Source organism: Syntrophobacter fumaroxidans MPOB, from assembly GCF_000014965.1.
GTDB lineage: Bacteria > Desulfobacterota > Syntrophobacteria > Syntrophobacterales > Syntrophobacteraceae > Syntrophobacter > Syntrophobacter fumaroxidans.
In genome coordinates this window covers 1,023,015-1,253,700 of record NC_008554.1, presented here as the reverse complement: position 1 = coordinate 1,253,700, position 230,686 = coordinate 1,023,015, and the positions used below count along the sequence as shown (strand labels likewise).

The window sequence follows — 230,686 nt, the reverse complement described above, 5'->3', positions numbered from 1 at the left end:
TGCCCGTGACCGATACGGTGTGCGTCAGAACCGGAGAATGTGGGGCCGCAGCTCTGGATGAGATTTGACGGCCTGTACGAGAATGGAGGAACCGATGTCCGCAATCCATGAAGGAAAGGCCGCACCCGCGGCCGAAGCGATCGACCCGGCTGCAGTGAAGCAGGAACTCATCGCCAAGTACCCGACCAAGGTTGCCCGCAAGCGCGGGAAGCAGATCATCGTCAACAGGGTGGGCGAAGACTGTTCGGTCCCGGAGATCGGGGCCAACACCCGCACCATTCCCGGCATCATTACCCAGCGCGGGTGCAGCTACGCGGGCTGCAAAGGCGTGGTGCTGGGACCGACCAGGGACCTTGTGAACTTGACCCACGGTCCGATCGGGTGCGGCTTTTACAGTTGGCTCACCCGGAGGAACCAGACCAGGCCGGCGACTCCCGAGGAGGCGAACTTCATGCCCTACTGTTTCTCCACGGATCTTCAGGACGAGGACATCGTGTTCGGAGGGGAGAAGAAGCTGAGGGCGGCAATCCTTGAAGCTTACGACATCTTTCATCCCAAGGCGATCAGCATTTTTGCCACGTGTCCCGTCGGCCTTATCGGCGACGACATTCACACCGTGGCGAAGGAGATGAAGGAGAGACTGGGCATCAACGTCTTTGCGTTCAGCTGCGAGGGCTACAAAGGGGTGAGCCAGTCGGCGGGCCACCACATCGCGAACAACGGCATATTCAAACACGTGGTGGGGCTGGACGACACCTCGCGCGAAGGAAAGTACCGGATCAACCTGCTCGGCGAATACAACATCGGCGGAGATGCGTTCGAGATCGAGCGGGTGCTCGAAAAATGCGGCATCACGCTGGTGGCCACGTTCAGCGGCAATTCCACTTACGAGCAGTTCGCGAGTTCCCACATGGCGGACCTGAATACTGTGATGTGCCATCGTTCCATCAATTACGTCGCCGAGATGATGGAACGAAAGTTCGGCATTCCCTGGATCAAGACCAATTTCATCGGCGCCGGATCGGCTGCGAAGTCCCTGCGAAAGATCGCGAAGTACTTCGAGGATCGCGAACTGAGCGATCGGGTCGAAGAGATCATCGCCGAGGAGATGGTGGAAGTGGAAAAGGTGCAGGCCGAAGTCCGGGCGCGCTGCGAAGGCAAGCTGGCGATGCTCTTTGTCGGGGGCTCGCGCGCCCACCATTACCAGGACCTCTTCGCCGAGATCGGAATGAGGACGATCTCCGCGGGGTATGAATTCGCGCACCGCGACGACTACGAAGGCCGGCGCGTCCTCCCGGACATCAAGGTGGACGCGGACAGCCGCAGCATCGAGGAACTCGAAGTACATCCCGACCCGGACCGGTATCGTCCCAGGAAGACCGCGGAACAGATTGCGGAACTCAAGAGAGACGGTCTGTCCTTCAACGACTACGAGGGGATGATGGTCCGGATGGCGGACGGGACCCTGGTGATCGACGACATCAGCCAGTACGAAACGGAGAGGATGATCGAGACCTACAAGCCCGCGATCTTCTGCGCGGGCATCAAGGAAAAGTACGCGGTCCAGAAGAAGGGCATCCCGATGAAGCAACTGCATAGCTACGATTCGGGCGGTCCCTATGCCGGATTCAAGGGAGCGGTGAATTTCTACCGAGAGATCGACCGCATGGTGAACAGCAGGATCTGGTCGTACCTCAAAGCCCCCTGGCAGACCAACCCCGAACTCGCCGCAACTTACGCGTGCGAATGACCGGCCGAAAGGAGGAACACCTCATGCTGCTCCGACACACACCGGAAGCAATTCGGGAGCGCAGAGCCCTGACGATCAATCCGGCGAAAACCTGTCAGCCGATCGGGGCGATGTACGCCGCCCTGGGGATACACCGATGCCTGCCGCACAGCCATGGCTCCCAGGGTTGTTGCGCCTACCATCGCAGCACGCTCACGCGGCATTTCAAGGAACCGGTCATGGCGGCCACGAGTTCCTTCACCGAGGGTGCTTCGGTTTTCGGCGGACAGTCCAATCTCATCCAGGCCATAGACAATATCTTCACCGTGTATGAGCCGGATGTCATTGCCGTTCACACCACGTGCCTTTCGGAAACCATCGGGGACGATATCCCGCAGATATCGCGCAAGGCGCAGGCGGAAGGGAAGATCCCCCCCGGCAAGTTCGTCATTCACGCCAACACGCCCAGCTACGTGGGTTCCCATGTGACCGGGTTCGCCAACATGACGAAGGCTATGGCGGATTATTTCGCGGAGCGCGGCGGAAAAAGGCTCGAGCAGATCAACATCATTCCGGGTTACGTCGAACCCTCCGACATGGAGGAGATCCGAAGGATCGCCGCGGAGATGGGAGTTCGGGCGGTCGTGTTTCCCGACACCTCCAACGTGTTGAATCGCCCGCAGACCGGGAAGTTCGAGATGTATCCCAGGGGAGGAGTATCCATCGAAGCCCTCAGGAGCGCCGGGTCGAGCAAGTGTACCGTCGCGCTCGGGCGAACTGCCTCGTGGCCTGCCGCACGGGCCCTGGACGTGAAGTGCAACGTCCACTGCGAACTGCTGGACCTGCCCATCGGACTCACCGCAACGGACGCATTCATCGATGTGTTGAGAAGGGTGGCGGGGGTGAGCGTTCCCGATTCGATCAACCTTGAGCGGGGGCGCCTGCTCGACATCGTCACCGATATGCACCAGTATTTTTATGGGAAAAAGCTGGGGCTTGTCGGCGACCCCGACCAACTCGTCTCCCTCGCGGAGTTTCTCGTCTCCATCGACATGTGGCCCATCCACATCGTCACGGGGACGCCCGGAAGAAAGTTCGAGTCCAGGATTCGGGAAATCACGCGGGGTGTCCCTCACGAAGTCAACGTGACGGCCGGCGGCGACATGTTCCTCTTCCACCAGTGGATCAAGAACGACCCGGTGGACCTCATCATGGGGAACACATACCTGAAGTACATCGCAAGGGACGAAGACATTCCGCTGGTCCGGTTCGGGTTTCCGATCCTGGATCGTGTCGGCCACGGCTATTTTCCCACCGTCGGGTATCGGGGGGGGATGCGGCTGCTGGAAAAAATCCTGGATGCCCTTCTCGACCGCAAAGACCGGGATGCTCCGGAGGAAGCGTTCGAGTTGGTGCTGTAGAACATGCCGAATCCTGCTCGCGGGGGTCGGGAAAGGATGGCGCAAATGCGGAAACCGGATCATCACATATTGGTGTGCGCGAGTTTCAGAGGCACGGAGGCGAAGGGGAAGTGCATCAAGAAGGAGTCGTTGCAGCTCATCAGCTACCTCGAGGAGGAACTGGACGATCGCGGCATCAATGCCATGGTCTCCAGCACGGGCTGTCTGAAACTCTGCGAGCAGGGGCCGATCATGGTCGTTTACCCGCAGGGGTACTGGTATCGAAGCGTCACCGACGAAAACGCCGTCGATGAAATCCTGGACGCACTCGAAGAAGGAAAGCCGGCCCAAAGCCGCCTTCTTCAGATTTACGGGAAGGGAACATGATGACTGCCGCCGGGTCCGTCATTTTTGAAGAACGGAAAAGCCAGATTCACAGGAAGGGGGAAAAACCCTTCGACATGAATTGCAACCGCGAAAGCCTGGCCGGTGCGGTCAGCCAGCGGGCCTGCGTGTTCTGCGGTTCGAGGGTCGTGCTCTACCCCATAGCCGATGCGCTACATCTCGTGCACGGTCCCATAGGGTGCGCCGCATACACGTGGGACATCCGGGGGGCCCTCTCCTCCGGACCGGCCTTGCACCGGATGAGCTTCTCGACCGACCTCCAGGAGCGGGACATCATTTTCGGCGGGGAGGAAAAGCTCTACCGGGCGCTGATTGAGTTGATCGACCGCCACCGACCCAGGGCGGCGTTCGTCTATTCAACCTGTATCGTGGGGATCATCGGGGACGATCTCGAGGCGGTTTGCCGGCGAGTGTCGGCTGAAAAGGACGGTATCCCGGTCCTCCCGGTCCAGTCGGAAGGGTTCAAAGGGAACAAGCGGGAAGGGTACAGCGCGGCCTGCAAGGCTATGTTCCGCTTGGTGGGAACGGGGGGCACCGAGGGTATTTCGCCCCTGAGCGTCAATATCCTCGGGGATTTCAACCTGGCCGGAGAGTTGTGGATCGTTCGAGAGTACCTGGCCAGGATAGGCGTCGAGACCGTGGCCAACATCACAGGGGACGGGCGCGTGGAGGACATCATGCGTGCCCACGGAGCCGCTCTGAACCTCGTTCAGTGTTCCGGGGCGACCATGGAGCTGGCGCAGATGATGAAGGAATCGTACGGCGTTCCGTTCCTGCGGGTTTCCTATTTCGGCGTCGAGGACATGGCGCAGGCACTCTACGATGTGGCCGCGTTCTTCAAGGACCGGGACCGGGAAATCGTCGGGCGCACACGTGCACTGGTGAAGGATGAGCTCCTGAAACTCTATCCCGCGCTTCAGGAATTCAAAAAGGATCTTTGCGGGAAAAAAGCAGCCATTTATGTTGGCGGCGCGTTCAAAGCCTTTTCTCTGGTCAAGGCCTTCCGCCTCCTGGGGATGAAAGTCGTCCTGGTCGGTTCGCAGACAGGAACCGACCAGGACTACAGGGAACTCCACGAGATCACCGATCGGGGGACGATCATCGTCGACGACTCCAATCCGCTCGAACTCTCGAGCTTTCTCAAGGAAAAGGAGTGCGACGTCTTCGTCGGAGGCGTCAAGGAACGGCCCATAGCGTACAAGCTTGGCGTGGGTTTTTGCGATCACAACCACGAACGGAAACAGCCGCTGGAAGGGTTTGTGGGAATGCTGAACTTTGCGAAGGAGATCCATTCATCGGTAATGAGCCCGGTCTGGCGGTTCGTGCCCCGCAGGAAAGCGAGGAATTGAGATGGAACCGTTGCCATATGTCTCCACCACCAATGCCTGCAAGCTCTGCGGGCCCCTTGGGGCCTGCCTGGCCTTTCGCGGCGTCGAAGGCGCCGTGCCGATGCTGCACGGGTCCCAGGGCTGCGCGACATACATGCGCCGCTACATCATCAGCCATTTCAGGGAACCGATGGACATCGCCTCGTCGGCTCTAGGAGAAAAACACGCGGTCTACGGAGGTGGAGCCAATCTCAAGCAGGGACTGAAGAATGTGATGACCAAATTCGGTGCCAGGCTGATCGGCATCGCCACCACCTGCCTTACGGAAACCATCGGAGAGGACGTCCCGATGATCGTGGAGGAGTTCCGACGGGAGATACGGCGCAAGGGCGGCGAGGAGCCGCCCGCCTTCGTGAGCGTCCGGACCCCCAGCTATTCCGGAACTCACATGGAAGGGTTTCACGGAGCGGTTCGGGCGGTGGTGGAGCAATTGGCGGGCGAGGGACACGCGGCACGGATGCTCAATCTGCTGCCCGGCTTTCTCTCACCGGAAGATCTGCGCCATCTCAAGGAAATTCTCGCGGCCTTCCGGTGCGCGGCGACGATCCTGCCGGACATCTCCATGACCCTGGACGGCCCGGCGCTCGACGACTACCCCAAAATTCCCGGCGGCGGAACTCCAATCGAGGACATATGGCGCATGGGAGGCGCCGGCGCGACGTTCGAGCTCGGCAGGACCCTGCACGGTGACCCGCAATCGACGGGAAAGCTTCTCAAGGAGCGCTTCGAGGTGGCTCTGCACTCGATGGGGGTCCCCATCGGCTTGCGGGAGACCGACACCTTCTTCGGTGCCCTGGAGCAACTGACAGGGATGGAGCGCTCGCCGCGTTTCGCCATGGAGCGGGGTCGCCTGGTGGATTCCTATGTGGACGCGCACAAGTATTTGTTTGGAAAACGGGCGGTGGTCTATGGGGAAGAAGACCTGGCGGTCGGGCTGACAGCGTTTCTCGCCGAAGTCGGGATCACGCCGGTGCTCTGCGCAACCGGGGGCAGGAGCGGACGTTTTCGATCGGCGGTTGAACAGGTCACGGCCGATATTCTTCCCGAAGCGCCGGCCGTGGGGGAAGGGATGGACTTCAGGCAAATCGAAGAACAGGCCGAAATCCTTTCCCCCGATATCATGATCGGCCACAGCAAAGGCTATTCCATCGCCCGGAAACTCGGCATTCCCCTTGTTCGGGTAGGTTTTCCCATCCACGACCGGTTCGGAGGGCAGAGAACGCTTCACGTGGGGTACCGGGGCACCCAGTCTCTGCTCGACCGGATTGTCAACGGGCTCATCGAGGGAAACCAGAACAATTCGCCGGTAGGCTACGGATACATGTGAGAAGGGAGCCTGAAATGAAAGAGACACTCGATCTCAGTCGTCACCCCTGCTTCAATGCGGCCGTCAAGGGTTCATACGGCCGGGTTCACCTGCCGGTTGCCGCTCGCTGCAACATCAGATGCAACTACTGCAACCGGAAATACGACTGCGTCGATGAAAGCCGTCCCGGAGTGACGAGCGCACTGCTTTCTCCGACTCTGGCCTGCCGTTACCTGGAGCGGGTTTTGGAACGGGAGCCCCGCATCGCGGTGGCCGGAATCGCCGGGCCGGGCGATCCGTTTGCGGAACCTGGAAAGACCCTGCAGGTGATGCGCTCCCTGAGAGAGAGATTCCCGCGCTTGCTGCTTTGCCTTTCCACGAACGGACTGGGAATCGGGGATCACCTGGACGGGATCGTCAAGATCGGGATTTCCCACGTCACGATCACGGTCAATGCCGTAGATCCCGGCGTCGGCATGAAAATATACAGCTGGGTCCGTGACGGCAAAGTCATCTATCGAGGTCTGAAAGGCGCGCAACTGCTGTTGGAACGGCAGTTGAACGCCATCGAGGGATTGAAGCGAAGGGGCGTGACGGTCAAGGTCAACACCATCGTCGTGCCGTCGATTAACGATGGCCACGTGGAGGCCGTGGCCCGCAGGATGGGGGAACTCGGAGTGGATGTGCTCAACTGCATGCCGATGCACCCCAACAAGGATACGCCGTTCGAGCATATTGCCGAACCCGGCAGGGAAATGATCGAGGAAATTCGGGCGACGGCCGGGAAATACCTGCCCCAGATGAGGCACTGCGCCAGGTGCAGGGCGGATGCGGTCGGGCTGTTGGGAGAGGATCGCGGCGAGGGGGCGCGCGAGAGCCTCACAGAATGTGCCGGCCTGCCCGCCGGTTCAGTCGAGCGGCCCTACGTCGCGGTGGCGACCATGGAGGGGTTGCTCGTCAACCAGCACCTTGGCGAGGCTCATAGGTTCCAGATCTGGTCCCGGGCGGGAGACGGATATCGCTGTGTCGAGGAACGCGCGGCCCCGGAACCCGGGGGAGGAATCCAGCGCTGGACGCGCCTCGCGGAGATGCTTGGCGACTGCCGCGCCGTTCTTGTGGCGGGAATCGGGGATAACCCGGCCGTGGTGCTCAGGGAAGCTGGAGTGCAACCGATCGAGCTCAACGGGTTCATCGAACCCGCGCTCGATGCGGTATTCTCCGGGCACGGCTTGAAGGAATTCAAGGCGCGGCGGCGGGGCGGATGCTCCAACGGCTTTGGATGTCTTGGCTCCGGCGAGGGCTGCTAGAATTGCGTCACGCCGGTTTTGAAAGGGAGACAAGAACCGGAGACAAAGCTGGGGGGGGGAGGTCGGAAAGGAGCTCAAATACTGAAAAGGGTCTTTTTTGAACGAAATTGTCATGTCATGGCGATCTTATCCCGCCATCCTTCATGCAATGCACATTATTGTTCCACCTGAACGACGGTTTCTCGACGGTTCGGTTGGATCGCCGGTCGGCGATAGAGTTTTTTCAATGGAGCCACTCCGCACCGCGGGGCCGTACAAGGCGCGGGTCCGGGCACAAGGCGCGCAAAGACGGTTTCCCCATGAATGATCTGGCATGAATATTGATATTCTTCCGGATCATTATGGAAAAGCGGATAAGAGAAACGGAACTCAACGTGATTTTCGAAACGTGCAGGGTCATCGGACAGGCGCTGAAGCTCGACCAGGCCCTTGACACGATTCTGGCGATTCTCTCCTCCTCCCTCGCCATGAAACGCGCCACAATCACGCTCGAGGACGAGGATACCGGCTACCTCATCATCCGGGCTTCCCACGGCTTGACCGATGCGGAACGGAGACGGGGGGTCTACCGGAAGGATGAAGGGATCACCGGGCTGATTTTCCAGTCCGCCGATTCCTACGTGGTGCCGGACATCAGCAAGGAACCCCTGTTTCTGAACAAGACGCGCTCGAGACTGATTCAAAAGGAGTCCATCAGTTTCCTCGGGGTTCCCATATTGTTGCACGGCAAGGCCATCGGCGTTCTGCACGTGGACCGGTTGTTCGGCGACGAGGTCCCTTTCGAAGAGGACATCCGGCTCCTGTCCATCGTGGCGACCCTGATCGCCCAGTTCGTCAGTCTGAACCGCCAGGTAAAACTGCGCGAGGCCAAACTGCTCAGGGATTGCTCGCCGTCCGGAAAGAAAGGGATCGAAGCTGGGGACCGCTTCTTCATGGTGGGCAGGAGTCCGTCGATGCTCGTCGTACAGCGTCATATCGAGAAGGTGGCGCCGAGCAAGGCTTCGGTGCTTCTCCTGGGAGAGTCTGGAACGGGAAAAACGCTGGTGGCTCAAATGCTGCACGAGCTGAGCATCAGGTCCAGCGCGCCTTTTGTGAAGATCAATTGCGCGTCTCTGCCCGAGAACCTGCTCGAATCGGAGCTCTTCGGTTATGAGAAGGGCGCATTCACCGGCGCGGTGAGATCGAAGCCCGGGAGAATCGAGGAAGCGGAGGGGGGGACCGTTTTTCTTGATGAGGTCGGCGAGCTTACGCCGGCGCTCCAGGCCAAGTTGCTTCGTTTTCTCCAGGATAAGGAATTCGAGAGGCTCGGGAGTACTCGGACCAGGGTGGTCGACGTGCGGGTGCTCGCCGCCACGAACCGGGACCTTGCCGCGGTGGTGGCGGAAGGAACGTTTCGGGAGGACCTCTACTACAGGCTGAATGTCTTCCCCATTCAGATCCCCCCTCTCAGGGCACGCAAGGAAGACATTCCGGATCTGTTGCATCATTTCCTGGACAGAATATCCCGGGAATACGGCCGCCGCATCGGAATAACCAACGCCGCGATGGCATTGCTCGCGGGATATGACTGGCCGGGCAACGTGCGGGAGATGGAGAACCTGGTGGAACGCATGGTGATCATGGCCGATGAGGACGAGATAGGCGTGAACGTGTTGCCTCCGTTCTTGAGCGAGCAGATGACGGGTAGCGGGGGCGAAACGCTTTCCCGAATAGAGAAAATGGAGCGCAAGGAAATCCTGGCGGCACTGGAACGCAACGGATGGAACCAGACGCGCACGGCAAAGGAGCTCGGCATAACACTCAGACAGATTGGCTATCGGGTCAGGAAATTCGGGCTGGACAGGCTTTTGATGCACCAGCGGCGAGGAGGGTAGGAGAGCGTGCGATGCCACAGCATGTCCGATTCGACCGAACCGAACCTGTTTCGTGAATTGTTCCCGTACACGGAACCTCCCCGGATCCGGCTCGACCATCCGTTGCTCGCGCCGTCGCCCGCCCGCGAAATGTTCGTTACCGATTCCACCTTCCGGGAAGGGCAACAGGCAAGGCCTCCCTTCACGCCTGAAGAGGTGGGCAAACTGTTCGACGCGCTCCACAGGCTCTCCGGACCAGAACGGTTGATCCGCCACACCGAGTTCTTCCTTTATTCGGATCGGGACAGGCATGCAGTGAATCTGTGCCTTTCCAGGGGTTATGACAGCCCGGCGGTCACCGGATGGATCCGCCCCACGCGCAGGGATCTCGTGCCGGTGCTCGATGCGGGGTTGCGGGAGACGGGCATTCTTACCTCCGCCTCGGACTACCACATTTACCTCAAGCTCGGACTGACCCGGCGGGAAGCTGCCGATCGATACCTGAGAGTGGTCCGCTTGGTCCTCGAAAAGGGCATCGTTCCCAGGTGCGGTTTCGAGGACATCACCAGGGCGGATGTGTACGGCTTCTGCATCCCGTTCGCCATTGAATTGATGAAACTGCGCGAAGAGAGTGGGATGGACGTAAAGATCCGGCTCTCGGACACGCTGGGGCTCGGTGTCACCTATCCCGGGGTCGGCCTGCCGAGGGGAGTGCCGGCGCTGGTGAGGGCCTTCGTCGAAGAGGCCGGGGTTCCCGGGCACCTGCTTGAATGGCACGGCCACAATGATTTTCACCATGGGCTTATCAATTCCACAACCGCCTGGTTGTATGGTTGTGGAGGAGTCTGCGGGACATGGAAAGGCTGGGGAGAAAGGACGGGCACCGCGCCGATCGAGGTCTTGCTCGCCGAACGCCTGGCCCTGAGTGGGCTGTTCCCGGCCGATCGAAACGGCCACGTTTAGGAAGAAGGCGGCTTCGGTCGGATCTCCACCCCCGGCAGCAGCCCACGCGCCTGCGGGAACCGGTAATCGACGCGATGTCGGCAATCGCGTTACCCCCAGCAGTCCGCGCATACGCGGGGGTCGGGTGAGGAGCGCGCTCAACCCCATTAACCGCGCGGGAGTTGGGATGCGCGGCGATAGTCGCGGGCTCTGCTGACGGCACTGGCCGGAACATGCCGGGGGCAGGGACGACATGCCGCCCCGGGCGGGGAAGAGGTTCTTTCTTCAGTCCATGAGCTCCACCTGGCGGTAGACATTCTCGTTCACCTTCACGCCCCGGCGTGCCATCTGCTCTCGAAACAGGGGGGACAGGGTTCCGGTGACCCACAGCTCCACTCGGGGTTTCGAGCCTTTCGACTGGTGTTCCCGTCCTCTCATGAAACTGTCGGCGACGTCGGCGGCCCGTTCCGTCCAGACTCCGTGGTCCAGCGGGAAGGGCACCAGGACCGATCCGTTGGCGGCTCTCGCCAGCACCAGGACGGAGGACACGGTGATCTGCCGGATGGGTGACGTCTTCTCATGGTAACCCCTCATGATCTCGGCCATGTTTTGGTAGAAATTGGCGCTTTCCTCGTCGTCCGCAGACAGGGCAAGGTGGAGGAAGTTGTCGCGTCCTTGCGCGTTGCCGAGCGCCCACAAAGAGGTCACGATGATCGTGTTGTGGCGCGGAGTGAAGGCGGGATGGCTGAGGAAACTCTCCGCCAAATCGGCGGGCACTCCCATGGCGCGCAGCTTCTCCGCATTGATCTGACGGAGCCTGGCGGGGGTCTCGGTCTTCAGCAGATCGTTCATTTGCTGGGCCAGGCGCGAAGACTGGAGCGCCAGCACCGCGGGGCCTCCGAACGGCGCCATCGCCGCGGACACCGTCAGGGAACCGAGTGCTCCCGCCCACCCCACACTGTTCAACTCCTTCTGGAGGACCGCATTGCTGGAATAGACATCGACTCCGAGAGCGGCCGCGTACTCTCTCTTGTGAGCGGATACGGACAGGACCTGCTCCATCCGCGGATCATCGTGAGCTCCGCGGGGCGTGGACCGGTTCAGGCGCACATTGTCGATCAGCCGGTGGACACCCCTGGGGACTCCGGTGATGGTGTCGACGGGATCGGTGATCAGATTCTGGCCGAACTCCAACGGGGCTTTGCCGGCTTTCTTGACGGCATCCGCGTACACGTCCCCCCGCCTGATCTCCCTGAGCCTGGCAATCGCCTGGATTTCCTTCAACAGCTTGCGCAAAGCGGTGTTTCCTTGCGCTTCGAAAACGCCGAAATCGGATGTGACCGTAAACCTGTTCATGTAGCCGTAGGAGACGACTTTGTTTTCAACCCGGAAATGAGGTCCCTGGATCATCTCGGGCGGCAGCACATCCGTCACCACCCGGTTTGCGGGATGCTCGTATCGTGTTGCCGGCGCGGCATCCGCACCTGGAGGAAAAGTCATCAGGAAGACGGCTAGAGCCAACGGCATCCACGCCGCGCGAGCTGCACAGGTTCGGTTCGGGTGTTTCATTTTGGACTTCCTTTCTTGAATGATGCCGGATCGGGTCGTTGCTCCCATTATCGTGTGGAGAAAGCACGCCGTTTTTGGTTCGGCCTCCCCCCGAAATGCCGTCTTCATGGATACACGATCGTCCATGGCGTTGTCCACGCAAATCCGATTTCACACACCTCGATCCTCCACCGGGGCACGCGGGAGCGGCCGAACTCTATTTATCCATGCGATTTAGCTTGAAGTTTATTCTTGAAATTTGATAAGATTTAAGCAATTCAGTGAATCGGATCAGATAAGAACATCTTTTCATCGGTTGCACCTTTTGTTTATATGCTTGAATGAACAGAGTGTCGTTTTCCGCTATATTTTTTCCCGTAACACGATCTGCTTCTCCTGAGCGTCACTGTTCGGAAAATCGGCTGTTGGCGCGATAGAAAAGGCATGGATTTCAAAAATCGGCATCAGTGTTGATGAACAACACAAGGAATGCAGGATTTCCGGATGGCAAGAAAGAGCCGAGTCCCAGTCAAATTTCCGTTATTCCTGGTGATTATCTTTATTGCGCTTGCGGTGGGGATAGGCATTACGGGTAGATTGTACTATGAAGAACAGAAGAATGAGATCCGGAAGGAAAAGCAAGATGCTTTGGCCGCTATCGCGGACCTGAAGATCAGAGAATTGGCCCGCTGGCGGCATGAACGAATGGCGGACGCCGCCTCGCTCATGGAGAATCCTTTGCTGGCCGCGCAGGTTCAAAAGTGGTTTGCGCGGGACGCAGGCGCGGATTTTCGCCGGGAGGCGCTGGGTTGGCTGGAATCGATCGAAGGGCATTCCGATTACGATGCCGTTTTGCTGGTTGATTCCGACGGGGTGGTGAGATTCTCGGTTCCCGAGGGGCAGCCGATTGACGAGGATGCCCGGGCGGCAATGACTGAGGCGGTACGGCTCGGAAAACCCCGCCTGGTGGATTTTCACATGATTGAGGGGGCGGGGCACGCCCACCTGGGTCTCGTCGTTCCAATCCCCGGGCCGTCCGGGGCCGGGGCAACTCCCATTGCCCTGATCGTTTTGCGCATCGATCCCCACAGGTTTCTCTATCCCGTGATTCGATCGTGGCCGATGCCGAGCCGGACTGCGGAAAGCCTGCTCGTTCGCAGGGAAGGGGAGGAGGTGGTCTACCTGAGCGAGCTTCGGCACCGGGAGGCCGGTCCGCTCTCCTTGCGCCTTCCCGCGAGCGATCACAGGCTGACGTCGGCGGCGGAGCGGGGAAGTCCCGGGGTGGTCGAGGGCATCGATTACCGCGGCGTGCCGGTGCTTGCGGCGATCCGGGAGATCGAGGATTCCCCGTGGACCCTGATCGCCAAGGTGGACAAGGAAGAGATATTCGCGCCCCTCGGTGAAGATGCCGGGCTGGTCGGCGTCTTTGCCGGAGCCTGGATCCTCGTCGCGGCGGTGGTGTTGGCATTGATCTGGAGCCGGAGGACCGCCCGGGATTATCGGGATCGATATGAGCTCGAGCGCGAGCGACTGGAAGTGACGCAACGTTACAGATATTTGAGCCGGTATGCCAACGACATCATCATTCTGTCGGACAGGGACTGGAACATCGTGGAGGCCAACGACCGCGCCGTTGCGTCCTACGGCTATTCCCTCGAGGAACTGCTCTCCATGAACCTCGGCGATCTGCAACTCGGAGGAAGCCGGGAAGAACTTGCCGCGCAAATGGACAAAGTGGCCCTGGCCAACGGTCTGGTGTACGAGACCATACACCGGCGAAAGGACGGCACGATTTTCCCGGTGGAAGTGAGCTCACGCCTGGTGCAGGTCGGCGACGAGCTCGTGTACTGGGCCACCATGCGGGACGTGACCGAACGCAAGCAGGCCGAAGAGAAAATCATCTACCTCAACCGCCTGTATGCGCTTCTGAGCCAGATCAACCTGGCCATCGTCCGCGAAAAAGACATGAACCGGCTGTTTGCCGAGGTGTGCCGAATAGCCGTGGAACACGGAAAGTTCAGTTTGGCTTGGATCGGGCTGGTCGACCGCGAGAAAGGAATGGTGCGGCCGGTTCACTGCAGTGGAGAAGCCGCGGGTTATCTGACGGGCCTCAGGATATTCCTCGACCGGGAACCCGAAATGTACGGTCCCACGGCGACCTGCGTTCGCGAAGTCCGGTGTTTCGTGTCCAACGACATCAAGCACGATCCCGTGATGCGTCCGTGGAGGGACAAAGCCCTTGCGCACGGCTTCCGCTCGTCCGCGGCGATTCCCATCCAGGTCCGCGGCACGGTGATCGGGGCGCTCAATATCTACTCTGCGGAACCCCATTTCTTCGATGCGGAAGAGTTCAAGCTCATTGAGGAGATCGGGATTGACCTTTCGTTCGCCCTGGGGGCCATGGAACAGGAGCGTCAGAGGAAGCGGGCGGAGGAGCGGCTGAGAGAGTCGGAAGACCGATATCGCGCAATTTTCGAGAACACCGGGACGGCTACGGTGATTCTCGAGGACACGGTCATTTTGCTCGCAAACAGGAGATTCGAAATCCTGTCGGGGTACTCCCGGGAGGAGCTGGAGGGCAGGAAAAATTGGGCCGAATTCGTGGCGGGCGGAGACCTCGAAAGAATGCAGGAATACCACCGTCTCAGACAGATTGCTTCGAGTCTTGCCCCCGAGCAATATGAATTCAAGTTCGTGGATCGACACGGGAACTTCAGGGACGTCAACGTCACGGTCGGCCTGATTCCGGGGACCGGCAGGAGCGTCGCCTCGCTCATCGACCTCACCGAACGGAAAATGACGGAAATGGCGTTGAAAGAAAGCGAGGAGAAGTTTTCGAAGGCATTCCTGCTGACCCCTCACATTATCGCCGTCAGCTCGGAGGATGAATCGCGCTATGTCGAGGTCAACGAAACCTTCTGCAAAACGTTCGGCTACAGGCATGATGAAGTCATCGGCAAGACCTCGTTTGAATTGGACATATGGGATGATCCGCAAGACCGCTGGCGCATGATACGGGCGCTTGCGGACACGGGTTCGGTCCGGAACATGGAAATCAAGTTTCGGAAAAAATCGGGAGAATTCTTCATAGGCCTGATTTCGTCCGACATCGTGACGTTCAAGGGGGAGCGCTGCCTGCTGTCGGTGACGACCGACATCACGGAGCTGCGGCTGGCAAGGGACGCGCTCGTCATGAGCGAAAAAAGGTACCGGGAATTGGTCCAGAGCGCGAACAGCATCATTTTGCGGATGGATACCAAAGGGCGCGTCACGTTTCTCAACGAGTTCGCCCAGACGTTTTACGGCTACTCGGACGACGAAATCCTGGGGAAAAACATCCTGGACGCCATCGTTCCCGAAAAGGATTCTCTGGGACGTGATCTGACGCTGATGATTCGGGACATTCTGCGCGATCCGGATCGTTTTCCCAACAATGAATATGAAAACATCCGCAAAAACGGCGAGCGGGTCTGGGTCGCATGGGCCAACAAGGGAATCTATGATCAGGACGGCCGGCTCGTGGAAATCCTCTCCATTGGAAACGACATCACACATCAGAAGCTCCTGGAGGAACAGTACCGGCAGGCCCAGAAAATGGAAGCCATCGGCTTGCTGGCGGGCGGTGTCGCCCACGATTTCAATAACCTGCTGGGCGTGATCATGGGCTATTCCGAGCTCTGCTTGACGACCATCCACAAGGAGAGCCCTCTTTACGACAACATCGAGCACATCAAGAACGCGGGGTTGCGTGCCGCAACGCTGGTCCGGCAGTTGCTGGCCTTCAGCCGCAAGCAAATTCTCGATCCAAGAGTGGTGGATCTCAACACGATCATCTCGGAGACCGAGAAGATGCTCCGGCGCCTGATCGGCGAGGATATCCAACTGGAATCCACGCTCGAGCCCGATCTCTGGCCGGTGAGAATCGACCCGAGCCAGCTCGAGCAGGTCATCCTGAACCTTGCCGTGAACGCGCGCGATGCGATGCCGGATGGCGGCAGGCTCACGATCCGAACGGCCAATGTCACTCTGGATGACTCATTCGCGCGCGAACAGGTGGAGGCTGTCGCGGGGCCCTACGTGCTCCTCGAGGTGACCGACAACGGCGCGGGCATCGACAAGGACACGCTGCGTCGAATTTTCGAACCGTTTTTCACCACCAAGGAAAAGGGAAGGGGCACCGGCCTGGGATTGGCGACGGTCTACGGCATCATCAAACAAAGCTCCGGCCATATCTCCGTGCGGAGCCGACCGCGGTGCGGAACGACCTTCAGCATCTATCTGCCCAGGGTGGAGGAGGTTGCCGAAGCCGAGCGGTATCCCCGCGCGGGAGCCGATGCCTATCCGAGAGGATCCGAAACCATATTGCTCGTGGAAGATGAAGCGCTGTTGAAGACGATGATCGGCCAGACCCTGCGCAGGCACGGCTACACCGTCCTGGAGGCAGCGGACGGGGAATCGGCTCTCAAGGTTGAGGCCGGACATGCGGGCCCGATTCATCTGCTGGTCACCGATGTCGTCATGCCGGGCATGAACGGGCACCAACTCGCGCAAAAGCTCGCGGCGGCCCGCCCGGAAACCACGGTGCTCTATATAACAGGGTACGCCGACGACCCCACCGTGCGAAGGGAATTGTCGGATGCAACACGGGCTATCCTCCAGAAGCCTTTCACCTCGGAGGTCCTCACGCAAAAGATCAGGGGACTCCTCGACGGCACCGAATGAGCGAACCTGGGGAGGGTCCGCTCGCCTCCTGCGCGGGATGCCGCAGGTGAACGCACCTCCGTATCAGAAGACGCCGGCCATGGGTTTATCGTAGCCGGTGAGCTCCATGTAACCCTGTGCTTCGAATGATGTTCCGGCACGTCTGCCGCGCGCGGTGACGCTTCCTTCCCAATAGGTCACACCGGTGGTTCCCGGGGTGCGCATCTCCTGGTTCGGCAGATTGGAAACGACGGTGAATTCCATGTCCGGAGATCGGATTCGAAAGCTCCACTCTTGCGGATAACGCACGCCGGTGTCGGGGCTGGTCCAATGTTCCGTGGCCTGTGCTTCCATGTCCGTGCTTTCGATGTGAATCGTGCTCCCCGAACGTTCGACGAGCGTGCCGCTCGATGCGGCGCTGACCAGGCCGCCCTTCTCCCGCAGGAGGTAGATCATCAGCTCGGTGCCGTCCGACAGCTGGAGGCTGAACCAGTCCCACCCCTCGAGGTCCGATTCCAGAGCGGCCGATGAGAACTCGTGGTCCATCCATGCCGTTCCCTGCACGGAGACGCTTTTGCCCTCCAGGCCGATGCTGCCTTCCGCCTCCAGCCTGGTGAGCGAATAATAGCAGCTGGCGCTTTCCGGCCTGCGGCCCTTGCGGCTGTATCCGGATTGACCATGGAGAACGGGGGGTTTTCCGGGACGAAGGTCGAGGTCGATGGAAAACTCTCCGGTGTCCGCTCTCAGGCGGTGTATTTCAGCCCCAAGTTCGGCCGACCAGTTGCCGAGAAAGACGGTCGTCGTCCCGGGGCTGTCGAGGGTTCCGGCGAAGCCGAGAGTCCCCCGGGACATGCGCTCCGCATGGTGGAATCTCTTGCCGGTGATATCCGAGACGGCCGCGTGCGCGAGATAGACTTGGGCGGTGCGCCATTTCGAGGCCGGTTCCGCCAGGGTGCCCTCATGTCCCGGCGGTATCAATCGTCTGCGGAAAAAGGTCAGTTGAAAGCCGAACGGTTTTCCGTCGGAAGATCGGAGATTTCCCGTGTAATACCACCATTCCGTTTGGAAGTCGGGATGCGCTCCGTGGTCGTCCGGAAACCGGAGAAGACACGGCCCGCTCACAGCCGGATACGATTCGCCCGGCGCTGTTGCGGATGTGCCCGGGAGGCACAGCCAAAGCAACAAAACACACACGGGAACGAGTGTCCGAATAATGTTCACTGAGTGTGATCCTCCGCTTCGGATCGGCCCGGTATCGGAAGTCCGTCCGGGGCCGGCATCCGAATCCATCGAAAGAGTGTTGCCGTCAATGCTCTCTGAGCACCAGGGCCGGCGATTGCCTGAAAACCAGCTGAGCGGCCGGAATTGCCGACAGCAGGGAGGCGGCGAGAATCAGCGGCAGCGACATGGCCAGAGCGAACCAGTCCACGCCGTAGAGGAATGTCCAGCCAAAAGATTGTCGGTTGATCACGAAAATCAGGATATGTGACAGTGCGAAACCGCAGCCGAGCCCGACGACTTCACCCACCAGCGTCATAAGCAGGGCTTCCCAGAAAATCATCGCGCGGATCTGTCCGTGACCGGCCCCCGTGGCGGTTATGGTGTGTATCTGGCGAGTGCGCTCCAGGACCAGGACCGTGAGGGTGGTGGTCATTCCGAGGGCGGCGACGATCAATGCGATCAGGAGAAGGACGGAGGTGACGGCGAAAGTTTCGTCGAAGATGCGCAGAATCGCCCGCCTCAATTCGCTGCCCAGAGTCATCTGGAGCGCGTATCGCTCCGGTGGGAAATCGCTCAGGAGCCTGGTGCGCAGTTGAGCGGCTTTTTCTTCACGGGTGGTCTCCGATCCCTGGAGATAGACGCTCGCTCCACTCCAGGACGGGTCTCCGGTTCGATCCGCGAAATGCTCGAACGGATAGTAGATCACGCCTCCTCCCTGGGTTCTGTAGTCGCGGAAAACGCCCAATACCGGCAGATCGAAGTCGTACCCTTCGATGTTGGCCCGAAAGCGTTTTCCAGAATTCAAACCCGTCCGGCTTGCGAACACCTCGGAAACCACGACGCCCTTTCCGTCAAGGAGCGCGGGAGCGATTTCGTCGAGGCGGGCATCCAGCAACAGCAGGTTGGCGTGACGGAAGAATATGCGCAAATCCAGCGCTTCGAATTGGTAGGGCACGGTCCCGAGCCGGAGGTAGATTCTCCGGTATGGCAGCACGTCGGCGTCACGGGGCAGCAGACGGAGCCGGTCCGCGACTTCGCCGGGAAGGTGGTTGCGGTACCGGTTGATGTCGGCCATGGCGGAGCGAAGATACAGGTCGCCTCGTATGCTCTGGTCGACCCAGAGCTGCACGGTGTTTCGAAAACTGTGAATCATGATGGCGAGCGAAACGAACAGGGCGATGGCCGTGATCAGCGCTCCCACGGAAATGGCGATCCGCGTTCCCGAGTCGCGGATGAACCGCCCGGCAAGAAAGGCGGGTTCTCCGCCCAGGCGTCTCAACACGGGCGAAAGGTGAGACCCGATCAGCCGAAGGATGAACGGGGAAGTGAGCGAGAAGCCGCAGAACAGAAGAAATGTGCCGAGATAGCCGGCGACGGGAACGCCCGATACCCCCTGGTACTGGGAGACAGGCCACGAGACCGCCGCGAGAAAAAGGCCCAGGAACCCAGTCCGGACCGGCGAAGTGCGTCGCGGGACGACGGCGTCACGCGCGGCGAGGGCCTCCCGCGGAGGAACGGTCATGACGGAGCAGGCCGGCTGGAGTGCGGCCGTAAGGGCGACCAGGACGGTGAGCGCGAAGGAAAGCACGACCTCCCATGGGTTGAGCATCAGATCCTGGACCTGGATACGGACGAAGAGGCTGGAGATGGTGGAGCTGATTCCGCCCAGCAGATGGCGGACCATGAATGAGCTCAGCGGAATGGCGATCAGCCACCCCGCGATGCCGAAGAAAAGCCCTTCGGAAAAGAAGAGCAGAAAAACCATGCGCGACGAGGAACCGATCGATCGCAGGATCGCCACTTCATGACGTCGTGCCGTGGCGTGGAGGGAAATGAGGCTGTAGACCAGGAACATGCCCACGAAGAGGGAAACGAAACTGAGCACGGAAAGATTGAGCTGGTAGGCCCGTATCATTCCCTCTCCGCTCTCGGCCGATTCCGATGGGCGTTCCAGCACGGCACCCCGCGGGAGGTTTGCCCTGACGGCGTCCACGTCTTTGTCCGTGGCCCCGGGTTTGAAGAGGAGATCGATTCGATCCACGAGGCCCGTCAGGCCCGTGAATTCCTGGAATGTCGCAATATCGGCGATGGCGACGCGCCCTCCCTCCACCATGCCGAGCCCTTCAAAGGTGAGCGTGCCAAGGACGGTGAAACGTTTCACGCCCCGCGGTCCGGCCAGCTCGACGCCGTCGCCCGAGCCCGATCCCGGGGATTGCAGAACCGCTTCTCCCACCAAAAGGGTGTTGGGCTCGGTCATCAGTTTCAACCAGGGCAGCGACCGTTCGGGAGAATCGGCGGCCCCGGTCCGCCATGTGCGCAGCGGACGATCCAGTATGGGATCGATGCCGATCAAAAGAAAGGCCTCGGCCGCTTTTCCGGCAGGATGAACATAGGTGGACAGGAAGGGCGATGCGGTCTGCACGGCAGGATAGCGCATCAAATCCGCCACAATCCCCTCCGGTACCCGCCCCCCCGGACATGCCAGCGTCCATTGGGCTTTGCCGGAAAGGGCTTCGACACTGACCCTGAAGGAACCGATCGAAGCGTCGGAAGCCAGCCTCACGCTGGTGAAAACCGCGGCTCCGAGGCCGATCCCGAACAATACTGCAAGCGTGCGCCAAGGATGGGCACGCAGGTGGCGAAAGCTGAACCGGACCCACAACCGGAAAAAAAGGGCTACTTGATCCATGACGTCTCGGTGACGGCGCCGTCTTTGAGCCGCAGTAAGACAGTGGCAAAAGGGTCGGCGAGCGTGCTGTGGGTCGCCACGATAACGGTGCGGCGAAAACGGCGATTGAGCTCGGCCAGCAGTTGCATGACGATTTCGCCGTTGTTGCTGTCCAGGTTTCCCGTCGGCTCGTCCGCGAGGATGATCTCGGGACTGTTGATCAGCGCTCGAGCGATGGCCGTTCTTTGCATCTCCCCGCCCGACAGTTGTGAGGGACGGTGCGCATGCCGCGATGCCATTCCCAGCCAGCTCAGCAGCTCTTCGGCTTCGGAACGCGTGCGGGCGTGGGGTTTGCCGGCCAACAAGGCCGGGAGACAGACGTTCTCGATGACGGTGAGCGTGGGGAGAAGGTTGAAGGACTGGAAGACCATGCCGACGACTTGCCTGCGGAATGCCGTGAGCTGCGCCTGGGAGGCCGAGCTCAGATCGTGGCCCGCAACGGACAGGCGGCCTCCGGTGGGCTGGTCCAGGCCCGCAAGCAAGGCGAGCAGGGTGCTCTTGCCTGAGCCGCTGTCGCCCTTGAGCACAACCAGTTCACCCTTCGGGATTTCGAGATCGATGCCGCGAATTCCGATCACCTCGCCCATTCCGAGACGGTAGATACGCGTGAGCCCTTCGGCGAAGATATCCGGGCGTTCGGCCTTTTCTTTCACGGTATAACCACTCCGTCGGCTGAGGCGATGAGCGTCTCCCCATCCGAAGTTTCAAGGGGTTCGTGATTTCATGGCGGGCACGGATTCCGCTTTTTCGATGCTGCACGGGATCGCGCGCAGCTGTACCGTGCCCATTATGGGGTCGGTCGGACCTCCCGCACCGGTCAGTTGGTTGAGGTTCGATTCCTTCCACGCAAACATTTCATCCGCTCTTTCCGGAAACCACCAGCCGAAGTCCGCGAAGATCACCTCCGGGTCGATGTCCCGAGTGAGCTCCGCAAATTGCGTCACCGATCCCGACACCGTGGATATCCTGACCGGCGTCCCCGCGGCAATTCCCAGGCGGGACGCGGTGTCGGGATGGATCATGACCGTGGGGCGGGGCGTTCTCTCCCTCAAGCTCTCGATCTGCCTGTACGCGGAATGAAAGAAAAACCTTGGTTTCCGGCTGGTGAGCAGAAATGGAAACCGCTCGTCCGTTCCTGCATGTACCCCAACGGTGGGCACCGGAGAATACCCCCACTGTTCGAGCAGGCTGGAATGCAGCTCGACTTTTCCGGATGGTGTCGCAAACCCCTTTTCCCGGTATGAATAGTGGGTTCGAGGGCCGCTCAACAATCCCTTTGCGGCGAAAGCCCCATAGGTCAACCCGGAAGGCTCAAGCACAGCCTCCAGGATCCGGTCCTCCGTGTCCCAGAATCGCGAGCCGAACCCCATGCGCTTTCCCCATTCATTCAGGATCCTGATGTCCGGCCAGGCATCACCCGGCGGGTCGACCGCCTTGGGACGGGCGAAGACAAGGCCGTGCGGGAGGCCGTAGTGGCCGATGTCGTTGTACTCGAGGTGAGTTGCGGCCGGCAGGACCAGGTCAGCGAATGCCGCCGTCGGCGTCATGAAAATGTCCGCCACGGCCAGAAAATCGAGCTTCAGGAGTGCCTGGAGAACCTTGTCGGCCTCCGAACAGGAAATGAGCGGGTTGGTCGCCTGCACGTAAAGGCATTGCACGGCATAGGGTGACGCATCGAGGATGCTGTGGAACAGGATCCAGTTGGGGACGGTCAGAAGTCTCGGAATCAGGCCCCAAGTGCGGTTCGGAAGCTTATCGATCCTTCCCGGAAACTGCTTCAGGCAGATCAGCTCGGCAGGACGCATGACGTTGGGGGCTTCGGCTTTCACATTCCCTCCCGGCGCCTCGAGATTGCCGGTCAGGGCCATCAGGAGCACGAGGCTCCGGCAGGTCTGGGAGGTGTTCGCGGAATGCTCGACGGCATTTCCCCAGTGGATCATGGCCGGACGCGATTTCGCATAGAGCCGGGCCGCGGAGGTGATCCGTTCCGCCGGAATGCCCGTGCCGAGCGAAACCGTCGCCGGATCGAAGGGCCGCACCGCGGCTCTCAATTCCGCGAAACCCGTCGTCCATCGCTCCACGAAAGGCCGGTCGAAGAGGCCCTCCTCGATGATGACGTGAAGAAGACCCACGGCGAGCAAGTCGTCGGTCCCCGGGCGGATCTGCAACCACAAGTCGGCCGTCCGGGCAGGCCCGCTCTTGAGCGGATCCACGACGATGAGTCCCGCCCCCTGCTTGAGCGCCTTCTGAAAACGGACGCCGAGGATCCCCTCCTCGTTGGTTCGTTGCGGATCGCTGCCCCACAAAAGGACACAGCGTGTGGGGCTGTCGTAATCCGGAACGGGGAAAAACCCGCAGGTCACCGCCGCCATCTGTTCGCGCGGCATGTGACACACGTGTTGAGCGGCACCCACATTGGGACAATTCAACAGGTTGGCGAGTCGCAACAGGATGAAAAACTCGAGCCCGCGCGGCGCCCCCTGACAAAAGGCAACCGACTCGGGCCCGCCGCCGGCCATGGCGCTCCGGAATTCGGAAACGAGAATGTCCAGTGCCCGCTCCCACGGGATGGCTTCCCACTCGCCCTCGCCCCTGGGGCCACGGCGCAGCAGGGGCTGCCTGAGGCGTGCGGGATGGCAGGCGCGGTCGATTCCCGCAAGGCCTTTCGGGCAACAGTACCCCTCGCTGTAGGCATCGGTCTTGTCGGCCCTGATTTTCACGAGCTTTCCGTCTTTGACCAGCACCTCGAGGCCGCAGCCTCCGTGGTCGAATCGGGCACAATGGGTCTTGATCCACTTTTCGGACATGAAAGGGTCCTGCAAAGGTCGATGCCGCCAGTCCCGGTTTCGCGGCGAGAAAGTAATGGAAACCGCACCTCCCCGGCGATTCTATCAGCAACATCGGCAAACGGCGAGAGCGTATTTCCGCGACAGCTTCGATGCGTCGGGAACCCTCCGCCGCCGGGGACGAGGCGAGGTCTCAAGGGGTGGTTCGACGGTTTCGCGGGCGAGCACGCCTTCCGCGCAGCTCACCGGTGGCTTTGCCCTTTGAGGATTTGCGGATTGCCTGTAGAATGACCGTAGCATGATGCTGTGCTCCATCGGGCTGGATATGGTCGGACGCCGCGCGGGGCCGTCGACGGATCATCCCGGCTCGTTTGTTTCCCGCAGTTCCTGCCCGGGCCGATCCCTTGATTCGATGCCGGGAAACCCGTACCCCATCCGGGTGAGAACATGGGAACGCGCAAGCGTGCAATACCTTGCCGAAAGGGACAGGTTATGGACTACGAGGTGGCGGTGATCGGAGCGGGACCGGCCGGGTTGTTCGCAGCTCTTCACCTGGCGGAGGCGGGGGTGTCTCCGATCCTCCTGGTGGAGCAAGGGCCGGACCTCGGGGAGCGCCGAAGAGACGGGCCCGGGGGGCTCCTGCGAGGTTGGGGAGGAGCGGGGGCCTTCAGCGACGGCAAGCTCATTCTTTCCCCGGATGTGGGGGGACTCCTGGGGGAATTGCTGCCCGCGGACGATCTGAACGCTTTGGTGGAGCAGGTGGACCGGATCTACCAGGCCCTCGGTGCGCCTCCGGGGTCCTTTGGAGACGACTACGATGCGATCGATCTGTTGAAAACTCGCGCCCGCCACGCCGCTCTCACCTATATTCCCACCCGCCTGCGCCACATCGGCACGGACAACTGCCGGCTCGTATTGCGGAATCTGCGCGAGCGCCTCACGGAGCGCGTCGAGATTCGTACTCTATGCCGTGCGGAAAAAATCCTTGTTGAGGATTCGACCGTTACGGGGTTGACCCTGGAGGATGGAACGGTCGTGTCGGCGCGTCACGTAGTGGCGGCGCCGGGCAGGGCGGGTGCTGTCTGGGTCCGCGAGGAGGCCCGACGACTGGGGATCCCGTCCGTGCCGAGCCCGGTCGACATCGGCGTGCGTGTCGAGGTGCCGGCGGAGGTCCTGGCCCCGCTCACTGAAGCCGCTTATGAGGCCAAGTTGATTCACTATTCGCACACTTTCGACGACAAGGTTCGAACCTTTTGCATGAACCCTCACGGAGAGGTCGTGGTGGAGGAGCTGGACGGACTCGCAACGGTCAACGGACACAGTTACGCATCGCGCAAGACCGAGAACAGCAACTTTGCCATTCTGGTGAGCTCTTTTTTCACCGAGCCGTTTAACGATCCCATCAGCTACGGGCGGAACATCGCCTGCCTGGCCAATCTGCTGGGACACGGGGTGATCGTGCAGCGGCTGGGGGATCTGCTGGCCGGCCGCCGATCCACTACGGCCCGGCTGGAGCGCTGCCTGACCCGACCGACCCTTCGCGCGGCGACTCCCGGAGACCTGAGTTTCGCTCTGCCGTACCGCCACCTCAGAGACATCCTCGAGATGATCGAGGCGATGGACGTGATGGCACCGGGGATCAACAGCCGGCACACCTTGCTCTACGGCGTGGAGGTGAAGTTCTATTCACACCGTCTCAAGCTCACGGCCGATCTGGAGACTCCCGTCCGGAACCTGTTCGCCGTCGGCGATGGCGCCGGCATCACTCGTGGGCTCATCCAGGCTTCCGTCAGCGGTGTCGTGGCGGCGCGGGCGATCATCCGTGCAAACCGGCAGCCGGGTGCCAAGGGTTCCTCCGGCTGAAGCAACCACAGGCCCGCCGAGTTATCGCCTTCGACCATCCGGCGCGGAAGGCGCCGGCGCTCCACACGATCGCGCGTGGATGCGGCCGGGTGATCGATGACCCGGTTTTTCGATTCGAACGTCAGGGCAATCCCGTGGTCAGACGAGGGGGATGGCATGTTTCCTATGGAGTTTGACTATCGCATTTTGAGCACGTTGCCTTTGCCAAGCCCCGAGAGGGCCGGCGATGTCGCCCGGTTGCTCGGCGGCATCGTGCGCAGGCGGGTGATCCCCTACTTCAAGAATCGAAAAGGAACCGATTCCCTCAAGCTCGGCCAATTGATGGACCATCTGTCCATCGTTCGTCTCGAAGACGAGAACAACAGAATCAGAATCGTGAGCGTGCTGACCCGGTCGGGCCGGGAGTGGAGGCTCCAGATTCACGAGCGTATTTTCGACTACCTGTCGTTCGTGATCCCCGGCGACCTGGAAACGAGGCTCGGCGACGGAACCCTCGAAGAGAAGAAAATGCTTGCGTTTACGGAGCTTTTCCTGCGCCACCAGGTTGAGCACATGCTCTATCCGGAGCGAAAAGAACGAGAGGTGATTCAGTCGGATGTCGATTTCGCTCTCGACCGCCGCGCGGGCGATCCCACATTCTACCGGGCGCTGCGGCACGCGCTGGCGGATGAGATGAACGGGATCGAGGGGGATCGTTACGTGGCGCTCCTGGACGAGGCGGAGAAGGGACTGCCGCTCGCTGCCATCGTGGATTCGATCCTCAACGAGCTCGCCTCGGATCTGGGCGATGCGCCCGACGGTTTTCTCCTGGAGGTTTACCCCTGGCTGGATACGGAACTGAAAAGCAGGGTCCTGGAAGACATTTACCGCGACAGCCGCAACACCTCGAATTCGATGCTGCAAAGGACGCATTCCCTGCGGGTTGCCCTCAGGCTGTTCGACCTCCTCATCAAAAAGGACGTCAAGGAGGCCCTGGACGTTTTCAATTCCTTCAAGGACCGCTGGGGGCTGGTGGAATTGTTCAAGGAGCTGGGACTGCCTGAAAAGGCTCTCCGGGACAAGACTCTCGAAGAACTGCTCGGGCTGTTCCATTCGGGGATTGTCGCCCACCTCGACGAAGGGCCCTCCGTGCCGCTCGTGCAATCCCCTGAAGGGGGGCGCCCGGTGCAGAAGAAACCCCCCGAATCCAGGGACAGGAGCCTCAAGGAACGCATCGAGGATGCCCGCAACGATCCGGATGTTCCCTCCCAAGTGATGGAATTTATTGATAAGAATAAGCTCAATGCCGTCGGTCACAGTGGATCCAAGTACAGCGAGTTGATCGAGACGCTACTGGCGATCCCCTGGGGGAAAATCCGGAGAATCCAAGTCACTCCCGAGGCGTTCGAGGAAGGTCTGAATCGAAGTCATTATGGACTCCAGGCCCCGAAGGAGGTCCTCTGCGATTTCTTCACCAATCTCATTTGGCGGTACCGGCAATTCACCGAGGCGGAGGTTGCCGGCTGGAAAAGGACCGGCAGCGCGTTTCTGCTTGTCGGTCCTCCCGGGGTGGGGAAGACGTCGCTGGCCATTTCGGTGGCTCAAAACCTCGGGGTTCCGTATCACAAGATTTCGCTCGGAGGAATGAGGGACGAGGCGGACTTGAAGGGCTTCGGATTCACCTACGAGGGATCGAAGCCTGGGGCCATAGTCCAGGGGCTTATCAAGATGGAGGCCATGAACGGGATGTTCATTCTCGACGAGGCCGACAAGACGGAAAAATTCGCCATCGCCACCTTGCTCGAGATCCTCGATCCGGAGCAGAATCACCTCTTCCATGACAAGTACACTCAGACCACCATCGACATCGATCTTTCCAACTGTCATTTTTTCCTGACCGCCAATACATTGGAGGCAGTCCCGCCCGTGTTGGTGAACCGCTGCGAGGTGGTGCTCCTCGACCGTTACAGCGTGGAAGAAAAGGTCGCCATCGCAAGAAAGCACCTGATGGAACGCATCCGGGAGAAATACCGCATCGATGAAGAGCAGATTTTCTTCGACAAGGACGAGGAAGCCGATCTGCTCAGGCACCTGATCAGGAATTACACTTATGAACCCGGCGTGCGGGAGCTGGAGAGAATCATCCGGACTCTTTTCCTGCGCATCCAGCGAAAGGAGATTCTGACCGGAGCGGAATTTTCGGTCAGCGTTACTCGGGAGAAGATCAAGCGATACCTGAAGGCGCCGACCCCTCCCCGTCAGATCGGCGGGGAAGATGCGGTCGGTGAGATGCTGGCGCTCGGAGTCGATCTGGAAAGAGGCGTGGGGGCCATCATTCCCATACAGGCCACCGAGGTGGGCGCGGAAGCCGGTGCCGGGGAGAAGAAGCGCGGGTATATGAGCATCCTGCACGCCACCGGAAACATCGAGAAAGTCATGGATGAGAGCCGGAAGGTCGCCGGCACGGGGATATTCTACCATGCGCGGGAATTGGGCATCGATCTCAAGCATGCGGGTAAACCCGTTCACCTGCACTTTCTTGGAGGCTCCACCCGGAAGGACGGTCCGTCGGCGGGGGGGGCCATTGCCCTCGCGCTGGCCTCCCTGCTCACCGGGCGCAAGATACGAAGAGACGTGGCGATGACCGGGGAGATCGACACCAAGGGGCGGATCTCGGCCGTCGGCGCCCTTGCCCTCAAGATTGAAACGGCCTTCAACGCGGGCTGCAAGACCGTGATCATTCCAAGAGAGAATCTCTTCGGCGAAGGGGGGATCGAACGCTTTCCGGATGCGCTCAAAGACGAATTGCAGATACTCGGCTTTGAAGACTGGGAGCGCGATCATGAACCGTTCGACTACTCACGCCACATTTTGGAAGTGGTTGCCGTGGACGATATACTCCAGGCGGCCGAGGTGGCGTTTGTCGAAAAAGAAAAGCTGGAGGAACTGGAGATCCATTTCGGGGCTCATGCACGTGAAGTGGCGGGGCGGCTTCGGGAATGTTCCGTCGCCGGCGTATCCTGCACTCGAGTGCTGCAGGTGAAGGGCGTCGATGAGCTTGCCCCGGAATCGCTTGACCCTCGGGGTCGACCCCTTGAGGGTGCATCCGTTCTGCTCGTTTTGCCCGAAATCCGGAACGCCGTTCTGGAGCGCCTGCGCGACGAGGGGGAGCACTCGAGGGTTTTCGAATTCGATCCAAGGCAGGAAAGGCTGTGCGCAGCTCTCAGGCGGGTCTTCATGCGATCCGATGACGTTCGGGCCGTGGCACCGCCCCTGGCTCTCGTGGCCCCGTTCTTCCTGCTGAAACGCGATGGGATATGCACGGAAGCGTCGCTTGCCGGGGACTTCCCGGGGGGTGTGAGCTTCTTCAGCAACAACTACACGCTGCAAGGGGTCAAGATCAAGCGCTCCAAGCCGCTGCTCAACCGGGTATTCTCGCTCCTGGCCCTGCTGTTCCCATCCGAGTTGCGAGGTTGCCCGTTCGTCGGCAAGTTGAACGGGATTCACGTGGTCGATCTGTCCTATATTCCGGAGAAATATCGCCTGGACGTTCGCCGGGCGGAGCAGATACTGAATGGGAGCCTGGCCCATTGGCTCGATGAGGTGAGGAGGATTTGGGAGACCGCCTGAAATCGCCTCTTTCATATATCCTGGGGTAAGGTTTGGGGAGTCGTGTACGGATCTTCCCTGGGGAGCCTGCGCAGAAGCGGGTCGATGCGCGGGAAGCCCTGCCCGCCCTCGAACGCGGGAGCGAGGAGTCGGAGATGACGAAGCACCGGGTAAGATTCTTGCCTTTTAACAGGCAAATAACGTATCCCGACGGCAAGAGTCTCATACGTGCCGCTCTGGAAGCAGGTGTTCACGTGAATGCCGCCTGCGGCGGCGAGGGCCAGTGCGGCAAGTGCCGGGTGATGATCGAAGAGGGCCGCGTCGAAGGCGGTTGCTCGGAGATGTTGAGCGAGGATGAGCTTGCCAGGGGGTACAGGCTTGCCTGCCGCTCACGGGTGAGAAGCGATCTGGTGGTCCGGATTCCCGTCGAATCGGAGATCGATGCGGAAGCGTTGACCCGATGCGGGCCTCCCGGGCGCACCGCCCGGGTGCAACAGATCAATCTCGAGGATCTGAAGAACCAGGGGCTCTTCATCCCGCCGGTGGAAAAAAGGTACATAGAGCTCCCCGAACCGACGGCTCGGGACAATGTCGCCGACACGAGCCGCCTGATCAGCGCGCTGAGGAAGCAGCACGGCGAGCACCGGTTGGTGGTCCGCCTGGCCGTCATTCGAAAACTGCCGGGGATTCTGAGAGAATCGGGCTTTAAAGTCACCGCCACCCTGGCGCGGCCCGTTTTTGAACGTGGGAGGACCCACATCATCAACATCGAGCCGGGGGACACCACCGACAGGAACTTTGCCATCGCCGTCGACATCGGGACGACCACGGTCTTCGGTCAACTGATCGATCTCATCACCGGCAATGTTCTGGCCGAACGCGGGGATATCAACGCCCAGGTCGGCTACGGCGAGGACATCATTTCAAGGATTATTGTCGCCGAAAAGCCGGGCGGTCTGGAGAAGCTCCAGGAAGCGGTCATGGAGACCATCAACAAGATCATTCGCAAAATCGTCAAGAAATCGGGCGTCAAGCGCGATGAGATCTCCACGGTTACCCTGGCCGGCAATACGACCCTGACACAGATTTTGCTCAAAATCGATCCGACACACATCCGGCGTTCGCCCTACGTGCCCGCTTCGACGATCTATCCGCCGGTTCGGGCGGTGGATTTGGGCATCGAGCTGCCGCGGCACACGACCGCCCTCGTCTATTCGAACATCTCGAGCTTCGTCGGCGGCGATGTCGTTGCGGGTGTAATGGGATCGGGCTTTTACCTCTCGAGCGAATTGACGATGTACATGGACATCGGCACCAATGCCGAGATCGTCATCGGCAATCGGGACTGGCTCGTCTGCGCGGCCTGTTCGGCCGGGCCGGCGTTTGAAGGCGGGGGCATCCAGTTCGGCATGCTCGCTTCAAAGGGCGCCATTGAAGAGTTCCTGATCGACCCGCACACGCTCGAACCAATGATCCTGACCATCGGGAATGTACGGCCCAGGGGAATTTGCGGTTCGGGCCTGATCAACATCGTGGCGAACCTCTTCGAAACGGGAATCATCGACAACCTCGGCAAATTCAGGCATGACTTGAAGTCGGACCGCATTCGACAGGTCGATGGAGTCTACGAATACGTGTTGGCCTGGAAAGAAGTGACGCAAATCGACAGGGACATCGTCATCACCGAGACCGATATCGAGCACCTCATCCGCGCGAAAGGCGCCATTTACAGCGGATGCCGGACGCTTCTCGACGAAGTGGGATTGAGTATCGACAAGCTCGATCGAATCATCATTTCCGGTGGATTCGGAAGCCATCTCGACATCGAGAAAGCCATGTGCATCGGTCTTCTGCCTGAAATCGATCCCGACAAGATCACCTACATCGGGAACGGATCGCTGATGGGGGCCAGAATATGCTGTCTCACCAACCGCATCCGCAAAGACGTGGTGGACGTGATGAGAAAAACGACGAATTTCGAGCTCTCGATGACCGCTTCATACATGGATCGTTACGTGGCGGCCTGTTTCCTGCCGCACACGGATATCGATCGTTTCCCGAAGCTCAAGGAACGACTTGCCGCCCGTTCGGCGGTTGAAGGAAAATGAGACTTGAACGGCGCGAGAGTCGTCTCGTGCCGTTCGGGTGACGGCGGGCGCAAACACCTTCGGGCCAGGGTCAGCCCATGGATTGAAGGGTCTTCTCGAAGATTTCCAGGTCTTCCTTCGACCAGAGACAGAAAATGACATCCCGCAGCGAGGTGGTTTCCCTGTCGAGGAACGCAACGGCGGCGTCGAGCATGATCTTTGCGCACCGGTCCTTCGGAAAGCCGAAAATGCCGGTGCTGACGGCGGGAAAGGCAATGGATGCGAGACTTTTTTCAGTGGCCCTTTTCAGACTGTTCAGAGTCGCATTGCGCAGCTTTTCGTCCTCGTCTCCTTCTCCATAGCGGGGACCCACGGCGTGGATCACGTGAGCGGCCTTCAGGTTGCCCCCGCCGGTGATCACCGCCTGGCCGACCACTGTCCCGCCAATGGCGTCGCATTCCTCCTGAATGGTGGGTCCTCCTTTCATCCTGATGGCTCCGGCGACTCCTCCGCCCAAGGCGAGGTGCCTGTTTGCGGCGTTTACGATGGCGTCAACCCGGAGCTCCGTCAGATCCCCCTGCACTAAAGAAATCTTCCTGCCCTTGACGATCTTTTCCATGGTCAACCCCCTTTCCGGCGATGGCGCCGAGTCAGACTCCGTTTCAAACGAACGACAAAGAAGGGCTTTGTTTACAGAAAACTATCGTTTATGTTATACGGGATTTCCGGAAAAATGAACGACTTTTAAGGCTTATTCGATGTCCTATACGGTGCGGGATCACTATTTTCACAAGGCAAAGAAAGAGCACTATCTTGCGAGGGCGGTATATAAGCTGCAAGAAATCCAGGACCGGTACAAGATCCTCAAACCCGGCAACAGAGTTTTGGACCTGGGAGCGGCTCCCGGCTCCTGGATGCAGTTCGCAAGGGAGATTGTGGGTCCGTCGGGGCTGGTGGTCGGCGTGGATTTGAAAGGGGTTGAACACCGTTTTCCCGAGGGCGTCGTGGTGCTGCAGGGGGACGTCACGGACCCCGAGCTCGCCCGGTCGCTGAGCGTCGAGCATGGGCCTTTCGATGTCGTTTTGAGCGACATGGCTCCCTCGACGTCCGGGATTCGCGTGGCGGACAGCGCACGATCCGCTCTGCTGTTTGAGAGCGCCCTGGAAATGGCGCGATCCGCGCTCAGGCCGGGCGGACATTTTGTGGCGAAGCTGTTTCAGGGGGCGGAGTTCCACGTGCTTCTCCAGGCGGTCAAGCGGGATTTCGAATGGGTCAAGGTGACCAAACCCGACGCCTCGCGAAAACAGAGCAAGGAAATCTACGTGATTGGCATGCGTTTGAGAAAGTCGTAGGACGCGGTGTCGAACGCGCCGCTCCGAGGGGCTACGGGACGGGAACCCGGAGCGGGATTTCCGCCCGGACTGCGGCCCGTTCGAGGAGGAAGGCTCGCATGCATGGCTGTGAGCCCCGGGTCATGGCAATTGACGAGTATGGTGGAAAGGGATTTTCACGGGCTTTATAAACGGATTGCTGGTATCAGGAGGACGGCTAGATGTCGGGACATTCGAAGTGGAGCACCATCAAGCATAAGAAGGGTGCCGCCGATGCCAAGCGGGGCAAGGTCTTCACGAAGATCATCAAGGAAATCATGGTCGCGGCAAGGATGGGCGGCGGGGCCATCGATGCCAATCCTCGTCTGAGAGCGGCCGTCCTTGCCGCGAAGGCTGAGAACATGCCCAAGGAGAACATCGAGAGGGCGATCAAGAAGGGGACCGGCGAGCTCGAAGGGGTGGCCTACGAGGAAATGAATTACGAGGGCTATGGCCCCGGAGGTGTCGCAGTGCTCGTGGATATCATGACGGACAACAGAAACCGCGCCGCAAGCGATATCCGGCATATTTTCAGCCGCAACGGCGGCAACCTGGGGGAGGCGGGGTGTGTTGCCTGGATGTTCAGCAAAAAGGGCAGCATCGTCTTCAATAAGGACAAGGTCTCGGAAGATGAGCTCATGGAGATCGCCCTGGATGCCGGGGCGGACGATGTGAAGGACGAGGATGATCAGTTCGAGGTGATCACGAGCCTGGAGGAATTCGTCAATGTCAGGGCGGCCTTCGATGCCCGGGAGCTCGCCTACGAGGTGGCCGAAATCACGATGGTCCCCCAGACCACGGTTCGCGTCGAGGATGAGAAACTGGCCCAGCAGCTCCTGCGCCTGATGGACGGTCTCGAGGATTCCGACGACGTGCAGAACGCTTACGCCAATTTCGACATACCCGACGAAATTCTGGACAGAATCGCGTGATTCACCTCTGTCGGGAACGTGGCGAACAGTCCTTCCCGAAGGGCACACCCGGGAAAAGCCGGTGTCCCGGGCGGGATCGAAGAAACCCGCAGGATTCCCGGCCTGGCGGGAATGACGACGACTTCCATGCCATGCCACGGGCGTCGGTTTCGCGACGGGCCGCGGGAATGAGGAAAAGGGATTGTCCCGAACCTGTTGCACCGGCGGTCAAGGACGGAAACCAACCATCATGATCAGAACGATCGGCGTTGATCCGGGTTCCAGGTTCACCGGGTACGGCATTGTGGAGGGGGAGGGGACCCGCCTCCTTCATGTGGCCAACGGGGTAATCCGACTGTCCGGAGAATTGCCGCTCACGCAAAGGCTCAAGCTTATCTACGAGCAGCTCACTCGGGTGATCGCTGAAGTCGGTCCCGAATGCATGGCCATCGAGGACATTTTCTTCGCCAAGAATGTGAAGAGCGCCCTGAGGCTCGGGCAGGCCCGCGGCGCGGCCATTCTGGCGGGAGTAAACGCCGGGCTGCCCATTTACGAATACAGTGCGCTCGAGGTGAAGAAAGCGGTGGTCGGATACGGCAAGGCGGGCAAGGACCAGGTGGGGGAGATGGTCCGATGCCTGTTCCGGTTGTCCCAACCCATTGACCCCAATGCCGCGGATGCACTCGCGGTGGCCGTTTGCCACGTCAACACGAGCGGTTCCCGAACGCGCTGGATCGTCCGGGGCAAATCATGATCGGACACCTGGAAGGAAGACTGCGCCACAAAGCTCCCGACTACATCGTGATCGACGTGCACGGGGTGGGCTACATCGTGTATGTCCCGCTGAGCACGTTCTATGACCTGCCCGGGCCGGGCGATACGGTCGCTCTGAACATTCACACCCATATCCGCGAAGACGCCATTCAACTCTACGGGTTCAGGACCGTCGCCGAAAAGGACATGTTCTTGCGGCTGATCACCGTGAATGGGGTCGGGCCGCGACTGGCGGTGAACATCCTGTCGGGATTGACGCCGGATGACCTGCACAGGATCATCCTTCAGCAGGAAGGTTTCCGTCTCAAGAGCATTCCGGGAGTGGGGAAGAAGATCGCCGAGCGGATCCTGCTCGAACTGCGGGACAAGATGTCCGTCAAGAAAGGCAGGGAAGCCGAGCAGCCGGCTCCTGCCGCGGAATCATCCTATGGCGACGCGTACTCGGCCCTGGTCAATCTCGGGTATCGTCCGGCCGAAGCCGAGAAAGCATTGGGAAAGGCGATCAAGTCCCTGGGGGCGGATCCCCCGGTGGAAAAACTGCTCAAAGAAACTTTGAGATTGCTGGCATAGACGATACAATGCAGACGGTGTCGAAAGTTGAACCCCGAGGGGAAAAGCCGGGCGCGCGGTCGGCGTTCCGGACGAGAGTGCCGATATGACGGAGCGAATCGTCGAACCCAAACCCCATGAAGACGACCTCCCGGTCGAAAACAGTCTGCGCCCGAGGCGACTCGATGAATACGTGGGACAGCAGACCGTCAAGGAGAACCTCGCCGTATTCATCGAGGCGGCCAGACAACGCGCCGAACCGCTCGATCACGTGCTCTTTCACGGATTCCCCGGTTTGGGGAAGACGTCGCTCGCCACCGTCATCAGCAATGAGCTGGGCGTGAACATGCGCAGCACTTCGGGTCCCGTGATCGAAAGGGCGGGCGATCTCGCGGCCATCCTGACCAACCTCGAACAGGGCGACGTGCTTTTCATCGACGAAATCCACCGTCTGAATCATGTGGTCGAGGAAATCCTCTACCCGGCCATGGAAGACTTTCAACTGGACATCATCATCGGCCAGGGGCCTTCGGCCCGTACCATCAAGCTGGACCTTCCCCCGTTCACCCTGGTGGGCGCAACGACCCGCGCAGGGCTGCTTTCTCCGCCGTTACGAGACCGGTTCGGGGTTACCCTTCGGCTGGAATTTTACAAGGTGGACGAATTAAAGCTCATCGTCACCCGCTCGGCACGAATCCTCGGTATCCGGGTCGACGCGGAGGGCGCGCTGGAAATCGCCAAACGGTCCCGGGGCACTCCTCGAATCGCCAACCGGCTGCTTCGCAGGGTGAGGGATTACGCGGAGGTCCGCGCGGATGGCAGGATCACGCGCGAAGTGGCGGACCTCGCGCTCCGAATGCTCGATGTGGATGAAAAGGGATTCGACGGGATGGATCGGAAGATCCTCAGCACCATCATCGAAAAATACGACGGCGGTCCTGTCGGGATAGAAACGCTCTCGGCGGCGGTGTCCGAGGAGCGGGATACCCTCGAGGACGTCTACGAACCCTATCTCATCCAGGAAGGGTTTCTGAACAAAACGCCGCGCGGGCGCCTCGCCACGCGCCTGGCCTACGAACATCTCGGTATCTCCGTGCGTTCCTGTCGGCAGCTGAAAATCTACTGACAATAACGCTTCGGGGCCGCTCCAAGGCCGCAATTCGAGGCGTCTTCGGGCATCCGGGCCGAATCGCGCGGAGATTCGCCCTGCCGGCGCGTGGGGTCCGACCTTCCCATGAATGGCGGCGGCGGGCTGGAAACTCGGGCGCCTGGCCGCGCGCACGCGCACATGGTTGAAAGCCCCGGAAAGCGCGGGTTCACATGCGTTCGTCGCCGTCGGCATAGGGTGAATCGTCGCCTTGCCCTTCGAAAAGGCCTTCCGCTATTCCGCCTTCCTCGATGAGAAGCTCTTCCACCTCGGTTTCATCGGGCTCCTCGACCTCCGCATTCGCGTCGTCGTTGTGCTCCACCTGGGATTCTTCGACTTCCAGGCGATCGACGACAGAGGCAAATCTCATTTCCCCCATGAGCGTCCGCAGGATGGCCTGGTGTTCCGCTTCCCCGGGAACCACGCCTTCAAGAGTGACCGCCCCTCTTCGTACATATATCCGCAGGTCGGAGTCATCGACGTTTTTCAGTGCGTGCAGTCGCTCGCGGATGAGCTTGACGATCTGCTCGTAGGAAAGTTCGTGGTACAGGTCCGGGAGTCTGGCGGCCGCCAAGACCTCCGTGGTTTCGGGAAGCGTCTCGTGCCTCTGCTCGAAGTCCCGGGCGCAATCCACGCAAAGCCGGGCCCACGGGATCGCTTCAAGCCGTTTCAGGGCAATATCGTCCCCGCAGGATTCGCATATTCCGTATTCACCGATGGCGATTTTGCCCAGGGCAAGGTCGATCTGTTCGACCTCCTTCTTCCGGTTTGCATCCAACCGCTGATAAGGCTCGGTGATGCTCGCCTTCTGGGCCTCCTCCTCCAATTCGATGGCCGGCTCCACACCCTTCCAGACCGCGGCCAGACGGTTGACGCGGTCCGAAATCTCCTTGCGCCTCACAATCAGCATATTCCTGAGATACAAAATATCTCTTTTATCCATCATTCAACCTCCAATACCTCACAACTCCCAGCCATTGTTGGCTGTTTTAGATATTAAGATTTTGTCCCATGGAGTTCAAGCCGGAGCAGCGTCCGAGTCGAACATGGGTGAGTGTTCACGCCATCGGCGCAGGCTTTGGAGTGGACCTTTTGATGGTCGCACCTCCCGGGTGAAAGTGAAAACCTCGCACCGGCCAGGCCCCGGAGCGGAGTGTTTGCCGGGATTCCTGTCCTGCCGGGGTGGAAGCGGAGTCGTGTGGGATTCGGGAAGCAGCCTTGGCGGCGGGAGGGGCATCCGGCGGAGTCATTCCTTATTGACGGGAGTGGGAGGGGTGATCAGAAGCGTCATGCCGCGTAGCTTGTCGAGAAGGCCGCCCCCGGACCGGTCCAGCTCGCGGAGCTCCGATCCGGGTCGTAAGGTTGTGATGACTGCACGGCCGATGATCAGCCTTCCCTCACGCTGCAAAAGGCGCCGCGTTCTGACGCCCCACATGTTGTGCAGCACAAGCGGTTGCCCCTGGAAGGTTCCAAGGTAGAGCATGATGTGACCCTTGAGCCACAGCAGGCTCAGGTAAGGCGAACCGTCCCGGATGATGGCGCGTTCTTTCGCCGTGGGATCGAGGCCGCTCAAATCCATGTAGTATCCCCCGTGGAGGGCCTGGTCGGAAGAATGGCGCGGAAGCCAGATCCCGAACGGTGTAAAGAGGTCTTTGAGCGTCGAGGAGCAGTCGCGGTTCTGATAGATTCCGCCCCACCCGTAAGGCTTGTTGAGAAAAATATTGGCCACGGCGGCGATATTGCGGCGTGTCAAGGGCAGAGGCTTCACCCGGGCGTGGGTTTTAAGCAGGCGGCTGCCGCGGATTTCGGCATTGCGGTTTTCGTCGGGTACGGCGACGAAGACCCGGTACGCGTCGGCGTCCTCGTCGGACAGGGGGAAAAGCGCACCCGCGTTGGCACTGAACAGGAACATGCCTTTTTCGTCAAAGACGGCAGACTCGTCTTCAAGAACCGTTATGAGCCGACGGTTCTCCCACTGCGCGACAAAAGCCTCGTCCACGCGGGCAACGTCCCTGGCGGGGAGCCACCCGAATCCGGAATGGGATTCGACGAAGACCCACGCTTTATCCGCGGACCGGTGGCTGACGAAAACGGGTGTGTTGGCATGAAGGGCGGAGTTCTGCAGATTGTCGAAGGGATAGCCGGTCCCGGCTCCGTCGGCGCTGTCGAAGTGAGGTCTGTGGGTGGGAAGAAGGCGGAGGTCGGAGTTGACCACGGTGACGCCGGCAAAGCCTGCGTCGGGATAATGCTCAAGATTGGCGCGGGCGGCCATGGATTCGATCCAGTCGGGGGCATGCGCTCGCTTGTTCTCGCCGAATCCGGGGTTCTTTCGAAACTTCAGAAGCTCCTTTTCCATGTCCGATCGGGAATAAACCGGTTGTTGCCGATGCCAGGGAGCAAAATACCGACGGTCGAATTCCCGGTCGAGGGCGGCGTGCCGATCGGCGTCGATCACCACCTCCGATGCGGTCCCATCCAGGTAATGAAGGGCATCCTGCGGGTGAACCTCGACGTCTCGTATGACCGCCGGCGTGCTTCCACAGGCCCAGAGACAGAAGGGGAGGACAAGCCAGGCGAACGCTGTTCGCGGGAGTCCGACGAAAGAACCGAAACTGCCAGTAACCATTCGAGAATCCTGCCGCCTCCGCTCTCATGACTGCCCGGGTTGCGTGTCCGGGGAGGTGGAGAGTCACCCTCCGGGAGTCCTGCCGCCTTTGCTCCGATATTGTCCAAAACCGTCGGCACCGCTGCGCGGCTGCGTGTTGAACGGCGCACCACGGAATTATGTGGCATCATTATTCCAGTTGGAATAAACTGCACCGGATTGTTCGTCATCTGCAAAGTTCAGTGTACCACAGTGCAGCCGGCTGCCGGTGGGGATTTCTCGTTTCCCTGCAGGCGGCGGGTGAAATCCCTTGAAAGAGGTCTTGGCATGGAAAAGCAGGCGGTTACCATGATAGTCTGGGACAGGAAGGATCCCCTTGAAGCGGTTTCAAACGAGCTCTATGAAAGGATCAGCGGGGTGACCGGATGCTCCAGGGAACAAGGCGGCGACCCGTTCACCGTCTTTGTGGATGGCGAGGAGAAGTCTCACCGAGCGGATGTCACATTCTACAGAGAGCCGCCGAAGAGGCCGGGCCGACTGATTGATCGCATCAAGGCGGCGTTTACGGCACAACCCTATGTGATCGAACCTCTGAGGCGGGCCTTCCGGTGGACGATGAGTATCCACAGCGGACCGCTGCTGGTGGCGATGAGCAGGGAGCCGCTGCCCAGTCTGGCGGCCGAAGGGTACGCGCTCTATGTGCGAATCGAGAACTGCCCCGAGCTTGAAGGCTTGGTTGAAGAGGTGTGCGCCGCCCACAGGGAGCATTTCAGCGGCGGAATATTCATCTACAGCGAACGGCAAATGGTTTTGCCGGAGCTGGATCGGCAGCGGGAAGAGACGTCCGTGACGGCTTCCTGATCGGAACGGCTTCGAGGCGTGTTTCGAATGCCCCGGGCCCGGGCTTCAGGAGGGTAACGCCGTCAGCAGATCGTGATAGAGCCTCGCTGCGGCGAGAACATCATTGAAGGAGACGCATTCTTCGGGGGAGTGGGCTTTTTCCAGAGCGCCGGGGCCGAGCAGGAGAGGCTTCATTCCCGCGGCCCAAAAAAGATTCGCGTCGGAGTGGCTCCGAAACGCCTGAGGGGACCACTCGATGGCATTGTGCGAATAGACCTTCTTCAGAGCCTCCACGACAGCTCCCTTTTCCGGGAGCTCGTATCCTGAGTGAATATTGGCAAAGCGCACGGTTTCGCTGTGTTCCGGGCTGTCATGCTCCTGTTGAAGCATGACCTCTTCAATCTCGGCCGTGATTTCTCCTATGGGCGCCGAGGGGGGCAGATGGATGTCGAGAAAGGCCGTGCAGCGATCCGGTACGGCGAAACCCGAGCGTGAGGTCGAGAGGTCACGTATATTGTAGACCATGTCCGGTCTGCGAGCCGCCACGTATTCGCCTATTCTCAGCACGGAACGCATCACGGTTTCCACCGGATTCCGGCTGAGGTTGGCCAGGGATGCGTGAACGCGTCTGCCGGTGGCCGTGATCTGGACTTCGATGTACCCGTAGTGGTTCAAACATGGCTTGAGGTCGGTCGGTTCGCCGATCACCGTCCAGGGGAAATGGTACTCCCTGGCAAGCTTCTGGGCGCCGTCTCCTTCCTCCTCCTCCCCGACCACCAGGGCGAGCGCCACCGGAAGAACGCGACGGCCCGCTTCCCACGCCGCAACGAAGGCTTCCACCATGGCGGCGCATCCCCCCTTCATATCGGCCGCTCCAAGGCCGTAGACCAAATCTCCGTCTTCCTCGTAGCCAAAGTGGTCCAGATCGTGGGCCATCACCGTGTCCACGTGCCCGACGAGGGCCAGGAGAACTTCCGTGTCCGGCGGCATTACGATGAGGTTGTGCCGATTCGTGTCAACCTCCTGGAGTTCCACGGGAAGTCCGTGCCGTCGGAGATAGCTCTGTAGAAAATGGAGGATCTCCTCTTCTTTGCCGGATGGCGAGTAGATGTTCACCAGTCGACGCAGAAGCTGCTTGAGTCGTTTCGGCTTTACGAGTTGCTGATTTCTAGTCATCGTCATCCAGTTTGTACCGGCCGTCCTGGCGTCCGTCGGTCTTCTTCTCCCGGATCCGGCGCAGGCGAGGATCGAGATTGAGCGCCAGATAGATGTGTTGCTGGGGGTGGCGGAAGCCCATCTTGCGGAAAAAGCGAAGGGCGGGCAGGTTGTCCGCCTCCGAATCCACCAAAAGCATGCGCACGCCGGATTCCAGCATCAGGTCGCGGAACCGGTTGAAAAGCCTGGAGGCAATCCCCATGCCGTGATAGGCCGGGACAACACCAAGCCAGACGAGGTATCCGTATCGCCAGGCGGAATGGCTCTTGGTGACGGTGGTCCCCAGGGCAAACCCGACCATCTCTTCTTCGATTTCCGCCACCAGGCAGTATTCGGCATCTCCCTGGAAAAGGGCGATCACTTCGTACTCGTCCCAGGTACGATAGAGGTTGGGTACTTCTCTTGCAGTGAACAATTTCTCGCCCAGGTGAAACACCTTGGCAAGATCGTCGATCTCCATGGGTCGAATGACCACATTGGGTTTCTTTTTCTTCGTTTCCTGACTGTCTTCGGCCTCCATAATCCCTACTTGCCGCCGCCTCCCGTGGTGTGCTGGCCGGGCGTTTTCGCCCTGCGAGAGGTGAAAGCCATTTTGACCCGGTCCGAATCCAACTTGACGTTGGCCCTCAGTTTCGCCTTCCTCTTCAGATCGCCGTACTTTCCGAAGCGCCCGCTCGCAGCCATGTTCTATTCTCCTTTCAACCCACTTCTGATTCAATAATATACCATAAGATCGAAACGAGCCATAGCCGGAGGACTGCGGACATCCGGGAGCAACACCCGGAGCCCGGCGCCGCGGGGAGGCATTGCCCGGGCCGCGCGTTGAAACGGCCCGTGAGGCAGGTGGGGCCGTATGGGATTGAAAAAGGATGAAAAAAGATACTTGACATCGTCGGCGGGAAGATATATTTGAAAAAGCGAATATTCAGATATTCATATAATGAGAGAGGATTCATGGATCTCGAAGAGATTGTCCAGATCGAGACCGCTCAATTGCAGAAAGCGGCTGAAATCCTCAAGACCGTGGCTCACCCGGTGAGACTGCGGATCATAGACATCCTGGAGCAGGGCGAGCGGTCCGTGAACGAACTGTGCCGGCTGCTGAACACCGCGCAGCCATACACTTCTCAACAGTTGAACCTCATGAAATCAAAGGGAATTCTTGCCTCGCGCAGGGACGGCAACCTGATGTACTACCGCGTGGCGCACCCCAGTGTCGTGAAAGTGATTCATTGCGTGCGGCAGCAGTGATCGTTGGTTCGAGGCGAAAAGGAAATGACGCGCGCGGCGAGCGTTTCGTGAAACGCCGTTGCCCTGACGCGTCGAAGATGGGCAATGTCCGGAATGGAGTCAACCATGGCAGAAGAAAACAAACCCGCAACCCGAAACTCTTCAGAGAACTCCGACGAAAAGGTGTCCTGTACTTTCATCTGCAGCCGGGATACCCTGGACGGCGCCTATCCGGCCCTGATCCTGGGAATCAACGCGGCTCGGATGGGGATGGAGTCGACGATTTTCTACACCTTCATGGGAATCAACGTGATCCGAAAAGGCGGTGGCGACCGGTGCCGGTTCATTCCGCCGGGGACCATGGGGGCCCTGCCGGGGATGGCCATGGTTGCGACCCGGATGATGGAGAAGAAAGTCGAGGCGGCGGGTATCCCGAGTATTTGCGAGTTGCTGGAAATGGCTCAACTGGAAGGGGTTCACCTGGTGGCATGCAAAATGACGGTGGATATGATGGGAATAGACCCCGGGGAGTTCCTTGAGGGCGTCGAGATCCAGACAGCCGAAGACTACCTCAAACACGCCGTGGATTGCCGGATCAACATGTTCACGTAACGAAATCCCCGGCCGATCCGGGCGGACTTGTGCCGGTGGCCCGTCTGCAAAGGCGGGACACGGGCACGGCTACCCCGCGCCGACCCCGGAGCATTTTCGCTTTTCCTGCAATCGCAATTGCTCGACCTGCTCGCGAACCGGGCATTCCGAAATGGCGGCTTTCTTCTCTTCCATTTCCTGCTTGGTACGAAAAATCCAGGTGCTTGAATCCGAATAGCAGTAGATGGCCAGATCACATTCCTTACACTGTTCCATTCCGTTCTTCCTCGATCTCACAATCCTGGTTTCAATCTTCGCGGACGGGCCGGCCGCCGAGATTCCGAAGATATTCCTCCCATTCGATGGGAAGCAGATACTTCTTCTTGTCGTTGCAGGACTTGCAGGCGGGCACGACATTGCCTCGCGTGGTGCGGCCTTCGCGCACCAGGGGAACCACGTGATCCATGGTGAGCTCCTTCGGCGGAGTCGGCTTCCCGCAATAGCGGCATACGCCCTTGGCAATCTGGTTCTGCCACCATTGAGTCCTGCGCAACGCACGGGCCTTGTCCTTCTCTCTGCGGACGGCCTCCGGCGAAGCGGTGACGATGAAACAGGTCGGTCTTGCAATCATGGTCCGAAGAAGTCCGGCCTCCGCACCGGAAATACGCGTCAAAAGGGATACGGCGCCACGCACTTCGCATAGCGCCGATTTCCCACGCGCGGATTGTACATGTCTTTGGAAACTCAGGCAAGCAAACCCGGCGAATGCTACTCCTGAGTCGACTTCAGCGAGACAAAAAACGTATTCTTGCCCCTCTTCACGAGCAGCAGCATGGTCTGGCCCCGCTGAGGCTTCTGAACGGCCTGGTTGTAATCCCTGATGTTCTGAATCTTCTGCCGGTTGACTTCCTTGATCAGATCTCCCGGGCGCAACCGGGCTTCGCCGGCGGGGCTTCCCGGCTTTACTTCGGTGATGACGACGCCGCGTTCGTTTTCATCCCATCCGAAGCGCTGAGCGATTTCCGGTGTGATATTCTGAACGACCATGCCCCAGAGGCTTTCCTTTTTTTCGACTTTGGCTTCCTTGCCTTCGTCGGGCATGGTTCCGCTGGACACCTTGATCGACATGGGTTTGCCGTCCCGGATGATCTGCAGCGAAAGCGGGGTTCCGGGAGCGCTGAAACCGATGTACCTGGAGAGTGCGGGGGCATTGTCGATTTCTTTCCCATTGACCGAAGTGATGACGTCCCCGCGCTTGATGCCCGCGGCTTCAGCCGGAGCGTCCGGCACCACGTCGGCGACGATGACTCCCTTGGTCTCCTTGATACCGAACGACTCGGCCAGTTCGGGCGTGATGTCCTGGATCATGACCCCGAGCCAGCCTCGAACCACCTTGCCGGATTTTAGCTGCTCCAGAATGTCTTTGGCCACGTTGATGGGGGTGGCAAACCCGATGCCCTGCCCGTGGGCTACAATGGCCGTATTGAGGCCGACCACTTCAGCGTTCATGTTGAAGAGGGGGCCGCCGCTGTTCCCGGGGTTGATCGCCGCATCGGTCTGAAGGAAATCGTCGTAGGGGCCCGCCCCGATGACCCTGCCCTTGGCGCTGATGATGCCCGCGGTCACGGTGTGGCCCAGAGCGAAAGGATTTCCCACCGCCATCACCCAGTCGCCCACTCGGATGGCGTCCGAATTGCCAAGCTGCGCGGGCTTCGGGAAATCCGTGTCGGGCGTGACCTTGATCAGGGCGATATCGGTCTTGGAGTCGCGTCCGACCACTTTCGCGTCGTATTCCTTTCCGCTGAGCGTTTTGATCTTGATTTCGTCAGCTTTCTCCACGACGTGATTGTTCGTGAGAATCAAACCGGACTGGTCGATAATGAATCCGGAACCCAAAGCATGCCCCTTTCTTTGTCCTTGAGGTTGTTCACCGAAGAATCGCTTCATGAAATCGTCATCGAAAAAATCGCGGAAGGGAGAGTTCGGTCCCATGAACTGTTGCATCGGGCTTTCCTTCAAGACCTGCGTGGTGGAAATATTGACAACCGCATGCTTGACTTGTTCGGCAAGATCGGCAAACGAAGGAGGGCCCTGCTGCCATGCGGCTCCGTGCGCGGAGGGGATGCTTTGCGACAACAGCAGGAAACAGGGCAGAGCGACAACGAACGTAAACAACCGAATCCATCGAAAAACAATCCCAGCCTTACCTGTCCGGAAAACTTCCATGTAGTCTCCTTTCCAGATGACTCACCGATGTGATTCTCCGACACACCGGCGCCCGTCAAGGTCTCGGTCGCGAAACAATCCGGATCGGCACCGGGCCGTGTTGGAATACCACTCCATCAAATACCACCTTCCTCCAGCTCCGGGAAGACGTTATGAACAAAATAAACAAATCCATTAAAAATGCAACAGATATGGGATAACGGAAAGGAGTTGACGGCTTGACGAGTCGCGGCACGAATCGGATCGGCGCCCGATACGCGAGAGGCCCGCGCGCAATGGAATTGGGGTTCGCATGCCGGAGCCGGGCATCTGCCGATCCCGGTCTGCGACCCGCCGTGGCGCGGATCGAACGCCGGATTCACGGCGTGCCCGTGCGGGAAGGTCTTCAGCGCGCCCGATCCGGAACGTAGGGGCACTCGGTGTGGACTCTGGCGGACGCTCCCTGGCGGCCGTATTCATCGATGCAGACACGGTCTTCGGGCAGAATCCGAAACAGCTCCCGGGCTTCGGCGAAGCTGTGGAGCGCCACGCTCAGCCGGACCGTGGGCTCGTTGTGTTTGCCGATGGCGGATTCGATATACCGGATCCGGACCGTGGAAGGCATGCGGGCCAGGAGGGGCAGCAGGTCCGAGATGCTCTGCTGCTGGATGTGCAGTTGAAAGACGAGAACGTGACGCCAGGTGCCGTCGAAGTCCCAGCAGACATCGAGCAGATGCTGAGGCTGAAGGCCGTGACGGCTCTTCAGGTCTTCGCATCGCGGATCGTGGAAGGTCGTTCCACGCTCACTGATCGTGGCCAGCACATTCTCCTGACCGGGGTAGGGGTTGCAGCATCGAGCGAATTTGTGAAAAGCCTTGTCCAGCTCCGAGACCAGGATGGCGTTGCGTTCGTCCGGAGGATGAGGGCTGTGATGGGGGTGCCGGTCCTTGGCGTGCAGCGGCGCCTCCAGGTAGTAAAGAACGAGCTCGGGGGACAGGAGATCCTGGCCGAGTCGTGTGTAAAGCTCCGAAATATCCTTGAGATTGATGACTTCGAGCAGAAGCGCTACCGTCTCGTCGTCGAGTGCGTCAGGTCCGAACCCGTGACGCCGAAGCTCCTGGCTCAGGACCTGGCGGCCGATCTCCCGGGCGAAGTGCTGCCTTCTGTGCTGGAGGTGGCGGTTCAGAAAGGATCGCGCCCTGGGGGTTTTGCAAAGCTGTTCGAGGTCGGGGTCCACATCGAGCAGGTCGGGTGAGGTGACGATTTCGACGGTTTCGGCATCCTTGAGGACTCGGGTCGGGGGTTCCCACAAGCCGTTGACGAGGGCTCCCTGGCAGTGGTCCCCCAGTTCGGAGTGGATTTTGTAGGCAAAATCGAGCACCACGCTGCCCTTGGGCAAGTAGTAAATATCGCCCTGGGGACTGTACACGAAAATCTCTTCGGCTTCCGAGAGCCGAATCAACTCTTTTCGCTGCGGTCCCGCCCCGCCGTACTCGCCGATGGTGCGCAGCAGGTCGCTGATTTCCGCCCAGTGGTCATCGCTCATCGGAGTCTGGGCGGTCCAGTCCTGGAGCACGCCGTAGGAAGCCTGGAGGTCCATCTCTTCAGTCCGGATCTTGATCAGGTAGTTCTGTCCTCCCACATGAACCCGAACGTGCAGGCTCCGGTAGCCGTTGATCTTGGGATTGGCGATGAAGTCCCTCAAGCTGCGGGGAATGGACACGAAGTCCTTGCAGATGATTCCCAGGACCAGGTAGCATTTCAAATCTTCGCCGGTGGCCAGAACGACGGCGAAATCGAAGTAGTTCTCGGGGTTGCCGATGTCGAGCGTGCGTTTCAGTGCGTTGTAGTAGCTGCCGAGCCCCTTGGGACGAGGGCGAATGTCTGCGGCGACCCCGGCTTGCAGGAGGATCTCGCGGAGCCGGTTTTCTATGTCGACAACCTCCGCGGAATTTCGAAGCTCCCGCACGTGCTGGAGGATCTTCTTACTCTTGCGCGGATAAAGGTAGGATAGCGCAAGGTGGTAGAGCTCGCGCTTGAGCGGGTAGATATTGAACCGGGCGGCAATGGGGGCATAGACCTCGACCGTTTCCTGCGCGATTCGCTGGCGCTTGGCCTGGGGAAGGTAATGAAGCGTTCTCAGATTGTGGAGGCGATCCACGAGCTTGATGATGAGGACACCGAGGCGGCGGCTGGCGCTGAGAAAAATCTTGCTGTGCGTAAGATCCTTCAGGGCGGCTCGGTCCAGTTGATGGCGGGTCAACTTGGTGCATCCGTCCACCAGTTCCGCGATGCGGCTTCCGAAACGGCGCAGAATATCTTCGAGGGTGATTCCCGGGATATCTTCCACGACATCGTGAAGCAAGGCGGCGGCGAGCAGATGGGGGTCCCGGAAATGCAGTTCGCGCGCCAGGATTTCGGCTACCGAACAGGGGTGACTGATGTAAGGGGCGCCGGATTTACGCGTCTGGCCCTTGTGAAGGTCGTATGAATACTGCAGAGCGTCATAAAATACGCGGTTGTCGCTTTCTGCCGGGTCAAGGAACTTGGACATGCGTGCACGATAGTGTTCGAGGTCGAAACCGTGGACATCGGTTGTAGAGGGCAACATCATGCGGATTCTGGAGGCGTTCGCCGATTTCGGAGCTTGCACGGTTTCCTCTCGCGCCATACGTGCGCCGGACGTCTTTTCGCAGCGCCCCTTCGGGTGGCCGGCATCCGTGCCGGGACGGCAGCCACAGGCGAATCTCGCCGCACTACGCTGCGTTGTGAATACGGACCTTGCGGCCGGTGTTGCGCTCCCGATAATCCCGGGAACTCCAGCGAATACAAAAGGCAACCGCTGAAGTTTTATTATAGAGTAACTTCCGCGACAGAACAAGCGCAAGGCATCCCGGCATGCGGATGAGCTTTCCGCTTGACTTGCAGCGGGACTTTGGATAAATTTCACTCTCCGTTGGGGGATCGTCCAGCGGCAGGACTGCAGACTCTGGATCTGCCTACCTAGGTTCGAATCCTAGTCCCCCAGCCATGCTTTTCCGGTCCCATCGTCTAGTGGCCTAGGACACTGGCCTCTCACGCCGGAGACAGGGGTTCGAGTCCCCTTGGGACTACCAGTACTCAGCACGGTTTTCAGATTCCTAGGAGGAATCCATTGGGGGAATCCGGTTTTTCCTCCGCCGGATTTGCGTTCAGCAAATCCATCGGGCCCCCGATATCCCCGGAGATGTTTTGAATATACCGTCATGTCGTGTTCACCGACGCATGCCCCATGATGTTCTGGATGGCAGGCCCTCGCCTTGTGCTTGCCGGACAAGGAAGAGCTGCTTACCCGCGCGATGCGTGAGAACCAAACGGCAGAACCTTTGCCCGCATGCAACGGGCCGACCGGCAGCCGGTGCGTGAACGTGCAGGTTCGCCCGACATACGGTCCGTTCTCACCGTTCCGAAGCCATATGTCCATCATGGAAAAAGGAAAAGGCAAGTGGAAGAGAAGTTGGGCTGAGGTGGACAACCATTTGATATCCAGGAAGAAATCGTCCATATCAAGTTCCATGTAAAATTATAACTTGCACGATGGAACGCCGTCAACGTCCAATCGGATGGAGCGCGAACATCCCGTCCCTGGAGCCCATCCTTTGGGTCGGCCCTCCGTGGCTCGAATCCGTCACATCCGGGGGGGATGGGCATCCCGCGGAAAAGGAAGCCCGGGCGGCTTCTCTTTTGTCAAAGGACGGCAGCGGGTGCGTCTTGCCTTGGCGGCGGGCCGTTTCGGAAGAAAAATGCAGGTGCCGGCAGCTTTCGACAAGTTCGCATGAAGTAGATTAACCAATTGATATAACGTATATTAATACGATATTGGGGATAAGTTATACTCAATTTTTACCCTATAGATTAGTCCTTTTCCCCCTCTCTTGCATGTCATATAAGGATCACAGTCGCTAAACCTTTAGATTTTGAGAATTGCGAGAATGCCGAGCTATTTTGGCAGTTCCTTCGACGGGTTGGACCGGGGAGATGGAACTTGGTTGGCGGAGCTTTAGCCCTTTTGCTGCGACCCTGTGGACTTGAGGACGAGAGCCCGACAGACTCCGTTTTCACGGAGCCCACGGCAAGACTCCCCCAGCCCTCCGGTCAATCGCGAGTGAACAGCCCGATCAGAGAAGCCTAAGTCCTTTTGTGGAAGCCGTCTTCCAGCGAAACGCTCACCGTGCAATTTCCGTCCCGTGTCGCTCGACACCGCTGAATCGACCCCCTGTCGATCTCCATACCGGATAGCCTCTCTCGGGTAGGCCCCGGGAACTGCCTGGCGGCAACCGTGCCGAAACCCACCGGCGGTTGCGTTCGAGCTCTGTGTTTGGTTCAACGAACCGGCATGTTCGTCTCGTTCCGACATGGAAGCATCCGCTCTGTCTTCGGCTTCCTGCCGGAGGAACGGTTGTCGGCTCGACGGTGCCGGCAGTCTCGGCGGCGGACAGCGCCTGGTTCGAGGCGAAATCGTGGAAGCGTGAAGGATCATGGACCGGGTCAACGAACACTCAGCGAGTGAAGGCGCAAGGGGAGTGCGCATTGTTGAGGAACGGCGGCAATAGCGGTCAGGCGAAGATTGCTGAAAACGGTGCCAACGAGTGGATCGAAAGGCTTAAGAGCATTTGATGCTCCATAACATAATTCCTATAGAGGAAAATATAGTTATGATAGAACATAGGAGAAGTAAAAGATACGTTGGCAAGGAAGGCTCATTTGCCGTATTGATAAGAAAAGATGAACCAATAACCATTGGACAGATAATAGACATAAGTTCCAATGGAATATCAGTGCGTTATCTTTCAAGAAAACCACAGACTGTCGGATTTTCATATATAAAAATATTTGCGACTAATGGCCATTTTGTGCATATGAGACGGATAGAATGTCAGGTAATTTACGACATTCAGATTGATAAAGATTCATGGTATTCTCTGGCAACAAGGCGTTGTGGTGTAGAATTCGGTGAGCTCTCCATTGAACAAAAAATGGATTTAAATAATTTTATTAAACAACATATAATAGAAGATAATTGATTTATAATTGCAGTATATAAGACGAAGTAGATAGTTAATTGTGATTGATCAGGACTATTAATAATCGATTTTATCTAATAAGGAAAGAGTAAATATGATTGCATGGTATTTGGGATATGTATAAAGAAATTATAATAAAGATAATATCTTGGATGACCATGTTCTTTGAATTTTTCAAGGTTGTTCAGGTCGATAAATATGATTGTCGAAAGCTTTGTTACATATAGACGAGGAAATGAACTCAATCCCGCAATTGACCAATTTCCATGGAGATTCATATGAAAACAACCGAATCGAGACTGTTTTCCGTAAAAGTGTGCTCAGTTGTCCTGTTCCTGCTCGCGGGGTGCGGGCCGGTGGTCAAGAACCCGGTGCCCGTCGGTCAACCCGGGACCATTGCTCCGTATCCCGCCCAGGAATACACGATCAACTACGGCGATCAGCTGGACGTCAAGTTTTTCTACAACAGTGAGTTGAACGAACAGATCATCGTTCGTCCCGATGGCCGGATCGCTTTGCAGCTGATCGGCGAGGTCTCCGCGGTCGGTTTGACCCCGCAACAGTTGACCGACCTGCTCAAGGAGAAATACTCGCAGGAACTGGCCAAGTGCGAACTCACCGTGATCGTTCGCAACTTCGGCGGGAACAAAGTGTTCGTGGATGGTGAAGTCACTTCGCCCGGGCTTCAGGACATCGTAGGGCCGATGACCCTGAGGCAGGCCATCGCGAAGGCCGGCGGGGTAACGAGAACCGCGCGCACGAATGAGATTATCGTCATTCGAACGGCCTCGGGGAGAAAGCCCGTGGTGATGACGGCCGACATCAACAAGGTAAACGACGGGACGGACATGTCCCAGGACTTCCTCGTGGCACCCCATGATATTGTCTACGTCCCGAGATCGCCCATTGCAAACCTCAATCTTTGGGTCGAGCAGTACATCAAGAACATGACGCCCGTACCCATCGCCATACCCATCCTGTAGTGAAGGGACTTTTGAAATGACACAGAAACCGATCCCTGGAAATCAAGGTGTACCGACGGCCGCGTCAAACCGCGCTGTCTCGTTTTATACGGCTGGTTCGGGGGTTTATGGAAAACCTCGGCCCTTCAACCTAAGGGATCTCCTGATCGTGTTTTTCAAACACAAGTACATGATCATCTCCATATTTTGCCTCGCGGTTATTCTTACCCCGCTGGTCTATTACTTTCTGCCGGCAAAATATGAAGCATCCTCCACCTTGATGTTTCGTTACGGCCAGGAGTATCAGAGCCCCATGGTGAGCGGGGAGCAGACTCCCGTGCGGGTCGGTCTGCAGGAGATTCTCCATTCCGAATTGGCGATCCTCTCCAGCACGGACCTCAAGGAAAGACTCCTGAAGAGCCTGGGGATTGAAAACATCTACCCCAAGCTGAGGGCGTTTTCCGATGAGCCGGTCAAGCAACTCGAATATGCCAAGGTGTTCTTCGAAAGAGACCTGCATGTCCAGGCAGGCAGGAACTCAAACCTCATTACGGTCACTTTCCAGAATGCCGATCCCGGGACAGCCGCCAAGGTGGTGAATTCACTGGTCGCCGCCTACATCGCGCGACGTGTTGAGATCCTGCACGATTCGCGACCGCTGCAGCTGCTCGACAAGAAGGTCGCCGAATACCTGGACAGGTTGAAGAGATCGGAAGGGGAGTTGCAGGCGTTCAAACAGCAACACCAGGTATTCGCCTTTGACGAACAGCGCGACATGCTGCTCAAGGAGAGAATGAACCTCGAAACGACCGCAAGGACGACTCAGAGCCTGGTCAAGGAACTGAGGCAGAAGCTGTCCACCCTGGAGAGCCAGCTCAAAGGCGTCGCCGCGAGCCTGCCCGTCGCCTCCGAAAACGACCCCAGAAATGAGCTCGAAATGCAACTGGTGACGCTCCAGCGGAGAGAACAGGAGCTTCTTTCGAAATACAAGGAAAACAATGTGTTTGTGACCAGCGTTCGCAACGAGATCCAGGTGGTCAAGGGGTTCATCGAGAAGCAGAAGCAGACCGCCGCCAGGGGACGGTCCGCAGTGAACACTCTCTACCAGGACCTGCAGAAGGAAATCATCAGCACGAAAGCGGAGGTCAGCTCGCTGGAAGTCAGAAGCAAAGAGCTTGAAGCCCAAGTCACACTGGCGGACAAGCGAATCCAGGAATTCGACCAGCAGGAAAGGACCGCGCGCGATTTGCAGAGGACTCTGACGGCCAACGAACAGATGTATCAATTGTATCAGAAGCGATTTGAGGAAGCCCGCGTATCGGAAGACATGAGTCAGGACAAGATGGCGAGCGTCAACGTGATCGAGCAGGCGTCGGCTTCCGAATTGCCGATCTGGCCGACCAAGGGCGTGAGCTTCTACCTGGCCCTCGCCGCGTTCCTGGGGATCGGGGGGGGGCTCACGCTGGCATTCTCGCTTGAATTCATCAACCAGGGGTTGAGCTCACCCCAGAAAACCGAACAGTGTCTGAACATTCCCGTTTTGACCACCATTCCCTACAAAGCATAGGGAGGGCTTCAATATCATGTATCTGAGCTATTACGGATTCAACAAGGGGCCGTTCCACATTACTCCGGACCCGGAATTCCTGTTCCTGAGCCCAACCCATAAGGAAGCTCTGGGGGCCATCATATACGGGATCGAGCAGAGGAAAGGGTTTGTGGCGATCACCGGTGAGGTCGGTGTCGGCAAGACCACCATCCTGAGGTCCTATCTCGAGGGCCAGGCTCTCCCTCACACATCCAAGAAAAAAGTGATTTATGTCTTCAATGCGAACCTCTCGTTCCAGAGTCTGCTCAAAGTGATCTGCTCGGAACTGGGGGTCGTCCCGAAAACCGAAGATGCTTTCGAGACGGTCAATGAGCTTCACAAGACGCTGATCGAAGAATACAAGCAGGGGAACAATGTCGTTCTCATCCTGGACGAGGCGCAGAACGTTCCGGTCGAGACCCTGGAAAACCTGCGCATGCTGTCCAATCTGGAAACATCCAAGGAAAAGCTGATCCAGATGATCCTGATCGGTCAGCCGGAATTCCAGGCAAAATTGGGCCTTGACAAGCTGAGGCAGCTCAATCAACGGATTGCCATCCGCTCCAACATTGTCCCGCTGAGCCGTGAAGAGAGCATCATGTACATTCGGCATCGATTGTCCCTGGTGACCGACCGGTGGGAAGGCGTTTTTACTCGGAGGGCGATGGACCTGATCGTTGACGAGGCAAAAGGGATTCCGCGGGTCATCAACATTCTGTGCGACAACACATTGATTGCGGGGCTGGGATACCAGGCAAAGCCCGTCGGGCGCAGAATCGTTCGAGAAGTGATCGCCGACTACAAAGGCAGGCGAAGGATGCTTCGGCTCAGATGGGGGATAGCGCTGGCCGCTTTGCTGGTATTGGGGGCGAGCGCGCTTCTACTGGCTCCCGTCAAAGGTTTTCTTCCGGAGATCCGGGCGTTCAGGGATCGTGCGGTCTCGACTGTGAGCGACGCCGCTCGCATGGCTCCCGTCACCGGCACGCCGACCCGGATGCCCGTGCCCGTCGACGCGGCGAAACCTGAAATACCGCAGACCGGCAACGCCGAGGTCTCGAAGAACACACCGACAGTGGAGCCGCAGCCGCGTCTCGACCAGTCCGAGTCCGCACAGACCGTGTCCGCCCCGCCACCGGTTCGCTCCGAGGCGTATTCAGGGGCGGTCGGCGTTGCCGGTGCCACCGTCCATCAGCCCGCCGGCAATCCACCGGTTTCGGCGGACCAGGTCCCATCGGTGTTCCGCCGGGATGAAAGCGCTCCGGCGCGAACGATCGAAGTTCCGTCGCGCATCATCAAGAGGGGCGAGACCCTGAGCTCCATAATCAGGGATACCTACGGCGTCGTCAATGCTCACCTGTTCGAGTTGATCAGGCAAAACAACCCGCAGATTACCGATGCCGACCGGATACTTGCCGGAGGGCAGCTGTTCCTGCCCAGGATAAGCCAACCGCCCGAACGCGCAGAAGCTGCCGTGCCGGGTGTGGTTCGTTGACGGCTCGAGTTGCGACTGGAGAATCCGTACAGCAAATGCCCGCATGCTTTGAAGAACGCTTTTCCATTCGCAAAGCATGTCTGTCTGCCCGGCTCATCGGAACCCACGGAGGTGTAACCCATGACAAAGATTTATGAAGCTTTGATACATGCGTCCAGGCAAAGACCGGAGGTGCATTCGGAAATTGCGGTGACGTTTGCGCACCGCCCCACTCCGTTTTCGGGCATGGAAGAAGAGATGCTGAAGCTGTACCAGGCAATCGAGGCGCGCCTTCCGGGAGTGGAGAGAAAAATCATTCAATTCATCGGTTCCCGCCTCGGCGAGGGAACTTCCACCATCGCACGGGAGTTTTCCCTGGTCTCGGCGTTCAGAATCCGAAAGAACGTTCTCCTGCTCGATGCCGACCGGTTCAATCCCTGTCACCACCTGTTCTTTCCTCACTCGCGAAATCAGGGCTGGCAGGAAAGCGTCAGTCGAGGGCAGGACATCGACAGCGCGATCTACCGGGTGGAGGATACGAATCTGTACATAGGCCAATCTTCCAACACGTCCACCTTCACGCCCGAGATCTTCAACTCGCAGTCGTTGGAAACCTTCTGGGAAACGCTGAGGCACCGGTTCGACCTCACGGTGATCGATTCCACGCCCTTGACCAAGTCCCCGGATGCTTTGGCCATCGTTCCCAGGGTCGATGGGGTCGTGCTGGTGGTCGAGGCGGAGAAAACGAGATGGACCGTCGTGGAGAGCGTTAAGGAGCAGATCACGAAAATGGGAGGAAACATTATCGGGATCGCCTTCAACAAGCGGCGTTATCACATTCCTCAATTCATCTACAAGCGATTGAAATGAACAGGAGCCAAAGCAATGGAATCGCTTTTTCAGAGACTGAGCCGACGGTACGGCGTCCATTCGAAACGTTCGAAGGACTCCGTTGAAGCCGTCACGGACCCCGCCACCGGTGTCTACCCGGAGGGAAACTTCAACGAGATGCTTGCTTTCGAAAGAAAGAGGGCGGAGCGCTCCAAGCGACCGTTCATGCTCATGCTCCTGGACATTTCCGTTCTTCCTTCCGGCTATAATGGAGACAATCCGAGGAAGAAGGTCATCTGTTCCCTGTCTTTTTCCACCAGGGAGACCGACATCGTGGGTTGGTACAAGGGTGACGACGTTCTCGGAGTCCTGTTCACGGAACTGGGTGAATCGGACAGCGCGGTCGCGGCCGGAAAGATTCTCGACCGGGTGTGCGAAAACCTCACCACCAACCTGGACGGCAAGAGGGTGAAGGACATCGACATTACGATACACCTGTTCCCGGAAGAGTTCGATAAACCGAATCTGCGGTACTCCTCCGACCTCAAGCTCTATCCGGACCTCGAGACGAAGAACACCTCCAAGAGGATCGCTCTGGCCGTCAAGAGAGGGATTGACATCGCGGGCAGCCTATTCGCCCTGGTGCTTTTTTCCCCCCTTTTCCTGACCCTCTCCGCACTGATCAAATGGACTTCCAAAGGCCCGGTCTTTTTCAGGCAAAGCAGGGTCGGGCAGTTCGGCAAGCCTTTTATGATGTATAAATTTCGATCGATGTTCGTGGACAATGACCCGGGGATACACCGGGAGTACATAAAGCAGTTGATCGGCTCCGGCGACCGGCCCGCGAAGGAGTGCGCGCGGGGGGAGGAGCAGGTTTTCAAGATTCAGCACGATCCCCGGGTCACGTCGATCGGAAGATTTCTTCGCAAGACAAGCCTCGATGAGCTGCCTCAGTTCATCAATGTCCTGAAAGGTGAAATGTCCCTTGTGGGACCAAGGCCTCCGATCCCCTATGAGCTCGAGTGCTACGACACCTGGCATCGACGCCGGCTCATGGAGATGACGCCGGGAATAACCGGTCTCTGGCAGGTCACCGCCAGAAGCCGGACCACCTTCAACGAGATGGTCCGTCTGGACATCCGTTATGCGCGAAGATGGTCCCTTTGGCTGGACATCAAGCTGCTCGTGTTGACGCCGTGGGTCGTTCTGAGGAGCAGGGGAGCATACTGACCGTTCGGAGTCGGGGGGCTTTCGGCCTAGCCCTTCGCACGGTCCGAGAATGCCCGTCGGATGGACGGGTGGAAGGAGGGAATATGATTCGCCTCGGTGTTTTGGGATACGGATACTGGGGACCAAATATAGCGAGGAACTTCAGCATCACGGAAGGATGCCGCCTGGCCGGGATTTGTGACGGCAATCCCGATGCACTGGCACGTGCGCGGAAGGCGCATCCGGGCGTGGAACTTTCCACTGACTGCCGCAAATTCATCGCATCCACGGACATCGACGCGATCGCGGTGATCACCCCGGTGTCGACGCATTTCGAGCTCGCCAGGGAGGTGTTGCGCAACGGGAAACACGTCTTCGTGGAAAAGCCGTTCACCGCGACCACGGACGAAGCCGAAGAGCTGATAGAACTGGCAGCCCAGAAAAACCTCAAGATCATGGTCGATCACACGTTTCTTTTCACCGGTGCGGTGAGAAAGATCAAGCAACTGATCGATGACGGAACGCTGGGGAACCTCTACTATTACGATTCCATGCGGGTCAACCTCGGACTGTTCCAACACGATGTGAACGTCATCTGGGACCTGGCGCCCCACGATCTGTCGATCATCGACCACGTCATCAAGGAAACCCCGGAAGCCATAGTGGCAACGGGGGAAAACCACTTCAGCGAACACGAATACGTGGCCTACACCACCATCTACTTCCAGAACAACGTCATCGCCCACTTGAACGTGAACTGGCTCTCGCCGGTCAAGGTGAGAACCACCCTGGTGGGTGGCGAGAAGCGGATGCTGGTCTGGAACGACCTTGAGGCCGACGAGAAGATCAAGGTGTACGACAAGGGCGTCAAGATCGAAAACAGCGAAAACGTGTACAACCTGCTCGTGAGCTATCGTTCGGGGGATATGTGGGCACCCAAGGTGGACACGAAGGAAGCCCTCAAGCTGGAAACCGACTACTTCGTGGATTGCGTGATGAACGACAGGACGCCGTTCAATGACGGCGAAGCCGGCTACCGGGTGGTGAAAATGCTCGAAGCCGCCGACAGGTCGCTGAAAAACAGAGGGGAGCTGGTTCACCTATGAGCTTTCTGTCCATTTCCGATGACGTCCGGCTGGGCAAGGACGTCAAGCTGTCCAAATTCATCAATTTGTACGGATGCCAAATCGGCGACAATACCAAGATAGGCGCGTTTGTCGAGGTGCAGAAGAACGCCCGCATCGGGCGAAACTGCAAGATTTCCAGCCACAGCTTCATCTGCGAGGGAGTCATCATCGAAGACGACGTGTTCATCGGTCATGGTGTGACCTTCGTCAACGACACGTATCCGCGTGCGACGAATTCCGACGGCGGGCTTCAGACGGAGAGCGACTGGAAAGTGGAGTACACCCTGGTCAAGAGGGGGGCTTCCATCGGTTCGGGTGCAACCATCCTGGCCAACGTCACCATCGGCGAGAACGCCATCGTCGGCGCGGGCAGCGTTGTCACCAGGGACGTCCCCCCCGGGGCCATAACGGCTGGAAATCCTTCTCGATTCATGAGGCTTATCGAAGATGAACAGTGATGCGAAGATCCCGTTTCTCGATCTGGTGACCCCTCACCACGAGCTGGAAGAAGATCTGGTGGCCGTGTTCAGGCAGGCGCTGAAAACGGCCGGATTCATCGGCGGGCCCATGGTGCAGGGTTTTGAGGAGGACTTTGCCGGGTTCTGCGGAACCAGGCATTGCGTAGGCGTCGGCAGCGGCACGGACGCCCTGCGTTTTGCGCTGCTGGCCGCGGGCGTCGGCAGCGGGGACACGGTGCTCACCGTGCCCAACACGTTCATCGCCACGACCGAGGCCGTTTCCCAGGCAGGGGCGGTTTTCGACTTCGTGGACATCGATGAGTCCACGTACAACATGAGCCCGGAGCAGCTCCGCGAGTACCTGGAAACGAAATGCGACACGGACCCGCGCACGGGAATCCCCGTGAGTCGGAGAACCGGGCGCCCGGTGAAGGCGGTGGTTCCCGTGCATCTCTATGGCCAGACGGCGGACATGGACGCGATCCTTGACGTTGCAGACCGGTTTCGGCTGATCGTGGTCGAGGATGCCTGCCAGGCGCACGGCGCCGAATACTTTTCGCGGAAACGGAACGCCTGGTGCAGGGCCGGGTCGATGGGCGCCGCGGCCGCATTCAGCTTCTATCCGGGGAAAAACCTCGGGGCCTGCGGCGAAGCCGGGGCGGTGACCACCGACGACGACGGCATTGCCGCCAAAATCCGCATGATTCGAGATCATGGCCAGGCGCGCAAGTATCACCATGACGTCGAAGGCTACAACGGCCGTCTGGATGCCATACAAGCCGGGATTCTGCGGGTCAAGCTCAGATCCGTCGACCGGGGCAACGGCATGCGGCGTGAAATCGCCGCCCGTTACAATCGGCTCCTCTCCGCCTCCAACGGGCTCATCGCGCCCATTGAGCCGTCATGGAGCCGCGCGGTCTACCACCTGTACGTCGTGCGCACCCGGTTCAGAGACGACGTGCTCAAGTACCTTTCCGAAAACGGGATCGTTTGCGGGTTGCACTATCCCGTTCCCCTTCATCTTCAAAAGGCTTATGCGGGAATCGGTTACAGGGAGGGGGATTTCCCGGTTTCGGAGAAGGTCGCCAAAGAGATACTGTCCCTGCCCATGTACCCCACCCTGCAAGCTGAGCAGCAGGCAAGGGTTATCGATGGAATCAAGACTTTTTTCTCGGATCACTGAGGCACCTCGCGGCGCGTGGACCCTCCGGTACCGTGAGGGGGTACAGGTGCGCCCGACCGGCGCGCGATCGAGTCTTGCGATGATCTCGGAGAGCTCATCGGGAATTGCCGGTTGTCCTCGGCCATGCTCGCCACCCATCGCCATAGGATCGAAAGTCGATGAATTATTTCAGGCACTTGATCGAATCAAAAGGGGCGATCAATCTGATCGGCCGGATGTTTATGCTTCTGGAAAGGTTCGGCATGACCCACCGGAGGTCGATTCAGGCGATGCGGCGGATCGTGGAGGTCAGCGGCCGGTATGGCTGCAAGCCGTCATTTTTCATCACCGCCGACCTGCTCGACCATCACAAGTGCCTGGTGGACTTGATTTCGACGCACGAGATCGACCTCTGCCTCCATGGCTACCATCACATCGACCACGCCCTCCTGAGCAGGCGGGACCAGACCGAGGAGATCAGGAGGGGAGTGGAGGAATTCCGGAGACTCGGCATACGGATCGGGGGCTTCAGGGCTCCTTTTCTCCGGTTCAACGACGATACCCCCAAAGCCGCGGTGGACAGCGACCTGGTGTGGGTGAGCAATACCTGCATGCTTTCCAGGGAGGAAAGCTGCAGCAGCCTCGTGAACGGGAGCGACAGCGCCCGTAATCTCCTTGAAGGATTCTACACGGGCAAGCGCCATTCGGATGAACCCTCGATTCCCTTCCTGCGTTGCGGCTGCGTCGATATTCCCGTGTCGCTGCCCGACGATGAAATGTTGATCGATCGGATCAAGATTCAAGACAGCGCGAAACTGGCGCGCATCTGGCTGGACATGCTCGACGGAGCGCATCGCGACGGGGAGCTCTTCAATTTCATCTTCCATCCCGAGCGGGTTCCCTATGTTTCAGAACCGCTGGAGAAGCTCCTGCAAAAAGCCCGCAGTCACGGTGACGTGTGGATTGCGTCCCTGGACGACATCGGCAAGTGGTGGAAGAAGCGCGCCGCGTTCGAATTTCGCAGCATCGTGGAAAACTGCGGCAAATACACGGTGGAAACCAACATAAGCGACGATCATTGCCTGGTTCTTCAGCATCCCGACGGGAGGATGGAGTTTTTGGAACACAACGGGAACGGCACTTTTGTCGTGGAGGCTCCTTTGAGACCCGTCGTCGGCGTGTCGCAGGATTGCGGCTCGGAAACCGTACTGTGTCTAAAAAAGGAAGGATTCCCGGTCGAATCCTGCGCGGACCCCTACATGGTCGCGTCCGTCTTGAACGGTTGTCATCCCCGGGACCTGTCTCATCGCGGGCTCCTGAATGTCGTCCGGCAGGCGAACGGCCCGGTGCTCCGGTTCTGGCGCTGGCCCGGGAGATACCGGAGCGCGCTGGCGATTTCCGTGGATGTGGACGCCATCACGCTCTTTGATTTCGTCAGGCGCGTTTATTGGTTCTTGAAGTACAGGTAGCGCCGGTTCCCCGGCGTTTCTCGGTAACGCGGCCGCGCCAGTCCGACCCCCGCGCCTCGCTCGAGCGAATCGTTTACTCCGGGCCCGCGCTCGGAATCGATCAGCCAAGATAGAAGACAAATGAAAATTATAGTAAAAGAACAGCCTCCCGACGGATGGGACACCTTCATCGAGGGGCACCCGTGCGGTTCGATCTACCACCACGGCCTCTGGCAGGAGGTGATCACCAGGACGTACGGCTATCGCCCCATGTACCACTTCACGCTCGAACCTGGAGGCCGGATCGCTTCCGGCGCACTTGCGGCCTACGTCAACAGCCCTCTCACGGGGAAAAGGATTGTCGCCTTCCCGTTTTCCGACAGCTGCGATCCGCTCTCCGCGGACTCCGATGCCGCTGAAGCGTTGATCGACAGTATCGCGCGGTCCGGGTCGGACCTGGGTGCAAAGTTTGTGGAGCTGCGGTTCTCAGATGCCGACCGTCCTCCGGGTATCGAGGGCAGACCCGAGTATTGCTGCCATGTGCTGGACCTCTCCCCCGGGGAGGATGTTCTGTTCGGGTCCTTTCATAAAAACTGCGTCCAGAGGGCGGTGAGATCGGCCGGGAAGAACGATATCGAAATCGTCGAGGGCGATCTGCACGGGATGAAGGAGTTCTACCGTCTTCATGCGATAACCCGCAGAAGGCAGGGGGTGCCCGTTCAGCCTTTCGCGTTCTTCCGGCGCCTCCATGACACGCTCGGGCCGAAGCAAATGCTCACCGTCCTGCTCGCGCGGCATCATCGCAGGGTCATCGCCGGAGTCGTTATCCTCCGGTTCGGACGTAAAGCCTATTACAAGTACGGCGCTTCCGATGACCGGTTTTCACATCTGAGAGCAAATCAGTTGTTGATGTGGGAGGCCATCCGAACGGCTCGGCGGGAGGGATGCGTCACCTTTGACTTCGGGAGGACCAGCCTTTCCAACCACGGACTGTGCCGGTACAAGGATCGATGGGGTTCGAGGCGCATGCCGCTGAGCTACGTGCGGATCCCGGACCATCGCAAATCCGAGGTTTTCGACGAATCGTCACGCCTTCACGGTTATCTGAAGGAAATCATGTCCAGGCTGCCCCTTTCCATGATTCGCCTGAGCGGGGAGCTTTTCTACAAACACCTGGCCTGAGCTTCAGGGGACGCGGATTGTCTCGGGCCGCTTTTTTCGACAACCGTAGCCGTCGCCCGGCGGCTGCTATCCGGCCGGATGGAAAGAAAAGGTTTGAAAAGGAAGACCCCGTAATTCCAGCGGCGGGGGGTGCCCGCCAACGAGGAACAAATGCCCGGAGCATCCGTTGCCGGACCTTACCCAAAGATTTCCCATCCGCGGTGAAGAACCGCGAAACTCTTTGAGGGACGGAGCTCGATCGATCGATCGAAATGCTCACCTCGCCGGAGTACCTATGAACGTCTGCATGCTTGCATATTCATACTACGAGACCGACAACAGGATCAGAAGGTACGCGGAAAGCCTTCGCGACAGAGGGGACACCGTCGATGTCATTGCGTTGAAACGCAAAGGCGAGAGCGACTTCGACGTTGTCGGCGGTGTGAATGTCTACCGGATTCAGGAAAGGGTGTTGAACGAGAAAAAAAGCATCACATACCTTTTCAGGGTGATGAAGTTCCTGGTCAGATCCACCCTTGTTCTGACCCGAAGACACAAGGAGCTGCCCTACGATGCGGTCCACGTTCATTCACCGCCGGATTTCGAGGTTTTCGCGGCCCTCTTCATAAAATGCCTGGGCACCAGGGTCATCCTGGATATCCATGACATCGTGCCGGAGTTCTATGCCGCCAAGTTCGGAGCAACGAACGACTCGCTTGTCTTCAGGTGCCTCGTATGGGTGGAAAGGCTTTCCATCCTGTTCTCGGACCATGTCATCATCTCGAATCACTTGTGGTACGAGAGACTCATATCCAGGTCCGTCACACCGGACAAATGCACGGTTTTGCTCAACTACCCGGATAATGCTCTTTTTTACTCACGCGGCCAAAAGCTGAACGGCGCCGGAGAGTTCAAGATCATTTACCCGGGAACCCTGAACTGGCACCAGGGTGTGGATATTGCCGTGAAGGCCTTTTCCAGAGTTGCGGACCAAATCCCCAACGCAAGATTCTACATCTATGGAGACGGTCCTCAACGGCCTTTCCTGGCGAAGCTGATTTCCGAGTTGGGCCTCGGCGACAAGGTGTTCCTGAAGGGACTGAAGTCTCTGGATGAAATCGCCCGGATAATGGCCGATGCGGATCTCGGAGTGGTTCCCAAGAGGAACGACGCTTTCGGGGGAGATGCTTTCAGTACGAAGACCTTCGAGTTCATGGCTCTCGGGGTGCCCATCGTCCTGTCAAGGACCAGGATCGACGCGTATTACTTCAATGACTCCGTAGTGAAATTTTTTGACCCGGAAAATACCGATGATCTGGCTTCTTCGTTTCTCGAGCTCGCAAACAATGAAAAGAGAAGAAAGGGTTTGATCGAGAACGCCTCCAATTTCATCACCGAATTCCGTTGGGACAGGAAAAGGACGGATTACTGGGCGATTCTCGAGAGACTGGTTGGCAAGAATGTGAGTCATAATGCGCGTTGACATGTGGTCGTGACCTTGGCTTTCGCCGAGGTGCGGCCCACCGGGCAGACGAGGAGAGAGGGAGTGTCTTCGAGAGAGAAATTCGAGAGAAGCCTGCTGGCCGTTGAAAAGTGGGTTGAATCGCATGATTACAAGGGGTACGACCCTTCGGACGGGTTGTCGTCCTTTTTGCGGGTCCTGACGTTCAACAACACCCTTCTGGAAAGGATGCTTCAGCAGGTTGGGCGGCAGAGTCCGGTGAACCTGAGGCCTCTCATGGGCATCAGGCCCCTTGAGTCGACCAAGGGGAGGGGGTACATGGCGTGGGGCTATCTGGCACGATACAGGCTCACCGGTGCCGAAGAGTACAAGGAGAAGGCGCTTCTTTGCCTGGACTGGCTCGACCGCAACAAATCTCCGAGATACGCGCATCACAGCTGGGGGAATCATTTCGATTACGCGAGTCGCGGGGGCAGAATGCCCAAGCATGAATCCACCATTGTCTGGACCGGGCTCATCGGCCAGGCGTTCCTGGAGGCCTACGAGCTTTTCGGATTGGAACGGCACCTTGAAATCATAAAAAGCATCACCAACTGGATTCTGAGTCTTCCCAGGGAAAAGACCCCCCTGGGTACGTGCCTCAGCTACGTCGCGTTCAAACAAAGCTCAATTCATAACTCCAATATGATCGGGGCGGCCTTTCTCGCGGGAGCCGCGCGATGCACGGGTGACCGGGAGGCGCTCGAAACGGCGCGCCAGGCGATGGAGTATGCGTGCGGTCACCAACGCGCCGATGGGGCCTGGTATTATGGAGCGGGCGAGAAGTACCGCTGGATCGACAACTTCCACACGGGCTACAATCTGGACAGCCTTAAAAGGTATATCCGGTTCAGCGCAGACCGGACATTTGCCGACAACCTCAAAAGGGGAATCGACTACTACAGCAGAACGTTCATCGAGGATGACGGCTTCCCGAAATATTACGCTCAACGCGCCTATCCGCTGGACATTCAATGTGCTTCCCAGGCGATGGAGACGCTCGCCTTCTTCGCCGAGGATAATCCCGGAAACCTCGGCCAGGCCTGCAAAGTGGCGAATTGGACCATAGACAACATGCAGGACCGGGACGGGCACTTCTACTATCGAATGTACCCGTTGGGGATCAAAGCCAAAGTACCTCTGATCCACTGGGGACAAGCCACCATGTACAGGGCTCTCTCCTACTTGTTGACCAGACTGTAGGGGATGCCTTCGCCTGTGACGACGGGAAAGGATTCCCGGCGGCCTCACAAGGATACGGTTTCATGAACATGACCTACGTATTGATCACCCCCGCACGGAACGAGGAGAAATACATCGAGGGGGTCATTCGATCGGTGTCGGCACAAACCGTTCTTCCGCGGGAATGGGTCATCGTGAGTGACGGGTCCACCGACCGAACGGACGACATCGTACAAGACTATGCGAGAACGCACGAGTTCATCCGGTTCACCCGCATGCCCGATCACCGCGACCGCAGCTTTGCCGCGAAAGTCGCTTGCTTCAACGCCGGATACGCGCTTCTCAACGGCCTCGAATACGATATTCTGGGGAACCTTGACGCCGATATCACCTTCGAGCCCGACTATTTCGAATATCTTTTGAACCGGTTTGCCGAAAACCCGAAACTGGGTGTGGGAGGGACTCCTTTCGTCGAAAAAGGTCAACACTACGACTACCGGTTCACGAATATCGAGCATGTCTCGGGGGCCTGCCAGATGTTCAGGCGGCAATGCTTCGAGAGCATCGGGGGGTACAAGCCGATCGCGGGCGGCGGCATAGACTGGGTGGCCGTCACGAACGCTCGAATGACGGGATGGGAGACACGCACCTTTGTCGAAAAGACCTGCGTGCATCATCGAAAAATCGGGACCGGCACGGTCGGTCCGTCCATGCTTTCCTTCAAACAGGGGCGCAAGGATTACTTCCTGGGCAATCATCCCTTGTGGGAGATCTTCAGGGCTTTCTACCAGATGACCAGGAAGCCTCATGTCATCGGGGGAGGCTTTCTCCTGCTCGGCTATTCGTTTGCGGCCCTCCAGAAGATACCTGTCCCGATCTCAAAAGAACTGGTCGATTTCATTCGCGGAGAACAACTGCAAAGATTGAAAAAATGCTTTCGGCTTGCATAGTTACATGAGTGAGGGAGCAAGAAGCGAAAAAGCGTGTAAATGTCATCAATGACGGATACCGCGGTGCGTTCAAGATTATACAACACCTGCCCGTCGGGAGGTGTGACGCGGTCGGGAATAACCCCCCCCTTGTATACGAACCGATAGGCCGGTCAGGCGCAGGGAAGGGCTTGATGCCCTTCCGCCGAATGCCGGCATCTCCAACGCAGCCCGGCATGAATGCGCAATTGCAGGTATCAATATAATGAACGGATCGGATTCACATTGTTCGATAGTCATCGAGGGACTGCCTGTCCGTGCTTCAAAAAAATGGATCAAAATGGCGGCAGTTTACGATGAGGATTGGCTTCCCGGACAGGTTGTGAATAACCCGGAATCGTTTGTCTCACAATTACGGGAAAGCCGTCTGGAGGCGGATATTTTTACATTTGCTCAAAAGATTCCGGATACGAAACCGAAGTATCAATATCCGATGGAGTGGGATAATGTCGCGGCCATTCCGATTACAACCTACGCGGACTGGTGGAAACAGGTCTCCACTGATATGAGAAAGGATGTGAAGAGGGCCGAAAAGCGAGGAATCGTCGTCAAGGAAGTGGAATTCAGCGACGAAATCGTTCGAGGCGTCGTTGAAATCAATAATGAGACTCCCATCCGGCAGGGAAGACCTTTTGTGCATTATGGCAAGAGTTTTGAAGTAGTGAATAAAGAATATTCGACCTATTTGGATACGTGCGTATTTCTGGCCGCATATTATGAAGATGAATTGGTCGGCATAATTAAAATGGTCTACGTGGGAGATCTTGCATGCATCATGGAAATCCTTTCGAAAACCGCGCATCATGATAAAAGGCCTGTAAATGCGCTGATTGCCAAGGCAGTTGAGGTATGTGAGAAGAAACAAAAGTCGTATTTGACTTATGGACCGTTTTTCTATGGAAACAAGAAGAAGAGCTCGTTTGTTGATTTCAAGCGCAGAAATGGCTTCTTGAGAATAATATTTCCAAGATATTATGTGCCTCTTACATTTAAAGGTAGAATCGCCATAAAATTGAAATTCCATCGTGGCTGGATAGGTATTCTTCCGGGATTTTTAATATCTTTTCTGGTGGCTTTGAGAAGCAAAATGTATCGGAAAAATATATTTAGATTTGCAGTGTCAAAATAGAACACATTGCCGATGGTGCCTGCTTCACCCCACGAAGCATGAAATCAGGCTCACCCTGGAATTTATTTTCTATGTAAGTTCATATCAAATAATCGCTAAACACAGTAATATATTTATCGAAAATAGTCGGTATGCCTGGATTAATTGGAATTATTAGACATACTTTGAAAGACGAGAACAGAAATGCCATCAAAACGATGTTGAAATGTTTGATGCATGAGAAGTTCTATACAAGTGGTTCATATATTGAGGAAAATCTTGGAATTTATATAGGTTGGACATGTCATGAGGGTTCTTTCTCCGATTGTTTGCCGATTTGGAACGAAAAGAAGGACATCTGTCTGTTCTTTTCGGGGGAGGAGTATTCTGACGGGGCCGTGATCGAGGCTCTGAAGGCGCGCGGGCATGATTTCCATCCGGAGCGCGCGGAGTATCTCGTGCACATGTATGAAGAAGACGGGATGGGGTTTCTCGAGAAGCTGAACGGATCTTTCAGGGGGCTCCTTGTCGATCGTCGCGAGCAGAAGGCCGTTTTGTTCAACGATCGCTACGGGCTGGGCCGTCTCTATTGTCACGAAGATGATGACGGATTCTATTTTTCTTCCGAAGCCAAAGCATTGCTCAAGGTTTTCCCGAAGCTGCGTCAACTGGACTTTTCGAGCCTGGGCGAATTGTTTTCCTGTGGTTGCGTCCTGGACAACAGGACGCTCTTCCCGGGAGTGTCGCTGATTCCGGGAGGTTCATCGTGGACGTTTTTCCCGCATCGACCGGTGGTGAAGGAAAGCTATTTCAATCGCGAGCGCTGGGAGGGTCTTCCCCGACTGCCCGACTCCGAATACGCTGCGAGGCTGAAAGATACCTTTTCGCGGATTGTTCCGAGGTATTTTCGCGGGAAGGAACGGATCGGCATGTCCCTGACCGGCGGGATCGATACCCGCATGATCATGGCGTGGTCACCCGCGCATCCCTTCAAGGTCCCCTGTTATACTTTCGGCGGGATGTACCGCGATTGCGCGGACGTGAAAATCGCGCGGGAAGTGGCGAGTGTCTGCCAGCAGCACCACGAAACCATCGGGCTGAACAAGAGGTTCTTTTCCGAATTCCCGGCCCTGGCGAAGAAAAGTGTTTTCTACTCTGACGGCACCATGGATGTGAGCGGGGCCGTTGAGCTGTTTGTAAACAGAATGGCAAGGGAAATTGCACCCGTGCGGCTGACCGGCAATTATGGGGATCAGATCTTGCGGGGAGTCATCGGATTCAAACCCGGTATGTTGCAGGGGGATATTTTCAGCGCCGATTTCGCGCCCAGGGTGCGGTCGGGGATCCAGGCCTATGCGGAAATGGCGCGGAATCCTCCCGTGTCGTTTTTCGCGTTCAAGCAGCTGCCATGGTACCATTATGGGCGCCTTTCCGTGGAGCTCACGCAAGTCACCATGCGTTCGCCGTTCCTCGATAACGATCTCGTGGCTCTGGCCTACCAGGCCCCTGCGGAACATGCCGGAAACAACGCGGACTCGCTTCGATTGATCGCCGATGGGGACCCGGCCCTGAGCGGGATTGCAACCGATCGAGGTGTTGTGCTTCGGCCCGTGCCCATTGCGAATAAAGTGCGGCGCCTGTGCCGGGAGTTCATGATCAAGGCGGAATACGCCTATGATTACGGCATGCCCCAGTGGCTTGCGAGAGCCGACCGTTTTCTGGCTCCACTTCACCTGGAGAAAGTGTTTCTCGGAAGGCACAAATTCTACCATTTCCGGGTTTGGTACCGCGGCGAACTGGCCCAATATGTGAGAGACGTGCTCCTGGACCCGCGAACGCGCGCCAGGCCTTACCTGCGGGGAAGGCAGCTGGAGGAGGTCGTCGGGAATCACCTTGAAGGCCGGCGAAACTACACGCAGGAAATCCACTGGCTTCTCACGAGTGAATTGATCCAGAGACACCTAATCGAGAAGATCTGAATGCCATCGCCTACATGTGTCGATTACAAATTCGAAATCAGAATGTCCAAAACCGGCTGCTTCATGCGGGAGGTCGGCCTGCTCAAGTGGGGCTTGAAAACGGCCGCGGAACGGCAAATGACCTACAATCCGGTGTGAGCCGGCAGTGATTTTGCCTGCCGTTCCCGCTCGCTTTGTGCGAAGCGCGCATCTTTTCGGTACGATTCTTGCTCAAGAATCAGCCGATGGAGTTGTCCTGCCCAGTCCTGCGGCACAATAATCGATGCATCCCGTCGAGGAACGGGGAATTCAAAACGAGGTGGCAAAATGAAGAACCACAGATCCGGCTTCAATTGGAAAGGCACCACATATGTGACAATGTGTATTGCGCTCCTGGCGATCACGGTTTCGCCTGTTGCGGCAGAGATGATTCCTCCCGGGAGGGTGGTCCCGTGGGAAGGGAATGTGGGGGTTCCCGGAGGCATTCCGTCCAGGACGACGAACTGCACGACTGCGGCTTGTAATGCGCTGTACGGGGGAACGGTTACAGCAGCCTCAATCAACAATGCCATCAGCTCGGCGCCGGTCGACTCGGTGGTCAGGCTGCCGGTCGGAACCTACGACATCACCGGCGGCATCAGGATGAAGAACCGGGTGGTGCTCCGCGGTGCGGGGATGAATGCAACCACGTTGAATCTGAATTTCAGCGGCGATGGAATCACGACGCCGCAGTCCGCCTATTCCTCCTCGGGAACGCTCTCCAGCGGTCACACCAAAGGGAGCAACTCGGTCGTGGTATCGAGCGTATCCGGACTGTCCGTCAATGATTCGATCATATTGTACGAAAACAATGATCCCGATATTGTATGGTCGAGAACCGGGGGCACAAATGTAATACGTCAAATTGTGCGGATAACCGCAATAAGTGGAAATACAGTTACATTCACTCCCCGCTTGGTTTTCACTTACAAGGCTTCTCTGAATCCAGGATTCAGGAAAGTTGCTAGCATGTCTTCGCATATCGGACTTGAAGATATGACTTTAAACGGTCAAAAAGGTGTTTTGGGTAATATAGTATGGTATGATAGTTGTTATGCATCATGGATTAAGAATGTAAAAACAAAATATACCAACAATGCACATATATTTTTAACCCGAACTTTATTTAATGAAATAAGAGAATGTTATATTACCGAAACGACGTCCCAGAACGATGGATTTGGTGTATATGCTAATCAGCTCTATGATTTCTCGGGAGCCAATACCGGACTTCTGGTCGAGAACAACATTTTTGCGGCACTGTGGACTTCCGTTATACTCAACAACGCCACGGGTTGTGTGGTTGCCTACAATTATGCTTATAACACGCATACGAATTCGGCGAGCATACAAACGCCGTCATACGTCACCCAGCACGGCCCTCATGGGCTCATGAGCCTTTGGGAGGGCAATGTCGGCCAGGGAATACAAAATGACGGCTATCACGGCTCGGGTTCTCATCAAACATTCTTCAGGAATCATTTTCACGGCCTGAATCCCTCTTTCACGGCCAATCGCAAGATGGTGGATCTGTGTCGTTTTTCTTACTACCACAATGTCGTCGGCAATGTTCTGGGCGATCCTTCATGGACTGCCAGATCCTATGAGATGACCGGTACCCCCTCGGTTACCGCAACGATCTACAGGCTCGGCTATCCTCATATGGGAAACAACGGTTTCGTGGACGGCCAACCTCCTCAGGGCACGGGTGATTCGGACGGTTCCGGCGGGCTTGACCCAAAAGTGAGGGCAACTCTGTTCAGACACATGAACTATGACTATTACAACTCCGCCACCAAGTATTGCACGGAAGCCGGCGAACCCGGCTGCCAGGGAGGGGATGGGAGCCGGACCCTTCCCGATTCATTGTATTTGTCGGCCAAACCGTCCTGGTGGGGAAGTCGTGCCTGGCCGCCGATCGGACCGGACCTCAGTCCCAAGGCCGGAAGAATACCGGCGCAGGATCGGTTTGAAGGAGTCGCGGGATTGAAACCTCCCACCGGTGTGAAAGTCGTTCCACAGTAGCATGCCTCCATTATTTGCCAGCTTTCTCTACGTTCTTCTGATCTTCTATCTTTTTCGGGTGGATCTGAAGAATGAGAGCAATGGTGTTTCCAAGGCCATCTGGATTCCGATAGCCTGGATGTTCCTCGGCGGGTCGCGCTTCGTCTCCCAGTGGCTGCTGCTCGGCGCGCCGGTGGAACACCTGGACCCGATGGACATACGCACTGAGGGCGTCCCTCTGGACGCCGCGGTGTTTCTGGCCCTCATAGTTGCCGGTCTCATTGCGCTGCTGCGGCGCAGAATCGACTGGAACGGACTGATTACTCAGAACGCATGGATATGGCTCTTCTTCGCCTTCTGCGGGATGAGCATGTTCTGGTCGGACGATCCGTTCGTATGCTTCAAGAGATGGATCAAATCATTCGGCAACGTCGTCATGGTCCTCGTGATTTTGACCGAGCAGCGGCCGTACCAGGCGCTTGGAGTCGTTCTGAGGCGCCTTGCCTATGTGATTCTCCCCCTTTCCGTCCTCTTCATCAAGTACTACCCGGACTTGGGGAGGGCGTATCACATGGGGCAGGCAATGTACACGGGAGTGACTTTTCAGAAAAATTCACTCGGGCAAGCCTGCCTGTTTTCGGGCATGTACTTCTTCTGGGAATTGCTTTTCAACCGCCGAAAAGAGCTCGAAGGCGGATCGGGGCTGCCCTTTCACGTCTACGTGATCGTGTTGTCCATGGTGGCCTGGCTCTTGCGCATGGCAGACAGCGCCACCTGCATTTTGTGTCTGTTCCTTGCCGTCTGTTTCTTCTCCTTGGGTCTTTTGACCTCGATAAGGCAAAAACCGGGCAGGATCGTAGCCATCTCGGTTTCGTGCGTTGCCGTCTATGGCCTGATGTCGCTCGTATTCGATCCCATGCATGCAATCATCAGCCTGCTGGGCCGTGAACCGAATCTGACCGGCCGCGCTCCATTGTGGCAGCAGCTTCTCGCAATGGTGCAGAATCCCCTGGTGGGCGTCGGCTACGAAATGTTCTGGAGTGGAGAGCGAATGGCCCGTATCTGGGCCACGGGTGCCGAGATCCTCCAGGCACACAACGGATATATCGATTTGTACCTGAACGTCGGCTTCGTCGGCGTGTCCCTGCTGGTACTGAGTATTATTTCCGGGTTGTTCAAGGCAATCAAATATCTACATTATGAGTATTCTTATGCGATCTTGAGACTTTCATTCATATTTATATCCATACTGTACAATTGGACTGAGGCAACTTTCAAGCCGGTGAGCAACATGTTTATTTTACTCCTTTTCGGTATCTTGGAGGTTTCCCGGGAACATTACTGCGATGAGTCGGAGCTTGTCCCAATAGAGCGTTTTGATAATAGAATTACAGAGACAGTATAAGAAATTTATGTTAAATTGTGATTGCTATATCAATTTACGTTCGAGATTACACGACACCGGTTCGCCGGGCTGCGCGGCGGGCGCGTCAGGCCGTTTCCCTACTCCTGATATGAAGTTGCGTTCAAGATGGATTTTTCAAGCATAAAAGAGCGGGGGAATGATTCCCCCGCACCCCCCAAGTTTCGGCCACACGCGCAAGCGCGTGAGGCCGAGTGCTCGGCGCTGTCGGCGACTGGCCGAAGGCCGCCGCCGCAGCGCCACACGGAGCCGCGAAGCGGCGAGGGGGTGTGGGGGATACGTCCCCCACGCTTTTAAAGTATCATTTTGAACGCAATTATCCATGCCCCCCGCGACACCCGCGAAGCATGAAAATGGACTCACCCGGGAATCTATTTTCCAGGTAAATTGTATCAGAGATCGTCGTCGGGGGGTGTGCCGGTCGGACGCAGGGGACTCGGGCGGCAACCGCCGTCGTCGCGGAACAAAGGTTCGAGTCAATGCTCCCGCCTTGGAACAACGCTCCGGAGGACGAGGAGAAACAGACCGTGTCACGTGGAGTTTGAGCACGTGAATTGGAGTCGCGGCCAGAAGAATGTCCAATGAAAACCTCCCGCACATTTCGGTATGCATCCCGACTTACAAACGCCCCGCACTCCTCGACAGGTGTTTGAAGGCGCTTCAGAACCAGGAGTGCTCGGGATTCACATACTCGATCACGGTTGTCGATAACGACATCAACGGATCGGCCTCAGAAACCGTTCAAGGCCGGCAAAGCCGATCCGCCGTGGAAATCCGCTACGATATCGAGCCCGAGCAGAACATCTCACTCACCAGAAACAGGGCCATCGGCAATTCGAACGGAGAGTTCATCGCGTTTATCGACGATGACGAGTTTCCGGAACCGAGTTGGCTCCAAAAGCTGTTCGACGCTTGCCGAAGGTTTTCGGCTGACGGGGTTCTGGGGCCTGTGATGCCGTACTTCGAAGGCACGCCGCCCGTTTGGCTGGTCAAGAGCGGGCTGTGCCTGCGCAAATCCTTCCAAACCGGAACCCGGTTGAACAATCCGAGATACTTCAGAGCCGGCAATCTTCTGTTTTCCAGGCACATCGTTGAAGGAGAGACTCTCTGGTTCGATCCGAGCTTCGGTCGAACCGGCGGTGAAGATGCGGATTTCCTCGGGAGAATGGCCAAGCTGGGGCGCACCTTTGTCTGGTGTGACGAGGCGGTGGTTCATGAGGAGGTTCCGGAGGAGCGGCAGACGAGAAGCTACCACCTGCGGCGAGCCATGATAAGGGGATTGACTTCTGCAACCCCCGGGCTGCTTCTGAGCCGTGGGACGCTCAAGTCCGTCGTTGCGGTGATTGCCTACACGCTCTCCCTGCCGTTTTTGCTGGTAGCCGGGCATCATCTGTTCATGCGATACCTGGTCAAGGATTGTGACCATCTGGCAAAACTGTTTGCTTACTGCGGTGTGAAACTGGTCCGCGAGAGAACCTTCTAGGCCTGGAATCGAGGGTGATTCGCCACCCGGCCCCCGGCATCCTGAAAGGTCGATGATGAAGACGCTCGACATGACGTATTCCGTTGATTTCGATCGGAACAGCAAGGAGGCGTGGTATGAGCTCATGAACCGTTTTCAGGATGCAAACCTATACCAGGCATGGTCCTATGACGTGGTTCGCTACGGGCTGAAGGGCGTTTCGCACATGGTCCTGAGAAAAGGACGCGAGGTCGTAGCCGCGGCACAGGCGAGGATTCACCGGGTGCCTCGAACGAACACCGGCATCGCCTATGTCTTTTGGGGCCCGATGTGGCGGCTTGCGGGGGCGCCGGACGATGAGGAAGTGTTTCGCCAGGCGGTTCGAGCGCTCAGAAATGAACTGTCGTTGAGGAGAGGACTCGTTCTGCGCCTGTACCCCCTGGCATTTCGAGGTTGCCATGCGTCCTTGCGTGAAATCCTCATCGAAGAAGGTTACCATCCCCATGACGAGGGAGTGACCAAGCGAACATTGATCATCGACCTGGAACCGTCCCTGGAGGAATTGAAAGCGGGTTTGCATCACAAATGGCGATACCACCTGAACCGGGCGGAAAGGAATCGTCTGCAGTTGATATTTGGAGAGGATGAGAGCTTGTTTGACGAGATGTCGGAAATCTATTTGGAAATGGCGAACCGCAAAGGACTTGTTGAACGAAGTGACCTCGTACACTTGAAATCCGTTCAGAAAGACATGCCCTCGTCGTTCAAGCTGAAGATCATCCTGTGCCGTCAGGACGGCATACCGTGTGCCGGAGGCATTTTCACCACGATAGGCACGACCGGTCTGTACTTGATAGGGGCAACCAGTACTGTCGGGCTCAAAACATACGGGTCCTATGCGGTCCACTGGGCATTTTTGAAATGGCTCAAGGAAAACGGCTTTCGTTACTATGATCTCAACGGGATAAACCCCCAGACGAATCCGGGGACCTATCAGTTCAAGCAGGGACTGGCCGGGAAGGGTGGGGTGGATCAGGAATTGCTTGGAAAGTTTCAAGTGGCGGACAACAGGCTGAGCTCCTTTGTCGTCGAGTGCGGTGAGAGGCTTTTGTCCGCTTATCAACGGGCGGCACGAGTGAGAAGATACCGCGCCTCCGGTGTGACGAACGGAAAATCCCATGAGAATACAGGATAGCCGAACGTGACCAGAGGGGAAGCCATGGTCCAATGGTTTTCGCCTCAACTTGCGGGATGGTCTCAGGAGAAGCCCCGGACTCCGGCACCCCCCGGGATTCCGATTTCGACCTCCAGGGAGTGACGGACCTGAGACTCATCGGCACCGTCAAGTCCACGGGAACTCTCGGGGCCCAATTCAGCCGATCAGCCTCGTCGAATAGCCTCGGGAAGGTGATATGCTCCAAGTGAATGCGGACGATCTGGGCCGGACCGAAAAGATCACCGATCGAATCATGGCGTGTCACCGCCACGGGAGGATTCACTCCGCGAGCTTGATGGCTTTCATGAACGACTCGGAGCGGGCCGCGGCGCTGGCACGAGAACATTGCTTGCCCCTCGGACTTCACCTCAACTTCACCCAGGAACTGACCGGTCGGACGGTCTCAGGGAAGTTGCGCGGGCAGCATCAGCGGGTCGCCGCCTACCTCAAGGCTCGGAAAGCGAGTCAAATTCTGTTCAACCCCTTCCTGTGCAAGGCATTTGATTACGTTTTCAGGGCACAGTGGGACGAGTTCTCCCGGCTTTTGGGAAAAGCGCCCGCGCGCATCGACGGACATCACCACATGCACCTGTGTATGAACATGCTTCTTCACAACGGTATCCCGGAAGGATTGAACGTGAGAAGAAACTTTACCTTCCGTCGTGGCGAGAAGAACCTCATAAATCGCTATTATCGCCACTTGGTAGATACTTGGTTGTCAAAAAAATATAAAATCACGGACGCTTTCTACTCGATCGCCCCGATTGAATGGGGAAGACTCAATGAGCTGATTCTATTATCTAAAAACAGTCATGTCGAAGTAATGGTCCATCCGGGTGTTGACGCTGAATTTTACTTTTTAACGAGTGATCCTGGTCGGGCTTTTGCCTTGGGTCGTTTCTTGCCGAAATGGTTTCACATGATAAAATAATCTATGATATTGTCCTGCTTGAAAGTTACAGTTATCCCGATTGAGCCTCTATGTTAAGGAAAGTTTACTGCCAGGTTGTGTTCAAATCCGTAGCATTGGGCGGAAGGGCGCAAAACCGTCTTCCTTGCCAAGTCTGATCGGCACATCGGCCCGCGAGGCCGGGTTTATCCTTTTCCGTCAATATTGCCGGCTTGCCGTGAACGCCGTTCGTATAAGAAACGAAGATTTCCCAACTGGTTCATCGAACATGTTCCACGACTTGCCTAGACAGGTGATCGGCTGAGAGCCGAATGGTTCCATAAGAGGACGAAAGAAGAAGGCGTGACGGAGAAAGTGCGTCAATACACTGATTCGTGCCTGGTCGGAGAGAAAACTATCGATCAGGGTGAGCAACCTTTGAATGAAAAATATAGGGAATTCTTTTCAACCGTCCATCTGAGAGCCGACCTGGGCCGGAAAGCCATCAGGGGAGGCGCTGCCGTGATGGCCGCGGAGCTGGGCTCGAACATCCTCCGCATAGGTTCCATCACCGTGCTCGCGAGACTCCTGCTCCCGGAAGACTTCGGCTTGATCGCCATGGTGGCCTCCCTGATGGTCTTCGCTGAACGGTTCAAAGAACTGGGCCTCGGAGATGCAACCGTCCAGAAAAAAGAGATCAACCATGAGCAAGTCAGTACCCTGTTCTGGATCAATATCCTGGTTTGCGCGGGGATCGCGCTGCTGCTCGCCGGCCTCTCGAAAACCATCGCATGGTTCTACCAAGAGCCGCGCTTGACCGCGGTGTCGATCGTACTGGCATCCACCTTTCTTTTGAGCGGCCTGGTGATCCAGCACCATTCGCTGCTTCGACGTCAGATGCGGTTCGGCGCGCTTGCAGCCATCCAGCTCTTTTCCACGGGATTCAGCATAGTGGTGGCGATCGTTCTGGCCTACTACGATTTCGGGTACTGGGCATTGGTGGCAAGGGAGCTTTCCAGGAACGTGTTCGTCCTCATTGCGACTTTTCTTGTTTGCGCATGGCGCCCCGGCCTGCCCAAACGCAACATCGGTCTGGGTGATTTCCTGTTTTTCGGCAAAAACGTCACCGGGTACAACATGGTTCATTTCTTCTCGCGGAACTTCGACAAGATCATCATCGGCAAGTTGTACGGATCATTCTGGGTTGGAATATACGCCAATGCCTACCAGCTCATTTCGGTGCCCGTCAGCCAGATTCAATATCCCGTCAATACCGTGGCGCTGCCTGCGCTGAGTACCCTGCAGGGGGAACCGGCGGAGTTCAGAAGCCATTTCGAGAAGCTGCTGCGGCTGATGACTTTTTTCTCCATGCCCGTTGTGGTTTTCGTGGCCCTTTTTGCAGACCTGGTCAGCAATCTGCTGCTTGGAGCGAAGTGGACGAAAGCCATTCCGATATTCCAGGTCCTCGCCGTCGGCGCCTTTATCGAACCGGTAGTGTATATCGTGGCCACGGCCTTGCAGGCGGTCGGAAAAACAAAGGAATATTTCAGGCTCGGGCTCATCAATGCAATCCTGTTCATCTGCTGTCAGGGTATCGGGAGCCTCTGGGGGGCAATCGGGGTCGCGGCAGGCGTCAGCTCCGCGGTCTTCCTGTCTCTGGCGGTCTGTCTGGCATACGGTCTGAGACACACGCCCGTGAAAATTTCCTCTCTGTTGAGGGGGCTTGCGATCAGCTCGTTGTGCAGCCTCATTACCGCGCTGATCATGTTCGGAGTGCGGTATGCCGTTGGCTGGACTTTTCCGACCCCATGGGTGATTCCATTCCTGATCGGAGGAGCGGCGATCTACATCGGGGTCTGGCTGGTCGTGCCGGGAGGAAGACGGCAGCTGTCGGAATACTGGGACCAAATCAAAGGCGCAATTCCCGGGCCTCGAAGACAGGATCGCGTGGCGCAGAGGTGATCGAGGAAGGACCGTCGGGAGCCGCAACCGGCAGGGAGGGATGAATGGGTATCCGTGTGGCGCCTTTGCGCATGGCGGCAACCGACAGCCGTCAACGCGCGCAGCGGACTTTCGTTCCTTTCTTGCGCCGCCCGTGGAGCAAGGACTGCATCAGCAGCCTTCTTTTGGGTTATTTCACCAGAGGAGTGAGCAATGCCGAACACACCAGCGATCGTTCTTTCCAGCCATACCATTGGTCTTGGCGTAATTCGCGCGCTTGGCAGGATGGGAGTTCCGGTCACGGTTTTCTACTATCGAGAGGAAGATATGGGATACCTCTCCAAGCATGTCCGCCGGAAAGTCAAGGTTCCCAACCCTGCAACGGAGACTGCCGATTTTGTCGCTGCGCTCATAGACGGGGCGAAACCCTATTCGAAACCGCTCCTCATTCCGGCGGATGATGAGACTCTCGTTGCCGTATCACAGCACAAGGCGCAATTGGAGGAGCACTTCATTGTGGCCTGCGAAGACTGGGAAACAGTCCAAAGCATCATCGACAAGAAATACACGTATCGGCTTGCGGAAGCTCACGGCGTCCCTTCACCGAAGACGTTCGAGGTCGAGTCCCTCGACGAGTTGGAACGCTATGCCGAAATAATGGGGTTTCCACTCATCATCAAACCGTGCCACAGTCATTTGTATTTCGAAGTGTTTCGGAAGAAGATGGTGAAGGCGCACAGCCTGGACGAGGCGGTTGGCGCGTTCAAAGAGGCCGATGCGCACGGATTGGCACTGATGCTCCAGGAGCATATACCGGGGGATGATTCAAGAGGAGTCAACTACAATTCGTACTTCTGGGATGGAAAACCGCTGGTGGAATTCACCGCGGAGAAGGTCAGACTGGCGCCGCCGCGTTTCGGTGTGCCTCGAGTGCTGGTGAGCAAATACATGCCGGAGGTGATCGACCTCGGGCGCAAAATAGTCCAGGCCGCGGGGTATCGCGGATACTCCTGCACCGAGTTCAAAAAAGACGTTCGTGACGGTACTTACAAGTTGATGGAAATCAATGGGCGCCACAACTTGTCCTCGATGCTTTCCGTCTCGTGCGGGATCAACTTTCCCTGGCTCGAATACAAACACCGCGTTGAGGGCGTCCTCCCCGGGCACTGTGAATTCAAGACGGGCGCTTACTGGATCGACCTGACGAAAGACGTTCTTTTCAGCCTCAAGTACCTGAGAGAAGAGAGGTACTCCCTGGCCGAGTACTTCAGGCCTTATATGAAACCCCATGTTTTTGCCATTTTCGACAGGGGGGATTTGCGCCCCTTTGTGAAAAGATGCTTTGATTTTGCAAGCAATGCCGCGAAATGATTCCGCACGCGTGCGGCGGAGGCATCGAGAGCATGGAGCGGGTCGGCCCGGCCGGCGGCTTCATAAAACGCAAGACTCGGCTTCGGGCAAATCCGCCCCTGGCGGAAGATAAGACGTGAAAAACCAAAACCGGAAGCGAAAAAACTATGACAGGTCCCGGACATTTTCCTGAAAGCCTCGAGATGAGAGGATGCTCCTTTATGGGGCATGCGGCACTGAGAACCTCCGGCAGCATGGATGCCAAAAAGAGGATCGTCTCGGATTTTTTCGATAACGATGCGCGCTTCTGGAAAGATGTGTATGAGGAGGGGCCGCACTTCACCTACCTGGCCGCACACGAGATGAAAAGAAGGCTGAAGGTGGCCGTCGAGAGTTTCGTCGCCCTGAATCGCAGTCAACGCGCAAGAGTCCTCGACGCGGGGTGTGGCGCGGGTGAGCTTTCAAGGACGGTCGCAGAGTTGGGACACGATGTCTTCTGTATGGATCTTGCCAATGAAATGCTTTTCACGGCGAGAGAAAAAGTGTCGGAAAACGGCTTTAGGCCCGTGCTCATGCAGGGAGACATCGAACACCTTCCTTTCGAGGACGAATCGCTGGATACGGTTTTCAGCCTGGGCGTGCTGCAGTATCTTCCGACGGATGAAAAGGCGGTCGGGGAAATCGGAAGGGTTCTGAAAAAGGATGGGCTGGCGATCATTTCGCTTCCCAATATGACGAGGATGAGCGTCTTCCTGGACGCGTACTATCTGAAGAGAATCATGGACTATGTTCGCATCAAGAAGCTGAAGTGGAAATCGGATGGGACGGCGCAGCCGGATTCATTGGCAACGAATACCGCCTTTGCGAATCGAAAGTACACCTATGGCCGGCTGAACCAGGCATTTGTGAGAGCCCGCCTGGTCGAGACCGCCCGGGCGAGTATCGGATTCGGTCCGTTTCTCTTTCTGGGCAGGAGCATCTTCTCGATGGAAGCCGACAAAAGGATCAGTGATCGCCTGGAAGGAGCCCTGGAGCGGTTCGCCCCGCTCAAGTACCTGGCAAACCGATGGGTTATCACCCTGAGAAAGCGGTGATGGATTCGTATTCCCGCAAAAGGGCGCAGGCGTGCAAACGGTCGTTTTCTCCGTCCGTTCCATGAACGCCGGCGCATACCATAACAATAGACTGACGAAAGATGATTCACGATGAGGACCGATGCGATTCCCCTTGAAGAAGAGCGCCTGAGCGGCATTCAGAAACTGGACGAGTATCCGGCGTTCCATGAAAGACACCGGATTTTTCCCCAATGCTTCGAAAACCGGGGGCACCGCAGAGTCCTCGATATCGCTTCGGGTGTGGGGGTCGTCGGCAGGAACATACGCGACGGATACCCTGCGGAACTGCTCTGCAACGATATCAGCGAAACATGCCTGCAGATCATGAAAGACACCGGTCTGCAGACGGTGTCTTTCGACATCGACGATCCGGAAAACCCCTTCCCCTTCCCCGAGGGAAGCTTTGACGCGGTGATCGCGCTCGCCGTCATCGAGCACACCATAAACACCGAGTACTTCATCCGCGAGATCGGCAGAATTTTGCAGCCGGGGGGTTATCTCTATATCTCGGCACCGAACTATTCCGGACTCACCTATCTTCTGCCGTTCCTATTGTCCGGAAAAACCTTCCACGATCCTCTGTCCGAACGTGACCGCTATGAATTCTACGCGCACGTGAGGTACTTCACCTATAGAACGTTGCTGGAATATGTGTCCTCGTTCCAGTTCGCCCCGGAGGCGGTCTATCTCCCGATTCCGCAAGCAAGCTCGCGGTACGCGGCGCTCAAATCGAGGTCGCCTCTGAAGGCGCTGGCGTTTCGCCGCGGCATGCAATTCATCTATAAATACTTTTCACCGCGGTGGGCTTCCGAACCCGTCATTTGCTTCAGAAAGGGCGCGGGATCGTTGCGGGGCAAGCCGCGCAAGGCAATCCTCTGAAGACCCGCGAACTTTGACGGCCACCGCCGAGTCAGCCTCCCCGGCGGCTATGGCGGCCAGGCTGCACGCAGCTGACCGATGGCCCGCCTGCCGGTGGTCCGGGGATGGAATTGTGCCGCCGGACGGTATGGCGCCGGGCGGCGATCCCGGATCGCGAGGTGGCGGTGTCCAGGCTGCTTTATGGGCGATTGCCGGGGACTCGAGAGAGCACGCATGCCGTCACTGAAGACCAGGCCGCTCAAGCGGTTCGCGATTGTAGGAGCGTTATGTGTTGCGGTTTTCGGGATCGGTGGAATGCACTCCTTCCTTGTCATGAACCAGCCCGCCGATGCTGAAATCCTGGTGGTTGAGGGTTGGGTGCCGGAGTATGCCTTGAGGTCCGCCGCACTGGAATTCAACAGGGGCGGATATTCCCTCCTCGTCACCACTGGGGGGCCGAGTGAGAAGGATTGTCCCGGCTGCCCCACGTCCGCCGCCATTTCAGCGCGGAGGATCGTGAAGCTCGGTGTCAAGGAGGCGAACGTCATTGCCGTACCGGCACCCTATGTTGCATTCGATCGTACCTTGACGTCGGCTCAAGCGTTCAAAAAGTTCCTCGACGGTTCCGACATGCGCCTGTCGAAGGGAGTCAACATCCTTACGGTCGGCCCTCATGCGAGAAAGACCTACACGGTTTACCGGAAGGTGCTCCCCCCCGGCGTCCATATCGGAATGATCAGCGTTCCGACCGATGATTACGATCCGCGATTCTGGTGGGCTTCGCCGGCGGGCATCAAGTGGGTCTCGCGAGATATGGCGGGGTATCTGTACGCTCTTTTGTTCTATTGGTGAACGGCGTGATTTCCGGTCAGGCCCGGCACGCTGATGGTGCATGCCGGGCGTGCAAGCCGATTCGAGGTCCGATCTTGAAAAGCCCCCCCGATTCTCCGCACTTCATGGATGCCCGGTTTGCATTGTTCGTCGTCTCGCTGGCGGTCGGCCTGGTCATCTATTCCGAACCGCTACGCCGGCTCATCTCTCTATCGCTCGAGTCACACACCCATTCATACATTGTGGCGATGCCGTTCATCGCCCTGTTTGCCCTGGCGTGGAACAGGAAGGAGATTTTCCACAAAGTCGGATACTCCTACGCGGCAGGATCAATATGGATTTTTCTGAGCCTGGCTCTCCATGTGTGGTGCCGCATGACTGAATGGAACGCGAATGCGGATGAGGGCCTGGTTTTGTCAACCCTCTCCGCCGTGGGGTTCATCACCGGAACGCTGGTTTTTTTCTACGGTGTGAATACGTTTCGGAACGCTCTGACCCCCGTATTGTTCCTCGTCCTCATGGTTCCGCTTCCGGCCCCGGTACTCGATGCGCTGACCGCTTTCCTGCAACGGGGCTCGCTGGATGCGGCCTACTGGATTTTCAGAACCGCCGGGATACCCGTTTCATTAGACGGGTTTGTCCTGATGCTTCCTTTCATCGACCTCGAAGTGGCGCCGGAATGCAGCGGCATCCGATCGACCATGGCCCTTTTTATCGTGAGCCTGCTGATTGGCACCGTGTATCTGAAGAGTGCCGCGGGCCGAGTAGTCTTATTGCTGTCCTCGGTGGCGATCTCCATTTTCAAGAACGGCATGCGGATCGTGTTTCTCTATGTGATCACGGCGAATTTCGGGGAGAGTGTTCTGGCGGGGCCATGGCATACGCGGGGCGGGAACCTCTTCTTCGTGGTAGCGCTGCTGCTCCTCTCGCCGGTTGCATGGGGCCTGCGCGCATTGGAACGAAGAAGGAGGTTCGCGTCCTCCTGCAAATGAGTCGACGGTCGACGGTCGACAGAAAGACCTCCCCGAGCGCTCGGGAATGCTCTGGCCCTGGAGCCTTTTTGCGCCTGTGGCGGGAGCGCGTGGACAAGATTCCTTCGAAAACGGGAGACCCGGGGCGGGGATTTTACGGGTCCCGGTTTTCGCTGGAGTGATGAGGGGGGTCGATGGGATGGTCCGGAGGCGGTAGCATTCGCGCGAAAAAAGGAGGGCGCGTGCGAAGATGCGCCGCGACTCGGCGGCCGCCGTTCGTGATCCATCCCGTCGACCCGGGTTGATGACGTGCATTTACACAGAAGAAGAGAGGAGGAAGATCGATGATGAAAAGAATCACGGTATTCAGTCTCATCGGCCTGGCGGCCCTGGCGCTGGCCCTGTCGTTCCCCGTGGTGGAACAGACGGCCGGATGGGGCACGGGAACCGCTCTGGGAGCCGAAACCGGGTCCAATGACCGGGGCCCCGGCACGAGTACCATTTCCGATTCCGGCGCCGGCGGTTTAAACCAGCGGCCCACCAAGCCGAGCAGGATCCCCGAACCGGCCACTCTGTTTTCGCTCCTGATGGGCGCGGGCGGCGTGGCGTTGTTTGTCCGGGCGAGCAGGAAAGACAAGGCGTAAAAAGAGGCTCCACTCGTTTCCGCCACGGCGGGAGCGAGTGGAACCCGGGTCTGTCCGGCGCCGGTGATCGGCGCCGGGCGCCGGCCCGCAGCGCATCAACGGCCGGCCCCGAGCCTCACGTTATCTATTCTGCCGCTGCCGCGAACCGAGAATCCATTCACTTCGAGGATTTTTACCCCCGGCTGTGCCCTGGACAAGTCCTTTTGCAGGTGGCGGGCGAAGGTGTGCCAGTCGCCGTCCAGGGTGCCGGGCCCAAGCCCGCAATCGATTGTCCGGTCGTCTCCCGGACCGTTTCCGACAAGAGGCTTGTACCGGATTTCCCGGTAGCCGTCCGTGGTCTGCAGGTGTACCGAAACCACGTAGTCCTCGGAGAACTTCATGCTCCACTCCAGGACGAACTGACGGGTGTTGTGCCAACCGTCGAGGTCCCGGCCGCCCAGGCGAAACGCGTTGGCCGTTTCGGAGCCGGACAATTCCGTGACGGGACCGCCCCGCTCGTCGTCAAACACGCTCAAGACCTTCGCCCCGGGCGGGTCGGAGTCGGTGATGCTCCATCGGCCCGGCACTCCGCGCGATACCGCGCAATAGAGCGTTGAGGGGAACGGCTGCGGCACGCTGGTGATCAGGATCTTGTCCAAGCGCGTGCCGTCCTCTTTTTGCTTGATCCTGAGCGTATGGTCGCCGGCCCTCAGCCGCAGTTTCAACGGGGAACCGGAGGACCCGTCGCGCACCTGGTCCCACAGCCACCCGTTGACGATCGCGGTGTTCCAGGTGAGGAAAGGGCCGGAATCGACCGAGACGAAAAAGGAATTGCGGGTGCTGTACGGACAGTATTCGCGTCCCCAGAAGGTATAGTCTCCGGCGGCGGTCACCGTGAATGCATAGGTGGCGGTGCCCCCTTCCCGCAGGGGGTCCGAAACGGGCTCCCGCCCTAAGGGCACCCGGATAAAACCGGTGCCGGACGTGGTCACGCCCGTTTCCAGGGGGACCTCCAGAGCGCCGGCTTCCGCCTCCAGGTAAACCGATTCGTGCGGTTGGATGCCGCCAAAATCGGGCGCCGCAACGGAATCGCCTCCCGCGTCGTTGACGCCGGGAGCCGGGGGATCGGTTCCGGACAAGACTTGCAGCTCGAATGCGCCCTCGGATGCCGGGGTGTCGGGCGTATCCCCGGAATCACCCGTCTGGAGGCGCTTATCGTGGATCGGTGCCTCATTCGGGGGGAAGACCACTTCTTTTGAGAATCCGCTCTCCACCCCGGCGGCATAGGAGGTTACGGCAAAATAATAGGTTCTGCCCTTCACAAGGTTCCTTACCGTCCCGGAAGTCGCTTTGCCCAGCGTCACGCGTCGGGAATAGTTGCGGTGCGATGTGCCGCAATAGATTTTGTAGCCGCGAAGGTTCTTGAACGACACGGGATTCCAGGACAGGGTGACTGACGCGGGAAAGACATCGGGAGCGATCGAGAGGGCGGCCGCGAGGGCAACCAGGAAAGTCGTCAAACGGCGGATGCGCCGGAATTTCGTTGTGGGGCCGGGCAAGGGTTTTCTTTCAGCCATGCTCCACCTCCAATGATGTTTTTTGAGGGGGAGCGACGGTTGTGGCGCCGCTCCCGCTCTGAGAGCCAGCTACCGTATACAGGAACTTCGGCGCTCGCGCAAGCGATTTTGGACGGAACGGGTGGTTTGTCCGGACCTCCGCATTGAATGTCCGGAGTGCGGGGTTCGCGTCGAAGGCTGCCCCCGGACCGTCGGCATCCATCAATGTGTTGAAAACAAACAGGAAACTCAATCCGTGGTCCGGAAGGCGCCAGGTGTCGGGAATGGGTGCCGGGAAGATCGGTTTAGAGCCCGAGGTCGAACACCTTCCGGAAAGCCTTCGGAGAAAAGGGGAGTGGGCGGATGGAGCCAACGATGCAGGGATAATTCCCGTGACCCGGCCCGTTGCTCCGGAGAACCGGAGGGGGGCGAGACCGGGCACTGGGGATCGGGGAAAGCTCGATTCATAGGATTCCGGCTTTTTCAGGAATCCCCGCTCTATGGGCTTTCGCCGGCGGAAGAGAAGGGCCTGTACCCGCGAGGGTACCCGCCGGCGGATGCGATCGCGGTCTGCCGAACGAAGACGGAGTGCTTTCAGATATCCGGTCTTACGGTCATCGAAGCGTGGAGAACGGTCACCCGGGGTCGAGGGTGCGCCGGCTGCTTGAGCCGCAACAGATTCGGATGCTCCTCAGCGAACGAGAACAGTCGGAAGAGGATTCCGTCAACGTGGAGCACAACCGGCTGAGCCCGCGCAGGATCACTTATGCTTTACCGAGGGGAACACATATGCGATCAGAAGAGCAACCCTCCACGAACAACCTGTCGTCCGTCATGGAAAAACGCCGATGCAAGCGTTTCCGAATCCGGGACAACATCTACCTGACCTTCTGCTCCGGTCTTTACAGGCTGGGAAGGATCATGGACATAAGCAAGACAGGCATCTCCTTTGAATACCTGGCATTGGAAGAACACTGCCGAGTGGATAGGGTGGAGATAGACATCTTCTCCAATTCAAGGGGCCTGTACATTTCCAGGATATTGTGCAGAGTGGTCTACGATATCAGGTGCAACGATTATCAGAGTCTCATCGGTTTGGAAAACAGGCGTTGCGGCCTGGAATTTGCGCGGCTCTCCGAAGAGCAGATGAGCGGGTTGATGCCGGTGATCAACGAATTCCGCTGACGCCTGCCCGGGCTTGCGGGTCGGCGCTCCGGCCGGATTCCGGCGGCGGGCCGGGTCTTCCGCCCGGGCAGCGTTCGATCCGGTGGTTTCCGCGACGAGAGTGTGCAAGAAATGTTGATGCCATGCGGTTGAGGCACTTTTTCGGGGCGCGGCCAAACCGCGGAGTTCGAGGGTGGAGTGAAACGTCACGTGCATGACGAGTGTTTGCGCGAGAGCCGGTATAGAGTCCCTGCCGCTTGCTTCACCGGCGGCGGATCGATGATGGATGCCGATTTGCGTTCGATGTGGCGCGATGAGAGGGCTCGACGCAAGGGGAGGCGGGCGGGGACGGACGCCATATAACTACATGCAGCAAAGGGAGAGCTTCATGCTCTCCCGCCCAGTGTTGCCGCCTTGACCGCAGGCCGGTATGAGACGGAATGTCTGAAAATCGGGCCATGAGACCGAAACCCGGGGACTCATGGCCCGATTTGTTTTTTCCGGGAGGCGCATTCCGCGCCCCCTCGTCAGGCTACCTCAGCCTCACGTTGTCGATTCTGCCGCTTCCGCGAACGGAGATTCCGTTGACCTCCAATATGGCAATGCCGGGCAGGACGCGGCCGAGATCCGCCCGCAGGTCCCGGATAATGGTGTGCCACTCGCCGTTTCTGGTGCTCGATCCCAGCCCGCACTTCACGGCGTCGCCGTGCTTTTCAATGAAGTCGAGGTCCATGGGCTGATACACGATTCGTCGGTAACCGGCGGTCGTTTTCAGATGGACGGAAATCAGGTAGTCTTCCGCGAATTTCATGCTCCACTGGAGGTCGAATTGACGCGAATTGTGCCAGCCCTCGTGATCCGATCCAAGGTGGTATTCGTTCCTGATGCCGCTGCCCGACAAACTGACGACGACGCTTTCCCTCTCGATATCGGGGATCGAGGAGACCCGTCCCCCCGGCGGATCGGGATCGGTGATGCTCCAATCGCCGAACACTCCGGCTGCTCCGTAAGAATACACGGTGGAGGGGAAATGTCTCGGGTTGGTCGAGAGCAGCAGCTTGTCGATTCTTGTGCCGTCCTCCTTCTGTTTGATTCGCAGTGTATGCTCGCCGGGAGTCAGGTGCACCACGAGCGGTTTGCCGGAATTCCCGATCCGCAGTTGTTCCCATTCCCATTTTTTGACCAGAGCCGTGTTGCAGGGGAGGAAATCCCCGCCGTCCAGGGAGATGAAAAATGAGTTGTGGGCCGTGTTTCTGGAGTATTCCCGGGCCCATACCCGGTACTTGCCGGCGCTCGGCACCTTGAAGACGTAATGGGCCGAGCCGCCTTCCTGAAACGGGGTTGAAATGCTTCCCGTTCCGGTTGGAACCCAAATGTAGCCCCCACCGGAAGCCGATGCATCCGATCCCTTCGTCATGGGCGTCGAGAACATAGAGGCTTCCTCGGCCTCGACGACGACGGCCGTTCTGTTGTTCTTGATCTTGACGGTCACAACGGCCGTGTTGGAGTCTCGCTTGCCGTCATTGGCCTTGAAAGTGAAAGTGTCCGTTCCGGTGACATTGGAATTGGGGGTATAGGTGAAGGCCCCGTTGACGGGATTGTTGAGTACCGCCGTGCCGCGAGTGCCGTTGCTGACGATGCTGAAAGTCAGAGGGTCTCTTTCCGGATCGGTCGCCTTGAGGAGACTACTGACGGGCTTGTTCGCCAGGGCCTGGACGTTCTTGTTGTAGGCCAGAGGGGGGCTGTTGGCAGCCACGACGGCGATCGTCACCGTTGCGGATGCCGTGCCGCCGCAACCGTCGGCAACCGTGTAATTGAACGAATCGGTTCCGTTGAAATCAGTGTTGGGCGTGTATCGCAGGAAACCATTGTCGAGCCGGACCGTCCCGTTGAGACCCTGAGTGAAGGTGGAAACCGTCAACACGTCGCCGTCCGCGTCGGTGTCGTTCGAAAGCACGTCGGCGGTGACCGCGGTGTTTTGGGGCGTCGAAACGGCGTCGTTCAATGCCGTCGGAGCGTCGTTCACGGGGGAAATCGTCACGGTCACGGTCGCCGTGTTCGAATTCGCCTTTCCGTCGGAGGCCTTGAAGGTGAAAGCATCCGTTCCAAAAGCATTGGACTTCGGGGTGTAGGTGAAGGAACCAATGGACGGGTTTGTCACGACCACGGTTCCCAAAGTGCCCTGGGCGACGATGCTGAAGGTCAGAGGGTCTCCGTTCCCGTCGGCGGCAATGAGCGTGCCGCTCCCGGGCGTGTCCTCGGTTGTGTCGATGGCGGATTGCTGAGCCACCGGAGGTTCGTTGGGGATTACGACGGCAACCGTCACCGTGGCCGTTGCCGTGGCGTCATGTCCGTCGTTCACCGTATAGCTGAAGGAATCATTGCCGTTGAAATCCGGGAAGGGCGTGTAAAGAAGGGAAGCGCCGCTGACCTGGACCGTGCCGTGGAGCCCCTGTGTAAAGGAGGCGGTCATCAACACGTCCCCGTCCGCGTCGGTGTCGTTTGCAAGCACGTTGACGATGACCGGGGTGTTTCTCGAGGTCGAAACACTGTCGCCGAGGGCTATCGGGGCATCGTTCACCGGAGAGATCGTCACGGACACGGTCGCCGTGTTCGAATTCGATTTTCCGTCGGAGGCCTTATAGGTGAAGGTGTCCGTCCCAAAGGCATTTGGCTTTGGGGTGTATGTGACGGAACCGCTGGAGGCGTTTGTGATGACGGCGGTTCCCAAGGTGCCCTGGGTGACGATGCTGAAGCTCAGAGGGTCTCCGTCCCCGTCGGCGGCAATGAGCGTGCAGGACTCCGGTGTATCCTCATCCGTGCTCAGAGAAGTGTCCTGAGCAACGGGTGCAAGGTTGGCAGATGGAATGGTGCAGGATACTTCTTCAGAATAATCGCTTTCCTCGTTCACGTCACCGAGGGATGTGACGGCGAAAAAGTATGTCGTTCCTTCGGCAAGGTTCGGGACGGTGCCGGCGGTCACGTCGGCCAGGGTCACGCTGGCGGTGTAGCTGCGGCTCGATGTTCCGTAGTAGATTCTGTAGCCCGTGAGATTCGTTGCCGTGACGGGGTCCCAGGTAAGAGAGGCCGAAGCCGGGTAGGCACTTGATGCAACCGAGAAAGAAGTCAGGATTACAGCCAGGAAGACGATGAGATGGAAAAGAAGGGAACGGCCTCTTGCCGAGACGCCGGACAGATTGTGACCAGGCATGTTGTCCTCCATGCGGGCGCCGCGCGAGAATCAGCCCCGGGAGGCGCTGTTCGCCATCGGCAACCCACCTGCCGCATCCCAGGCACCTGGCGCTTGGGCGCATAGCATCAATGTGGTTGTTCTTCAGGATTGTGTGCCCTTCGAGAATTTCCATGGGCGATACGTGCGACCAGAGAGGAGCAATTTTGATGCCAGGGGAAAACTCAGGTCCCGTTCGCACCTGGTGGAGCGAATCCCGGAAGGCAATGCAAGGGGCTTACAAAGAATATTGCTGAGAAAACGGATCGAAGGCGGGGAAAGCAAAGTGCCGGGATGATGGAAAAGGCTCCGTCGAAAGACTCTCGGGAACGGATCCCGCATGACCGTGAAGGAAGAAAATGAAACCGGTATTACAAGGTTGTAATCTCCTCCGTCCGACGACCGCAAACGCGGGAAGCCGCGCCCGGGGTCCTACGCAATAGGACCTGTTCAATGGGAGAGAGAAACGGGGCGACAATGGAGGGTATCACCTGTTCTTGCGCCACCTGGGATGGGTTATGCCGTATTTTTTTACCTTGTAATTGAGCATGCGCGGCGTGATGCCCAACATCGAAGCCGCGTCTTTCTGCGTCCAGTGGCATGCCTCCAGTGCATCCAGGATCATTTCCTTCTCCCGGAGGGTCAACTCCTTGAGGGTGGAGTCCGTTCTGTCGCTCCTGCGAGCGGGAAGAGGCAGGAACACGTTCTCAGCATGAATGACCCTGTTCTCCTCGAGAAAAACGGACCGTTCGATTGTGTTCGAGAGCTCGCGGATGTTCCCGGGCCAGTGATAGTCTTTGAATAGGGCGATGACTTCGGGGAGGAATCCCTCTATTCGTTTCCTGGCGGTACGGCATATCTTGCCCAGGAGATGATACGAAAGGGGCTCGATGCATTCGCGCCTGTTCCGCAAGGGCGGCAAGTGGACTCGGAGCACATTGACGCGGTAGTAGAGATCTTCCCGAAATGCCCCGTTTGTCACCTGTTCGTCAAGGTTCTTGTTCGTGGCGGCAATGATCCTTATGTCGCTATGAATCGTCTGATTCCCACCGAGCCGTTCGAAGGCTTTTTCTTCCAGGACCCGCAGGAATTTGGCCTGCAGGGCCAGGGAGAGCTCCCCGATTTCGTCCAGAAACACGCTGCCGCCGTTGGCCTGCTCCAGCCGTCCCACCCGAGTCTTGTTCGCGCTGGTGAAGGCTCCCTTCTCGTGCCCGAAAAGCTCGCTTTCAAGGAGCGCCTCAGGTATGTTGGCGCAATTGATCTTGACGAAAGGCTTCCTGCGACGTGCACTGTTGAAGTGAATCGCCCCGGAGAGAATGCTTTTCCCCGTGCCGGTCTCTCCCGTCATGAGAACGACGGAATCCGAATGGGCAAGCTTTCTGATGGTCGACATCGCATGTTTCATCGAAGCGCTGGCCGCAATTATCCCATCGAAATCATAAATAATATCCTGCTGCCTTCTCAGGTAGTCGATCTCATCCCTGAGGCTTCGGTTTTCAAGAGCCTTGTCGACCGCCAGTTTGATCCTCGTTCCGGAATAGGGCTTGGGAACGAAGTCAACCGCGCCGGCCTTCACCGCCTCGACGATGAACTCCGTCGCCCCAAGTGGACTGGTAACGATCAAGGGCGTGTAGGGAAGGACCCTTCGCAGCTCTTTCAGTCTTTCGATCCCGTTTGATGATATTGCTTCCAGGTTGATAATAACAGCCTCATGTGCTTCTCTCGCTAATAAATCGTAACCGGTTGTATTCTCAGACGTAAATACGACTGAGTGCATGGGTTGGAGCGCTTCCCTAAGGCACGCTCTCCAACGGCGATCGTCCTCGATGACAAATACGCTGGCCATGACCACTCCGGGTTGGTGGGATATGTTGCGGGATATTTTATATCATTGGCATTTGACTTGACAATTTAAAAATTGTTGCATAGGATTATTCACTCACATTGAAGTTATTAAAATCACTTGACTACTTTTGTGGAAGCTTCATCGGCGAGCCGGCAGTCCATCCGCTCAACGCATCATTGAGACGGGATACTCAAAGCTCATCTTACACAACGACTTGGCGTGTTCAGCCCTGAGGCGGTCGGTTTCCCGGCGGTTCAAGACTTTCGCGTACGGCTTCGATCGGCATATTCATGAGCAAAAAACAAGGTCTTTTCGAACATTCCGCTCACTATCGTCCGTACGGTCCGTTCCGGTAGAATGACGTGAATGATTATAACAGAGAATTGCCTGATATCAAAATGCTGAAGCAATAAATTTTATTAAGGCTTGATTGAAATGGAACATTATGATTTTGATACTGATTTCAGTATACTTATTGCAGATGACGATGAATCTTTTTCCCAGCTTCTTGCTGATTTGTTATTGTCTCAAAATTTTGATGTAAGATATATTCGTGGACCTAAGTATAATATTGAACGTATTCTTGAAAGCAAATTTGATATCTTATTGCTTGATGTATTTTTAGGAGAAGTCAATGGTCTCGATTTGATTCCGAGTATTAGATCACACTATCCAGATTGCAGCATAATCGTCATGACGGGATATCCTGACAAAGATATTGCAATAAAAGCACTACAACTTGGGGCCTTTGACTTCCTTGAAAAGCCTTTCCCAGGAGAACTGCTGTTCCATGTTATTTCACGCACTATGAAAACCCTCCATGACAAACGTAAAGTGGCGAGACTGTTCTACGATCTTCACAAGAGTCAAACGGAACTGATTTCAAATCAAGAACGACTGGAGTATCTGAACAAGCAGTTGAGAGAGACAAACAAAGCATTGGCTATTTTTGCACAGAATATTGAAAGCGAAAAAGACGATTTGGAGAAGCAGATTGCAGTGAAACTTAGATCTCTTATCGTTCCTTCTATTGAGAAGTTGCGAAACGATAATATTTCTTCACATTATAATAATCAAATTGATATGCTTATTAGGCAAGTTGAAGATCTCACCTCAGATTTCTCACCGGACGCAAACCTGGCGTTCAAGCTTTCCATTACTGAATTTCGTATTGCATCCCTCATAAAGCATGGAAATACCACGGAAGAAATAGCCAGACAGCTCCATGTTTCCCCGAGTACTGTTCGATCGCATCGGAAAAATATCCGGAAAAAACTGAAGATCAACAATGCACGATACAGTCTGAAAAACTTCCTCTATTCCAGCGAACGCCACAAATTGCAGGGGAATAAGGGATAGGTCTCGAGATCGCCGGGATGTCCGTTCACCTTCAAGAGCCCGGAATCAGCTGTCGGAGGGCAATGATACGGATTTACCTAGAAAACAGACTCCCTCGGGAGTCTGTTTTCATGCTTCGCGGGTGTCGCAGGGGGCATGGATAATTGCGTTCAAAATGATACTCTCAAAGCGTGGGGGACGTATCCCCCACACCCCCTCGCTGCTTCGCGGCTCCGTGTGGCGCTGCGGCGGCGGCCTTCGGCCAGTCGCCGACAGCGCCGAGCACTCGGCCTCACGCGCTTGCGCGTGTGGCCGAAACTTGGGGGGTGCGGGGGAATCATTCCCCCGCTCTTTTGTGTTTGAAAGATCCATCTTGCACGCAACTTCGTATGAGACGGTGAATACGAGGTCCGTTTCGTCGCCCGCCGCAAACGACAGGGATATCTCGGCAAGGTCTTCTCATTGTTTTGAACCCCGGTGAGCGGGTCTTCCAGGCGTTGGTCTGTAGCGGCTTCAGAGGAACCGGGGAGCAACAAGCCCGGAGATTCACGATGGAATTCGGGCATGCGCTGAATTTTCCCGGTATATATGGACGTTACGGGCTGATGCGTGAGCAGAAGAGAAACGAGAATGAAACTCGAATTACGAACCTGTATTTCCAGGCACGTACGGCAACTCTCGTGGGAAAAGGCCTTCGAGCCCGGCGGCGAGAATCCGGAACCCGTTTTCGGTCGACGTGGAGACCGGTTTGAGGATGCCGATCAGGAATGGTTGCTTTTGCCGAACCCGCGAAGTATGCGCTGAAGTTTGCGAGCTTGTGCGGGGACCGGCCCGAGGAGTTTCACGCGGCAGTGTCGAACGGAGTGTAGGGTTTTCGGGGCAGCGTGTGCAGGGAAATGCCTACAAGGTCCCGCCGGGGGGAGGATTCGGGGTTCCGTCGGTGAGAAAAAAAGTAAAAAAAAGAGAAACCACACAACCCACCCCGGGCCGATGCTCGGCATGCGGGGCGCAAAGACGGTTGAGCGTGCGGGAGAGACGGGGAGCGTTCGGACAGGATGCCGGGGTTTTCATGGCTTGCGGGAAAGCCGGCAATGCTTCGACGTTTGGCTCATGGGCAAAGCGGCATCGTTGATCGATCCGATCGCCTGGCCATCCAAGTTCCGGGATGGTGTCCCGCTTTTCGGTCCCGGCTGAAACGCGCGCGGGGCCGGCTGGGCGGGCCGGCCCCATCGGCATGCCGGATCGGGATTTCGACTGGAGGAGATCACGCGTTCACCGATTTGAGGAATGCCGGGAAAGCGGCAGCCGGCTATGCACCTTTTGCGCTCAGGATGGCCAACGTTTCGGCCTCGAGCGTGGTTTTCGGCGCTTCGATGATTCTTCCCAGCTCTTTCCCGTTCCTAACAAAGATTATCGTGGGAAGGGTGTCGACCCGGTACCGTTCGGCAATCCCGGTTTTATCGCTCATGTCTTCATCCACGGCGTAAACGGCGACTGAAATTCCGGCGTTCTTGGTTGCGTCGAGAATTCTGAAAAATCTCCCGGCCTGCTGTTGGGATTCCGCCGACCATGTTCCCAATACCGCGATCACCTCGACCTTGTCCTTAACGTCCTTGAGCTGCCGGATCGCGTCCTCGTTCAGGTAATACACATCCGCATTCATTTTCATCGCCGGGCAGGCCTCGTAGACTTGTTCCTTGGTTGTTTTCCCCACCAGCGGACTGCATTTCCCCATGATTTCCTCATCGTCGTAAAAAGCGAGACCGACTCCTTGGAAAAGAAATACCGAGACTGCAATCACCAGTGCGAAAAGGGCCGTTTGCGTCATCCTGTTCATTGGATCCTCCCGATTCTGTGTGATAGTCAATGCGTTCCTGTTCCATATTCTCGCCTTTCGGCAGGCCCCGTGCACTCATTCCTTCGGGGCGCTCCCGCCGTTGGAAGCCTGACGCCTGCCGCATGCAAGGTGAATCGCGTCCAGCAGCTGTTGCTGATCGAATGGCTTTCGCAGGTATGCCACGGCGCAGGCCCTTGCCGCCTCGGCCAACCACTGCGGACTGTCATGAGCGGTCATGAATATGACCGGGTTGAACACGTTGAGGGATACGAGCCGATCGTACAAATCGAGCCCCGATATGCCCGGGAGGCGGATGTCCAGGACAAGACAGGCTCCGACCCGCACGCAATCGGAATGGAGAAAGGCTTCGGCACAGTCGAAAGTGACAACATGATATCCGTTGGCTCTGAGCAATCGTTTCAGAGCTTTCCTGATCGAGGCGTCGTCGTCCACCACGAAAACATTGCAGGGAATCTCGGCCTCCATGAACACCTTTCCCGGATCAAGGCACCACTCGCTCTGCGCGACACGGTAATCGCCCTCTCGAAGCAACGGGAGACACGGGGCGGATCGATCGGCTCCCGACATGTCCGGTATATAGACCGATCGCGGAGAGAATACTATTGGACCTTGGTCCAATACGAAGAGCCGTGAACGGCGATGTGGCGGCTTGCGGGGCAGCGACCGCGGCTCCTGTTGCGAACCGCTCCGAGCGGGGAATTCGCGTCTGGGGGGATCGGCGGCGCCGCTTTGCGGCAGGCTTCAATGCGGGGAGAGCAGAAAGGCTACTGTGGCCGATCCGGAGTCCGATCCTGCGTTCCCCTGCGTTTTGCGGGGTGGAGGCGGAGCGCGATTAAGGGTGACGCTGCGTTTGGCCCGGTGTGGAGCGGATACCCAGTTTCTCCGCGAAACGGACCAGGTCCGCCACGGATTCGGCGCCCATTTTCGCCATGACCCTTGCGCGGTGTACCTTGATGGTTTTTTCGACGGTGCCGAGCGCGAAGGCGATCTGCTTGTTCAGCATGCCCGCGACGACGTGTGCAAAGACTTCGTGTTCCCTGGGTGTGAGCGTGGCCAGGCGCTGCCGGAGGTCCCGGATTTCCTTGCGATGCCGCCTGGACTCACGATCTTTCTCGATGGCCTGCCCGACCACGCTCAGCAGGTCCGTGTCGCCGAAGGGCTTCTGGAGAAAGTCGACGGCGCCCGCTTTCATGGCGCGGACGCTCATGGGGACGGTTCCATGACCGGTAATGAACACAATGGGAAAGGAATCCTCCCGCTTGGCCAGATGGTCCTGCAGATCCAGACCGTTGAAGGCCGGCATGCGGATGTCGAGCACAAGACAAGCCGGAGCGTCCACGGGCTTGTAATCCAGGAATTCCAAAGCGGAGGAAAAGGTTTTCACACCATGGCCGGCGGCTCGCAGGAGCCTATCGAGCGCCTTCCTGACCGAAAGGTCGTCATCGACGACGTACACGAACGGTTTTTCCTCGATCATGACCGGCTTTCCTTGTCCAGAGGAAGGGAAAAGAAGAAGGTGGCGCCTCCCTCCGGGTTGTTCTTCGCCCCGATGGTCCCACCGTGGGCCTTGATGATGGTCTGGCTGATGGAAAGTCCCATGCCCATGCCTCCCGGTTTGGTCGTGACGAAGGGCTCGAAGAGATGAGCCATCACGGCCTCGTCGATACCCGTGCCCGAGTCCGTGACGGAGAGTTGCACGGTCCGCTCGTCCCTTAACAGCGTTCCTATCCGGATTTTCCTCGAAGGATTGGGCGTGTTTTTCATGGCGCCCGCCGCATTCACCATCAGGTTGAAGAGGACCTGCTGCAGCTGGACCGGGTCCGCGCACACGATGGGCATTCCGGCGTCGAATTCGGTGGTGATGGACAATCCGTTGAGCAGCGAAGCGCTTTCGATCAGGGCCACGCTTTCCAGGACGGCGTCATGGATGTTCACCCGCTCGTGTGAGGCCGCCCCTTTCTTGAGAAGGGAACGCATTCTCCGGATGACTTCGCTGACCCTTTTATCATCCTCGATGATATCGTCGAGGATCTGCCGGATCTCATCCGTTTCCGGCACCTCCCTGGCCAGAAAATGCTGGGCGGCCTGCGCGTTCGACAGGATTGCCGTCAGCGGCTGGTTGATTTCATGGGCGAGGGATGCGGCCAGTTCCCCGAGCGTTGCAACCCTCGTGACGTGGGCCAGCTCGATCATCCGGCGGCGCGCTTCATCTTCCGCCCTTTTTCGTTCCGTAACGTCGGCGTGGCAGATGACCGCTCCGCCTCCCGCCCTCTTGAAAGGCATGACCCTCATGGCGAACCACCGTTTTTCGGAGAGGGCGTCGCAGGGGTACTCCAACGAAAAAGACTCCTTCCTGCCGTTGAGCACCGATCGGATTCCTCTGAGCGCCTGTTCCGCAAGATCGTCGCGGGTCTGGACCGCCCGGTGGCAAACGTCCAGGTAATTGATCCCCACGCCGACCCGGGGGGGCGACGAGGTGTCGTTTTCCGCGGCAAACCTTTCCCAGGCCGCATTGACGGCGAGGATGACGCCGTTGCCGTCGATGATCGCGATACGATCGTTGAGAGAGGCGAGGATGCTCCGATTGAAGGCTTCGGAATCGCGGATGGCGTCCCGGGTTATCTTGCTTTCGGTGATGTTCTTTACGGTGTGAACGGCCCCGGCGACCTCACCCTCAGGGCCCGGCAGCGGGTCGGCGGAGACGAGGAACCATGCCTTGCGTTTTTCGTCGTATAGCTCCGTCTCCGTATGGATCCCGGTTTTCATCATCGCCCTCACGGGACACAGGGGAACGGGCGAGTCCTTCCCGTGCATCAGGGTGTAGCAGTGTTTCCCGGGAATCGCGACGGGCGCGACATTCAAAAAGGCTGCCGCTGCGGGATTGGCGCGCAGGATTCGAAACCCGCGGTCCAGGATCATGATCGGGTCTGCGATGGAATCGAAAGTCGTCTGCCATTCGTCGTCGGCTCTCCGGACCTGCCGGTGCAGGCGCGCCAGGTCCGTCATATCGTGCTGGATGCTCCATGCCTCGACCAGGCGTCCGTCGACGCACCGTCCGACCATGCCGGTTCGGAAACTGTGACGATTGCGGAGTTGATCGTAGCCATAGGTTTCGCAGCTCTTGACGTTGTAGCCTGAACGGATGAAACTTCGCAGGAATTCAATGTTTTCCGTTTCCGTGGGCGTGAGGATGTCCCCGAGCCGGGCTCCGAGCATCTCGCCGGCCGTTCCCATCCCGTACATCCGCGCAAAGACGTCGTTGCACTCCGCAAGCCGGGCGTGCCAGTAGAACCGTTCAATCTGCTCATCCTCGGCAAGGGTGGTCGGGATGGGACCGTCGACCTCCCACAGCGAAATTCCCTCCGTGCTGAGCGCGATGAAGGCGCGGCATTGCTCTTCGCTCCGTTGCAGAGCTTCCTGCGCCTCGTGAAGATGCGTGACGTCGCGATTGCAGGACTGAACCCCCAGGTATTCGCCCCGCTCATCGGTTACCGTTCGACAGGCGTGATTGATCCAGCGAATGCTGCCGTCATGCCTGCGGATGCGGAACTCGGTCTCGCGGGACGGCTGCTCCGCATGAACGTCGTGCCGATGTTCATCCCAGAGTCGGCGGTCTTCCGGAAGAATCATTTCGCGAAGCAGAGACGGTTGTTCGATAAATTCCCCCGGGCGATATCCCGTAATGCGCTCGCACGCCGGAGACACGTAGAGCAGCCGCCCGTCGGACGCAGTCCAGCTTTCCCAGTCGCAACTGAGGTTCGCGACGGTACGGTATTTGGGTTCCGGCTCGCCCCAGGCGGAATTCGCACGGCGATGGGTCCGGACAGCGAGGACCATTACGAGGATGAGGAGCAGGGCAACGGCCGCCGTCGAGGAGATGTCGGAGATTCTTCCTTCGACGTCCGATGCCGTCAAGTCCCATGGGGCCGCAAGACAGAGCGCAGGCTGCACGAGCAGCGCAATCCATGCCGTGAAAAGCGATATGCCGCTCAGGATCGCTTGAGTCCCCATAGTCTTGTTCGCTCCGGAACCTGCTTTCGACCCGTGTGAATCTTCGTGAGCGCTCCGCAGGAGAACATCTTTTATAACGTGATGTGCAATTCCAGGTGCCGGCGAAACCTTGCCGGGTGTGCCTAATTTCCGGCAAGGAGTCTTTTCCCTTCATATATCGGCAAGTTGCTGCCGGATACTTACCGGATCGTGAATATCATTCGACGGCCCATGCCGTAGCGCCGGTCCCGGCGCCGCGCGCAACGCGAACGGGCGATGAAGGTCCGGGGGCGGCGGTCCCGCCGCAGGAACGCCGCGCGGACGTTCCTCCACCTCTCCGAAGCCGCTGGTGAGCCACGTAATGCTCCACGGTGTCTGCACCCTGTTCGTTTATGATCGTGTTTCCTGGGAAAATTTTGTTTGTATGCGTCAGCGCATTCTATACATCTTTAAGTGGCGGTTTCACAATAATTATTTGTACATCGGCGGGCATGCGGCGCCTTGCTTTGTCTTTCATACGCGGGCGGCAACAGGCGGCCGCACCGGAGAAAGGCAGAAATGCGGGATTGCGGGCGGTATCGGGACCGCGGCGGAGAATTTCGTTGCAATAATCGGCCACGGTTCATATGGTGATGAAAAAGGACCGCCGCATCACCACGGGGTTCGACGGCAGGGGCCGGGGCGCAGGGCAGCGGAGATCCTCAACGGATGCCACCACGGTTGGAATCAATATTGGAATCAACAAAGGAGCAGGAGATGAGAGCAAGAACAGCTTGGTTTTTGATGGCGGCGGTACTTCTCATTCCATGTATCTGCCAGGCGCAAATGCAGTCCGGTGCGGTCACCCAGGGGGATATTGCGCCTTTCCTGGGACAGTGGACCGGCCAGCACGACGAATGCCGAAGTGCCGCCAACTGTGAAAGCAGGAGCGTCCACATGACCATCACGGAAGACACGGTCACGTATACGCTGAGTGCAGCGGACGGCGGTTTCGCCAGGCACACCAAGTCCACTTCGGGGCCCAGTGCGAAAAGCTACCCGGCGAAGTTCGAAAAGGCCGACGGCGTCACCACCATGTCATTCACAACGCAATCCGGAAACAAGATCAAGTTCTCGCTGTCGGGAGGCAGGCTCACGGGGAAGGGCACCGGCGGAAGATTCATCGTAAAGTACAACCTCACGAAAGCGGGAAGATAAGGTGCGGGATGCCCAGGCCCGACGCGGCATCAATTTGCGATGAACGGTTCGGCCTGTTTGCGGTCCGGCGTTGAAGCAGGATTTAAACCACCGGGCCGGGTCATGTTCGCGCAAGCGTTTTCCGCGCCCGGGAAGCCCTGGATCGGGCGGCCTTTCCCGCGGAACCCCCGGTCTGACGAACGACGGCCGCGCCGGATGCCGCCGCGATGAACCGTCTTGTGCACCGTTGTCTTCACAAGGGACACCGTTTCACTCCTCTCGGGCGCCGCCTCAAGAGTGAATGTGGCGGATTGTCGGGCGGTGAACGCGTTCGTGGGTTCGAAACGAGACGGGGATGCATGTGCACTGGTTTTCGTTACCGAATTGAACTAATATGAACAGGGTAATGGCCGGTGACGTGCCCGACGGCTTTGCGGGTTCGGGGTAGCCCGAGCGGCCCGTCTGCTTCGATTTGTCCGAGAAGCGCCGGGAGCGGAAGGGCGGATTGTCGGAAGGGGGGGCGCACCGCTGTCGAGCTTGGGTGAAGATCGAGTCAAAGGAGGTTTTCAATGGCGCTCTACCTTGTTCAACACGGCCGGAGCCTCCCGAGGGAAATCGACGCGGAACAGGGATTGTCATCCGAGGGAATCGCCCAGGTCGAGCGTATCGCCGGGGTTGCCCGGGGTTATCGGGTCAGGGTTTCAAAGATTCTGCACAGCGGGAAAAAAAGGGCTCGTCAGACCGCTGACATCTACGGCAGATTGTTGGAACCGGCCGGTGGGATCGAAGAGTGCGCGGGGTTGAATCCGATGGATGACGTGTCTTCGTTCGCGGGACGTGTCCGAAGCGATGAAAATCTCATGATTGTAGGACACCTGCCTTTTATGGAAAAATTGACCTCACATTTGGTTGCCGGGTCGGCGGAAAGGCGCGTGTTCAAGTTCCAGAACGGGGGCATCGTTTGCATGGACAAGGAGGCCGGCGACCGTTACTGGTTCATCAAATGGACATTGATGCCCGAAATCGGATAAGTGGCGGAGACGGTACGTTCCGGGAGATGATGCGATGAGAAAACGGACGGCGATCGTCGTGCTTTTCGCCTTGCTTCTGACAGCCTCCGCGGGGTTGGCCGAAGAGGATGCCGTGGTCAGACCGGCCGGCAAGGGGGAATGGAGGCTGTACGGCGCGAACGGGCAGTTGATGGGGGCGATCCGGAAGACTCCTGACGGCAAGACTGCGCTGGTCTCCAAGTCGGGTGCGTACATCGGGGTGTTGGGCCCCGATGGAGAACTCTACATGACGGGCAGGCATTCGACGATGACGCCCGATATGGCGAGGTTGTACCTGGAGGCCGTGAAGGCGCTGTCCACGTTGAAATGACGTTGGGTTCGGCCGTGTGGACCGGCCCGGGCAATATCCTTCACCGGGCCGATTTGAGTTTGCGTTCCGCGGGAAGGAGCTTTCGGTGTTGGGCCCCGGCGAGGGGTTTGAGCCGCGGAATCGACGGCACGACAGGCCGGCGCGCTTTGGACGGCCGGTGTAAATATGCGGAGGGAGTGAACCGTCATGGTCATTTTGCCGATAGTCAACACGACGAAAAAATACACGGTCAACCCGACGAAAATCATCGCGCTGGGGCTCAACTACAGGGCGCATATCGCCGAAAGCACGACCGTGAAGGTCCGAGGCTTCACCGACGAGGTGCCGGAGGAGCCGATTCTGTTCCCCAAGACCCCTAATGTCCTGATCGGGCCCGGTGAGTCGATTGTCATCCCGGCATTCCTCAAGGAATACGGGTTTCCTGAACCGAGAACCGACTATGAAGCCGAACTGGCCGTGATCATCAAGGATGAATGCAAGAATGTCGGTCCGGGGGATGCCTTGAAACACGTGTTCGGATACACGTGCATGAACGACGTGAGCCAGCGGAATCTGCAGACGGGCGACCGGGCCGGATGGTTCCGGGGCAAGTCGCTCGATACGTTCGGCCCCATCGGGCCGGTGATCGTGAGGCCCGATGACCTGGGAGATCCGCACAACCTCAGGATATGCTGTCGCTTGAACGGTGTGACGGTACAGGATTCCAACACGGGGAGCATGATCTTCAAAATTCCCGAAATCATCGCGTTCGTTTCGAGAAACTTCAAGCTCATGCCCGGCGACGTCATTGTCACGGGGACTCCGAGCGGCGTCGGCCCCATCAGGCATGGAGACGTGGTGGAAGTGGAGATTGAGAAGATCGGCATCCTGCGGAATCCGGTTGTGGAAGAATGATTCGACGGGTTGCGGCGAGTGTGACGAAAATGATCTCGATACTGAAATCGATCTGGATCTGGGTGGCCATGATTTCCCTCATTGTTTTGTGGCTGCCGTTGCTCGGGATCATTTGGCTGTTCGACCGGAATCCGGTGCGCTTTCGCACGGGCCGGTGGTTCCGCCGGCTCGGCGTGAGCATGGTGAAGTGCAATCCGGCCTGGAGAGTTCACGTCTCAGGAGTGGAGAACTTCGAGCCGGAGCGCGCCTACGTCGTGGTGAGCAACCATCAGTCACTGGCGGACATTCCCCTGATTTCCCTGCTGCCGTGGGAGATGAAATGGATCGCCAAGGCCGAGCTCTTTCGATTGCCTTTCGTGGGCTGGATGATGCGCATGGCGGGAGACATCCCGCTCGATCGCGGACAGCGCAGCGGGGCGCCGGCCCTGTTGCGGGCGAAAAAGTATTTGCAGCAGAAGTGCCCGGTCATGATCTTTCCGGAAGGGACGCGGTCGCCGGACGGCAGCGTCAAGGGTTTCACCGACGGCGCTTTTCTCCTGGCCATCAAGGCGGGGGTGCCCGTGCTGCCGCTTGCCGTGGAGGGTTCCTATGCCGCGCTGCGCAAGAACAGCTGGAGATTCGGGGAACCCCAGGATGTGTATCTCACCGTATTGCCGCCCGTTGACACCACGGGCCTCTCTTCCAGGGATGTGGAAAGCCTCCGGGAGCGATCCCGCCGCATGATCGAAGAAGAGGTTCTCAAGTGTCGTGAGGCGACGGGGAAATCTCTCTCCGACCGTTCGTTGCTCTGAGTTCCCGCTCTTTTTCAAGTCTCGATACGCCTCAGGACAAACAGGAGATCCCAGACGGCAGACCCATGTTTTGCTTTCGAAGGGAGCCGTGCTGAATGTGTCCGAGGGCTGCTCATATGGAAATGGTTGCGGTGTCTGAGTTCAAGGCGGACCGGTCCGCCGCCGGGCGTTTTGCCCGTTCTTCCCGGAGAGCCCCAACAACCCGGGAGTGAACGCGCGGATCTCGTCCGGGCGGGAAATGAAAAGACACAGGGGACAGTGTTATGCGAAAAACGGGTTTCCTATACGACGATCGGCTTCTGCTTCACTGCACGGGCTCGAATCATCCCGAGTCGCCGGAGAGGCTGGAGGCGGTCTACCGAGGCGTGGAAGAAGCCGGGCTTTTTCCCAGGCTCACCCTGATAAAAGCGAGTCCGGCGAAGTTGAAGTGGATCGAAGCGGTTCACTCGCCCAAACACATCATGCGGTTCGAAGAGGCGTGTCTCCTGGAGATGGGAGAATTCGACCATCCCGACAACCAGATGTGCCGGGAAAGCTACGAGACGGCGCTTCTTGCCGTCGGGGGCCTGCTCGAGGCGGTCAGGATGGTGATGGAGGGAATAATCGACAACGCCTTCTGCGCGGTGCGCCCTCCGGGCCACCATGCCGAAATGAATCGCGCTCTCGGTTTCTGCTACTTCAACAATGTGGCGATTGCCGCGCGGTACCTCCTCAACGAATGGGGAGTGGAGCGGGTCGGAATCGTGGACATCGACGCCCATCACGGCAACGGCACGCAACACATCTTCGAAGACGATCCCAGCGTGTTTTATTATTCCGCCCATGAACATCCTTCCTTCGCGTTTCCCGGGACCGGTCGTGAATTCGAGACGGGAGTCGGCGCGGGTTCCGGGTTTACGCTCAATTGCCCTTTGCTGCCCGGGCAGGGCGACGAGGAATACATGGCCATTCTGGAAAGGGATTTGGCGCCTGCGTTCGCCGAATTCAAGCCGCAGGTCATTCTTGTGTCGGCAGGTTTCGATGCGCACGTGGGTGACGATATGTCCGACCTGAAGCTCTCGACGGAAGGTTTCTCCCGGATCATGCGCAAGCTGGTGGAATTGGCGGACGCATATTCGGCGGGAAGGATCATCTCCGTTCTCGAAGGGGGTTATTCGGTCCAGCTCCTGCCGGAACTGATAAGGAATCATGTCTCAATTCTGCTGGGCCTGTAATGGATTGCAGACGTTTCACGGCTTTGGCAACAAACCTGGAGGTGGACGATGTTTATCGACAAGTCGATGACGAAGAAAGTAGTCACGGTCGGCCCGAACGACGGGATCCTGGAAACCAGGGAACTCCTGGCCAAGAGCAGCTTCCGCCATCTCCCCGTGGTGGATGAAGAGAACCGACTGGTTGGAATCGTGACGGACCGGGATATTCGCAGCGCCATGCCGTCGGTGTTTCTGGACGAGAATGAAACCCTGAAGGAGCGCGAGCGCCTCGCTCAGATGAAGATCAAGGACATCATGACCAAAAACCCCGTCACGGTTAATCCCGCGAACACCCTGGAGGACGCCATCCTGCTGATGCAAAGGATGCGAGTGGGGGCGTTTCCGGTTGTGGATCGGGAAGGGAAGCTGCGCGGAATGCTCTCCATCCGCGACCTTGTGCGAGCTTTTGTCAACGTCCTTGGCCTGGAGGAGCCCGGAACCCTGCTTTGCATCAAGGTGCAGGAGCGCGTCGGGGAAATGAAGAAGATCGTGGACGCCATCACCGAGGAACACATCTCCTTCGGCAGCATATTGGTCAGCCGGTACTGGGAGGAGGGGAAGCGGGCCGTGTTCCCGTATCTCTTGACCACAAACGTGGCCCACGTCAAACGAAAGCTGGTCGAGATGGGCTACGAGTTGATCGATCCCATGGAATGGACTCTGGATGCTCTGCCCAGGCCGGAATGATCCGAACACCCGAAGGCGCGGACCTCCCTTCGGGCCGCCGGGCGGCAGACCGGGGTGGGCCGGGCGGCGAGCGTACGAGATGGTCGCGGGCCTTCACTCCTCTCGGCGGGTTGTTCCATGAGCCGTCCGGGAGCTTTCGTCTTCCAGCGCCGCCACCTTGGCAAGGCGGCGCTCGAACCGCTCGGCTGGCCTGTAGCGGGCCTTCAAAAAAGCCCGCAGGAGTTCCTTGGCGAGTTCCACCCCCACGACGCGGCCGCCGAGGCACATCATGTTCATGTCATCGTCCTCGACTCCCTGGCGTGCGGAATAAACGTCCGTGATGAGCGCCGCGCGCGCACCGGGCACCTTGTTGGCCGCAATCGACGCACCGACGCCGCTGCCGCAAACGGCAAGCCCTCTTTCCACCGTTCGTTCGACCACCGCTCGGGCAAGCGGCACGACATAGTCCGGGAAGTCGTCGGCCGGGTCGAACCGGCGTGCTCCGAAATCCACCACGTCGTGGCCCGTTGCCGCGAGTTCCTCCACCAACTGTCGCTTGAGCTCGAAACCGCCGTGGTCCGCCGCGATTCCGACACGCATGTTCAGTTCCCCTTTCCGTTTCCGATTGATACCAAGGTGCGTTCAAGATGACACAACACCTGCCCGGTGGGATGTTGACGCGGGAATAAACCCCGGGGACCGTGCGGATCCGTAGGGTGGGCACGGTTCCTCCGTGCCCACGATCAAGCCGGGCCTCGTGCACCCGCACTCGTCATGATCGCTGCGAAAGCGTGCGGCCACCAGCCTCTTCAATGGGGGCGTTCCGCCGGGCGGGGTGCTCGACGTTGAAGCGGTGGCGGCGCGAGCCGATCCCGCCTCCTTCGGCGAAGGCACCGCCAGAACGGGGAGGGGCTGCGCCCTCAGATCACCCGAAGTGTCCACGGGCCGAAAAAGGCCGCGGTCGAGTCGAACATGAAGGCGCCCGTTTCGAAAGCCCGGCAGCGAAAGAAGGTCTCTTATCCAGCGAGCCTTCAGTCCAGATTCTATTAACAGTGAGGAGAACCGCTGTCAAGCGGCCGCGATGCCTGTCATCCAGAATTGTTATATGAATATCAAGCGGTTGAGCAGGGCTGGGCGGGGCCGAGATCGGGCCGGTGCAATTTATTTGGCACCTGTGAGAGACTCGTTTATTATACGAAAGGATGCTTGTCCCGATCCGGTCTCAATGAGCAAGAGCCGCGGTGCAGCAGGATTTCAGCCCTGCCTGGAGGGGTGGTCCCGGTGGGAGGAGTTCGGGAATCGGCACGCCTGCGGCTTCGGTGCCGCCGAAAGAGCCGGACCTCGAACATCTGCTTCTCCGTCGCCATGGGACTCATGGTGGGGTGGAGAACGGCCGTCTTGTCAACCGTCCCGCAAGGAGTGATTCATGGTTCGCAGTGTTGTCGCCGGAATAGGAAGCTATGCTCCTCCGAAAATCGTGAAGAACGATGACCTTGCACAATTGATGACGACCAGCGACGAATGGATCAGGACCCGGAGCGGCATCGAGGAACGACGGTTTGCCGACGAGGGGGTGTACTGCTCCGACCTGGCGCTGGACGCGGCGAAAGCTGCGCTTGAAGATGCGTCTTTGCAGCCTTCGGACATCGATTTCATCATTTTTGCGACGTTGAGCCCCGACCAGTTTTTCCCCGGCGCCGGGTGTTTTCTCCAGGCCAAGCTCGGCATCCAGTCCATCGGCTGCCTGGACGTGCGCAACCAGTGCACGGGTTTCATCTATGCGCTGGCGACGGCGGACGCGTTCATTCGCTCGGGCGTGTACCGGCGCGTCCTGGTGGTGGGTTCCGAGGTGCAGTCGGGAGCGTTGAATTTCAGTGACGGCGGGCGGGACGTGGCCGTTCTTTTCGGGGACGGCGCGGGCGCGGTGGTGCTCGAAGCCGCGGAGGAGAACAGCAGGGGTATCTTGTATTCCGAGCTGCACGCCGACGGAAGGTTCGCCAAGGCGCTTCATCTCACCATGTATGACATTTCCCGCAAACCCATCGTGACCCCGAAGATGATCGAGGACGGTGCACTCTGGCCGCAGATGGACGGCAGACTGGTGTTCAAGCACGCCGTGGTGCGCCTGGGAGAAGTGATCGTGAGCACGCTCAGAAAGTGCGGCATCGACCCCGCCGAGATCAAGTACGTCATTCCTCACCAGGCGAACCTGCGCATCAACAACATGGTGGCGGAACGGCTGGGAATACCGCAGGAGAAGTTCCTGAGCAATATCCGGAAGCACGGCAACACCACCGCGGCATCCATTCCCCTGCTGCTCGATCAAACCTACCGTGCCGGAAAGCTGGAACGGGGCGACCTGCTCCTGCTCGCGGCATTCGGTTCCGGATTCACCTGGGGGACGACGCTGTTGCGGTGGTAAGGGCAAGTTCCCGGCTGCGCAGACGACGGCGAACTCGGGCCCCTCAGGCAAACGCGCCGACAGCATTCCCAGTTCACCCGAAGAGGGCTTGCCCGCTCGATTTGAAGAGTGTTTCTCTGTCACGGCTCAAGGCGGCCGCTCTCATGCATCCCCCTGTCTCACTGCGTCGACGAGTTGCGTAAGGCGATCAACGCATCGTCGCAGGCTATCGGAAGACTCAGAGGCGACGTCCGGACGCCACCCGACATCGATACTCTCTATGAATTCAATGAGACGCGAAGCATACGCCGGACCTGTCCTGCGCCCGCTCAACGGGTTGGGAACAAGATCCTGCCTAATCGCCCGTGAACGCGATCTTCTTGCGATGTCCACCACGGTCTGCTTGGGATCGTCCAGCTCATCAGGCTTGAAGGGCATTCGGGACTCAGGTACGTGCAGAAATTTGGCGAAGTGCTTTCGGTCGGCCAACAACCACGCCTCCACCTCTCTCACCGCAATCCGGAAACACAAAAGCGGCGCGGGATGAGGAAGATATTTTGACCGAAAACAAGGAGCACACTCATCGTCTCGGTCGAGATCCATTAGAATTATCCAAGGGTACCGTTTCCCAGCTTCATTATAGGCCCTGAGCTGTTTCAACAGATGATCTTTGCCTTGCTTTCCAAATACCGTATCTGGTTTTGCACCGGATTGACGGATGAGGCGCCTCACAACGGCTTCATCCACTATTCCTTCAACGGCAGCGCGAATCATGACACGGTACGGCAAAGGCGTTAGTCCCCAAAAAGTGTAAGTTGACGCGCTTTTGCAGGGCTGGTTTTTGGTATGACCGCATCGGCAAGGCTCATCCCTTGCTCCAAGAGGATCCTGATTTCGTCAAAGCTGCCCGCTGGCTTTACGATCGTTCCCTCTGTTTCCGGGAACAAAAGCAGCGCTTCATCGAGGCCGATTCCCTCATCCTGCAAAATATCGCCGGAGTGTGTGCTGACTATTATCTGCCGCTTCGAGTGACGCTGAACGCGGGCAAACATCTGAGGAATGTATCGTGCCACGCCCGGATGAAGCGAAAGCTCGGGCTCTTCCAACAACAATGGTGCCTTGCTTTCCTGCAAAACCCAAAGGAGACCGATCAATCGCAAGGTACCGTCTGAAAACTGATCCTCGTCCTGCCATGCTCCTCGAAGTCTCCAGTGCTCATATCTTCCTCTTAAATGAGGTATCCCTCTACTGTCTGTATGAAGCTCCAACTCTTTAAGTTGGGGGACTGCAAGTTCAAGGGCCTTTTGAATCCGATTCAGTCTTGCCCGCTGAGTATTCTTACGCGTTTGTGCGATTCCCTCCAGGAAGTCACCGCCAAAAGGATCGTTGATCTTGCCAACTGAACGATCCGGCTCTCGTATTATCTGCGGCACCAGGTGAAGGTAGCGCACCGATGAAAAAAACTCCGCAACCTCCCGAAATTCTTTGTTGGTATTGACCTGCTCCAAGTACGTTTGAGTCAGACGTTCACCATCTTTCTTGTCGCTCTTGTCCGGCCGGTCCAGGATCACCTCGCCTTCTCGAACCACTTTTTCTTCTGTGATCATGGGCCGCCCCTGGCTATCTTGCCTGAATTTCAGGGAGTATTGCCATCGTTCGTCTTCGTGACCTATTTTGACGCTGAGCACGATGTCCGGAATACGCCGCGCAGCCAAGCACCGTAGACTGGACAGTCCGCCCCGACGTCTGACCGCTGCCTGAAAACCGCCCCCTACCGATGCAAGGTCGCGAAGGAAACGAAAGGCATCAAGAAAGTTTGACTTTCCGGAAGCATTTGGTCCTACAAGGAATACCCGTTGAGGCAAGGTAACTTTGACGCTGCCGAAATTGCGCCAATTCTTCAGTTCGATTTCCGTAAATCGAACAGCAGTTGCCCTTGCAGGTCCTTTCATGCTGTATGCTCCTTGGCGATTACCGCCGAGTGGATCGTTTCCTGCCCGCGCGTGCAGTAGCGGGAATATCGCAGTTTAAATCAAATACGAATCTCGATGTTCATTATAGATCGGGATAGGCATGCCGGCATAGTGAAATCCATGAGGACCAAGAACTGAAAGATGAGGCCTCATTCAGATTCGAGTATTCCGTGATTGACTGAGGGGATTCCGGTCGGTCATCCGGGCGGCGCTGTTCGGGGGCGCTCCTCCGGCCAGTGGGGCAAGGCTGAAAACGCGAACAGGCCGTTTCCGCTCGGGGACACGGCCTGTTCCGCGTTTGGAGGCATGAGGGTCGACTCAATCCTGCCCGGCCGGAGACCCGGGGATTTGCACTCGGATATCCTTCGAGTGCCGATCGAACGTTGTCCCGTGCATGATCCCGGTTGTCCGGGCAGTCCCGCCAACGCCTGTGAAGCGCGCGGGACGTCGCTTACCTGACTCTCCACAACCGGTAGTGGTGCGTGTTGTGGCCGTTGTCCTTGTAGGACTCGAGCCGATTCCCGTAGAGCCGGAAGGCGGTGTCGCCCACCAGCAGCACCGGCTGTCCGTTTCTCCCCTGAAGGATTCTTGCGGGGTACACGTTCCCGCCCGGTTCCGCCGTATGGTCGTGAAACAACTGGTCGCGGGTGCCGAGTCCATTCCGCAGGAGAACGGAGGTTCGGCCGTTTCGCTCTCTCACCTCGAGCGTCACTTCGGTAGAGTCGGTGTTGGCGGCGGAAACGCCGAAATCACAGAATCCCACCCAGAATCCCACGAAAGGATTCTGGCTTCCGGCCTGCGGAGCCGGTCCCCGGCGCGGGGGAGCGGCACCCCTGGGCGGTGGGGCCGGGCCCGGCCCCGGCCCCGTGGGGGGCTGATTCAGGTCCTGGGGCGGCGGGGTTCTGTCCCAGGGATCCGGATACTGTTCCCAGGGAGGCGGCTCCCCCGCCCCGGGGGGTTGAGCCTGAGCGCCGCCCGTTAAGAAACCGGCGGCAAAAAGAGCCACGCAGGCGATGGCAAAGATGAAGAACGGCCTTCTCATGATTTTCCCCTTTCTCACTGAGAATGGATATGTTCGCATTACATTTCCTTTATTGCAGGCACGCCGTCGGAAACAAAAACGTCACTCCCTTCACCTTCGGCCCCGAGCTTCGGACAATCGGGAATCGAAGGCGGCCCGCGTGCCGGCCGGGCCGTTTTCCCGGTGCTCCCCCCTTGGATCGGTCCGGGGAGAATCTCCCGCAAGCATTCGTGCAGCTTGACAAGACAGACGCAGGGGAACGGGATTTTGTCTACACGGGACCTGGTTGCGGCCGCCCGCCCGCCCGCCGGGCATGCGTTCCGGACATTCGTCCTGCTCCCGGGTTCCAGCCTCGTCGCGGGTGGCGCTTCATGCACGCGAGTCGTCCCGTCAATCCTCCAGGACCGGGGGCAGCTTGACGACCCGGTTCACGGCCAGGCTCACCGTGTCGAATTCGCTTTCGACCTTTCCCAGGATCAGGTACCCCCTGTTCATATCGATGTCCTGGCAGAAACGCCGGAAGGCCGACGGAAAGAAAACGGTCTCGTAGATGGCCGTTCGGTCCTCGAACGAAACGAATTCCATCGGTTCGCCCTCCCTGGTCAGTACTTCCTTGCGAGTGATCGGCCAGCCCGCCGTGCAGACCCGCTCGCCGACGTGCCGATGCAGGTCCGCGGCCTTCGTGACGCGGTGCGGGAGCTTGCGCGCCATTGGTTCGACCATGGCCAGCGGATGCACCGACAGCACGAAGCCCAGGGTTTCCATTTCGTGCCGCCATGTTTGCCGTGGGGAAAAACCGGGGAGGGGAGGCACGACGATCCGTGCCCGCGGACGGGGAAAGGCCGAAATCTGCCCGTGCCCCGCCGTTCCTTTCACACCGGCGCCGTTGAACCAGGCCTCGATGAACCAGAGCAGCCGGGGACGGTTGAGGCCGCCCGACAGGGAATCCAGTGCGCCGCTCCTGGCGAGAATCATCCCGTCGGAGGGGGGGATGTCCACCCGCCGCAAAAGCTCTTCGACGGATGCGAACGGTCCGTTTTTTCCTCGTTCGGCAAGAATGTCTTCCAGGGTGCTTCTGCGAATGTTCTGGAGTTGCCGCAGGCCCATTCGGACGCACCGGTCCCCGCCGCGATAATTCCAGGCGCTTTCGTTGATGTCGGGTCCGGCCACCGTCAATCCCATCCGCCTCGATTCGGAAACGTAGGCGAAGGTGCTGTAGTACCCGCCGCCGTTGCTCAGTACGGCGGCCATGAATTCGGCCGGGTAATGGGCCTTCAGGTAGGCGGATTTGAAGCTGACCAGGGCGTAGGATGCCGAATGAGGTTTGCAGAAAGAATAGCCGGAAAAGGAGATGAACATCTCCCAGACTCTATCCACCACGTCGGGGGACACTCCCCGGGCGGCGCATCCCCGCGCGAACCGGGACCGGTAATCGGACAGCTGTTCCCTGCTTTTCTTGCTGATCACCTTGCGCAGGCCGTCCGCTTCCCCCCAGCTGAACCCCGCCAGGATCATGGCCGCCTGCACCACGTCCTCCTGGTAGACGAGAATGCCGTAGTTTTCGGCGAGCAGTCCCGCGAGGCTCGGATGAAGCGGTTCATAGGGCGCTCCGTGCAGCCGGTCCAGGTAATCCCGGATGTACCGGTTGGCCGCCGGCCGGATGATGGACGAATGGATGACGAGATGCTCGAAGTCGCCGCAGCCGGCCTTTTGCTGCAGGAGCCTCATGGCCGGCGATTCCACGTAGAAAACCCCCATGGTGCGGCCGGTCCTGATTTGCTCCCGGGTATCCGGGTCATCGACGGGATTGAGGCGGGCGTATTCCAGGTCTTTTCCGTAATTTTCCCGGATGGCGGCAAGGGAGTCCCGAATGACGGCCAGGGAACGGTTGCCCAGGAGATCGATCTTCACCAGGCCGGCCTTTTCCGCCTGGTCCTTTTCCCATTGGATGATCCGGGCGCCCTTGGCGCTCCGCTGCACGGGGACGTGCCGGGAAATTCGGTCGGGGGCGATGATGACCCCTCCGCAATGCATGGAAAGGTGTCTCGGCAAGGATTCCAACCGGCCGGCCAGGTCGATGATCTCCGGCCAGGGGGGATCGAGCGGGAATCCGCGGAATTTCGGATGGGTGCCGATGCGCTCCCACATTGCTCCCGGTTCCGTCCAGAAGCTCATGCGCCGGGTCACCTCCTTGATTTCCGCCGCCGGGACGCCGTAGACCCTGGCCACCTCCCGCACCGCCGCGCGCGCTCCGAAACCCACGTGATTGGCAACCGTCGCCATCCGTTCGGCGCCGTAGTGACGACGCAGTTCTTCGAACAAATCGTCGCGTTCGTCCCATGGGAAATCGACATCGATGTCCGGCAGATCCTTTCGTTCGGGATTCAGAAACCTTCCGAACAGGAGGTTGTGCCGAAGGGGATCCACGTGGGTGATCCCGAGCAGGTAGCTCACCAGGCTCGCGGCGCCGCTCCCGCGACCGCAGTGAATCGGCCGGCGGCCGACGATATCGGCCACGACGAGAAAGTAATCCACGTATCCCTTGGCTCCGATCAGGTCGAGTTCCTCGGCCAGTCGTTCCTCGACGGCCGGGCTCGTCCGGCCGTAGCGCCAGGAGATTCCCTTGCGGCATTTCTCGAGCAGCAGAGCGAAGTGGTCTTCCCGCCGGTCGCGGTAATGCGGGAAAATGGTGCGGAAATGGTCCCATTTCGTGTGGCACTCTCCCGCCAGTTTGAGGGTGTTCGCCAGGGCTTCCGGACAATGCGGCAGACGGCGCTCCATCTGCGCCGCGGATTGCAGCCACTGGTCGGGCCGTACGATCTCCTCCCGGGGAATGTTGCTCAGAGTCAGGTTGAGATCGATGGCGCGGACCAGCCGGTGCAGGGAATAATCTTCCAAGTGCGCGAAATGAACGGCATTCGTGGCAACGGGCGGGACGCCGAGGCTATGGGCCATTTTCAGCAGCCGCCGGTCCCCGGGTCCCGGAACGACCTCCACCCCGCATTCCCGCCGCGGGTGCAGGGCTTTGATGATTTCGGGGTTGGCGGTGAGCACGACAAGATCCCGCCGGCCGTCGGGAAAATCGCGCAGCAGGGAAAAATCCGCGTCCAGGTGACGGCGGGTGGTCAGCTCGGAGAGCAATTCATAGCCCCGCGGAGTTTTGGCGAGAACGACTGCGGTATCGGGGCCGGTTCCGATGGTCGTGCCCACGATGGGATGAATGCCGAAGCGTCGGGCGGCGTCGAGGAAGTTGATCAGCCCGTAGAATCCTTTGTCGTCGGTCAGCGCCAGGTGTTCGAAACCCAGGGCCGATGCGGTCCGGCAGAGGGCCGTCACGGAACTGACCCCGCGCATCATGGAATAATGGGAGTGGACGTGCAGATGAACGAACGTTTCCCTCATTGCGTATTCCGCTTTTTTCACCCAAGCCGGGCAACTCTCCCTTATGGGTTTTCCGTTCCGTCGTAGCGCCGTGACGCCGTGGCGTGAAACGGATTTCCGCATCCGCCTCCCCGGGCGAGGCCCTTCCGGCTGCCGAACTCCGTTTGGCTCAAGCCTGCCTTTGCGCGCCCGACATGGCGTTTCCCCAGGAAATGGCCCGGTTGCCGAAGCGCCCGCGAATGCCGTCCAGGGCCTGCTGCAAATCCCGTTCTCCGGACGGCGGCGAATCTTCCCGGGAGAACAGGGACGCCTGGCGAAAAGGCATGGCAAAATCGGAAAGCTCCAGGACGATTCGGCGAAGAGCGATCCGGCGATTGAACAGTTGACGGAAAACGGGGAGAATCACCCTGAACAGCCTTCGATCCGCATGAATTGCAGGGGAAAACAATGCGTGGGCGCTCCTGGCGGTGATGCCGTCCGCGTACCGGATTTCCAGGACGAAACGCGTCGGGTGGCGATTGTGGGATCGCAGTGCCCATCCCGCTTCCTCCACCTGCTGAAACAAGAGGGCTTCCAGGCGGTCCCGGTCGATCTCGTCCCGTTCCAGGCTGTGGGCGACGACCAGGCGCGGGGATTCGCGTGAAGGGAGAACGGGAGTCGGGTCGATGCCGCGGGCGACATTGAAAAGCCGGGAGCCCATTTTGCCGAAAACGCCGCACAGGGCTTCCAGGGACAACGCCGCAAGCTGCCCGATACGCCGGATATTGAAATCAGCCAAGCGGGAAGCGGTTACGGCGCCCACGCCGGGAAGCGAGGTCACCGGCAGGGGGGCGAGAAAGGAAGTTTCTCCGCCCGGGAAGATGCAGTTGAGGTCTCCCGGGACGATACACGTCGAAGCCACCTGGCTGACCAGCTTATTAGCGGCGAGGCCGATGCGCGCCCGCAACCGTCGTTGCGTCGCCAGGTGCCTCTCCATGCGGCACGCGACGTCGGGTCCCGGTCCCAGAAGACGTTGAGTGCCGGTGAGGTCGACGAAGTAATGCCCCGGCCAGGCACCCTCCACCAGGGGAGAAAAAAAACCGAACTCCTTCAGGATCTGTTGGTGTTCCTCGCGATAAAAACGAAGATCCGGAGCAACAGCCAGGACCCGCCGGCACATGCGCCGGGCATGAGCCAAAGGCATTCCTTCGCGGATGCCTTCCTTGCCGGCGTTGCTGTTGATCCCCTGGACGATCGCCCGGGCCGACGGTTCGGCGAGAACCATGGAACGCTTTTTCAGTTCCGGGCGCCTGAGCTCTTCCAGGACGGCGTAAAAATTGGGGATGTCCAAATGAACGATATGTCGCGTCATTTTCCCCTCCGCCAGCGTAACGCATGCCGGAGAATATCCCCGTTCTACACGACGCCCAGGGAGCGCCGGCGGTAATTGCGCAAAAGTCCCACGACCGTTCCCACAACTTCCACCGCATCGGCCCGCGCATGGATCGGTTGCATCCGGCTGTTGGCCGGCCGGAGCTCGATTTCTTCCCCGCGCTGGTAGAATTTCTTTACCGTCGCTTCTCCCTGAACGAGCGCCACGACCGTTTGCCCGTTTTCCGCGCGGGACTGCCGGGCGACGATCAGAATGTCTCCCTCCCGGATTCCTTCCTCAATCATGGAATCGCCCTTTACGCGCAACGCGAAGTTGTTTCCGTTCGCCAGAAAACTTTCGGGAACTTCGACGGATTCCGGAATTTCCACCGCTTCGATGGGCGTTCCCGCCGCGACGACTCCCAGAAACGGTATGGATACCGCGCCGGTATGGAGCGGCAACAGCTCCAGGGCGCGTTTTTTGTTCTTCCAGAGGCTCTGGACATAGCCCCGCTGTTCCAGTTGCTTGAGATGCTTGAAAACCGCGTTGAGCGAACGAAAACCCAGGTTTTGCCTTATTTCTTCATACGATGGGGAATATCCGTTTTTTTGGATGTAATCCCGCACAAAGCCGTAGACCCTTTCCTGTGCCGGTGTGAGATTCATTTTGTCCGCCTCGTGACGATCAGTTGGTTTTACGGTTGACCGGAACCGACGTTGCTTTGCCGGACCATTGTTTCGGTCCCGTTTCGAACGCCGTGCGTTCCATTCAAAGATAAGGTGAAAAAAGGGTGAAAGTCAAGAGAGAATGAAAGAAAGGGATCATTTTCGGGTGCGGTCGGCGAGGCCGTGGACGATTCCGATCATCGCCGCCGGGAGGAATCGACAGCGGAAATCGGTGGGGAACGAAACAGGGGGGAACGGTTGGTCAGGTAGACGCCGGAAACGACCAGGACGGCACCGGCGGCCAGGGATGCATCCAGGGTTTCATCGAGTATCAGGCAGGCGAGCACGATCGAGCTCACCGGGACGAGGTTGATGAAGATCCCCGCCCGCGCCGCCCCGATGGCCTTGATGCCTTCATAGTACCAGAAAAAACCGAGGGCGGAGCCGAAAAAGCCCAGGTACAGGATGCCGACCCAGGCCGTGAGGGAAAATTCCCCGATGCTCCGCAGAATTCCTTCGGCCAATGCGAACGGCAGCAGGCAGACCGCCCCGACGCCGCAGGACCACGTTACGGCCGTCAGGGGAGAGAGGCTTTTCATGGCGGCTTTGCCGATCAGGGTGTAGGACACCCAACTGGCGATGCAGCCCAGGATATACGCTTCCCCGGGTCCTATGCTGTTGCTGAAAAGGGTGAGCGGATGGCCGCGGGAGATGACGGTCACCGCGCCGGCAATGGACAGCATGATGCCGGGGATTTTGAGGGAATCGAGCTTTTCGCGAAAGAACCAGGACGACAGCAACGCGATGAAAGCGGGCTGGGTGGCGATGATGAGAGAAGCCCGGCTTGCGGTGATCGTTTTCAGACCGGCGAAGAAACATGCGTTGTAGGCAAAAACGCCGGTCAGGCCGAGGAGGAGCACGAAAGGGAAATGTCTTCGATCCAATGGGGGGATTTTGCCGTGGGATTTGAACACGAATCCGAACAGAAACACCGATGCCGTGACAAACCGCAGGAAAGCGGCGGAAAAGGGTTCCATTTCCCTGGCCGCGATCCGCGCGGCAACGAAGGTGCCTCCCCAGAAAACGGCGGTGCAAATCAGTTTGAGATAAAGCATCTCTGTACGGAGCGGCCCCCTCATCCGAGATTCGGGCGGCCTTCCGGTCCTCCCGCGGTTGAATCCTGTCGAGTCGAATCCTTGCGGCAATCCCGCAGTGCGGCATTGTATCTTAAAGCCGGGGAACGGCAAATTCTTTGGCGACGGAGCGAGGACAGGGCTTTCGCCCGTACGGGCCATGCACGGAGGACGGGATTCATCCTCCGGCGATTCGCGAAGCCCCCGAATAGATGCGCCAGATGAAATAATTGGTGGCGAGAAGCAGGCCGGCAACGAAAACATAGGCCGCGGCCACGGCCTGCGCTTCGCTGCCGGTGCGAAGCCGCGTGTTCTTGAGGAGCCGCATGCCCGGGTACGGGTAGGAATCGCTTCTGCGGATGCGGGCCGCGATGAGGCCGAACCAGACGGCCAGGGCGGAAGAGAAAAAACCGTTGCATGTGAAGAGTATGATGGCCAGATTCTTGATTTCACGGCCGGCGAGTCTCGGATCGGATTGCTTGAGCGTTTTCAGTTCCGCGGCATATTGGGCAAGATAACGGTTGATCAGGAGCACCACGACAAGGTATAGCATGAATCCGCAAAGCACCTTCGTTCGGAATTTCTTGTCGGCGGGAATGATCGTATCGGGCATTGCGGCATCCTCGAACCATCGGCACAATCGGCCCGGTTCTAACGTTCACCCTGCTCCGGCATGCGCGCGGCGCTCCCGGGATCGTGTCCCGCGCGATTGCCGGCACGGATTTGACGGGACAGGTTCATGGGTCCACAACCGCGACGGTACCAGCCATCGGATCTGAGAGAAGCTCACAAGCCCGTGGCGATTCTTGCCTGGGCGCAATTGAGCACGGTGTTCGCGTTCGCGGGCGTCATGGCCGCGATGACGCTCGTGGAGCCCCCGTTCACGGGCCTTTCCCCCGGGTCGGGAGATCGCGCCCGGGACATCTTCTTCCTGATCACGCTCTTCTCGTTCATCGCGATCAGGATGGCGAAGCGCTCGATCCTGCAAAAGACGCAGTCGGACACTTTCGAACAACTGGCGGGAAAGCTGCGCGCATCGGCCATCGTCGCGCTCATCCTGGGCGAGGTTCCCGCAATCCTCGGACTGCTCCTCTTTTTCATCGGAGGCTATCGGGAAGATTGTTTTCTGCTCCTTGGGTTCGGATTGCTGCTGATGGTCCTGTTTTTCCCCAAATACGCCAACTGGGCGGACTGGCTTGCCGGGCGCAGAGGGTCGGCCTGAAAGAGGGGATGGCGGATTCGAGCGCCCATTGTCGGGCAGGCACGGCGCCGACAGGCGGACTTGAGCCTCGCCCGGTCTTCGAGGCGCAACGGGCGCGCGGTTGCAGGGGCGCCGCGGCGTTCGTCCCGTATCCATGGGCGGCAGGTCCCCCGGTCGTCGTCATTGGACCTGTGCGCGAAGTATCAGGAAGGCCGGTCTGTTGCGTTCCGCGCCTGCTCCCGGGCGATCAGCTTTTGCGCTTTCCACGCCGGGCACCATTTGCCGTGCCAGTTCATGAGTTTCCCCACCAGAGTCGCCGGGTTCTCACGGGCGTAGCGGCACAACGGGCAGTCGTTGCACACCCGCCCGAGGGTCCTCGTCAAGCGGTTCATGAGCGATGGATCCTTTCATGGAACATGGCGTGAAACGCGGCTTCACTCCCCGGTGGGCGCGCCTTCCCCCATAAAATCGAAAAATTCCTTCATCGCCTTGGTTTCGTCACCCATTCCCAGAGCGATGATGTTTTTCAAATGAAAGAAAACATCCAGATACATTCCCGTGAATTCGATTCCGAAACCGTCTTCGACCCTCCTCCTCACGATCCCGTTCATATCGAGCGACATCTTGGATGAAGGACCGGACAGCATCAGCTTGATTTTCACTTCCTTGTTGACGTCCATTTCCTGGGAGGTCCGGAACAGCATTCCGTTCAGGCTGAGGTTCTCCACTCCTCCAGCTGCGGTGACATCGCCGCATTGGACGATCGCTCCGGTTTCGATGGGAATCCGTGTGAATTTTCTGTCTCCCATGGTCAGGCTCCTTTCAGGGAAAATGTACAGTCGCCGCTTTCACCCGACAGCCGGCGACAAAATAGACTCAAACTTCCAAAGAACCAATGCTCCGACCAATTGGGGCAAAAATCCGGCGCATCTTCCGGCAAATCATTGAAGCCACGACAGCGTGCGCCGGTCCGGAGCCCATGAGCAGAGGATCGTCAACGGCGGAAGGCGGCGTTTTCGCGCAGTCGTCGCCCGCTCCGTGCGCCGCGATTGCGCCGTTCTCCGTCTCCGGGCATGCGAAAGTTCACACGCCGAAGATAACAGCACCGGCGAAATAATACAAACCAGAACCGGTTGGCGTCCGCAAATCCGCGCCAACCCCGGCCGGCAGCCCCCCCCCGACCTTTCTCCTCTCATCCGCCGCCGCCGCCGCCCCGCGGCCGACGGCAGACGATTTGCGCAACCGCACGCAACGGATCGGTTTTCTCTCCTTCAAACCAGTGGATCGTTTCCCAATCCTCGAAGACCTTCCTCAACTCTCCGGGCTGTAGCAGATGATCCGGGTTGCGGGGTTTGCCGAATTTGGCGTGGTCAGCCGTAAATGTCTCGTAAACAAGGATGCCGCCTTGCCTGAGAGCCTTTCGGATTGCCGGGAACAAGGGCCTGTGCAGATAGCGAAAAACCACTATCGCGCCGAAGGCCTCAACCGGCAACGGATTCACGCCCGGGACCTCGAGGTCCTCCTGCCAGGTCCGGATGCGCACCCCGTGCTCCGCTGCGAGACGCAATGCGGCGGCCAGGGCGTCGCCGGACCGGTCGCAGCAAATCACCTGCAACCCGAGCGTGGCAAGGTAGATCCCATTGTGACCCTCGCCGCTCGCCAGGTCGAGGACTGGACCGGGCAGGTTTCCACGCCTCATGTGGTCCGAAAACTCCACCAGCAACGCGGCCGGTTCCAACATATGGCGGTCTTTCGTGCCCAAGGTTTCCGGTTAAGGGATTTTCATTTCAATGCGGCGTCGCCGCATATCTCGCGGCACCTCGTTGGAATTCGCCCGCAGGGCCGACCAGCGCTTCCCGGGTTCGAGCGGACCGTGGGTGTTCACTCCAAGGTGGGAGCCGGTGACCGCCGACGGTTCCTTTTCGGCAAACCCCGCGCGCTTTCCCCGCCTTATCATTCGGCAACAATGCCGGGTCCGACAAGCCGAAAAAAGTGAGATGCCGGGAAAGCATCCTTGCGCGCATTGACATTTTGATTGGGCGCATTAAATTTAGGCCAATACAAAGAGTGGTTATTAAAAGCTAACCATATGCTTTAAAGAACATGTCGACAGTACGGAGGGGTTGACCATGGAACTCAACATCAGTGAACTGAGAGAAAAAAGACGGCCGCTGTGGATGACCGAATTGGAGGAAGAATCCTACGCGAATCTGCTGGGCGGCGGTGGCGATATCTATAATGATCGGCTCCCTGTGGACTGGCCGAGGTCCACCGGCGAAGAAACACTCACCGACGAAGAGGTGGCCGCGTTCGAAGGCAGATTCGTTGCCGAAGACTATGTTTCATAGAGCCGGACATCCGGAGATTTCAGGGATCGGGCCGTAGAGATCACGCTTTACGGCCTTTTTCCGTTGCGGTCCCCTTCACGGCGGGCGCCTCAGCCGAGCGCGGCCACCACATGTTGACGGGGCGGGAACCTGGAATGGAATTGCCGGTGGTGAGCTGCGCCTCAATCGTCGTCGGCACTGATGAAGCACGCACGGAGGGCTCGAAACGCGAGCCCCCCGTGATTTGTTGATGGTTATCCGATATTACCGATGTTCTTGAAAAGACAGGATGCGTAGGTCTTCCCGTCGTTGTGGCAATACGTGCAGCCCTTGACTTTCCAGCCGTCGCCGTATTTGCCGTTCAGAAAACCCGTGAACTCGGTATCGAAAGCGGAAACATCCGCACTGAAGCTCTCGAAAAGGTATTTACCTTCCATTGGTGATTACCCCCTTTCGTGATGGTTCATCAATAAAAACGTAACCTTTGTCCGGCCGATGTCAACATGCCCGAAGGACCCGCGGGCAACGATCCCGTCACGGAGCGTTCGATTCTCCCCCCCCCTGCTCGGGGCTTCGGGATGGCGACGATGGAATTAGGGGGCCGAGGGGCGGCACCGGGAGCCGCATCCGTCGATCCGGTCGCATGAGTCCTTGTGCCGGCGACACAATGGATGGAAGGCGAGGAGCGACGAGCGGGCACCGCGGCGGAGAACATGCCCTGCGTTTTTTTCCACCGCTTCGCGTTCGAGGTCGCGGGATGAGAAGGCGGCGGAAGGGGAGGCGGGCGGAGCAAGCCCGGCCTCCTGCATGGCCGGAGTGACCGCGGGGGCGGGCTTTGTACCCTCCCGCCAATGTTGTCGTATCGAAGGCGAGCCGCTGTCAGGTGTGGATGAAATTGAGCGTCGATCGGGCTTTCGGTTTGAGTTGGAATGAATAGCATGTATCATTACCCGGTGGAAACGGGCCGCCGGAAACGCGCCCACGCGCCGACCAGACGAAAGGAGCTTTGGAATGGCCGACTATCGGGATGTCATGAGTGTCGGAATGGACTTCATGAGGAGCAGGATCATTCTCACCGCAGCCGAACTGGACTTTTGGGGGTGTTTGCGGGAGCGGGCATACACGGGAGAGGAACTTGCCGAACGGCTGGGCCTGGACCCCAGGGGAACCTCGCGGGTGTTGGACTGCCTGGTCGGGTTCGGATTGCTGGAAAAGGAGGGCGGCCGGTACCGCGCGACCGACCAGGGGGCGCGTTACGCCTCGAATCACCCTGAAAGCGTTCGTCCCATGCTGTTGCACATGATCCGGCTGTGGGATAACTGGACCTCGCTCACCGAAATCGTCAGGCGGGGCACACCGCCCGAGCGCAAGCCGGGCACGGGAATGTCGGAGGAAAGCCGAAGGGCGTTCATCGGGGCCATGCATGCCATCGGGCGGGATCTGTCCGCCGACGTCGCCGGCGGATACGATGCGGGCCGATACAGGAAGCTGCTCGACATCGGGGGTGCTTCGGGGACCTATACCATAGCCTTCCTCAAGAAGAACCCGGGGCTGAAGGCGATCCTCTTCGATTTGGACTCTGTCATCCCCATGGCGCGCGAGCGCCTGTCGGCCGAGGGACTTCTCGACCGGGTCGAGCTCGTCGCCGGTGACTTCTACCGGGATGAGCTGCCCCGAGGATGCGATTTCGCACTGCTGTCGGCGATCATCCATCAGAACGGCGACGAGGAGAACCTCGAGCTCTACCGCAAGGTGTTCAGGGCACTCGAGCCTGGGGGAACTCTCCTGATCCGCGATCACATCATGGACGAAACCCGGACGAAGCCGCCGGCCGGCGCGGTGTTCGCCATCAACATGCTGGTGAACACGAGCGACGGGGACACGTTCACCTTCGAGGAAGTTGAGGCCGGCCTGGTGGAGGCGGGTTTCACGGACGTGGCCCTGGTCAGGCGGGGTGAGCGTATGGACGGTCTCGTGGAAGCGCGCAAGCCGGCCCGGGGAAAGACCCATGACGTCACGACGCCGGGAACAAGGAGGCAATGAGCTTGGCGTTGACGAGGGATTTCAAGCAGACCGTGGTGGAGCGCGTCCGGCGCGACCCCGGGTTCGCCGAAGCCATGCTGGACGAGGCGGCCATGCTGTCCTGAACAGCGAACCGGAGACGGCCCGGGTCATTCTGCGCGACCTGGTGAATGCGACGGTGGGCTTCGAGGCGCTTGCGGCGGCCGGGTGAGCGCGCCTCACCACAGGTTGCGCGCCAGCGGATGTTCGTGGCGGGCATCGAGACGGATGGCCCCCGCTTCGCATGCCTCCCGGCAGACTCCGCACCCGTAGCAGCGCAGGGGGTCGATGTCCGCATTGCGGTCGAGGACCGAGAAGCCAATGGCGCCGAACTGGCACATTTTGAGGCATGCCCGGCAGCCGATGCAGGCGTCCTTGTCGATGGAGGCGACGTACTCGGCACGGAAAAAGAGCTGGAAACCGTACCGGTGGCTCACCATCGCCAGGCAGTCGCGGCGGTCGCAGTTGCAGATTGCGCCGATGAAGGGACTCTTGAAGGTCCAGACGGTGTGAATGAGCCCCTGTGCTTCGAAAGATCGGTGGAGCTCGAGGGCTTCCTCGCGGGACATGCGTTCGAAGAGCGTCGCGTCGGGGCCCGGCCGAAAGGTCTCCAGGAAGGCCTCCTTGATGTCGAGGAGTCTCTCGGGATCGATCCCCAGCCCGAAGCAATACGCCGCATCGGAGCGCCCGGTGGTGTTCTTCCGGCACAGGCACGGCATGCGCACCACGGAGTTGGAAAGATCGAATACGAGGCGGAGATCTTCGATGGGCACCACCTGGCCGAAATGATCCTTCCTGTACCTTCTTTCATGGTATTTGTATCCCAGGTGGCGGAGCCATGCCGGGAGCCGCATGGCCCGGTGGAATGTCCGTTCGAGCTCCGATGCCGTTCCGTTTCCGATGCTTCTGATGAATTCATCGATGTAGCGGCGGCGGCGAATGTCCGAGAGCAGGTCCGCCGAGTAATTCTCCGCCTTCAGGTACCACTTCCTGCCTTCACCGTGCTGGTGACAGAATTGGCACATGGGTGCTCGCTCCACTGCTTGGCCGTCATCGGGAATTCCCGGACGGCCCGTTGAAAAGGCCGGGCGCCTTGTGTCCCTCGCGCGCGGAAATCGGAACGACCCGGGACTTCGCCGCAAAGCACCAAAGACGCCGTTGAGGTCCACGCGGAGGCGCCAATGCCGTACAAGGGTCCCCACGTCCCGCGATCTCCCGCCGGCGCGAATCCCGCGAGAGCTCAAGGGTTACGGGCGCGTCGGGAATACGCATCGGGTGGACGGTTCGCGGCGCCTCGGAGAACCGTTGCCTCACGGGGTCGGGACCCTCGGGCCTGCCCGGCGGAGCGAAGATTTCCTCTCGGAATCCTCCGGATGAAAGGAGGTCCGGGCGGGTCCGGTCCGTGCGCGCTTGTGGCCTAAAGACGTACGATAATGATATAAGGTCGAATGAAGCGCCTGGAAACCGGCTGCTTCGAGTTTTCCGCAGCCTCCGTTCATGAGTGTGCGTTGGGGTGGGATGTTTCGGCGGCCGCCTGCAATAGATTTCGAAACGGGTATGCGGCCGGGAGCTCTTCGACTTTTACCGCACGACGGACGAAGCGGCAAGCGAGCTTGCTGAATGATGAAAGGGAGATCGTCTTTGGGAAGACAGCTCATGCATGTCTTTGCGGGATTCGTTCTGCTCTATGGTGTCCTGGCCGGGCTCATGTTTGTTTTTCAATCGCACCTCGTCTATTTCCCGGACAAGGAAATGACGTGCTCGCCTCACGACGTGAACCTGCCGTACGAGGCGGTGTTTTTCCATACGCGGGACCGGATCGAGATCGCGGCATGGTTCGTGCCGGCCGAACAATCCCGGGGCGTTGTACTCATCTGTCATGGGAACGGCGGCAACATCTCGCACCGCATGCCGCTGATCCGGATTCTCAACGATCTTTCACTTTCCTGCTTGATTTTTGACTATCGCGGGTATGGGAACAGCGCGGGCAAGCCTACGGAGGAAGGCACCTACCGGGACGCCGAGGCGGCCTGGCACTACCTGGTCGATACACGGGGCATCGATGCCCGAAATATCGTGATCCTGGGGAAATCCCTGGGAGGGGCCGTCGCTGCCCGGCTCGCCAGGGAGCACACCCCCGCAGCGCTGATCGTGCAATCGACGTTCACGTCTCTCACGGAGCTCGGCCAGACGGTGTACCCGTTCTTGCCGGTGAGACTCCTGTCGAGATTCAACTACGGCACGGCGGAGTATTTGCGCGGTGTGAACTGCCCCGTGTTGATCATGCACAGCCGTCAAGATGAAATCGTTCCCTACAGCCACGGGTGCGAGCTTTTCAGAGTCGCCGGACAGCCGAAGGAGTTCGTCGAAATGGAAGGCGACCACAACAGCGGTTTCATTGTGTCCGAATCACGATTCCGGGAAGGAATTTCAGGTTTCCTACGGCAACATCTGCCTGGATGGCCGCGTTAGGACGGAACCACTTGGCAACGGCTCCGCCCTGATTATCTTGTTCATGGGCCGGAGGATCGACAACCCGTCTGACCGGCCCGAGGGTCCCCTCGCGGCGAATGCGCAATCCGGGCGGGGGTAATTGACGGAACATGCGGAGGATTCCCATGCGCGGGATGAAATCATTGCTTGCGACGGCAGTGGTTCTTCTCCTGGCCGGGTGTCAGAACGTGACCTTCTACACCGGTGGAGGGCACGTTGCGGAGGAGGAACGGACGGCGCTCGTCGAGGGAGAGCACAACGGAAGCTGGCAGGCCAGGGACCTCTCGGTCAAGTATCACTATGCGCGCAAACAAGACCAGATGCATATCGACGGGACCATCTATTTTGCGGACCTGCTGAGGGACAATTTCACGCTGGTCCACGATTTTCACCTGGCGGTGATTCTCATTGACGCTCAGGGCAAGGTCCTCGGCACCCACGGACTGATCGGCAGCTCACGGGACGACCTGACTCCGTTGTCCTTCAAGACCAGGGTCCCGCTGCCGCCGAACACCGTTTCGATGGCCTTCAGCTATCAGGGAACGGCTCTCGGAGGCGGCGATCACGAGGGAGGGGGCAGCGCCTATTTCTGGAAATATCCCGTTCGGTAACGGTCGATCTTCTTGTGGGACCCCGCGGGACCGCTTCAGGCATACCCGAAAAAACGATGCCTGATCCGGTTGATCGTATCGATGTCGGGCTCGAAAGGAATATCCGGCGTAGCGGGGTCCTCGTCGATCCTCAGCTCCGGAAACGGGGTGTCCCGCAGCTTCAGGTTGTAGGCGAGAACCATGAGCTTTTCCAGGTTGACCGTGTCCATGGCGTTGTATGCCAGGAGGGTCTGCAGCGCCTTCATGTCGTTGCGCTCGACGTACTCCTGCCAGAGCAGAACCGCAAAATAACCGTCCACGCCTTCCAGTGTGTCCCTGCAGATTCCGATCTGCCTCTCACAGCCCTTGAGCCCCCCTGAATACCCGAGACTTCTCAGGACGTAGCGGAGATCGATATGGGCCTGATCCAGTTCGACTTCCAGGAAATCCCTGATGAAAGGAAGATCGAAACACTTCCCGTTGTACGTGACGATCAGCTCGAAGCGGGCGATGTCGGCGGCGAACCGGTGGAGATTGTCCCCATGGATGTAAGTGCGCAGGGATTTCCCGTCATAAAGCGCAATGGTGGTGATGTGATCGTCGGGATACCCGAGACCGGTCGTCTCGATGTCCAGGTAGGCGGTGGAATGCCTGAAATCCCGGAACAACCGCCAGTGCAGGTCCGAAGGGAGCCTCTCGGCGAAGAACCGCGCGTCGGTTTCGCGCAGATGCGCCAGCGAATGCCCCAGGTCTTTTCTGAGAGCGGCCGCCCTGGCTTTTCCAAAGGGGAGTGGAGTGGATTCCGTCCGGAAAACGTCCCAGGAATGAACGCCGCGGTCCCAAAGCTGCCGTTCCGTGCGAAAGCCGATCCCCGGCAGGTGACAGAAAGTGTTTTGCAGCATCAGGATACTTCCTCCGGTCGGCGGGCGAAACGTTGAAGGTGAATCGGCCGCATCATCTGTTTCCGATTCCCGCTTCAGTCGGCCGAGGGCGCCGTGAAATCTCTCAACGATTCCTTGCCGGGTGCGAGCCGGGCCGTCTTTTTTTCGATCTCCCTCTCGTAATCCGTCAGCAGGTCCCGGAGACGGGATACGAACGTTTCGAACACGGCGGTGGTGATCTTTCGACCTTCAGGCGTGAGGTCCTTAAACATCCCGGCGCGAAGGCCGCGCGAGAGCTCCAGTTGCACTCCCCCGCAGTTCCCGCACCGGTTGCACAGATTCAACGGGCTCCTGCCGGCAAGCCGGGAGCCTTGACGCACCGCAATACCGGTCCCCGGCAAAACCGTCCTGATCCGGTCGCCCAGCAAAGCATTGCCTCCACCGACGAGAACATATTCTCCCCCGCCTCCGCAGCCATGCAGGGTGACGACGGTATGTGCCCCGGACGCCACGCCCACACCCAACGGCTCGTCAAAACGGGTACTGGTCAGGTGCAGGCTCCCGTTGCCTCGGGGCTTGACGCCGTCGAAGCAGTAGCAGGTGAACTTCCCATCGGCAACGGCCCGTGCGAGCTCCGATGTGCCGGGCTCGATCCCCCCGCCGTGCGGAGCCATGACCGCGATGGGCAGTTTCCCGGGCCGCACGGTGATACGGTAGTCCGTTCCTTCGCGCTCGGCCGCCTTGAGTTCCGCGTAGCTGTGGAAACGATCGGATCGGATAGGCATGTGAGAGCATCCCGCAGTTGTGCCTCATCGCAGGGCGTTTGCCCCCTGGGCGGTATCCCCGGCAACAGCGGCCGGCCCGGTCGGGAATCACCCGGCCGGGAGAGGCGGCATCGGCGATGTTCGCTTCAATCGCTTCCGGGAGGTCCACCGCGAACCGCCGGGTGCGCAATTTCCCGGGAATCGCCTTCGCAGAGAAATGCGGGCCTCCGCCGTTTCGGGGACTGACGCCACGCCGATGCAGGAAAGCCGGGCGTCGAATTCCTCTGAAAACACCACCCGGGAGTGCCGCCCTGAAGTCTAAACCAACGGGTGGGAATCGGCAAATCCAAATCAGGAGAGGGGTGATTGACGCCATGTCCGCGTGGGTCGTTCCCTTGCAGGGCGGTTGCTTGCGGGGAGTGCCGGCCGTTCGTTCCGAGAAAAGCCGGAAATGCAGACACGGCGATCACACGTGTGATGCCGTGTCTGTTCGTTCCAAAGGTGCGTGGCTCTGATCGGCAATCTACTGTGAAGAACCGGCGCCCGTGCCGCTGCCGCTCGTTCCGCCGGTTCCCTGCTGACCGAAGCCGGCTGTCCCGTGATGCATCATGGCGCCTCCATGCATGCCCCGCATATCCATCCGGTGGTCCATCATGGCGCACATACGACCCATTTTGTCGTGATGCACCCAGGACATCATCTCCCTCATGTCCTTGCGCTGGGCAACCAATTCATTGAGCACCGCGGCCATTGCGGCAAGCTTCGCATCGCCTTTGGCCTCGTTCATGGCGACGACCTTCTCATTCAGGCTCTTGTCCATCGCCTGGAGTTTCTCCCGCCATCGGAGGCACTCCGCGGCCGTTTCTTCGCTTGTTTTTCCCGTGTCATGGTGCATCGGTGCATGCTTCATTGCGACGGTGGTCTCCGCCGGACTTCCGCTTGCCTGTTGCGCGGTCGCTCCCATCGGCAAGAGCACAAGGGACAACATGATGGGAAGCATCAGGATCAATCTTTTCATTTCGTCACTCCTCGCTCTCATTGTGTCAGGATCCAAAGCCGTTTCTCCGGACTTCGACACAGCACATCTTTCAACTCCTATTACTGGAGAAGAAGTAGAAGCAGCTATCTGCCAATTTCCGAATATCCTTTTTAAAAAGATAAGCAAGAGGGGAAAACAGGCAATATGTCAGGGCAGGATTTTAACCGGAGCGGTGGAGGCATAAAGGCGTGGAGCCTCCATGGTCTTTCGCCTCCGAGGCTCCACCGCGATCAGGAAAAACACGCCGGCATCAGCCTTTCGCCGGAAGGACCCGCGGGATGTTCGGGCGGAGGTTTGCCTTTCCGTCGTGTCGATTCGTGGGCGCTCACGTTTGCGTTTCACGGTTCCTTCCGGGAGACCGGTCATTCCCGCAGAAGGAACCGGACGGTGTTTTACACGGTCGGGCGGTATCAGTCGCGGCGCCCGAAGAGCCTGAGCAGCATGAGGAAGAGGTTGATGAAGTCAAGATACAGCCGCAATGCTCCAATCACCGCCGCCTTCTGTTCGGTTTCCGCATCGGCGAACCCGCCGTGGGCCATTGCCTTGATGGACTGAGTATCGTAGGCGGTGAGGCCGACGAAGATGATCACGCCCAGGCAGGAAATAATCCAGTCAAGGGATTGACTGCCGAGGAAAATGTTCACCACGGATGCCAGAATGATTCCGATCAGGCCCATGAAAAGGAAGTTGCCCAAGGATGTCAGGTCCGTGCGGGTCGTGTAGCCGTAGACGCTCATGATCGCAAACATTCCGGCCGTCACGAAAAACGTGTTGGCAATGGACGAATGTGCGTAGACAAGAAAAATGACCGAGAGGGTCACTCCATTCAGCGCGGAGTAAATGAAAAACATGAGCGTTGCGCTCGAGGCGCGAAACCGGTTTATACCGGCGCTGATGGCGATCACGAGACCGAGCTCCGCGAGGACGAGACCCAGCATCAGGCCGGGATATTGAGCGAGCAGTCGACTGGTCGTTGAGCTGGAAAATGTGAGCATGGCGACCACTGCCGTCGTGGCAAGCCCGATCCCCATCCAGTTGTACACACGGCGGACAAAATCACTTTGAATGGCCACAACCTGATCTTGCTGTGGATAGTATTGTCTCTCCATCAAAAATCCCTTCCTTTCGATCGTACAGACCGCGTTTCGGGTCCGGCAGGCGTCGGACCGCTCCAGGTTCCTCTTATTCTTCTCGAAAAGACCGAGTCTGGTTTAATATAATGTTCCGTCGGGATCTGTCGAGAGAATTCAAAAGGAGCATCGAGTGAAAACCACCAAGCGGTATCGCGCATTGTTCCCGGTAACGGATCGCTACGCCTTCCTGAACCACGCGGCGGTATCCGCTTCTTCGCTCAGGGTGCGCGCGGCCGTTGTGTCGTTTCTCGATGCACTGGTCGAATCCGGTCCGGTCCGCTACGGAGAATGGATGGAAGGCGTCGCCGAAGCGCGTCGCCGCTTCGCTCGGCTGATCAACGCGGAGCCCGGGGAAATCGCCTTCACCGGGAATACCTCCGACGGCTTGAGCATCATCGCGGAAGGCCTGGACTGGAAGCCCGGGGACGCCGTGCTGGTGCCCATGCCCGACTTTCCGGCCAATGTGTATCCGTGGCTCAACCTCGAACGGCTCGGAGTCCAAATGCGTTTCTACTGCAAAAACCTGGGCAGGTTCGGACCGGCGGAGCTCGAGGAGGCGTTCCGTCCCGGCGTCCGCCTGCTGGCGGTGAGCTCGGTGGATTACGCCACGGGCTTTCTCTGCGATCTCGAAGCCGTGGGTGAATTCTGTCGCGAAAAGGGAATCCTGTTTTGCGTGGACGCCATACAGAGTCTTGGCGCGTTCGCGCTCGACGTCCACAAATGCGGCATTCATTTCCTGGCTGCGGGCGCTCACAAATGGCTCCTCGGTTTGATGGGCTCAGGGGCGCTCTACATATCCCGGGATGTCGACGAAATGGTCCGCCCGGGGCGCGTCGGATGGCGAAGCGTGGTCGACGAGAACAATTTCGAGACGCTGAGTCTTTCCTTGAAAAAAGACGCTTTGCGGTTCGAAACGGGGACCGGCAACGTGGCGGGGATTCTGGGCCTGGGAGCCGCCTTGGGATTGCTGTTGGAGGTCGGAATCGACACCGTGTCGGAGAGCATTCTCGCGCTGAACGATCGCGTCCTGGACGGACTGCGGGAAAGGAGCCTCGAAGTGGTGTCGCCCGTGGAGAAGAAGAACCGCTCGGGAATCATCAGTTTCATCCCGCCGGGAAATCCCCAGGAGCTGTTCGATTTCTTCAACCGGCGAAACGTTTGCGTATCCCGGCGCGGCCGATACATTCGGCTCTCGCCTCATTTTTACAACAACGCCGAGGACATCGACGCATTCCTCGACGCGCTGGATGCGTATCGCCCCACGGGGTGAGCGGTTGCAAGCGGCCGCCGCCCCGCGCGGCGGAGGCGTCATCCCGCGAGCAGCGCCTGGTAGAAACGACGCCAGTTCCCGCCCATGATACGCTCCACGGCATCATCCGGGTAACCCCGTTTCCGGAGGACCTCCGCGATCAGCGGCAGCCGGGAGATGTCCCACAGGTCTGCGTTGGGACAATCGAAGCCGCAAAAATCGCTCCCGATGGCGACATGATCCGGACCGTGCTTCTGGGCCACCCAGTCGATATGCCGGAAGACATCCTCGATACCGGCTCGTCCCTTCGAAGACAGCATTTCCGGGTTGACCGTGATTCCCACGATGCCGTCGCGCGCAAAGAGAGCCCCCAGCTGCTGCCGGGTCAGATTCCGGGGAGTGTCGCAGAAGAACCGGAACCCGGTGTGAGAAGACACGATGGGACCGTCAAACAGGCGGAGAAGGTCTGCAAGGCCCGGGTCCGCGAGGTGGGCAACATCTATGGCGAACCCCCGTGCGCCGAGCTCCTTCACCAACCGTTTCCCGGCGGCCGTGAGCCCTTGCGGGCATTGCACCCCGTTGCCGTCCCCCAACCGGTTGCTTCCGGCGTGCGTCAGCCCGGCTATCCTCATGCCCGCATTCTTGAGCTCGTCGAGGTCTAGGTCGAGCAGGGCGTCGCTGTTCTCGATCAGGAGCAGGTATCCCGGGAACGCCTCATGCTCGAGGCACCGCTGTAGATCTCCTGGAGACTCGATGCGATCGAGTCCCGTGAAGTATGCCGCCGCGTAGTCGATGAGGGAGCGCAGATACGGAGCGGCCGAGCCCTGTCCGTTGAAGGAATCCGCGCAATACAGGGCGGCCGCGATCGCGCGGACGTTGCCCTCCCTCATGCCGGCAAGGGTCACCGCGCCGTCGATGATGCTCCTCAGCGGCACATTGGAATGCCGTCTCGTCATTTCATAAATGAGATCGACGTGTCCGTCGATTGCGGCGAAGACTGGAAGGGCGGATGTCTGCGAACCGGGCTGCGTCATCGAAAGGTGTCCGCCTGCATGGCGACCGGGGCGACCATGGGAGCCCGCCCCGGCTCGTTCAGTAAATCATCGTCGATCATCTCCGAACCGGAGATTCCGTCGGTGCGTGTCACGTCGGAACATGCCTCACATCCGACGGGGCATGACACACGGCCGCCATTACCACCTTCTTCTCCACTTCCTTTACCTTCAGCACTTCGCTCACCCCCTTTCCGGCAAGTGATGAGGCGATCCGGGCTGCACCAGATTCAGCTCGGCCAGTTCCCGAATCGCATCCACACAGAGGTCGAAAAACGCCTCGTGAGTAGATTCCTTCCCATAAGCCGCAAAAAGATCCCGACTAATGTCCGCGACGGTCGTTGTGCCGTCGCAGCGCCGCAGCAGGTCCATTCCGAAATCGTTGATTTCCTTTACGTCGAGTTCGTTCGCCCGGTGCGAAAAGACCATGAAGGTCCGCGATGGCGAATAGGTCTTGTCCAAAACCCCGTGTTTGATGTCCAAAATAATGTCCGGCAGATTGAAAGTGAACTCCCCGAGGACGATGTTTCTCGCGAGAAGCGGTTTGAGATTTCCTATACCGGAAAGATCCATGAAGAAGGCGGTATCCGCCGAATCGAACTTTCCGGCCTCAAGCGCCATCGTCTCGTACCGGATCATCTCGGGCAGGTAATGCCTCTCGAGATGGTCCAGGGAGGCTACGGTCTCCACGGTGAACGCGGCAAAATGATTGTAACAGTCCCGGGGGGAAAGCGTCGAGTCCGTCTTTCGGCCGGTTTGAGCCAGCCAATCCATGAAACGGAAAAACAAGCCGGAGGGCGACTCGCCGGCCTCCAGCATCAGGAGCAGAAACGAGCGTGGATAGAAGTTGACGATCAGGGGAAACCCGACGGCGAGAACGTTCAGCGTTTCAAGCGGGAAGGCGGGGCAGGGAAGGTTGTAGAAGCTGCAAAAAATCGCGGGGTGGGCATCGATGAGTTCATCGTCCGATCGGAGGCGTCTTGCCCCGTCGAATTCGATGCCCAGCGAGAAATAGGTGTCCACCGAGCGGACCAGGCGGTCGGCATACCCCTGAAAGAGATCGGTTCCGGGGAGGACGGTCGCCAGTTGCAGCAACGGGTTGATGCCTCCCTGCACACCGGTTCGCAGCGTCAGTTCCAGGGTGGCGTCGATGTCTTCCCGTTCCTCCTCCGGAAAACCGATCACAAAGCTGAGCGTCGGAACGATGCCCTGGTCCGTGGTCTCCCTCACGCGACGGAGAAGAATGTCGCCGTCGATGTTTTTCCGAATGAAGGCAAGGGTTCTTTTCGAGCCGGAATCGATGCCGTAGCACATGGATTCGCATCCGGCCTCCCGCATGAGCCCGAGAAGCTCCGCGTCCACGGTGTCGAGCCTCGAGATGCAATACCAGGGAACACGGTTCAGACCGGTTTCGATGAGCGTGCCGCAGAACTGTTCCACGAAGCTTCTCCGCGCCGTGAACTGATCGTAGGCGAGCAGAAAACACTGGGCCCCGTACCGGTCCCGCAGGTTACGCATTTCCCGGATCAGCCGGGGAACCGAATACGTTCTCTGCCGACGTCTCCACATGACCGACTGGGAACAATAGATGCAATGGTGGGGGCAGCCGCGGCCGACTTCGAGGATGGCGATGCTTCGCGGAATGCCGCAGGAATCCCGGTAGGTGGAAAAGGGAGGTACGAACGAGTAGTCGGCCAGGGGCAGTTCATCCAGGTCGGCGATCAGCTCGCGATCCCCGTTTCGAAAGACTGTGCCGCCGTCACGAAAGGAAAGCCCCCGGACGCCGTGGAGCCCCTCCGCCCGGACGCAGCGCGAAGCGAGCTCGGACATCGTGATCTCCCCCTCGCCGCGCACGACCGCGTCGATCCAGGGGAATGCCTCGAGGGTTTCGATATCCACCGCGGATGCGCTGTGTCCTCCGAACACGATCTTGATGCCGGGGTTTTGAGCTTTCACCAGTTGCGCGATACGGACCGCGCCCGGGAAAGTGGTGCATTGCACCGAAAAGCCGACCATGCCCGGGTCTTCTTCCAGTATCCTGGAAGCGCAGTCGGCGTAGATCCGCTTTCCCAAGTGGAGCCTTCCTCGACGAATGTCCAGGGGAAAGTCGAGAATGAACGGGTCATGACCGTCGGCGGCGAGGTTTGTCGCCAGGTGGATCAGGCCCAGGGGAGGCATGTTATACATGGGCTCGAGGTAGAAAGGCGGAAAGACCAGGGCGATTCTCATGAGAAGCGATATCCGGGTTGAGGGGTTCGCGGCGGTCGAGGCGCACACGGCGGAAGGCGCCGGGCGCCGGTCCGTTCTTGCTGGAATAGATAAGGTCGTCTCCGGGAAAGGTCAAATGATTTGTTGAAGAGGCCGATGGACGGACCACCGGAAGGGAAGGGGCGCAACGGTTCGATTCGTGAGGATGGATTCCCGCTTTCAGGTTAATATAGGTTGAATCCTCGGCACCGGAGGGTTCACATGTTCGGGCGGCTGACCGGTGATCGACAGGCTGTGGGGACCGGTGCCGCGGCACATTCCCCGGCGGAGGTTTTCACGCGAGGACCCGATGATGGCGGTTCATTTCGAAACGTTCGCAAGTGCGCGCGAGGTCGGCGGTGAAGTCTGGAACGGACTTGCCGCAGACGCCAATCCGATGATGGAATGGGAGTACTTCTGCGCCCTGGAGGAGTCCGGATCGGTCGGTCCCGAGAAGGGTTACTTTCCCGCTCACCTCGTGCTCTATTGCGATGATCGCCCGGTGGCCCTCGCGCCGCTGTACCGGAGAGACCGTGCATGGGTTGAATTCGGCGACGGCGGATTGATCGAATTCCTGAGCCAGTTGAGCGGCCTGCCGTATCAGCGGGGACTGGTCGGTGCCGTTCCTTTTACGCCGGTCCCCGGCTACCGTTTCCTTTGTCTTGGAGATCGCAGTCCGCTGGAGATCTTCGCCCTCATGCTCGATGAAATCGACCGCCTGTGCGAGGCGCAGGACCTCTCAACCAGCCGAATCTATTTCGTGGCATCCCGCGGGCCCGCCTTGCGTCATCTTCTCCTGCAGCGCGGCTACACGAACCTCACGGCAGGCTACACGCTGTGGTTCAACCGGGGCTATCTCAGTTTCAACGATTACCTGGGATCGTTCAAATCGAGCAGAAGGACGAAAATCAAACGGGAAATCCGAGCCATCCAAGACGCGGGGATTTCGTTCGAAATGCTGGACGGCAGGGAAGCTTCGCAGTCCGATTTCCTCGAGATGCACAGACTGTATGAAAAAACCTGGCACAAGCACATGGGAAACGGTCTGAGGCCTTTTCTCAATGGATCCTTCTTCAGGATGCTGGGTGATTCGTTCAGGCACAGGGTGAGCTTTTCCGTGGCGATGCGGGGACGCCGGCGCCTGGCGATGGCGCTTTTCTACCACAAGGCGGCGGAATTGTACGGCCGTTACTGGGGATGCACCGAGGAGATTCCCTTCCTGCACTTCTCCAGCTGTTACTACTTTCCCATCCGGCACGCCATCGATCGAGGTTTCCAGATGATGGATCCGGGTTTCGGCGGTGAACACAAGCTTATCCGAGGCTATGAAACGGTTCCCGTTCACCACTTCATAAAATTCCACGGAGAACGAAAGCGACGCGTTGCCGCCGCGATATTGAACCGGTTGCAGCAGGTGCCCGGAAAAGGCTGAGGAACGCGGCCGTCAAGAAAGACAGAGAGCCGGGTAAGGAGGGGGACACCCGACTCTCTGAGGAGGAGGAAAGAGTTTTCTTTCCACTTATATGATAACCGCTCCGTCAAGAGATGCCAGTGTCCCGGGCAGGAAGATCCGTGATTTTGTGCCGCATCGGCGGCTCAGGGCGCTAACTGCCGGTGGAAATAACGCTGTTGATGGGAATGTAGGCCGGGGGATTCTGGTTCCGATAGCCCTGGAGCGTCCGGTAGGTTCCTCTGGTGACGAGAGGGTCGAGAGCGAGGATGGCCCCTGCGATACGATCATGATCCGCAAGGATCGGCAGCACGCTGAGGTTCAACGTGACAACCCTGCCCTCGAGCAGATTGAGCCTCGCGTACATCCCCACTTCGGGTTTGGCCGACTGCACGACGCGTTCGACGGCGTTCGTCACGCACTTGCTGTCTCCCAGGAAGATGTCCCCAACCTGGCTGCCGACGATCCGGTCCTTCGGAAGGTCGAGTATCTCCGAGGCGGCGTCGTTGCAGTCCTCGATGGTCCGGTTGGCGTTCATGAGCAATAGACCATTGGGAAGGGTCCTGAAGATCGACTCGAAATAGTTCGCGGACTTGAGTGTCGCCTCGAAGAGCTCGGCATTCCTGATAGCAATGGAGGCGTACCCGGCAAAGATTTCGAGCCGGCTTTCGTCGGCCCGGTCAAATGGGCCGCCTTTCTTGTTTCTCACCTGGATCACGCCGACAACCTTTCCCTGTGACGTCTTGATGGGCGCACAGAGCACGGAGTGGGCGGGGAAGCCGGGTTCGATGTCCACCGGGAAGATGGAAGAAGGCAGCTTTGCCGTGTCGGGGATATTCACGATCTCGCCGGTTATCAGAGCGCTTCCGGCAATCCCCAGGTGGCTTGGAAATCTCACTCTCACGGTCTGGGATTCGTGGGTTGTCATGGACCAGAGTTCGTTGGCCTTGTCGTCGTGGAGGTAGAGGACGCTCCTTTCCGCCGCGAGGAGGGTCGCGGTGGTTTCGGTGATCTTCTTGAAGAGGGATTCCATGCGGAGCTCAAAAAAAATCTCCCTGGTGAACTTGAAGAACTGAGCCTCTTCGCGCCTCTCCTTTCCCACCTGTTGAAACAGCATGGATTCTTCGTGCCGGGTGCGGGACACTATTTCATACGTCTGCGCGTTCTGAAGGGCGGCGGCGGCCTGGCCGCCGATGGCCTCGAGCATCAACAGGTCGTTTTCGGAAAAGCTCCCCGATTTCTTGTTGAGGAGCTGAATCACACCGACAATCTGGCGGTCTTTGGTCTTGATGGGCACCGCAAGCACGTTTCGCGTCTTGTACCCGGTCTTCTTGTCCATCTCGGGGTTGAAACGCGCATCGGCGTAGGCGTCGTCGATGTTGACCGGCTGTCCCGTGACAAAGACGTTCCCGACGATGCCCTGATGGATCGGAATGCGAATCTCCTGGATGAGATTGCCCAGGGCCGCGCGCGAGTACAGCTCGTTGGTGTCTTTGTCATGTAGGAAAACGGTTCCCCGGTAGGCTTCCAGGGATTCTGTCGTGATCTCGATCAGACGGGAGAGCAGGACGTCCAGGGAAAGAGATTCGCTCAGCCGGGTCGACACCTCGGTGAGGGTAATCAGCTTTCTGAGAACGTCCGACAATTCATCGAGGAAAGTATCCTGGTCATCACGGCACAATGTGTCGAGAATAAGCCTGATGTCCGCCCTTCGAAGCCTTCTTTCAAGAACCTTGTTCAGGAGCACCGCGCCAGAACCCATGTTCCACCCCGTTTTGTAACCCTCTGCGTTTCAATTACTCAATCGGTTGTCAATAATCATAGCATGAATCCGAAGGCCGGAATGTTTTCGCTATTTGTAAACGGGGCAACTCCCGCGCTTGCGGGAGTCGGAAAAGCCTTCGGGCGCGCCGCTGAGGGGGTTGATACACATATACAGAGGGAATTCAAAACTTCAATAAGAAAATGAACAACTTCCATGGGTGAGGCCAAAATTAATCTTGCTTGCACGCCATGCAACGCCGCGCCGAACCGATCTTTCTAACCTCCGGGATGCGAAGCCGCCGGTTGCCGGTTTCGGGCAAATGCCCGGGGAGGAAGGGGCTGACGGTTTCCGGCGAGCGTCCTCCCGTCATACCGGGATTGCCGGTGTCGCCCGAGACATGACCATCACCCGGAGAATGAACGTTTTCGAGGCCTTGCCGGTGAAACGCGCATCATGGGCGGTTGCGTTCAGGCCGGAAACACCGGGAGGCAGGACACATGGCCTCCATTTGCAATCGCGCGGGCCGCAGAGGCAACGTTGTCATGCGTACCGCCCCGCCTTCCCCCGATCCCTCGTTCCGCGGTCTCGAACACGAATCGGCATCACAGCTTGTATCCGATCATGCGCAGGAAATCCTTGCGCCACTTGACGTCTTCCTCACCCTCGATCCCCTTGGGCGCGAACCCGTCCACAACCCCTATAACGCCTCGACCGAGCTCCGTTTCGGCGATCAGCACCTGGGTGGGATTGGCCGTGGCGCAGAAAATGCGGCACACTTCGGGCACCATCTTGACGGCGTTGAGAACATTGACGGGGAAGAAACCCTCGCCGAGGAAGATGATGAACGTGTGACCCGCGGCCACGGCGCTTGCGTTCCTGCGGGCAAGCTCGACCATGTCGGGATCGGTTCCGGTCAATCTCACCAGGCATTTCCCGGATGCTTCACAAAAGCCCAGCCCGAATTTGATTCCGGGCACGGCGGATACCAGGGCCTCATGGATGTCCTCGACGGATTTGATGAAGTGCGTCTGGCCAAGAATGAAATTGATGGGTTCCGGCTTTTCGATTCCTACCGTTTTGATCTGCATACGTCATTCCTCCTTGAGTTCCGACTCTGGCGATCGAGGAAGCAATGAAAAACTCCGCCTTTCCTTTAATTTTCCCAGGATAAGAGGCCGGGCGAACGTCACCGATTTCGCCCGCGAGTGCCCGGATGTTTCGAACCGGAGGAATCCGCGGCGGCGGTTCCTGTTCTTTCCATGGGCCGGCCGCTTTCCGGTTAAGGGTTGGGCTTTGCCCGACGGGCGGCACACCCGGGGGACGAATCATTCCCGCACGATCTAGAGCGTCAGGAAACCGTCGGGAATCAGGCTCGTGGCAAGCATGACCGAATTGATGTCCTCGTGCTCCGTCCAGGACTCGGCCTGCCTGTTCCCGTCATCGAGCCAGAACCCCTCGATGATCTCCACGAGGGGCGTGTAGCGCATGAGTGCTTCCACCCGCGCGCGCAGTTCCTGCCTTTCGCGAAACAGGTCGGGTTTCCTTTCGATGAGCCGCCAGAGCCTGTCGATGGCCTTCAGGCCGATGGAAAGGCCGAGTTCCCTGAAGGCAAGACGATAATCTGCGGGAAGCTCCAGCGAGTTCCTGCGCAAGCAGGCGTTGAGGCCGACCCGGGCGGCATCGAGCAGAGCGGTCAGCAGATCGTTTCCCTCGAAGGACCCTCCGGTCATCAGTTGCACCACCCTGAAGGCGTCGAACAGAAGACCGCCGATGCCGAGAGGATCGTCGGTGGTCCAGGTCTTGCCGAGGCAGATCTTTTCAATATCGGCAATTTCTTTTCCCAGGACGTCTTCCCCCGCCCAGGGCGGCGCCTTTGCGGCGCACGCGGCGAGCTCGTTATAGGTGATGAAGCCGTCCAGCGGATCGTGCTGTCCCATGGACCTCACGAGCGGAGCGGAAAGGTCGATGTTCATCTTCCAGTACATCATCTTGCGGCCGCCGAACGAGGGGGCGTAAAGAAACCCGCGGTGAGCGGTTCGAGCGAGCTCGACAGCCCAGGTGTTGTACTTCATGTTTTCGGTGACGCGACTCACCCGGCTCAGCGCATGCATCCATTTCGTAAGGTAATGGTAGTACTGCCCGTCCCGGTCCCATTCCAGACGCTCATCAATGCGGTCGTTCGGAGCGCGTTCGTTCAGCTTTTTGCCGATCCTCAATCCGCCGAACGTCGGATGAATTTCGCCCTCGCACTCCTCCATGCCGCTGATCCAACCGCTTCTTGAATCGTCCGGGCGGTGCCGTCCGAGCACGTGGTGAACCTGATCGACCAGCAGCAGGGCAAGGTCGCGATACCTGGCCGCTCCGCTGCGCCGGTGAAGCTCCAGGTAGTTGCAAACGGCGAAGGCGTCGGTCCACAAGTAGCGCCGCGGGGGCTCCCCGGATGGTGAAAGCCCGGTTCGTCCGGCAAAATCGAGCATGATTTCTTCGGCAATGGAGAACCGTGCGTCCGGCTTCATTTTCCCTCCCCGATCCCCGCTCCATGCGGGAATGCGGCGCCCTGCCGTGTCCGGCGGACCCGCGGGCAATTCCGTCCAATGCTATAGTATCGTACAAATCGCTCTTCCACACAACCTGTCAGCTTACGGGGTTGCCAGCGGGGATGTGCGTTGGGTGGGGCGGTGGAGAGGGGAGATGTTCTCACACCAGGTTATGCGGGTGCGGCGAGCATCACGGAAAATTACGTAGAAAAGAGATTCCCGGGTGAGCCTGTTTTCATGCTTTGCGGCTGTCGCAGGCGCGACGCAGGAGGCGGCAGGAGGGTGGGGCGGGCCGCGCGCAGCCGGCCTCCCGCTCCCGCCCGTCGTTTGCGGTGCTATCCGAGCCCGACGCGAAAAATGATCAGGAAGGAAGTGCCGACGGCATAAACCAGTGTCAGCGCGGTGGCAATGACGCACAGGTTGCCGACGGTTTTGTGCAGGAGCCGCTCGGGCTGCCGTTCCTGGTAACCGAGTACAAACCCGGCCAGTATTCCGGTCAGTAATCCGCCCCCGTGCGCCCAATTGTCGATTCCCGGAAACAGAAACCCGAAAATGAAAAGGCCGATCACCCAGCCGCTCACCTGGCGGTAGACGAGTTGGCCGAACTGGCCCCCGCGGCTCCTGCCGTAGTAAAGGGCCGCGCCGATGAGTCCGCAGACGGCGGCGGAAGCGCCCAGGGTGACGGCGGTCCCCGCGAAGTAGGAGAGCACGTACCCGCCGATGCCGCTCAAGGTGTAAATGGCCAGGGTCCTGGACGCGCCGTATTCATGAACAATGAGGGGAGCGATCTGGCTGAACGCCATCATATTGAACAGGATGTGAAGGATGCTGCCGTGCAGGTAGCTCGCGGACAGCAGGGTCCACCAGCGGTCGAACTGGTCTATGGGAATCCTTCCCGTCGCCCCCAGGAGCAACAGGCTCCTGCTGCCGGGAGACAGAAAGTTGAGCGGGTTCATGGAGAAACCGGCGGAGCTCGGGGCAATGATAAGCGACAGGACAAACATGCCCGCGTTGATGAAAATGATCGTCCGAACGAGCTGATGAGAGCTGAAGAAATTCCCGGTCCACAAGTTGTTTCTCCAGCGGGAACCGGGACGGGACAATCCACAGTGAGGGCAGGAGGTCTCGTCCGTGCTGATGAGCCTCCTGCAGTTCGGGCATAGAATCGAACGCCTGCCTTGAATGTCCATTGTCACTCCGAGTATATGCCGGGTTACCGACGACCGAGCCGTCGCCGCGCCCACGTTCCGCGATCCGAACGCGAATGAGCAGCAGGTCTCCGCGCGCCGATCCCACTGACGACCGAAGAGTTCTCAACACATAGGGATTATTTTGCCTGACGTCAAGGCGATTCGTACCCGATGGCCGTCGCGAGTGGGGCGCGTTCGCCCGGTGACCGTGATGCCGCGGAACTCCCGGAGAATCCCTTCGAAAGCCGATTCGCCGAGGAACGTTTCGTTTCTCGGATCCGAGAGCCGGAATGAACGAAAATCCCCGGGGGGACTGAATATCCCTCCCCGGGGAGAGTATTGAATTATGGCTTCGTCAAAGCCCCGGAGCGGGACCGCCTCACGCGTCCTTCCGCGGTTCCGCTCCAGGGTGAGGTTGACTTAAGAACTCCCGAACGCCTTGATGCACACGTTACAGGTCGGATCATAGGTGGTGATGTCGTACCAGGTATTGCCGTCCGAGGAGTAGAAACTCTGGTTCGCGGAGGCCTTGGCGCCGCTGGAATAATCGGCCACCGCGAGTTCGATCGGGAGGGGATAATTGAAGCCCGGAGTGTTGAACTTGATCAGAACCGAGAATTTCTTGCCGGCAGTGACCGTTTTCGGCGTGGAGAAAACGACCGTGTGGTATCCCATGGTCGGGATGGTCTTCGTCACGGCCGTTCCAACCTGGGTCCCGCTTTTCGGATTGGTAGCCGACACGTTGTTGCGAACGTAGATCGTCACCTTGGTATTCGGCGCTCCCGTGTAGAAACTGACGGCCTTGATCTTGTTCGCGCCGGTGGCGGCGGTAAAAATGTTGGCGCCCCACAACGTCGGGGAACTGATCCCCACGCTGCTGACCCATCCAAGCGGATCGTACTGGTAGTTGCGCTTGTAGTTCGTTACGGCTTGAATGCCCCTGAACGACGTGCCGGTCTGCAGGGACTTGTCGTAGTAGGACATCCAGAAGTAGCCCTTGTTGCCCCAGGTGGCTCCCCAGCTGTTCTTCACGAGAAACGCCCCGTTGCCGGCGGGCAATGCGGTGCCGACCTTCTTGAAGTTCGTTTTGGGGAAGGCGTCGTTCCAGCCGATGATGGCCACGGCATGACCTTCGCCGGTCGTGCCGTTGTTCCAGTAGGCGTATTTCGTGGCATTGTAGCGGGTGTCGAGCCATTTGAAGGAAATGTAAAGGGCGCCGTGAGTGGTTACGGCCGCCTTGACCCTGTCGTTGTCCGTGAAATTGGCGCGGTCCTTGATCTGGTCCACGTCCTGGATATGCTTTCTCACCACGGCGGCAGTATCATCCACGGCGTACGGATACGGAACATCCGCTTCATTGACGGGACCGCTCCAGCGTCCCAGATAGGCCATGGAAATGTAGTCGTTCCCGCCTTCGCACTCAGGCCAGTCAAAGCCGTGCGTCGCGTTGGGATGCTGCTCGGAATAGTTGGTCGTCGGGCCGGTTCCGGTAGGGCCCTTGAGCTTGGACTCGATGGATGCCATTGTGGCGAATGCCCAGCAGGAACCGCACGCGCCCTGGTTCTTGACCGGGGTCACCCGATTCTGGGTGCGCAGGTCAAAGCTCGCCGGATAGGTGACTGCCTCGACTGCCGCCGCTTCGCTTGCGGTTGCCGGCAGGTTCTTGGCATAGGAAAGGTCGATGGGAGGCGGAATGTACCCGAGGGCAAACCCTTCCTCGGTGACCTTCAGAGGAGCTTTGCCCTGCCTGACCTGTTCCATGTATTTCAGGAAATCCGGATTGTAGGGTGCTTGCTGCAACTGTTGCGCCTGCGACAGGCTCGGAGACATCGCGAAGAAAATACCCACGACGAACACCAGGCCGATTGTGCAGAGCATTCTGAACGCTGTATTTCTCTTCGATGCACTCATGTTTCCTCTCCTTTGGCTGAGGTTTCAATGGAACGCAACCGAACAACTCTCGTTGAAGACCCGGACCGCGAGCCTTCTTCACCTTTGCACGGCGACAGTGAATCCCTCCTTCCGGTCAAGGGGCGAGCGGCAATCCCCGTGTTCGAATACAGAGCACCCCTCGTGACAAACATTTCAGGCCCGGGCCGGATATGCGCTCCCTTACGGGCGGCCTTGCCTCGCTTGCACTCACTCGCTTCCGCTGTCGTTCGTGTGGGCATTCATGCGCCCGGCATTTGATTTTGAAACGCTGTGGAGATGAATAGACGCCCTCCCGCTCAAGGGTCGTTCAAAATAATACCACAGTTTTCACGATTTCGACAATAAAGCGTGGCAAAGAATATTAATTAAATTTAATGCACGGGCAATGGATGGACCCGGGGGGCCATGATCGGGCTCGGCCGGGTTTCATACCGAGATGCGTTCAAGATGACACAACACCTGCTCGGCGGGAGATGACGCGGACGGGTATAAACCTACAGTCCTACGGCCCGATGGGCCGGTCAGACGTAGCAAGGGGCGGACTTTGTGCCCGCCCGCCCAATGCACCCATCTTGAACGCAATTATCCATGCCCCCTGCGACACCCGCGAAGCATGAAAAAAGACTCACCCGGGAATCTATTTTCTAGGTAATTATCCATGAGGCTGTGCTTCACCTGCGAAGCATGAAAACAGTTTCACCCGGGAATCTATTTTCTAGGTAAAGTGGCATCAGGGAAAAGCACCGGCGCCCAGGATCCCTTCGGCGCCGCCATGCGGCCTTTCCCGGCCCTTCGAAGGCCGCCGGGGATTCCGAACGGTTGGGTGAACCGGGAATTTGTCGGGCGGAACCGGGAGACGGGGAGAAATCGGAAGATCGCGAAAGCGGGACGAAGATCATCCGGTATGGAACGCGGCATAACGCTGCGGGGAGCCTCATTCGAGAGGTGTGTGCACCCCCGTTTCTCCATGCCTGCACGGACGGGCATCCGACTGCGGCTGCGGGAGCGGGGCGCAATGGAGTGCCGCCCGTGTAATTTTTCCAGTGAATCGATGGCCTCGGAGGATTATAATATTATTTTATGGTATCGTCACAATACGGGCACACCCGAAGATTCCGAAAATCGGGAATCAACGGGACTATACGCTCGGCGACGACGCCATGAAGCGACCGCGCAGCGTCATGTCGATCGGAGTGGGACATTTTGCGGCCATGCAGTTCAAAATTCCTTGCGGACGCCCGCCGCCCGGTGGGAACAAGGCTCCCGGCCTCGGGCTTCCCAAGAAGATGAATCACTTTGAGCCGCTTTTCGCTCGCGCTGGTGAGGAGCAAAGTCCGGCACGCTCTCGATTTCCCTATTCAACCGTCCTTGCTCTGAAAGGAGTGTTATGAAGGAATTCCAACTGACCGGTGGCAAGACCAATCACGAGGCAATGCTGAGATGGATTCAGGAAACAGCGCGACTTTGCAAACCGGATCGCGTTCATCTTTGCGACGGCTCGGAGACGGAAAACCGGGAATTGTGCGATCAGATGGTGCGATCGGGCACCTTTATCCGCCTCAATGAGGAAAAGCGTTCCAACTGCTTCCTGTGCCGCTCCGACCCGGCGGACGTGGCCAGGGTGGAGAGCCGTACCTTCGTGTGCTCGAACAGCAAGAACGCCGCCGGCCCCACCAACAACTGGATGCATCCCCGGGAGATGAAAGAAATTCTGAACGGACTGTTCGACGGGTGCATGCGCGGTCGCACCATGTACGTCATCCCCTTCAGCATGGGGCCGCTCGGTTCGCACATCGCTCATATCGGCGTGCAGATCACCGATTCCCCTTATGTTGTGGTCAGCATGCGGATTATGACCCGCATGGGGCAGGGGGCTCTCGATGTCCTGGGCCGCAAAGGGCCTTTCGTGCGCTGTTTCCATTCCGTCGGATCTCCCCTCGAACCGGGCGGGAAGGATGTCCCGTGGCCCTGCAATCCCGCCAACACTTATATCTCGCATTTTCCCGAAGAGCGCGCGATCTACTCCTTCGGCAGCGGCTACGGCGGGAACGCTCTGCTGGGCAAGAAGTGCTTTGCATTGAGAATCGCCTCGTGCATGGCCCGGGACGAAGGCTGGCTTGCCGAACACATGCTCATCGTCGGGGTGCAAAGCCCGCGGGGGGAAAGAACCTATGTGGCCGGAGCGTTCCCGAGCGCATGCGGTAAGACCAATTTCTCGATGATGGTGCCTCCGAAGGGCTTTGAAGGCTGGAAGGTCTTCACCATCGGGGACGACATCGCCTGGATCAAGCCCGGGGCGGACGGGGCGCTGCGAGCCATCAATCCCGAGGCGGGCTTTTTTGGCGTCGCCCCCGGGACGTCCATGAAGTCCAACCCCAATGCCATGATGACCTTGAACAAAAACTGCATCTTCACCAACGTCGCACTGACCGACGATGGAGACGTCTGGTGGGAGGGGATGACCGACGATCCCCCTTCCCATTTGATCGACTGGACCGGAAAGGACTGGACGCCGGGGTGCGGACGGGTCGCCGCTCACCCGAATTCCCGTTTCACCGCTCCCATATCCCAGTGCCCCACCTTCGACCCCAACTGGGACAACCCCGACGGTGTTCCCATCAAGGCCTTCATTTTCGGTGGGCGCATCAGCAAGAACGTTCCCCTCATATTTCAGGGGTATAACTGGACTCATGGAGTATACCTCGCGGCCACGATGGGTTCCGAGGCCACTGCCGCCGCGGAAGCCACGCTCCCGCCGATGAGAAGGGATCCGATGGCCATGCTGCCTTTCTGCGGCTACAACATGGCCGAATACTGGAACCACTGGTTGGACATCGGACGTCAACTGCCGGATCCTCCCCGCATTTTCCGCGTCAACTGGTTCCGGCGCGACAAGCAGGGCAAGTTCCTGTGGCCCGGCTTCGGCGAAAACATGCGCGTTCTCAAGTGGATCGTCGATCGCGTGCACGGCAGGGGATACGGTGTGGAGAGCCCGTTGGGGTACGTTCCGCGCTATCAGGACATCGAGTGGGAAGGCCTGGACCTGGATCCGGACCTCTTCTGCGAGTTGATGACGGTGGAGCGCGAGCAGGCCATCATCGAGGCCAGGTCCCACGAGGACCTTTTCGACAAGTTCTTCGATCGTCTTCCCAAGGAATTCGTCCACACCCGGGAGCTGTTCAAGTCGAGGGTCTGGCGGTCTCCCGAAATATGGAACCCGGGGAACGGGGTCTGCTGATTCATGAGGCAACCGACCGCCGGGCGGTTCATGGCGGCGGTGGGTTGCCCGCGTTTCCGGAGGCGGTTTCCCGCCGCTTCACCGCCCGATCGGGCCGAGGCGACCGAATTCCTTCCCGCCCGGCGGGAGACTCCTTCCCAAGCATGATAAAGCCCCGCCGTGTTGGAGCGCGGGGCCTTTGAACAGTCAGCGTCGGCACTTGGAAGGAGCGAGCCGCACCTGCCTCGATCCAAGAATAAAGTAAGGGATATTGAACCATTGCGCAAGGGCATGGAGGGATATCGCCGAGGCGCGCGGCACGCTCTCGATGCATTTCGCGGGCCGCGGGAAGGAGTCCGGACCGAGTCGTGAAGATGCTGCGCCGGGGGCTGAGGGAACCTCATGAAGCTTAACCGTGGCCGGCCTGGAACGCTTGCGGTTCTGCTGGTCCTGACGAGTCTGGTTTTCGGCTGCGCGCGGTTGCCCGTTGCCGCTGAGGATCCCCTTCCGTCGTGGAATGAAGGCGCCGTGAAGGACGGAATCCTGGACTTTGTGGCCCGGGTGAGCACGCCTGGAGGCAAGGACTTCGTGCCGGTGCCGGAACGCGTTGCCGCATTCGATAACGACGGCACGCTCTGGGCGGAGCAGCCGATCTATTTCCAGTTCGCCTTCACCCTGGACCGGGTGAAGACCCTTGCCGCCGAACACCCCGAGTGGCGCTCGGAAGCACCGTTCAAATGGGTGCTCGACGGCGACTTCCAGGCGTTGTTCGATGCCGACGAAAAGGACATCTTCAAGCTGATCCTGGCCACGCATGCGGGCATGACCACGGACGAGTTCGAAGGAACCGTCAGAGAATGGCTCGCAACCGCAAGACATCCACGCTTCAAGCGACCCTATACCGAATGCGTGTACCAGCCCATGGTCGAGCTTCTCCGTTACCTGCGGGCGAACGGGTTCAAGACGTTCATCGTATCGGGAGGCTGGTCGGATTTCATGCGTCCCTGGATCGAACGGGTTTATGGAATTCCTCCCGAACAGGTGGTCGGCAGCGGCCTCAAGCTGGAATACGAGATGCGAGGCGGCACATCGGTGCTCCTGATCCTGCCGGAGGTCGATTTCCTCAACGACAGGGCCGGCAAGCCCGTGGGCATTCACAGGTTCATCGGCCGGCGGCCCATTTTTTCCTTCGGCAATTCCGACGGCGACCTTCAGATGTTGCAGTGGACCGCGGACGGGAAGGGGGCGCGCTTCATGGGGCTGGTTCGCCATACGGATGCGGAGCGGGAATGGGCCTACGATCGCGCCTCTCCCATCGGCCGCCTGGACAAGGCGCTCGACGAGGCACAGGCCAAAGGCTGGACGGTGGTGGACATGAAACGCGACTGGGCGGTCGTTTTCCCCACCCGGGGCTCCGTCGGGCGATGAGAAAGCCGCCGTGCCCGGATGAGCGCCCGGGGATTCGGCCGGCTTGTGATCGTTGCCATGGTTTTCGTCATCCGATGCGACCGCTGTCGGGGCAGCAGCGTGGATTCGTGGCTCTTCTTGAACCCTGACCGCGACGATCCGCAGGTTCGATTCTTCCGCACATCGTCCTGGCAACTTGAGCCTCTTTTGGCTTCCCGGCTGACCATTGCCATGAGCTCGTTGCGCATCTCTCCTCGAATGATTTGCCCTTGGGATGGAGACCATGAAACTTTTGACCACTCAGCTGTCTTACCTTCTCAGTCAGCAGCAGACCCGCAGAAATCTGAAGGCACTGCTCAAATTCGTCCTTTTTCTCACGGCGGTCGTCCTGCTTTACGCCGTTGTTTTTCACTGGATCATGGTCACCATCGAAAAAAGAGACCACTCGTGGCTCACGGGCATCTACTGGACCCTCACCGTGATGAGCACTCTGGGGTTCGGCGACATAACCTTTCACAGCGATGTGGGACGCGCCTTCAGTATCGTGGTGCTGCTCTCGGGGATCGTGCTGCTTTTGATCGTGCTTCCGTTCGCTTTCATCCGATTCTTTTATGCTCCTTGGCTGGAAGCCCAGATGCGTCTTCGTGCTCCCCGTGAGGTTCCCCATGACATGAGCGGGCATGTGATCATCTGCCGCTACGAGACCGTGGCGCAGGGGCTCATCCGAAAGCTCAAGGCTTTCAGGATACCCTATTACGTGCTGGAACCGGACGCCACGCTGGCGGCAAACCTCTACGAGGAGGGAGTCTCAGTCGTTACGGGAGAGGTCGACAACAGCACGACCTACGCTGCTCTTCGAGCCTCCGAGGCGCGAATGGTGCTTGCCAATGCGGACGACGCCACGAATACGAACATCACGCTGACAGTGCGGGAAACAGCGGCGAAGGCGCCGGTTGTTGCCATTGTGGAAAGTATCGATTCCGTGGACATCCTGGAGTTGGCTGGAGCGACGCACGTCCTGCCTTTGAAACAGAGACTCGGCGAGCACCTGGCCTACCGGGTCACAGCGGAACGAACCAATGTGCATGTCATCGGCACGTTCAGAGATCTGCGCATCGCCGAGTTCCCCGTACAGAATACCCCTCTGGCCGGGTGCATGATTCGAGAGACGCGGCTTCGACAGCGAACCGGGGTCAACGTGGTGGGGGTCTGGGAGCGCGGGCACCTGTTGCCGGCCAAGCCGGATACGGTGCTGGCTGAATCGAGTGTGCCGGTGATTTTGGGGACGGCCGGGCAGATCGCCGACATGGAATCTTTCCTGGTAACCGAGAACGTCAATCGCAATCCCATTCTTGTCATCGGCTGCGGCAATGTGGGCTACGCCGTCACGTGTGCTCTCAAGAACAAGAGCCTCGCGTTCCATGTGGTCGAGCGCGACAAAGCCGTCGAGGAACGCTCCTCATCCATCGCAGGCGAATTGTTCATCGGCGATGCGGCAGACCGGAGCGTTCTCATGCGCGCCGGTCTGGCGGAGGCTCCTTCCGCCGTCATCACCACCAACGACGATGCCATGAACATCTATCTGACCGTGTACTGTCGTCGCCTGAATCCTCGTCTTCGCATCGTCAGCCGCATTACCCATGAGCGGAACCTCGAGGCCATTCATCGCGCCGGCGCCGATTTCGTCCTGAGCTATGCATCTCTGGGAGCGGAATCGATCTTCTCCATCTTGCAGGAGCGGGAGTTGATCATGCTGGGGGAGGGGATCGACCTTTTCGTGGCCAAGGTGCCCGAATCCCTGGCGGGAAAAAGCCTCGGAAAAACCAACATAGGCGCAGAGACCGGATTGACCGTGATCGCGATTCAGAAAGGCGGAGATGTCGTCACGAATCCTCCTGCAAGCGCCGTCATCGACTCGGATAGCGAGCTTCTCATGATCGGAAGCAGTGAACAACGTGATGAGTTTGCAGCCCGGTTTGGGGTTTGACCGGCCCGATGAGGCATCACGGCACCGACCGGTCTGCCTGGGTTTGCGGTTTTCCTTGGTAGAGTATGGACGTGGGCATGGCTGAACAACCCCCTTCGTTGTTCGATTGGCCTCAAACAACAGGGTTCTTGCCATGTCCATTCTTTTTTCGCAACCCTCTGGGTACTCATTTCCCGGAAGACCCCTTTTTTTAACACCGGCACAGGGTTTTTGGCAAAAAAACGCATTCGAAAACCCTGACAAGGAGGGAACGACGCTACTGTAATTCCTCTTGCCTCCGGCACTGGCAATAAAAAGCCATTGCCCGTGTCAACCGAGCAGTTCTTCCCTCTTATCCTTCGGACCTTGGCAAAAAAACCTTGCCAGAGCCACCCGCCGGTCGTTCTTATTCAGTCTTTCTCTTGTCTTCGAATATCCATTCACAATATGCATCGCCGCGATGCATCTGTTTGCCGTGCCTCATGGCGACATTTGAATTGAGGTCCTTTACAAAGTGGTCCCAAAAAGCAGCATCACATGTAGACAACAGATCGTGGGGTATCCCGAATTCATTCATCCTGTTCTTCCATGGACATTCCAGAATCTTAATGACTGTTCTGTTTTCCGCTGCCTCGAGGACTTCCATTTTATATTCCGGGCCCATCGAGCACATGCATATCATCGCTCCTGCTTCCACTATTGATTTGGCGTTGGCGCCCGCCATCCTCGGGGATTGTACCGCCGCAGCGCTGTCGTGCCGCATTTTGCTCCATATTTGACGAACAATTTCCGCATACTTTTATTTGCCGAGCGACTCATAGAGGGCATTTAGATGAACATATAAAGCACCTGTAAGTCCCTTCGACGCCATGGCCCACCTTGTTTCCACAGGTATTTGAGAAACCTGGATTTCCATTTCTTCTCCTCCTTTTTCAAAATTTTTCTAATTCTCAAATGAGATCTGCAAAGGTGTTGCATTGCCGAGAGTATCGCAGAGAGGGCATCGGCCGATCAATTCCAATCGGAACTCCTCTTTCTCGGTCTCCGTCAATTCGGAATCCAGCTTCAGCCTAACCGAAAGGTTCGTAAAACCCGCCCTTTTCTCCGTCGGAATGCCGAATGCCTTTGACGGGTCGATCTCTCCCTTTATCGTTACCTGGATGTCATCGAGTACAATCCGCTTCTGCATGGCGAGAACGCGGCAGATATTCAGCACACATCCCCCCAGCGCCATTGTCAGGCATTCCGGTGGAGTCGGACCGGCATTGTCGCCTCCCCGTTCCTTCGGCACGTCCAAAGTTATTTCGTGATCGCGCGTCCTGGCGAGCATCCGTCGGTTGGCGCCTGCAAGCACCACTGTCGAGACCTGGAGCGGTTCCATTCCGGTTTCCGACCTGTTTTCCTGCTCTTTCATGCGGTTCCCTCTGTGTTGGATTCAAAATCAATCGCATATTTAGATTAAAGTTGTTACCCTTGAAGTTCTCAGATACAAAGAAATGTAATGAACTCTAAACGGTTCGTCCAACGAATCTTTTTTATATGCTTATCTGGAAATCCGATTAGAGGGGGAACCATGGAAATGCAGCGGCTGCAAACCTTCCGGACTGTTGCGGCTCTGATGAACTTCAACCAGGCCGCCAATATCCTGAATTGCGCTCAATCAACCGTTTCGGCCCAGATCAAGGCCCTTGAAAATGAAATCGGAACGATGCTCTTCAAAAGGATCGGTAAATCCGTCCAGCTTACGGAAGCCGGAGCCAAGATGCTCATTTACGCCGACAAGCTTTTAGCGATAAAGGATGAAGCGTTGGCCGAAGTCAGGGGCAACAAACCGGGCTCCGGCATGCTGACCTTGAGGATGCCTCAGACAATGGCCACCTATTACCTCCCTCATATCCTCCGTTCTTATCAGCCGCGCTTTCCGGGCATAAGGCTGGATATTACCAGTTGCGCCCTGCATTCGCTGGAAAACGAACTGAGGATCGCTACGGTGGACCTTGCCTTCCTCTTCGCCGAGAGCATCGGAGCGAAAAACCTGGAATCCGAATTCCTGGGGAGCGACCCCCTGTTCTTTGTCACATATCCCGGCCATCCACTATCAACCCGCAGACGAGTCGATTTCAAAAACCTTGAAGGAGAAGTTCTCCTTCTACCCAAAAGCGACTGCGGATATCGCATGGTGCTCGAACAGACGCTGACGGCGGAAAAGGTTACCCCCGCAACCATTATCGAGATGAACAGCATCGAGGCAATCAAACAGGCAATCATGGCGGGGCTGGGAGTGACCGTAATCCCGGAGATTGCCGTTCGCTCTGAAATAAAAGAAGGGCGAATTGCCAGGATCGCCTGGGTGGATGATCTGGAAACCGGGATTCTCATGATCCGATATAGGGACAAATGGTGTCCGCCGCCCCTCGATGCGTTTATGGATATGGTGAGGGGTTTTTTCAGGGCGAGATAGGAGTATTCAATAGAGGCGCCCCCCGCTCAAAGAGCGGCTTTCACATAAACCGGCGGGTGGCTCTGGCAAGGTTTTTTTGCCAGGGTCCGAAGGACAAGAGGGAAGAACTGCTCGGTTGACACGGGCAATGGCTTTTTATTGCCAGTGCCGGAGGCAAGAAGAATTATAGTGGCGTCGTTCCCTCCTGTGCTGCGTGCACCGCGACAACGAGTCGCCTGTGTCACCCGGGTGGGATTGCCCCAAATACATCCCCGATGGTCTCAATCATCGAATACGGGTCAGGCAAATCGCATGATCTTCCTGAAGCACACCCCATTCCGGTCCGTCCGGCTATTGTTTCAAATCTGTCCCTTGAACATCTGACGGATGCCCAAAGGTTTTCACTGTAATTTCGCATTATTAGGCCATACCCAATGCGACGTTTCGGCTGTCCAAGGCAGACGCCCAACGCTTGACTCCGACTGGACACCCTGCTATATTGGCATCATGATGATCAGAAAGAGGACATCAAGATGCGCACGACATTGACCATTGATGACGAAATCGCTGTGTCACTCAAGGATTTGGCTCATCGGAGCGGCAAGTCGTTCAGGCAGGTGGTGAATGACGCATTACGAAAGGGGGCGCATGCACTCGAAAATCCCGAGGCTAGGCCTTACCGATTATCGCCGACCTCGCTGGGCCTCCTCCGCTCCAATATCAACTTGGATAAGGCGTTGAATCTGGCCGATGAGCGGGAAGATGCGGCAATCGCCATGAAGCTGGAGCTGCGCAAATGATTCTGGTGGATGTGAATCTGCTGCTCTACGCTGTGAATCAGGACCTGCCGCAACATGCCCGCTCACGTACTTGGCTCGAGACTGTGCTGTCTGGCAGTGAAAGTGTGGGGTTGCCTTGGGTGGTTATTCGTGCCTTTTTGCGCATTACCACAAATGCGCGAATTTTCGAACGTCCACTTTCTGTTGAACGAGCCGTTGCCTATGTTGAGGAATGGCTGGCACAGCCGGTGGCAACAACGGTCACACCAGGCAAAAGCCACTGGATGATCCTGCGCAATCTGCTGCTCGACTCCGGAACGGGAGGAAATCTGACAACAGATGCCCACATTGCCGCTCTCGCCATCGAATATGGTCACACCGTTTACTCCACGGACAACGATTTCAAGCGATTTCAAGGATTGCGCCACATAAACCCGTTGGCGGTGCAATAAGCAGTGGCATTAGGTGGTGTGCTTCCCGCCCCCCACACCCAGCCTGACCTGTCTTTGGTGGTTTCATACGGATTTACCTAGAAAATAGATTCACGGGCGAAACTGTTTTCATGCTTCGCGGGTGTCGCAGGGGGCATGGATAATTGCGTTCAAAATGATACTCTCAAAGCGTGGGGGACGTATCCCCCACACCCCCTCGCCGCTTCGCGGCTCCGTGTGGCGCTGCGGCGGCGGCCTTCGGCCAGTCGCCGACAGCGCCGAGCACTCGGCCTCACGCGCTTGCGCGTGTGGCCGAAACTTGGGGGGTGCGGGGGAATCATTCCCCCGCTCTTTTGTGCTTGAAAGATCCATCTTGCACGCAACTTCGTATGATAAGTCCCCGGTGGTTTCGATCATGGAATACGGGTTGGGACAAGTCGGCATATGCGCCCCGCTCGGGCCTTCATTCTTGAGCGCTTCCGTTCGAAAGGCCGGCCACTCGAGACAGGGGGGGTAAAAATTCAATTCTTACAAAGGGTAAATTTTCAATTCGTGTTGACAGGTGTTGTCGATTTGCTCGAGCATACCTTCCGGGCAATCTCTTCGGCCAATGCCAGAATATCCCGGCGGGTTTCAATGGCTCCTGCCTCAAATACTCCACAAGCCCGGATCAGATGGCTCTCTTTGAAGCCCCACCATTTCATGAAGTAATCGTATCGGTCAAAGACGTCACGGAACAGCTTCTCGTTGGGATGTCCCTGAACGAGCGCAAATACCAGCACCTTGCCCGGCGCGAAACGCACTGGACTGGGATTGACCCCGTAATCCAGCTTGAGGAAAGAATACATTCTGTCAATGCACGCCTTCAACTGGCTGGTCACTTCACCGAAATAAACCGGAGAAGCCATGACCAACACGTCACAATCCTGGATCGCTGCCAGAACTCGGGACAGATCATCTTTCAATGCACATTTCTCAAGTTTCGTCTTGCATGCCATACAGGCCTGACAGCCCCGGTACTTGAGCTCGTTCAAAAGATAAGTATCGGTCTTGGCACCTAATTTTTCGGCAGTATCCATAAACCGTTTTGCGATGGCGGAGCTGTTTGATTTCTCCCTTGGGCTTCCAAGCAAACAGACGATGTTCATGGATTTCCTCCCTTCGGTGACCGGCACGGTTCATATTCAGTCCATTCACTGCGGCATTCTCCCGCAGTCCCAACTTCATGTTTCCCTGTTGCTCCAGGTGTCTTGACAAGGTTGAACCCGGCAGATGGAACATCTACCACATTCCGCGATCATGACAAGTACAGATTTTTTGTATGGTGCTTACATGAAGTATAGCGAAAAAGGAGATTCAGGGTGAAGCCCTGTAAAACGAAGGAGATCGCAGGTAAGCGGTATCATTGCTTTTTCGAGCTGACGCTCATGGCGATCGGCGGCAAATGGAAACCCGTTGTTCTCTACCGGCTCGGCCGCGAGAGAATCAGGCGCTTCAGCGATCTCAGGCGCGACATTCCGGAAGTAACCGAGCGGATGTTGAGCAGGCAGTCGCGGGAATTGGAACAGGACGGTCTGATTCACCGGGAGGTGTACAGGCAAGTTCCGCCGAAGGTTGAGTATCCCCTGACGAAACTTGGTTGTGGCCTGATCCCGATCCTCTTGAGCATGCGCGAGTGTGCCCGGTACCGGGAAAGGTTCCGCAAGAAATCCCTCCGTCACGAGGGATTCCCTGCCCGGGGCTCATCCGGTCATTTCCCCCCGGTTTCCTTAAACGTCCCCGCGATCATATCGCGAGAGGCCTCGGCTTCATCCGCCGGGACGGCCATATCGCGTGACAAGGCCAGAGCCATGGCATCGCCGTTCGCCAGGGGCACCAGGAAGACTTCGTGTTCGACTTTTTTCGGAATGCTCGACACGAGCAGCTCACCAACGACCTTACGTCCGAGAAACGAGCGTTCAACGGGCTTGCCCGGGTTGGACGCGCCCAGGAAGGTCGTCTTCACGTAGTTCAGCACCTCGGTGTCGCTGTTCCCGAGGCTTTCCTTCATGTCTTTGGGGACCGCGACCAGGGTGATCGTCATCCCGGCGTTGCCCGGTTTGCTGTCGGGGGGAGCCATGAAAGCCACCGCATCCAGGCCGGCGTCAACGGGTTTGGAAAAAGCCGTCGGGGTGTCGAAGCTCACGTTTCGCCACTGGTTGGGAAATGTGCCGGCCACGGAAAGCGACTGCCCGGAAAAGAGGATGAAAAACGCCGCCAGGGCGGCAGTGCCGATGTGAACAGCGATCATGGTCATAACGAATCCTCCTCGACGTCGTCTCATACCGGGGTGCGTTCAAGATCGCTCGACACGTGTCCGGCGGGAAGCGACGCGGGCTGCGATAAACCCCGCTCTTTGCCGCGGACCGAAGTGCCGAAGATAGGCGGCAAGGGGAGTGCCTTAGGCCCTATCGCCCGATGGTGTGGACTTGAACGCACCCTGGTATCGGGTGAAAATGATGGATGCAATGGTCCCGCCATGGAACCTATTCCCGGCATTCCAGTGCATCCCTTGGAAGAAGGCCCACTGTCGTGCCCCTGGGACCCTTGAAGCGGGCGAAAACATAGGGGGCTCCGCCCTCGAAACACGTGGGCGCCGCCTCGACCCGGTCGCCTTGAAGCACGTACGCTTTCCTCTCGACGGGGGGAGGGGGCATGACGACGTGGAAATGCGCTTTCGGACGGATCACCGTGCAGCGTGTCGGCGCTTCGTAGCCGTCCCGGCTGAATGTGTCGCCGGGCCAGTACGCGCCGCAAAACGATGCGATTCCGTCCACCGTGAGCATCTTCACTCCGCTCTCATCGACTCTGAACGCCACGGTGCCCTGCCCGTCGACGTAGTGGTATTCCCCGTTCCCGACCAGCCCGGCGACCCCCGCTCCGTCACACAAGTGGCCGGTGGAACCGAAGACGGCGGAATAGGCGAAAGACAGCGCGTCCCCGGCGAGCATCAGGGACAGGACCCCGTGCAGGCTTTTCCACTGTCCGCTGGGGTCCGCGGCGACGGGCTCCGCGGCGGCCGCGCGTGCCGGCGGCCAAAGGACCAGGCCCAGGAGCAACACCAGGCAGATGCGTCGGCGGGCGCTGGAGGCCGGCGATTTCTCGATCCTGGCGCCACCGCCGGCAATGTTTCGTGAGGTCATGTTCATTTCTCCGGATGAGCGTTCGAATCGACGCTCCGCCGAAAGCGGCGTTGAAGGCGTTGATGAACACAAAGAGATCCCATTGCATCATCCCAGCCCCTTGCATGTTGGCTACGACGGCAGGGGCAAGAGTAGTGGGGACCGTGGGCTGCGCCGTCGCGCATCCCCCCCTTGTGCTCAACGCAAGAGTGGGCAAGGAACACAGTTGCTCCGGCGAACCGGGAAACGAACGCGCCCCCGGCCCCGGTGATCGATATCCCCGATGGATCGTTCGACGCCGGTTCAGAAGACCCTCGGGTCCCAACGTTCATGGAATGCCTGAAACGTGTCGTCGATCTTGAATGCCCCATCTTCCTCCACGATTTCCCAACCGACCCACACTTCGGCCTTCCGGTATCGATAGGTCAGGCCGCCGTGGTAGTATTTGCGCCAGGAGAAGAGGTTGTTGGCGGATTGAAAGGCTTCATTCTCGTTGACGGCAATCGTTTCGAGGGGACCGAATTCGTCGAAATTGACCTTTTGGCCCCGGACGTACGCATCCATCGAATAGGCCTTGCGGAACTTCGAGGATGTGTGATTGTGGTACGCCCCGCTGTAGTCGCCGGCTTTGAGCGCTTCGGCATACGGTTCGATCAGGGTTCTCACGATCACCGGATGGGTCTCGGCGGTTTCACGATAACCGGCGTAGATGCCGTACACGCCCAGGGGCAGGATCACGACCAGGAAAAAGAGAAGAAGCAATCGATCGCGGAGCCTCATGGCGGCCATCCCTTTCCTTCAGTCCCCGGTTCCGGGCCCACGGCCGTCTTTTGTTCCGACCTGAGCTTGAGAAAAGCGTTCATCCCAAACCGCATCAACAAGCCGGGAACGAGTGCGAGAACCAGGGTGATTCCCACCAGCGCCCATTGCTCAAGAGGAAAGGCGGTGAGCGCTTTCTCGGGTATGGGCCGGGGCACGATGGTCCAGTACTTCACCACGTTGAACAGGCCGAAGCCCGACACGGCGGCGCTGCCGATGAGAAGCGCCGCGCCGCGCCAAATCCCGCTGCCGATGAGCAACCATGCCGCGAGGAACATACCGAGATAGGGGCTGAGAAGAAGGGATACGATTCCCAACTCGGAACCGGTGGGGTTTTCGAGCCCGCTGAGGGGACTCCCCGTAGTGAAACACAGAAGTACCGTCACGCCCGAGCCCGTTCCCAGGGCCAACACGATCCCGCGGAAGAGCATGCGGGCGATGGGGCCGCTGATCGGGCGGCGCCTCATGGTGTATGGGCTGAAGCGGCTGTCGGCAAAATCGTTCAAACTCATTGTTGCCTCGTCCGGATTCGGATAGGAAGGCTTCGCGTGCGGGCTCCGGTTCAGACCCCTCGCCCCCTTCGCCGGGGAACGTCGCATCCGGGCGGATGCGACGTTCCGGGGGCTTCAATCCATATCCGCGCACGGGGCCGGAAGACCCGGCATGCGCCGGCATGATCCCTAGAAAATCGGGAAGCTCCTGTCGAATGAACCCCCGGGCTTGATCTTGATGATGCGGAAAGCCGAAGTGGAACCATAGGCGGTGCCGTCGGCGGCGACGGCAAATTTCTTGAAGTATTCCGGCCAACCCGACAGGCGATCCGGCTGGAACTTCAGCGGGCTCAGGCCCTCGGTTGCGGTGTAGCTTCCGTCGGAGAGTCCTCCGGTCAGCAGAAGCTTCTGGTCGGCGGAAGCGCCGATGCCGTAGTTGAAGCTGTTGGCGAGCTGGAAGAGGGTGACTTCGCCCTTCGCGTTCACCCGGGCGTTCATGTTGGAGTAGTTTATGAAGAGGACGTTTTCGCCCTGGAACAGGACCTTCCAGCCGGTGCTCGACGTGGAGTAGAAGAGTTTGTGTTCGGTGATCTTCGAGCCGTCGGCGACTTTGTAGACCATAAACCGGGAAGTCTTGCCGTCGTTTTTCTGGCGGAACTCATCGGCCGCCAGTCCCTTGAGCTCCGGCGGCGTGGCGGTGGCCTTCGGTTCCGACTCGTCATTGACGGCTTCCAACAGAACCGCCAGGCGCGCCCCCTCGGGATCGAGGCCCAGGGCTGTGACTTTCTCCCCTTTGGCGAGCACGACTTTGCCTTTTTCGCTCAAATCGGTCATGGACAGCAATCGAACGATGTGGCCGTTGCTGTCCGGATTCAATCCGGCCGCGAGATCGACGTTGCGCGCGGCGCTCATTCGCGAGGCCTTGGGCGCCTGCTTGACCGTCTTCCACGTCTTGGCGTCCACCTGGTGGAGCGTGCCGTCGGTGTCTTCCGCCAGCAACATGGTCCCGTCCTTGTTGAATTCCAGTTCGATGATGCACACTCCGAGCCAGACCCGGTTGAGGACCTCCATCTTGGCCGGATCGATCACATAGAGCACGCGGTTGTCGCCGGCGGCAACCATCACGTTTTCCGTCGGGGACAGCGCCACCGCCAGGCCGCCCAGGGGCGTGGCCCAGGCGGTGGAATAAGAGACGAGCATCAACAGAACAGAGAGTGCGGTCAAAATTCTTTTCACCATGATCAAGTTTCCTCCGTCGTCGAGCAGCGGGATGATGGACGCGCGGATGAAGGCTTTGCGGTTAAGCCTCCGCCGGGGTTTTCGCTCTGGCCGTCCCCTGCAAAAGTCAAATAAAGGTGGTTTACCCCGCCGGTGCGTGCCCGCCGGCTGCCGGGGAACCCTTCGAACGTGCAGGCCGGGCCGGGGAATCGAAGGCGGGGTTCGCCCCGGATTCGGAGTCATGCCGAACCCGGGGCATCGCCCATGCGCCGCGGATATCAATCGTTGTCAACAATAGTCACGATGGCGGAAGACGGGCTTCCGAGGTTGTAGGTGGGTTTGTCCGTGATGGTGACCTTCACCGTTTCGTTGTTCTCCCCGGCGGTGTCATTCTTGGGCTTGACCTGCACGGTTTTCGATTTGACCCCGGCGGGGAAGGACACTTTGCCCGAGAGGGCGTAATAGTCGATGCCCGCTTTGGCTCCCCCAGAGATGGTGTAGATCACGGTCAGCGGGCCCCAGGTCACATCCCTCGTGAAGGTGAACACCCCGGCTTTGGCTCCGGCCTCGTAGGCCTTCGGAGTGGACGCGGTCACGCTGACCTTGGGGACCTTGTACAGACCCGAAATGTTCGAGGTGGTGCCTTTTTTCAGGCCGGTGATGGCGAACCCGTCCGGGACCGTGCTCATGGTGCGCAGTCCCTGGGAGGCCGGCAGAGGAGTCGCGAAAAAGGCGGTCCATTTGCCGTCGCTGCCCGCCGTAACGCGTTTCATAAATTTCGTGCACTCCTTGACCGCATCCCCGTCGTCGAGAAACACCTCGACAGTGCAGTTCTCACAAGTGTCGCCGGCGCCGCTGGTGCCCTTCACCGTGGTGCCGGACGCGCCGACGGAAATGCTCGTGATCGCGGCGGGCTTGAAGTTCCTCAATGGATCATCCACCTTGGGGCCGTAGGCGATGGCGCCTTCCGCGAAGCCGTTTCCGGGCAGCGCTCCTGGCCATTGCTCCTGCCTCTTGATGACGTTCTGCTGGATGGTCACCCCGTCGATACTCGGTCCGTTCATCAGGATGGCGCTCAGGTCGGTTTCCGAAATGGTGTTGTTGAGCACCTGGACGTCGTCGGGGGCCGAGCCGAGGTCGATACCGCGTCCGCAGACGCCCATGTTCTTGCTGCCGGGGGTGACCCCGATGTAGTTGTTCTTGATGATCGTGCCGGTGCCGTCGTTGTAAACCTTTATCGCCGGCGACTGGGTCGAGGTGGGGCTCAGGTCCAGAAAGAGGCCCGCGAAGAAGTTGCGATCCGCCACCTCACCGCCGACGCGGTTGTTCGGCCCCGCGACGGTGATGCCGACCCCTCCGACCCACAGCTCGCCGGTTCCGCGCAGGCAGGGGTGCTTCGTGAACGAGGAGGGGAGGGGAACCGTTCCGTCGGCGCGCATTCCGATCCTGTTGGCGGCAAAGACGTTTCCGGTCCCATTGAGAGAGCATGCCGTGGCCCAGAAGCCCGCGAACTTATTTCCTCGTATGGTGTTGTTGTTGCAGCCGGCGGCGACGACAACGCCGCTCCCGCCTTCGTACGTGACTTCATCCCCGGAGCTGAGGGTCTGGCCGTCGTCCGACAGGCCGAACCAGCAGTACTGGACCGTGTTCGAGCTGCTGCTGATGGAGATATGCTGGGTTTTGAAGTTCTGCATGGCCACGCCCTTGACGACGTTGGAATTGTTGCGCAGCACGAAGCCGTAGTTCTTGGCTTTCTGCCCGTCAATGATGATTCTCGGGCCGTTGGTTCTTCCCGGAGGCTGCGTCGTGCCGTCGATGGTCACCTGCCCGTTCAGATCCCGCAGCGGATAACTCGTCGTGCCTGTCAGGGTGATCTTCCATGTCTGCAAAGTACTGTCGTAGTTGGCGTCCGATGTGGGGATGCCAAACTTGATGAGGACGGGCCGCTCTCCGGCCGCAAGCTGATAGGCTTGGTTGATCGCCCTGCGCAGCGTACACGGTGTGTCGCTGATGCAAGTCTTGCTGTTGCCGTCCGCATACCAGTCCTCGGTGCTGTCCACGGTGATTTCCGTCACGTATGCGGCTTGCGCCTGCCGGACCACCCCGGAGGAGGAAGAAATCAGAAAACAGGCCAACAGTGCCATGGCAAAAACCAGGAAGTACTTTCTGTTCATGTGTTGCCTCCTTTTTCGATTGAATCATCGCGCACAACAAGTGGAACGGCGTTGCGATACAGGGACGACGATGCAATCCCACTTCGGGACCGTGATGTCCGCGCGCTGCGTTTCCCCTGGAAAACTTCCCGGGGCCTTATTCGCGATGCGCAAGTTCAACTCTGCAGTCGCTCGATCCGCTTGTGAAACACCTCATGTTCGCATCCGTGGCGGCCGAACATGGACACCGGTTTATCTTTCCTCCTTTCCGTTTTCCGGCAATGAGCCCCGTCTTCTGTTTTTCGTAAAAAAAGCTTTAAGCGTATACATTGTCATGTCCTATGGTTAGCCATAATCCGAACAGCATTTTCAAATGCTTTCCATTTTCTCCACGTTATTTTTCATTTTTGTTTCATTTCTTTTCCGATGTCTCTGGACAGTAAAAGACGATTTCTCCGACAAGCGATTGAGAGCCGTGTGGCAGTGTGCAAATGTAGTGAAAAAATCGGCATTTTATCGGCAGAGCCGATAGTGACCCTGCGGGAAAAGCTGACTGATGCGCACATGATAAAAATCCACGAATTGGAAAAATTGAAACCTTCGCCTATGGTTGTGGAGTGCGGTAAGCCCAAATGCGATCCATTCAGGATTTTTCCCACCGAGCGCCAGGTACAGGCCATGCCTCGAAGGCTTTTGTTTTGCGCTCGATATAAATCCAATATGACAATTCCCTATGCTCATGGTGCTCTTAATTGCAAATTATATAAGAAATAGCTCCTTGATATGGTTGTTTGTCTTCAATCTGGATATTGTTATATCCATCAATCTTGAGAAGACATCACACCCCGTCTCCGGTCAATAATCTACAAAGTGAATAATTATAATGTGTTATTTCAATATGTTTCTGTTCCGCACGCGCACGATGGACATGGGCCGATAAACCGGTGCGGGAAGCCTCGAGGCAAGGTGCACGCACCTGCCTTATGCGGAGATAAGACTATAATAATACTGAGAATATAGATTTTCTCCAGTTGGATACAAAAACACCTCTCAGCTCGCTCATGTCACAAATAACCTGCGGAAATACGGCACGATAGTAACATGCGACGCTTGCGCTATTTCTTAAATGAGTATCGGGAAATCTCTTATTTCGAATATACTAGTTACTGTTTGCACCTTATTTGTCAAGTGAAAAAGGGAATGTGAATTGCAGTTTTAATGTCCCGATTAGCCGCAGAGATATCGCGAGCCGAAGTTGCCAAAGCGGAAAAAGCCTTTCATTAAGGGCGGATGGAGGAAAGGAGAGAGGTGCCTCGTGGCTTCACGACCACCGGCTCTGAGGAACCGGGGGAGGATAGGCTCAAGAAGAATTCTAATACCATTTCGCGTCCAGGATGAGTGCATTCGGCGGGAGGGTGCAAAGCCCTCCCATACGCCTGACGGGCACATCGGTCCGTAGGGGCGGAGTTCTATCCCCGCCTGCGTCACCTCCCGACGGGCAGGTGTTGCGTCATTTCGAACGCACTTCGGTATAAGGTGTACGGTGCGATTTCTTTCGAAGCGACGCGGATGAGGGTCGGCCTCATGAGAAAAGCCGGACGCGACGGCTCAGTGCCGGTCCGGCTGTAACGAGGTGGGAAATATGGGGTGATCGCAATTTAAGCGATCCTCGGAGCCGATTCAATACGGCCTTGACGGTATTTTCGACCGGGCGGCGCGGTAGCGCGCATCGTGGGAATGGTAGCCGGAAAGCCGGTGTGCAATAAAAAAGGCCAGATGTGGAAGCGCGATACCCCCACCTGGCCCGGCTCGATGATAAGCTCCCTGATACAGACCATACACAGGACGATAGGGCGGTACAATCAGGTGAACTGTGTAATTGGGCATGGGTTGACAAAGTATTTTCAAGGGTGGGGGTGAGGATGTCGGGGGAGGGATATGAAGGTGGCGAAGTACATCCTGCGTACACAGTTCGGGTTGATTCGACGGCACGGTTCGTCTCGAGGTCTTTCTAAAGAGTTGCGTGGAAGATGGATTTCGGGATGAATCTGTTTTCATGCTTCGCGGGTGTGGCGCGAGACGTGAAAATCACCTGAAAACGGAGGCCGGAAAAGGCGCCGAAACGTGCTTGACGGCATTCGCGGGGGGATGCTATAAAAATTAACAATAACAATTTCTTATCATTTTGTCTGATCCTGTCTCCACAAGCTGACGAACGCACGCATTTCTCGGGAAAGAGCTTTCGGCCGCAACCCGGGCGGGTCCTTCCCGATGCAACGGCCGGAGTCTCGGAAGATGCACGTGGTGCCGCCGGCATCACTGTCGGCGGCGGACATATTAACAGGTGGCAAGGGAAGCGGACGGCCCGCCGCATTGCCCGTCCCGCAACCCGCGCTCCCGAACGACGCCCGGCGGCGGACTCCATGCGGGTCGACCGTGTTGAGGTTCTGCGCCACCCCTGGCGGCTTTCTCAGGAGGCTTCCATGAACCGGATTTCATGTCGGACGTTTGTGGTGGTGTGTCTGTTGCTTGCCTTGGGACAACCCGCGCACGGCGGGCCTGTCAATCCGACGCCCAGTGACGCATACGGGAACACGGCGGGCGGTACGAACGCGCTTTTGAATACGGATGTCCCCGGCCAGATGAACACCGCCTTCGGGTACTACGCGCTGTTCAGCAGCAGCACCGGTGCGGGCAACACGGCCGCAGGGGCCAATGCGCTCTTTCTCAACGACACGGGTAACGCCAACACCGCAACCGGCGTCAGCGCGCTCAACAGCAACAAGGACGGCAGCAACAACACGGCCGCCGGGGCCTACGCGCTCTGCAACAACAGCTCGGGATCTCAAAACACCGCTGACGGCTTCTCCGCGCTCAGCAGCAACACCGGCGGGAACTTCAACACCGCCAGCGGTTACGTGGCGCTTGGCAGCAACAAGACCGGAAGCAACAACACCGCCGCCGGGGCCAACGCCCTCCTCTTCAACACCTCCGGTAGTGAAAACACGGCGTCCGGAGTCGGCGCGCTTTTCAACAACGCCACCGGCGCAAGAAACACGGCCTTGGGGCGCAACGCGCTCAAAAACAACGCCACGGGCAACACCAACCTCGCCCTCGGCTATGGGGCCGGTTCCCTGCTGACCAGCGGCGGCGAAAACATCTATCTGGGCCATCCGGGAGCGGCGAGCGAATCCAAAACTCTGCGCCTGGGGAAGGGGCAGACGCGGGCCTTTGTGGCGGGAGTGGCGGCCGCCGCGGTCGCCGGGAATGCCGTGTACGTCACCAAGAACGGCCAATTAGGGATCAAGGCCTCTTCCGCCCGCTACAAAACGGACATTGCACCCCTGGGGGAACGCAGCGATTCGCTGCATCAGCTGCGTCCCGTGACATTCCACTACAAGGAGGAGGCCCGGGGCCTTCCGGAATACGGCCTCATTGCCGAAGAGGTGGCTGTGGTGTACCCGGAGCTGGTGACCCGGGACCCGCGCGGCGGCGTCGTGGGAGTTCGATACGAGGCATTGATTCCCCTCTTGCTCAACGAGCTACAGCAACAGCAGCGTCTGCTGAAGGCGCAAGCGCTGCAGATCAGTGCTCAAGCTGAGCGCATCGATGCGGTTCTCGGGCAACTCGCGGAGCTGAGCGCTCAGAACGAGAGGTTGCGGGCGGCGGTGGGGGAGCTTTGGGAGCGGGAGGCGGAGCAGAGGGCAACGCGCGTCGCGGCGACCGCATCGGCTCGTCCGCTCGCCCACGCCGTGCCGGAATCCCCCTAGCCGGGCGAGAGCGACCGGTGTGTGCAGACAATGTCTTCCGGGCATGGAAAGAGGTGCGAGCGGGTTGTGATGGTGCGAAATACTCCGGTTCGTGGTATCCTCGCCGGGATTTTTCGAATTCTTGCGAAGAGGATGCCCGATGTACAGGGAATTTTACGGCCTCGCTGAAGACCCCTTTGCGCTGGAGCCGGACCCCAGGTTTCTGTATCTGCCCCCCGCACATTTCCATGTCTATTCGTCCATGATGGCCGGGATCAACGAAAAAAAAGGCCTCATCGTCGTCACCGGGGAAGTGGGAACGGGGAAGACCCTTTTTATCCATGCGCTTTTGAAAGACCTTGGCGGCGGGGTGAAGACGGCCTTCGTCTTCCACCCGGGACTCAGCCTTAAGGACCTGCTCAAGGAAATTCTGCTGCAACTGGATGTGCCCGTAGGGGAGAAAGAACAGAGCCTGGCCTTTTTCGTGAGCACGTTCAGAGAGTACCTCAACCAGAGACTCGCCCGGCACGAGATTGTGGCGGTGGTCATCGACGAAGCGCAGAACCTGGATGAAGAGACGTTGAAGGGTTTGGGAAGGTTCTGCGATGCGGACACTCCCGCCGGAAGCGTGCTGCAGGTCCTGCTCGTGGGGCATCCCGAGTTGGACGCAAAACTGGGCAGCGAGCACCTTCGGCCTCTCAAACAAAGGATCGAAGTGCATTGCCGGATCCCGACCCTGGACCGGCAGGAAGGCAGGGCCTACATGGAGCACCGCCTGAAGGTGGCGGGGCAGAGATTTTCCGGGACTTTCACTCCCGACGCCGCGGTCCGGATCCGCGAATTTGCGCACGGGGTTCCCAGGGTCATCAACCTGGTTTGCGACCGCGCCCTGCGAATCGGGTTCCATAGGCGCAGCCCGGTGGTGGACGCGAAAATCGCCGGGCTGGCCATCAAGGAGCTGGACTATCTTCGGCCCGCCAGTGCCGGCCCCTTGCGCCGCATCCTTTCCCCCGGACGAACCGCGCTCAGAATCTACAGAATCATCATGTTGCTGTTATCACTGGCACTTTTTGTCTTTTCCATGCGGAAGCTCCTGGCCGTGCTCCTTCACCGGTAAGGGAGAAGGTCCGTCCTCAGAAGAGCAGGTTCAACCAGAAGACAATGAACAGCGCCAGGAAGGAATAGGCCAGCAAGGCGTAGGTGACCTTCGTGATCAGCGGGCTGTCCCCGTTAAGGCCGGCAAGAGCCTTGACCGACCCGGTCGCCTCTTTCCATCTTTGCGGCTTGCGGCCGCCCAGGACCGGGGAGACCTTTTCCACGACGTCCGGACCGATTTGTTTCCGAGACAGGGCATAGCCCCCACAGATGGCCATGTAGGCAAGCGCGTTGACGTTCAGGGGAATGCCCCGGCTGTGCCTGCAGATCAGATCGACGGCATCGGGGGCGAAAATACCGGTTCCGCTGCCCCCGGCCGTTTTCAGCCGGTGCTCGACATATTCCCGGATTTCGCTTTCGGTCAGTGGCTCGAGCCGGCAACGAAGCGAAACCCTTTGAATGACCTGTCTCAATTCCCGGGACCGGAGCTTTTCCTCGAATTCCGGTCTCCCCGCAAAAATCAGCTGCACGGCTCCCGGCCCCGGTCTCCTGGGGTCGGGGTTGCAGAGCACGCGCAATTCCTCCAGCACTTCCCCGCTCATTTCGTGGGCTTCGTCCACGGCCATGAGCAGGATTTCATCCCCGGACGACCCACGGTAGAGGTATTCGTGCAACCGGGAGAGCATCGAGCTCTTGTCCGGCTCCCCCGGGGGAAGGCCGAGACCCCGAAGGACCTCCTTCAGCAGTTCTTCGAAAGTCTCCGGCGGCCTGCTTATGAGGACGGCCTTCACGCGGGGATCGAGCGCCTGCAGCACCTGCCGGAGAAGAATGGTTTTTCCGGTTCCCGTTTCGCCCGTGACGAGGAGAATGCCTTTCCGCTCCTCGATTCCGGTTATTATCGACGACAGGACTTCCTGATGACTGTGGCTTCGGTACCAGAAATCAGGGTCAGGGTTTATGGCGAAAGGTTCCCGGGAGAGGCCATAAAACTGTGTGTGCATCGTCCCTCCAATGCCGGGCATACAGGCGGAGATTCCATTGGAGCCAGGTGCATCCGGCTTTGCGCGTCCATTGGGGGTTCGCGGGCGCGAGCGGGCACTCCGCCTTGAAAAAGACTCCGCGGCGACCGCGCGCTCACGGAATCATGAAATGCCACAATGGCTTGTGCGGACCGTTGTCCGGATCAGGGCATCAACTCATGCGGTGTGCATCCGACCTGAATAATGCTTCAAGATGACCGCCAAGGAATCCCGAGGATCGTTTCGATGTTGGATTCTGCCCGGGAAACTTCCCGGGGCACGCTGAAATTTTCCATAAAATCATTAAATATTCTGATGAAAAAAGCAAGAGGAACCTCAACGGCACGGATTTTGTTTTTGAAGGACGGCTCTTCGTGATGGGGGTTGAGGGCGTGTTCATCCTGCCCGGCGATAATGAATGACGCGCGGACGGGCCGGATACTCCAGGCGCGTCCCGGGGGAAACCGGAAGTGCCCGCGCAGGGGAACGGCCGGGGGGGCGATCGCCCGGGCCTGTTCAGCATGCCGGTGGTGTGCGGAACGTTTCGCTCCGGATTGCCGTCAATCAGCCATCGCGGGTTCGGGCACGCGCACAAAAATCGTGCATTCGGGACAGCAAGCGGAACTTGACATCGGTGAGGTGCGTGATTATCAAATGATTAAAGGAGTCGCCACCAGTGAAGCCAAGAGGCCCTTCCGGAGACCGGAGGGTGGTGGAGAGGCTCCTTGCGCGTTTATGCTGTTTGGGAAGGGTGCCTGCATTTGGAGGACTGTCAGGGAAAGGGCCCGCTCCACCTCGAAGGTGAAAAATCTCTCGGTAAGAAACCCTTGGACAGGAGTTTAAGGAATCCCGCTCTGTGAAACCAAATTGCTGTATAATTACAGGCAGATAGCTCCGGAAAATTGTTAGACCCTAGCGATTGAACTTTTTCTTGACAATTTGCCAATGAATTACGTAGGCTTGCGGATGAGTGTCGTTGCAACCTTCCAAATTTGCTGCTTTTCTCAAGAATACCCAGTTGGGTCTTACAGCCCTCAGCGCAATAATATTCCGTTTTTATTGACTTATTAAGTTTTTCTGGCTCAGATTCCTTAAATTCCTGTTGGAGGACCTTCGGAATTCCAATCTTGATCCGCAGCCGCTCGAAGACTGAGCACGGAACGGACTGCTAGGTTGTCCCATTCTTCAATTGGGAATGCGAACGACATGCGGTTTTGGTTGCGATAGTCTGCTGCCGAAGCCTTGAGATGAGGATGTCGTTTAGGAGCTTTCGATCGTAAGGAACCATGTTTTGGAAAACAAGTTTTCGTTTTAAATCGTCGCTCGTGTGGCAGAGCGCGAGTTTGCCGAATGCCTCGTCGATAAACGAGACAGAAGCAACTAACAAATTCCCGAAATCAAGGTAAAACCGATCGGTATCATCCCAATTCCGGGTCAAAAGTCGATTGATGACTTGGCCGTCTTCCCGCGTGACAGTTTTTTTCCCACATACCTCTTGGATATCGATTTTCATAATAAACCTCAAAAAATCTCATCCTCGCTGTTGATGAGAAAATAAACGCTCTCCCGATCGACATTTATTTCCAAGTTAATTATCGTTCCACTAAATGGAAGATGCATCGTCTGTTTTCTTAGTTTGGTCTTTAGCCCACCGTAATTCCAGACCGCCTTTCCATCTCCTGTCAGGATCGACATCTTCCCCGCGTTGACCTCAATAAACCTTCGTATATGCGAAAGTCCATATCCACCTTCTTGCCCGGATCGGGTCGTGATACCTTCTCTAACAGCAAGCTTGATCGCCTCATAGGAATTCTTCAGGTTACTGTATTTTTCTTTCAATCTTGTGAAGAGACCTACTCCAAAATCAGCAACACACAACCTTATGATCTCTTCTTTTTCGTAAGCCTGAGCACAGACATAACAACCCTTTGCTGATCCACTATGATCGAAAACATTAGTCATTATCTCATTTAATGCAAGCTTGAGAGATCCCTGTAAGCCATCGGACATCGTTATTGCATAGCTAAAAACATCAACTATCTGGTCTGTAAGTAGATAGTCGATAGAATCGAGTCTCCTCAATTGAACATGTGAACTTTCTATTTTATGCTCTACATCAGCAAGTTGAAAAAATTTGTTAAATCCTATTCCGGATAGGAATTGCCTGGTTCTCCGATTTGACGGCCTTCGGTATCGAACTTTTTTTTCTTGACTAAGGCACTCTGCAATCGTTCCTGCCAATAGTACTATCCCGAACGGGGTCATGAATCTCGTGTTTGTGAGGTCAAATATCACCTCTTTCTCATTACAGTCCCTCGCCTGTTGACTGTAACTGAGGAGTCGATTTGAGTGCGCCACATTTTGACTAAGAGGATATCTTAAAACCAAGACTTTTCCCGCCAAAATCAACCACCGAATACCGAATCGCCACCGCCGCGATTCTCTATTTTAGAATAATGCTTCACAAAAACCTAGGTCTTTACAAAAAGGGAACACAGAGATGTGCCATAATTTGCATTCGTGCATACTATGTGCACACCACGAGCCGTCTAGGCCGCCCGTTTTGTATGTGGTCTGTAAGTTGGCGGAAGCGCATGGGAATCGAACCCACCCGGGACAGCCTTCACTACCCCGCACCGGATTTGAAGTCCGGGAGCCCCACCAGTGAGCTTGGCGCTTCCGTGCGCAATGTAAACAATGACCGTCCTTTTGACAAGGCATTTTTGGACAGGCATTCTTGAACCGGACGGGAGATTGGCGGAGAGCGTTCGCGCTCGGCGCTGCCGCCATGGAGCAGGCGGAGCGTCCCGGGCCGGCATCGGCGGTACCGCGGGAGCGCCCCGGCGCCTCAAGCTTTTACCAGGTCATAAGCTCTGCCGCCCAGGCCCACCGATTCGGCATAATCCAGTTGATGTTGCCAGTCGATATGGGGATACACGGCCCTCACCTTGTCTTCGCGGGCGAACGGGTTGCCCGCGATGCACGAGGAATCCAGGGGCGGCTGCGCATTCACGAGGTCCATGGACGCCTGGTCGATGGCCACCGGATCGCGGGAAGCCAGGATTCCGATGTCCGCCACGATGGGGGCATCGGCATAGGAATGGCAGTCGCAGGCCGGTGAAATCTGGGTGAGAAAATTGATGAACAGGGAATGTTTCTCCTTTCCCTTGAGGGCCCCGGCGGTGTATTCCACCATCCTCTCCATGAACCTGGGCAGATCCGTTTTCCAATCGACTTCGAGCGCGTGCTGAGGACATGCATGGATGCATGCGGCGCAACCGACGCATCTGCGCGGATCGATCCGCGCCATCTGAGTGATCTTTGGTTCGGGACGGGGCGCATCCTCGGGCCGGTCCACCAGCTCGATCGCCTCGTGGGCGCACTGGTCCCGGCACACGCCGCAGCCGATGCAATTCTTGAGAATCAGCTGCGGAGACACCTCGGAATGCTGAGCCATTTTACCCCGGCGCGACGCCGAGCCCATGCCGACGTTCTTGATCGCTCCACCGAAGCCCGTCGCTTCGTGCAGCTTGAAGTGAGCCAGGGAAATGATGGAATCGGCCCTTGCAATGGCGGTTCCCACGAACGCTTCCTTGCAGTGTTTGAAGTTCAGCGGCACGGTCACGTCATCCTTCCCGTCGATTCCATCGGCCACGATGAGAGGAGCCCCGACCACCGCGTAGGCGAACCCATTGAGAACGGCGGTGGTGAGATGATCCACCGCATTCCCCCGCGTCCCGACATAGAGCGTGTTGGCATCCGTAAGAAACGGCTTTCCTCCGGCCCGGACGATGGAGTCGATGACCGGGCGCACCAGCAGCGGGCGGATGAAAGCCGTATTGCCGCGTTCTCCGAAGTGGATTTTCACGGCCGTCAGGCCTCTCTTCCTGACCACTTTCTGAATGCCCGCCGACTCGGCCAGGTTCCGGATTTTGTCCAAGAGGCTCTGGTCGTTGCCGGCCCTGAGATCGGTGTAGTAGACCCGACTTGCCATGCTTCACCCAATCCTTTCCAGGTTCGAGGTTCGTGGTTTTTGCGATCGTCGGGCGACAGCCGCTCGGCGTTCGCGGCTCATTATCGGGCGCAACGGATGTGCCGTCAAATCACTGAAAAGGCGCCCGTCGTTCAGGAAAGAAGGACGGCAAGGATCCCCGTGAGGAATATGCCGTCGAAGGTCCCGGCGCCCCCGATGGAGGCCATTGGGGTGCGCAGTTGCCTAATCTTGCCGAGATGCAGAATGTCGGCCCCGATGAGAGTGCCCAGCGTGCCGGCCATGTATGCCGTGGGTGCCGCCCATTCGTAGTTGAAAATCATGCCCGCCAGCGCCGCGGCGATTGGCGGAATGAACATGGGCGTGGCGATTCCCACCCCCGGGACGGGCCGGGCAAGCTTGTAGACGACGAAAGTGACGGCCGCCAGGGCGAGCAGCATGCGGATCGGGTTCGCGGCGTGGGTGAACAGGTACAGGGACAGCAGGGATGGGATGATCGCGCCTCCCACGTTGACGGCCAGGATCATTTCGCGGCTTCGCTGCAGGGGCGGCGGCCGGAACCGGATGCCGAAAAAGGAAATCTCGTGCCGGTCTTCATACTCCGTGTCGAGCCTTATTCGGCGGATGGGGATGTTGACGAGGCTCCCCACAATGCACAGGAGAAGAAGAGAAAAAAGGTATTCGGGCGCGATTCCCAGGCGGCTTAAGGCCATGGTGAACAATCCCAGTTGAAACAGGGCGAACATGGCCAGCAGGATGAACAGGAACACAAAAAGAAAAAACGGCAGAAAAGGGGGGTAGAGCATGCTTCTTCCTTCCTAACGCGCGTTCGACTCTGCCGGACATGGAAATCCGCGGCGCGCGAACCCGGGAACCAGCCGCACTCTCCCGGGATTCAATCGGAAAAAATAGAGTGAACGGCTTCCAGGAGACCGGGAAAGCGATCGAACGATCCGTCGGCGCCCTCAAACGGCGCAAGCTCCGTGCCGTCGGCGGAGCGGTCGAGCAGGACGCCCCGGCAACCCGCGTTCTCAGCGGCGAGAAGATCCGATGTCCTGTCCCCGATCATGTACGTCGTCTCAGGAGTAATCGGATAGGTGTTGCAGGCTGCTAAAATCATTCCCGGGGCAGGCTTGCGGCACGAACAGCCTTCATCGGGGCGGTGGGGACAATAATAGGCCGCGAGCAGGTCGCCTCCGGCCTCGCGGATGCCGCGGACCATCGATTCATGAATGGCCCAGAAATCATCCCAGGCGATGATTCCGCGGTTGAGCCCGGACTGGTTGCTGATCACGATCACTCCGACGCGGCGTGCCTTTAGCCAAGCGAGAGCTTCCAGGGCTTCGGCGTAGAATCCGTAATCATCCACGGTCTTGATGTAGGCATCGTCGTCGACGTTGATCACCCCGTCGCGGTCCACGAAGAGGTATCGATCGCCCCCGGAGGGCGGTGAATTGATCCAGGTCAGCACGGTCCGGTCTTTCTCCGATCTGCGGTTTGAGGGCAAAAAAGCCAACGCGCGGCACGATCATCATAATAGTTTACCGGTGATCTTGACAATAGGGTTTACTCCTGAGATGTATAGGGGGAACCGGGATGCCGGAAGAAGGAGACGATTCGATTCTTGCAGGAACCAACGGGACATCGCAGGCCAATGAAACCGTCCGACGGGCTTGAGGCGCTTCAGAACCTTCTCGGCTACCGTTTCGGCGATGAAGGACTCCTTCACCGGGCCCTGGTGCACCGGTCCTACCTGCACGAGAATCCACACCTGGACGAGAAGGATAACGAAACCCTCGAGTTTTTGGGGGATGCGGTGCTGGGGCTTGCGATCAGCCACTTCCTGTTGGAACAGTTTCCGGACTACAACGAAGGGGAGCTCTCCCGTCTCCGGTCCGCCATCGTCAACGAACGGGAGTTGACCCGGATCGCCGTCGAGCTCAATCTCGGAGAATACCTGTTGCTGGGAAAGGGCGAGGAGATGACCGGCGGACGCCGGAAAGCCTCCTTGCTGGCCGACAGCCTGGAAGCTCTGCTCGCGTCCATCTACCTCGATGGCGGCCTGGACGCGGTTCTCGGCGTGATCAAGAAGCTCTTCGACGTGTATCTTCGGTTCGAAAAGCGGGAACATGTTCTCAAGGCGCTGGACAAGGACTACAAAACCCAACTGCAGGAACTGACCCAGGCCCGGTACAAGCTCACTCCGGTGTATGTTCTGGACCGTGAGGAGGGGCCGGACCACGACAAGACCTTTCACATGAACGTGGTCCTCGAAGGGCAGGTGTTGGCCGGCGGATCGGGCAAAAGCAAGAAAGACGCCCAGCAGGCCGCCGCCGAGAAGGCACTGCAAATCATTGCCGCGGATTCATGGTCCCTTGACTGAAAAGAAACCCGAAGAACGCATCTACCCCGTTTTTCTGCCTCATGCGGGATGCCCGTTCCGCTGCGTCTACTGCAACCAGAACGCGGTGACGGCGCCGTGCGGGCCGTCGGAATCGGGGACGGCACAGGACATCCTGCGGATTTTCCGGCTGGGGCTGGACCGCCTGACTGCTGATGCGCGCCGGTGTGGAATAGCGGGCGAAATCTCCTTCTACGGAGGAACGTTCACGTCGCTGCCCATAGCCGTATTGCGGCAGATTCTCGACACCGTCAATGTTCCCATAAAGGAAGGGTTATTCACGGGCATCAGATTTTCAACCCGCCCGGATGCTCTGACTGAGCCCTGCCTGGAGCTTCTTTCGGACTATCCGGTGAGGACGGTCGAGCTCGGGGTGCAGAGTCTTTCGGAAACGGTGTTGGAGAGGAGCCGCCGCGGCTACGGGGTGAGAACGGTGGAACGCGCATGCGCGGCAGTGCGCGCGCGCGGGTGGAGACTCGGCCTTCAGTTGATGCCGGGACTGCCGGGAGACACATGCGAGGTGTTCCTGGAATCGCTCCGTCGGACCATCGGGCTCGGACCGGAATTCGTCAGGCTGTATCCGACCCTTGTGCTGAAGGATACCACCCTGGCGGACTGGTATCGCGCGGGATCGTATCGGCCTCTGTCCCTCGAAGAGGCGGTTCGGTGGTGCGCGCGAGCCTACGCGGCCCTGCGGGAGGCGCATGTTCCCACGGCGCGGATGGGACTGCAAGCGGACCCGGAACTGGAGAAGCCGGGAGTGGTCCTGGCAGGTCCGTATCACCCCGCCTTCGGATACCTGGTCAAGTCCAGGTACCGGCGAGACCGGATCCTGGAACTGGTGCGGTTCGAACCCGAGGGCGTCAGGACCGCGAGACTGACTGCCGTCGTCCACGACCGGGTCCGATCCGAAGTGCTGGGCCCGTCTCGTGAAAACGTCGAATTCATCGAGGCGGAGCTCGGCCTGGAACGCTTCAACGTGAGGGCGGAGAAGGACCGGGACGAAGAGCGCATCGATCTGTTATGGGATTAGGATGCGGCCGGGCTTGCACAATGCGCGCCGTTCCGGCGCGGTGTGAGCGGGCAGTGACGCTTGCCCGCTCATCCTGTTCCAGTGGTATGATGCGATCACATGGGGAAACAGAACCAGGCGGCTTCGGATCACGTAGCCGCGGGGCCGTTTTTCATCGATCGAGGGGAACCCTGAGGGAATGACGATTTGTGTGAAAATATTTCGGCCCGAGAGATTTTCGTGCTTCGTTGCGAGGCCAAGGTTTGTGGAAATATGTGAAAAGTGTAGGTTTGACCCCGGAAAGGAATCCCGCAAATGACGCAAGAAACCCCGGCCGTATTCAAATCGGGCTACGTGGCCCTCATCGGGGCCCCGAACGTGGGCAAGTCCACCCTGCTGAACCGCTTCCTGCGGGAGAAGATTTCAATCACCGCTCCCAAGCCCCAGACAACGCGCAACCGAATCCTCGGGATTCTGACGGAACCGGGCTTCCAGATCGTCTTTATGGATACCCCGGGCATACACCGGGCCAAGGACAGGTTCAACCGGGTCCTGGTGGACACGGCGCTGGCCACGCTGGGGGAAGCGGATGCCGTATGTTTCCTCATCGAGATTCCGGAGCCGGACCCTGAAATCAACGACTACATTCTGGAAAATCTTGGACGGATCGACACGCCCGTAATCCTCGTTATCAACAAAATCGATGCCCTCGCCGACAAGAGCCGCCTCCTGCCGCTCATCGAAAAATACCGGGGACGTCATTCTTTTCACGCGGTTGTTCCGGTGTCGGCTTTGCAGGGAGAGGGCACCGACGAGCTCATGACGGAACTGGTCGCGCTCCTGCAGGAGGGGCCTCAATACTATCCCGAAGACCACCTCACGGACCAGCACGAACGGTTTCTTGTCGCCGAGCTGATCCGGGAGAAGGTTTTCCGCCTCGCGCACCAGGAGGTTCCCTACGCGGTTGCAGTGTCCGTGGAAAGATTTGCAGAGATTCCGGAGAAGAACCGAATAGACATCGAAGCCGTCGTTCACGTGGAACGCGAATCCCAGAAGGCCATCGTTATCGGAAAGAAGGGGCAGATGCTGAAGGAAATCGGTCGTCAGGCCCGTGAGGATATCGAGAAACTACTGGGCTGCCACGTCTACCTGGGCATTTTTGTGCGCGTCACGAAGAACTGGCGCAAGGATCCGCGCACACTCGCCGAATTCGGATACCATTCTCCCGACCGGCAGTGAGCCCAAAGGGCGTGACGAACGCCCGCGCGGCGGGAGTTCATTCGTGTCGGGTAAGGCCGGATCGCGGGGGCTGCCGCCGCCATGGTTTCCGCCTTCACCGGTCAAGGGAGGTTCACCATGTGCCAATTGCGAAAGGGGAAGAGCGGGGGGCTCGCGCTCACGATGGCCGTCCTCCTCTTCTTCACCTGCTGCGTGCTGTCCCACGCCGCCGAAGGGGACGACCTGGCGGCCGATATCAGGAAGCTCGTTTCTCAAGGGCCGGATTCAGACTCCCGGGAATTGAGCGGCACGATCGAGAACAGGCTCCGCTCGAATCCCTCCCTTGCCGTAAAGCTGCTGGTGCCGCGCCTCAAGGACAGAGAAGCAAGCGAACAGGAGCTTGCGGTCACTGTTTGGGCGGTTGGCCTCGCACGTGATCCCGAAACGGTCGACGTTCTGATGGAACTGGCCGCTCTGACGAGGTCCGAGCTGGTGATGCGAAACTGCTATCACGCCCTCGCCGCCATCGGCGGCGAGAGGCCCGGTCAGTTTCTCCTGGCGGCCTACGACAAGACCCCCCGACAGGACATACGCGCCGACCTGATCGATCTGCTGTGCCAGATGGGTTACGAGGCCGCGCTGCCCAGAACCGAAGGCATTCTGAAAAAGGATTTCGACGAATACTACTATGAGTCCGTCTTCGCGTTCGGGAAGATGGGCGACAAGGCGACGCCCTTCCTGCTGGGAAAGATCGAGGACCCGGATCGAAACGTCAGGATGCACAGCATTCATGTGCTGGGGCTGTGGCTGATGCCGCTGGAGGCGGCGCAGCCGCTCCGGGACCATTATTGGAAAGAACCCGATCCCGAATTGCGCAGCCTCGTCTTGAGCTCCCTGGAGAGAGTCTCGCCCGACCTGAGAACCCTCCTGGCATTCTTCGAGGAAGTCGTCCGGAAGGAGAAGGACCCGGCGCCCCTGAAGTTCGCTCGGGAGACGATCGACGGTCTGGAACGCATGAAAAAGGCCCTGGATGTCTTTGCGGCGGCAAAACGCACCGCCCCGGGCGACTTCGCCGCTCAATACGACCGGTTGTACATGTCCGCGGGGAAAACCGGAGACTACGGGGTGCTGTCCGCAACCAGTTCGCTCGACGATGAGCCCAAACTGAAAAAACTCCGCGAGCGGATTTTGCAGCGCAATTCCGACGAATCGTTCGAAGACTATCAGAAAGTGAACCGGATCATTCTCATGAATCGCCTGTTGAAAAGCGGGGGGCAATAGCCCTCCATCGGCTGCGCGGCCCGCAGGATTGAGCGTGTTTTCCCGGGTTGGTCCCGCTGTGCAGGGATTGCGAGAGGGGTGAAAGGACCGGCTTACGACGGGTGAATGACCACGCGTCGGTAGGGTTCCCGGCCTTTGCTTTCCGTCCTCAGGCCGTGCTGGTCCGCAAGCAGGTGCTGGAGACGGCGGATGCCGCTGTTGCGCGGCGCAAGCTCCACCGCTTTCTGTTCGTCGAGCACCTTGATCATGGCCACTTCGGCCTCCTGCAGGGCGATTTCCTCGACGGGCCCGGTCTCCTGAAGCGAAAAAATCGAACGCAGGAAATTTTCGATCTGGGTGGCGGTATTGCTCCTGATCAGATGAAAGGGCACGCCCCTGGCTTCGATCTCGCGAAGGCGCTTGGACTGGCGCTTCTCCTGCGATTTCAGAATCAGGATCACATCGGCTTTTTCGGCGTCCGCCGAGACGACCACGGGGACTCCGAGGTTCCGGATGGCTCGCTCCAGCCTGACACGACCGACCCCGTAAGGAAAAACCCGCAGGTTTTTGCGCTTCCCGCGCCTGTGGGCGGCCCAGGAGCCGCGAGCCGGCCCGGCCGCTTCAACGGCAGGCGCGGCTTCGTCCCGGTCCTGGGGCTTGTGGACCTCCACGCTGCCGTCGCCGGTCCGGATCCTGACCTCCGGGCTGAATGGAAAACCCCGCAGAGAATAATCGATCACCGAAGCCACGTCGTGGTGGACGGCCAGCCGGTCCTTTTCCTGTATTTCGATGACGACGTTGAAAGTCGGCGGAAGCTTGCGTTCCAGGACGGTTTTCTGGGTTCCCCGGCGTCGCGCCTCTTCATCGGAGAGCGTGACGCTCTGGAGTCCTCCGACGAGATCCGAGAGGGAAGGGTTCTGCAGAAGATTCTCGAGGGTGTTCCCGTGCACCGTGGCGATCAGCTGCACGCCGCGCTCGGCGATCGTTCTGGCGGCGAGCGCCTCCGCCTCGGTCCCGATTTCATCGATGACGATGACTTCGGGCATGTGGTTTTCCACGGCCTCGATCATCACCCCATGCTGATTGCCGGGAGTCGGGACCTGCATGCGCCGCGCCCGGCCGATGCCGGGGTGCGGAATGTCGCCGTCGCCGCCGATTTCGTTGGACGTGTCCACGATGATCACGCGCTTGCCGAAATCGTCGGCCAGAACCCGGGCGGCCTCACGCAAAAGGGTGGTCTTGCCGACCCCGGGCCTGCCCAGGAGAAGCAGCGAATGACCGCTCTCCACCACGTCTCTCACGATGTCCACCGTTCCGAATACGGCGCGACCGACCCTGCAGGTCAACCCGATCACGGACCCGCTTCGGTTGCGAAAGGCGGAAATACGGTGCAGGGTCCGCTCGATGCCCGCGCGGTTGTCGTCGCCGAATCGGGCCACCCTTGACACAACGTAGTTGAGCTCTTCCAGGGAAACCGGATGTTCCGAGAGTTCCTCGATGCTTCCCGGGTATCGCGCTTCCGGAATTCGACCGAGATCCAGGACGATTTCGAGCAGGGAATGATATTGAGGATTCTCTTCGATCTTCGCTCGAATGTTTCGCGGCATGACCGCCAGCAGCAGATCGAGGTCATCGGCCAGGGTAACCCGGGCTGCGGGCATGTTCTTCCGTCCTTTCGCGGCGGGCGCGCAGGAGTTGGCCGCGAGGGGGCCGCCGCTTGAGGGAAAAGGCAATTCGGTGACATTGTTCCATAACGATCCCATCCGAAATGTCAATCGGATACCCGGCCTCCTGGGCTTTAGGCAAAAGCGGAGGCGCCGGTCAGGAGGCGGCGGTTCCCATGAGCGAGCGCAACTGCGATTCGACTTCCTTCATCAGGGTTTCGACCCCGGCCGCCTGGCGGGATGCGGCGTCAATCGGCGACCCGACATGGACCTCCACCTGTCTGCCGAGCGAGAATGTACAGCTCCTGGCCGGCAGAACCTCACGGGCGCCCCTGATCCCGACGGGAACGATGATCGCCTTGGATCGCAGGGCAAGCATGAAGCCGCCCTTCTTGAAAGGGCCGAGATCGCCCGTGCGGGACCGGGTTCCTTCCGGAGCGATCCAGAGGATGATCCCGCTTTCCATCTTCTTGCGCGCTTGCGCCAGATCCTTTATCGCCCGGCGTCGGTTGTCGCGGTGGATGGGTATGAACTCGCCCGTTTCCAGGCCTTTCCCCCAGATCGGAACCTTGAAAAGATCCTTTTTGGTCAGCATGCGGATGCTGCCCGGCAGGGTCACGAACATGATGGGAATGTCATAAAGGCTGCTGTGATTGGTCATGATGATGACGGGTCTTCCGCCCCGGAAGACCTCTTCATCGAGATTGAACGTCCGGCAGTTCATGCCGACGTAGCGCAGCAGTTTCCGCGACCACCACCGCAGCAGGGAATCGCAGTGCCGTCGGGTGTAGAGTCCCCGGTGAAGCCGGTAGATCACGATGATGGAAATCCACAGGGTGATGGCAAACGACTTGGTGATGATGACCAGCGATTTGACGGTTCCCGCCTGCAAGACACCCTCTCCGCTGTCTTCTCTCCGCTCCCGCATCGATGCAGGACCGTGGGCTGCGCGGCGCTCAGCCCACCCTGCCTTTTCTTCCGTTCCCGTGGGGATGTCGGGCCGTGCGCTGTTGCTACCTTTTTCTCCGTTCCCGTGGGGATGTCGGATGAGATCACCTTTTCAACCCGGTCCGCTTCCGCGCATTCCGCTCCCGTGGAGATTTCAGCCTCCGGGATGGATTCTCCTTGCTCGCCCCGGGGGGACCGCCGAGCGGATCGCGAACGGACCGTCGACGGCCTGGCCCGTTGGGCAGGAGGCGGGACGCCGAAAACGGCATCCCGCCGCATTTCAGGCGTCCGGAAATAGCTGGGCGGCCATTTCCCTGAGCTTGTACTTCTGGATCTTCCCGCTCGCCGTCATCGGGTACTGATCCACGAACACGACGTATTTCGGGACCTTGAAGTTGGAAATCCTGCCGCGGCAGAAGTCCTGGATATCCTCGGGAGCCAGGGAGAAGCCCGCCTTCGGAATCACGAAGGCCCCGACCTGTTCCCCATACTTGGCGCTGGGAACGCCGACCACCTGCACATCGAGAATGCCGTCCATCTTGTAGAGAAACTCTTCGATTTCCCTGGGATAGATATTCTCGCCTCCCCGTATGATCATGTCCTTGTAGCGCCCGGTGATGGACACGTAGCCTTCCTCGTCCATGATGCCGAGATCTCCGGAATGGAGCCATCCCTTCTCGTCGATGGTTTGTCGCGTGGCTTCGGGCATCTTGTAATAGCCCTTCATCACGTTGTACCCGCGGCAACACACTTCGCCCTGCAGCCCCGAGGGCACGGGAGTTCGCTTTTCCGGATCCATGATGCTGACCTCGATGGCCGGCATCGCTCGCCCCACCGTCTCCACGCGCTTGCGGATGGCATCGTCGACCCGGGTCTGGGTCAGCACCGGCGAACCCTCCGTCAAGCCGTAGCAGATGGTGATTTCCTTCATGTTCATCTTGTCCATGACCTCTTCCATGACCCGGATCGGACATGGAGACCCGGCCATGATGCCGGTCCGCAGGGTGCTGTAGTCAAACTTGTCGAAGAGCTTGTGCTCGAGGACCGCGATGAACATGGTCGGTACGCCGTACAAGGCCGTGCAGCGCTCCTGCTCGATGGACGACATGACCTGCACGGGGTCGAAAAACTCGTGGATCACCAGGGTACTTGCATGGTTGATGGCGGCAAGCACGCCGAGGACGCACCCGAAGCAGTGAAAAAGCGGCACGGGAAGGCAGACCCGGTCTTTGGGACCCAACAACTGGTTCTTGCCGATCCAGTAGCCGTTGAGGCCGATGTTGAGGTGCGTGAGCATGACCCCTTTGGGAAACCCGGTCGTGCCGGAAGTATACTGCATATTGACCACGTCTTCGGGGTCCAGCATCGCCTGCCGGGCGAGGTAGTCCTCCTGCCTGACGTGACTCCCCAAGTTCAGGACTTCGGGCATGGAGTACATGCCCCGGTGCTTCTCCGGGCCAAGAAAGAACACTCGGCGGAGGTGCGGCAGCTTCTCGGATTTCAGATATCCGCGCTGTTGGGTTTTGAGCTCCGGCACCAGTTCGTAGAGTATCTGGATGTAGTCGGTGTCGCGAAACCCGTCGATGAGGAATATGTTCTCGGTTTCGGACTGTGAGAGCACGTAGGAGACTTCGCTGATCTTGTAGAGGGTGTTCACCGTGAGCAGAATCGCGCCTATTTTGGCGGTCGCGAATTGCATGGCAACCCAGTAGGGCACGTTGGTGGCCCAGACCGCGACTTTCTCCCCCTTTTGCACGCCGAGAGCCATGAGTCCCTTGGCGATGCGGTCCACCAGTTCGCCGAATTCCCTGTAAGTCAAACGAAAGTCACGATCCGTGTATACGACGGCGTCGTTGTCGGGATAAGCGGCAACGGACCGGTCCAGTATCTGTCCCAGGGTCAGTGACTCGAGATATGTTTCATCCATAGTCGCCTCATCCATTCTTATTCTGGGAAATAGAGCACGGCGTAGATTTCCGCCTTCCGGCTGCCGATGGAGCTCACGTAGTGCGGCACGACGGAGTTGTAGTAGATACTGTCTCCGGCTTTGAGCACATGAGTCTCCTGTCCGTAGATGACCTCGACCTCTCCGGACAGCACCACGATGAATTCCTCGCCTTCGTGTGCGGACAGCTTCTTGTCCCGGGCGGATTCCGGCAGGATTTCAATATAGAAGGGTTCCATGTGGCGGTCGCCCTTGCCGCGCCCCAGCGAATGGAACCTCAGAGTGACCGGCTTGTCCTTCCCCTTGAGCATGCTGAGCTCTTCCTTGCGTTCGCCGACTCGAACGATGAGCGGGTCGCCGACCTCCTGGTCGTCGAGGAACGTTCCGAGGCGCAGCCCGAGGGCTCTGGCGATTTTGAGCAGCGGGCCGAGCGAGGGGTAGACATTGTGTTCCTCCACGGCCTCGAGAAACGCCTCGTCCAATCCCGTCCGGGAGGCGAGCTCGGATACGGTCAGGGATTTCTGTTCCCTGTATTTCCTTACCCTTGTTCCAATCTTTTCTGAGTTCAATTCCAGCCCTCCTGTTGTTTGATTGCGTCCGTTCAAACCTCCTCTATAGCTTTCCCGCATGCCTGGAGAAAGCGCAAAATGCGTGCAAGGTTCACTTTTTATCGGAGGAGGCCACCCCAAACCATGATATCTTATGCGCGAACAGGCTCCCCGGGGCCGCGCCAATGCTATAGCAGACAGCATGGGAAGCGACGCGGAAGCGACACTCCGCGGTGTTCGTCCACTGTGCAAACGTTCACCGAAAGCGCTTAGACCATGTGGTCCGAAATCATCAACCGCCGTTTCCTGAACATCGCGCATCGCGGCGCACGATCCGTTGCGCCGGAAAATACCATGGCTGCGGCGAGAAAGGCGCTCGAGCTGGGGGGGAACATGTGGGAGATAGATGTGAACAGGACCGCCGACGGCAAGCTTATCGTCATCCACGATAATACCCTGGAACGCACGTCCGACGCCAGAGAAATTTTCCCGGACCGGCGGCCCTGGTTCGTCCACGCCTTCACCCTGGCGGAGCTTCGCCGGCTGGACTTCGGTTCCTGGTTCTGCGCGGCGGATCCCTTCGGCCGGATCGCCGCCGGGGAGGTTTCAGCCGCGGAGGCGGCCGCCTACCGGGGCGAGCCCGTTCCACTGCTTCGCGAAGCGCTCGAATTCACGCAATGCCATTCCTGGCTGGTCAATATCGAGATCAAGGACTTGAGAGGCACTCCCGGGGATCGTACGATCGTCGAAGAGGTTGTTTCCCTGGTGGAAGAAATGAACATGAACGAACGCGTGCTGATTTCCTCCTTCAACCACGCCTACCTGGACAGGGTCCGGCGTATCGCCCCCCGGACGGCCATCGGCGCGCTGACGAATCGTCCGGTTGCCAACCCGTTGGCGTTGCTCAGAAAATTGGGCGCCGCAACGTTTCATCCCCGCGCTCAATTCCTGCGCGCAAAAGACGTCGAAAAGCTTCGGCGCGAAGGCTGCGGCGTACTGGTCTGGGTGATCAACGACGCCGACACGATGCGCAACCTGATCGCGCGACGAAGGGTTGCCGGAATATTCACCGATTTTCCGCAGGTGCTTGCACAGGTGTTGCGGAATCCCCTGGTTTCGACGGGCGGACGATTCAGGCATTCCCCGCGGCATGAGGGCCCGAACGCATGAAGATCCTCATCCTCACGGCCTTGGCCCGGGAGCACAGCCATTTTCGACACATCACCGGGTCGTGGCGCAGGAGCCGTCGAGGACCGTTCGCCTTCCGGGAACTGAACGGGGACGACAAGACGCTCTTCCTGGTCGATTCCGGAATGGGGGCGAATCCGGTGAGGGAGACCCTCGACTGGGCCGTCGACCACATCGCGCCGGAGCTGTTGCTGAGTGCCGGTTACGGGGGAAGTATCTCGAACGAGTTCCAGGTGGGAGACGTCGTGCTGGGGGCGATGTTTTGCGGGGAACTCACCCCTGAAGGAGGGGAAGAGACCCGTTGCCTGGCCCTTCCCATCGCGGAGAAGCGCGGGCGGCTTCCCGGGCAACGGCCGATCAGGCCGGCGCGCATCGTGACCGTCGCGCGGCCCCGGGCCAAGACGGAGCTTCGTGCCCGGTACGCGGATACCCCGTCGGTCATCGACATGGAGACTCTTTACGCGGCGCGAGCGGCGTACGAAAAAGGGATTCCGTTCCTTTCGCTCCGCGCGGTGAGCGATGGCCCGGAGCATGAAATCGAGTACGACCTGGATGCGATCTCCAACCCGGCAGGAAAGATCCGCATCGGCGGGGTTCTGTCGCTGATCCGTTCGAATCCGCGTGTGATCGGGGCCTTCTACCGGTCGTGGAAAAGGTCCGTAGAGGCGGGGCGCCGACTGGGAGAGTGCCTTGCGGAACTGCTCCTGCTACCCGCCGCCGACCTGAATCGATTCGTCGGGGACTGCCGCCTGGAGGAACGGCTCGACCACACGATACTCGGACGGTGAGGGAAAATCCCGGAAATGCGCGTAGACGGCTCCCGCCGAAAGGTTCTCGATCTTGTAGCGCGTCCAGAAGGCGGCGGTCAGGCCGCTGAAGAAAAGGATGAGACAGCCCACGAGGCCGAGCAGGTGTTCTCCGATCCAGAACGTGACGGCCAGGTTGAACGCAAGGACGGAACAGTAGAGCAAGGGCCCGAAAAGGCGGACGCCCGGGATTGCATTGAGAGGGAAGGGCGCGGCCGACGATTCGAGTGCCGATATGCGATCGAGCCGGCTCAGCGCGGCCATCATGACCAGTCCCACCAGCAGCCAGCCCCCGAAGTTGCTCATGGGTATCCCGAAGTAGAGTCCCTGATGCCGGTAGCCGTAGATTTGTCCGAGGAACCAGCGGTACCCCTGGAGGGCCACCGGATCGATGATGATGTCCAGCAGGACGAAGAGAAAGGCCCCGAGCACCACGGTCTGCCACGAGCGCCTTAAACGGCGGGTCTCGAGGATCAGCACCGTGCCCTTTCCGATATACACGGGACTCAGCAAAAAGATAGCCGTCGAATAGCTGCAATAGGAAAGGAATACGTAGGAGAGCGAGTCCATGAACGGAACGCCGAAGACCCACAATTCCCGGTCGATGGTGGCGGGGATGTAATAGTAATCCCCGTAGGGGAATCCCCAGTGAATGGACGAGAACTCGGAAATCCAGGCGATGCAGTAACCCAGCGGCACGTATGCCAGCGCCTTTTTCCAGCCGAGATGAGCCGACGCCGCCACGAGGTAGGCGGCCAGAAAAACGAAGACATAGGGCCGCAGCACCATGGTGCCGAGGAGGAGACGAAAGAAGTCAGACATCGAGGTTCCACTTGAGCATGCGAAACAGATCCCTGCCCGTCATCTGGCGCACCACGGTGGGTTCGTATCCGCAGTGGACCATACACTGGGCGCACCGTTGGTCCTGCCCTGACGCATAGTAGTCCCAGTCGGTCTTCTTCATCAGTTCGTCAAACGTGGCGTAGTGCGTATCGGTTATGAGGTAGCAGGGCGATTTCCAGCCCTGGCTGTTCCGGGTCGGGTTGCCCCAGGGCGTGCACTGGAGAGAGCGCTGCCCGGACAGGAAGTCCAGGTATATCGGATTGCTGATAAGGGGAAAACGCTTCTGCCACGTTCGAATCCGCCTGAACTTCTCCATGATTTCATTACGGGTCATGAAGACGTCGCGGATCACTTCCTCGTAGCTGAAGCCCGGGGCGGCCAGGATACCGTCCACGCCCGCGGCCGCCAGTTGCTCGAAGAGCCGCTCCAGGTCGTCGACGTCCGTCTCCCGATAGACCGTTGTGTTGGTGCTGACCCTGAATCCCCGGGCTTTTGCGGCGCGGACGCCCGCCAGCGCCTTTTGAAATCCGCCCGGCCTTCCGATGATGGCGTCGTGCACGGTTTCAGTGCCGTCAAAATGCACGTTCCAGGTGAAATGTGAATGGGGCTGGAACATCGGCAGGGACTCTTCGAGGAGCAGAGCGTTCGTACAGAAATAGATGTGCTTCTTCCGCGCGAGCACGGAATCCACAAGCGCCTGGATACGCGAATAGAGCAAGGGTTCCCCGCCGGTGATGGTGACCACCGGACTGGGTGATTCGTCCACGGATCGCAGGCATTCGTCCAGCGTCATTTCCTGGTGCAGCGTGTCGTGGTATTCCCGAATTCGTCCGCAACCCGAACAGGTCAGGTTGCACCGATGGGTGGGTTCGAGCATCAGCACCAGCGGAAACTTCTCCACCCCGCGCAGCTTGTTCCTGAGCAGGTAGCCGGTCATGGAAAGGTAAAGACTCATGGGAAAACGCATTTCACCCTCAATTCATGATTCAGGTCCGCATCAGCGAGCATACCCGTTTTGCCGAAACCAGGCGACGGCGTCGGCGAGCGCAGAATCGACGGGTGTCCGGGGCAATCCCAATTCGCGAACAGCTTTGCTCGCATCGAAAAACATGTATTTTCGAGCCATCCTGACCCCTTCGAGCGGGACCAGAGGCTCCTTGCCGGTGATCCTGGAAACGCCCTGGAGAATATGGGCGAGAAGCAGGATCGGCCGGTGGGGCAGTCGCACTCTCGGGGCTTTGACACCGGAAATCCCCTCCAGTCGCTGAAAAATCTCCGCCAGGGTAAGATTCGTGTTGCCGAGGATGTATTTCTCACCGATCTTGCCGCGATCGAACGCCAGCAGATGCCCGGCGGCCACGTCCGCCACATGGATCAGGTTCAGGCCGGTGTTCAGGTAGGCCGGCATTTTGCCGTTGAGGAAATCGACGATGATCTTGCCGGTCGGCGTCGGTTTGCGGTCGCCCGGCCCGACCGGGGTACTGGGATGGACCATTACGATGGGAAGGCCGCGCGCGAGATAATCCTCGGCCCTGCGTTCAGCCAGGTATTTGGAGCGCTTGTAATGGCCGATCATGTCTTCGATGGAGACGGGCGTCGTTTCCAGGGCGGGAGAACCGTCGGCGTTCAATCCCAGCGCGCCGACGCTGCTAGTGTACACCACCCTGGGCACGCCGTTTTTCAGCGCCGCTTCGAGGACATTGGCCGTGCCCGTTACGTTGTTCTCGTATATTTCCCCGGGATTGCGCGCCCACAGACGATAGTCGGCGGCAACATGAAAAACCGCGTCACAGCCCTCCATGGCCTCGGTCATCGAACCCGGATCGCGCATGTCTCCGACACGCCAGTCGGCGTCGGTCAGTTCCGGCGGCAGAACGGAGCGCTCGCGTCTGAGCGCCCTGACTTTCCAGCCCGCCTCAAGAAGAAGCCGCGCCACGTGACAGCCGATAAACCCCGTGGCCCCGGTGATAAATGCGGTCGGCATTCGCCACTCCCGGCAAACAAACGTTGGGTTCCCGAAAACGTGATACCTCATATACCAAAACGGAGCGGGTTTTAAAACCTTTGAACCAAAAATTCTTGCCTTCACCCGATCCGGCGGGTATCACGAGAATAACCTTGCGCTATGGCGCCTCCGTGCCTAACAGATAACCGGCGGTTGCATACGGGTTTACGGGTTTCGAAAAACATCGCGGCGCAGTGCCTCGCAGCCCCGAGCCGTGCAGCCGGAGAGCTTCCCGGAGAACCCATGGAGGCTCCTCAAACGGACGAACAGGAGAAAAGACTTCCAGCGCGGGGTTTCAGCTTTGGTTGAGGTTTCGACCCCGGGGGATTCACTCCCGCGAACGGAACGGAAAGGCTGCTTGAACAAATCATGAGCGAAAGCGTCGACACGCACAGGTTTTTTTTCGACGACAAGGAATTCATCCTGATCGGGACGGCACACGTGTCAAGAGACAGCGCCGACCTGACGGGACGCATCATCGAGGAGGAAAAGCCGGACACCGTATGCCTGGAATTGTGCGAGGCCCGTTATCGAGCCCTTATCGAAGGGGGAAGCTCGGGCCGGGGGAGCTTCGCCGGCCTGCTCGGAAGCGGAAACTGGACCCTCCTGGTGTCCTCGGCGATGCTTCTGTACTTCCAGAAGCGGATCGGGGACAAGCTCGGCGTCAAACCCGGAGACGAGATGAGGCGGGCCGTCGAGGCCGCGAACGCGGTGGGCGCCGACATTCGACTGATCGACCGGGATGCCCGAACGACTCTGCTCAGGGCCTGGACCCCCATGAAACGGAAAGACAAGATCAGGCTGTTCCGCGAATTCTTCTCCGCCCTGAAGGATATATCCGCCCTGAAGGAGAAGGACATCGAGGAGATGAAACGCGGTGACGCCCTCGAGACGCTGGTCGCCGAATTCGGCGATACCTTTCCATGGCTCCGACACGTGCTCATCGACGAGAGGGACCTGATCCTGGCTCACCGGATCAGAACATCGCCGGGACGGAAAATCGTTGCCGTGGTCGGCGCCGCTCATGTCCAGGGAATTCTTGCCAATTGGGACAAACCCGTCGACATGGAACAGCTTGAACGGATTCCCGCGAAGAGGTGACGCGGGGTGCGCGCTGACTGCGGAAAACGAGGAATACTCGCGCCCCCCGGCTCTTCGCGGGGTGACGATTGCAGCTTCTCACAAAATCAAGGAGAGAAATCATGAAAAAGAGGGGGTTGCTCCTGTTGGCCCTGACGTTGTCGCTTCTTCCGGGAACCGGCAGCCTTGCGCTTGCCTCCGACACCATAAAGATCGGGCTCTATCTGCCCATGACCGGTGGCGTCGCGGCCTACGGCGAGATGGAGTGGGCGGGAATTCAGATTGCCCGGGACATGGAGCCTCAGGTTCTCGGAAAGAAGATCGACCTCGTTCTGCTCGACACCAAAAGCGACAAGATCGAGGCGACGAACGCGATGACCCTGTTAGTGGAAAAAGAAAAAGTCGCGGGAATCATCGGCGAAGCCATCAGCGGCAACACCATGGCCGGTAACCGGATCTCCGAGGCGGCGGGAATTCCGTCGGTCAGCCCGAGCGCTACGAGCGTCCTGGTCAATCAGGGCAAGAAGTTCGCTTTTCGCGCCTGCTTCATCGATCCCCTCCAAGGGGAGGTCGCCGCGCGATTCGCCGTCAACAACCTCAAGGCCAAAAGCGCCGCCGTTATCATTGACAACGCCCAGGACTACTGCGTCGGTCTCGCGAAGTTCTTCGAAACGGAATTCGTCAAGCTCGGCGGCAAGGTGCTTTCAAAGACCTACATCCAGACCGGAGACCAGGATTTCTCCGCCCAGCTTTCATCGGTCCAGGCCGTGAAGCCCGACATCATCTACGCCCCCAACTACTACACGGAAGACGCCCTGTTGGCCAAGCAGGCCCGTGACCTCGGGATCGTCTGTCCCATTCTGACCGGAGACGGGGCCCAGGCGGACACGCTCATCCAGGTGGGCGGCAAGGCCGTGGAGGACATGTATTTCACCGCACATTTTCACAAGGACGCCGCCACCACGGACCGGGCCGCGGAATTCATGAAACGATACAAGGAGAAACACAACAAGGAAGCCGATGCCTTTCAAGCGCTCGGGGCGGACGCCTACTTTCTGCTCGTGGACGCCGTCAGGCGCGCCGGGAGCACGGATGGCGCCAGGGTCCGCGATGCCCTTGCGTCTACAAAGGACTTCAAGGGAGTCTCCGGGACGATCACCATGGGAGAGGAAGGCAATCCCATCAAGAGTATGGTCATCCTCAAGGTGGCAAATGGAAAGTTCGTCTACGTGACGACCATCAATCCTTAGCACCGGCGGGATGGGCCACGTTGGCCGCATGCCGGGGAATCGGGACTCGGGCTTTGAGGTCTTGCGGGCTCCGGCCCATCGCGGCTCCTCTGAAAACGCGGTCCTGGTACGGGCGAAAGCAGCGGATGGAAAGCTCCCGGACGCCCGAATCACCGAGTTCCGATGCCGGTCGTTCAGGGAATCCTCAAGGTTTCCCCGGGAGCGCCCGGATTCCCGCCTTTTGTGTAATAATACCATTGGCTTGAGAGATTTACATGTTTCGTTGTGAGCCTCCCGCTCACGGAAAATGTGAAAAGTGTAGTTTGTGAGCCTCCCGCTCACGGAAAATGTGAAAAGTGTAGGTTTGACCCCAATGATGATGCAGCAACTGATCAACGGTGTTTCACTGGGGAGCCTCTATGCCCTCGTGGCCATCGGCTACACCATGGTCTACGGCATTTTGCGGCTGATCAACTTCGCCCACGGCGATCTGTTGATGGTGGCGGCCTATGCGGCGATATACGGAGTGGCGATATTCGCTTTGCCCTGGTATGTCGGTTTCCCGACGGCCATACTCATCACGGGAGCGATGGGCATTCTGCTCGACCGCGCCGCATATAGGCCGCTACGGAATGCGCCGCGCATTTCGCTCCTCATTTCCGCCATCGGCGCGTCGTTTTTTCTCGAAAACGTCGCCCTGGTGGTCATCGGAGGCGTTCCGAAGGCGTTTCCGAGACCCGACATGTTCAGTGCGGTAATCGAGGCGTTCGGGCTGCGCATCCAGGTGCTGACGATCTATACGCCCATCGTCACGGCGTTGCTGGTGCTCGGCCTGCTCTACGTCGTCTATCGAACCAGGGTCGGGAAGGCCATGCGCGCCGCATCCAAGGACTTCGAAACCACGCGGCTGATGGGAATAAATCTCGACCGGGTCATTTCCATCACGTTCCTGCTGGGATCGACCCTGGCGGCCGCCGGCGGAATCATGTGGGCCATGAAATATCCCCAGGTCAACCCGTTGATGGGAGTCTTCCCCGGGCTCAAGGCCTTCATCGCGGCGGTGCTCGGCGGCATCGGGAGCATCGTGGGCGCCGTCATCGGCGGCTTTCTGCTCGGACTCGGCGAAGTCCTGATCGTGGCGGCGCTTCCCGGACTGTCCCAATACCGGGATGCATTTGCTTTCGTCATCCTGATCCTGGTGCTCCTTTTCAGACCCACCGGCATCATGGGCGAGTAATTGGGGTCACCCATTTAAAAGGCTGGGGTCAAGAGAAAAAACCTCCCCCAACGCAAGGAAGACACCTTTTTGCGAAAAACGATCCAGGCCGAGTTTGCCTCCCGGGGCGGATCGCGTTTCGCTCACTGTTTTCCTGCTATGTGCAATCGTCACCTACATCCTCGCAGCTCCCGCAGTTTCCTTGGGTTTTCGCGGTCAGTTTCTGCCGCACCAGTCACCCATCAGGATTAGGGTCGTTTCGGAAAGAATTCCTGTGTTCTCGACCCTTTCCGCCCGAGGCGGACCAGAAAATCTTCGGTTCCATGCCATGTCCAAACGATTTTTCAAACCTCATGGTTGTTAACCACCCCTTAGTGGCTCACGGCATGGGCGGCAAAGATGTCAATGACTTTATCGGGCCGGGTGGAACGGCTTTCCAATCAAACCTCGTGGTTTTGCCAACCCCATTGCAGGTTTGCCGTCCCAGCCGATTGTTTAACGCGTGCCCCTTTCCCGACATGGCACATGCGCTCTGCCCGGCTCCTGTGCCGGGGGTGATCGCCCGAATAGCTTTTCAGGCATGAAAACAACGTTGTCCTTCATGAGATAATAAGCCGCCCTGGCCAGTTTGTGGGCAAGGGCCTGGTGGGCCACCAGGAAGTTGCTCCGATGCATCTTGCGATTGTAATAGCTTCTGCATTCCGGATCAAATCGTCTTGCCAATTCGGCGGCTTCCGAGAAGGCCCAAGCCAGATACTTGTTGCCGTTCTTCTTGTTGCCCTTTCCCTTTGCTTTCTCATTGCTGGTCCATCTGGAACCGACTTTACGGCAATAGGAGACATAATTGCCCACCTTGGGGAAGCGGCCGATCGGCCCGGTCTCCAGCATGATGGTCAGCGCCAGAATCCTTCCGATTCCAGGGATTGTAAGAAGATTCCGGTAGGAATCTTTAAGGCTCGTCTTCCTGGCAACCGCAATCTCGATATCCCGGATCATCCGGGTGAGAAAATCAATGGTCTCCTTGCTGACCCTGCCGGCCATGGCCAGATCCTCGTTTTCTTCGAGCAACGGGGGGATGCGGTTCTTCTTAAGCCTCTTGACCTCATTTGCATTTACCCGCAAACCGCGGTTTCTGGCCACTATGTTCTGCAAGCTCAGGATGAGCGAGGTTCTGAGCTTGACCAGGTGCCCTCTCTTCCTTAGCAGATCCCGTAAGGGTCTTTCCTCTTTCGGGTAGATGTACCCCTCGGGCAGTATCCCGAGTCGCAGCATCTCGGCCAGCCAGAATGCATCGTACTTGTCATCGCAATGCTTGAGCCCCGAGTACTTTTGGATGGCTGCGGGGTTGGCCAGATGCACTCTCAGGCCGCTTTCATTGAGCGTGTCCACAAGCCAGTACCAGTTGAAGGTCGACTCCACCGCCACGCCCATCATTTGATCCCGATAAGGCTCAAGTGCCGACACCACCTCCTCCCCGTCATTGGGGAGCTTGCACCTCAGAGTCCTCTTCCCGCTTTCGTCGACAATTGCCAGATAATTGCTGCTTGCATGTAGGTCTATCCCCGCATACAATCCCATAGGGCACCTCCCCGTTTAAAGTCGTCAGCTTTAGCGCCATAACAGGATAGCATCTTTCCCTGCTATGGAGGGAGGTGCCTTTTATATGATTATCAAACCTACACTTTTCACATTTTCCATGAGCCGGGGACCCGCAACGGAGCCTGAACACAGGCTCACCCGGGAATCCATTTTCCACGTAACCTGGTATCAGAGTGCGGAGTGGAGGCAGCAAATGGAAGACGACAACCGGAAGAAGGCGTTCAATTACGCCGCGCTCCTGCTGGCGGCGTGCGTCATTTACGCCTTCAGCCGGTACGGCTCCGAATACCATATCCGAATCCTCAACAACATGGCCGTCTTCATCGCCCTGGCGGTGAGCTACAATCTGGTCAACGGCTTTTGCGGGATACTTCACCTCGGTCCCAACGGTTTCATCGCCATAGGCGCTTACACCGCGGCGCTGCTCACCATGAGCCCGGCCGAGAAGCAGCTGAATTTCATCATCGAGCCGCTGATATGGCCACTCAACGTCATCCAGGTTCCCTTTGCGTTGTCTCTCGTCGCCGCGGGGCTCGTGGCCGGATTGTTCGCCCTTGCGATCAGTTTTCCGGTGTTCCGCGTGAGGGGGGATTACCTGGCCATCGTGACGCTTGGATTCGGTGAGGTCGTGCGCGTCTTGTGCAATGCCTTCCAGAATGTGACCAACGGTCCGCTCGGACTGAAAGGACTCGTTCCTCATACCAACCTGTGGTGGTCCTGGGGGGTGGCCATCGCGACCATCATTGTGGTGAACAGGCTCATGAACAGCAGCTACGGGCGCGCGATGAAGGCGATCCGGGAAGACGAGACGGCGGCGCGGAGCGTGGGAATCGACCCGTTCCGGCACTTGCTCCTGGCTTTCGTGATCAGTGCGTTCATATCGGGAGTCGCGGGCGGGTTGCTGGCTCACCTGATCACCACCATTTCACCGACTCTTTTCACGTTCTTCCTGACGTTCAACCTGCTCATCATGATCGTTGTGGGCGGTTTGGGGAGCACTACCGGAGCGGTGGTCGGAGCGGCGCTGTTTGCCTGGGGCGGCGAGGCGCTGAGAATCGTGGAGCGCCCCATGGACCTGGGAATCGTCATCATCCCGGGAATTCCGGGAATGAGAATGGTGGTTTTCAGTTTCATTCTCATGCTCGTCATCATTTTTGCCCGCCGGGGGATAATGGGGCAAAACGAATTCAGCTGGGACCGGATCGCGCGCCTCAAGGCCCGTGAGCACTGAGGCCCGGCGGGGATGTTTCATGAATTCCTTTCTCAGCCTGGAAAAGATCGTGGTGCAATTCGGGGGCCTGACGGCTGTGAACGATTTCTCCCTGAGGCTCGAACCGGGAGAACTGGTCGGCCTGATCGGTCCCAACGGCGCCGGTAAGACCACGGTCTTCAACATCATTACGGGTTTTCTCAGTCCGACGTCGGGCCGGGTCCGCTGGCTGGACCATGACATCACGGGGCTTCCGGCACACCGGATCACGGCCCTGGGGATCGCGCGCACTTTCCAGAACATCCGGTTGTTCGCCAACATGAGCGTCCTGGAGAACGTCATGGTTTCCTTCCATCACAACGTGCGTTCGCATTCCTGGCAGGCCATGCTGGGAACACCCGGTTCTGCGCGCGAGGAGCGCAGACAGCGCACCGGCGCCATGCAGGTTCTCGAGGAGATGAACCTGACCCGTTTCGCGGCGGAGAAGGCCGGCGCGCTCCCCTACGGCCAACAACGAAGACTCGAAATCGCCAGAGCTCTGGCAGCTTCTCCGAGGCTGCTGCTGCTCGATGAGCCCGCCGCGGGGATGAACCCCCTCGAGACAATGGAACTGGCCCGGTTGATCAGGCATTTGATGAAGAAGTACAAGCTCACGGTTCTTCTCATCGAGCACGACATGAAGTTCGTCATGCGCCTGTGCGAGCGCATTAAAGTGCTCGACTACGGTCATAGCATCGCCGAGGGCACGCCCCGGGAAATCCAGGACAATCCTGCCGTCGTGAAAGCCTACCTGGGGAGCGTCAAGCATGCTTGAGATAATGGATCTTCACGTCTTCTACGGCGGCATCCACGCGCTCAAGGGAATACGGCTTGCCGTCGGCGAAGGCCGTATCGTCACGCTCATAGGCTCTAACGGCGCAGGCAAGAGCACGACCTTGCGCAGCATTGTCGGGCTCGTGAAACCGCAGGCGGGTTCAGTCCGCTTCCGGGGCGAGGAACTGACCCGGTTGTCCACTCACCAGATCATCCAACGCGGTATCGGCATCAGCCCCGAGGGCAGGCACGTCTTTGCGAATCTGACGGTTTTGGAAAACCTCGAACTCGGCGCGTATAACCGTACGGCCGCGGAGTTTTCCGGACAATTGGAACGGGTCTATTCGCTGTTCCCGCGCCTCAGGGAACGGTGCCGTCAGCTGGCGGGGACCTTGAGCGGCGGGGAACAGCAGATGGTGGCGTTCGGTCGAGCGCTGATGGGCCGGCCGAAACTGGTGCTGCTCGACGAGCCTTCCCTGGGGCTCGCCCCACTGGTCGTGGAAGAAGTTTTCCAGGCAATCGAGGCGGTGAGAAAGGACGGGGCCACGGTCCTGCTCGTGGAACAAAACGCCATGGCATCGCTGCGGATAGCCGATTATGCGTACGTGCTGGAAACGGGCCGAGTGATCCTCGAAGGGGAGGGCAGGGTGCTGCTCGAGGATGAGAAGGTGATCAAGGCCTATCTGGGGGAATGACCCACCCCAGGCGCCACATATGGTCGGGGACCGCGGGAATCCCCGAGGCAAGCGGCAACGTGCGTGCTTTACCCATTCGATCACCGAACGTGTCGAAGCCTCCGCTGAGCCTGTGGATTTCAACGGTTGGCGGAAACGGCGCCGGGAGGCGCGCGGGCTTTTCAGTCAGGGCGACGCGGGGCCTGTCGGGCAGCGGCTCCCCCGACATTGCATCTTAGCCTTTAATGGCATGATTTCATTTACTAATCCTTTTTTTCTTCCATTTCGTCTATAATTGAATTCAATGTCTGTTGCGGATTGTACCCGCAAGCGCGGAATGCCGTCCCGGGCTCTTGGGGTGCGGGCCGGAAGTTGTGTGCGTCCGAAGGAAGACCCGCCGGACGGCGGGCTGTCCGGCTCCTCCTCAGGTGCGCGGGGCATTGGATGGGTCCGGCGGAATTCACCCGGTTTGGGTCGGCTCCTCCTCAGGTGCGCGGGGCATTGCCGCCTTCGCCCCAATGTGCCGCAATGACTCGAACGGAAAAGGCGTGAACTCATGCAGCAAATGAACCTGTTCCTGGGGCGTTCTTCGCATCCGGTGCGCGAAAACGCTCCTCTGGCGGAGAGGATGCGGCCGGGGAGCCTTGATGAATTCGTCGGGCAGGACCATTTGCTCGGCCGGGGAAAGATTCTCGATCGCGTGATTCGAAGCCGCCGGTTTCAATCGTTTGTCCTGTGGGGACCTCCGGGCAGCGGGAAGACGACGCTTGCCGCGATCATCGCCGCTCAAACCCAGACCCACATGATCCACCTGTCGGCGGTCATGGCCGGGACGCGCGAGATTCGTGAAGCGGTGACCGAAGCCAAACAGGTGTGGGCGAAACAGAAGCTTCGCACATGGCTGTTCATGGACGAAATCCATCGTTTGAACAAGGCGCAGCAAGACACGTTGCTCCCTCACATCGAGAACGGCACGCTGCTCCTGCTCGGCGCGACCACGGAGAATCCTTCCTTTGAGATCATCCGTCCGCTGCTTTCCAGGGCCAGGGTGCTGGTGCTCAATCACTTGAGCGATGCGGAACTGGGGAATATCGTGCACAGAGCGCTCGAGGATCGAGACCGGGGGCTCGGTAATTTTCCGAGCCGACTGACGGAAGACGCCGAGGCCTTTCTTTTGTCGGCGGCCGGCGGGGATGCGCGGATCGCGCTCAACGCGCTCGAGGTTGCGGTGCTCACGACGCCTCCCGACCCGCAAAACATTCGCCTGGTCGACCTCAATGCGGTGCAGGAAGCCCTGCAGCGCAAGGCGGTGCACTACGACAAGGGGGGCGAGGAGCACTTCAACCTCATTTCCGCCCTGCACAAGAGCGTGAGGGGGAGTGATCCCGATGCCGCCCTCTACTGGCTGGCCCGGATGCTGGACGCCGGCGAGGAACCGCTCTACCTCGCGCGGCGTGCGATCCGTATGGCATCCGAGGACATCGGACTGGCGGACCCGTTCGCCCTGGTGGAAGCGGTGAGCGCGTTTCAGACCTACCAGGTGCTCGGCAGCCCCGAAGGGGAACTGGCGCTCGCGCAAGCGATCGTGTACCTCTGCCTTGCGCCCAAGAGCAACAAGATCTATGAAGCGTTCGGGAATGCCCGGGAACTGGCCGGAAAGACGGGAAGCGCGCCGGTGCCGCCGCACATTCGCAATGCCCCGACCCAGTTGCTGAAAACACTTGGCTACGGGAGGAACTATCGTTATCCTCATGACGACCCGGAAGGTTGGGTCGCCGAAACCTACTTTCCGCAGAATCTGGCGGGAACCGTTTTCTACCATCCCACCAACAGAGGATGGGAAGGACGATGGAGGGAGATTCTCGAAAAGCGGCGTGCCCGGGTGCGCCAGACCGAAGACCCCTCGAAATAGGTCATGACTTGAGAACAGCGGTATCAAACACTGTGCCCATGGCGACGATCGACGACAAGAGACGGACCCTTGAATCCGTCAAGCCGTTCAAGCTGGTCAAATACGTTGCGGTATCCAGCCTGATGGTGATCATTGTCTGCACGGTGCTGATTTCGGGTTTCATCACGCAGAGGGGGAGGGCGATCCTGCTGCACAAAAGCGAGCAGTACGCGCTCCTCGTCGCCGAGAACCTGAATCACCAGGTGTTTTTTCAATTCACGCTGCCGACCTTGATCGCCGAGGGAGAGATTCGGCTGAGCCGCCCGAGTCAATACGATCGCCTGGACAAGGTGGTGCGCAACACGATCCACGGGTTTGCCGTAAAGCAGGTCAACATTTACGACCCGGAACAGGTGCTCACGTACAGTACGGACAAGGAACGTATAGGGACAAAGGGAGACATCGGTGCGGATTTTGAGCGGGCGCTGAAGGAACAATCCGTGTCGCGGCTGAGTGTCGACGAGACGTTGTTCCTCGGGATTTCCTGGGGAGCCGGAGACAATGAGCTGAAGACATACCTCCCCATGTGGGAGGAACGCCCGATGAGCCTGAAAAAAGGAAAGGTTCTCGGTGTTTTTGAAATCACCCAGGATGTGACGGCCGATTATAGGATCATTCACCGTTTCCAGTGGATCATCGTGTCGAGCATCCTGATCTTTGTGGGGATTCTGTTTCTGACGATCCTGATGATCGCCCGGCGCGCGGACAGGATCATCTCGCTGCGCGCCAGGGAGCGGGAGCGCCTGGAGGAGAAGCTCCACCAGTCCGAACGCCTGGCCGCCCTCGGAGAGATGATTGCCGGGGTGTCCCACGAGATCCGCAATCCGCTCGGGATCATCCGGAGCACTGCCGAATTGCTGAACGATCGCATTGAAGACGAACGCCAGAAGCGTTTTTCATCGATCATCGTCGAGGAGTCCACTCGTCTCAACGATATTCTGACCGAGTTCCTGGACTTCGCGAGGCCCAAGGCCATCCGGCCGGCCCAATGCCGTATCGAGGAAATTCTGGAACGCAACCTGAAGGTCCTCGAAGCCGAGTTCCAGCGGTTGAACGTCACGGTGGAACGCGACTATCGCACGGGCGCCTACTCCCTCGAGGCCGACTGCGACCTGTTGTTTCGAGCGTTTGTAAATCTGCTCGCAAACGCTCTCCAGGCCATGCCCCAGGGAGGCATGCTGCAGGTTCGCACGGAGGTGTTGAACGGCAAGGGCGGTCCCAGGCAGGTGGAGGTCCAGATCAAGGATACCGGGCACGGGATTCCTTCCGACGTGAGAAAGAAGATTTTCAATCCTTTCTTCACGACACGCGAAAAGGGCACCGGGCTGGGTCTGGCGATCGTCCAGAATATTGTCGATAACCACAATGGCGACATTGAGGTGGTGAGCCGGGAGGGAGAAGGCACCGCCATCATCATTCGATTGCCCCTCATTCAGTCTCCCCATGGATCGGGGGACGGAACACCGGAATAGATGGAAACCATTCTTATCGTCGACGATGAAAAGAACTATCTCCTGGTTCTCGAAGACCTCCTGGTCGAGGACGGCTACCAGGTGATTACCGCGGATTCCGCCGTGAAGGGGCTGGAGACGGTCGCCACGACGGACCTGGACGTCGTGATCACGGACATGAAAATGCCCGGCATGGACGGTATGGCCTTTCTAGAAGGCATTCATGCCCGCAATTCGGATCTGCCGGTGATCATGATGACCGCGTACGGCTCGGTGGAAAAAGCGGTCGAGGCCATGAGGATGGGGGCCTTCGATTACATCCTCAAGCCGTTCAAGAACGAAGAGCTCAAGCTCACCATCCGGAAAGCCATCGATCACTACCGCCTGGTGTGCGAGAACCGTCAGCTTACCCAGGAGCTCAAGGAGCGGTATCAGTTCAGCAACATCATCGGCAAGAGCGCTCCCATGCAGCGCATTTACCAGTTGATCGAGAAAGTCGCCCCGACCAAGGCAACCGTGCTGGTGACGGGGGAATCGGGAACCGGCAAGGAACTCATCGCCCGGGCCATTCACTACAACAGCACCCGGCACGACCGGGCGTTCATTTCCGTGAACTGCGGGGCGCTCCCCGAGACACTCCTCGAAAGCGAGCTGTTCGGGCACGAAAAAGGAGCTTTTACCGGCGCCGCCATCCAGCGCAAAGGACGATTCGAACTGGCGCACGAGGGAACGCTGTTTCTCGATGAGATAAGCGAAATGTCGCCGCCGCTCCAGGTGAAACTGCTGCGCATCCTGCAGGAGATGGAGTTCGAACGCGTGGGCGGCAGTCAGACCATCAAGGTCGATGTCAGGGTTGTCGCCGCCTCGAATCGGAACCTCAAGGATGAGGTGGCGACGGGCCGATTCCGTGCCGATCTTTTCTATCGCCTCAACGTCGTGCATGTGGCGCTGCCGCCGTTGCGCGGCCGGATCGACGACATCCCCCTGCTGGTGAATCATTTCCTCGCCAAGTACACGCCGCAGTCGAAAGGGAAGGGGATGAGCATCTCCCCCGAAGCCTTTCGCGTTCTCCTCGAATATCACTGGCCCGGCAACGTGCGGGAACTGGAAAACGTCATCGAGCGGGCCGTGATCCTGTGCAACGGGCAGGAAATCATGATCCGGGATCTGCCCGCCGAAATCCGGGAACCCCGTGCCGTTCCCTCGCCCGAAGCGACGCCCTCAACGGAGGGTCCGACCCTCCAGCCCGCGGACTTCCCCCCCGGCGGCGAGGCCGATACCCGGATGCCGCCATTGTCTCCCGGAGAGCGGCTTCAGCGTACCGGTTTCAAGCCTCGACAGCACAAGGCCATGGAATTCATCGAAAACCATGGTTTTATCACCAACAAATACTATTCCCAGTTGTGCAATGTATCCGAACGGCAGGCGCTTCGCGAATTGAACGAGTTGGTCGACGCCGGCACACTGGACCGGATAGGCAAGGGCAGGGCGTGTCGTTACGTTCTCCGGGGCCGGGGAATCGGGGGCTGATACGGAGGTGCGTTCAACGGTCATGAATTGAGGAGGCGTTCTCACCCCCACTCATGAAAATTTTCCTTCTGCTTGTATCCTATCCATGCAGGGTAAAGGGAACGCGAGGGTTGGCCATTGAGCACCCGATCATGCCAAGCCTTTCCCGCGTAAGATCACGCAACAACCTGCCCGGCGGGAGGTGTGTGATGAGGGCGGGGATAAAGCATGCCCCTGCGGATCGATAAGCCGGTCAGACGCAGCAGGGGGCTTGCCCGGGGGCTGGGCGAGGGGCTTTGTGCGATGAAGTGCCGTCGGCCGATATACTCTCGGACTGCCCGGTTGGGCGACCCCGTTGAGCTTGAAAGGCCAAGTGCCGGTAGATGAGTCCGGCTCACTCCTCCGTTGCGGCTTCCCGGAGGTGGCGGTCGATCGCCGCGCGCGCCAGTGCGTCACAGCGCTCGTTCTCCGGGTGCCCGCTGTGCCCCTTCACCCATTGCCAGTCGATTTCATGAGGAAGACAGGCCTCATCGAGGGCAATCCAAAGCTCCTTGTTGCGGACATCCGTCTTGACGCGCGTTTTCCATCCGTTTTGCTTCCATTTGTGAATCCAGAGGCTGATGCCGTCCCTAAGGTATCGGGAATCGGTAGTGATCGTCACCCGGCAGGGTTCTTTCAGAGCACGCAACGCCTGGATCACCGCGGCGAGCTCCATCTGGTTGTTCGTCGTATATTCGGCATAGCCGGAGAGTTCCTTTTCCTTGCCGTGGTAGCGCAGAACGGCACCCCATCCGCCCGGGCCCGGATTGCCGCGGCATGCGCCATCGGCGAAGATTTCCACGTGCTTTCGAATCGCGGGTGTCTCAGGCATGCGACGCCTTCCGCGCATCGGCCGGTGCCAGTGAACGCGGGATGCGGTTCACGTCACGCCTCGTTTTTGCGATTTCCCGGCAGCAAAGGGAGAAAGCTGTTTTCTGACGAAGTTTTCAATGGTTGCCGAAGTCCTCTTTTCGATCACTTCCTTCAGGCGTTCCAACGGCACTTCGGCTCTCGCCATGGCGCTGTGTCCCCCGGCGGTACCCAGGGAATCAAAGGCCTTGCGGATTACCTTGCCCGCGTCTTTGCGATAACCGTCGTTCCGGATGATGACGATGAGGTTGTCGTCGTAGATTCCGGAAACGATGCTCCATGAAATGTCATGAATTTTTAAAAAAAATTCAGCAAGTTCCACGAGTATATCGGCCGACGGCACTTCATCGAGGTGCGCAAACAAGCGATCCTTGATGATGTATTTTCTTTCGAAGGCCTTATCGAAGACCTTGAGATCCTTTAACGACAGATCGGAGATCTCTACTTTTCTCAATATGTTATGATCTGCAAGCGGAAAGAGATAACGAAATGCCTCGATGTCCTCGACGATGGTGTGCCTCTCGAAGCTGCGCGTGTCCGTCTTGATCCCGTAAAGCAGGGCCGTTGCCAGGGTCTTCGACGGCTTGATGCGGGCGGCCTTGAGGTATTCCGTCATGATGCTCGAGGTGGAACCGTACTCTGGGCGCACGTCCGAAAACAGTGAAGCGAACGTTTCATGGAGCGGGTGATGGTCGATCACCGCCGTGTACGAAAGCTGCCTGAAGAAATCGTTGTGGTTGGGTTGTCCATCGACCAGGACGCATTTGGTGAACGGTTCGGAAGGAACTCTGCGCATGAGCACGAGGGGCAGCTTGAGCAGTCGGGCCATGGTGATGTTGTTCAGCCGCTTGATCGGACGGATCATCCCAATGGTTGCGGACTGCACCCTGTGCCAGAGAAGGCGTTTTACGGCGAGAGCGGAGCCGATGGCGTCCGGGTCGGGATCGATGATGATGAGGACGCTGTCCTTCGAATGGAAACAGGAATGAAACTCGGCGAGCCGCTCTTTTGCGGGACGCCGTTTAGCCGCGCGCCTGAGGGTGCTTGAAGTCGGTCTCTGATCCATATCGACAAGATAAACAATAAAGTCGTGTCTTGGGAAGGAGGAGACAAAAAAAGGGCGGTTTTCCACCACCCTCGAGTATTCGGTGGAGCGGGAAACGGGATTTGAACCCGCGACTTCAACCTTGGCAAGGTTGCACTCTACCGCTGAGTTATTCCCGCTCAGCTGCAAGGCAGGAAGCTAGTTCAGAAGCGATTCAAAGTCAAGGGAAAAGTAAACGCGGATCATCAACGTCTGATAATATATATTATGTCAACTAACATAAGATCAAGGTAAATCGGCGTGGCGTAATGAAATGCCGCGTGCCTTCGGTTCAATATGCCAACCACCGCAGAGACCCGGCCTCTTTCACGCCTTTTCCAGCACGATGCGGTGCCGAACGAGATTCATCTCTTTGATGGCGGCCTCCACCCAGCGCTGCTCTCCGAATATGTCCATCAGGTAAACGACGTTGCCTTCGGGTCTGAGGATGTCGACATTTGCCATGAGGAGCTCCTCTTTCCCATCCTTCATCAAATACGCGTTGGCTTCACACACTGCGAACACCTCCCGTCAAACGAATGCGGCACTGGGCCGGGAATGCCGGAGCCCCGAGGAACGGGAACACCCTTTCGAGGCTCCGGGCCGCTAGCGGCGTCGGGTCAAAAAAAAAGCCGGGCAAGACCGGACAGGCACAACGCCCGTCAAAGCCTTCCTGGCTTTGTTCGACCGAAGCAACTTGCTTGATCCGCCGTGTCGATGCGTGCATTTGCGGGGCATACGGCATCCACGGCCCGCCATCGTCATCGCGCGGCTACAGAGCGCAGCTACAGAAGTTTTATCAACAACTTCAATTAGATATGAATCGAGCAGCTTCTTGCTGCAGATTGTCAGGCCTATGCATCACCTGGTCAATTTATAGCAGCGAGTGAGGCGGCGGTCAACCTGGAATGTCAGGCTGCATGGCGTCGCGGCACAGCGCTCGGCTTTTCTTCATTGACATGAGGGATGGATTGAACTATTGGTGGAAGCGATACTGTGGAGCGGGAGGATCCGGTATAACGCCTGCAGGGATGAGCCGGAGGGGTTCTCGTTCCGAAGACAACCAAAACCTGTATATTCGGATAACGGTCAAGAAGGCCGACATGCGTGTCGGCCTTCTTTTTTTTTGGGGGGGTGCGCCCGGCAGGGCGAATCTGCCCGGAGGTGGAGCATTTGTCTCCGATGGGGTCAGTCCTGAAAATCTCAAGATGCACGGAGCGGTTTGTGATGGCGAAAACCGGGGGCTATCCGATTTCGTGCGCGGTGGAGGCGATTTCAAACGGCGATGTGGCGAGGATTTCGCGCTGATGCACTTCTCGGACAATGAAGGTGACAATCTTGGGAGGCCCTGCTCTCCCCCCGGGCAGAGATCCCGGGTTTGCATTCGTATCCGCCCGGATATTTTGAGGACATTCATGCGGAGGTGAGTTCATGGGCAAAGAGTGAACGCGGCTGAAGATTCTGATTGTCACGAGGGAGATGATGAAAACGGTCGTCTGGAAAATGGGTTGCTTCGATCTGATCTCGCAGTGAGGGGGATGAAATGAGAGAGATTGAAAAGGTGATGTACCAGGAGAAACCGCCCGCGGCAGCGGATCCGGACACCCTGCTGTTCGTCCAGGTGGATCCGGAGAAGTGCCAGGGATGCGGTGAGTGCGACAATCATTGTCCGACGGGTGCCGTCCAGGCCAGGGACCCGGCCGGCGTCCGGCATGTGGTGAGCCCCGCGGCGTGCATCAACTGCGGGCAATGCCTTGTGAATTGTCCGCACGGCGCCGTCTACGAAACAGTAAGCTATGTGGATGAAATCACCGCCAGGCTCAAAGACCCGGCCACGGTGGCCGTATCCATGCCGGCCCCGGCGGTACGGTACGCTCTGGGGGAGTGCTTCGGCTATCCGACCGGTGCTTACGTGGGCGGCAAGATGCACGCAGCGTTGAAACAGCTGGGGTTTCGCTTTGTCTGGGACAACGAGTACACGGCCGATGTGACGATCATGGAGGAAGGCACCGAGCTTTTGCAGCGCATCTCGAAACCGGACAGGCATAAACCCCTTCCGCAATTCACGTCGTGTTGCCCGGGCTGGGTGAAGTTCATGGAATGTTACTATCCCGACCTTCTGCCCCACCTCTCCACCTGCAAATCCCCGATCGGCATGCTTGGCGCGCTGGCAAAGACCTATGGCGCACAAGAGACCAAGACCCCTCGAGACAGAATGTACACCGTCTCGATCATGCCCTGTATTGCGAAGAAATTCGAAGGGCTCCGGCCGGAGATGGCTGCCAGCGGGTGCAGGGATATCGATGCAACGATCACCACCCGAGAGCTGGCTTTCATGATCAAGCAGGCGGGGATCGATTTCAAAAGTCTTCCGGACATGGCGCCCGACCCGATACTCGGCATGTCCACCGGAGCGGCGACGATATTCGCCACGAGCGGCGGCGTGATGGAGGCCGCGCTGCGCCTGGCCTACGAGGTCCTCTCCAAACAGAAGCTCCCCTCCCCCGACATAAAGGTCGTTCGCACTCACGAAGGGATCAACACCGCGGACATCAAGGTGCCGCGTTTCGGCACCGTCAAGGTGGCGGTGGCGAGCGGGCTGGCCAACGCCGCGAAGCTTTGCGATGAAGTCAGGGCGGGGAAATCTCCCTATCATTTCATCGAGATCATGACGTGCCCCGGCGGCTGCGTCAACGGCGGGGGGCAGCCCATGGACCCGCGCATCCGCCAGGCGTCTTTGTTGAAGCGAACCATCGCCTCGGTCAAAAAGAGGTACAATTTGAGAACGACAGGTTAACGGGAGACGATCCATGCAGAAGACGACAGTCCAAATGACCAGACGAGCGTTTATCAGGGCCGCGGGTCTCGCCGCGGGCTACGCCCTGGTGGGATTTCATTTGACGAAGGATGCCCTTGCGGCGGCCCTGGACTTTGCGGGCCTGAGGCAGAAGGCGGTCTACCAGGCGGATGCGGAGATTTACAAGTCCAGGAAATCTCAGGACAATCCGATGGTCAAGAAACTCTACGACAAGAATCGTGGATTCCTGGCCAAGGGCCCCTGCGGGCACAAGTCGCACGAGCTCCTGCACACTCACTACCAGGACCGGAGTGCGGGCGTGAAGGCCCTGAAAAGTGTCGGGGTCAAGCTGAAAATATGATGTCGATGCTTTCCAGGGCACATGCATCTTTGAGAGCCAATGCGGGGCGGGGCGAAACCGGGCCCCGCTCGTTACAGTCTTCACTTTGTTATCTGCAAATACACCTTTTTCTCTTGACATGCACAGTGGCTTCGGCTAGAGATACGGGCAATTTATAGGCATCCCGGCTGAAGCTGGGCGGTCTTTGATCTGAAAATCAGTGTTGACTACTTGAGGCCAAGAAGGTCTATGCGGCATTCATTCGTGCCGTCCGGACCATCTTGGCCTTTCTTTGTTTCGGCGGACCGTGGAGCGCGGTCCGGCGGCGTCAGAGCGCGCATTTGCGCAGGTCTTGTCTTCCCTGTTCATTTCGGCTGTGTCCCGATGTTCGGGGCACGTGTAAAGGAGGTGAGGCGTTCACGAACGGTTATGAGAACATGCTGCAGTCTTAAATCGCGTTCACACTCCGACGAATTTTCATTTGGGAAAGCGACGAGGAATCCAGTGAAGGAGACAACAGATGAATGGATGCGAATGCACTCCCACGGATGCCGCACTGGTGAAAGGATTGGCCAGGATCATCGAGCCCTACAGGGGACAACCCAACAGCTTGATACAGGTTCTGGCCAAGGCCCAGGAATATATAGGATACCTTCCGAAATGGGTCCAGGTGCAGGTTGCCGAAGGCCTGGGCCTCTCCCTCCAGGAAATATACGGCGTAACGACCTTTTACGCTTTCTTTTCCTTGATTCCAAGGGGAAGACACAAGCTCAGCGTTTGCGCCGGGACCGCCTGCTACGTCAAGGGAACCAAGAACGTCTTGAAAGGCGTGCGTGACGCCATCGGGATCAAGCCCGGCCAGACCACTCCCGACAGCCGGTTCACCATGGAGATCGTGCGATGCATCGGCGCCTGCGGCCTGGCGCCCGCCGTGATCGTCAACGGGAAGGACGTGCACGGTCGCCTGGAGGCGGAGCAAATCCCCGAGATCTTGAGCCTTTATGAATAAGCCGGAACCGTCCAAGCGTGCGGTGAGGGCTCCGGACCGTCAAGCGGCAGAGCGAATGCGGGCGGGAACGGAGTCGCCCATGCTGAGGGTGTCGGCAGTCATACGGAGGATCGTTACATGAAATCACTGGACGAACTGGCAATCATCAAGGAAAGCGCTCAAGAAACCCTGCAGATTCGGTACGGCAAGCCGGGTGTCCTCCACAAAGCGCATATCATGGTGTGTGGCGGCCAGGGTTGCATATCTTCAAAATGCGCAGAGGTGGTGGACGCCATCCGGGAGGCGCTCAAGAAGCACAACTTTTCGGACCATGTGAAAGTCGTTTTGACGGGCTGCATGGGCCCCTGCGACATGGGACCGGTGGCCGTCGTCTTTCCGGACGCCGTGTTCTATCGAAGGTTGAAACCCAAGGACGCCGAGGCGATCGTCCTCGAACACATCATCGGCGGGCAACCGGTGACCAGGCTGCTTTACAGGGTTCCGGGCGAAAAGGACCCGGTTCCCTCGATGTATGACATCGAGCTGTTCAAGAAACAGGAAAGGATTGTTCTTCGGAACACACTCTACATCGATCCCCTTTCCATCGAGGAATACATCGGACGGGACGGCTACGCGGCGCTGGCGAAAGCGCTCACCCGAATGAGGCCGGGGGAGGTCGTTGAAGAAATCAAGAGATCAGGACTTCGCGGGCGTGGAGGAGCCGGGTTTTCGACGGGCATGAAGTGGTCTTTCTCGGCCGCTGCCGCGGGGACTCCCAAGTATGTGGTGTGCAACGGCGACGAGGGGGACCCGGGTGCGTTCATGGACAGGTCCGTGCTTGAGGGCGATCCGCACAGCGTTATCGAAGGCATGGCCATCTGCGGGCGCGCCATCGGCGCGGAGCAAGGCTACGTGTATGTGCGCGCGGAGTACCCTCTTGCGATTGAAAGGCTTGAGCACGCCATCAGGAAAGCCCGTGAATTCGGGCTGCTGGGGAAAGACATATTCGGGACGGGTTTCAATTTCGATATCGAGATCCGGATCGGTGCCGGGGCTTTCGTCTGTGGCGAGGAAACCGCCCTTTTGGCTTCCGTCGAAGGACGCAGAGGCGAGCCGCGGCCGCGGCCGCCGTTCCCGGCGATCGAGGGAGTGTTCGGCAAACCGACGGTCATAAACAATGTCGAAACCTGGGCCAACATCCCCGCGATCATTTTCAAGGGGGCGGACTGGTTCGCCTCAATCGGAACCCCGAAGAGCAAGGGGACCAAGGTTTTTGCCCTGGCCGGCAAAATCACCAACACCGGCATAGTGGAGGTGCCGATGGGCACCACGCTCCGGGAAATGGTCTTCGACATCGGAGGGGGAATACCGAAGAAGAAGGAATTCAAAGCGGTTCAGACAGGGGGGCCTTCCGGCGGCTGCATTCCCGCCCGGCACTTGGATACCCCCATCGACTACGATTCACTCGGGGCGCTTGGCGCCATCATGGGCTCCGGCGGCATGATCGTCATGGACCAGGACACCTGCATGGTGGACATTGCAAAATTCTTCCTGGAATTCTGCGTGGATGAGTCCTGCGGGAAGTGTTCGCCGTGCAGAATCGGGACCAAGAGGATGCATGAGATCCTGGAGCGCATCAGCACCGGGCACGGCAGGGAGGGTGACATTGAGCTGCTGGTGGAACTGGCCACCACGATCAAGACGACTGCCTTGTGTGGTCTCGGCCAGACGGCCCCCAACCCTGTGCTCAGCACGATCCGATACTTCCGGGATGAGTACGAGCAACACATCAGGGATCACGTATGTGTGGCCAAGGTTTGTGACTTCGCCAACGGGGATCCGGACGCTTCAGAATGAGAGCACACGGGGTTTGGAGGAAGATGAAAATGATATCGCTCATGATCGACAAACAGAATGTGTCAGTGCCGGAAGGGTCGACTATCCTCCAGGCGGCCGGGAAGATCGGCGTAAGGATACCGACTCTTTGTTACCTGAAGGACATCAACGTCATCGGAGCCTGCCGGATCTGCATGGTCCAGGTGCAGGGAGCTCGAACCATGATGGCGGCCTGCGTCACTCCGGTGACCGAAGGGATGATCGTGCGCACCAATACCCCGGAGGTGATCGCCGCGCGCAGAGTGGTTCTCGAACTGATTCTCTCCGATCATCCGATGGAGTGTCTCACGTGCGTCCGAAACCAGAACTGTGAGTTACAGAGACTGGCGGAGGAATTCAATATCAAGGGAATCCGCTTCGACGGCGCCAGGACCGAATACGGCATCGACGATTCCAGCCCGGCCATTCAAAGAGACCCAAGGAAATGCATTCTCTGCCGGCGCTGTATTTCGGTTTGTTCCGAAGTTCAGGGCGTGAAAGCGCTCACCACCGGCCATAGGGGCTTCAACACCCTGATCGCCCCCGCGTTCAACGAGAGACTTGCCAACGTCGAATGCGTCCAGTGCGGACAGTGCTCGCTCGTCTGTCCCACGGGGGCGATTCACGAAGTGGACGATACGGAAAAAGTCTGGGCGGCTCTGGCCGATCCGAAAAAACACGTCGTCGTCCAGACCGCACCGGCAACGCGGGTCCAGGTGGGAGAGACAATGGGGGCAGCCCCCGGCAGCATCGTCACCGGACAGATGGTCGCAGGGTTGCGGCGACTCGGATTCGACAAGGTCTTTGACACCGACTTCACCGCCGACCTGACCATCCTGGAGGAAGGCAACGAGTTGCTTCAGCGCCTCCAAAACGGCGGCGCGCTTCCCATGATCACTTCGTGCAGTCCGGGCTGGATCAAGTTCGCCGAGCACTTCTACCCCGAGTTGCTGCCCCATCTTTCCACCTGCAAGTCGCCGCAGCAGATGTTCGGCGCTCTGGCCAAGACCTATTACGCTCAGAAGGCGGGGATTGATCCGTCCGACGTCTTTGTCGTGTCCGTCATGCCCTGCACGGCCAAAAAATTCGAATGCATTCGACCCGAGATGAGGAGCAGCGGCTACCAGGATGTCGACGTGGTGCTCACTTCGCGTGAGTTGGGCCGCATGTTCAAACAGGCCGGTCTGAGCATGGAAAACCTGCCGCCCGAGGAATACGACGCTCCGCTGGGGATCTCCACGGGCGCAGGCGAGATATTCGGAGCTTCTGGCGGCGTGATGGAGGCCGCCCTGCGCACCGTGTACGAGGTCGTCACGGGCCAATCCCTGGAAACCATCGAATTCAAGGAATGCAGGGGGCTCGACGGAGTGAAGGAGGCCACCGTCCAGGTGGGCGCCCTGCCCGTCCGGGTTGCAATAACCAATGGGCTTGGCAATGCGAGGAAGGTGCTGGAAAAGATCCGGGAAGGCTCCTCGGACCATCATTTCATCGAAATCATGTGCTGCCCGGGAGGGTGCGTCGGAGGCGGCGGCTCCCCGATCCCGACCAACAAGGAGATACGCCTCAACAGGATCGATGCCGTGTACCGGGAAGACGAGCGAATGGCGCTTCGCAAATCGCACGACAACCCGGCCGTGGCGGAACTCTACAAAGAGTTTCTTGAAAAACCGCTGGGACACAAATCGCATCAACTGCTTCACACTCACTACACCGAAAGGGGATTGAACAAAACTTGAGCGACGCGGAGCCACAACGGGCGTTTGCTCTCGATCAACATCAGCTTCCTGACAGGCGGTCGCCGAACGGTCTCCTCGAGGGTTCCAGTTGGATGATCTGCGAAAGAAGGCGAAAGGCGCTTTCCTGATTTCAAGGAGATCAAAGGAACCGGCCCTTTTTTCGGCGAAAAAAGGGCCGGGTATTTTGAAGGATGAATCATGCCGGTTGAGAGAATCGGGGCGGTGGGAATCCTTGTTGAACGCGATGAGAGCGCACACGAGATCAACAGGATTCTGAGCGAGCATCGGGGAATTGTGGTCGGGCGGATCGGAGTCCCCTATCGCAGGCGCAACGTGGCGGTAATAGCTCTCATAATCGACGGTTCAACCGATGAAATCGGGGCGATGACGGGGAAGCTGGGCAGACTGCCCGGTGTCCGGGTCAAGACTTCACTGCTGACAAAGTGAAACGAAACGGATCGGGATTCCGTTCGGAAACGCGAGTTCCTTACGGATTCCAAATGAGTTTACCGCATCGAGGGAGTCCGCTTCTTCAGGGGCTTCCGCAACAAGCGAGGAGTCATCGCCATGGCAGCGCAAAAAGGAGATTTCATCGACGACCGAAGGATCGTGCAATTGATCGAGTCCGCGAAGGCCGGTGTGTCGAGGGAGGAAGTCGTGCGCATCATCGAGAAGGCTTCCCAGTCGGACGGTCTCACCCCCGCCGAAGTTGCGGTTCTGCTCGAAGTTCAGGCGCCCGACCTGCTCGAAATGATCTACCGGACCGCCCAGGACATCAAGGAGCAGATCTACGGGAAGAGGCTGGTATTGTTCGCCCCTCTCTACATCAGCGATCACTGCGTCAACAATTGCGTCTATTGCGGCTACAGGCGCCACAACCGTTTTGAGCGTCGAAAACTCACGATGGATGAAATCAGAAAAGAAATCTCCGTTCTCGAAGAGATGGGGCACAAGCGCATCGCTCTCGAGTGCGGCGAACATCCCGAACAATGTCCCATCGACTACGTGCTGGATGCGATCAGGACCATTTATGAAGTCAAGGTGAAGAACGGCAGCATCCGGCGTGTGAACGTGAATATCGCCGCAACGAGCATCGAAAACTTCAGGCTGTTAAAGGAGGCCGGAATCGGGACATACATCCTTTTCCAGGAGACCTACCACCGTCCCACCTACGCGAGGGTGCACCCGTCCGGTCCAAAGAGGAACTACGACTGGCACACCTGCGCTTTCGACCGCGCCATGGAGGGAGGCATTGACGACGTGGGGTTCGGCGTGCTGTTCGGGCTTTACGACTACAAGTATGAAGTCCTTGCACTGTTGCTGCATGCCATGCACCTGGAAGAGGCCTTCGGGGTCGGGCCTCACACCATTTCCGTTCCGCGGCTGAGACCGGCGGCCGGCGTCGACTTGAATAAATTCCCCCACCTGGTCGCAGACCGCGAATTCAAGAAAATAATCGCCGTGCTTCGACTTGCTGTGCCTTATACCGGGATGATTCTCTCCACGCGGGAGCCTGCCCGGTTCCGCGATGAGCTCATTTCGGTGGGTATCTCGCAGATCAGCGCCGGTTCTTGTACGGGGGTCGGCGGGTACTGCAAGGACAACAATCTGGACCGGGAAGAACAGAGGCTGCAGTTCGCCATTGAAGATCATCGGACCATGGATGAAGTCATCATGAGCGTCTGCGAATCAGGCTACATCCCGAGCTTCTGCACGGCCTGCTATCGAAAGGGGCGCACCGGGGACCGTTTCATGCAGCTTGCCAAGACCGGGCAAATTCAGGATGTCTGCCAACCCAACGCCATCCTCACCTTCAAGGAATTCCTGCTCGACTACGCGGGCCCCGAACTGAAGGCCGCGGGTGAGTCGGCCATTCATCGACATCACCAGTTGATCGCCAACCGGAAGGTGCGACGAATCACCGAGCAGAGATTGGCTGAGATCGAACACGGCACAAGGGATCTCTATTTCTGAGTCCGCGCGTTCGATTGTTTCGGGGACTGACGCGGCCCAAAACCGGCTGATTCCCGGATCTTTCGCAGCCCTGCCGGTAAAAGGTTGACCGACATGGACGCCAAGCGCCGTATCATCGATTTGTTGGAGGAAAAAGACGAGGCCACGCTGAGAATTCTGATGCTGCGCGCAGACGCGGTGAGGCGGCGATTTCTCGGCGATGCGATCCACCTGAGGGGGCTCATCGAGTTCTCGAACCATTGCAGGCGGGACTGCCTCTACTGTGGGCTGCGAAGGAGCAACAAGAACCTCGTCCGCTATCGCATGGCTCCCCGGGAGATATTCGCACAAGCGGCGGAAGCCGCAAACCTGGGATTCCGGACCGTCGTATTGCAGTCCGGAGAGGATCCCGCCTACACGATTCGAGCTCTTTGCTCTCTTGTCCGCGAGATCAAGAGCGAACTCAGCCTTGCCGTAACGCTCTGTGTCGGCGAACGAACAAGAGAGGACTTCCTGAGACTGAAACAAGCCGGAGTCGACCGGTACCTTCTGCGGTTCGAAACCTCGGACCCGTGCCTCTTCAGGATTCTGAAACCCGATTCGGACTACGAGCGACGCTTCCGCTGTCTCGAATGGTTGAAAGCAATCGGTTTCCAGGTCGGTTCCGGAAACATCGTGGGACTTCCGGGTCAAACCATGGAAAGCCTTGCCGAGGATATCCTGAAATTCAGGGAAATGCGCCTGGACATGGTCGGGCTTGGCCCTTTCATCGCCCACCCCGACACCCCTTTGCAGGGCAGTCGGAATGGGTCCCTGGACCTGGCGCTGCGCGTCGTGGCTCTCACGAGGATCATGACCCGGACCGCGCACATGCCCGCAACCACGGCCACGGGGACCATTGACCGCGAGGGCAGGCAGAAGGCGCTTCAATGTGGCGCGAACGTCCTTATGCCCAACCTGACGCCGGTCCGTTACCGGAGGCACTATATGATTTACCCGGACAAGGTCGGGGTCGGCGAGGACCCGGCCAGGTGCCGGTCCCGTGCTGAAAGCATGGCGCACTCTCTTGGCAGAACGGTGGGGCTCGATGAGGGGCACAGCCTTGGACCGCGTTCCGCCGGTCTTGATGTTCGGAAGCATCATGCATAGGCCTCTTTGCGCGGGAGAACACAATCCAGGCCCTGGTTGAATCTGCATGGAGCCGGGCATGCGCGCGGCCTTCGACATGGGACAGGAGAAACATCGGGATGACCTGGGGGGACGGTTCTTGATGAAGATAGCCGTGATCGACGGTGAAAGCGGCACGATCGGAGCGACTGTTGTCACAAAGATCAGGCATACGCTCGGGGAAAGGATCGAGATATGGGCTCTTGGTACCAATGCCATCGCTACCGACCGGATGATGAAAGCCGGAGCGAATCGGGGCGCGGCCGGCGAAGCCGCCATAACCCGTTGTGCCGGACAGGTGGACATCATTGTGGGTTCAATATCGATTCTCGTCGCCCATGCATTTCTCGGAGAGGTGACGCCTTCCATCGCCGAGGCCGTGGGCACGGCGGAAGCCCGGAAGCTGATCCTCCCGATATCGCAGGAATCAGTGACGGTTGTGAGCACATTCCCCGAGCCGCTGCCTCACATGGTCGAGGGCCTGGTGAAGCTTCATCTCGCACCGCTGGTTGATGCCGCGGACAAGAACCGGAAGCCCCATTGAGACAAAATCGACAGTCATTGCTCGCCTGTGCTTCCGCTTCCCCGAGATTGCGTGTCGTGTGCCTTTCGTTTTGGTATACTGAACAGCGGTGACCATGTCCGACCGTTTTTTGGACTTTTACGGGAGAGCCATCGCGTGGGTTCGGGAATGCCCCTCAAGACGCTGGCCAGGATGCTTTCATACATCGGCCGGCACTCACCCGGAGAATTCGGTTTGTACTGGAACCCCGACGGCACCATGCCGTGGAAGGAATTCTACTGGGCGTTGCAGGAAGACGAGGCATTGCGGTTCGTTCGCGAGTCGCATGTCCGGGAGATCGCACTCCAGGGGCTGGAACTTCCCTTCAGCCTGGAAAACAACCGGCTCCGCCTGATCGGCCCTGCGGCGCCACCCGAATACCCCGTCAGCGAATTCCTGCCCGGGAGATTGTTTTATGCCTGTCGCCGCGCGCACCTGGAGGTGATTCGTCTCCGCGGGCTGCAAGCGTCGGGACGCCCGTACGTGCTGTTGTGCACGGAACGGGAGCAGGCGGTGCGGATTGCAAAGCGGCGCGAAGCGGAACCCATCGTCATTGAAATCAAGGCTGAAGAAGCGCGCGCGGCGGGCACCCTGTTTCGCAAGGCGGGCGCGACAGTCTACCTTGTGGAATGCGTTGCCGCGGACCATCTGGTGTTTCCGCTGCTGCGGGCGTTGCCGGAGAGAACCGCCTCAAAAGGCCGGCGGGGGGAGCACGGGATGCGATCTCCCGCCGTTCCGACCGCTCCGGGCTCCTTTCTTGTTCAGCCGGGCGACATCGGCGCGACCACGGAGGGCGGCAAGAAGACGAAGGGCCGCGGGGGCGCCGACTGGAAGAGAAAGGCGAGGAAAGATCGACACAAGCGCAGTGTTTGAGGCGGGCGGGAAGCCGCCCGATCAGGCGATTCCGCCTCCGAGATAAGCGGCCTGGACTTCCGCATTGGCGATCAGCGCGGCGGAGTCGTCTTCTATCACCACGTTTCCCAGCTCGAGCACGTATCCGCGGTGGGCGAGCTTGAGGGCCGCCCGTGCGTTCTGTTCCACCAGGACGATGGTGACGCCCGAACGGTTGATTTCGCGCAGGGTCTGCAAAATGGTCATGACCAGCAACGGCGCAAGACCGAGGCTCGGTTCATCCAGCAAAAGGATCTTCGGGCGGCTCATGAGTGCGCGCCCGATGGCCAGCATCTGCTGCTCCCCGCCGCTCAGAGTGCCGGCAAGTTGTTCGCGGCGCTCCGAAAGGATCGGAAACAGCTCGTAGATCCAGGCCAGGGTCTTTGAGATCGCCTGCTTGTCCTTGCTGACGAAGGAGCCCAGGTTGAGGTTCTCGCGCACTGTCAGCGTGCCGAATACCCTTCGCCCCTCGGGGACCTGGGCGATTCCGAGCTTCACGATGGTGTGAGCCGGAAACCGATGGATGGGAGCGTCCCGGAAAGAAATCGATCCTCCGGACGGTTTCACCAGGCCGCTGATGGTGAGCAGAGTGGTCGATTTCCCGGCGCCGTTGGCGCCGAGGATGGCGATGATGTCTCCTTCCTCGACCCGGACATTGATTCCGTGGATCACTTCGATGTTCCCGTATTTCACGCGCAGGTCTGCCAGTTCCAGAAACGCCATTTCACCACTCTTTTTCGGTTCCGAGGTAGGCTTCAATGACCTTGGGATCGTTTTTCACCGCCTCGGGCGATCCTTCCGCGATTTTCGACCCGTATTCGAGGACCACGATCTTCTCGCATACCCTCATGACCAGGGTCATGTCATGTTCGATGAGAAGAACCGTGATGCCCGTGTCTCTCAACTTCGAAATCAGGGCAACGAGCCGGCGTGTCTCCTGCTCGTTCATCCCCCCTGCCGGCTCATCGAGGATCAGCAGCTGAGGGCCGGTGGCCAGGGCGCGGGCGAGCTCCAGAAGGCGTTGATTTCCGTAGGAGAGGTTCCGGGCAAGTTGCCCGGCCTGGGCACGCAGCCCCACGAAGTCCAGGGCCCTCACCGACCTGGTGAGCGCCTCCCGTTCCTCCAGGCGCTGCCTGCGCGTATGGAACATCGACGACAACACGCCCGAACGCATCTGGCAGTGGCAGCCGGCAAGAACGTTTTCGAGCACCGACAGGTTCTGAAACAGCCGGATGGTCTGGAACGTTCTTGCAATGCCCAGGGACACGATTTTGTGGGTACGCATTCCCAGGATGGAGCTTTGGCGAAACATGATTTCGCCCTGATCGGGAAGGTAAATTCCCGTAATCAGGTTGAAAACGGTCGTCTTGCCCGCCCCGTTGGGACCGATCAGACCGACGATTGACCCGGGTTGGACATCAAAAGAGAGGCTGCTGACGGCGGTGAGGCCCCCGAAGTTCTTCGTGAGCCGCTGCAGACTCAGGAGGCTCATTCCCCGCCCTCCCCTTCGGGCAACGCGGGAATGGCGTATGGGCGCGGTCGTGCCGGCAGAAGCCCCTGGGTCCGAAACACCATCATCACCATCATTGCCGCCCCGAAAACCAGCATCCGCGCGTTCGCGAACTCCCTGAAGACCTCCGGCAGCCCGACGATCAGAAAGGCTCCGACCAACACTCCCGGGATGCTTCCGGAGCCGCCCAGGATGACGATGGCGAACATCACGACGGATTCCCAGAATGTAAAGGAATCCGGCGAGATAATAGTCATTTTTGCGGCGAAGAGATTGCCCGTCATACCGGCCCAGGCGGCCCCGATCACGAACGAGGCCAGCTTGTAGTGAGCGGTGTTGATGCCGCTGCCCTCGGCGGCGACCTCGTCTTCGCGCAAGTAGTTCAACGCGCGCCCGAAGCGGGAGCGTTCCAGGAGGTGAAAGAGCAGCACGGTGATCGCGGCAAACGCCCAGATGAGGTAGAAAAACTCCAGGGGCGTGCGGATTACGAACCCGAACAGGGACGGCCTGGATATCCCGAAAATGCCGTTCGAGCCCCCGGTGATGCCGAAGACGTCATTGATAAGCGCGATGCGCACGATTTCCCCCACACCGATGGTCACGATGCACAGATAGTCCCCGCGCAGATGAATGATCGGTTTGGAAACGACCAGGGCGAAGAGCCCCGCCGCGAAACCGCACACGGGAATAAGCAACAGCACCGGAACCTGGAACTTGGTGTTGAGGATGGCGGCCGTATAGGCTCCCACCGCGTAGAATGCCGCGTGACCGAGGTTGAAAAGCCCGGTGTGGCCGACAATGAGGTTCAGGCTCAGCCCGAGGATGGCGTAGATGCCCACGCTGTTGAGCACATCAATCCAGTAGGCGTTCAAAAACAGCGGCAGACATGCAAACAGGACCGCCGGTATGCCGATCGACTTGAGTTGCCTGATCATACCTTTTCAGCGACGCGCTCGCCCAAAAGACCCGTGGGCCTCACGATAAGGATTAGAATCAAAACGCAGAACGCTATTGCGTCCTTCCAGGCGAAAGACAGGTAGGCGGCGCTCATCGATTCGATGAGACCGAGGAGGATTCCCCCGACCATGGCCCCGGGGATGTTTCCAATGCCTCCGAGGATCGCCGCCGTAAAGGCCTTGAGTCCGTATCCCCAGCCCATGGTGAAATTGATCTGCCCGTAGTACAGGCCCACCATCAAGCCCGCTGCGCCTCCCAGGGCCGGTCCGACCATGAAGACCAGGAGGATCACGCGATTGACGTCAATTCCCATCAGGCGGGCCGCGCCCTGGTCTATGGCGGCCGCCCGTATGGCGGTTCCGATCCGGGTTTTTTGAATGAAGACAAAGAGGCCGGCCATCATGATGACCGACGCCCCCAGGATGAGGATGCGCACCAGCGGGATATCGACGCCCAGCATGTGAATGGACGCCTTGGGCAGAATATCCGGAGGATAAACCCTGTACCTGGCCCCGTAGATGAGCATGATCGTGTTCTGGAGAAAAATGGAGGCGCCCAGGGCGGAAACCACTGCCGAAAGCCGCGGGGATTCCCGCAGGGGGCGATAGGCCACCCGGTCCAGCAGCGCGCCCGCGACGGCCACCAGCCCCATCACCATTGCGGCCAGCACCAGGGCCCCGCCCAGAGGACCGAGCCGGTCGACCAGGAGCAGGGACGACAGGAGGGTGAGGCCGAGATAGGCGCCGAGTGTGAACAAATCGCTGTGGGCGAAATTGATCAGTTTCAGCACGCCGTAGACCATGGTGTAGCCAAGTGCAATGAGGGCGTAGATTGACCCGACAGCCAAACCGTTTGTCAACTGCTGGAAGAACTGTTCCATTCGCCGTTGTTTTCAAAAGAGGTGAATGAAGAAAGCTGCAGCACACGATGGAAAAAGCCCTTCGTGCGCTGCAACGGAATGGACCCGGACCTAGGGTTGGAGTATGAAGAGCCCCTCTTCATTGACTTTGTAGACACGATACACTTCGCCGACGCGGTCACCTTTGTCGTTGAAGGAGATCTTACCGGTCAGGCCCGGAAAGTCCTTCAGGTTCTTGTGGAGATAATCCGCCACCTTTTCGGTGTCCGTCGAATTGGTCTTGGCGATCGCCTCCAGCGCCACCCGCAAACCGTCACCGGCGAGCACCGCATAGATGGAATTCGGGGGGTTGCCGTATTTTTTCGTGAACGTGGCCAGGAACGCCTTGGCATCTTCGGAGGGCAAATCCTTGGGCAGAGGCGCGCTCAGAAAGTAAAACCCGGCCGAAGCGTCCTTCCCGGCGCTCTTCACCAGGTCGGGATTGTTCGTGGCATCGCCGCCCATGAAGGTCACCTTCCAATTCATCTGCTTGGCCTGCTTGAGCAGGAGTCCCGCCTCGCCGTAATACCCTGTGAAGAAGACCATTTCGGGCTGGAAGGATTTCATCTTCGTGAGCACGGTGGTGTAGTCCTGCTCCTTGGGGGTGAGTGCGTCGAAGAACACGATTTCAACGCCCTTGTCCGCGGCGAGCAGACCTTTCGTCTCGTCGGCGAGGCCCTTGGCATATGTGCTGTTGTCGTGGAGGATCGCGAGTTTCTTTACGCCCAGCTTCCGGATGGTTTGAGCTGCAACCTTGGCCTGTTCGTCGTCACGGGGGCAAGTCCGCAGGAAATACTTGAGGCCCTTTTCCGTCAACCGGATTGCGGTGGAACCGTTGGCGATCTGGATGATTTTCTGTTCGTCGAAAATATTCTGGCTGGCTTCCGTCACGGCGGAGCCGTAGGTGCCGATCACCACCGTCACCTTCAGGGCGGCCAATCTCTGCGCGGCGAGAGCGGCCGTCTGCGGAACGCCTCCGTCGTCCTCGGTGATCACTTCGATCTTCTTCCCCGCCACACCCCCCTTGGCGTTCACCTGTTCGGCCAGCAGATCGCAGACCTGCTTCATTTCGGCACCTTCGCTGGCCCAGGAACCGGTCATCGGAGCCATGAGTCCGATCTTGACCGTTTCCGCGGCGTGTGCGCTGCCCAACATGATGAACAATGCCAGAACGACGAAAGAAATCCTCTTCATGACGTCCTCCTCATTGAAGTGTGAAAGCATGGAATCAAGGACAAGTCTTGCCGAATCCGGTTTTTCGCCTCGGGAAGCGTGCGAAAAAATAACAGGCGGCCGGCTCGATGTCAACGTCAAGGGTGGCTGGAACCGAGGTGCGGAGGCCCCCCCTGGCAGTGCGTTCCAAACATCCCCCCTGTGCAGGCCCCGAAGCTTCGAAACGCTCGATGCCCGCTCTTGCAGGATTGATGAAAGGCGTTCCTTTCCGACATTGCCGAAGGGCCTTCGCGAGAGGAATGGAAGCGCTTGTGATGCTGCCGGTGGTCCCCCTTCGTTTCACAAATCGAACGTCGCGTATTATAATGCGATTATGGGACAAATGAAAGGGCGAGGATCAACACCGCCCGATTGTTCCATCCGGCCTCACGGCCTTCGGGAGTATCCGTGCATTGAGCCTCGCACGAAGGAGCCGACATGGATTCTGACCTTGAAAGACGCGTGCAGCAAACGGGATTGTGGCTCTACGAATTGATCGAAGGGGAGTCTCCATCGGTCTTCCGGAAGGAATTCTGGACCGGCAAGATGCTGGAATGGTGCATGCAGAATGAGGCCTTCAAGGTCGAGATGTTCCGGTTCGTGGATGTTTTTCCCTATCTTACCCGTCCCGAATCCGTGGCACGGCACGTGCAAGAGTACTTTTCCAGGCCCGGCGTGAACTTCCCCGCGGTCCTCCAGTGGGGGCTGAGAGCCGTTTCCCCCGGGTCGCTCACTGCCAAGGTGATCGCCAGAAGCATCACGCACAACCTCCACAACATGGCAAGACAGTTCATCGTCGGCTCGAATCCTTCCGAAGCCCTTCCGAATCTCGAAAGGCTTCGCGGCCAGGGCATGGCCTTCACGATCGACCTGCTCGGTGAAGCCGTCGTTTCCGAGAAGGAAGCCGAGGAATACGTGAGCCGCTACCTGGAGCTGTTCGACATCCTCGACGAGGCGCAACGGAAATGGCCGGCAATCGGCGGGGGGGCCCAGCAGGCGGACTGGGGACACGCGCCCAAGGTGAACGTCTCCATCAAAGCCTCGGCGATGTATTCTCAGATGAGCGCCCGCTCGTTCGAAGATTCCGTCGCCCGATCGAAGGAAAAGCTGCGGCCGATCCTGCGGAAGGCCCTGGCCACCGGGTCCTTCGTCAATCTGGACATGGAACGGCATGCGCTCAAAGACCTTACCCTGGCGCTTTTCCGCAGCTTGATGGAAGAGGATGAATTCCGGGACTATCCACACGTGGGCATCGTCATCCAGGCCTATCTCAAGGACAGCGAGCGGGACCTGGAGGAAATCCTCGGATGGGCGAAGGCGACCGGCCGACATTTCACGATACGCCTGGTGAAAGGGGCTTACTGGGATTCGGAGGTCATCTGGGCGCGCCAGAGCGAGTGGCCCGTTCCCGTGTTCACTTCCAAGCCGGAGACCGATGCCAATTTCGAAAAACTGGCCGACCTCATCATGGAGAATCACCAGTGGGTGTCGCTGGCCTGCGCCTCTCACAACATGCGTTCCATCTCCTACGTGATGGAACGCGCCAGGGACTTGTCCGTTCCCGCCGGTCGCCTGGAATACCAGGTGCTCTACGGCATGGGGGAGCCGGTGCGCAACGCCCTGCGCAAGGCCGGACTGCCGGTCCGGCTCTACACTCCGGTCGGGGACATGATTCAGGGCATGTCTTATCTCGTTCGCAGGCTGCTGGAGAACACAGCGAACGAGTCGTTTCTGAGGAAGAGCTTCTTCCAGGGCGTATCCCGTGAACTGCTGCTCCGCAATCCGATGGACGTTCTTGCGGAGGAGCGGACGGCGGGCCCCGTTCCCGCCCGCGATGCACCGGAATACGGCGACAAAGGCCCCTTCTGCAATGAACCCTGCTTCGATTGGACGATTCCCGAGCACCGGGCCGGCTTTCGGGACGCACTGGATCGGGTCCGCGCAACCTTTCCCATCAAGGTGCCGTTGACCATCGGAGGCTCAAGATTCGACACCCCCGTGCGCCTTCGATCGGTAAACCCGAACCGCGCGGAAGAGATGGTCGGTGATGTGGCCGGTGCCGGACCGCTGGAAGCGGATGCGGCGGTGGAGGCGGCCAAAGCCGCTTTTGCGGCGTGGCGCGACACGCCCCCCGGGGAGCGCGCCGAGTATTTGTTCAAAGCGGCGGCGGCTGCCCGGAGGATACGATACGACCTGGCCGCGCTGCAGGTGTACGAGGTGGGAAAGGCGTGGAGCGAGGCCGATGCGGACGTCTGCGAGGCCATAGATTTCCTGGAGTATTACGGCAGGGAAATGATCCGATTGAGCCGTCCGAAGAGGATGGGACACGCCCCCGGGGAGATCAGCCACCTGTTCTACGAGCCGAGAGGGGTTGCCGCAGTGATCGCCCCCTGGAATTTCCCGATGGCCATATCGACCGGAATGACCTCCGCCGCGCTGGTCACCGGGAACACCGTGGTCTACAAGCCCGCCTCCCAGTCTCCCGTGGTCGGTTCGATGGTGATGAACGTCTTCGAAGAGGCGGGGCTGCCCAAAGGTGTCCTGAGCTTTCTTCCGGGACCCGGCGCCCAGATCGGCGACTACCTCGTTCATCATCCGGACGTAGCGGTGATCGCGTTCACCGGCAGCAAGAAGGTTGGACTCGACATCATCGCCCAGGCCAACCGGGATGCGGAGCGTGCCGGCCACGTCAAGACCGTTGTCGCCGAAATGGGGGGAAAGAACGCGATCGTCGTGGATGCCGATGCCGATCTGGATGAAGCGCTTGCGCAGATCGTTCACTCGGCGTTCGGCTACCAGGGGCAGAAATGCTCCGCTTGCTCGCGCCTGATCGTCCTCGAGGAGATTTACGACAAGCTGGTCGAACGGCTGAAGGCCGCCGCCGAAAGCATTCACCTGGGCCCTCCCGAAGACCCGAAGAATCTGATGGGGGCCGTGATCGAAGCCGGCGCGCGGAAACGAATCATGGAATACATCGAGCTCGGGCGCAAGGACGGCACGGTACTCGTGGAGCGGACCGTTCCGGGAAACGAGGGCTTTTTCGTGCCGCTCACGATCCTCGCGGACCTCCCGCCGGATCATCGCCTGGCCCGGGAAGAGATTTTCGGTCCGGTCCTGGTGGTCTTCAAGGTCAAGGATTTTGCCCGGGCGATTGAAATCGCCAACGACACCGAATACGCCCTGACCGGCGGGGTGTTCTCCAGGAGCCCGGCCAACATCGACCTGGCCAGGCGCGAGTTCCGCACCGGCAACCTCTACATCAACCGCGGCTGCACGGGAGCCGTCGTGGAAAGGCATCCGTTCGGAGGGTTCAAGCTTTCGGGCATCGGCTCGAAAGCAGGGGGGCCGGATTATCTCCTTCAGTTTATGGTGCCTCGCAACGTCGTCGAAAACACCCTGCGGCGCGGCTTCGCACCCGCGGATGAATAGCGCGATCGCATCGGGTCGCTCACGACCGCCCATCCGCCGGTCGGGGAATCCCCGCGCTATTCCTCCAGTTTCTTAAGAAGCCGATAGCCGCCGTCTTCGACAATGCTGTATCTTTCACCCTCGTATTCGAAGAGGTCCTGGTACGAATACGGGAGATTGAGATCCTGCGCCGCGGACATGGTCTCCAGCAAGAAGGAGATCACCCTCGCGTACTCGGGGATCAACAGGAACTCCTGGTACAGAATCCGGATTTCCTGGGAGCCGAAAAGCTCTTTGAGCCCTCGCGTCTCGAAATACCCCTCTTCAGTGTTGGCGACCAGATCGATGATCTGGTGGGGCTTGCTGCTGTTCTGGATCCTGAGCAGAACGCTCGATTCCTGAAAATCAGGGATCAATTCCATGTGGCAGTCCTTTTGGATGTCAACCCTTGGACTTTCCCGTCGGCTTCGAATCTTCCAGGCATGACGAACGGAAACAACACTCTGTCTGGTCGCAATAGTCAACCGCGGTGCCGTAACAGTCGAAGTTGCCTTCCTTGAGCTGTATATCGCGAATGAGCTGCGCCTTGGTTTTCCCGAATGACTTGACTCCCTTGCTCTTCGCCATTGCGCGGACTTCCTGCATTTTCATCGGATACCTCCTTCCGGTTTATTTTCCAAAATCGTGCCGCCAGAAGAAATCCACACCGCTTTGCCGGGTGCCGCCGATCTCAGTCTGCACGGACAGATGACGATTGAAACGATACTCGATTTGAACCTGATTGCCGTCTTCTCCAAGAACTCCCCTGCCGTAGTTCACGTATAGATCGGGAGTGATCTGCTTGCCGATTTCGACTACCCCTCCCTCCCCCTTCCCGCTCGAAGAGGCGGAGGAACCGCTCAGCTCATTCTTGCCGGTTGAGCTCCGGTATCGCAGAGTGTCCGGGGCAAAACGGCTCTCCCCGAACGCCTTTTTCAAAGCGGCGGACGCTCCCGAGCCCAGCCACGATGCCGCTCGGTCCCGTAATTGGAACTTTTGCCCGGAGCTCAGATCACCCGCGGGATGGTCGAACAGCAGGTAGGAGAGTATGTCCACCCGGTTCATTGTCGGAATACTGGCGAGCACCAGCTTGGGTTGGCTGATCGGTCCCGTCACGTGCACCTGGACGATTACGTCCTTGACCTGCTTTTCGCAGAGGATGCGCAACGCCGGATCGGGCTTGGGAGTTCCCAGGAAAACGACCTCTCCCTGCACGATTTTCAATTCCTTGTCCTGGAAAGTGTACGTCCCCCTGGTGGTCTGAAGCCCGCCGACCAGCCTTACCGGACCGTTGACGGATTTTTCTATTTTCAGGGAGCCCACTATTTGAGCGTTCAGGCCTTTCCCTCGGACCGCCATCCCGGAAGCAGGCAAATCCAGCACGACGTCGGTTTTCAAACTACTATAATAACGGTCATGCGTTTTATCACTACTCCCGATCTCGACAAAATCGCTTTCCGCATCTCCCTCAACCACGGTGATGCTCCTGGCAAGGTCGGATTCCAGCCGGCCAAGGTTCATCTCGGCGTCGGAAAGGAGCAGGTTGCCGCTCAGTTCGATTCCTTGCGGAGTTCGAGAGAGATCGGCCTTTCCCGAGATTTTTCCCTCGATTCCATAGACCTTGGACACCCTCAGGTCGCGTCCGGAGGCCGAAAGCTTCGCGGTCTGAAAAGACGGATAATCCAGTCTGCCCGTAAGCTCCACGTGTCCCCCCAGCACCTTCATGCCGGCTCTGTCGATTTGAATCTGCCTGCCGTCGGCATGCCACTCCACCTGGATGTCGTCCACCGGATTCGGCCATGCCTTCACGGTGACCCGACCATCGCGCCAAGCCCCCGAACCTTTGAGAAGCGGCTGATCGATGCTGCCCCCGCAAAGGATTTCACCCTCGATTCGGCCCCCGAGACCCTCCAGCGCCGACAGGTAGGGCAAAAGCCGCTCGGCGTTCAATGCGACGACCTTAAGGGAGAGCGCCATCTCTGCGGATCGACGAACCTCGAACTGCATCGGCACGATGCCGACCGTCACCGGCACTTGGCCTTTCAAGCTCAACGGGGTCGCCGAACCGGGCAGTCCGATCTCGCTCTCAAAACTGAAAACGTCCCTGGCCAAAGTCCCCTGCAGGCGGACCCGGTCGATGGATTCCCGGTTTCGGAACATGCCGTTGACCAGCTGCACGTCAACCCTGGCTTCGGGCTGTTCGGAGCGGCCGCTCAACGAAACCTGCCCGGCGACGGTGCCTCCGGTCAGCTCGGTCACTCCGAGAACGGAAGCCCATTGCCCGGCATTGATGCCTTCCGCGACAAGTCGCAAATCGCACTTCGATTCCCTGGATGCCTCGCCGCTGACCCGTATCTTCTGCCTGCCCTGCTGAACGTTCAGCGAATGGATCTTGAAGTGCTCCGCGCCGAGATCGATTCTGCCGTCCACCGTGCCGCTCTGCTCCCTCCACTTGAACTCCCCCCGATCGACGACAAGCGTGCGCGGGTCGGTCCAGATTTTCTCCAGGCGCCCCTTCAATGTGGCGGACAACTGGCCGAGCACTCCCTCGCTCTTGAATTCAAACCGGCACGCATCGTCCTGCTGCTGCAAGTCAAGGCTCAGCGAGCGCGCTTTCTTTCCGTCCAGGACGACATTGACGCCTTTGACCGAAACCTCGCGCCGGCCTTCCCTGCCCAGGATGTTTCCCTTTCCTTTCACTGCGACCTGCTCGGCCCGGACGGAACCATATTGCAGCAAGGGCGACTGGATCGTGCCTTCCCAGGAAAAATCAGGGTATTGTCCTTTCAGGTTCCCTTTGGAGGTCAGCCTGCCTTTGGCGTTCCAGCCGGGAATGAGAAGGGAGAGCTTCTGCAGATCCATTATTTCGGTTTCATAATCAAGGTTCAGTTTCTCGTTGCCATATTTGCCCGAGGCCTTAAGCGAGGCCGTGTCCGGGATGTTCACATCCCCTTCGAGCTTTCCTTCCCACTTTTGCCATTTCCCGAGATCGCCCGCGCCGTATCGGCCGTCGAAACGAAGGGCTCCTCCCGTCTTCTGCCGGAACTTGGTGAAAACCCGGTCGAGCCTGGCCTGGTCGATCCGCAACTCCGCCTTGATACCGCCGCTATGACGGGCGTCCCACGCACCGCGATAATCGAACGTTGCGGAGAAGCCGAAATCGGCCAGGGTACTCTTGATCGAATTCCCGGTCACCGACAGCTTGCCGCGATCGAAAGCGGCCGTGATTTCGCCGGACACTATGACGTGCTCGCCGAACTTGGAAGGGTTGATGCGATGCCTGAAACCGCCCGTCAGCCCCTCCCAGTCGGACCCCGTCACATCCAGTTCGAGCGCCCCGAACAGATGGGTTTCAGGAAACTGCTCGCCGCCCGGGAGATTCAGGTCGGAATACTCGAGGAGCCATTTGATCGATGGCGTTCCAGTTCCCGGCAGCTGGAGAAATTCGAGCTTGCCCGCAAAATCGCCCAGATTCGTGTTGATCTCGTGATCGAGGACAAAGGCTTCCGTCTTGTGGTCCAGGACGAGGCGGCCGGAGACCTCCTTGAGGCGGGGAAGCCCACCGTGCCCGCTCACAAAAGAGTCGACGGGAAAACCGTTCAACAACACCGTCGCGGCGCCTTGGTAGGGAGGACGGAGCTCCCAGTCGCCCCGGCATTCCACCGAGCCCTTCTCCCGCAGGGAAAATCGAATCCCCCCGGAATGCACCGCTCCATCCGAGATTTCGGCATTCCCGGTCAGTTCCCAATCGCCCCAGGCGGGCAAATCGGCGCGTCCCTGCCATTGTCCGAAATCGACCTTGATCCTCACCCCATCGGGATCGCGAATCTCTCGCAACAACAAAGTCCCCGTCACCTCACGAATGGCCAGGACCTGTCGACCATCCTGGCTGGCATCGACAGCTCCCCCGATGACGCGCACCTTCGGAAGCACCACGGGAAGAAGGCCGAGGCCTTTCTCCGGGGAACCATCGGCCGCCCTGCCCCCATTCAGGGCAGGAATCCGGAACTCTCCCTTTCCACGGCTTTCAAGGTGAAGCGCGGGCTTTTCAAGAACGATTTCCCGGGGCCGGACGGGCGGCCATTCCAATGCAATTCCGTAGCTGATCTCGGCGTGCCGGCATTCGAGCAGATTCCTGTCCGCCGCTTTCACCGTGAGATCGACCAGCTCGAGCTTCGAGAACGGCCACCACCGGTAGGATCCGATCCGGACACTGTAGCCGGTCTCTCCTTCGACTTCGCTCACCAGCCGATCGATCACCATCTTCTGGACAACGGGAAGGTGAAGGCCGAGAATGAGGAGCAGCGGAACGACCAGGCAGAGCAACACGGCCCCTATGAGAAGGCGCAAAGGGACGTTCCGCTCGCGAGATCCTTCCCTGGTATGGGTCGTCTTGTTCACGACGTTGTCTCCATTTGCATTTTCAGCATCGGTGCATTATGGAAAAATTAGAAAAACAAATCAACCGGCAATGGTGTTTCCCGTTCGGGAGTCGACCATGAGAGCAATGGTTCTGAAGGCGTGTGCCCCGATGGAAACGAAGCCCCTCGAATGGCTGGAGGTGGATGATCCACTGCCCGGCCCCGGGGAAGTGCGCATCAGGGTGAAAGCGTGCGGCATATGCAGGACCGACCTGCACGTGGTGGAGGGGGAATTGCCTTCCCTCGGGCGTCCCGTCATTCCGGGCCACCAGATCGTCGGCCTGGTGGATTCCATCGGAACCGGCTGTCGGCGGTTCAAGATCGATGACAGAATCGGGGCGGCATGGTTGAGACAGACCTGTGGAACATGCGTCTTCTGCCGCTCCGGGCAGGAGAATCTGTGTGAAAACGCCAGATTCACCGGCTATCATGCCCCTGGCGGGTACGCCGAATATGCCGTGGTCCCGGAAGATTTCGCCTATCCCATTGCGCCCGTCTTCAGCGACGCGGAAGCCGCACCGCTGCTGTGCGCCGGCATTATCGGTTACCGGAGCCTGAGGCGCAGCCAGTGCAAAGCCGGCGACACCCTGGCCCTGTACGGATTCGGTTCGTCGGCGCACATCGTCATTCAGATCGCCGTCCACTGGGGTTGCACGGTGTATGCCGTCACCCGCGGCGAGAGACATCGGCGGCTGGCACTGGAGCTCGGGGCCAAATGGGCCGGATCCGACGCGGAACGGCTGCCCGCCCCGGCGGACAGCGCCATCATCTTCGCCCCCGCGGGAAACCTCGTGCCCGTGGCGCTGAGCCGTTTGCGCAAGGGCGGTACGCTGGCCCTTGCCGGGATCTATATGACCGACATTCCCGGGATGAATTACGAGAAGCACCTTTTCTACGAAAAAAACGTTCACAGCGTCACGGCCAATACGCGGGAAGACGGCATGGAGCTGCTCAGGATCGCCGCGTCCATACCCATTCGCCCGCAGGTGCAAACGTTTGCCGTGCAGGAAGCCAACGAAGCGCTGCTCAAGCTCAAGAATGACCGGATTGAGGGCTCGGGGGTGCTGGTATTCTGATTTCCATCGATGTGGATCTGATCAGGCCGGGACCACGGAAACCAGCCGGCTCGGCGGTCCCGACGGGCTGGCGAGGCGCCTCGAACCGATCGGGTACTCCTGGAGGAGGCCGGCAGTGGAGGAGAAAATGACGGGCAAGAGTTGGAAAGTGGTTCTCATCGACGATGACCCCGAGATTCGCGAGACGATCGGCGGCGTTCTCCAAGACTCCGGACACGAAGTCCTCACGGCGGGGGACGGCGACGCCGGCATGGAATTGTGCGAACGGCAATCGCCCGATATCGTCATCACGGATATCCGTCACCCCGGCATCGACGGTTTCGAGATCCTGCGAAGGATCAAGACCGGCCGCCCCGATGTGGAAGTGATCGTCATGACCGTGCTCAGTGAGATCGAGCTTGCGATACAGGCCCTGCATCTGGATGCCTCGGACTTCATCACCAAGCCCATCGCCAACGATGCTCTGACGGTGGCCGTGAAGCGCGCCAAGGACCGCATCGCCACGCGCAAGGAGCTCGGGGATTACACCGCGCTGATTGAAGAACGATGGATGCAAACCGCAGAGGAACTGGCAAAGACGTTCGATATGCAAAAGTCGCTTATCGAGAGCTCCATAGACGGGATTGCAGCCTTTGACAGTGACGGCAAGACGGTGATCTTCAACAGGAGCATGGAGCAAATCCTCGGTTACGAACGCGGGAACGTCATCGGGAAAATGTACCTCAGCCAGTTCTTTTCACCCGGTGAGGCGGAGAAATTCGAGCAGAAACTGAAATCCGAGGAATACGGCGGGAAGAGAAGACTGTTCCTGTTTGAATCCATTCTTGTGGACAAGTCGGGCGGCAAGGTCCCCTGCCAGCTTTCGGCAGCGGCGATGTTTCAGAAAGAAGAGGAAACGGGGCTGGTGGTTTTTTTCAGAGACCAGCGGGAAATCCGGAAGCTCATGCAGGAGGCCGCCGATCAGGCCCGCCTGCTCCAACAGGACAAAATGATCTCCCTGGGCAGGCTTGCGGCGAGTGTGGTTCACGAAATCAACAACCCGCTGGCCGGAATCCTCAACTACGCCAGGCTCATGACGAAAATGCTCGGCAAAGGCATGTTGGCGAGCGAATCCGTGACCAAGTTCCAAGGGTATTTGTCACTGATGGAGAGCGAGTTGAGTCGCTGTTCGAAAATCGTCTCCAACCTGCTCTCGTTTTCCCGGCAGTCTACCTTGGAGTCGGCGCCGGTGAAGGTCAACGAGCTCATCGCCAAAAGCATAACGCTCTGCGAGCACAAGCTGAGTCTTCAAAATATTCGGATCGACACGGTCCTGTCCCCTGAGAATCCCGTGATTCCAGGGGATTTCAATCAGTTGGAGCAGTGCCTGATCAACCTCATCTTTAACGCCATGGATGCCATGGAGACCGGCGGTGTCCTCACCCTCGAAAGCGCGCTCATCCCCGCGCAGAAAATCGTCGAAATACGCGTGAGGGATACCGGTTGCGGCATTGCAAAAGAAGACCTGATCTACATCTTCGATCCGTTCTTCACCACAAAGAAACAGGGAAAAGGGCTGGGCCTGGGACTCTCCACCACCTATGGAATCATTGACCGGCATCACGGTGCCGTCAGCGTGGAATCGGAACCGGGCAAAGGCACCGTTTTCACCATCAAGCTTCCTCTGGGATCGTGAGCCGGCGCAGGCAGGCGCACACACGGACGGACGCCCGACGGATCGGCGGCCGATCCCTGAGCCGTCCGCATCGCATTCGGGTCCATTCCCCTGCCGGCATGCCGTCGGGAAGCAGCGGCACTTGAGGTGACGGCCGGTCCGGTTACTCCGGCGATCTCAGGCCGAATTTTCTGATCTTGTTGTGCAGGGTGGCCCTGTTCACCTCCAGGACCTTTGCCGCCTTGGAGATGTTCCAGCGGCACAACTTAAGAACCCGCTCGATGTGCACCTTTTCCATTTCTTCCAGGGAAAGCGGGACATCCTGCTGGGGCGTTCTGAACAGAAAGCCGAAGTCGGCCTTGTTCAGGACCGCCCCATTGGAAAGCACGACGGCACGTTCCAGGGTATTTTCCAGTTCACGCACATTCCCCGGCCAGTCGTATGACTGCAGGAGCATCATGGCGTCTTCGGTGATGCCGGTCACCCGCTTGTTTGTTTCCCGGCGAAATCGATCGAGAAAATGCCTGGCCAGCAGAGGGATATCCTGCCTGCGGTCGCGCAGGGCCGGCACTTCGATCTCGATCACCTTGAGGCGGAAATAGAAGTCCTGCCTGAAGTTGCCCTTTGAGACTTCCCGGGTCAGATCCCGATGGGTCGCGCAGATCAGGCGAAAATCGACGAACACGTCACGGCTTCCGCCGACACGCTGGAAGCGTTTCTCCTGGAGAACCCGAAGAAGATCCACCTGCATCTTGGGCGGAATCTCTCCGACCTCATCGAGAAAGAGCGTTCCGCCCTTCGCCATTTCAAGCCGGCCCTTCTGAGCTCGAGTCGCGCCGGTAAACGAACCGACTTCGTGTCCGAACAGCTCGCTCTCGAGAAGCGTCTCGGCAAACGCTCCGCAATTGATCGGCACAAAAGGTCCAAACCGGCGCTTGCTCTTGGCATGAATGGCTTTCGCCACCAGTTCCTTTCCCGTTCCCGTCTCTCCCTGCAGCAAGACCGGGGAATCGACCTCCGCAACCTGGTCGATGAAGGCAAAGAGCCTTCTCATGCACTCGGATGCACCGATCAGGCCGTGAAAGTGAGCCCTTACGTCCGCTTGATCCCGCAACGCGATGTTCTCGTCCAGGAGCCTCTTCTGCTTCAACAGCTTCTCGACGAGCAGCGGAAGGTATTCCGGTTCGAACGGTTTGATGAGGTAGTCGTCGGCGCCGGCTTTCATGGCATCCACGGCATTCTGAACGGTTCCGTAGGCGGTCATCATGACGACGAGGGTTTCCGGGTAATGAAGCTTTACCCGTTTGAGAACTTCCATGCCGTCGAGATCGGACATCCGGACATCCAGGAAAATCAGATCGTATTGTTTTGCGCCGATCATCTCGACGGCGATCCTGCCCCCCGGTGCGGCATCCACCGCATACCCGGCCTTTCCCAGCCAGCCGGCAAGCGATTCGCGGACAATCAGTTCATCATCGACAATCAAGACCCTGATCGGATCAGCCATTTTCCCGGTTGTTCCTCCAGATTTTCCCGGATTGCAAAGGCAACCGAACGATAAAGCTGGTTCCCTTTTGCAGTTCACTCCTCACGTAAATCGTTCCCCCGTGCTCCTTGACGATGCCGTAGACGACGGACAGGCCGAGTCCGACGCCCTTATCCCGGTTCTTGGTGGAAAAAAACGGCTCGAAGACCTTCGACGTCAAATCAGCGGGAATACCGATGCCCTGATCCGTTACCTCCAGGCGAATCTCGTTCGTGGCCGAATCGAATCTCGTGCCCACCTTGACCGTTCCTCCGTCGGGCATGGCCTCGACGGCGTTGAAAATGAGATTCAACAGGCACTGCAAAAGCTGCCCGGGGTCCCCGATCATCTCCGGCAGGGTCTCGGCCAGCTCAAGCTGGAAATGGACGGCCTGATTGCCGCCCCTGTGCCGGCTCAGGAGCACCGCCTTGTGCACCAGGTCGTTCAACTGGAAGAGCTTCCGTTCCACTTCCCGCAAACGCGAAAAGGAAAGGAGGTCTTTGACGATGTCGCTGCACCGGGAGGATTCCGTGTCGATGAGGTGAAGATAGTAAAGAAACTTTTCCTTCCTCCCCTCATCCAGGTCGCAACTCTCCAGTTCCTGGTGGACGAGTCGCGCGAGAGCGTTGATGCCCGACAGGGGGTTGTTGATTTCGTGGACCACTCCGGCAACCAGTTTCCCCAGCGAAATCATCTTGTCTTCGTGAACCAGCCGGGCCAGGTCCCGTTTGAGCGCCCGGGTCTTTTCCTCCACCCGCTTCTCGAGATCCTCCGTAATGTCCCGGACGATCTCCAGGACAAGCTCCACCTTCCCATGCACCTTTCTGAGCGGAACCGTCGTGACTTCGCAAACTCTCTGTTTCCCCGACCCGTCCACGTGTTCGTGAACGGCGTGAGCCACGGTTCCCGTTTGCAGGGAGATTTTCAGCGGGCACACGAAGCCCTCTCCCCCGCATCGCTCGCCGGATCCGTGAATGACTTCGTGACACACCTTCCCCACCAGACTGTCCTTGTCGGTGCCGCAGGCACGACAGAACGCCTCGTTCACATCGAGAATCCTGAAATCGGGGCGAAGCAGCAGGACGTGGTCCCGCATGCTCAGGAACAGGCTCTCGATGATGCCTTCGGTGATGTCGAGCTGAAGCTCGTTCAACAGGTATTGCTGGCGAACCCGAAGAATATCCTCAAACAGCCGTGAAATCACGGCATGAAGGAGTCGTTCGCTTGGGCGGCGTCTTTTCAGAAGAGCTTCCAGCGGAGCCTCGCCGCCGGTGAGGCAAACGACCAGGTCGAGGTCGGGTATCTTGCGGAGGTCACGAAAATCCGCGGTGGTGAAGATACCTTTTTCCTTAGCCAGTCCAATGCCGGCTGCGTCGCCGTCGGGGTCCGCGACAGCCACGACTTCGGCGTTGAAAGACGGGAAGACGCCGGCACCCAGCATTTCGAGCAGGGCCCTGCATTTCTTGCCTCCGCCGATCACCGCCATCCTGATGCTACGATTCATCCCGTTCCCGGCCATCCTTCCGAAGATCTCCATTCAAACAACGGCGCACATTCCCACCCGGGTGATCCTGCCTGCCGACTCGTCTTTTCCGGAACACGCACCGGTTCCGGCGCCGGTTCGCTCAATGGCGTACCATCATGATATCCGCTGCGGCCGCGTGGAAAAAGACGCGGTGCCGCCGTTCGACTGACGCAAGGACACAGGCGCGGGCCATCGGAGGGCGGAAAGCCGCAACGAATCGCACCGATACGCGCTCCGGAACATGGTACGGGGAGAATCGACGAAGGAGGATTTCAATTCGGCCGCAGCGTCGGAAATGCTCAACTCGGTTTTCGATACCAGTTGTCGGATGTTCGAGGCAATCCGCGCACCGAAGAATTTTCCCGTTTCGGTCGAGCGCATCTCTCGAACGCAATCGACTTGGCTATCATACGAGCCCCGTTCCAATTGTCCATCATAAACATAAGG

The 230,686-nt window shown here is 58.6% G+C and carries 185 protein-coding genes, 4 tRNA genes and 2 pseudogenes (1 of these 191 running past the window's edge); 107 read left to right on the top strand and 84 right to left on the bottom strand.

Translation table 11 applies throughout. The features are described from left to right. From SFUM_RS05285 to SFUM_RS05245, 9 genes are all read left to right on the top strand, one after another. Window positions 1-68, top strand: partial view of a P-II family nitrogen regulator gene (locus SFUM_RS05285; RefSeq protein ID WP_011697882.1) — the 3' end only. 313 nt of this gene lie to the left of the window's left edge; only the last 68 of its 381 coding nucleotides appear in the window; its start codon lies off the left edge, out of view; it ends in the stop codon at window positions 66-68. A 26-nt stretch (window positions 69-94) separates the two neighbouring features. Then, window positions 95-1,750, top strand: a complete 1,656-nt coding sequence (gene nifD / locus SFUM_RS05280) for a nitrogenase molybdenum-iron protein alpha chain (RefSeq protein ID WP_011697881.1) — start codon at window positions 95-97, stop codon at window positions 1,748-1,750. A gap of 23 nt (window positions 1,751-1,773) precedes the next feature. Further along, window positions 1,774-3,150: a nitrogenase molybdenum-iron protein subunit beta gene (gene nifK / locus SFUM_RS05275; RefSeq protein WP_011697880.1), complete on the top strand. Its 1,377-nt coding sequence runs from the start codon at window positions 1,774-1,776 to the stop codon at window positions 3,148-3,150. Between the two features lie 45 nt (window positions 3,151-3,195). Next, a complete protein-coding gene (locus tag SFUM_RS05270) occupies window positions 3,196-3,516 on the top strand; it encodes a (2Fe-2S) ferredoxin domain-containing protein (protein WP_011697879.1) in 321 nt (106 codons plus the stop codon). Continuing rightward, on the top strand, window positions 3,513-4,883 hold the full coding sequence (gene nifE / locus SFUM_RS05265) for a nitrogenase iron-molybdenum cofactor biosynthesis protein NifE (protein ID WP_011697878.1): 1,371 nt from the start codon (window positions 3,513-3,515) through the stop codon (window positions 4,881-4,883). The genes SFUM_RS05270 and nifE overlap by 4 nt, the downstream gene beginning before the upstream one ends. 1 nt (window position 4,884) lies before the next feature. After that, on the top strand, window positions 4,885-6,249 hold the full coding sequence (locus tag SFUM_RS05260) for a nitrogenase component 1 (RefSeq protein ID WP_011697877.1): 1,365 nt from the start codon (window positions 4,885-4,887) through the stop codon (window positions 6,247-6,249). Window positions 6,250-6,263: 14 nt separating this feature from the next. Continuing rightward, a complete protein-coding gene (locus tag SFUM_RS05255; protein ID WP_011697876.1) occupies window positions 6,264-7,535 on the top strand; it encodes a NifB/NifX family molybdenum-iron cluster-binding protein in 1,272 nt (423 codons plus the stop codon). Window positions 7,536-7,876: 341 nt separating this feature from the next. Beyond that, the gene (locus SFUM_RS05250) at window positions 7,877-9,409 is read left to right on the top strand and encodes a sigma-54-dependent Fis family transcriptional regulator (RefSeq protein ID WP_011697875.1); all 1,533 of its coding nucleotides are present in this window, start codon (window positions 7,877-7,879) and stop codon (window positions 9,407-9,409) included. Window positions 9,410-9,415: 6 nt separating this feature from the next. Continuing rightward, on the top strand, window positions 9,416-10,351 hold the full coding sequence (locus tag SFUM_RS05245; protein ID WP_011697874.1) for a hydroxymethylglutaryl-CoA lyase-like TIM-barrel protein: 936 nt from the start codon (window positions 9,416-9,418) through the stop codon (window positions 10,349-10,351). Window positions 10,352-10,615: 264 nt separating this feature from the next. Here SFUM_RS05245 and SFUM_RS05240 read toward each other — a convergent pair whose 3' ends face one another. Next, on the bottom strand, window positions 10,616-11,899 hold the full coding sequence (locus SFUM_RS05240) for a hypothetical protein (RefSeq protein ID WP_011697873.1): 1,284 nt from the start codon (window positions 11,897-11,899) through the stop codon (window positions 10,616-10,618). A 483-nt stretch (window positions 11,900-12,382) separates the two neighbouring features. Here SFUM_RS05240 and SFUM_RS21445 point away from each other — a divergent pair, with 483 nt between their 5' ends. Continuing rightward, a complete protein-coding gene (locus tag SFUM_RS21445) occupies window positions 12,383-16,600 on the top strand; it encodes a PAS domain S-box protein (RefSeq protein WP_167321317.1) in 4,218 nt (1,405 codons plus the stop codon). Between the two features lie 63 nt (window positions 16,601-16,663). On the opposite strand, the gene SFUM_RS05230 is transcribed toward SFUM_RS21445, so the two are convergent. The 4 genes from SFUM_RS05230 to SFUM_RS05215 all read right to left on the bottom strand — a co-directional run bounded on the left by SFUM_RS05230 (window position 16,664) and on the right by SFUM_RS05215 (window position 23,335). Further along, window positions 16,664-17,800, bottom strand: a complete 1,137-nt coding sequence (locus SFUM_RS05230; RefSeq protein WP_011697871.1) for a lipocalin-like domain-containing protein — start codon at window positions 17,798-17,800, stop codon at window positions 16,664-16,666. 85 nt (window positions 17,801-17,885) lie between these two features. Then, window positions 17,886-20,489 carry an FtsX-like permease family protein gene (locus SFUM_RS05225; RefSeq protein WP_041439916.1) on the bottom strand — a complete coding sequence of 868 codons (2,604 nt, stop codon included), beginning with the start codon at window positions 20,487-20,489 and terminating at the stop codon, window positions 17,886-17,888. Further along, on the bottom strand, window positions 20,477-21,181 hold the full coding sequence (locus SFUM_RS05220; protein WP_011697869.1) for an ABC transporter ATP-binding protein: 705 nt from the start codon (window positions 21,179-21,181) through the stop codon (window positions 20,477-20,479). The genes SFUM_RS05225 and SFUM_RS05220 overlap by 13 nt, the downstream gene beginning before the upstream one ends. 51 nt (window positions 21,182-21,232) lie before the next feature. Next, complete coding sequence (locus SFUM_RS05215) at window positions 21,233-23,335, bottom strand: molybdopterin-containing oxidoreductase family protein (protein WP_011697868.1); 2,103 nt, start codon at window positions 23,333-23,335, stop codon at window positions 21,233-21,235. Window positions 23,336-23,806: 471 nt separating this feature from the next. Between SFUM_RS05215 and SFUM_RS05210 the strand changes: the two genes are divergently transcribed. The 3 genes from SFUM_RS05210 to SFUM_RS05200 all read left to right on the top strand — a co-directional run bounded on the left by SFUM_RS05210 (window position 23,807) and on the right by SFUM_RS05200 (window position 30,873). Further along, window positions 23,807-25,177: an NAD(P)/FAD-dependent oxidoreductase gene (locus tag SFUM_RS05210; RefSeq protein ID WP_041439914.1), complete on the top strand. Its 1,371-nt coding sequence runs from the start codon at window positions 23,807-23,809 to the stop codon at window positions 25,175-25,177. Window positions 25,178-25,333: 156 nt separating this feature from the next. Beyond that, window positions 25,334-28,786, top strand: a complete 3,453-nt coding sequence (locus SFUM_RS05205; protein WP_041441768.1) for a S16 family serine protease — start codon at window positions 25,334-25,336, stop codon at window positions 28,784-28,786. Window positions 28,787-28,920: 134 nt separating this feature from the next. Beyond that, entirely contained in the window at window positions 28,921-30,873 is a 1,953-nt protein-coding gene (locus SFUM_RS05200) for an ASKHA domain-containing protein (protein WP_011697865.1), read from the top strand. A 70-nt stretch (window positions 30,874-30,943) separates the two neighbouring features. Here SFUM_RS05200 and SFUM_RS05195 read toward each other — a convergent pair whose 3' ends face one another. Beyond that, window positions 30,944-31,471, bottom strand: coding sequence for a macro domain-containing protein (locus SFUM_RS05195; protein ID WP_011697864.1), 528 nt, complete (start codon window positions 31,469-31,471; stop codon window positions 30,944-30,946). A gap of 139 nt (window positions 31,472-31,610) precedes the next feature. Between SFUM_RS05195 and SFUM_RS05190 the strand changes: the two genes are divergently transcribed. The 5 genes from SFUM_RS05190 to ruvB all read left to right on the top strand — a co-directional run bounded on the left by SFUM_RS05190 (window position 31,611) and on the right by ruvB (window position 35,582). Next, on the top strand, window positions 31,611-32,204 hold the full coding sequence (locus tag SFUM_RS05190) for an RlmE family RNA methyltransferase (protein WP_011697863.1): 594 nt from the start codon (window positions 31,611-31,613) through the stop codon (window positions 32,202-32,204). 200 nt (window positions 32,205-32,404) lie between these two features. Further along, the gene (locus tag SFUM_RS05185; protein WP_011697862.1) at window positions 32,405-33,154 is read left to right on the top strand and encodes a YebC/PmpR family DNA-binding transcriptional regulator; all 750 of its coding nucleotides are present in this window, start codon (window positions 32,405-32,407) and stop codon (window positions 33,152-33,154) included. 232 nt (window positions 33,155-33,386) lie between these two features. Then, a complete protein-coding gene (gene ruvC / locus SFUM_RS05180) occupies window positions 33,387-33,887 on the top strand; it encodes a crossover junction endodeoxyribonuclease RuvC (protein WP_041441765.1) in 501 nt (166 codons plus the stop codon). Next, the gene (ruvA, locus tag SFUM_RS05175; protein WP_011697860.1) at window positions 33,884-34,477 is read left to right on the top strand and encodes a Holliday junction branch migration protein RuvA; all 594 of its coding nucleotides are present in this window, start codon (window positions 33,884-33,886) and stop codon (window positions 34,475-34,477) included. Before ruvC ends, ruvA begins: the two co-directional genes overlap by 4 nt. 85 nt (window positions 34,478-34,562) lie before the next feature. Next, a complete protein-coding gene (gene ruvB / locus SFUM_RS05170; protein WP_011697859.1) occupies window positions 34,563-35,582 on the top strand; it encodes a Holliday junction branch migration DNA helicase RuvB in 1,020 nt (339 codons plus the stop codon). 190 nt (window positions 35,583-35,772) lie between these two features. Here the strand turns inward: ruvB and SFUM_RS23255 are convergent, their stop codons facing one another. Both SFUM_RS23255 and SFUM_RS05160 read right to left on the bottom strand, forming a co-directional pair. After that, window positions 35,773-36,549 (bottom strand): TraR/DksA C4-type zinc finger protein, encoded by a 777-nt coding sequence (locus tag SFUM_RS23255; RefSeq protein WP_083763949.1) that lies wholly within the window; start codon window positions 36,547-36,549, stop codon window positions 35,773-35,775. Between the two features lie 300 nt (window positions 36,550-36,849). Beyond that, entirely contained in the window at window positions 36,850-38,229 is a 1,380-nt protein-coding gene (locus tag SFUM_RS05160) for an NlpC/P60 family N-terminal domain-containing protein (protein WP_011697857.1), read from the bottom strand. Between the two features lie 306 nt (window positions 38,230-38,535). On the opposite strand from SFUM_RS05160, the gene SFUM_RS05155 reads away from it, so the two are divergent. Next, window positions 38,536-39,069 carry a hypothetical protein gene (locus tag SFUM_RS05155; protein ID WP_011697856.1) on the top strand — a complete coding sequence of 178 codons (534 nt, stop codon included), beginning with the start codon at window positions 38,536-38,538 and terminating at the stop codon, window positions 39,067-39,069. A gap of 45 nt (window positions 39,070-39,114) precedes the next feature. Here the strand turns inward: SFUM_RS05155 and SFUM_RS05150 are convergent, their stop codons facing one another. From SFUM_RS05150 to SFUM_RS23080, 3 genes are read right to left on the bottom strand one after another with little or no spacing between them, the layout of a single operon-like run. After that, on the bottom strand, window positions 39,115-40,224 hold the full coding sequence (locus SFUM_RS05150; RefSeq protein ID WP_150109436.1) for a M20 family metallopeptidase: 1,110 nt from the start codon (window positions 40,222-40,224) through the stop codon (window positions 39,115-39,117). Next, window positions 40,217-40,783, bottom strand: a complete 567-nt coding sequence (locus SFUM_RS05145; protein ID WP_011697854.1) for a GNAT family N-acetyltransferase — start codon at window positions 40,781-40,783, stop codon at window positions 40,217-40,219. The genes SFUM_RS05150 and SFUM_RS05145 overlap by 8 nt, the downstream gene beginning before the upstream one ends. A 5-nt stretch (window positions 40,784-40,788) precedes the next feature. Then, the gene (locus SFUM_RS23080; protein ID WP_153307201.1) at window positions 40,789-40,947 is read right to left on the bottom strand and encodes a hypothetical protein; all 159 of its coding nucleotides are present in this window, start codon (window positions 40,945-40,947) and stop codon (window positions 40,789-40,791) included. A 270-nt stretch (window positions 40,948-41,217) separates the two neighbouring features. On the opposite strand from SFUM_RS23080, the gene SFUM_RS05140 reads away from it, so the two are divergent. Together SFUM_RS05140 and SFUM_RS05135 are read left to right on the top strand one after the other, a co-directional pair. Next, window positions 41,218-41,514 (top strand): ArsR/SmtB family transcription factor, encoded by a 297-nt coding sequence (locus SFUM_RS05140; RefSeq protein WP_011697853.1) that lies wholly within the window; start codon window positions 41,218-41,220, stop codon window positions 41,512-41,514. Window positions 41,515-41,619: 105 nt separating this feature from the next. Beyond that, a complete protein-coding gene (locus SFUM_RS05135) occupies window positions 41,620-42,105 on the top strand; it encodes a DsrE/DsrF/DrsH-like family protein (RefSeq protein ID WP_011697852.1) in 486 nt (161 codons plus the stop codon). 69 nt (window positions 42,106-42,174) lie between these two features. Here SFUM_RS05135 and SFUM_RS05130 read toward each other — a convergent pair whose 3' ends face one another. From SFUM_RS05130 to SFUM_RS21435, 4 genes are all read right to left on the bottom strand, one after another. Continuing rightward, complete coding sequence (locus SFUM_RS05130; RefSeq protein WP_041439910.1) at window positions 42,175-42,360, bottom strand: hypothetical protein; 186 nt, start codon at window positions 42,358-42,360, stop codon at window positions 42,175-42,177. 31 nt (window positions 42,361-42,391) lie between these two features. Continuing rightward, window positions 42,392-42,715 (bottom strand): HNH endonuclease, encoded by a 324-nt coding sequence (locus tag SFUM_RS05125; protein WP_011697851.1) that lies wholly within the window; start codon window positions 42,713-42,715, stop codon window positions 42,392-42,394. A gap of 137 nt (window positions 42,716-42,852) precedes the next feature. Further along, window positions 42,853-44,310, bottom strand: a complete 1,458-nt coding sequence (locus SFUM_RS05120) for a DegQ family serine endoprotease (protein WP_011697850.1) — start codon at window positions 44,308-44,310, stop codon at window positions 42,853-42,855. 385 nt (window positions 44,311-44,695) lie between these two features. After that, a complete protein-coding gene (locus SFUM_RS21435; protein WP_011697849.1) occupies window positions 44,696-46,942 on the bottom strand; it encodes a RelA/SpoT family protein in 2,247 nt (748 codons plus the stop codon). A gap of 304 nt (window positions 46,943-47,246) precedes the next feature. Here SFUM_RS21435 and SFUM_RS05110 point away from each other — a divergent pair. The 31 genes from SFUM_RS05110 to SFUM_RS04950 all read left to right on the top strand — a co-directional run bounded on the left by SFUM_RS05110 (window position 47,247) and on the right by SFUM_RS04950 (window position 82,250). Beyond that, a tRNA-Gln gene (locus SFUM_RS05110) sits at window positions 47,247-47,320 on the top strand. A 9-nt stretch (window positions 47,321-47,329) separates the two neighbouring features. Further along, window positions 47,330-47,405: transfer RNA gene (locus tag SFUM_RS05105), tRNA-Glu, on the top strand. Between the two features lie 1,539 nt (window positions 47,406-48,944). Next, entirely contained in the window at window positions 48,945-49,352 is a 408-nt protein-coding gene (locus tag SFUM_RS22855; RefSeq protein ID WP_011697847.1) for a PilZ domain-containing protein, read from the top strand. 278 nt (window positions 49,353-49,630) lie between these two features. Next, on the top strand, window positions 49,631-50,335 hold the full coding sequence (locus tag SFUM_RS05085; RefSeq protein WP_011697846.1) for a polysaccharide biosynthesis/export family protein: 705 nt from the start codon (window positions 49,631-49,633) through the stop codon (window positions 50,333-50,335). A gap of 148 nt (window positions 50,336-50,483) precedes the next feature. Then, window positions 50,484-51,881 carry a GumC family protein gene (locus tag SFUM_RS05080; RefSeq protein WP_041439901.1) on the top strand — a complete coding sequence of 466 codons (1,398 nt, stop codon included), beginning with the start codon at window positions 50,484-50,486 and terminating at the stop codon, window positions 51,879-51,881. Between the two features lie 16 nt (window positions 51,882-51,897). Continuing rightward, a complete protein-coding gene (locus tag SFUM_RS21430) occupies window positions 51,898-53,394 on the top strand; it encodes an AAA family ATPase (protein WP_011697844.1) in 1,497 nt (498 codons plus the stop codon). A gap of 120 nt (window positions 53,395-53,514) precedes the next feature. Beyond that, complete coding sequence (locus SFUM_RS05070; RefSeq protein ID WP_011697843.1) at window positions 53,515-54,243, top strand: CpsD/CapB family tyrosine-protein kinase; 729 nt, start codon at window positions 53,515-53,517, stop codon at window positions 54,241-54,243. A 15-nt stretch (window positions 54,244-54,258) separates the two neighbouring features. Then, complete coding sequence (locus tag SFUM_RS21425; RefSeq protein WP_011697842.1) at window positions 54,259-55,434, top strand: sugar transferase; 1,176 nt, start codon at window positions 54,259-54,261, stop codon at window positions 55,432-55,434. An 83-nt stretch (window positions 55,435-55,517) separates the two neighbouring features. Beyond that, window positions 55,518-56,519 (top strand): Gfo/Idh/MocA family protein, encoded by a 1,002-nt coding sequence (locus tag SFUM_RS05060; RefSeq protein ID WP_011697841.1) that lies wholly within the window; start codon window positions 55,518-55,520, stop codon window positions 56,517-56,519. Further along, window positions 56,516-56,998 (top strand): acyltransferase, encoded by a 483-nt coding sequence (locus SFUM_RS23900; RefSeq protein WP_011697840.1) that lies wholly within the window; start codon window positions 56,516-56,518, stop codon window positions 56,996-56,998. The genes SFUM_RS05060 and SFUM_RS23900 overlap by 4 nt, the downstream gene beginning before the upstream one ends. After that, on the top strand, window positions 56,988-58,181 hold the full coding sequence (locus tag SFUM_RS05050; protein ID WP_011697839.1) for a DegT/DnrJ/EryC1/StrS family aminotransferase: 1,194 nt from the start codon (window positions 56,988-56,990) through the stop codon (window positions 58,179-58,181). Before SFUM_RS23900 ends, SFUM_RS05050 begins: the two co-directional genes overlap by 11 nt. Window positions 58,182-58,339: 158 nt before the next feature. Beyond that, a complete protein-coding gene (locus SFUM_RS05045) occupies window positions 58,340-59,629 on the top strand; it encodes a polysaccharide deacetylase family protein (protein ID WP_011697838.1) in 1,290 nt (429 codons plus the stop codon). A gap of 120 nt (window positions 59,630-59,749) precedes the next feature. Continuing rightward, window positions 59,750-60,790 (top strand): lipid II:glycine glycyltransferase FemX, encoded by a 1,041-nt coding sequence (locus tag SFUM_RS05040; RefSeq protein ID WP_011697837.1) that lies wholly within the window; start codon window positions 59,750-59,752, stop codon window positions 60,788-60,790. 274 nt (window positions 60,791-61,064) lie between these two features. Beyond that, window positions 61,065-62,252 (top strand): glycosyltransferase family 4 protein, encoded by a 1,188-nt coding sequence (locus SFUM_RS05035; RefSeq protein ID WP_011697836.1) that lies wholly within the window; start codon window positions 61,065-61,067, stop codon window positions 62,250-62,252. Between the two features lie 63 nt (window positions 62,253-62,315). Next, the gene (locus SFUM_RS05030) at window positions 62,316-63,473 is read left to right on the top strand and encodes an AGE family epimerase/isomerase (RefSeq protein ID WP_011697835.1); all 1,158 of its coding nucleotides are present in this window, start codon (window positions 62,316-62,318) and stop codon (window positions 63,471-63,473) included. 62 nt (window positions 63,474-63,535) lie between these two features. Next, the gene (locus SFUM_RS05025; RefSeq protein ID WP_011697834.1) at window positions 63,536-64,402 is read left to right on the top strand and encodes a glycosyltransferase family 2 protein; all 867 of its coding nucleotides are present in this window, start codon (window positions 63,536-63,538) and stop codon (window positions 64,400-64,402) included. A 319-nt stretch (window positions 64,403-64,721) separates the two neighbouring features. Further along, the gene (locus SFUM_RS05020; RefSeq protein WP_041439898.1) at window positions 64,722-65,570 is read left to right on the top strand and encodes a hypothetical protein; all 849 of its coding nucleotides are present in this window, start codon (window positions 64,722-64,724) and stop codon (window positions 65,568-65,570) included. Between the two features lie 131 nt (window positions 65,571-65,701). Next, a complete protein-coding gene (locus SFUM_RS05015; protein ID WP_011697832.1) occupies window positions 65,702-67,528 on the top strand; it encodes an asparagine synthase-related protein in 1,827 nt (608 codons plus the stop codon). After that, window positions 67,529-67,666: a hypothetical protein gene (locus SFUM_RS23075; protein ID WP_153307200.1), complete on the top strand. Its 138-nt coding sequence runs from the start codon at window positions 67,529-67,531 to the stop codon at window positions 67,664-67,666. It abuts the gene before it with no gap. A gap of 168 nt (window positions 67,667-67,834) precedes the next feature. Then, window positions 67,835-69,571, top strand: a complete 1,737-nt coding sequence (locus SFUM_RS22360) for a glycosyl hydrolase family 28-related protein (RefSeq protein WP_011697831.1) — start codon at window positions 67,835-67,837, stop codon at window positions 69,569-69,571. 1 nt (window position 69,572) lies between these two features. Next, entirely contained in the window at window positions 69,573-70,955 is a 1,383-nt protein-coding gene (locus tag SFUM_RS05005) for an O-antigen ligase family protein (RefSeq protein WP_011697830.1), read from the top strand. A 592-nt stretch (window positions 70,956-71,547) separates the two neighbouring features. Continuing rightward, window positions 71,548-72,456, top strand: a complete 909-nt coding sequence (locus SFUM_RS05000; RefSeq protein WP_011697829.1) for a glycosyltransferase family 2 protein — start codon at window positions 71,548-71,550, stop codon at window positions 72,454-72,456. Between the two features lie 52 nt (window positions 72,457-72,508). Further along, window positions 72,509-73,630 carry a lipid II:glycine glycyltransferase FemX gene (locus SFUM_RS04995; RefSeq protein WP_041439892.1) on the top strand — a complete coding sequence of 374 codons (1,122 nt, stop codon included), beginning with the start codon at window positions 72,509-72,511 and terminating at the stop codon, window positions 73,628-73,630. 217 nt (window positions 73,631-73,847) lie between these two features. After that, entirely contained in the window at window positions 73,848-74,582 is a 735-nt protein-coding gene (locus SFUM_RS04985) for a ChbG/HpnK family deacetylase (RefSeq protein ID WP_011697827.1), read from the top strand. Between the two features lie 321 nt (window positions 74,583-74,903). Next, window positions 74,904-76,502, top strand: coding sequence for a lipopolysaccharide biosynthesis protein (locus SFUM_RS04980; RefSeq protein ID WP_049766291.1), 1,599 nt, complete (start codon window positions 74,904-74,906; stop codon window positions 76,500-76,502). 192 nt (window positions 76,503-76,694) lie between these two features. Beyond that, window positions 76,695-77,852, top strand: a complete 1,158-nt coding sequence (locus SFUM_RS04975) for a carboxylate--amine ligase (RefSeq protein WP_011697825.1) — start codon at window positions 76,695-76,697, stop codon at window positions 77,850-77,852. 200 nt (window positions 77,853-78,052) lie between these two features. After that, complete coding sequence (locus SFUM_RS21420; RefSeq protein ID WP_011697824.1) at window positions 78,053-78,925, top strand: class I SAM-dependent methyltransferase; 873 nt, start codon at window positions 78,053-78,055, stop codon at window positions 78,923-78,925. Between the two features lie 111 nt (window positions 78,926-79,036). Then, window positions 79,037-79,825, top strand: a complete 789-nt coding sequence (locus SFUM_RS21415; RefSeq protein WP_011697823.1) for a class I SAM-dependent methyltransferase — start codon at window positions 79,037-79,039, stop codon at window positions 79,823-79,825. A 213-nt stretch (window positions 79,826-80,038) separates the two neighbouring features. Continuing rightward, window positions 80,039-80,656: a hypothetical protein gene (locus SFUM_RS04960; protein WP_150109435.1), complete on the top strand. Its 618-nt coding sequence runs from the start codon at window positions 80,039-80,041 to the stop codon at window positions 80,654-80,656. Window positions 80,657-80,730: 74 nt separating this feature from the next. After that, the gene (locus SFUM_RS04955; RefSeq protein ID WP_011697821.1) at window positions 80,731-81,627 is read left to right on the top strand and encodes an exosortase/archaeosortase family protein; all 897 of its coding nucleotides are present in this window, start codon (window positions 80,731-80,733) and stop codon (window positions 81,625-81,627) included. A gap of 323 nt (window positions 81,628-81,950) precedes the next feature. Continuing rightward, window positions 81,951-82,250, top strand: coding sequence for a PEP-CTERM sorting domain-containing protein (locus SFUM_RS04950; protein WP_011697820.1), 300 nt, complete (start codon window positions 81,951-81,953; stop codon window positions 82,248-82,250). A 95-nt stretch (window positions 82,251-82,345) separates the two neighbouring features. Here the strand turns inward: SFUM_RS04950 and SFUM_RS04945 are convergent, their stop codons facing one another. Next, the gene (locus SFUM_RS04945) at window positions 82,346-83,806 is read right to left on the bottom strand and encodes a fibronectin type III domain-containing protein (protein WP_011697819.1); all 1,461 of its coding nucleotides are present in this window, start codon (window positions 83,804-83,806) and stop codon (window positions 82,346-82,348) included. Between the two features lie 768 nt (window positions 83,807-84,574). On the opposite strand from SFUM_RS04945, the gene SFUM_RS04935 reads away from it, so the two are divergent. Then, entirely contained in the window at window positions 84,575-84,970 is a 396-nt protein-coding gene (locus SFUM_RS04935; protein ID WP_011697817.1) for a PilZ domain-containing protein, read from the top strand. Between the two features lie 511 nt (window positions 84,971-85,481). Here SFUM_RS04935 and SFUM_RS04930 read toward each other — a convergent pair. Next, window positions 85,482-88,160 carry an Ig-like domain-containing protein gene (locus SFUM_RS04930; RefSeq protein WP_011697816.1) on the bottom strand — a complete coding sequence of 893 codons (2,679 nt, stop codon included), beginning with the start codon at window positions 88,158-88,160 and terminating at the stop codon, window positions 85,482-85,484. Between the two features lie 505 nt (window positions 88,161-88,665). Then, window positions 88,666-90,024: a sigma-54-dependent transcriptional regulator gene (locus SFUM_RS04925; RefSeq protein WP_011697815.1), complete on the bottom strand. Its 1,359-nt coding sequence runs from the start codon at window positions 90,022-90,024 to the stop codon at window positions 88,666-88,668. Between the two features lie 435 nt (window positions 90,025-90,459). On the opposite strand from SFUM_RS04925, the gene SFUM_RS04920 reads away from it, so the two are divergent. After that, window positions 90,460-91,383: a response regulator gene (locus SFUM_RS04920; protein WP_041439882.1), complete on the top strand. Its 924-nt coding sequence runs from the start codon at window positions 90,460-90,462 to the stop codon at window positions 91,381-91,383. 1,288 nt (window positions 91,384-92,671) lie between these two features. Here the strand turns inward: SFUM_RS04920 and SFUM_RS04905 are convergent. From SFUM_RS04905 to SFUM_RS21410, 4 genes are all read right to left on the bottom strand, one after another. Continuing rightward, window positions 92,672-93,199 (bottom strand): thioredoxin domain-containing protein, encoded by a 528-nt coding sequence (locus tag SFUM_RS04905; protein ID WP_011697812.1) that lies wholly within the window; start codon window positions 93,197-93,199, stop codon window positions 92,672-92,674. A gap of 75 nt (window positions 93,200-93,274) precedes the next feature. Next, on the bottom strand, window positions 93,275-93,685 hold the full coding sequence (locus tag SFUM_RS04900; RefSeq protein ID WP_011697811.1) for a response regulator transcription factor: 411 nt from the start codon (window positions 93,683-93,685) through the stop codon (window positions 93,275-93,277). Window positions 93,686-94,052: 367 nt separating this feature from the next. After that, entirely contained in the window at window positions 94,053-94,697 is a 645-nt protein-coding gene (locus SFUM_RS04895; RefSeq protein ID WP_011697810.1) for a response regulator transcription factor, read from the bottom strand. Continuing rightward, window positions 94,694-97,231: a PAS domain-containing sensor histidine kinase gene (locus tag SFUM_RS21410; RefSeq protein WP_011697809.1), complete on the bottom strand. Its 2,538-nt coding sequence runs from the start codon at window positions 97,229-97,231 to the stop codon at window positions 94,694-94,696. The genes SFUM_RS04895 and SFUM_RS21410 overlap by 4 nt, the downstream gene beginning before the upstream one ends. A 735-nt stretch (window positions 97,232-97,966) precedes the next feature. Here SFUM_RS21410 and SFUM_RS04885 point away from each other — a divergent pair. The 7 genes from SFUM_RS04885 (at window position 97,967) to SFUM_RS04855 (ending at window position 103,391) form a co-directional block, all read left to right on the top strand. After that, window positions 97,967-98,407 carry a hypothetical protein gene (locus SFUM_RS04885; RefSeq protein WP_150109433.1) on the top strand — a complete coding sequence of 147 codons (441 nt, stop codon included), beginning with the start codon at window positions 97,967-97,969 and terminating at the stop codon, window positions 98,405-98,407. A 548-nt stretch (window positions 98,408-98,955) separates the two neighbouring features. Next, on the top strand, window positions 98,956-99,417 hold the full coding sequence (gene sixA, locus SFUM_RS04880) for a phosphohistidine phosphatase SixA (protein WP_011697807.1): 462 nt from the start codon (window positions 98,956-98,958) through the stop codon (window positions 99,415-99,417). Window positions 99,418-99,451: 34 nt separating this feature from the next. Further along, complete coding sequence (locus SFUM_RS04875; protein WP_011697806.1) at window positions 99,452-99,766, top strand: hypothetical protein; 315 nt, start codon at window positions 99,452-99,454, stop codon at window positions 99,764-99,766. A 186-nt stretch (window positions 99,767-99,952) separates the two neighbouring features. Next, window positions 99,953-100,660, top strand: a complete 708-nt coding sequence (locus tag SFUM_RS04870; RefSeq protein ID WP_011697805.1) for a fumarylacetoacetate hydrolase family protein — start codon at window positions 99,953-99,955, stop codon at window positions 100,658-100,660. Window positions 100,661-100,689: 29 nt separating this feature from the next. Then, a complete protein-coding gene (locus tag SFUM_RS04865) occupies window positions 100,690-101,451 on the top strand; it encodes a lysophospholipid acyltransferase family protein (RefSeq protein ID WP_011697804.1) in 762 nt (253 codons plus the stop codon). A 263-nt stretch (window positions 101,452-101,714) separates the two neighbouring features. Further along, window positions 101,715-102,665 carry a histone deacetylase family protein gene (locus tag SFUM_RS04860; protein ID WP_011697803.1) on the top strand — a complete coding sequence of 317 codons (951 nt, stop codon included), beginning with the start codon at window positions 101,715-101,717 and terminating at the stop codon, window positions 102,663-102,665. Between the two features lie 48 nt (window positions 102,666-102,713). Then, entirely contained in the window at window positions 102,714-103,391 is a 678-nt protein-coding gene (locus SFUM_RS04855) for a CBS domain-containing protein (RefSeq protein ID WP_011697802.1), read from the top strand. Between the two features lie 93 nt (window positions 103,392-103,484). Here the strand turns inward: SFUM_RS04855 and SFUM_RS04850 are convergent, their stop codons facing one another. Further along, window positions 103,485-103,970, bottom strand: a complete 486-nt coding sequence (locus SFUM_RS04850; RefSeq protein ID WP_011697801.1) for an RpiB/LacA/LacB family sugar-phosphate isomerase — start codon at window positions 103,968-103,970, stop codon at window positions 103,485-103,487. An 826-nt stretch (window positions 103,971-104,796) separates the two neighbouring features. Here SFUM_RS04850 and SFUM_RS04845 point away from each other — a divergent pair. Further along, a complete protein-coding gene (locus SFUM_RS04845; protein WP_011697800.1) occupies window positions 104,797-105,792 on the top strand; it encodes a beta-ketoacyl-ACP synthase III in 996 nt (331 codons plus the stop codon). A gap of 773 nt (window positions 105,793-106,565) precedes the next feature. Here SFUM_RS04845 and SFUM_RS04835 read toward each other — a convergent pair. From SFUM_RS04835 to SFUM_RS04800, 7 genes are all read right to left on the bottom strand, one after another. Continuing rightward, window positions 106,566-107,723, bottom strand: coding sequence for an AAA family ATPase (locus tag SFUM_RS04835; protein ID WP_011697798.1), 1,158 nt, complete (start codon window positions 107,721-107,723; stop codon window positions 106,566-106,568). A 472-nt stretch (window positions 107,724-108,195) separates the two neighbouring features. Next, the gene (locus SFUM_RS04830) at window positions 108,196-108,786 is read right to left on the bottom strand and encodes a hypothetical protein (RefSeq protein ID WP_011697797.1); all 591 of its coding nucleotides are present in this window, start codon (window positions 108,784-108,786) and stop codon (window positions 108,196-108,198) included. Between the two features lie 369 nt (window positions 108,787-109,155). After that, window positions 109,156-112,167: a DNA polymerase III subunit alpha gene (locus tag SFUM_RS04820; protein ID WP_011697796.1), complete on the bottom strand. Its 3,012-nt coding sequence runs from the start codon at window positions 112,165-112,167 to the stop codon at window positions 109,156-109,158. A gap of 148 nt (window positions 112,168-112,315) precedes the next feature. After that, entirely contained in the window at window positions 112,316-113,497 is a 1,182-nt protein-coding gene (locus tag SFUM_RS04815; RefSeq protein WP_011697795.1) for a Y-family DNA polymerase, read from the bottom strand. 44 nt (window positions 113,498-113,541) lie between these two features. Further along, the gene (gene lexA, locus SFUM_RS04810; RefSeq protein WP_011697794.1) at window positions 113,542-114,162 is read right to left on the bottom strand and encodes a transcriptional repressor LexA; all 621 of its coding nucleotides are present in this window, start codon (window positions 114,160-114,162) and stop codon (window positions 113,542-113,544) included. Between the two features lie 197 nt (window positions 114,163-114,359). Beyond that, window positions 114,360-115,277, bottom strand: a complete 918-nt coding sequence (locus SFUM_RS04805) for a DMT family transporter (protein WP_011697793.1) — start codon at window positions 115,275-115,277, stop codon at window positions 114,360-114,362. A 196-nt stretch (window positions 115,278-115,473) separates the two neighbouring features. After that, complete coding sequence (locus tag SFUM_RS04800; RefSeq protein ID WP_011697792.1) at window positions 115,474-115,908, bottom strand: hypothetical protein; 435 nt, start codon at window positions 115,906-115,908, stop codon at window positions 115,474-115,476. 126 nt (window positions 115,909-116,034) lie between these two features. On the opposite strand from SFUM_RS04800, the gene SFUM_RS04795 reads away from it, so the two are divergent. Next, window positions 116,035-116,517 (top strand): hypothetical protein, encoded by a 483-nt coding sequence (locus tag SFUM_RS04795; protein WP_011697791.1) that lies wholly within the window; start codon window positions 116,035-116,037, stop codon window positions 116,515-116,517. Window positions 116,518-116,699: 182 nt separating this feature from the next. Here SFUM_RS04795 and SFUM_RS04790 read toward each other — a convergent pair whose 3' ends face one another. From SFUM_RS04790 to SFUM_RS04780, 3 genes are all read right to left on the bottom strand, one after another. Further along, window positions 116,700-116,888 carry a hypothetical protein gene (locus tag SFUM_RS04790; protein WP_041439865.1) on the bottom strand — a complete coding sequence of 63 codons (189 nt, stop codon included), beginning with the start codon at window positions 116,886-116,888 and terminating at the stop codon, window positions 116,700-116,702. A gap of 42 nt (window positions 116,889-116,930) precedes the next feature. Next, window positions 116,931-117,305, bottom strand: a complete 375-nt coding sequence (locus tag SFUM_RS04785) for a PilZ domain-containing protein (RefSeq protein ID WP_011697790.1) — start codon at window positions 117,303-117,305, stop codon at window positions 116,931-116,933. Window positions 117,306-117,688: 383 nt separating this feature from the next. Then, the gene (locus tag SFUM_RS04780; RefSeq protein ID WP_041439862.1) at window positions 117,689-118,237 is read right to left on the bottom strand and encodes a methyltransferase domain-containing protein; all 549 of its coding nucleotides are present in this window, start codon (window positions 118,235-118,237) and stop codon (window positions 117,689-117,691) included. 388 nt (window positions 118,238-118,625) lie between these two features. Between SFUM_RS04780 and SFUM_RS04770 the strand changes: the two genes are divergently transcribed. Beyond that, window positions 118,626-118,844, top strand: a complete 219-nt coding sequence (locus SFUM_RS04770) for a hypothetical protein (protein ID WP_011697788.1) — start codon at window positions 118,626-118,628, stop codon at window positions 118,842-118,844. Between the two features lie 233 nt (window positions 118,845-119,077). Here SFUM_RS04770 and SFUM_RS04765 read toward each other — a convergent pair whose 3' ends face one another. Continuing rightward, entirely contained in the window at window positions 119,078-119,260 is a 183-nt protein-coding gene (locus tag SFUM_RS04765; RefSeq protein WP_041439858.1) for a hypothetical protein, read from the bottom strand. A 574-nt stretch (window positions 119,261-119,834) separates the two neighbouring features. On the opposite strand from SFUM_RS04765, the gene SFUM_RS04760 reads away from it, so the two are divergent. Together SFUM_RS04760 and SFUM_RS24095 are read left to right on the top strand one after the other, a co-directional pair. Continuing rightward, window positions 119,835-120,866, top strand: coding sequence for a methyltransferase (locus SFUM_RS04760; protein ID WP_011697787.1), 1,032 nt, complete (start codon window positions 119,835-119,837; stop codon window positions 120,864-120,866). Window positions 120,867-120,868: 2 nt separating this feature from the next. Beyond that, window positions 120,869-121,044: pseudogene (locus SFUM_RS24095) on the top strand (transcriptional regulator); the annotation flags it as partial. A gap of 19 nt (window positions 121,045-121,063) precedes the next feature. Here SFUM_RS24095 and SFUM_RS04750 read toward each other — a convergent pair. Next, window positions 121,064-121,909 carry a 4Fe-4S binding protein gene (locus tag SFUM_RS04750; RefSeq protein ID WP_011697786.1) on the bottom strand — a complete coding sequence of 282 codons (846 nt, stop codon included), beginning with the start codon at window positions 121,907-121,909 and terminating at the stop codon, window positions 121,064-121,066. Window positions 121,910-122,504: 595 nt separating this feature from the next. Between SFUM_RS04750 and SFUM_RS04745 the strand changes: the two genes are divergently transcribed. Next, window positions 122,505-123,356 (top strand): alpha/beta hydrolase, encoded by an 852-nt coding sequence (locus tag SFUM_RS04745; RefSeq protein WP_208597107.1) that lies wholly within the window; start codon window positions 122,505-122,507, stop codon window positions 123,354-123,356. Window positions 123,357-123,511: 155 nt separating this feature from the next. Beyond that, window positions 123,512-123,988, top strand: a complete 477-nt coding sequence (locus SFUM_RS04740) for a hypothetical protein (RefSeq protein ID WP_150109432.1) — start codon at window positions 123,512-123,514, stop codon at window positions 123,986-123,988. A 35-nt stretch (window positions 123,989-124,023) separates the two neighbouring features. Here the strand turns inward: SFUM_RS04740 and SFUM_RS04735 are convergent, their stop codons facing one another. The 4 genes from SFUM_RS04735 to SFUM_RS04720 form a co-directional block, all read right to left on the bottom strand. After that, window positions 124,024-124,869: a ribonuclease H-like domain-containing protein gene (locus SFUM_RS04735; protein WP_011697783.1), complete on the bottom strand. Its 846-nt coding sequence runs from the start codon at window positions 124,867-124,869 to the stop codon at window positions 124,024-124,026. A gap of 74 nt (window positions 124,870-124,943) precedes the next feature. Then, window positions 124,944-125,633: a poly-gamma-glutamate hydrolase family protein gene (locus SFUM_RS04730; protein WP_011697782.1), complete on the bottom strand. Its 690-nt coding sequence runs from the start codon at window positions 125,631-125,633 to the stop codon at window positions 124,944-124,946. Between the two features lie 502 nt (window positions 125,634-126,135). Further along, window positions 126,136-126,630: a hypothetical protein gene (locus tag SFUM_RS04725; protein ID WP_041439855.1), complete on the bottom strand. Its 495-nt coding sequence runs from the start codon at window positions 126,628-126,630 to the stop codon at window positions 126,136-126,138. A 431-nt stretch (window positions 126,631-127,061) separates the two neighbouring features. Then, a complete protein-coding gene (locus tag SFUM_RS04720) occupies window positions 127,062-127,760 on the bottom strand; it encodes a Bax inhibitor-1/YccA family protein (protein WP_011697779.1) in 699 nt (232 codons plus the stop codon). Between the two features lie 154 nt (window positions 127,761-127,914). On the opposite strand from SFUM_RS04720, the gene SFUM_RS04715 reads away from it, so the two are divergent. Continuing rightward, entirely contained in the window at window positions 127,915-129,054 is a 1,140-nt protein-coding gene (locus tag SFUM_RS04715; RefSeq protein ID WP_011697778.1) for an aminotransferase class V-fold PLP-dependent enzyme, read from the top strand. 38 nt (window positions 129,055-129,092) lie between these two features. Here SFUM_RS04715 and SFUM_RS04710 read toward each other — a convergent pair whose 3' ends face one another. Both SFUM_RS04710 and SFUM_RS04705 read right to left on the bottom strand, forming a co-directional pair. Further along, window positions 129,093-130,067 carry a dipeptidase gene (locus tag SFUM_RS04710; RefSeq protein ID WP_011697777.1) on the bottom strand — a complete coding sequence of 325 codons (975 nt, stop codon included), beginning with the start codon at window positions 130,065-130,067 and terminating at the stop codon, window positions 129,093-129,095. Window positions 130,068-130,268: 201 nt separating this feature from the next. After that, window positions 130,269-132,314 (bottom strand): B12-binding domain-containing radical SAM protein, encoded by a 2,046-nt coding sequence (locus tag SFUM_RS04705; RefSeq protein ID WP_011697776.1) that lies wholly within the window; start codon window positions 132,312-132,314, stop codon window positions 130,269-130,271. A gap of 328 nt (window positions 132,315-132,642) precedes the next feature. Between SFUM_RS04705 and SFUM_RS04700 the strand changes: the two genes are divergently transcribed. Then, window positions 132,643-133,764, top strand: coding sequence for a GNAT family N-acetyltransferase (locus SFUM_RS04700; RefSeq protein WP_011697775.1), 1,122 nt, complete (start codon window positions 132,643-132,645; stop codon window positions 133,762-133,764). 172 nt (window positions 133,765-133,936) lie between these two features. Here the strand turns inward: SFUM_RS04700 and SFUM_RS04695 are convergent, their stop codons facing one another. From SFUM_RS04695 to SFUM_RS04675, 5 genes are all read right to left on the bottom strand, one after another. Next, window positions 133,937-135,544 carry a GAF domain-containing protein gene (locus SFUM_RS04695; protein ID WP_011697774.1) on the bottom strand — a complete coding sequence of 536 codons (1,608 nt, stop codon included), beginning with the start codon at window positions 135,542-135,544 and terminating at the stop codon, window positions 133,937-133,939. 605 nt (window positions 135,545-136,149) lie between these two features. Continuing rightward, entirely contained in the window at window positions 136,150-136,635 is a 486-nt protein-coding gene (locus SFUM_RS04690; protein WP_011697773.1) for an adenosine-specific kinase, read from the bottom strand. A gap of 252 nt (window positions 136,636-136,887) precedes the next feature. Then, a complete protein-coding gene (locus SFUM_RS04685) occupies window positions 136,888-138,063 on the bottom strand; it encodes a hypothetical protein (protein ID WP_011697772.1) in 1,176 nt (391 codons plus the stop codon). A gap of 356 nt (window positions 138,064-138,419) precedes the next feature. Then, window positions 138,420-139,274 carry a rhomboid family intramembrane serine protease gene (locus tag SFUM_RS04680; protein ID WP_011697771.1) on the bottom strand — a complete coding sequence of 285 codons (855 nt, stop codon included), beginning with the start codon at window positions 139,272-139,274 and terminating at the stop codon, window positions 138,420-138,422. A 420-nt stretch (window positions 139,275-139,694) separates the two neighbouring features. Then, window positions 139,695-141,185 (bottom strand): C1 family peptidase, encoded by a 1,491-nt coding sequence (locus SFUM_RS04675; RefSeq protein ID WP_011697770.1) that lies wholly within the window; start codon window positions 141,183-141,185, stop codon window positions 139,695-139,697. 1,408 nt (window positions 141,186-142,593) lie between these two features. Between SFUM_RS04675 and SFUM_RS04670 the strand changes: the two genes are divergently transcribed. The 3 genes from SFUM_RS04670 (at window position 142,594) to SFUM_RS04660 (ending at window position 147,817) form a co-directional block, all read left to right on the top strand. Next, a complete protein-coding gene (locus SFUM_RS04670; protein WP_011697768.1) occupies window positions 142,594-144,444 on the top strand; it encodes a phosphoenolpyruvate carboxykinase (GTP) in 1,851 nt (616 codons plus the stop codon). A gap of 381 nt (window positions 144,445-144,825) precedes the next feature. Then, window positions 144,826-145,851, top strand: a complete 1,026-nt coding sequence (locus SFUM_RS04665) for an HAD family hydrolase (protein WP_011697767.1) — start codon at window positions 144,826-144,828, stop codon at window positions 145,849-145,851. Between the two features lie 262 nt (window positions 145,852-146,113). Then, complete coding sequence (locus SFUM_RS04660) at window positions 146,114-147,817, top strand: potassium channel family protein (RefSeq protein ID WP_011697766.1); 1,704 nt, start codon at window positions 146,114-146,116, stop codon at window positions 147,815-147,817. Window positions 147,818-148,202: 385 nt separating this feature from the next. Here the strand turns inward: SFUM_RS04660 and SFUM_RS04655 are convergent, their stop codons facing one another. Further along, the gene (locus SFUM_RS04655) at window positions 148,203-148,583 is read right to left on the bottom strand and encodes an L-2-amino-thiazoline-4-carboxylic acid hydrolase (RefSeq protein ID WP_337833063.1); all 381 of its coding nucleotides are present in this window, start codon (window positions 148,581-148,583) and stop codon (window positions 148,203-148,205) included. A gap of 156 nt (window positions 148,584-148,739) precedes the next feature. Further along, window positions 148,740-149,210 carry an OsmC family protein gene (locus SFUM_RS04650; protein ID WP_150109431.1) on the bottom strand — a complete coding sequence of 157 codons (471 nt, stop codon included), beginning with the start codon at window positions 149,208-149,210 and terminating at the stop codon, window positions 148,740-148,742. Between the two features lie 159 nt (window positions 149,211-149,369). Here SFUM_RS04650 and SFUM_RS04645 point away from each other — a divergent pair, with 159 nt between their 5' ends. From SFUM_RS04645 to SFUM_RS04635, 3 genes are all read left to right on the top strand, one after another. Next, entirely contained in the window at window positions 149,370-150,257 is an 888-nt protein-coding gene (locus SFUM_RS04645) for a LysR family transcriptional regulator (RefSeq protein WP_011697763.1), read from the top strand. Between the two features lie 512 nt (window positions 150,258-150,769). After that, a complete protein-coding gene (locus tag SFUM_RS04640; RefSeq protein WP_011697762.1) occupies window positions 150,770-151,036 on the top strand; it encodes a hypothetical protein in 267 nt (88 codons plus the stop codon). Further along, window positions 151,033-151,467 carry a type II toxin-antitoxin system VapC family toxin gene (locus SFUM_RS04635; RefSeq protein WP_011697761.1) on the top strand — a complete coding sequence of 145 codons (435 nt, stop codon included), beginning with the start codon at window positions 151,033-151,035 and terminating at the stop codon, window positions 151,465-151,467. The genes SFUM_RS04640 and SFUM_RS04635 overlap by 4 nt, the downstream gene beginning before the upstream one ends. Before the next feature lie 524 nt (window positions 151,468-151,991). Here SFUM_RS04635 and SFUM_RS04630 read toward each other — a convergent pair. Continuing rightward, window positions 151,992-152,594: a flavodoxin family protein gene (locus SFUM_RS04630; protein ID WP_011697760.1), complete on the bottom strand. Its 603-nt coding sequence runs from the start codon at window positions 152,592-152,594 to the stop codon at window positions 151,992-151,994. Between the two features lie 279 nt (window positions 152,595-152,873). On the opposite strand from SFUM_RS04630, the pseudogene SFUM_RS24090 reads away from it, so the two are divergent. Continuing rightward, window positions 152,874-153,068, top strand: a pseudogene (locus tag SFUM_RS24090) (winged helix-turn-helix transcriptional regulator); the annotation flags it as partial. Between the two features lie 128 nt (window positions 153,069-153,196). On the opposite strand, the gene SFUM_RS23715 reads toward SFUM_RS24090, so the two are convergent. The 6 genes from SFUM_RS23715 to SFUM_RS04595 all read right to left on the bottom strand — a co-directional run bounded on the left by SFUM_RS23715 (window position 153,197) and on the right by SFUM_RS04595 (window position 159,309). Next, complete coding sequence (locus tag SFUM_RS23715) at window positions 153,197-153,742, bottom strand: hypothetical protein (protein WP_041439848.1); 546 nt, start codon at window positions 153,740-153,742, stop codon at window positions 153,197-153,199. Window positions 153,743-153,971: 229 nt separating this feature from the next. Then, window positions 153,972-154,628: a hypothetical protein gene (locus tag SFUM_RS04615; RefSeq protein ID WP_011697758.1), complete on the bottom strand. Its 657-nt coding sequence runs from the start codon at window positions 154,626-154,628 to the stop codon at window positions 153,972-153,974. 282 nt (window positions 154,629-154,910) lie between these two features. Continuing rightward, window positions 154,911-155,396, bottom strand: coding sequence for a hypothetical protein (locus tag SFUM_RS04610; RefSeq protein WP_041439844.1), 486 nt, complete (start codon window positions 155,394-155,396; stop codon window positions 154,911-154,913). After that, window positions 155,384-155,938, bottom strand: coding sequence for a hypothetical protein (locus SFUM_RS04605; RefSeq protein ID WP_011697756.1), 555 nt, complete (start codon window positions 155,936-155,938; stop codon window positions 155,384-155,386). The genes SFUM_RS04610 and SFUM_RS04605 overlap by 13 nt, the downstream gene beginning before the upstream one ends. 168 nt (window positions 155,939-156,106) lie before the next feature. Continuing rightward, the gene (locus tag SFUM_RS04600; protein WP_041439840.1) at window positions 156,107-157,156 is read right to left on the bottom strand and encodes a YncE family protein; all 1,050 of its coding nucleotides are present in this window, start codon (window positions 157,154-157,156) and stop codon (window positions 156,107-156,109) included. Window positions 157,157-157,413: 257 nt separating this feature from the next. Continuing rightward, on the bottom strand, window positions 157,414-159,309 hold the full coding sequence (locus SFUM_RS04595; protein WP_011697754.1) for a Calx-beta domain-containing protein: 1,896 nt from the start codon (window positions 159,307-159,309) through the stop codon (window positions 157,414-157,416). 2,462 nt (window positions 159,310-161,771) lie between these two features. Here SFUM_RS04595 and SFUM_RS21405 point away from each other — a divergent pair. Further along, the gene (locus tag SFUM_RS21405; RefSeq protein ID WP_011697753.1) at window positions 161,772-163,058 is read left to right on the top strand and encodes a tail fiber domain-containing protein; all 1,287 of its coding nucleotides are present in this window, start codon (window positions 161,772-161,774) and stop codon (window positions 163,056-163,058) included. A 139-nt stretch (window positions 163,059-163,197) separates the two neighbouring features. Then, window positions 163,198-164,154 (top strand): ExeA family protein, encoded by a 957-nt coding sequence (locus SFUM_RS04585; protein WP_011697752.1) that lies wholly within the window; start codon window positions 163,198-163,200, stop codon window positions 164,152-164,154. Between the two features lie 16 nt (window positions 164,155-164,170). Here the strand turns inward: SFUM_RS04585 and SFUM_RS04580 are convergent, their stop codons facing one another. From SFUM_RS04580 to SFUM_RS04550, 7 genes are all read right to left on the bottom strand, one after another. Next, on the bottom strand, window positions 164,171-165,133 hold the full coding sequence (locus SFUM_RS04580; protein ID WP_011697751.1) for an ExeA family protein: 963 nt from the start codon (window positions 165,131-165,133) through the stop codon (window positions 164,171-164,173). A 1,186-nt stretch (window positions 165,134-166,319) separates the two neighbouring features. Then, window positions 166,320-166,664: an STAS-like domain-containing protein gene (locus tag SFUM_RS04575; RefSeq protein WP_150109429.1), complete on the bottom strand. Its 345-nt coding sequence runs from the start codon at window positions 166,662-166,664 to the stop codon at window positions 166,320-166,322. A gap of 8 nt (window positions 166,665-166,672) precedes the next feature. Beyond that, window positions 166,673-167,446 (bottom strand): ATP-binding protein, encoded by a 774-nt coding sequence (locus SFUM_RS04570; protein WP_041439834.1) that lies wholly within the window; start codon window positions 167,444-167,446, stop codon window positions 166,673-166,675. Between the two features lie 287 nt (window positions 167,447-167,733). Further along, window positions 167,734-167,832: transfer RNA gene (locus tag SFUM_RS04565), tRNA-Sec, on the bottom strand. Between the two features lie 167 nt (window positions 167,833-167,999). Further along, the gene (locus SFUM_RS04560; RefSeq protein WP_011697747.1) at window positions 168,000-169,145 is read right to left on the bottom strand and encodes a DUF362 domain-containing protein; all 1,146 of its coding nucleotides are present in this window, start codon (window positions 169,143-169,145) and stop codon (window positions 168,000-168,002) included. Between the two features lie 131 nt (window positions 169,146-169,276). Then, window positions 169,277-169,948 (bottom strand): DUF1614 domain-containing protein, encoded by a 672-nt coding sequence (locus tag SFUM_RS04555; protein ID WP_011697746.1) that lies wholly within the window; start codon window positions 169,946-169,948, stop codon window positions 169,277-169,279. An 89-nt stretch (window positions 169,949-170,037) separates the two neighbouring features. Further along, complete coding sequence (locus tag SFUM_RS04550; RefSeq protein WP_011697745.1) at window positions 170,038-170,613, bottom strand: D-glycero-alpha-D-manno-heptose-1,7-bisphosphate 7-phosphatase; 576 nt, start codon at window positions 170,611-170,613, stop codon at window positions 170,038-170,040. A 183-nt stretch (window positions 170,614-170,796) separates the two neighbouring features. Here SFUM_RS04550 and rnc point away from each other — a divergent pair, with 183 nt between their 5' ends. The 4 genes from rnc (at window position 170,797) to SFUM_RS04530 (ending at window position 175,054) form a co-directional block, all read left to right on the top strand. Beyond that, window positions 170,797-171,525 carry a ribonuclease III gene (gene rnc, locus SFUM_RS04545; protein WP_011697744.1) on the top strand — a complete coding sequence of 243 codons (729 nt, stop codon included), beginning with the start codon at window positions 170,797-170,799 and terminating at the stop codon, window positions 171,523-171,525. After that, window positions 171,518-172,576: an elongator complex protein 3 gene (locus tag SFUM_RS04540; RefSeq protein WP_049766287.1), complete on the top strand. Its 1,059-nt coding sequence runs from the start codon at window positions 171,518-171,520 to the stop codon at window positions 172,574-172,576. Before rnc ends, SFUM_RS04540 begins: the two co-directional genes overlap by 8 nt. A 294-nt stretch (window positions 172,577-172,870) precedes the next feature. Beyond that, the gene (era, locus tag SFUM_RS04535; RefSeq protein ID WP_011697742.1) at window positions 172,871-173,794 is read left to right on the top strand and encodes a GTPase Era; all 924 of its coding nucleotides are present in this window, start codon (window positions 172,871-172,873) and stop codon (window positions 173,792-173,794) included. A gap of 117 nt (window positions 173,795-173,911) precedes the next feature. Beyond that, complete coding sequence (locus tag SFUM_RS04530; protein WP_011697741.1) at window positions 173,912-175,054, top strand: HEAT repeat domain-containing protein; 1,143 nt, start codon at window positions 173,912-173,914, stop codon at window positions 175,052-175,054. Between the two features lie 92 nt (window positions 175,055-175,146). Here the strand turns inward: SFUM_RS04530 and SFUM_RS04525 are convergent, their stop codons facing one another. The 4 genes from SFUM_RS04525 to SFUM_RS04510 form a co-directional block, all read right to left on the bottom strand. Next, window positions 175,147-176,694, bottom strand: a complete 1,548-nt coding sequence (locus SFUM_RS04525; protein ID WP_011697740.1) for a R3H domain-containing nucleic acid-binding protein — start codon at window positions 176,692-176,694, stop codon at window positions 175,147-175,149. 160 nt (window positions 176,695-176,854) lie between these two features. Continuing rightward, complete coding sequence (locus SFUM_RS04520; RefSeq protein ID WP_011697739.1) at window positions 176,855-177,589, bottom strand: lysophospholipid acyltransferase family protein; 735 nt, start codon at window positions 177,587-177,589, stop codon at window positions 176,855-176,857. 336 nt (window positions 177,590-177,925) lie between these two features. After that, on the bottom strand, window positions 177,926-179,572 hold the full coding sequence (locus tag SFUM_RS04515) for an AMP-binding protein (protein WP_011697738.1): 1,647 nt from the start codon (window positions 179,570-179,572) through the stop codon (window positions 177,926-177,928). A 17-nt stretch (window positions 179,573-179,589) separates the two neighbouring features. After that, on the bottom strand, window positions 179,590-180,159 hold the full coding sequence (locus tag SFUM_RS04510) for a helix-turn-helix domain-containing protein (RefSeq protein ID WP_041439831.1): 570 nt from the start codon (window positions 180,157-180,159) through the stop codon (window positions 179,590-179,592). A 255-nt stretch (window positions 180,160-180,414) separates the two neighbouring features. Between SFUM_RS04510 and SFUM_RS21400 the strand changes: the two genes are divergently transcribed. Further along, window positions 180,415-181,308, top strand: coding sequence for a glycerophosphodiester phosphodiesterase (locus tag SFUM_RS21400; RefSeq protein WP_011697736.1), 894 nt, complete (start codon window positions 180,415-180,417; stop codon window positions 181,306-181,308). Continuing rightward, window positions 181,305-182,114 (top strand): phosphorylase family protein, encoded by an 810-nt coding sequence (locus SFUM_RS04500; protein WP_011697735.1) that lies wholly within the window; start codon window positions 181,305-181,307, stop codon window positions 182,112-182,114. Before SFUM_RS21400 ends, SFUM_RS04500 begins: the two co-directional genes overlap by 4 nt. Here SFUM_RS04500 and SFUM_RS04495 read toward each other — a convergent pair. The 3 genes from SFUM_RS04495 to hpnA are packed head-to-tail and all read right to left on the bottom strand — an operon-like array spanning window position 182,034 to window position 184,959. Continuing rightward, on the bottom strand, window positions 182,034-182,954 hold the full coding sequence (locus tag SFUM_RS04495; protein WP_011697734.1) for a carotenoid biosynthesis protein: 921 nt from the start codon (window positions 182,952-182,954) through the stop codon (window positions 182,034-182,036). The genes SFUM_RS04500 and SFUM_RS04495 overlap by 81 nt on opposite strands. Further along, window positions 182,947-183,942, bottom strand: a complete 996-nt coding sequence (hpnH, locus tag SFUM_RS04490; RefSeq protein WP_011697733.1) for an adenosyl-hopene transferase HpnH — start codon at window positions 183,940-183,942, stop codon at window positions 182,947-182,949. The genes SFUM_RS04495 and hpnH overlap by 8 nt, the downstream gene beginning before the upstream one ends. A gap of 30 nt (window positions 183,943-183,972) precedes the next feature. Further along, window positions 183,973-184,959 (bottom strand): hopanoid-associated sugar epimerase, encoded by a 987-nt coding sequence (hpnA, locus tag SFUM_RS04485; protein WP_011697732.1) that lies wholly within the window; start codon window positions 184,957-184,959, stop codon window positions 183,973-183,975. A 390-nt stretch (window positions 184,960-185,349) separates the two neighbouring features. Here hpnA and SFUM_RS04480 point away from each other — a divergent pair, with 390 nt between their 5' ends. From SFUM_RS04480 to SFUM_RS04470, 3 genes are all read left to right on the top strand, one after another. Continuing rightward, on the top strand, window positions 185,350-186,081 hold the full coding sequence (locus tag SFUM_RS04480) for a TraB domain-containing protein (protein WP_011697731.1): 732 nt from the start codon (window positions 185,350-185,352) through the stop codon (window positions 186,079-186,081). A gap of 101 nt (window positions 186,082-186,182) precedes the next feature. After that, window positions 186,183-187,310, top strand: a complete 1,128-nt coding sequence (locus tag SFUM_RS04475) for an ABC transporter substrate-binding protein (RefSeq protein ID WP_011697730.1) — start codon at window positions 186,183-186,185, stop codon at window positions 187,308-187,310. Window positions 187,311-187,662: 352 nt separating this feature from the next. Beyond that, a complete protein-coding gene (locus tag SFUM_RS04470; protein ID WP_011697729.1) occupies window positions 187,663-188,526 on the top strand; it encodes a branched-chain amino acid ABC transporter permease in 864 nt (287 codons plus the stop codon). A gap of 474 nt (window positions 188,527-189,000) precedes the next feature. Here the strand turns inward: SFUM_RS04470 and SFUM_RS04465 are convergent, their stop codons facing one another. Continuing rightward, window positions 189,001-190,083 carry an IS110 family RNA-guided transposase gene (locus SFUM_RS04465; protein ID WP_011697153.1) on the bottom strand — a complete coding sequence of 361 codons (1,083 nt, stop codon included), beginning with the start codon at window positions 190,081-190,083 and terminating at the stop codon, window positions 189,001-189,003. A 214-nt stretch (window positions 190,084-190,297) separates the two neighbouring features. Between SFUM_RS04465 and SFUM_RS04460 the strand changes: the two genes are divergently transcribed. From SFUM_RS04460 to SFUM_RS04435, 6 genes are all read left to right on the top strand, one after another. Next, window positions 190,298-191,335: a branched-chain amino acid ABC transporter permease gene (locus SFUM_RS04460; protein ID WP_011697728.1), complete on the top strand. Its 1,038-nt coding sequence runs from the start codon at window positions 190,298-190,300 to the stop codon at window positions 191,333-191,335. A gap of 19 nt (window positions 191,336-191,354) precedes the next feature. Next, on the top strand, window positions 191,355-192,128 hold the full coding sequence (locus tag SFUM_RS04455) for an ABC transporter ATP-binding protein (protein ID WP_011697727.1): 774 nt from the start codon (window positions 191,355-191,357) through the stop codon (window positions 192,126-192,128). Continuing rightward, the gene (locus SFUM_RS04450) at window positions 192,121-192,822 is read left to right on the top strand and encodes an ABC transporter ATP-binding protein (protein ID WP_011697726.1); all 702 of its coding nucleotides are present in this window, start codon (window positions 192,121-192,123) and stop codon (window positions 192,820-192,822) included. The genes SFUM_RS04455 and SFUM_RS04450 overlap by 8 nt, the downstream gene beginning before the upstream one ends. Before the next feature lie 535 nt (window positions 192,823-193,357). Next, window positions 193,358-194,713 carry a replication-associated recombination protein A gene (locus SFUM_RS04445; protein WP_011697725.1) on the top strand — a complete coding sequence of 452 codons (1,356 nt, stop codon included), beginning with the start codon at window positions 193,358-193,360 and terminating at the stop codon, window positions 194,711-194,713. Between the two features lie 38 nt (window positions 194,714-194,751). Further along, window positions 194,752-196,224, top strand: a complete 1,473-nt coding sequence (locus tag SFUM_RS04440; protein ID WP_011697724.1) for a two-component system sensor histidine kinase NtrB — start codon at window positions 194,752-194,754, stop codon at window positions 196,222-196,224. Continuing rightward, complete coding sequence (locus tag SFUM_RS04435; protein WP_011697723.1) at window positions 196,225-197,733, top strand: sigma 54-interacting transcriptional regulator; 1,509 nt, start codon at window positions 196,225-196,227, stop codon at window positions 197,731-197,733. It abuts the gene before it with no gap. 373 nt (window positions 197,734-198,106) lie between these two features. Here SFUM_RS04435 and rnhA read toward each other — a convergent pair whose 3' ends face one another. The 4 genes from rnhA to SFUM_RS04415 form a co-directional block, all read right to left on the bottom strand. Next, on the bottom strand, window positions 198,107-198,601 hold the full coding sequence (gene rnhA / locus SFUM_RS04430; protein ID WP_011697722.1) for a ribonuclease HI: 495 nt from the start codon (window positions 198,599-198,601) through the stop codon (window positions 198,107-198,109). 30 nt (window positions 198,602-198,631) lie between these two features. Continuing rightward, window positions 198,632-199,687: a DHH family phosphoesterase gene (locus SFUM_RS04425; protein WP_011697721.1), complete on the bottom strand. Its 1,056-nt coding sequence runs from the start codon at window positions 199,685-199,687 to the stop codon at window positions 198,632-198,634. A gap of 83 nt (window positions 199,688-199,770) precedes the next feature. Further along, a tRNA-Gly gene (locus SFUM_RS04420) sits at window positions 199,771-199,845 on the bottom strand. Window positions 199,846-200,032: 187 nt separating this feature from the next. After that, entirely contained in the window at window positions 200,033-200,221 is a 189-nt protein-coding gene (locus tag SFUM_RS04415) for a CooT family nickel-binding protein (RefSeq protein WP_011697720.1), read from the bottom strand. Window positions 200,222-201,248: 1,027 nt separating this feature from the next. On the opposite strand from SFUM_RS04415, the gene SFUM_RS04405 reads away from it, so the two are divergent. The 10 genes from SFUM_RS04405 (at window position 201,249) to SFUM_RS04360 (ending at window position 211,996) form a co-directional block, all read left to right on the top strand. Continuing rightward, entirely contained in the window at window positions 201,249-202,502 is a 1,254-nt protein-coding gene (locus SFUM_RS04405; RefSeq protein ID WP_011697718.1) for a [FeFe] hydrogenase, group A, read from the top strand. A gap of 13 nt (window positions 202,503-202,515) precedes the next feature. After that, window positions 202,516-202,863 carry an iron hydrogenase small subunit gene (locus SFUM_RS04400; RefSeq protein WP_011697717.1) on the top strand — a complete coding sequence of 116 codons (348 nt, stop codon included), beginning with the start codon at window positions 202,516-202,518 and terminating at the stop codon, window positions 202,861-202,863. A 499-nt stretch (window positions 202,864-203,362) separates the two neighbouring features. Beyond that, window positions 203,363-203,851, top strand: a complete 489-nt coding sequence (locus tag SFUM_RS04395; RefSeq protein ID WP_011697716.1) for an NADH-quinone oxidoreductase subunit NuoE family protein — start codon at window positions 203,363-203,365, stop codon at window positions 203,849-203,851. A gap of 117 nt (window positions 203,852-203,968) precedes the next feature. Next, complete coding sequence (gene nuoF / locus SFUM_RS04390) at window positions 203,969-205,687, top strand: NADH-quinone oxidoreductase subunit NuoF (RefSeq protein ID WP_011697715.1); 1,719 nt, start codon at window positions 203,969-203,971, stop codon at window positions 205,685-205,687. Between the two features lie 23 nt (window positions 205,688-205,710). Beyond that, window positions 205,711-207,441, top strand: coding sequence for an NADH-dependent [FeFe] hydrogenase, group A6 (locus SFUM_RS04385; protein WP_011697714.1), 1,731 nt, complete (start codon window positions 205,711-205,713; stop codon window positions 207,439-207,441). Window positions 207,442-207,639: 198 nt separating this feature from the next. Continuing rightward, the gene (locus tag SFUM_RS04380) at window positions 207,640-207,888 is read left to right on the top strand and encodes a TM1266 family iron-only hydrogenase system putative regulator (RefSeq protein ID WP_011697713.1); all 249 of its coding nucleotides are present in this window, start codon (window positions 207,640-207,642) and stop codon (window positions 207,886-207,888) included. Window positions 207,889-208,008: 120 nt separating this feature from the next. Beyond that, complete coding sequence (gene hydG, locus SFUM_RS04375) at window positions 208,009-209,415, top strand: [FeFe] hydrogenase H-cluster radical SAM maturase HydG (RefSeq protein ID WP_011697712.1); 1,407 nt, start codon at window positions 208,009-208,011, stop codon at window positions 209,413-209,415. Window positions 209,416-209,508: 93 nt separating this feature from the next. Beyond that, window positions 209,509-210,543 carry a [FeFe] hydrogenase H-cluster radical SAM maturase HydE gene (gene hydE / locus SFUM_RS04370; protein WP_011697711.1) on the top strand — a complete coding sequence of 345 codons (1,035 nt, stop codon included), beginning with the start codon at window positions 209,509-209,511 and terminating at the stop codon, window positions 210,541-210,543. 58 nt (window positions 210,544-210,601) lie between these two features. After that, window positions 210,602-211,105 (top strand): DUF3842 family protein, encoded by a 504-nt coding sequence (locus SFUM_RS04365; protein WP_011697710.1) that lies wholly within the window; start codon window positions 210,602-210,604, stop codon window positions 211,103-211,105. 135 nt (window positions 211,106-211,240) lie between these two features. Then, window positions 211,241-211,996, top strand: coding sequence for an RNA 2'-phosphotransferase (locus SFUM_RS04360; protein ID WP_041439819.1), 756 nt, complete (start codon window positions 211,241-211,243; stop codon window positions 211,994-211,996). Between the two features lie 21 nt (window positions 211,997-212,017). Here the strand turns inward: SFUM_RS04360 and SFUM_RS04355 are convergent, their stop codons facing one another. The 5 genes from SFUM_RS04355 to SFUM_RS04335 all read right to left on the bottom strand — a co-directional run bounded on the left by SFUM_RS04355 (window position 212,018) and on the right by SFUM_RS04335 (window position 216,573). Continuing rightward, window positions 212,018-212,737, bottom strand: a complete 720-nt coding sequence (locus SFUM_RS04355; RefSeq protein WP_011697708.1) for an ABC transporter ATP-binding protein — start codon at window positions 212,735-212,737, stop codon at window positions 212,018-212,020. A 1-nt stretch (window position 212,738) separates the two neighbouring features. Beyond that, window positions 212,739-213,506, bottom strand: a complete 768-nt coding sequence (locus SFUM_RS04350) for an ABC transporter ATP-binding protein (protein ID WP_011697707.1) — start codon at window positions 213,504-213,506, stop codon at window positions 212,739-212,741. Continuing rightward, window positions 213,503-214,459, bottom strand: a complete 957-nt coding sequence (locus SFUM_RS04345) for a branched-chain amino acid ABC transporter permease (RefSeq protein ID WP_011697706.1) — start codon at window positions 214,457-214,459, stop codon at window positions 213,503-213,505. Before SFUM_RS04345 ends, SFUM_RS04350 begins: the two co-directional genes overlap by 4 nt. Continuing rightward, entirely contained in the window at window positions 214,456-215,361 is a 906-nt protein-coding gene (locus tag SFUM_RS04340; protein ID WP_011697705.1) for a branched-chain amino acid ABC transporter permease, read from the bottom strand. Before SFUM_RS04340 ends, SFUM_RS04345 begins: the two co-directional genes overlap by 4 nt. Window positions 215,362-215,451: 90 nt before the next feature. Further along, the gene (locus SFUM_RS04335) at window positions 215,452-216,573 is read right to left on the bottom strand and encodes a branched-chain amino acid ABC transporter substrate-binding protein (protein WP_011697704.1); all 1,122 of its coding nucleotides are present in this window, start codon (window positions 216,571-216,573) and stop codon (window positions 215,452-215,454) included. Window positions 216,574-217,029: 456 nt separating this feature from the next. Here SFUM_RS04335 and SFUM_RS04330 point away from each other — a divergent pair, with 456 nt between their 5' ends. Further along, on the top strand, window positions 217,030-220,020 hold the full coding sequence (locus SFUM_RS04330) for a proline dehydrogenase family protein (protein WP_011697703.1): 2,991 nt from the start codon (window positions 217,030-217,032) through the stop codon (window positions 220,018-220,020). Between the two features lie 56 nt (window positions 220,021-220,076). Here the strand turns inward: SFUM_RS04330 and SFUM_RS04325 are convergent, their stop codons facing one another. Genes SFUM_RS04325 through SFUM_RS04315 form a run of 3 tightly spaced genes read right to left on the bottom strand, consistent with a single transcriptional unit; the run spans window position 220,077 to window position 224,439 of the window. Then, window positions 220,077-220,421, bottom strand: coding sequence for a hypothetical protein (locus SFUM_RS04325; RefSeq protein WP_011697702.1), 345 nt, complete (start codon window positions 220,419-220,421; stop codon window positions 220,077-220,079). 19 nt (window positions 220,422-220,440) lie between these two features. Continuing rightward, a complete protein-coding gene (locus SFUM_RS04320; RefSeq protein WP_011697701.1) occupies window positions 220,441-220,650 on the bottom strand; it encodes a hypothetical protein in 210 nt (69 codons plus the stop codon). A gap of 18 nt (window positions 220,651-220,668) precedes the next feature. Further along, window positions 220,669-224,439: a translocation/assembly module TamB domain-containing protein gene (locus tag SFUM_RS04315; protein ID WP_011697700.1), complete on the bottom strand. Its 3,771-nt coding sequence runs from the start codon at window positions 224,437-224,439 to the stop codon at window positions 220,669-220,671. A gap of 97 nt (window positions 224,440-224,536) precedes the next feature. Here SFUM_RS04315 and SFUM_RS04310 point away from each other — a divergent pair, with 97 nt between their 5' ends. Together SFUM_RS04310 and SFUM_RS21395 are read left to right on the top strand one after the other, a co-directional pair. Continuing rightward, window positions 224,537-225,535 (top strand): zinc-dependent alcohol dehydrogenase family protein, encoded by a 999-nt coding sequence (locus SFUM_RS04310; RefSeq protein ID WP_011697699.1) that lies wholly within the window; start codon window positions 224,537-224,539, stop codon window positions 225,533-225,535. A gap of 115 nt (window positions 225,536-225,650) precedes the next feature. Beyond that, on the top strand, window positions 225,651-227,210 hold the full coding sequence (locus SFUM_RS21395) for a hybrid sensor histidine kinase/response regulator (RefSeq protein WP_049766285.1): 1,560 nt from the start codon (window positions 225,651-225,653) through the stop codon (window positions 227,208-227,210). A 142-nt stretch (window positions 227,211-227,352) separates the two neighbouring features. Here the strand turns inward: SFUM_RS21395 and SFUM_RS04295 are convergent, their stop codons facing one another. Together SFUM_RS04295 and SFUM_RS21390 are read right to left on the bottom strand one after the other, a co-directional pair. Then, window positions 227,353-228,696, bottom strand: coding sequence for a sigma-54-dependent transcriptional regulator (locus SFUM_RS04295; RefSeq protein ID WP_011697697.1), 1,344 nt, complete (start codon window positions 228,694-228,696; stop codon window positions 227,353-227,355). Next, window positions 228,689-230,218: an ATP-binding protein gene (locus tag SFUM_RS21390; protein ID WP_167321314.1), complete on the bottom strand. Its 1,530-nt coding sequence runs from the start codon at window positions 230,216-230,218 to the stop codon at window positions 228,689-228,691. The genes SFUM_RS04295 and SFUM_RS21390 overlap by 8 nt, the downstream gene beginning before the upstream one ends. Window positions 230,219-230,686 lie beyond the last annotated feature (468 nt).

Bases quoted from the DNA above. Each gene is read 5' to 3' on its own strand.
- nuoF (WP_011697715.1), top strand. From the start codon at position 203,969: ATGAAATCACTGGACGAACTGGCAATCATCAAGGAAAGCGCTCAAGAA.
- SFUM_RS05120 (WP_011697850.1), bottom strand. From the start codon at position 44,310: ATGGAAGTTTTCCGGACAGGTAAGGCTGGGATTGTTTTTCGATGGATT.
- rnc (WP_011697744.1), top strand. From the start codon at position 170,797: ATGAAACCGTCCGACGGGCTTGAGGCGCTTCAGAACCTTCTCGGCTAC.
- SFUM_RS04720 (WP_011697779.1), bottom strand. From the start codon at position 127,760: ATGGAGAGACAATACTATCCACAGCAAGATCAGGTTGTGGCCATTCAA.
- SFUM_RS04580 (WP_011697751.1), bottom strand. From the start codon at position 165,133: ATGCACACACAGTTTTATGGCCTCTCCCGGGAACCTTTCGCCATAAAC.
- SFUM_RS04865 (WP_011697804.1), top strand. From the start codon at position 100,690: ATGATCTCGATACTGAAATCGATCTGGATCTGGGTGGCCATGATTTCC.
- SFUM_RS05085 (WP_011697846.1), top strand. From the start codon at position 49,631: ATGAAAACAACCGAATCGAGACTGTTTTCCGTAAAAGTGTGCTCAGTT.
- SFUM_RS04650 (WP_150109431.1), bottom strand. From the start codon at position 149,210: ATGAAAGAGCAGGAAAACAGGTCGGAAACCGGAATGGAACCGCTCCAG.
- SFUM_RS23900 (WP_011697840.1), top strand. From the start codon at position 56,516: ATGAGCTTTCTGTCCATTTCCGATGACGTCCGGCTGGGCAAGGACGTC.
- SFUM_RS21425 (WP_011697842.1), top strand. From the start codon at position 54,259: ATGGAATCGCTTTTTCAGAGACTGAGCCGACGGTACGGCGTCCATTCG.
- SFUM_RS04995 (WP_041439892.1), top strand. From the start codon at position 72,509: ATGATGAAGACGCTCGACATGACGTATTCCGTTGATTTCGATCGGAAC.
- SFUM_RS04800 (WP_011697792.1), bottom strand. From the start codon at position 115,908: ATGCCCGATACGATCATTCCCGCCGACAAGAAATTCCGAACGAAGGTG.
- SFUM_RS04320 (WP_011697701.1), bottom strand. From the start codon at position 220,650: ATGAAAATGCAGGAAGTCCGCGCAATGGCGAAGAGCAAGGGAGTCAAG.
- SFUM_RS04820 (WP_011697796.1), bottom strand. From the start codon at position 112,167: ATGAGGGAAACGTTCGTTCATCTGCACGTCCACTCCCATTATTCCATG.
- SFUM_RS04730 (WP_011697782.1), bottom strand. From the start codon at position 125,633: ATGCCTATCCGATCCGATCGTTTCCACAGCTACGCGGAACTCAAGGCG.
- SFUM_RS04685 (WP_011697772.1), bottom strand. From the start codon at position 138,063: ATGAAGCCGGACGCACGGTTCTCCATTGCCGAAGAAATCATGCTCGAT.
- SFUM_RS04515 (WP_011697738.1), bottom strand. From the start codon at position 179,572: ATGGATGAAACATATCTCGAGTCACTGACCCTGGGACAGATACTGGAC.
- SFUM_RS04845 (WP_011697800.1), top strand. From the start codon at position 104,797: ATGGTTCGCAGTGTTGTCGCCGGAATAGGAAGCTATGCTCCTCCGAAA.
- SFUM_RS04335 (WP_011697704.1), bottom strand. From the start codon at position 216,573: ATGAAGAGGATTTCTTTCGTCGTTCTGGCATTGTTCATCATGTTGGGC.
- SFUM_RS04525 (WP_011697740.1), bottom strand. From the start codon at position 176,694: ATGCCCGCAGCCCGGGTTACCCTGGCCGATGACCTCGATCTGCTGCTG.
- SFUM_RS04790 (WP_041439865.1), bottom strand. From the start codon at position 116,888: ATGAACCGCTTGACGAGGACCCTCGGGCGGGTGTGCAACGACTGCCCG.
- SFUM_RS04635 (WP_011697761.1), top strand. From the start codon at position 151,033: ATGATTCTGGTGGATGTGAATCTGCTGCTCTACGCTGTGAATCAGGAC.
- SFUM_RS04330 (WP_011697703.1), top strand. From the start codon at position 217,030: ATGGATTCTGACCTTGAAAGACGCGTGCAGCAAACGGGATTGTGGCTC.
- SFUM_RS04440 (WP_011697724.1), top strand. From the start codon at position 194,752: ATGGCGACGATCGACGACAAGAGACGGACCCTTGAATCCGTCAAGCCG.
- SFUM_RS05150 (WP_150109436.1), bottom strand. From the start codon at position 40,224: ATGACTAGAAATCAGCAACTCGTAAAGCCGAAACGACTCAAGCAGCTT.
- nifD (WP_011697881.1), top strand. From the start codon at position 95: ATGTCCGCAATCCATGAAGGAAAGGCCGCACCCGCGGCCGAAGCGATC.
- SFUM_RS04555 (WP_011697746.1), bottom strand. From the start codon at position 169,948: ATGCTCTACCCCCCTTTTCTGCCGTTTTTTCTTTTTGTGTTCCTGTTC.
- SFUM_RS04950 (WP_011697820.1), top strand. From the start codon at position 81,951: ATGATGAAAAGAATCACGGTATTCAGTCTCATCGGCCTGGCGGCCCTG.
- SFUM_RS04850 (WP_011697801.1), bottom strand. From the start codon at position 103,970: ATGCGTGTCGGAATCGCGGCGGACCACGGCGGTTTCGAGCTCAAGCGA.
- SFUM_RS04670 (WP_011697768.1), top strand. From the start codon at position 142,594: ATGAAGGAATTCCAACTGACCGGTGGCAAGACCAATCACGAGGCAATG.
- SFUM_RS23715 (WP_041439848.1), bottom strand. From the start codon at position 153,742: ATGACCATGATCGCTGTTCACATCGGCACTGCCGCCCTGGCGGCGTTT.
- SFUM_RS21400 (WP_011697736.1), top strand. From the start codon at position 180,415: ATGTGGTCCGAAATCATCAACCGCCGTTTCCTGAACATCGCGCATCGC.
- SFUM_RS05200 (WP_011697865.1), top strand. From the start codon at position 28,921: ATGACGAAGCACCGGGTAAGATTCTTGCCTTTTAACAGGCAAATAACG.
- SFUM_RS04395 (WP_011697716.1), top strand. From the start codon at position 203,363: ATGAATGGATGCGAATGCACTCCCACGGATGCCGCACTGGTGAAAGGA.
- SFUM_RS23255 (WP_083763949.1), bottom strand. From the start codon at position 36,549: ATGATGGATAAAAGAGATATTTTGTATCTCAGGAATATGCTGATTGTG.
- SFUM_RS04870 (WP_011697805.1), top strand. From the start codon at position 99,953: ATGGTCATTTTGCCGATAGTCAACACGACGAAAAAATACACGGTCAAC.
- SFUM_RS05070 (WP_011697843.1), top strand. From the start codon at position 53,515: ATGACAAAGATTTATGAAGCTTTGATACATGCGTCCAGGCAAAGACCG.
- SFUM_RS04480 (WP_011697731.1), top strand. From the start codon at position 185,350: ATGAGCGAAAGCGTCGACACGCACAGGTTTTTTTTCGACGACAAGGAA.
- SFUM_RS04710 (WP_011697777.1), bottom strand. From the start codon at position 130,067: ATGACGCAGCCCGGTTCGCAGACATCCGCCCTTCCAGTCTTCGCCGCA.
- SFUM_RS04920 (WP_041439882.1), top strand. From the start codon at position 90,460: ATGGAACATTATGATTTTGATACTGATTTCAGTATACTTATTGCAGAT.
- SFUM_RS05240 (WP_011697873.1), bottom strand. From the start codon at position 11,899: ATGAAACACCCGAACCGAACCTGTGCAGCTCGCGCGGCGTGGATGCCG.
- SFUM_RS04945 (WP_011697819.1), bottom strand. From the start codon at position 83,806: ATGGCTGAAAGAAAACCCTTGCCCGGCCCCACAACGAAATTCCGGCGC.
- SFUM_RS05160 (WP_011697857.1), bottom strand. From the start codon at position 38,229: ATGGTTACTGGCAGTTTCGGTTCTTTCGTCGGACTCCCGCGAACAGCG.
- SFUM_RS04495 (WP_011697734.1), bottom strand. From the start codon at position 182,954: ATGTCTGACTTCTTTCGTCTCCTCCTCGGCACCATGGTGCTGCGGCCC.
- SFUM_RS04470 (WP_011697729.1), top strand. From the start codon at position 187,663: ATGATGATGCAGCAACTGATCAACGGTGTTTCACTGGGGAGCCTCTAT.
- SFUM_RS04400 (WP_011697717.1), top strand. From the start codon at position 202,516: ATGCAGAAGACGACAGTCCAAATGACCAGACGAGCGTTTATCAGGGCC.
- SFUM_RS21420 (WP_011697824.1), top strand. From the start codon at position 78,053: ATGGGGCATGCGGCACTGAGAACCTCCGGCAGCATGGATGCCAAAAAG.
- SFUM_RS04785 (WP_011697790.1), bottom strand. From the start codon at position 117,305: ATGGGAGACAGAAAATTCACACGGATTCCCATCGAAACCGGAGCGATC.
- SFUM_RS04450 (WP_011697726.1), top strand. From the start codon at position 192,121: ATGCTTGAGATAATGGATCTTCACGTCTTCTACGGCGGCATCCACGCG.
- SFUM_RS04860 (WP_011697803.1), top strand. From the start codon at position 101,715: ATGCGAAAAACGGGTTTCCTATACGACGATCGGCTTCTGCTTCACTGC.
- SFUM_RS04365 (WP_011697710.1), top strand. From the start codon at position 210,602: ATGCGCGCGGCCTTCGACATGGGACAGGAGAAACATCGGGATGACCTG.
- nifE (WP_011697878.1), top strand. From the start codon at position 3,513: ATGATGACTGCCGCCGGGTCCGTCATTTTTGAAGAACGGAAAAGCCAG.
- SFUM_RS05130 (WP_041439910.1), bottom strand. From the start codon at position 42,360: ATGGAACAGTGTAAGGAATGTGATCTGGCCATCTACTGCTATTCGGAT.
- SFUM_RS04795 (WP_011697791.1), top strand. From the start codon at position 116,035: ATGGGTCCACAACCGCGACGGTACCAGCCATCGGATCTGAGAGAAGCT.
- SFUM_RS04435 (WP_011697723.1), top strand. From the start codon at position 196,225: ATGGAAACCATTCTTATCGTCGACGATGAAAAGAACTATCTCCTGGTT.
- SFUM_RS05190 (WP_011697863.1), top strand. From the start codon at position 31,611: ATGTCCTATACGGTGCGGGATCACTATTTTCACAAGGCAAAGAAAGAG.
- SFUM_RS04475 (WP_011697730.1), top strand. From the start codon at position 186,183: ATGAAAAAGAGGGGGTTGCTCCTGTTGGCCCTGACGTTGTCGCTTCTT.
- SFUM_RS05260 (WP_011697877.1), top strand. From the start codon at position 4,885: ATGGAACCGTTGCCATATGTCTCCACCACCAATGCCTGCAAGCTCTGC.
- SFUM_RS21430 (WP_011697844.1), top strand. From the start codon at position 51,898: ATGTATCTGAGCTATTACGGATTCAACAAGGGGCCGTTCCACATTACT.
- SFUM_RS04610 (WP_041439844.1), bottom strand. From the start codon at position 155,396: ATGGCCGCCATGAGGCTCCGCGATCGATTGCTTCTTCTCTTTTTCCTG.
- SFUM_RS05155 (WP_011697856.1), top strand. From the start codon at position 38,536: ATGGAAAAGCAGGCGGTTACCATGATAGTCTGGGACAGGAAGGATCCC.
- hydG (WP_011697712.1), top strand. From the start codon at position 208,009: ATGGCAGCGCAAAAAGGAGATTTCATCGACGACCGAAGGATCGTGCAA.
- SFUM_RS04325 (WP_011697702.1), bottom strand. From the start codon at position 220,421: ATGGAATTGATCCCTGATTTTCAGGAATCGAGCGTTCTGCTCAGGATC.
- SFUM_RS04690 (WP_011697773.1), bottom strand. From the start codon at position 136,635: ATGCAGATCAAAACGGTAGGAATCGAAAAGCCGGAACCCATCAATTTC.
- SFUM_RS04445 (WP_011697725.1), top strand. From the start codon at position 193,358: ATGCAGCAAATGAACCTGTTCCTGGGGCGTTCTTCGCATCCGGTGCGC.
- SFUM_RS21390 (WP_167321314.1), bottom strand. From the start codon at position 230,218: ATGAATCGTAGCATCAGGATGGCGGTGATCGGCGGAGGCAAGAAATGC.
- SFUM_RS04630 (WP_011697760.1), bottom strand. From the start codon at position 152,594: ATGAACATCGTCTGTTTGCTTGGAAGCCCAAGGGAGAAATCAAACAGC.
- hydE (WP_011697711.1), top strand. From the start codon at position 209,509: ATGGACGCCAAGCGCCGTATCATCGATTTGTTGGAGGAAAAAGACGAG.
- SFUM_RS04295 (WP_011697697.1), bottom strand. From the start codon at position 228,696: ATGGCTGATCCGATCAGGGTCTTGATTGTCGATGATGAACTGATTGTC.
- SFUM_RS04530 (WP_011697741.1), top strand. From the start codon at position 173,912: ATGTGCCAATTGCGAAAGGGGAAGAGCGGGGGGCTCGCGCTCACGATG.
- SFUM_RS05250 (WP_011697875.1), top strand. From the start codon at position 7,877: ATGGAAAAGCGGATAAGAGAAACGGAACTCAACGTGATTTTCGAAACG.
- SFUM_RS05270 (WP_011697879.1), top strand. From the start codon at position 3,196: ATGCGGAAACCGGATCATCACATATTGGTGTGCGCGAGTTTCAGAGGC.
- SFUM_RS04895 (WP_011697810.1), bottom strand. From the start codon at position 94,697: ATGATCGAGGAAAAACCGTTCGTGTACGTCGTCGATGACGACCTTTCG.
- SFUM_RS04885 (WP_150109433.1), top strand. From the start codon at position 97,967: ATGAGAGCAAGAACAGCTTGGTTTTTGATGGCGGCGGTACTTCTCATT.
- SFUM_RS05035 (WP_011697836.1), top strand. From the start codon at position 61,065: ATGAACGTCTGCATGCTTGCATATTCATACTACGAGACCGACAACAGG.
- SFUM_RS04765 (WP_041439858.1), bottom strand. From the start codon at position 119,260: ATGGAAGGTAAATACCTTTTCGAGAGCTTCAGTGCGGATGTTTCCGCT.
- SFUM_RS04740 (WP_150109432.1), top strand. From the start codon at position 123,512: ATGAAATCATTGCTTGCGACGGCAGTGGTTCTTCTCCTGGCCGGGTGT.
- SFUM_RS04935 (WP_011697817.1), top strand. From the start codon at position 84,575: ATGCGATCAGAAGAGCAACCCTCCACGAACAACCTGTCGTCCGTCATG.
- SFUM_RS04640 (WP_011697762.1), top strand. From the start codon at position 150,770: ATGCGCACGACATTGACCATTGATGACGAAATCGCTGTGTCACTCAAG.
- SFUM_RS04665 (WP_011697767.1), top strand. From the start codon at position 144,826: ATGAAGCTTAACCGTGGCCGGCCTGGAACGCTTGCGGTTCTGCTGGTC.
- SFUM_RS05045 (WP_011697838.1), top strand. From the start codon at position 58,340: ATGAATTATTTCAGGCACTTGATCGAATCAAAAGGGGCGATCAATCTG.
- SFUM_RS05025 (WP_011697834.1), top strand. From the start codon at position 63,536: ATGAACATGACCTACGTATTGATCACCCCCGCACGGAACGAGGAGAAA.
- SFUM_RS05015 (WP_011697832.1), top strand. From the start codon at position 65,702: ATGCCTGGATTAATTGGAATTATTAGACATACTTTGAAAGACGAGAAC.
- SFUM_RS04680 (WP_011697771.1), bottom strand. From the start codon at position 139,274: ATGGACATTCAAGGCAGGCGTTCGATTCTATGCCCGAACTGCAGGAGG.
- SFUM_RS04745 (WP_208597107.1), top strand. From the start codon at position 122,505: ATGATGAAAGGGAGATCGTCTTTGGGAAGACAGCTCATGCATGTCTTT.
- rnhA (WP_011697722.1), bottom strand. From the start codon at position 198,601: ATGCGCGGAAGGCGTCGCATGCCTGAGACACCCGCGATTCGAAAGCAC.
- hpnA (WP_011697732.1), bottom strand. From the start codon at position 184,959: ATGCCGACCGCATTTATCACCGGGGCCACGGGGTTTATCGGCTGTCAC.
- SFUM_RS04925 (WP_011697815.1), bottom strand. From the start codon at position 90,024: ATGGCCAGCGTATTTGTCATCGAGGACGATCGCCGTTGGAGAGCGTGC.
- SFUM_RS04605 (WP_011697756.1), bottom strand. From the start codon at position 155,938: ATGAGTTTGAACGATTTTGCCGACAGCCGCTTCAGCCCATACACCATG.
- SFUM_RS04905 (WP_011697812.1), bottom strand. From the start codon at position 93,199: ATGAACAGGATGACGCAAACGGCCCTTTTCGCACTGGTGATTGCAGTC.
- SFUM_RS04350 (WP_011697707.1), bottom strand. From the start codon at position 213,506: ATGAGCCTCCTGAGTCTGCAGCGGCTCACGAAGAACTTCGGGGGCCTC.
- SFUM_RS04930 (WP_011697816.1), bottom strand. From the start codon at position 88,160: ATGCCTGGTCACAATCTGTCCGGCGTCTCGGCAAGAGGCCGTTCCCTT.
- ruvB (WP_011697859.1), top strand. From the start codon at position 34,563: ATGACGGAGCGAATCGTCGAACCCAAACCCCATGAAGACGACCTCCCG.
- SFUM_RS04310 (WP_011697699.1), top strand. From the start codon at position 224,537: ATGAGAGCAATGGTTCTGAAGGCGTGTGCCCCGATGGAAACGAAGCCC.
- SFUM_RS05050 (WP_011697839.1), top strand. From the start codon at position 56,988: ATGAACAGTGATGCGAAGATCCCGTTTCTCGATCTGGTGACCCCTCAC.
- lexA (WP_011697794.1), bottom strand. From the start codon at position 114,162: ATGAATCTCACACCGGCACAGGAAAGGGTCTACGGCTTTGTGCGGGAT.
- SFUM_RS05135 (WP_011697852.1), top strand. From the start codon at position 41,620: ATGGCAGAAGAAAACAAACCCGCAACCCGAAACTCTTCAGAGAACTCC.
- SFUM_RS04695 (WP_011697774.1), bottom strand. From the start codon at position 135,544: ATGGGTTCTGGCGCGGTGCTCCTGAACAAGGTTCTTGAAAGAAGGCTT.
- SFUM_RS22855 (WP_011697847.1), top strand. From the start codon at position 48,945: ATGCTCCATAACATAATTCCTATAGAGGAAAATATAGTTATGATAGAA.
- SFUM_RS04425 (WP_011697721.1), bottom strand. From the start codon at position 199,687: ATGGATCAGAGACCGACTTCAAGCACCCTCAGGCGCGCGGCTAAACGG.
- SFUM_RS05040 (WP_011697837.1), top strand. From the start codon at position 59,750: ATGAAAATTATAGTAAAAGAACAGCCTCCCGACGGATGGGACACCTTC.
- SFUM_RS04615 (WP_011697758.1), bottom strand. From the start codon at position 154,628: ATGACCTCACGAAACATTGCCGGCGGTGGCGCCAGGATCGAGAAATCG.
- SFUM_RS05060 (WP_011697841.1), top strand. From the start codon at position 55,518: ATGATTCGCCTCGGTGTTTTGGGATACGGATACTGGGGACCAAATATA.
- SFUM_RS04700 (WP_011697775.1), top strand. From the start codon at position 132,643: ATGATGGCGGTTCATTTCGAAACGTTCGCAAGTGCGCGCGAGGTCGGC.
- era (WP_011697742.1), top strand. From the start codon at position 172,871: ATGACGCAAGAAACCCCGGCCGTATTCAAATCGGGCTACGTGGCCCTC.
- SFUM_RS04735 (WP_011697783.1), bottom strand. From the start codon at position 124,869: ATGCTGCAAAACACTTTCTGTCACCTGCCGGGGATCGGCTTTCGCACG.
- SFUM_RS05215 (WP_011697868.1), bottom strand. From the start codon at position 23,335: ATGTCCGAAAAGTGGATCAAGACCCATTGTGCCCGATTCGACCACGGA.
- hpnH (WP_011697733.1), bottom strand. From the start codon at position 183,942: ATGCGTTTTCCCATGAGTCTTTACCTTTCCATGACCGGCTACCTGCTC.
- SFUM_RS04465 (WP_011697153.1), bottom strand. From the start codon at position 190,083: ATGGGATTGTATGCGGGGATAGACCTACATGCAAGCAGCAATTATCTG.
- SFUM_RS04770 (WP_011697788.1), top strand. From the start codon at position 118,626: ATGGAACTCAACATCAGTGAACTGAGAGAAAAAAGACGGCCGCTGTGG.
- SFUM_RS05125 (WP_011697851.1), bottom strand. From the start codon at position 42,715: ATGATTGCAAGACCGACCTGTTTCATCGTCACCGCTTCGCCGGAGGCC.
- SFUM_RS04405 (WP_011697718.1), top strand. From the start codon at position 201,249: ATGAGAGAGATTGAAAAGGTGATGTACCAGGAGAAACCGCCCGCGGCA.
- SFUM_RS04595 (WP_011697754.1), bottom strand. From the start codon at position 159,309: ATGAACAGAAAGTACTTCCTGGTTTTTGCCATGGCACTGTTGGCCTGT.
- SFUM_RS21405 (WP_011697753.1), top strand. From the start codon at position 161,772: ATGAACCGGATTTCATGTCGGACGTTTGTGGTGGTGTGTCTGTTGCTT.
- SFUM_RS04355 (WP_011697708.1), bottom strand. From the start codon at position 212,737: ATGGCGTTTCTGGAACTGGCAGACCTGCGCGTGAAATACGGGAACATC.
- SFUM_RS04385 (WP_011697714.1), top strand. From the start codon at position 205,711: ATGAAAATGATATCGCTCATGATCGACAAACAGAATGTGTCAGTGCCG.
- SFUM_RS04705 (WP_011697776.1), bottom strand. From the start codon at position 132,314: ATGAGAATCGCCCTGGTCTTTCCGCCTTTCTACCTCGAGCCCATGTAT.
- SFUM_RS22360 (WP_011697831.1), top strand. From the start codon at position 67,835: ATGAAGAACCACAGATCCGGCTTCAATTGGAAAGGCACCACATATGTG.
- SFUM_RS04815 (WP_011697795.1), bottom strand. From the start codon at position 113,497: ATGACGCGACATATCGTTCATTTGGACATCCCCAATTTTTACGCCGTC.
- SFUM_RS04900 (WP_011697811.1), bottom strand. From the start codon at position 93,685: ATGGAGGCCGAGATTCCCTGCAATGTTTTCGTGGTGGACGACGACGCC.
- nifK (WP_011697880.1), top strand. From the start codon at position 1,774: ATGCTGCTCCGACACACACCGGAAGCAATTCGGGAGCGCAGAGCCCTG.
- SFUM_RS05225 (WP_041439916.1), bottom strand. From the start codon at position 20,489: ATGGATCAAGTAGCCCTTTTTTTCCGGTTGTGGGTCCGGTTCAGCTTT.
- SFUM_RS04660 (WP_011697766.1), top strand. From the start codon at position 146,114: ATGAAACTTTTGACCACTCAGCTGTCTTACCTTCTCAGTCAGCAGCAG.
- SFUM_RS05005 (WP_011697830.1), top strand. From the start codon at position 69,573: ATGCCTCCATTATTTGCCAGCTTTCTCTACGTTCTTCTGATCTTCTAT.
- SFUM_RS05000 (WP_011697829.1), top strand. From the start codon at position 71,548: ATGTCCAATGAAAACCTCCCGCACATTTCGGTATGCATCCCGACTTAC.
- SFUM_RS04975 (WP_011697825.1), top strand. From the start codon at position 76,695: ATGCCGAACACACCAGCGATCGTTCTTTCCAGCCATACCATTGGTCTT.
- SFUM_RS04380 (WP_011697713.1), top strand. From the start codon at position 207,640: ATGCCGGTTGAGAGAATCGGGGCGGTGGGAATCCTTGTTGAACGCGAT.
- SFUM_RS04725 (WP_041439855.1), bottom strand. From the start codon at position 126,630: ATGAAAAGATTGATCCTGATGCTTCCCATCATGTTGTCCCTTGTGCTC.
- SFUM_RS05205 (WP_041441768.1), top strand. From the start codon at position 25,334: ATGTTTCCTATGGAGTTTGACTATCGCATTTTGAGCACGTTGCCTTTG.
- SFUM_RS21445 (WP_167321317.1), top strand. From the start codon at position 12,383: ATGGCAAGAAAGAGCCGAGTCCCAGTCAAATTTCCGTTATTCCTGGTG.
- SFUM_RS04460 (WP_011697728.1), top strand. From the start codon at position 190,298: ATGGAAGACGACAACCGGAAGAAGGCGTTCAATTACGCCGCGCTCCTG.
- SFUM_RS04960 (WP_150109435.1), top strand. From the start codon at position 80,039: ATGCCGTCACTGAAGACCAGGCCGCTCAAGCGGTTCGCGATTGTAGGA.
- SFUM_RS21415 (WP_011697823.1), top strand. From the start codon at position 79,037: ATGAGGACCGATGCGATTCCCCTTGAAGAAGAGCGCCTGAGCGGCATT.
- SFUM_RS04575 (WP_150109429.1), bottom strand. From the start codon at position 166,664: ATGAAAATCGATATCCAAGAGGTATGTGGGAAAAAAACTGTCACGCGG.
- SFUM_RS05020 (WP_041439898.1), top strand. From the start codon at position 64,722: ATGGCGGCAGTTTACGATGAGGATTGGCTTCCCGGACAGGTTGTGAAT.
- SFUM_RS04830 (WP_011697797.1), bottom strand. From the start codon at position 108,786: ATGAGAAGGCCGTTCTTCATCTTTGCCATCGCCTGCGTGGCTCTTTTT.
- SFUM_RS21410 (WP_011697809.1), bottom strand. From the start codon at position 97,231: ATGGGGACTCAAGCGATCCTGAGCGGCATATCGCTTTTCACGGCATGG.
- SFUM_RS04835 (WP_011697798.1), bottom strand. From the start codon at position 107,723: ATGAAAGGACCTGCAAGGGCAACTGCTGTTCGATTTACGGAAATCGAA.
- SFUM_RS04585 (WP_011697752.1), top strand. From the start codon at position 163,198: ATGTACAGGGAATTTTACGGCCTCGCTGAAGACCCCTTTGCGCTGGAG.
- SFUM_RS05145 (WP_011697854.1), bottom strand. From the start codon at position 40,783: ATGGAGGCCGAAGACAGTCAGGAAACGAAGAAAAAGAAACCCAATGTG.
- SFUM_RS04675 (WP_011697770.1), bottom strand. From the start codon at position 141,185: ATGAGTGCATCGAAGAGAAATACAGCGTTCAGAATGCTCTGCACAATC.
- SFUM_RS04750 (WP_011697786.1), bottom strand. From the start codon at position 121,909: ATGTGCCAATTCTGTCACCAGCACGGTGAAGGCAGGAAGTGGTACCTG.
- SFUM_RS05210 (WP_041439914.1), top strand. From the start codon at position 23,807: ATGGACTACGAGGTGGCGGTGATCGGAGCGGGACCGGCCGGGTTGTTC.
- SFUM_RS04875 (WP_011697806.1), top strand. From the start codon at position 99,452: ATGAGAAAACGGACGGCGATCGTCGTGCTTTTCGCCTTGCTTCTGACA.
- SFUM_RS04760 (WP_011697787.1), top strand. From the start codon at position 119,835: ATGGCCGACTATCGGGATGTCATGAGTGTCGGAATGGACTTCATGAGG.
- SFUM_RS23080 (WP_153307201.1), bottom strand. From the start codon at position 40,947: ATGGCTGCGAGCGGGCGCTTCGGAAAGTACGGCGATCTGAAGAGGAAG.
- SFUM_RS04645 (WP_011697763.1), top strand. From the start codon at position 149,370: ATGGAAATGCAGCGGCTGCAAACCTTCCGGACTGTTGCGGCTCTGATG.
- ruvA (WP_011697860.1), top strand. From the start codon at position 33,884: ATGATCGGACACCTGGAAGGAAGACTGCGCCACAAAGCTCCCGACTAC.
- SFUM_RS04500 (WP_011697735.1), top strand. From the start codon at position 181,305: ATGAAGATCCTCATCCTCACGGCCTTGGCCCGGGAGCACAGCCATTTT.
- SFUM_RS23075 (WP_153307200.1), top strand. From the start codon at position 67,529: ATGCCATCGCCTACATGTGTCGATTACAAATTCGAAATCAGAATGTCC.
- SFUM_RS04985 (WP_011697827.1), top strand. From the start codon at position 73,848: ATGCTCCAAGTGAATGCGGACGATCTGGGCCGGACCGAAAAGATCACC.
- SFUM_RS04455 (WP_011697727.1), top strand. From the start codon at position 191,355: ATGAATTCCTTTCTCAGCCTGGAAAAGATCGTGGTGCAATTCGGGGGC.
- SFUM_RS05185 (WP_011697862.1), top strand. From the start codon at position 32,405: ATGTCGGGACATTCGAAGTGGAGCACCATCAAGCATAAGAAGGGTGCC.
- SFUM_RS05255 (WP_011697876.1), top strand. From the start codon at position 6,264: ATGAAAGAGACACTCGATCTCAGTCGTCACCCCTGCTTCAATGCGGCC.
- SFUM_RS04805 (WP_011697793.1), bottom strand. From the start codon at position 115,277: ATGCTTTATCTCAAACTGATTTGCACCGCCGTTTTCTGGGGAGGCACC.
- SFUM_RS04340 (WP_011697705.1), bottom strand. From the start codon at position 215,361: ATGGAACAGTTCTTCCAGCAGTTGACAAACGGTTTGGCTGTCGGGTCA.
- SFUM_RS05195 (WP_011697864.1), bottom strand. From the start codon at position 31,471: ATGGAAAAGATCGTCAAGGGCAGGAAGATTTCTTTAGTGCAGGGGGAT.
- SFUM_RS04780 (WP_041439862.1), bottom strand. From the start codon at position 118,237: ATGTTGGAACCGGCCGCGTTGCTGGTGGAGTTTTCGGACCACATGAGG.
- SFUM_RS04600 (WP_041439840.1), bottom strand. From the start codon at position 157,156: ATGGTGAAAAGAATTTTGACCGCACTCTCTGTTCTGTTGATGCTCGTC.
- SFUM_RS04560 (WP_011697747.1), bottom strand. From the start codon at position 169,145: ATGGCAAGTCGGGTCTACTACACCGATCTCAGGGCCGGCAACGACCAG.
- SFUM_RS05140 (WP_011697853.1), top strand. From the start codon at position 41,218: ATGGATCTCGAAGAGATTGTCCAGATCGAGACCGCTCAATTGCAGAAA.
- SFUM_RS04855 (WP_011697802.1), top strand. From the start codon at position 102,714: ATGTTTATCGACAAGTCGATGACGAAGAAAGTAGTCACGGTCGGCCCG.
- SFUM_RS04345 (WP_011697706.1), bottom strand. From the start codon at position 214,459: ATGATCAGGCAACTCAAGTCGATCGGCATACCGGCGGTCCTGTTTGCA.
- sixA (WP_011697807.1), top strand. From the start codon at position 98,956: ATGGCGCTCTACCTTGTTCAACACGGCCGGAGCCTCCCGAGGGAAATC.